225 protein-coding genes, 2 tRNA genes, 2 pseudogenes and 3 riboswitches (2 of these 232 running past the window's edge) are annotated in these 220,096 nt (G+C 66.7%); of the genes and pseudogenes, 127 read left to right on the top strand and 102 right to left on the bottom strand.

The features are described 5' to 3' along the window. Positions 1–411: the 5' portion of a GNAT family N-acetyltransferase gene (locus QNO06_RS16390; RefSeq protein WP_227912157.1), read on the bottom strand. The gene continues 117 nt to the left of window position 1, outside the view; only the first 411 of its 528 coding nucleotides appear in the window; it begins with the start codon at positions 409–411; its stop codon lies off the left edge, out of view. Positions 412–538: 127 nt separating this feature from the next. Here QNO06_RS16390 and QNO06_RS16385 point away from each other — a divergent pair, with 127 nt between their 5' ends. The 5 genes from QNO06_RS16385 to QNO06_RS16365 all read left to right on the top strand — a co-directional run bounded on the left by QNO06_RS16385 (position 539) and on the right by QNO06_RS16365 (position 4,941). Then, the gene (locus QNO06_RS16385; protein WP_227912156.1) at positions 539–1,825 is read left to right on the top strand and encodes a sensor histidine kinase; all 1,287 of its coding nucleotides are present in this window, start codon (positions 539–541) and stop codon (positions 1,823–1,825) included. Continuing rightward, positions 1,818–2,513, top strand: a complete 696-nt coding sequence (locus QNO06_RS16380) for a response regulator (protein ID WP_227912155.1) — start codon at positions 1,818–1,820, stop codon at positions 2,511–2,513. Before QNO06_RS16385 ends, QNO06_RS16380 begins: the two co-directional genes overlap by 8 nt. Before the next feature lie 41 nt (positions 2,514–2,554). Further along, positions 2,555–3,367 (top strand): DUF1295 domain-containing protein, encoded by an 813-nt coding sequence (locus tag QNO06_RS16375; protein ID WP_227912154.1) that lies wholly within the window; start codon positions 2,555–2,557, stop codon positions 3,365–3,367. A 109-nt stretch (positions 3,368–3,476) separates the two neighbouring features. Then, complete coding sequence (locus tag QNO06_RS16370) at positions 3,477–4,211, top strand: glucose 1-dehydrogenase (RefSeq protein ID WP_227912153.1); 735 nt, start codon at positions 3,477–3,479, stop codon at positions 4,209–4,211. Positions 4,212–4,311: 100 nt separating this feature from the next. Then, a complete protein-coding gene (locus QNO06_RS16365; protein ID WP_227912152.1) occupies positions 4,312–4,941 on the top strand; it encodes a TetR/AcrR family transcriptional regulator in 630 nt (209 codons plus the stop codon). On the opposite strand, the gene QNO06_RS16360 is transcribed toward QNO06_RS16365, so the two are convergent. From QNO06_RS16360 to QNO06_RS16335, 6 genes are all read right to left on the bottom strand, one after another. After that, the gene (locus QNO06_RS16360) at positions 4,938–6,158 is read right to left on the bottom strand and encodes an alpha-hydroxy-acid oxidizing protein (protein WP_227912151.1); all 1,221 of its coding nucleotides are present in this window, start codon (positions 6,156–6,158) and stop codon (positions 4,938–4,940) included. The two genes, QNO06_RS16365 and QNO06_RS16360, sit on opposite strands and share 4 nt — an antisense overlap. Positions 6,159–6,222: 64 nt before the next feature. Continuing rightward, on the bottom strand, positions 6,223–6,870 hold the full coding sequence (locus tag QNO06_RS16355; RefSeq protein WP_227912150.1) for a GNAT family N-acetyltransferase: 648 nt from the start codon (positions 6,868–6,870) through the stop codon (positions 6,223–6,225). Between the two features lie 52 nt (positions 6,871–6,922). Next, positions 6,923–9,001 carry a xanthine dehydrogenase family protein molybdopterin-binding subunit gene (locus QNO06_RS16350; RefSeq protein ID WP_227912149.1) on the bottom strand — a complete coding sequence of 693 codons (2,079 nt, stop codon included), beginning with the start codon at positions 8,999–9,001 and terminating at the stop codon, positions 6,923–6,925. Further along, positions 8,998–10,077 carry an FAD binding domain-containing protein gene (locus QNO06_RS16345; RefSeq protein ID WP_227912148.1) on the bottom strand — a complete coding sequence of 360 codons (1,080 nt, stop codon included), beginning with the start codon at positions 10,075–10,077 and terminating at the stop codon, positions 8,998–9,000. The genes QNO06_RS16350 and QNO06_RS16345 overlap by 4 nt, the downstream gene beginning before the upstream one ends. Beyond that, positions 10,074–10,694: a 2Fe-2S iron-sulfur cluster-binding protein gene (locus QNO06_RS16340; RefSeq protein WP_227912147.1), complete on the bottom strand. Its 621-nt coding sequence runs from the start codon at positions 10,692–10,694 to the stop codon at positions 10,074–10,076. The genes QNO06_RS16345 and QNO06_RS16340 overlap by 4 nt, the downstream gene beginning before the upstream one ends. Positions 10,695–10,898: 204 nt before the next feature. Then, positions 10,899–10,975: transfer RNA gene (locus QNO06_RS16335), tRNA-Met, on the bottom strand. 93 nt (positions 10,976–11,068) lie between these two features. Here QNO06_RS16335 and QNO06_RS16330 point away from each other — a divergent pair. The 4 genes from QNO06_RS16330 (at position 11,069) to QNO06_RS16315 (ending at position 15,286) form a co-directional block, all read left to right on the top strand. Beyond that, positions 11,069–11,944, top strand: a complete 876-nt coding sequence (locus QNO06_RS16330) for an alanyl-tRNA editing protein (RefSeq protein WP_227912146.1) — start codon at positions 11,069–11,071, stop codon at positions 11,942–11,944. A gap of 114 nt (positions 11,945–12,058) precedes the next feature. Further along, the gene (locus QNO06_RS16325; protein WP_442860150.1) at positions 12,059–13,444 is read left to right on the top strand and encodes an ABC transporter substrate-binding protein; all 1,386 of its coding nucleotides are present in this window, start codon (positions 12,059–12,061) and stop codon (positions 13,442–13,444) included. Then, the gene (locus tag QNO06_RS16320; protein ID WP_442860149.1) at positions 13,444–14,388 is read left to right on the top strand and encodes a carbohydrate ABC transporter permease; all 945 of its coding nucleotides are present in this window, start codon (positions 13,444–13,446) and stop codon (positions 14,386–14,388) included. Before QNO06_RS16325 ends, QNO06_RS16320 begins: the two co-directional genes overlap by 1 nt. A 106-nt stretch (positions 14,389–14,494) precedes the next feature. Further along, positions 14,495–15,286, top strand: coding sequence for a carbohydrate ABC transporter permease (locus QNO06_RS16315; protein ID WP_227912414.1), 792 nt, complete (start codon positions 14,495–14,497; stop codon positions 15,284–15,286). A gap of 25 nt (positions 15,287–15,311) precedes the next feature. Here the strand turns inward: QNO06_RS16315 and QNO06_RS16310 are convergent, their stop codons facing one another. Next, positions 15,312–15,785, bottom strand: a complete 474-nt coding sequence (locus tag QNO06_RS16310) for a VOC family protein (RefSeq protein WP_227912145.1) — start codon at positions 15,783–15,785, stop codon at positions 15,312–15,314. Positions 15,786–16,023: 238 nt separating this feature from the next. Between QNO06_RS16310 and QNO06_RS16305 the strand changes: the two genes are divergently transcribed. Continuing rightward, on the top strand, positions 16,024–16,515 hold the full coding sequence (locus tag QNO06_RS16305) for a nucleoside deaminase (protein WP_227912144.1): 492 nt from the start codon (positions 16,024–16,026) through the stop codon (positions 16,513–16,515). A gap of 25 nt (positions 16,516–16,540) precedes the next feature. Here QNO06_RS16305 and QNO06_RS16300 read toward each other — a convergent pair whose 3' ends face one another. After that, a complete protein-coding gene (locus QNO06_RS16300; protein WP_227912143.1) occupies positions 16,541–17,059 on the bottom strand; it encodes a GNAT family N-acetyltransferase in 519 nt (172 codons plus the stop codon). 126 nt (positions 17,060–17,185) lie between these two features. Between QNO06_RS16300 and rlmN the strand changes: the two genes are divergently transcribed. Then, complete coding sequence (gene rlmN / locus QNO06_RS16295) at positions 17,186–18,430, top strand: dual-specificity RNA methyltransferase RlmN (RefSeq protein ID WP_227912142.1); 1,245 nt, start codon at positions 17,186–17,188, stop codon at positions 18,428–18,430. Positions 18,431–18,514: 84 nt separating this feature from the next. Here the strand turns inward: rlmN and QNO06_RS16290 are convergent, their stop codons facing one another. Beyond that, the gene (locus QNO06_RS16290; RefSeq protein ID WP_227912141.1) at positions 18,515–19,228 is read right to left on the bottom strand and encodes a PadR family transcriptional regulator; all 714 of its coding nucleotides are present in this window, start codon (positions 19,226–19,228) and stop codon (positions 18,515–18,517) included. 272 nt (positions 19,229–19,500) lie between these two features. After that, positions 19,501–20,916, bottom strand: a complete 1,416-nt coding sequence (gene purB, locus QNO06_RS16285) for an adenylosuccinate lyase (protein WP_227912140.1) — start codon at positions 20,914–20,916, stop codon at positions 19,501–19,503. Positions 20,917–21,147: 231 nt separating this feature from the next. Between purB and QNO06_RS16280 the strand changes: the two genes are divergently transcribed. After that, complete coding sequence (locus tag QNO06_RS16280) at positions 21,148–21,399, top strand: hypothetical protein (RefSeq protein ID WP_227912139.1); 252 nt, start codon at positions 21,148–21,150, stop codon at positions 21,397–21,399. A gap of 5 nt (positions 21,400–21,404) precedes the next feature. Further along, on the top strand, positions 21,405–22,751 hold the full coding sequence (locus QNO06_RS16275) for a WXG100 family type VII secretion target (protein ID WP_227912138.1): 1,347 nt from the start codon (positions 21,405–21,407) through the stop codon (positions 22,749–22,751). 810 nt (positions 22,752–23,561) lie between these two features. Here QNO06_RS16275 and QNO06_RS16270 read toward each other — a convergent pair. Then, positions 23,562–23,975 (bottom strand): phage holin family protein, encoded by a 414-nt coding sequence (locus QNO06_RS16270; RefSeq protein ID WP_227912137.1) that lies wholly within the window; start codon positions 23,973–23,975, stop codon positions 23,562–23,564. A 41-nt stretch (positions 23,976–24,016) separates the two neighbouring features. Between QNO06_RS16270 and QNO06_RS16265 the strand changes: the two genes are divergently transcribed. From QNO06_RS16265 to QNO06_RS16250, 4 genes are all read left to right on the top strand, one after another. Beyond that, positions 24,017–25,156, top strand: coding sequence for a histidinol-phosphate transaminase (locus tag QNO06_RS16265; RefSeq protein WP_227912136.1), 1,140 nt, complete (start codon positions 24,017–24,019; stop codon positions 25,154–25,156). A gap of 143 nt (positions 25,157–25,299) precedes the next feature. Beyond that, complete coding sequence (gene pdhA, locus QNO06_RS16260; RefSeq protein WP_227912135.1) at positions 25,300–26,535, top strand: pyruvate dehydrogenase (acetyl-transferring) E1 component subunit alpha; 1,236 nt, start codon at positions 25,300–25,302, stop codon at positions 26,533–26,535. Further along, positions 26,532–27,506 (top strand): alpha-ketoacid dehydrogenase subunit beta, encoded by a 975-nt coding sequence (locus tag QNO06_RS16255; RefSeq protein ID WP_227912134.1) that lies wholly within the window; start codon positions 26,532–26,534, stop codon positions 27,504–27,506. Before pdhA ends, QNO06_RS16255 begins: the two co-directional genes overlap by 4 nt. 72 nt (positions 27,507–27,578) lie before the next feature. After that, positions 27,579–28,958, top strand: a complete 1,380-nt coding sequence (locus QNO06_RS16250) for a dihydrolipoamide acetyltransferase family protein (RefSeq protein WP_227912133.1) — start codon at positions 27,579–27,581, stop codon at positions 28,956–28,958. A 19-nt stretch (positions 28,959–28,977) separates the two neighbouring features. Here the strand turns inward: QNO06_RS16250 and QNO06_RS16245 are convergent, their stop codons facing one another. Then, a complete protein-coding gene (locus QNO06_RS16245) occupies positions 28,978–30,273 on the bottom strand; it encodes an aminotransferase-like domain-containing protein (RefSeq protein ID WP_227912132.1) in 1,296 nt (431 codons plus the stop codon). An 80-nt stretch (positions 30,274–30,353) separates the two neighbouring features. Continuing rightward, a complete protein-coding gene (locus QNO06_RS16240) occupies positions 30,354–31,322 on the bottom strand; it encodes a helix-turn-helix transcriptional regulator (protein WP_227912131.1) in 969 nt (322 codons plus the stop codon). A gap of 472 nt (positions 31,323–31,794) precedes the next feature. Between QNO06_RS16240 and QNO06_RS16235 the strand changes: the two genes are divergently transcribed. Further along, entirely contained in the window at positions 31,795–32,754 is a 960-nt protein-coding gene (locus tag QNO06_RS16235; protein WP_227912130.1) for a lantibiotic dehydratase C-terminal domain-containing protein, read from the top strand. A 33-nt stretch (positions 32,755–32,787) separates the two neighbouring features. Further along, positions 32,788–32,976: a hypothetical protein gene (locus tag QNO06_RS16230; protein WP_227912127.1), complete on the top strand. Its 189-nt coding sequence runs from the start codon at positions 32,788–32,790 to the stop codon at positions 32,974–32,976. Positions 32,977–33,081: 105 nt separating this feature from the next. On the opposite strand, the gene QNO06_RS16225 is transcribed toward QNO06_RS16230, so the two are convergent. Beyond that, positions 33,082–33,642 carry an NAD(P)H-dependent oxidoreductase gene (locus QNO06_RS16225; RefSeq protein ID WP_227912413.1) on the bottom strand — a complete coding sequence of 187 codons (561 nt, stop codon included), beginning with the start codon at positions 33,640–33,642 and terminating at the stop codon, positions 33,082–33,084. 114 nt (positions 33,643–33,756) lie between these two features. Between QNO06_RS16225 and QNO06_RS16220 the strand changes: the two genes are divergently transcribed. Continuing rightward, complete coding sequence (locus tag QNO06_RS16220; protein ID WP_227912126.1) at positions 33,757–34,344, top strand: TetR/AcrR family transcriptional regulator; 588 nt, start codon at positions 33,757–33,759, stop codon at positions 34,342–34,344. Positions 34,345–34,362: 18 nt separating this feature from the next. Here QNO06_RS16220 and QNO06_RS16215 read toward each other — a convergent pair whose 3' ends face one another. Further along, a complete protein-coding gene (locus tag QNO06_RS16215; protein ID WP_227912124.1) occupies positions 34,363–34,914 on the bottom strand; it encodes a hypothetical protein in 552 nt (183 codons plus the stop codon). Positions 34,915–35,124: 210 nt separating this feature from the next. Between QNO06_RS16215 and QNO06_RS16210 the strand changes: the two genes are divergently transcribed. Then, positions 35,125–36,459, top strand: a complete 1,335-nt coding sequence (locus QNO06_RS16210; RefSeq protein ID WP_227912122.1) for an MFS transporter — start codon at positions 35,125–35,127, stop codon at positions 36,457–36,459. Positions 36,460–36,532: 73 nt separating this feature from the next. Here the strand turns inward: QNO06_RS16210 and ald are convergent, their stop codons facing one another. Together ald and QNO06_RS16200 are read right to left on the bottom strand one after the other, a co-directional pair. After that, entirely contained in the window at positions 36,533–37,651 is a 1,119-nt protein-coding gene (ald, locus tag QNO06_RS16205; protein ID WP_227912119.1) for an alanine dehydrogenase, read from the bottom strand. Between the two features lie 119 nt (positions 37,652–37,770). Beyond that, positions 37,771–38,223, bottom strand: a complete 453-nt coding sequence (locus QNO06_RS16200; RefSeq protein ID WP_227912116.1) for a helix-turn-helix domain-containing protein — start codon at positions 38,221–38,223, stop codon at positions 37,771–37,773. Positions 38,224–38,377: 154 nt separating this feature from the next. Here QNO06_RS16200 and QNO06_RS16195 point away from each other — a divergent pair, with 154 nt between their 5' ends. Together QNO06_RS16195 and QNO06_RS16190 are read left to right on the top strand one after the other, a co-directional pair. Further along, positions 38,378–39,532 carry an alcohol dehydrogenase catalytic domain-containing protein gene (locus tag QNO06_RS16195; RefSeq protein WP_227912115.1) on the top strand — a complete coding sequence of 385 codons (1,155 nt, stop codon included), beginning with the start codon at positions 38,378–38,380 and terminating at the stop codon, positions 39,530–39,532. Continuing rightward, on the top strand, positions 39,525–40,556 hold the full coding sequence (locus QNO06_RS16190) for an alpha/beta hydrolase (protein ID WP_227912113.1): 1,032 nt from the start codon (positions 39,525–39,527) through the stop codon (positions 40,554–40,556). Before QNO06_RS16195 ends, QNO06_RS16190 begins: the two co-directional genes overlap by 8 nt. Here QNO06_RS16190 and aceB read toward each other — a convergent pair. Together aceB and QNO06_RS16180 are read right to left on the bottom strand one after the other, a co-directional pair. Continuing rightward, positions 40,553–42,151 carry a malate synthase A gene (aceB, locus tag QNO06_RS16185; protein ID WP_227912110.1) on the bottom strand — a complete coding sequence of 533 codons (1,599 nt, stop codon included), beginning with the start codon at positions 42,149–42,151 and terminating at the stop codon, positions 40,553–40,555. The two genes, QNO06_RS16190 and aceB, sit on opposite strands and share 4 nt — an antisense overlap. A 134-nt stretch (positions 42,152–42,285) precedes the next feature. Further along, positions 42,286–42,918 carry an RNA polymerase sigma factor gene (locus QNO06_RS16180; RefSeq protein ID WP_227912109.1) on the bottom strand — a complete coding sequence of 211 codons (633 nt, stop codon included), beginning with the start codon at positions 42,916–42,918 and terminating at the stop codon, positions 42,286–42,288. Between the two features lie 203 nt (positions 42,919–43,121). Between QNO06_RS16180 and QNO06_RS16175 the strand changes: the two genes are divergently transcribed. From QNO06_RS16175 to QNO06_RS16155, 5 genes are read left to right on the top strand one after another with little or no spacing between them, the layout of a single operon-like run. Further along, entirely contained in the window at positions 43,122–43,709 is a 588-nt protein-coding gene (locus QNO06_RS16175; RefSeq protein WP_227912107.1) for an Asp23/Gls24 family envelope stress response protein, read from the top strand. 23 nt (positions 43,710–43,732) lie between these two features. Continuing rightward, on the top strand, positions 43,733–43,912 hold the full coding sequence (locus QNO06_RS16170) for a hypothetical protein (RefSeq protein ID WP_227912106.1): 180 nt from the start codon (positions 43,733–43,735) through the stop codon (positions 43,910–43,912). Further along, positions 43,909–44,313, top strand: coding sequence for an Asp23/Gls24 family envelope stress response protein (locus QNO06_RS16165; protein ID WP_227912104.1), 405 nt, complete (start codon positions 43,909–43,911; stop codon positions 44,311–44,313). Before QNO06_RS16170 ends, QNO06_RS16165 begins: the two co-directional genes overlap by 4 nt. Continuing rightward, entirely contained in the window at positions 44,310–44,924 is a 615-nt protein-coding gene (locus tag QNO06_RS16160; RefSeq protein ID WP_227912103.1) for a DUF6286 domain-containing protein, read from the top strand. Before QNO06_RS16165 ends, QNO06_RS16160 begins: the two co-directional genes overlap by 4 nt. A 13-nt stretch (positions 44,925–44,937) precedes the next feature. Beyond that, positions 44,938–45,555, top strand: coding sequence for an alkaline shock response membrane anchor protein AmaP (locus QNO06_RS16155; protein WP_227912100.1), 618 nt, complete (start codon positions 44,938–44,940; stop codon positions 45,553–45,555). Here the strand turns inward: QNO06_RS16155 and cycA are convergent. Then, on the bottom strand, positions 45,552–47,069 hold the full coding sequence (cycA, locus tag QNO06_RS16150) for a D-serine/D-alanine/glycine transporter (protein ID WP_227912099.1): 1,518 nt from the start codon (positions 47,067–47,069) through the stop codon (positions 45,552–45,554). The genes QNO06_RS16155 and cycA overlap by 4 nt on opposite strands. A 287-nt stretch (positions 47,070–47,356) precedes the next feature. Next, positions 47,357–47,464: riboswitch (glycine riboswitch) on the top strand. A gap of 147 nt (positions 47,465–47,611) precedes the next feature. Here cycA and gcvP point away from each other — a divergent pair. The 6 genes from gcvP to QNO06_RS16120 all read left to right on the top strand — a co-directional run bounded on the left by gcvP (position 47,612) and on the right by QNO06_RS16120 (position 55,186). After that, on the top strand, positions 47,612–50,461 hold the full coding sequence (gene gcvP, locus QNO06_RS16145; protein ID WP_227912096.1) for an aminomethyl-transferring glycine dehydrogenase: 2,850 nt from the start codon (positions 47,612–47,614) through the stop codon (positions 50,459–50,461). A gap of 11 nt (positions 50,462–50,472) precedes the next feature. Next, on the top strand, positions 50,473–51,597 hold the full coding sequence (gcvT, locus tag QNO06_RS16140) for a glycine cleavage system aminomethyltransferase GcvT (RefSeq protein WP_227912094.1): 1,125 nt from the start codon (positions 50,473–50,475) through the stop codon (positions 51,595–51,597). A 151-nt stretch (positions 51,598–51,748) separates the two neighbouring features. Beyond that, on the top strand, positions 51,749–52,126 hold the full coding sequence (gcvH, locus tag QNO06_RS16135) for a glycine cleavage system protein GcvH (protein ID WP_227912093.1): 378 nt from the start codon (positions 51,749–51,751) through the stop codon (positions 52,124–52,126). Further along, positions 52,123–53,430: a serine hydroxymethyltransferase gene (gene glyA, locus QNO06_RS16130; RefSeq protein ID WP_227912091.1), complete on the top strand. Its 1,308-nt coding sequence runs from the start codon at positions 52,123–52,125 to the stop codon at positions 53,428–53,430. Before gcvH ends, glyA begins: the two co-directional genes overlap by 4 nt. Positions 53,431–53,440: 10 nt before the next feature. Then, positions 53,441–54,856: an L-serine ammonia-lyase gene (locus QNO06_RS16125; protein WP_227912090.1), complete on the top strand. Its 1,416-nt coding sequence runs from the start codon at positions 53,441–53,443 to the stop codon at positions 54,854–54,856. An 87-nt stretch (positions 54,857–54,943) separates the two neighbouring features. Beyond that, positions 54,944–55,186: a hypothetical protein gene (locus tag QNO06_RS16120; RefSeq protein WP_227912088.1), complete on the top strand. Its 243-nt coding sequence runs from the start codon at positions 54,944–54,946 to the stop codon at positions 55,184–55,186. Between the two features lie 79 nt (positions 55,187–55,265). Here QNO06_RS16120 and QNO06_RS16115 read toward each other — a convergent pair whose 3' ends face one another. Then, on the bottom strand, positions 55,266–56,051 hold the full coding sequence (locus QNO06_RS16115) for an SDR family oxidoreductase (RefSeq protein ID WP_227912086.1): 786 nt from the start codon (positions 56,049–56,051) through the stop codon (positions 55,266–55,268). Between the two features lie 205 nt (positions 56,052–56,256). Between QNO06_RS16115 and ctaD the strand changes: the two genes are divergently transcribed. The 7 genes from ctaD to QNO06_RS16080 all read left to right on the top strand — a co-directional run bounded on the left by ctaD (position 56,257) and on the right by QNO06_RS16080 (position 66,806). Then, positions 56,257–58,011, top strand: coding sequence for an aa3-type cytochrome oxidase subunit I (gene ctaD, locus QNO06_RS16110; RefSeq protein ID WP_227912085.1), 1,755 nt, complete (start codon positions 56,257–56,259; stop codon positions 58,009–58,011). Positions 58,012–58,240: 229 nt separating this feature from the next. Next, a complete protein-coding gene (locus QNO06_RS16105) occupies positions 58,241–60,058 on the top strand; it encodes an L-lactate permease (RefSeq protein ID WP_227912083.1) in 1,818 nt (605 codons plus the stop codon). Positions 60,059–60,100: 42 nt separating this feature from the next. Beyond that, the gene (locus QNO06_RS16100) at positions 60,101–61,486 is read left to right on the top strand and encodes an FAD-binding oxidoreductase (RefSeq protein WP_331461470.1); all 1,386 of its coding nucleotides are present in this window, start codon (positions 60,101–60,103) and stop codon (positions 61,484–61,486) included. Positions 61,487–61,567: 81 nt separating this feature from the next. Further along, positions 61,568–62,449 carry a Rieske (2Fe-2S) protein gene (locus QNO06_RS16095; protein ID WP_227912082.1) on the top strand — a complete coding sequence of 294 codons (882 nt, stop codon included), beginning with the start codon at positions 61,568–61,570 and terminating at the stop codon, positions 62,447–62,449. Between the two features lie 96 nt (positions 62,450–62,545). Next, positions 62,546–63,523 (top strand): aldo/keto reductase, encoded by a 978-nt coding sequence (locus QNO06_RS16090; protein WP_227912080.1) that lies wholly within the window; start codon positions 62,546–62,548, stop codon positions 63,521–63,523. Positions 63,524–63,578: 55 nt separating this feature from the next. Further along, positions 63,579–64,247 carry a TetR/AcrR family transcriptional regulator gene (locus QNO06_RS16085; RefSeq protein ID WP_227912079.1) on the top strand — a complete coding sequence of 223 codons (669 nt, stop codon included), beginning with the start codon at positions 63,579–63,581 and terminating at the stop codon, positions 64,245–64,247. A gap of 33 nt (positions 64,248–64,280) precedes the next feature. Next, a complete protein-coding gene (locus QNO06_RS16080) occupies positions 64,281–66,806 on the top strand; it encodes an MMPL family transporter (RefSeq protein ID WP_227912078.1) in 2,526 nt (841 codons plus the stop codon). A gap of 90 nt (positions 66,807–66,896) precedes the next feature. Here the strand turns inward: QNO06_RS16080 and QNO06_RS16075 are convergent, their stop codons facing one another. After that, a complete protein-coding gene (locus QNO06_RS16075) occupies positions 66,897–68,180 on the bottom strand; it encodes a multidrug effflux MFS transporter (protein WP_227912076.1) in 1,284 nt (427 codons plus the stop codon). A 92-nt stretch (positions 68,181–68,272) separates the two neighbouring features. Between QNO06_RS16075 and QNO06_RS16070 the strand changes: the two genes are divergently transcribed. Next, the gene (locus QNO06_RS16070; RefSeq protein WP_227912074.1) at positions 68,273–68,728 is read left to right on the top strand and encodes a MarR family winged helix-turn-helix transcriptional regulator; all 456 of its coding nucleotides are present in this window, start codon (positions 68,273–68,275) and stop codon (positions 68,726–68,728) included. A 33-nt stretch (positions 68,729–68,761) separates the two neighbouring features. Further along, positions 68,762–69,133, top strand: a complete 372-nt coding sequence (locus tag QNO06_RS16065; RefSeq protein WP_227912072.1) for a VOC family protein — start codon at positions 68,762–68,764, stop codon at positions 69,131–69,133. An 81-nt stretch (positions 69,134–69,214) separates the two neighbouring features. Here the strand turns inward: QNO06_RS16065 and QNO06_RS16060 are convergent, their stop codons facing one another. Further along, positions 69,215–71,089: an ABC transporter ATP-binding protein gene (locus QNO06_RS16060; RefSeq protein ID WP_227912071.1), complete on the bottom strand. Its 1,875-nt coding sequence runs from the start codon at positions 71,087–71,089 to the stop codon at positions 69,215–69,217. A 90-nt stretch (positions 71,090–71,179) separates the two neighbouring features. On the opposite strand from QNO06_RS16060, the gene QNO06_RS16055 reads away from it, so the two are divergent. From QNO06_RS16055 to QNO06_RS16035, 5 genes are all read left to right on the top strand, one after another. Continuing rightward, the gene (locus QNO06_RS16055) at positions 71,180–71,668 is read left to right on the top strand and encodes a MarR family winged helix-turn-helix transcriptional regulator (protein WP_227912070.1); all 489 of its coding nucleotides are present in this window, start codon (positions 71,180–71,182) and stop codon (positions 71,666–71,668) included. A 416-nt stretch (positions 71,669–72,084) separates the two neighbouring features. Then, positions 72,085–72,633 (top strand): WxL domain-containing protein, encoded by a 549-nt coding sequence (locus QNO06_RS16050; RefSeq protein ID WP_227912068.1) that lies wholly within the window; start codon positions 72,085–72,087, stop codon positions 72,631–72,633. Positions 72,634–72,786: 153 nt separating this feature from the next. Continuing rightward, complete coding sequence (locus tag QNO06_RS16045; RefSeq protein WP_227912066.1) at positions 72,787–73,776, top strand: COG1361 family protein; 990 nt, start codon at positions 72,787–72,789, stop codon at positions 73,774–73,776. A gap of 103 nt (positions 73,777–73,879) precedes the next feature. Further along, positions 73,880–74,662, top strand: coding sequence for an alpha/beta fold hydrolase (locus tag QNO06_RS16040; protein WP_227912064.1), 783 nt, complete (start codon positions 73,880–73,882; stop codon positions 74,660–74,662). Further along, positions 74,655–76,283: a sensor histidine kinase gene (locus tag QNO06_RS16035; protein WP_227912063.1), complete on the top strand. Its 1,629-nt coding sequence runs from the start codon at positions 74,655–74,657 to the stop codon at positions 76,281–76,283. Before QNO06_RS16040 ends, QNO06_RS16035 begins: the two co-directional genes overlap by 8 nt. Positions 76,284–76,389: 106 nt before the next feature. Here the strand turns inward: QNO06_RS16035 and QNO06_RS16030 are convergent, their stop codons facing one another. Both QNO06_RS16030 and QNO06_RS16025 read right to left on the bottom strand, forming a co-directional pair. After that, positions 76,390–76,854, bottom strand: coding sequence for a MarR family winged helix-turn-helix transcriptional regulator (locus QNO06_RS16030; protein ID WP_227912062.1), 465 nt, complete (start codon positions 76,852–76,854; stop codon positions 76,390–76,392). Between the two features lies 1 nt (position 76,855). Beyond that, on the bottom strand, positions 76,856–78,601 hold the full coding sequence (locus QNO06_RS16025) for an MDR family MFS transporter (protein ID WP_227912060.1): 1,746 nt from the start codon (positions 78,599–78,601) through the stop codon (positions 76,856–76,858). A 577-nt stretch (positions 78,602–79,178) separates the two neighbouring features. On the opposite strand from QNO06_RS16025, the gene QNO06_RS16020 reads away from it, so the two are divergent. From QNO06_RS16020 to QNO06_RS16010, 3 genes are all read left to right on the top strand, one after another. Next, positions 79,179–79,994 (top strand): alpha/beta fold hydrolase, encoded by an 816-nt coding sequence (locus QNO06_RS16020; protein ID WP_227912059.1) that lies wholly within the window; start codon positions 79,179–79,181, stop codon positions 79,992–79,994. Further along, positions 79,987–81,537, top strand: a complete 1,551-nt coding sequence (locus QNO06_RS16015) for a PAS domain-containing sensor histidine kinase (RefSeq protein WP_227912058.1) — start codon at positions 79,987–79,989, stop codon at positions 81,535–81,537. The genes QNO06_RS16020 and QNO06_RS16015 overlap by 8 nt, the downstream gene beginning before the upstream one ends. 67 nt (positions 81,538–81,604) lie before the next feature. Further along, the gene (locus QNO06_RS16010; protein WP_227912057.1) at positions 81,605–82,987 is read left to right on the top strand and encodes a DUF2254 domain-containing protein; all 1,383 of its coding nucleotides are present in this window, start codon (positions 81,605–81,607) and stop codon (positions 82,985–82,987) included. A 45-nt stretch (positions 82,988–83,032) separates the two neighbouring features. Here the strand turns inward: QNO06_RS16010 and QNO06_RS16005 are convergent, their stop codons facing one another. Genes QNO06_RS16005 through QNO06_RS17055 form a run of 3 tightly spaced genes read right to left on the bottom strand, consistent with a single transcriptional unit; the run spans position 83,033 to position 84,803 of the window. Beyond that, positions 83,033–83,605: a hypothetical protein gene (locus tag QNO06_RS16005; protein ID WP_284162471.1), complete on the bottom strand. Its 573-nt coding sequence runs from the start codon at positions 83,603–83,605 to the stop codon at positions 83,033–83,035. Between the two features lie 58 nt (positions 83,606–83,663). After that, entirely contained in the window at positions 83,664–84,650 is a 987-nt protein-coding gene (locus tag QNO06_RS16000; protein ID WP_227912053.1) for a DUF6731 family protein, read from the bottom strand. A 54-nt stretch (positions 84,651–84,704) separates the two neighbouring features. Continuing rightward, entirely contained in the window at positions 84,705–84,803 is a 99-nt protein-coding gene (locus QNO06_RS17055) for a hypothetical protein (RefSeq protein WP_502849840.1), read from the bottom strand. Between the two features lie 205 nt (positions 84,804–85,008). Here QNO06_RS17055 and QNO06_RS15995 point away from each other — a divergent pair, with 205 nt between their 5' ends. Beyond that, on the top strand, positions 85,009–85,560 hold the full coding sequence (locus tag QNO06_RS15995; RefSeq protein ID WP_227912050.1) for a hypothetical protein: 552 nt from the start codon (positions 85,009–85,011) through the stop codon (positions 85,558–85,560). A gap of 232 nt (positions 85,561–85,792) precedes the next feature. Here the strand turns inward: QNO06_RS15995 and QNO06_RS15990 are convergent, their stop codons facing one another. Continuing rightward, positions 85,793–86,557, bottom strand: coding sequence for a sulfite exporter TauE/SafE family protein (locus tag QNO06_RS15990; RefSeq protein ID WP_227912048.1), 765 nt, complete (start codon positions 86,555–86,557; stop codon positions 85,793–85,795). 43 nt (positions 86,558–86,600) lie between these two features. Continuing rightward, positions 86,601–87,072 (bottom strand): annotated as a pseudogene (locus tag QNO06_RS15985) (rhodanese-like domain-containing protein). Between the two features lie 121 nt (positions 87,073–87,193). On the opposite strand from QNO06_RS15985, the gene QNO06_RS15980 reads away from it, so the two are divergent. Continuing rightward, positions 87,194–87,451, top strand: coding sequence for a metal-sensitive transcriptional regulator (locus QNO06_RS15980; RefSeq protein ID WP_227912411.1), 258 nt, complete (start codon positions 87,194–87,196; stop codon positions 87,449–87,451). A 70-nt stretch (positions 87,452–87,521) separates the two neighbouring features. On the opposite strand, the gene QNO06_RS15975 is transcribed toward QNO06_RS15980, so the two are convergent. Then, complete coding sequence (locus QNO06_RS15975) at positions 87,522–88,919, bottom strand: MBL fold metallo-hydrolase (RefSeq protein WP_227912047.1); 1,398 nt, start codon at positions 88,917–88,919, stop codon at positions 87,522–87,524. Positions 88,920–89,091: 172 nt separating this feature from the next. Here QNO06_RS15975 and QNO06_RS15970 point away from each other — a divergent pair, with 172 nt between their 5' ends. After that, the gene (locus tag QNO06_RS15970; RefSeq protein WP_227912044.1) at positions 89,092–89,280 is read left to right on the top strand and encodes a DUF8730 family Cys-rich protein; all 189 of its coding nucleotides are present in this window, start codon (positions 89,092–89,094) and stop codon (positions 89,278–89,280) included. A gap of 48 nt (positions 89,281–89,328) precedes the next feature. Next, a complete protein-coding gene (locus QNO06_RS15965; RefSeq protein WP_227912041.1) occupies positions 89,329–89,889 on the top strand; it encodes a GNAT family N-acetyltransferase in 561 nt (186 codons plus the stop codon). On the opposite strand, the gene thiD is transcribed toward QNO06_RS15965, so the two are convergent. The 5 genes from thiD to QNO06_RS15945 all read right to left on the bottom strand — a co-directional run bounded on the left by thiD (position 89,886) and on the right by QNO06_RS15945 (position 93,901). Further along, the gene (gene thiD, locus QNO06_RS17000; RefSeq protein WP_227912039.1) at positions 89,886–90,755 is read right to left on the bottom strand and encodes a bifunctional hydroxymethylpyrimidine kinase/phosphomethylpyrimidine kinase; all 870 of its coding nucleotides are present in this window, start codon (positions 90,753–90,755) and stop codon (positions 89,886–89,888) included. The two genes, QNO06_RS15965 and thiD, sit on opposite strands and share 4 nt — an antisense overlap. After that, positions 90,743–91,429, bottom strand: coding sequence for a thiamine phosphate synthase (gene thiE / locus QNO06_RS16995; RefSeq protein ID WP_227912037.1), 687 nt, complete (start codon positions 91,427–91,429; stop codon positions 90,743–90,745). Before thiE ends, thiD begins: the two co-directional genes overlap by 13 nt. Further along, positions 91,426–92,247 carry a hydroxyethylthiazole kinase gene (thiM, locus tag QNO06_RS15955; protein ID WP_442860148.1) on the bottom strand — a complete coding sequence of 274 codons (822 nt, stop codon included), beginning with the start codon at positions 92,245–92,247 and terminating at the stop codon, positions 91,426–91,428. The genes thiE and thiM overlap by 4 nt, the downstream gene beginning before the upstream one ends. Continuing rightward, a riboswitch (TPP riboswitch) is annotated at positions 92,239–92,328 on the bottom strand. It overlaps the preceding gene by 9 nt. Positions 92,329–92,372: 44 nt before the next feature. Beyond that, positions 92,373–93,494: a saccharopine dehydrogenase family protein gene (locus tag QNO06_RS15950; RefSeq protein WP_227912035.1), complete on the bottom strand. Its 1,122-nt coding sequence runs from the start codon at positions 93,492–93,494 to the stop codon at positions 92,373–92,375. Continuing rightward, positions 93,491–93,901, bottom strand: a complete 411-nt coding sequence (locus QNO06_RS15945; protein ID WP_227912034.1) for a VOC family protein — start codon at positions 93,899–93,901, stop codon at positions 93,491–93,493. Before QNO06_RS15945 ends, QNO06_RS15950 begins: the two co-directional genes overlap by 4 nt. 80 nt (positions 93,902–93,981) lie before the next feature. On the opposite strand from QNO06_RS15945, the gene QNO06_RS15940 reads away from it, so the two are divergent. Beyond that, entirely contained in the window at positions 93,982–95,112 is a 1,131-nt protein-coding gene (locus tag QNO06_RS15940) for a serine hydrolase domain-containing protein (RefSeq protein ID WP_227912029.1), read from the top strand. A gap of 20 nt (positions 95,113–95,132) precedes the next feature. Here QNO06_RS15940 and QNO06_RS15935 read toward each other — a convergent pair whose 3' ends face one another. Further along, positions 95,133–95,774, bottom strand: a complete 642-nt coding sequence (locus QNO06_RS15935) for a maleylpyruvate isomerase N-terminal domain-containing protein (RefSeq protein ID WP_227912028.1) — start codon at positions 95,772–95,774, stop codon at positions 95,133–95,135. A 190-nt stretch (positions 95,775–95,964) separates the two neighbouring features. On the opposite strand from QNO06_RS15935, the gene QNO06_RS15930 reads away from it, so the two are divergent. Then, positions 95,965–96,768, top strand: a complete 804-nt coding sequence (locus QNO06_RS15930; protein WP_227912026.1) for a MerR family transcriptional regulator — start codon at positions 95,965–95,967, stop codon at positions 96,766–96,768. A gap of 643 nt (positions 96,769–97,411) precedes the next feature. Here the strand turns inward: QNO06_RS15930 and QNO06_RS15925 are convergent. Continuing rightward, positions 97,412–97,840: a hypothetical protein gene (locus QNO06_RS15925; RefSeq protein WP_227912024.1), complete on the bottom strand. Its 429-nt coding sequence runs from the start codon at positions 97,838–97,840 to the stop codon at positions 97,412–97,414. Position 97,841: 1 nt separating this feature from the next. Between QNO06_RS15925 and QNO06_RS15920 the strand changes: the two genes are divergently transcribed. From QNO06_RS15920 to QNO06_RS15910, 3 genes are all read left to right on the top strand, one after another. Beyond that, complete coding sequence (locus tag QNO06_RS15920) at positions 97,842–98,033, top strand: hypothetical protein (protein ID WP_227912022.1); 192 nt, start codon at positions 97,842–97,844, stop codon at positions 98,031–98,033. Positions 98,034–98,188: 155 nt separating this feature from the next. Continuing rightward, complete coding sequence (locus QNO06_RS15915; protein ID WP_227912021.1) at positions 98,189–98,587, top strand: (R)-mandelonitrile lyase; 399 nt, start codon at positions 98,189–98,191, stop codon at positions 98,585–98,587. A 46-nt stretch (positions 98,588–98,633) separates the two neighbouring features. Then, a complete protein-coding gene (locus QNO06_RS15910; protein WP_227912020.1) occupies positions 98,634–99,479 on the top strand; it encodes an aldo/keto reductase in 846 nt (281 codons plus the stop codon). Here the strand turns inward: QNO06_RS15910 and QNO06_RS15905 are convergent, their stop codons facing one another. After that, positions 99,480–100,022: a hypothetical protein gene (locus QNO06_RS15905; protein WP_227912018.1), complete on the bottom strand. Its 543-nt coding sequence runs from the start codon at positions 100,020–100,022 to the stop codon at positions 99,480–99,482. Further along, positions 100,019–100,300 (bottom strand): hypothetical protein, encoded by a 282-nt coding sequence (locus QNO06_RS15900; protein WP_227912016.1) that lies wholly within the window; start codon positions 100,298–100,300, stop codon positions 100,019–100,021. Before QNO06_RS15900 ends, QNO06_RS15905 begins: the two co-directional genes overlap by 4 nt. A gap of 152 nt (positions 100,301–100,452) precedes the next feature. Between QNO06_RS15900 and QNO06_RS15895 the strand changes: the two genes are divergently transcribed. Both QNO06_RS15895 and QNO06_RS15890 read left to right on the top strand, forming a co-directional pair. After that, positions 100,453–100,824, top strand: a complete 372-nt coding sequence (locus QNO06_RS15895; RefSeq protein ID WP_227912014.1) for a hypothetical protein — start codon at positions 100,453–100,455, stop codon at positions 100,822–100,824. Positions 100,825–100,838: 14 nt separating this feature from the next. After that, a complete protein-coding gene (locus QNO06_RS15890; RefSeq protein WP_227912010.1) occupies positions 100,839–101,237 on the top strand; it encodes a hypothetical protein in 399 nt (132 codons plus the stop codon). Here the strand turns inward: QNO06_RS15890 and QNO06_RS15885 are convergent. Together QNO06_RS15885 and QNO06_RS15880 are read right to left on the bottom strand one after the other, a co-directional pair. Further along, a complete protein-coding gene (locus QNO06_RS15885) occupies positions 101,234–102,199 on the bottom strand; it encodes an alpha/beta hydrolase (RefSeq protein WP_227912007.1) in 966 nt (321 codons plus the stop codon). The two genes, QNO06_RS15890 and QNO06_RS15885, sit on opposite strands and share 4 nt — an antisense overlap. Positions 102,200–102,250: 51 nt before the next feature. After that, the gene (locus QNO06_RS15880; RefSeq protein WP_227912006.1) at positions 102,251–103,636 is read right to left on the bottom strand and encodes an FAD-binding oxidoreductase; all 1,386 of its coding nucleotides are present in this window, start codon (positions 103,634–103,636) and stop codon (positions 102,251–102,253) included. Between the two features lie 236 nt (positions 103,637–103,872). Between QNO06_RS15880 and QNO06_RS15875 the strand changes: the two genes are divergently transcribed. Beyond that, positions 103,873–106,266 (top strand): ATP-binding cassette domain-containing protein, encoded by a 2,394-nt coding sequence (locus QNO06_RS15875; protein WP_227912005.1) that lies wholly within the window; start codon positions 103,873–103,875, stop codon positions 106,264–106,266. Between the two features lie 103 nt (positions 106,267–106,369). On the opposite strand, the gene QNO06_RS15870 is transcribed toward QNO06_RS15875, so the two are convergent. Then, positions 106,370–106,888 (bottom strand): ArsR/SmtB family transcription factor, encoded by a 519-nt coding sequence (locus tag QNO06_RS15870; protein WP_227912004.1) that lies wholly within the window; start codon positions 106,886–106,888, stop codon positions 106,370–106,372. Positions 106,889–106,981: 93 nt separating this feature from the next. On the opposite strand from QNO06_RS15870, the gene QNO06_RS15865 reads away from it, so the two are divergent. Together QNO06_RS15865 and QNO06_RS15860 are read left to right on the top strand one after the other, a co-directional pair. Next, on the top strand, positions 106,982–108,208 hold the full coding sequence (locus QNO06_RS15865) for an MFS transporter (RefSeq protein WP_227912003.1): 1,227 nt from the start codon (positions 106,982–106,984) through the stop codon (positions 108,206–108,208). Between the two features lie 527 nt (positions 108,209–108,735). Continuing rightward, positions 108,736–110,634 (top strand): FAD-binding monooxygenase, encoded by a 1,899-nt coding sequence (locus tag QNO06_RS15860; protein ID WP_227912002.1) that lies wholly within the window; start codon positions 108,736–108,738, stop codon positions 110,632–110,634. An 80-nt stretch (positions 110,635–110,714) separates the two neighbouring features. Here the strand turns inward: QNO06_RS15860 and QNO06_RS15855 are convergent, their stop codons facing one another. Genes QNO06_RS15855 through QNO06_RS15840 form a run of 4 tightly spaced genes read right to left on the bottom strand, consistent with a single transcriptional unit; the run spans position 110,715 to position 113,818 of the window. After that, positions 110,715–111,146, bottom strand: a complete 432-nt coding sequence (locus QNO06_RS15855; protein WP_227912001.1) for a hypothetical protein — start codon at positions 111,144–111,146, stop codon at positions 110,715–110,717. A gap of 4 nt (positions 111,147–111,150) precedes the next feature. After that, on the bottom strand, positions 111,151–112,380 hold the full coding sequence (locus QNO06_RS15850; RefSeq protein WP_227912000.1) for an alpha/beta hydrolase: 1,230 nt from the start codon (positions 112,378–112,380) through the stop codon (positions 111,151–111,153). Then, complete coding sequence (locus QNO06_RS15845; RefSeq protein ID WP_227911999.1) at positions 112,350–113,351, bottom strand: hypothetical protein; 1,002 nt, start codon at positions 113,349–113,351, stop codon at positions 112,350–112,352. The genes QNO06_RS15850 and QNO06_RS15845 overlap by 31 nt, the downstream gene beginning before the upstream one ends. Beyond that, positions 113,348–113,818: a hypothetical protein gene (locus tag QNO06_RS15840; protein WP_227911998.1), complete on the bottom strand. Its 471-nt coding sequence runs from the start codon at positions 113,816–113,818 to the stop codon at positions 113,348–113,350. The genes QNO06_RS15845 and QNO06_RS15840 overlap by 4 nt, the downstream gene beginning before the upstream one ends. Before the next feature lie 251 nt (positions 113,819–114,069). Here QNO06_RS15840 and QNO06_RS15835 point away from each other — a divergent pair, with 251 nt between their 5' ends. Both QNO06_RS15835 and QNO06_RS15830 read left to right on the top strand, forming a co-directional pair. Then, positions 114,070–114,564: an ASCH domain-containing protein gene (locus QNO06_RS15835; RefSeq protein WP_227911997.1), complete on the top strand. Its 495-nt coding sequence runs from the start codon at positions 114,070–114,072 to the stop codon at positions 114,562–114,564. 9 nt (positions 114,565–114,573) lie between these two features. Beyond that, positions 114,574–115,116: a VanZ family protein gene (locus QNO06_RS15830; protein ID WP_227911996.1), complete on the top strand. Its 543-nt coding sequence runs from the start codon at positions 114,574–114,576 to the stop codon at positions 115,114–115,116. On the opposite strand, the gene QNO06_RS15825 is transcribed toward QNO06_RS15830, so the two are convergent. Both QNO06_RS15825 and QNO06_RS15820 read right to left on the bottom strand, forming a co-directional pair. Continuing rightward, positions 115,113–115,739, bottom strand: coding sequence for a hypothetical protein (locus QNO06_RS15825; RefSeq protein ID WP_227911995.1), 627 nt, complete (start codon positions 115,737–115,739; stop codon positions 115,113–115,115). The genes QNO06_RS15830 and QNO06_RS15825 overlap by 4 nt on opposite strands. A 191-nt stretch (positions 115,740–115,930) precedes the next feature. Then, the gene (locus QNO06_RS15820; protein WP_227911994.1) at positions 115,931–116,668 is read right to left on the bottom strand and encodes an SDR family oxidoreductase; all 738 of its coding nucleotides are present in this window, start codon (positions 116,666–116,668) and stop codon (positions 115,931–115,933) included. A 114-nt stretch (positions 116,669–116,782) separates the two neighbouring features. Between QNO06_RS15820 and QNO06_RS15815 the strand changes: the two genes are divergently transcribed. Then, entirely contained in the window at positions 116,783–117,739 is a 957-nt protein-coding gene (locus tag QNO06_RS15815; protein ID WP_227911993.1) for an AraC family transcriptional regulator, read from the top strand. A gap of 80 nt (positions 117,740–117,819) precedes the next feature. Continuing rightward, complete coding sequence (locus QNO06_RS15810; RefSeq protein WP_227911992.1) at positions 117,820–118,776, top strand: hypothetical protein; 957 nt, start codon at positions 117,820–117,822, stop codon at positions 118,774–118,776. Positions 118,777–118,798: 22 nt separating this feature from the next. Here the strand turns inward: QNO06_RS15810 and QNO06_RS15805 are convergent, their stop codons facing one another. Further along, complete coding sequence (locus QNO06_RS15805; RefSeq protein WP_227911991.1) at positions 118,799–120,196, bottom strand: LssY C-terminal domain-containing protein; 1,398 nt, start codon at positions 120,194–120,196, stop codon at positions 118,799–118,801. A gap of 74 nt (positions 120,197–120,270) precedes the next feature. Beyond that, positions 120,271–120,819 (bottom strand): GNAT family N-acetyltransferase, encoded by a 549-nt coding sequence (locus tag QNO06_RS15800; RefSeq protein ID WP_227911990.1) that lies wholly within the window; start codon positions 120,817–120,819, stop codon positions 120,271–120,273. Positions 120,820–121,006: 187 nt separating this feature from the next. Further along, positions 121,007–121,073: riboswitch (guanidine-III (ykkC-III) riboswitch) on the top strand. 10 nt (positions 121,074–121,083) lie between these two features. Between QNO06_RS15800 and QNO06_RS15795 the strand changes: the two genes are divergently transcribed. The 3 genes from QNO06_RS15795 to QNO06_RS15785 are packed head-to-tail and all read left to right on the top strand — an operon-like array spanning position 121,084 to position 123,744. After that, positions 121,084–121,398: a DMT family transporter gene (locus QNO06_RS15795; protein WP_227911989.1), complete on the top strand. Its 315-nt coding sequence runs from the start codon at positions 121,084–121,086 to the stop codon at positions 121,396–121,398. 48 nt (positions 121,399–121,446) lie between these two features. After that, entirely contained in the window at positions 121,447–122,133 is a 687-nt protein-coding gene (locus QNO06_RS15790; protein ID WP_227911988.1) for an ABC transporter ATP-binding protein, read from the top strand. Between the two features lie 3 nt (positions 122,134–122,136). Further along, positions 122,137–123,744 carry a DUF6297 family protein gene (locus QNO06_RS15785; RefSeq protein WP_227911987.1) on the top strand — a complete coding sequence of 536 codons (1,608 nt, stop codon included), beginning with the start codon at positions 122,137–122,139 and terminating at the stop codon, positions 123,742–123,744. 32 nt (positions 123,745–123,776) lie between these two features. On the opposite strand, the gene QNO06_RS15780 is transcribed toward QNO06_RS15785, so the two are convergent. Further along, positions 123,777–124,028: a hypothetical protein gene (locus tag QNO06_RS15780; RefSeq protein ID WP_227911986.1), complete on the bottom strand. Its 252-nt coding sequence runs from the start codon at positions 124,026–124,028 to the stop codon at positions 123,777–123,779. Between the two features lie 133 nt (positions 124,029–124,161). Here QNO06_RS15780 and QNO06_RS15775 point away from each other — a divergent pair, with 133 nt between their 5' ends. Further along, positions 124,162–124,713: a dihydrofolate reductase family protein gene (locus QNO06_RS15775; RefSeq protein WP_227911985.1), complete on the top strand. Its 552-nt coding sequence runs from the start codon at positions 124,162–124,164 to the stop codon at positions 124,711–124,713. Here the strand turns inward: QNO06_RS15775 and QNO06_RS15770 are convergent. The 8 genes from QNO06_RS15770 to QNO06_RS15735 form a co-directional block, all read right to left on the bottom strand. Then, positions 124,698–125,549 (bottom strand): HpcH/HpaI aldolase/citrate lyase family protein, encoded by an 852-nt coding sequence (locus QNO06_RS15770; RefSeq protein WP_284162470.1) that lies wholly within the window; start codon positions 125,547–125,549, stop codon positions 124,698–124,700. The genes QNO06_RS15775 and QNO06_RS15770 overlap by 16 nt on opposite strands. Before the next feature lie 11 nt (positions 125,550–125,560). Further along, entirely contained in the window at positions 125,561–126,751 is a 1,191-nt protein-coding gene (locus tag QNO06_RS15765) for a CaiB/BaiF CoA transferase family protein (RefSeq protein WP_227911983.1), read from the bottom strand. After that, the gene (locus tag QNO06_RS15760) at positions 126,748–128,709 is read right to left on the bottom strand and encodes an SUMF1/EgtB/PvdO family nonheme iron enzyme (protein ID WP_227911982.1); all 1,962 of its coding nucleotides are present in this window, start codon (positions 128,707–128,709) and stop codon (positions 126,748–126,750) included. Before QNO06_RS15760 ends, QNO06_RS15765 begins: the two co-directional genes overlap by 4 nt. Beyond that, complete coding sequence (locus QNO06_RS15755; protein ID WP_227911981.1) at positions 128,706–130,181, bottom strand: ADP-ribosylglycohydrolase family protein; 1,476 nt, start codon at positions 130,179–130,181, stop codon at positions 128,706–128,708. Before QNO06_RS15755 ends, QNO06_RS15760 begins: the two co-directional genes overlap by 4 nt. Further along, positions 130,178–131,341: an ADP-ribosylglycohydrolase family protein gene (locus tag QNO06_RS15750; RefSeq protein ID WP_227911980.1), complete on the bottom strand. Its 1,164-nt coding sequence runs from the start codon at positions 131,339–131,341 to the stop codon at positions 130,178–130,180. Before QNO06_RS15750 ends, QNO06_RS15755 begins: the two co-directional genes overlap by 4 nt. Positions 131,342–131,452: 111 nt before the next feature. Then, positions 131,453–132,748, bottom strand: coding sequence for an ABC transporter substrate-binding protein (locus tag QNO06_RS15745; RefSeq protein WP_227911979.1), 1,296 nt, complete (start codon positions 132,746–132,748; stop codon positions 131,453–131,455). A gap of 47 nt (positions 132,749–132,795) precedes the next feature. Next, positions 132,796–133,635: a carbohydrate ABC transporter permease gene (locus QNO06_RS15740; RefSeq protein WP_227911978.1), complete on the bottom strand. Its 840-nt coding sequence runs from the start codon at positions 133,633–133,635 to the stop codon at positions 132,796–132,798. Beyond that, positions 133,632–134,585 (bottom strand): carbohydrate ABC transporter permease, encoded by a 954-nt coding sequence (locus QNO06_RS15735; protein WP_227911977.1) that lies wholly within the window; start codon positions 134,583–134,585, stop codon positions 133,632–133,634. Before QNO06_RS15735 ends, QNO06_RS15740 begins: the two co-directional genes overlap by 4 nt. 237 nt (positions 134,586–134,822) lie before the next feature. Here QNO06_RS15735 and QNO06_RS15730 point away from each other — a divergent pair, with 237 nt between their 5' ends. Beyond that, positions 134,823–135,164 (top strand): YciI family protein, encoded by a 342-nt coding sequence (locus tag QNO06_RS15730; RefSeq protein WP_227911976.1) that lies wholly within the window; start codon positions 134,823–134,825, stop codon positions 135,162–135,164. Positions 135,165–135,205: 41 nt separating this feature from the next. Here QNO06_RS15730 and QNO06_RS15725 read toward each other — a convergent pair whose 3' ends face one another. Further along, entirely contained in the window at positions 135,206–135,505 is a 300-nt protein-coding gene (locus tag QNO06_RS15725; protein WP_227911975.1) for a hypothetical protein, read from the bottom strand. A 192-nt stretch (positions 135,506–135,697) separates the two neighbouring features. Here QNO06_RS15725 and QNO06_RS15720 point away from each other — a divergent pair, with 192 nt between their 5' ends. Further along, a complete protein-coding gene (locus tag QNO06_RS15720) occupies positions 135,698–136,846 on the top strand; it encodes a baeRF2 domain-containing protein (protein WP_227911974.1) in 1,149 nt (382 codons plus the stop codon). Between the two features lie 89 nt (positions 136,847–136,935). On the opposite strand, the gene QNO06_RS15715 is transcribed toward QNO06_RS15720, so the two are convergent. Both QNO06_RS15715 and QNO06_RS15710 read right to left on the bottom strand, forming a co-directional pair. After that, positions 136,936–137,742, bottom strand: coding sequence for an Ltp family lipoprotein (locus QNO06_RS15715; RefSeq protein WP_227911973.1), 807 nt, complete (start codon positions 137,740–137,742; stop codon positions 136,936–136,938). Between the two features lie 402 nt (positions 137,743–138,144). Continuing rightward, positions 138,145–139,023, bottom strand: a complete 879-nt coding sequence (locus QNO06_RS15710; protein ID WP_227911972.1) for an SIS domain-containing protein — start codon at positions 139,021–139,023, stop codon at positions 138,145–138,147. A gap of 133 nt (positions 139,024–139,156) precedes the next feature. Between QNO06_RS15710 and QNO06_RS15705 the strand changes: the two genes are divergently transcribed. The 7 genes from QNO06_RS15705 (at position 139,157) to QNO06_RS15675 (ending at position 147,460) form a co-directional block, all read left to right on the top strand. Further along, positions 139,157–139,954, top strand: coding sequence for a DeoR/GlpR family DNA-binding transcription regulator (locus tag QNO06_RS15705; protein WP_227911971.1), 798 nt, complete (start codon positions 139,157–139,159; stop codon positions 139,952–139,954). A 146-nt stretch (positions 139,955–140,100) separates the two neighbouring features. Beyond that, complete coding sequence (locus QNO06_RS15700; RefSeq protein ID WP_227911970.1) at positions 140,101–141,384, top strand: Gfo/Idh/MocA family protein; 1,284 nt, start codon at positions 140,101–140,103, stop codon at positions 141,382–141,384. Then, a complete protein-coding gene (locus QNO06_RS15695) occupies positions 141,381–142,727 on the top strand; it encodes an ABC transporter substrate-binding protein (protein WP_227911969.1) in 1,347 nt (448 codons plus the stop codon). The genes QNO06_RS15700 and QNO06_RS15695 overlap by 4 nt, the downstream gene beginning before the upstream one ends. 4 nt (positions 142,728–142,731) lie before the next feature. After that, positions 142,732–143,667, top strand: coding sequence for a carbohydrate ABC transporter permease (locus tag QNO06_RS15690; protein WP_227911968.1), 936 nt, complete (start codon positions 142,732–142,734; stop codon positions 143,665–143,667). Then, positions 143,660–144,607: a carbohydrate ABC transporter permease gene (locus tag QNO06_RS15685; RefSeq protein WP_227911967.1), complete on the top strand. Its 948-nt coding sequence runs from the start codon at positions 143,660–143,662 to the stop codon at positions 144,605–144,607. Before QNO06_RS15690 ends, QNO06_RS15685 begins: the two co-directional genes overlap by 8 nt. A gap of 76 nt (positions 144,608–144,683) precedes the next feature. Next, positions 144,684–146,228 carry a DUF4832 domain-containing protein gene (locus QNO06_RS15680; protein WP_227911966.1) on the top strand — a complete coding sequence of 515 codons (1,545 nt, stop codon included), beginning with the start codon at positions 144,684–144,686 and terminating at the stop codon, positions 146,226–146,228. Positions 146,229–146,449: 221 nt separating this feature from the next. Continuing rightward, positions 146,450–147,460: a lantibiotic dehydratase C-terminal domain-containing protein gene (locus tag QNO06_RS15675; RefSeq protein ID WP_227911965.1), complete on the top strand. Its 1,011-nt coding sequence runs from the start codon at positions 146,450–146,452 to the stop codon at positions 147,458–147,460. 137 nt (positions 147,461–147,597) lie between these two features. Here QNO06_RS15675 and QNO06_RS15670 read toward each other — a convergent pair. Beyond that, positions 147,598–148,086 (bottom strand): annotated as a pseudogene (locus QNO06_RS15670) (MBL fold metallo-hydrolase); the annotation flags it as partial. 197 nt (positions 148,087–148,283) lie between these two features. After that, positions 148,284–148,592 carry an ArsR/SmtB family transcription factor gene (locus QNO06_RS15665; RefSeq protein WP_227911963.1) on the bottom strand — a complete coding sequence of 103 codons (309 nt, stop codon included), beginning with the start codon at positions 148,590–148,592 and terminating at the stop codon, positions 148,284–148,286. Positions 148,593–148,663: 71 nt separating this feature from the next. Here QNO06_RS15665 and QNO06_RS15660 point away from each other — a divergent pair, with 71 nt between their 5' ends. After that, complete coding sequence (locus QNO06_RS15660) at positions 148,664–149,038, top strand: VOC family protein (protein WP_227911962.1); 375 nt, start codon at positions 148,664–148,666, stop codon at positions 149,036–149,038. Here the strand turns inward: QNO06_RS15660 and QNO06_RS15655 are convergent. Both QNO06_RS15655 and QNO06_RS15650 read right to left on the bottom strand, forming a co-directional pair. Beyond that, on the bottom strand, positions 149,006–150,604 hold the full coding sequence (locus QNO06_RS15655) for an alpha-amylase family glycosyl hydrolase (RefSeq protein WP_227911961.1): 1,599 nt from the start codon (positions 150,602–150,604) through the stop codon (positions 149,006–149,008). The genes QNO06_RS15660 and QNO06_RS15655 overlap by 33 nt on opposite strands. A 47-nt stretch (positions 150,605–150,651) precedes the next feature. Continuing rightward, entirely contained in the window at positions 150,652–151,233 is a 582-nt protein-coding gene (locus QNO06_RS15650) for a TetR/AcrR family transcriptional regulator (protein WP_227911960.1), read from the bottom strand. Between the two features lie 84 nt (positions 151,234–151,317). On the opposite strand from QNO06_RS15650, the gene QNO06_RS15645 reads away from it, so the two are divergent. Further along, positions 151,318–152,064 (top strand): SDR family NAD(P)-dependent oxidoreductase, encoded by a 747-nt coding sequence (locus QNO06_RS15645; RefSeq protein WP_227911959.1) that lies wholly within the window; start codon positions 151,318–151,320, stop codon positions 152,062–152,064. Positions 152,065–152,396: 332 nt separating this feature from the next. Here the strand turns inward: QNO06_RS15645 and QNO06_RS15640 are convergent, their stop codons facing one another. After that, positions 152,397–152,960, bottom strand: coding sequence for a TetR/AcrR family transcriptional regulator (locus QNO06_RS15640; protein WP_227911958.1), 564 nt, complete (start codon positions 152,958–152,960; stop codon positions 152,397–152,399). A gap of 87 nt (positions 152,961–153,047) precedes the next feature. Between QNO06_RS15640 and QNO06_RS15635 the strand changes: the two genes are divergently transcribed. Continuing rightward, positions 153,048–154,127, top strand: coding sequence for a saccharopine dehydrogenase family protein (locus tag QNO06_RS15635; protein WP_227911957.1), 1,080 nt, complete (start codon positions 153,048–153,050; stop codon positions 154,125–154,127). A 96-nt stretch (positions 154,128–154,223) separates the two neighbouring features. Here the strand turns inward: QNO06_RS15635 and QNO06_RS15630 are convergent, their stop codons facing one another. After that, positions 154,224–155,093, bottom strand: coding sequence for a helix-turn-helix transcriptional regulator (locus QNO06_RS15630; protein ID WP_227911956.1), 870 nt, complete (start codon positions 155,091–155,093; stop codon positions 154,224–154,226). A 101-nt stretch (positions 155,094–155,194) separates the two neighbouring features. Here QNO06_RS15630 and QNO06_RS15625 point away from each other — a divergent pair, with 101 nt between their 5' ends. Further along, on the top strand, positions 155,195–155,902 hold the full coding sequence (locus QNO06_RS15625) for an SDR family NAD(P)-dependent oxidoreductase (protein ID WP_227911955.1): 708 nt from the start codon (positions 155,195–155,197) through the stop codon (positions 155,900–155,902). 10 nt (positions 155,903–155,912) lie between these two features. Here QNO06_RS15625 and QNO06_RS15620 read toward each other — a convergent pair whose 3' ends face one another. Continuing rightward, on the bottom strand, positions 155,913–156,629 hold the full coding sequence (locus QNO06_RS15620; protein ID WP_227911954.1) for an NADPH-dependent F420 reductase: 717 nt from the start codon (positions 156,627–156,629) through the stop codon (positions 155,913–155,915). 159 nt (positions 156,630–156,788) lie between these two features. On the opposite strand from QNO06_RS15620, the gene QNO06_RS15615 reads away from it, so the two are divergent. Next, positions 156,789–157,358, top strand: coding sequence for a DapH/DapD/GlmU-related protein (locus QNO06_RS15615; protein ID WP_227912410.1), 570 nt, complete (start codon positions 156,789–156,791; stop codon positions 157,356–157,358). A gap of 13 nt (positions 157,359–157,371) precedes the next feature. On the opposite strand, the gene QNO06_RS15610 is transcribed toward QNO06_RS15615, so the two are convergent. Genes QNO06_RS15610 through QNO06_RS15600 form a run of 3 tightly spaced genes read right to left on the bottom strand, consistent with a single transcriptional unit; the run spans position 157,372 to position 159,010 of the window. Further along, positions 157,372–157,992, bottom strand: a complete 621-nt coding sequence (locus QNO06_RS15610) for an MOSC domain-containing protein (protein WP_227911953.1) — start codon at positions 157,990–157,992, stop codon at positions 157,372–157,374. 57 nt (positions 157,993–158,049) lie between these two features. Next, the gene (locus QNO06_RS15605) at positions 158,050–158,496 is read right to left on the bottom strand and encodes an SRPBCC family protein (RefSeq protein WP_227911952.1); all 447 of its coding nucleotides are present in this window, start codon (positions 158,494–158,496) and stop codon (positions 158,050–158,052) included. A 22-nt stretch (positions 158,497–158,518) separates the two neighbouring features. Beyond that, on the bottom strand, positions 158,519–159,010 hold the full coding sequence (locus QNO06_RS15600) for a MarR family winged helix-turn-helix transcriptional regulator (protein ID WP_227911951.1): 492 nt from the start codon (positions 159,008–159,010) through the stop codon (positions 158,519–158,521). Between the two features lie 173 nt (positions 159,011–159,183). On the opposite strand from QNO06_RS15600, the gene QNO06_RS15595 reads away from it, so the two are divergent. Next, complete coding sequence (locus tag QNO06_RS15595; protein WP_227911950.1) at positions 159,184–160,329, top strand: FAD-dependent oxidoreductase; 1,146 nt, start codon at positions 159,184–159,186, stop codon at positions 160,327–160,329. 38 nt (positions 160,330–160,367) lie between these two features. On the opposite strand, the gene QNO06_RS15590 is transcribed toward QNO06_RS15595, so the two are convergent. Further along, the gene (locus tag QNO06_RS15590) at positions 160,368–161,222 is read right to left on the bottom strand and encodes an aldo/keto reductase (RefSeq protein WP_227911949.1); all 855 of its coding nucleotides are present in this window, start codon (positions 161,220–161,222) and stop codon (positions 160,368–160,370) included. A gap of 247 nt (positions 161,223–161,469) precedes the next feature. Further along, positions 161,470–162,138 carry a GntR family transcriptional regulator gene (locus QNO06_RS15585; protein WP_227911948.1) on the bottom strand — a complete coding sequence of 223 codons (669 nt, stop codon included), beginning with the start codon at positions 162,136–162,138 and terminating at the stop codon, positions 161,470–161,472. Positions 162,139–162,223: 85 nt separating this feature from the next. Here QNO06_RS15585 and QNO06_RS15580 point away from each other — a divergent pair, with 85 nt between their 5' ends. From QNO06_RS15580 to QNO06_RS15565, 4 genes are all read left to right on the top strand, one after another. Next, on the top strand, positions 162,224–162,766 hold the full coding sequence (locus QNO06_RS15580; protein WP_227911947.1) for a YbhB/YbcL family Raf kinase inhibitor-like protein: 543 nt from the start codon (positions 162,224–162,226) through the stop codon (positions 162,764–162,766). Positions 162,767–162,771: 5 nt separating this feature from the next. Continuing rightward, entirely contained in the window at positions 162,772–163,626 is an 855-nt protein-coding gene (locus QNO06_RS15575; RefSeq protein ID WP_227911946.1) for an SDR family NAD(P)-dependent oxidoreductase, read from the top strand. 284 nt (positions 163,627–163,910) lie between these two features. Continuing rightward, positions 163,911–164,435 carry a helix-turn-helix domain-containing protein gene (locus QNO06_RS15570; protein WP_227911945.1) on the top strand — a complete coding sequence of 175 codons (525 nt, stop codon included), beginning with the start codon at positions 163,911–163,913 and terminating at the stop codon, positions 164,433–164,435. A 15-nt stretch (positions 164,436–164,450) separates the two neighbouring features. Continuing rightward, a complete protein-coding gene (locus QNO06_RS15565; protein ID WP_227911944.1) occupies positions 164,451–165,029 on the top strand; it encodes a PIN domain-containing protein in 579 nt (192 codons plus the stop codon). Positions 165,030–165,099: 70 nt separating this feature from the next. Here the strand turns inward: QNO06_RS15565 and QNO06_RS15560 are convergent, their stop codons facing one another. Continuing rightward, entirely contained in the window at positions 165,100–166,182 is a 1,083-nt protein-coding gene (locus QNO06_RS15560) for an alkene reductase (RefSeq protein WP_227911943.1), read from the bottom strand. A 406-nt stretch (positions 166,183–166,588) separates the two neighbouring features. Between QNO06_RS15560 and QNO06_RS15555 the strand changes: the two genes are divergently transcribed. Together QNO06_RS15555 and QNO06_RS15550 are read left to right on the top strand one after the other, a co-directional pair. Continuing rightward, positions 166,589–166,714, top strand: a complete 126-nt coding sequence (locus tag QNO06_RS15555) for a hypothetical protein (protein ID WP_269437363.1) — start codon at positions 166,589–166,591, stop codon at positions 166,712–166,714. 79 nt (positions 166,715–166,793) lie between these two features. Further along, complete coding sequence (locus tag QNO06_RS15550) at positions 166,794–167,465, top strand: hypothetical protein (protein ID WP_227911942.1); 672 nt, start codon at positions 166,794–166,796, stop codon at positions 167,463–167,465. A 90-nt stretch (positions 167,466–167,555) separates the two neighbouring features. Here the strand turns inward: QNO06_RS15550 and QNO06_RS15545 are convergent, their stop codons facing one another. After that, positions 167,556–168,443: a hypothetical protein gene (locus tag QNO06_RS15545; RefSeq protein WP_227911941.1), complete on the bottom strand. Its 888-nt coding sequence runs from the start codon at positions 168,441–168,443 to the stop codon at positions 167,556–167,558. 377 nt (positions 168,444–168,820) lie between these two features. Between QNO06_RS15545 and QNO06_RS15540 the strand changes: the two genes are divergently transcribed. The 9 genes from QNO06_RS15540 to QNO06_RS15500 all read left to right on the top strand — a co-directional run bounded on the left by QNO06_RS15540 (position 168,821) and on the right by QNO06_RS15500 (position 177,960). Continuing rightward, on the top strand, positions 168,821–170,293 hold the full coding sequence (locus QNO06_RS15540) for a fumarylacetoacetate hydrolase family protein (RefSeq protein WP_227911940.1): 1,473 nt from the start codon (positions 168,821–168,823) through the stop codon (positions 170,291–170,293). Further along, positions 170,290–170,988: a GntR family transcriptional regulator gene (locus tag QNO06_RS15535; protein ID WP_227911939.1), complete on the top strand. Its 699-nt coding sequence runs from the start codon at positions 170,290–170,292 to the stop codon at positions 170,986–170,988. The genes QNO06_RS15540 and QNO06_RS15535 overlap by 4 nt, the downstream gene beginning before the upstream one ends. 26 nt (positions 170,989–171,014) lie before the next feature. Continuing rightward, on the top strand, positions 171,015–172,532 hold the full coding sequence (hpaE, locus tag QNO06_RS15530) for a 5-carboxymethyl-2-hydroxymuconate semialdehyde dehydrogenase (RefSeq protein ID WP_227911938.1): 1,518 nt from the start codon (positions 171,015–171,017) through the stop codon (positions 172,530–172,532). A gap of 46 nt (positions 172,533–172,578) precedes the next feature. After that, positions 172,579–173,664 carry a 3,4-dihydroxyphenylacetate 2,3-dioxygenase gene (hpaD, locus tag QNO06_RS15525; RefSeq protein WP_227911937.1) on the top strand — a complete coding sequence of 362 codons (1,086 nt, stop codon included), beginning with the start codon at positions 172,579–172,581 and terminating at the stop codon, positions 173,662–173,664. A gap of 76 nt (positions 173,665–173,740) precedes the next feature. Beyond that, positions 173,741–174,526, top strand: coding sequence for a 2-oxo-hept-4-ene-1,7-dioate hydratase (gene hpaH, locus QNO06_RS15520; protein WP_227911936.1), 786 nt, complete (start codon positions 173,741–173,743; stop codon positions 174,524–174,526). Next, entirely contained in the window at positions 174,511–175,314 is an 804-nt protein-coding gene (locus QNO06_RS15515) for an HpcH/HpaI aldolase family protein (protein ID WP_227911935.1), read from the top strand. Before hpaH ends, QNO06_RS15515 begins: the two co-directional genes overlap by 16 nt. Positions 175,315–175,854: 540 nt before the next feature. Next, positions 175,855–176,751 (top strand): alpha/beta hydrolase family protein, encoded by an 897-nt coding sequence (locus tag QNO06_RS15510; RefSeq protein ID WP_227911934.1) that lies wholly within the window; start codon positions 175,855–175,857, stop codon positions 176,749–176,751. Continuing rightward, on the top strand, positions 176,715–177,257 hold the full coding sequence (locus QNO06_RS15505; protein ID WP_227911933.1) for a MarR family winged helix-turn-helix transcriptional regulator: 543 nt from the start codon (positions 176,715–176,717) through the stop codon (positions 177,255–177,257). Before QNO06_RS15510 ends, QNO06_RS15505 begins: the two co-directional genes overlap by 37 nt. Before the next feature lie 136 nt (positions 177,258–177,393). Continuing rightward, positions 177,394–177,960 (top strand): GNAT family N-acetyltransferase, encoded by a 567-nt coding sequence (locus QNO06_RS15500; RefSeq protein WP_227911932.1) that lies wholly within the window; start codon positions 177,394–177,396, stop codon positions 177,958–177,960. Here the strand turns inward: QNO06_RS15500 and QNO06_RS15495 are convergent. Continuing rightward, the gene (locus tag QNO06_RS15495; protein ID WP_227911931.1) at positions 177,937–178,533 is read right to left on the bottom strand and encodes a TetR/AcrR family transcriptional regulator; all 597 of its coding nucleotides are present in this window, start codon (positions 178,531–178,533) and stop codon (positions 177,937–177,939) included. The genes QNO06_RS15500 and QNO06_RS15495 overlap by 24 nt on opposite strands. 94 nt (positions 178,534–178,627) lie before the next feature. On the opposite strand from QNO06_RS15495, the gene QNO06_RS15490 reads away from it, so the two are divergent. Continuing rightward, a complete protein-coding gene (locus QNO06_RS15490; RefSeq protein ID WP_227911930.1) occupies positions 178,628–179,407 on the top strand; it encodes an SDR family NAD(P)-dependent oxidoreductase in 780 nt (259 codons plus the stop codon). Here the strand turns inward: QNO06_RS15490 and QNO06_RS15485 are convergent. The 4 genes from QNO06_RS15485 to QNO06_RS15470 form a co-directional block, all read right to left on the bottom strand. Beyond that, a complete protein-coding gene (locus QNO06_RS15485; protein WP_227911929.1) occupies positions 179,404–180,666 on the bottom strand; it encodes a glycosyltransferase 87 family protein in 1,263 nt (420 codons plus the stop codon). The genes QNO06_RS15490 and QNO06_RS15485 overlap by 4 nt on opposite strands. A gap of 45 nt (positions 180,667–180,711) precedes the next feature. Further along, positions 180,712–181,188 (bottom strand): GNAT family N-acetyltransferase, encoded by a 477-nt coding sequence (locus QNO06_RS15480; RefSeq protein WP_227911928.1) that lies wholly within the window; start codon positions 181,186–181,188, stop codon positions 180,712–180,714. A gap of 20 nt (positions 181,189–181,208) precedes the next feature. Further along, the gene (locus QNO06_RS15475) at positions 181,209–182,741 is read right to left on the bottom strand and encodes a GNAT family N-acetyltransferase (protein ID WP_227911927.1); all 1,533 of its coding nucleotides are present in this window, start codon (positions 182,739–182,741) and stop codon (positions 181,209–181,211) included. Between the two features lie 89 nt (positions 182,742–182,830). Further along, positions 182,831–183,307 carry a MarR family winged helix-turn-helix transcriptional regulator gene (locus tag QNO06_RS15470; protein WP_227911926.1) on the bottom strand — a complete coding sequence of 159 codons (477 nt, stop codon included), beginning with the start codon at positions 183,305–183,307 and terminating at the stop codon, positions 182,831–182,833. 45 nt (positions 183,308–183,352) lie between these two features. Between QNO06_RS15470 and QNO06_RS15465 the strand changes: the two genes are divergently transcribed. Genes QNO06_RS15465 through QNO06_RS15455 form a run of 3 tightly spaced genes read left to right on the top strand, consistent with a single transcriptional unit; the run spans position 183,353 to position 185,660 of the window. Further along, positions 183,353–184,321: an EamA family transporter gene (locus tag QNO06_RS15465; RefSeq protein WP_227911925.1), complete on the top strand. Its 969-nt coding sequence runs from the start codon at positions 183,353–183,355 to the stop codon at positions 184,319–184,321. Between the two features lie 26 nt (positions 184,322–184,347). Beyond that, entirely contained in the window at positions 184,348–184,686 is a 339-nt protein-coding gene (locus QNO06_RS15460) for a PadR family transcriptional regulator (RefSeq protein ID WP_227911924.1), read from the top strand. Then, on the top strand, positions 184,683–185,660 hold the full coding sequence (locus QNO06_RS15455; RefSeq protein ID WP_227911923.1) for a hypothetical protein: 978 nt from the start codon (positions 184,683–184,685) through the stop codon (positions 185,658–185,660). Before QNO06_RS15460 ends, QNO06_RS15455 begins: the two co-directional genes overlap by 4 nt. Positions 185,661–185,891: 231 nt before the next feature. On the opposite strand, the gene QNO06_RS15450 is transcribed toward QNO06_RS15455, so the two are convergent. From QNO06_RS15450 to QNO06_RS15440, 3 genes are all read right to left on the bottom strand, one after another. Next, positions 185,892–186,743 (bottom strand): FAD binding domain-containing protein, encoded by an 852-nt coding sequence (locus QNO06_RS15450; RefSeq protein WP_227911922.1) that lies wholly within the window; start codon positions 186,741–186,743, stop codon positions 185,892–185,894. A 7-nt stretch (positions 186,744–186,750) separates the two neighbouring features. Continuing rightward, a complete protein-coding gene (locus tag QNO06_RS15445; RefSeq protein WP_227912409.1) occupies positions 186,751–187,920 on the bottom strand; it encodes an XdhC family protein in 1,170 nt (389 codons plus the stop codon). A 76-nt stretch (positions 187,921–187,996) separates the two neighbouring features. Further along, positions 187,997–188,575: a DUF3995 domain-containing protein gene (locus QNO06_RS15440; RefSeq protein ID WP_227911921.1), complete on the bottom strand. Its 579-nt coding sequence runs from the start codon at positions 188,573–188,575 to the stop codon at positions 187,997–187,999. Between the two features lie 141 nt (positions 188,576–188,716). On the opposite strand from QNO06_RS15440, the gene QNO06_RS15435 reads away from it, so the two are divergent. The 6 genes from QNO06_RS15435 (at position 188,717) to QNO06_RS15410 (ending at position 192,801) form a co-directional block, all read left to right on the top strand. Then, positions 188,717–189,256, top strand: a complete 540-nt coding sequence (locus tag QNO06_RS15435; RefSeq protein WP_227911920.1) for a hypothetical protein — start codon at positions 188,717–188,719, stop codon at positions 189,254–189,256. 137 nt (positions 189,257–189,393) lie between these two features. Continuing rightward, positions 189,394–189,939, top strand: coding sequence for a 2-oxo-4-hydroxy-4-carboxy-5-ureidoimidazoline decarboxylase (gene uraD / locus QNO06_RS15430; protein WP_227911919.1), 546 nt, complete (start codon positions 189,394–189,396; stop codon positions 189,937–189,939). Further along, positions 189,936–190,082 (top strand): hypothetical protein, encoded by a 147-nt coding sequence (locus tag QNO06_RS15425; RefSeq protein ID WP_227911918.1) that lies wholly within the window; start codon positions 189,936–189,938, stop codon positions 190,080–190,082. The genes uraD and QNO06_RS15425 overlap by 4 nt, the downstream gene beginning before the upstream one ends. Continuing rightward, positions 190,079–190,957, top strand: a complete 879-nt coding sequence (locus QNO06_RS15420) for a bifunctional allantoicase/(S)-ureidoglycine aminohydrolase (RefSeq protein ID WP_227911917.1) — start codon at positions 190,079–190,081, stop codon at positions 190,955–190,957. Before QNO06_RS15425 ends, QNO06_RS15420 begins: the two co-directional genes overlap by 4 nt. Then, positions 190,954–191,814, top strand: coding sequence for a hydroxypyruvate isomerase family protein (locus QNO06_RS15415; protein WP_227911916.1), 861 nt, complete (start codon positions 190,954–190,956; stop codon positions 191,812–191,814). Before QNO06_RS15420 ends, QNO06_RS15415 begins: the two co-directional genes overlap by 4 nt. A gap of 141 nt (positions 191,815–191,955) precedes the next feature. Further along, entirely contained in the window at positions 191,956–192,801 is an 846-nt protein-coding gene (locus tag QNO06_RS15410) for an HpcH/HpaI aldolase/citrate lyase family protein (RefSeq protein ID WP_227911915.1), read from the top strand. 44 nt (positions 192,802–192,845) lie between these two features. On the opposite strand, the gene QNO06_RS15405 is transcribed toward QNO06_RS15410, so the two are convergent. The 3 genes from QNO06_RS15405 to QNO06_RS15395 all read right to left on the bottom strand — a co-directional run bounded on the left by QNO06_RS15405 (position 192,846) and on the right by QNO06_RS15395 (position 194,551). Beyond that, positions 192,846–193,433 (bottom strand): dienelactone hydrolase family protein, encoded by a 588-nt coding sequence (locus QNO06_RS15405; protein ID WP_227911914.1) that lies wholly within the window; start codon positions 193,431–193,433, stop codon positions 192,846–192,848. 8 nt (positions 193,434–193,441) lie between these two features. Beyond that, the gene (gene rraA / locus QNO06_RS15400; RefSeq protein ID WP_227911913.1) at positions 193,442–193,915 is read right to left on the bottom strand and encodes a ribonuclease E activity regulator RraA; all 474 of its coding nucleotides are present in this window, start codon (positions 193,913–193,915) and stop codon (positions 193,442–193,444) included. 69 nt (positions 193,916–193,984) lie between these two features. After that, complete coding sequence (locus tag QNO06_RS15395; RefSeq protein WP_227911912.1) at positions 193,985–194,551, bottom strand: TetR/AcrR family transcriptional regulator; 567 nt, start codon at positions 194,549–194,551, stop codon at positions 193,985–193,987. A gap of 122 nt (positions 194,552–194,673) precedes the next feature. Between QNO06_RS15395 and QNO06_RS15390 the strand changes: the two genes are divergently transcribed. Then, the gene (locus QNO06_RS15390) at positions 194,674–196,197 is read left to right on the top strand and encodes an MFS transporter (protein ID WP_227911911.1); all 1,524 of its coding nucleotides are present in this window, start codon (positions 194,674–194,676) and stop codon (positions 196,195–196,197) included. Positions 196,198–196,234: 37 nt separating this feature from the next. Here the strand turns inward: QNO06_RS15390 and QNO06_RS15385 are convergent, their stop codons facing one another. Further along, entirely contained in the window at positions 196,235–196,675 is a 441-nt protein-coding gene (locus QNO06_RS15385) for a universal stress protein (protein ID WP_227911910.1), read from the bottom strand. Between the two features lie 102 nt (positions 196,676–196,777). On the opposite strand from QNO06_RS15385, the gene QNO06_RS15380 reads away from it, so the two are divergent. Continuing rightward, positions 196,778–198,010 (top strand): multidrug effflux MFS transporter, encoded by a 1,233-nt coding sequence (locus tag QNO06_RS15380; protein WP_227911909.1) that lies wholly within the window; start codon positions 196,778–196,780, stop codon positions 198,008–198,010. 99 nt (positions 198,011–198,109) lie between these two features. Continuing rightward, entirely contained in the window at positions 198,110–199,018 is a 909-nt protein-coding gene (locus QNO06_RS15375; protein ID WP_284014896.1) for an SDR family oxidoreductase, read from the top strand. Between the two features lie 73 nt (positions 199,019–199,091). Here QNO06_RS15375 and QNO06_RS15370 read toward each other — a convergent pair whose 3' ends face one another. Continuing rightward, positions 199,092–200,228 (bottom strand): TIGR04086 family membrane protein, encoded by a 1,137-nt coding sequence (locus QNO06_RS15370; RefSeq protein WP_227911908.1) that lies wholly within the window; start codon positions 200,226–200,228, stop codon positions 199,092–199,094. Positions 200,229–200,893: 665 nt separating this feature from the next. Between QNO06_RS15370 and QNO06_RS15365 the strand changes: the two genes are divergently transcribed. Together QNO06_RS15365 and QNO06_RS15360 are read left to right on the top strand one after the other, a co-directional pair. Continuing rightward, a complete protein-coding gene (locus tag QNO06_RS15365) occupies positions 200,894–201,394 on the top strand; it encodes a DUF456 domain-containing protein (protein WP_227911907.1) in 501 nt (166 codons plus the stop codon). Between the two features lie 97 nt (positions 201,395–201,491). Next, complete coding sequence (locus QNO06_RS15360; RefSeq protein ID WP_227911906.1) at positions 201,492–202,244, top strand: class I SAM-dependent methyltransferase; 753 nt, start codon at positions 201,492–201,494, stop codon at positions 202,242–202,244. A 22-nt stretch (positions 202,245–202,266) separates the two neighbouring features. On the opposite strand, the gene QNO06_RS15355 is transcribed toward QNO06_RS15360, so the two are convergent. Further along, on the bottom strand, positions 202,267–203,796 hold the full coding sequence (locus QNO06_RS15355) for a S10 family peptidase (protein WP_227911905.1): 1,530 nt from the start codon (positions 203,794–203,796) through the stop codon (positions 202,267–202,269). Between the two features lie 194 nt (positions 203,797–203,990). On the opposite strand from QNO06_RS15355, the gene QNO06_RS15350 reads away from it, so the two are divergent. Next, positions 203,991–204,872: a manganese catalase gene (locus tag QNO06_RS15350; protein WP_227911904.1), complete on the top strand. Its 882-nt coding sequence runs from the start codon at positions 203,991–203,993 to the stop codon at positions 204,870–204,872. A gap of 173 nt (positions 204,873–205,045) precedes the next feature. Further along, positions 205,046–206,305 (top strand): cytochrome P450, encoded by a 1,260-nt coding sequence (locus QNO06_RS15345; RefSeq protein ID WP_227911903.1) that lies wholly within the window; start codon positions 205,046–205,048, stop codon positions 206,303–206,305. On the opposite strand, the gene QNO06_RS15340 is transcribed toward QNO06_RS15345, so the two are convergent. The 3 genes from QNO06_RS15340 to QNO06_RS15330 all read right to left on the bottom strand — a co-directional run bounded on the left by QNO06_RS15340 (position 206,302) and on the right by QNO06_RS15330 (position 209,086). After that, entirely contained in the window at positions 206,302–206,664 is a 363-nt protein-coding gene (locus QNO06_RS15340; RefSeq protein ID WP_227911902.1) for a hypothetical protein, read from the bottom strand. The genes QNO06_RS15345 and QNO06_RS15340 overlap by 4 nt on opposite strands. 97 nt (positions 206,665–206,761) lie before the next feature. Further along, on the bottom strand, positions 206,762–208,336 hold the full coding sequence (locus QNO06_RS15335; protein WP_442860147.1) for a DHA2 family efflux MFS transporter permease subunit: 1,575 nt from the start codon (positions 208,334–208,336) through the stop codon (positions 206,762–206,764). A gap of 72 nt (positions 208,337–208,408) precedes the next feature. Beyond that, positions 208,409–209,086 carry a M23 family metallopeptidase gene (locus tag QNO06_RS15330; RefSeq protein WP_227911900.1) on the bottom strand — a complete coding sequence of 226 codons (678 nt, stop codon included), beginning with the start codon at positions 209,084–209,086 and terminating at the stop codon, positions 208,409–208,411. A 151-nt stretch (positions 209,087–209,237) separates the two neighbouring features. On the opposite strand from QNO06_RS15330, the gene QNO06_RS15325 reads away from it, so the two are divergent. Further along, positions 209,238–210,605, top strand: coding sequence for an MFS transporter (locus tag QNO06_RS15325; RefSeq protein WP_227911899.1), 1,368 nt, complete (start codon positions 209,238–209,240; stop codon positions 210,603–210,605). On the opposite strand, the gene QNO06_RS15320 is transcribed toward QNO06_RS15325, so the two are convergent. The 5 genes from QNO06_RS15320 to QNO06_RS15300 all read right to left on the bottom strand — a co-directional run bounded on the left by QNO06_RS15320 (position 210,602) and on the right by QNO06_RS15300 (position 216,158). Beyond that, complete coding sequence (locus QNO06_RS15320; protein WP_227911898.1) at positions 210,602–211,030, bottom strand: META domain-containing protein; 429 nt, start codon at positions 211,028–211,030, stop codon at positions 210,602–210,604. The two genes, QNO06_RS15325 and QNO06_RS15320, sit on opposite strands and share 4 nt — an antisense overlap. Further along, entirely contained in the window at positions 211,021–212,016 is a 996-nt protein-coding gene (gene corA, locus QNO06_RS15315; protein WP_227912407.1) for a magnesium/cobalt transporter CorA, read from the bottom strand. The genes QNO06_RS15320 and corA overlap by 10 nt, the downstream gene beginning before the upstream one ends. A gap of 97 nt (positions 212,017–212,113) precedes the next feature. After that, positions 212,114–213,697 carry an SLC13 family permease gene (locus QNO06_RS15310; protein WP_227911897.1) on the bottom strand — a complete coding sequence of 528 codons (1,584 nt, stop codon included), beginning with the start codon at positions 213,695–213,697 and terminating at the stop codon, positions 212,114–212,116. 157 nt (positions 213,698–213,854) lie between these two features. Next, positions 213,855–215,792 (bottom strand): heavy metal translocating P-type ATPase, encoded by a 1,938-nt coding sequence (locus QNO06_RS15305; protein ID WP_227911896.1) that lies wholly within the window; start codon positions 215,790–215,792, stop codon positions 213,855–213,857. A gap of 141 nt (positions 215,793–215,933) precedes the next feature. Beyond that, entirely contained in the window at positions 215,934–216,158 is a 225-nt protein-coding gene (locus QNO06_RS15300) for a hypothetical protein (RefSeq protein ID WP_227911895.1), read from the bottom strand. A 146-nt stretch (positions 216,159–216,304) separates the two neighbouring features. On the opposite strand from QNO06_RS15300, the gene QNO06_RS15295 reads away from it, so the two are divergent. Next, positions 216,305–216,820: a mycothiol transferase gene (locus QNO06_RS15295; RefSeq protein WP_227911894.1), complete on the top strand. Its 516-nt coding sequence runs from the start codon at positions 216,305–216,307 to the stop codon at positions 216,818–216,820. Positions 216,821–216,840: 20 nt separating this feature from the next. Here QNO06_RS15295 and QNO06_RS15290 read toward each other — a convergent pair whose 3' ends face one another. Beyond that, complete coding sequence (locus QNO06_RS15290; RefSeq protein WP_227911893.1) at positions 216,841–217,245, bottom strand: four-helix bundle copper-binding protein; 405 nt, start codon at positions 217,243–217,245, stop codon at positions 216,841–216,843. A 222-nt stretch (positions 217,246–217,467) separates the two neighbouring features. Here QNO06_RS15290 and QNO06_RS15285 point away from each other — a divergent pair. Continuing rightward, a tRNA-Ala gene (locus QNO06_RS15285) sits at positions 217,468–217,540 on the top strand. A 569-nt stretch (positions 217,541–218,109) separates the two neighbouring features. Further along, positions 218,110–218,838: an SDR family NAD(P)-dependent oxidoreductase gene (locus tag QNO06_RS15280; protein WP_227911892.1), complete on the top strand. Its 729-nt coding sequence runs from the start codon at positions 218,110–218,112 to the stop codon at positions 218,836–218,838. Positions 218,839–218,852: 14 nt separating this feature from the next. On the opposite strand, the gene QNO06_RS15275 is transcribed toward QNO06_RS15280, so the two are convergent. Continuing rightward, positions 218,853–218,978: a hypothetical protein gene (locus tag QNO06_RS15275; RefSeq protein ID WP_269437361.1), complete on the bottom strand. Its 126-nt coding sequence runs from the start codon at positions 218,976–218,978 to the stop codon at positions 218,853–218,855. Positions 218,979–219,252: 274 nt separating this feature from the next. Here QNO06_RS15275 and QNO06_RS15270 point away from each other — a divergent pair, with 274 nt between their 5' ends. From QNO06_RS15270 to QNO06_RS15260, 3 genes are all read left to right on the top strand, one after another. Next, positions 219,253–219,393 (top strand): hypothetical protein, encoded by a 141-nt coding sequence (locus QNO06_RS15270; RefSeq protein WP_227911891.1) that lies wholly within the window; start codon positions 219,253–219,255, stop codon positions 219,391–219,393. A gap of 197 nt (positions 219,394–219,590) precedes the next feature. Next, a complete protein-coding gene (locus QNO06_RS15265; RefSeq protein WP_227911890.1) occupies positions 219,591–219,767 on the top strand; it encodes a hypothetical protein in 177 nt (58 codons plus the stop codon). Positions 219,768–219,799: 32 nt separating this feature from the next. Continuing rightward, positions 219,800–220,096, top strand: partial view of a GNAT family N-acetyltransferase gene (locus QNO06_RS15260; RefSeq protein ID WP_227911889.1) — the 5' portion only. The gene runs 255 nt beyond the window's last position; 297 of the gene's 552 nt are visible here — the first part of the coding sequence; it begins with the start codon at positions 219,800–219,802; its stop codon lies beyond the right edge, outside the window.

The raw sequence follows: 220,096 nt of genomic DNA, 5'->3' as shown, positions 1-220,096 counted from the left end.
GGGTGAGATGCCCAGCCCGCGGGCCACCGGCAGGGAATCATGCAGGGCGCGTGTTGCGTGGCCCTGCCGCCGGGCCGAGGGACGGATGCTGTAGCCGATGTGTCCGCCGCGCTCGAAGAGGAAGTCATTCAAGATGTGCCGGATGGCGAGGGAACCGAGGAACTCCTCTCCTTCCACCAGCCAGAGGTAGGTGCAGGCGACGAATTCCGGCGGACGGGGTGTTTCCGGCAGCCGGTCTGCCACCAGCCCGTCGACGAAGGCCGCAAAATCCCCGGAAATTTCCGTGCGGACGCGCTCGAGCCGGTTCTCGCCGTACACACCGGAACCGTCCATGTTCTCGCCGCCGAATTCTTCGGCGGCGGCCAGCCAGCTGTTCCGGAAACGGGCATCGGGAGTAATCAGGGTTGCCATTGGGGGATTCTATGACGGTGTAATTCGATAAAGCGAAACCATCCAAATGGACAGGATTCCCAGCCGCCGGGATGAAAGACTGCCGTTTCAACCGAAAGTCGTTTGGGGGCGGGATAGCTTCGGTGCCATGACTCAATTGCTGAATTACACGCGTATCTGGGGTGCCCCAGCGGCTGCCGCAGTATTTTTGGTGCTCTGGATCATCGGGGAGGCAGGCCGGATGGGTGGCGATTTCGCCACCTGGGGCGGGGCATTCCCGCTGCTGGCCTTTACCTTGGCCATCGGGCTTGCGTCACGGGTGGCGTACGCCGCGCTCCTCATCCCCGTTCTGGTCCTCGCCGCGCAGTTCCTCAGGGCTGTGCCGCCATTGGAGCCCAATAGCTGGCCCATTTACCTCGGTTCGGGGATTGTGCTCTTTTTCGTGGCGCTGTCGGGTGGCAAATGGCCGCGGGTGGCAGGAATTGCGGCAGCGCCTTTCCTTGCCGGTGCCATGTCATATCTGATGCTGAACAGAAGTTACTCGGGCGGTGTCGGTTGGCTGCCGGTTTACGGGGCCTCTTGGTACACGATGCGGGATTTCTGGATACTTTATTCCTCGTTCCTGCTGGTGATTTTCGCTGCGGCCTGGCTTGCCGGCCATGCCCTGCGCAGCTGGGAAGAGCGCCGGACCCTGTCCGCCGAACGGACTGCCGCCGTGGCCAGCCTGAAGGCCACGGAAGTGGACCTGATCGTGGAACAGGAGCGGACCCGCATCTCCCGCGACCTGCATGACGTCCTGGCGCACTCCCTGGCCGTCATCGCGGCGCAGGCCGACGGTTCGCGCTACCTGGGGAAGAACCAGCCCCAGCCGGTGCTGGACGCTTTGGAGAACATTGCCTCGTCCGCGCGCCGCGCCCTGACCGATGCCCAGCGGGTGATTGAAGGGGTGGGCGACGGCGGTTCCGCGTTGCCCCAGCCCCGGCTGGCGGATATTGACGAACTTCTCGTGCAGCAGGGCAACAGCCTGCAGGTGGAACGCACCGAGTCCGGGTCGCCGGTGGACCTGCCCGAGGGGCAGCAGCTGGCGGTGTTCCGGATTGTGCAGGAATCCCTCACCAACGCCCTGCGCCACGGCGGATCCGGAACACGCGTTACGGTGCACCTGGACTGGAGCGGCCCGGGGCTTTCCCTGCAGATCGCCTCCTATCCCGGCCGCGCGGCGTCGTCGGCCGGGAGCGACTCAAGCGCGACGACGGCCGGCACCGGTCGCGGTATTGCCGGCATGCGCGAACGTGCCCACCTGGCCGGCGGCTGGCTCACGGCCGGCCCGGACGGGGAAAGCTTCCGGGTGAGTGCGTTCCTGCCCTACGGATTGGCGCTGAGCGCACCGGGCGCTGAGATTTATGCCGCGGAACTGGTAGGCGCAGATGAGTGAACCGGGCGGAGGTGCTGCGGAGGAACCGATCCGCGTGGCCCTGGTGGATGACCAGCCGCTGTTCCGTGCGGGAATCCAGATGCTGGTGCGCTCGCAGCCCGACCTCGCCTACTGCGGCGGCGCCGGTGACGGGATGGAAGCAGTGGAACTGGCTGAAACAGCCCGTCCGGACGTGATGCTGATGGATCTGCGGATGCCGGTGGTGGACGGGATTACTGCCACCCGGCGGATCATGGCTGACGCCGACGCAGCCGGCCGGGACCGGCCCAAGGTGATTGCACTGACCACCTTCAACCGGGACCAGGCAGTGGTGGAAGTGATCCGCGCCGGCGCCAGCGGTTACCTGCTCAAAAGCGCGGAACCGGAGTTCCTGCTCTCGGCCATCCGCACGGTGTATGCCGGCTATTCAGTAGTGGCGCCGGGTTCCGCGCATGACCTGTTTGCGCACCTGACCCGCAGCGCTGACCCGCCGGAACCGGACCTGGCAGCCATCGCCGAGCTGTCGGCGCGGGAGAAGGACGTGTTTGTGCTGGTGGCCAAAGGCCTCAGCAACGCGGACATAGCCGCCAGTGTGTTCCTCTCCGAGGCCACGGTCAAAACGCACATTCGCCGCATTCTGGACCGGCTGGGCCTGGCCACCCGGATCCAGCTGGTGGCGTTCGCCTACGAGCACCGGCTCATGGGCTGAAGGGCTCCCGCCAAGGGCAGCGCCCTGCGTATCCTCCTCCTATGGACCCGGTACGCGTCTGTCTCTGGATTTTCGCCGCCAGCACCGCCGGCACGTGGCTGCTGTCCCTGGCCACGCGGGAATACTCGTGGACAGACCGTGTTTGGTCGCTGACCCCGGTGGCCTATGTGTGGGTGTTTGCCGCGGCATCCGGTGCAGCCGCCCGTGTGGTGCTGATGGCGGCGCTGGTGACCCTGTGGGGCGCCCGGCTGACCTTCAACTACGCCCGCAAGGGCGGGTATGCCCCGGGCGGAGAGGACTACCGCTGGGGCATCCTTCGCCGCCGGCTGCGGCCCTGGCAGTTCCAGCTGTTCAACCTGGGGTTCATCAGCATCTACCAGAACCTCATCATCTGGCTGATGACCCTTCCGATCCTTACCGTCTACCGGCACCCCGGGCCGCTCACCGGGTGGGACGGGGTGCTGGCGGTGCTGTTCCTGGCCGCCCTCGCGGGGGAGACCATCGCGGACCAGCAGCAGTGGAATTTCCAGCAATGGAAAAAAGCCCGGCGCGCCGCTGGACAGGAATCGGGCCCCGGCTTTCTGCAGACCGGCCTGTTCCGCTTCTCCCGGCACCCCAACTTTTTCTTTGAACAGGCCCAGTGGTGGTTCTTCTACGGATTTGCCGTTGCCGCCGCGGGCTCCTGGCTGCACTGGACCCTGGCCGGGCCGCTTCTGTTGAGCATGCTGTTCGCCGGTTCCACCGCCTTGACCGAGAGTATCTCCCGGGCCCGCTACCCCGCCTACGCCGGGTACCAGCAGCGGACCTCGCCGCTCGTGCCGCTGCCGCCGCGCCGCCCCCGGCCGGCGGTCTGAGACGTTCTGCCCGGCTGTACTGTCAGTCACATTCGTCTCATTCGGGGATGCAAATTTCTTCTACAGGTGTTGAATAAGGCAGGATTGAAACACTTAGAAGGAGAAAGAAATGGGACGCGTAAGCGGCAAAGTAGCCCTCATCAGCGGAGGGGCCCGCGGCATGGGTGCCTCACACGCACGCCTGCTGGTGGCTGAGGGTGCCAAGGTCGTTATCGGCGACATCCTCGACGAGGATGGCCGGAAGACGGCCGAAGAGCTTGGCGACGCCGCCCGCTACGTCCACCTGGATGTCACCAATGCTGCCGACTGGGACGCCGCGGTAAACACCGCCGTCACCGAATTCGGCGGACTGGACGTGCTGGTCAACAATGCCGGGATCGCCAACTTCGGGCACATCGAGGATTACAGCTTCGAGCAGTGGAACACCATTGTGAACATCAACCTCAACGGCGTGTTCCTTGGCATCAAGTCCGCCATCCCGGCACTGAAGGAATCCGCGGGCGGATCCATCATCAACATCTCCTCCACAGCGGGCCTGCAGGGCTTCGTGGAGCTGCCGGGTTACACCGCCACCAAGTACGCGGTGCGCGGCCTGAGCAAGTCTGCTGCCCTGGATCTTGGCAAGTACGGCATCCGCGTGAACTCGGTGCACCCGGGCGTCATCAAGACGCCCATGACGGAAGGCATGGAGAACCCCATGAACCACGTTGCCCTGCACCGCATGGGTGAGGCGCAGGAGGTCTCCCAGATGGTCCTGTTCCTGGCCAGCGACGATTCCAGTTTCTCCTCCGGGGCGGAATTCGTGGTTGACGGCGGCGAGACCGCAGGACTGGCCAACTACTAGGCCTGCTCCACACCAAAAGCTTGCGGCGTCCCCCAGCGCCGCGGCACCGAAGGGCCCCGCCTAGGCAGGGCCCTTCGGTGTATCTGCGAAGATTAATTTCATGCCAGCACCGGAAGACCCCAAGCCGCTACGGCGGCACTCCCCGGAAGAACCCCGGACTGCCCGCACCCGCGAAGCGCTTGAAGCAGGCCTCTGGGAGCTGCTCCGGGAGCATGAACTGGCAGACATCAGCGTGTCGGCGCTCTGCCGCCAGGCAGGGGTGCACCGCACCACGTTCTACGGCCATTACCGGAACATTTTCGACTTTGCCGCCTCCGTATACGCCGGCGTGGTGGACCGGCTGGGCACCGTGGACCTGGACCAGCGCGGGACCGGGCGGACTGTCGCGGAGATCGGGGACCTTTACGTAGAGTCCATCCGGCAGATCCTGCGGCACACCAAGGATGAGCAGCGCGTCTACCGGGCCCTGTTCCATACGGAGACGTTCCTGGGCGTCCTCGTCGAGGACCTGCGGTTGCGGATTCTCCTGGCACTGCACGTCTGGCAGGCGCACGAGGTGTTGCCGGACATCAATCTGGAGGCCACGGCGGGATTTTTGGGCGGCGCCTACGCCTCCTGGTTTGAGCAGTGGGTCATCAGCGACGACGACGACGCCGAAGCATGGCTGGCCTCCCTGCGGAACCTGCTGCCTGCCTGGTGGCCGCGGGACGGTTTCCCGCAGGCGGGTTAGCCCCGCCCGCGGTAACTGCCATCGGCACCGTCCCGGCGGCCAGCAGCTGCACCGGCCCCCTGGAGCCGGTGCAGGGCTCCCCTCAGCGAGGCCAGGTCCGGGTAGCCGTTGACGGCCATGGTGAGGTCCGCCTCGGCCAGCAGGCTGCGCATCACATGCGTTACCCCGGCCTGTCCGCCCACGGCCAGCCCGTACACGTACGGCCGGCCGATCCCCACGGCGGTGGCCCCCAGGGACAGTGCACGCAGGGCGTCCACCCCGGAACGCACCCCTGAATCGAACAGCACCGGGGCGCCGTCGGCCGCTTCCACCACACCGGGCAGGCAGTCGATGGCGGGGATGCCGCCGTTGGCCTGGCGGCCGCCGTGGTTGGAGCAGTAGATGCCGTCCATCCCGCCGTCCAGGGCGCGCCGGGTGTCCTCCGGGGAGCAGATGCCCTTGAGCAGGATCGGCAGCTTGGTCAGGGAGCGGAACCACGCCAGGTCCTCCCAGGTCATGGTGGGATTTCCGAACAGGGATGCCCACAGCATCACGGCGGCGGCGGGATCGGCGGAGCCCTGCTCGGCCAGCAGCTTCCGGAAGCGGTCGTCCGTGAGGTAGTTGGCCAGGCACTGGCCGGAGAGCATCGGCAGGTAGGCGGCGCTGAGGTCGCGCGGACGCCAGCCGTTGACCCAGGTGTCCAGGGTGATCACGATGCCCGTGTAACCGGCTGCTTCGGCGCGGTGCACCAGGCTCTCGGCCAGTTCCCGGTCTGCGGGCGGGTAGAGCTGGAAGAATCCGGGTGTTTCACCGGCCGCTGCGCGGACCTGTTCCAGCGGTGCGGAGGCGAGGGTGGAAGCCACCATCGGTATGCCCAGCTCGGACGACGACGCCGCGGTGGCCAGGTCGCCGTCGTCGGCCACTGCGCCCAGCACGCCCACGGGCGCGAAGAACAAGGGTGAGGGCAGATGATGCCCGAACAGGTCGATGCCCAGGTCCCGCTGTGCCGCGCCCACGAGCATCCGGGGCATGATGCCCAACCGCTCGAAGGCTGCAACATTGGCCCGCTGGGTGTGTTCATCGCCGGCGCCGCCGGCCACGTAGCCCAGGACCCGCGGATCCATGACGGTCTGCGCCAGTTCCTCCGTGGCGGCAAAGCCCATCGGCAGCCCGGGAAGTGTTCCCCGTGCTCCGTTCATGTAAATGCCCAGCTGATAGTCGCCGAAGTTAGCGCTCACGATTGTTGTCCCCGTTTCATCTCATTCGCGGCGCCGTCGCCGGAATGCTCCTGTGGCGGAAATGCTACTCCCGGGCGCTCTTGGCAGCGGCGCGACCCGCTGGGCCGGCGAACCGGTCCAGCCTTTGTTCGAGCCCCGCCCGGACCTGCGGCCATTCCTCCGCAAGGAGCGAATACACGGCCGTATCCCGCCAGCTGCCGTCGGCGCGGCGCCGGTCCCGGCGGCGGATGCCTTCGAACGCCGCGCCGATCCCGCTGATGGCGGCCCGGGACCGCTCGTTGCGGGCGTCCGCCTGAATGGTGATGCGGCCTAATCCGGCCGCGAAGGCATGTCCCAGCAGCAGGAGCTTGGTCTCTGGGTTCACGGCGGTGCCCCAGACGGAAGGCGAATAGGCAGTCCATCCCAGTTGGGCCGATTCCGTGTGCAGCTCCAGGTCGGCCAGGCTGCTGGTGCCCACCACCGTGCCGGCGTCCGTCCCGGCCAGAAGGCGGACCGCAAAGGGCAGTTCATTCCACCGGTAATACCTCCGCGCCCACTCAGTGAACCCGTCTAAATCCTCGCGGAGCCCCGCCGGGCCGCCGCCGTAGCCGCCGGCAAACACCTCGGGCACCGCAATGGCCCGGTACAGCCGGGGCAGCAGATCAGCGGTCAACGGTTCAAGCCGGACAAACCGGCCCGCAAGGACGGCGGGAAGGGGACGCACGGCAGTCATGGGCGCCAGTTTGGCACACCGCAAGCCGGCTGCGGCGCCACGCACCGCTTCGTTACGCCAGGAACTTGTCAGGTGTCAGGGGCAGGTCCCGCACCCGGACGCCGGAGGCGTTGTAGGCGGCGTTGGCGACGGCCGCCGCGCTGCCCACAATCCCGATTTCCCCGATGCCGCGGGCGCCCAGCGGGCCGGCATGCTCGTCGTCGTCCTCAATCCACAGGGCCTCCATGTCCAGCACGTCCGCGTTGGTGGGGATGTGGTATTCGGCCAGGTCGTGGTTGACGAAGATGCCGAACCGCGGGTCCATGACGCCCGCCTCGTGCAGCGCCATGCCCAGGCCCATGGTCATGGCGCCGAGGAACTGGGACCGGGCCGTGCGGGGGTTGATGATCCGTCCGGCGGAGAAAACCCCGAGCATCCGGGGCACCCGGATTTCCCCCGTATCGGCATTGATGCGCACCTCGGCGAAATGCGCGCCGAAGGAGTAGAGGGCGAACTCCTGTGCTTCGGCGTCTTCGGGCGGCTGCGCTTCGGTGGCGGCGCCGGGGGAGGGGTGCTCGCCGTGGTCCGCCCGGAATGCGCGGGCGGCGGCGATGATTGTGCCGCCCCAGCTGGCCGTGCCGGAGGACCCGCCGGCCACGCTGGCGACCGGGAAACGGGTGTCGCCGATTCCAAGGCGGATCCGGTTCACCGGCACCCGCAGCGCATCGGCGGCTATTTGCGTCAGCGCCGTCCAGGATCCGGTGCCGATGTCCGCGGCGCCTATCTGCACGGAGTAGATCCCGTCCTGCTCATAGCCGATCCGGGCGGTGTTGGACGGTTGGCGCATAAAGGGATAAACGGCGCTGGCGGTGCCCATGCCCACCAGCCAGCCGTCCTCCTGCACGGACCGGGGCCGGGTGACCCGCCGGTCCCATCCGAACCGTTCCGCGCCCAGCTCAAAGCACTCCAGCAGATGCCGGCTGGACCAGGGTTTGCCGGTTTCCGGGTCGGTCTCCGGTTCATTGCGCCGGCGCAGTTCAATCGGGTCCAGTCCCGCTGCGGCCGCGAGTTCGTCCATGGCCACTTCGGGACCGAACATTCCGGGGCACTCGCCGGGAGCCCGCATCCAGGACGGCACCGGGATATCCAGCGGCGCCAGGCGGGTGGTGGTGCGCCGGTTGGGGGCGGCGTACATCATCCGGAACGGGGCAGGGGTCTGCTCGGCGAATTCCTTGATCCGGGAGGTGTGTTCCACGATGTCCAGGGACATGGAGGTGAGGCGGCCGTCGTCGGCGGCGCCAAGCCGGATGTGCTGGATGCTGGGGGTGCGGTGGCTGGTCAGTGAATACATCTGCTGGCGGCTGACCGGGAATTTCACCGGCCGCCCGTCCGTGCACTGCGCGGCAAGGGCAGCCATCACCACGTGTACGTGCGGCATCCCCTTGGACCCGAAGCCGCCGCCCACGTGCGGGGCGATCACCCGCACCTGCCCTTCGTCAAGGCCCAGGACCTGCGCCAGGGTGCCCTTCACCGTATGCACCCCTTGGGTGGAGTCCCAGAGGGTCAGGGTAGCGCCGTCCCACTGCGCCACGGTGACGTGCGGTTCCAGCGGATTGTTGTGTTCGGGCGGGGTGGAATAGGTTTGGTCGATCTTCAGGGCTGCCGTGTCGAAGGCGGACTCCGCGTTGCCCTGGCTGCTGTCCGTGGGCGTGCCGGCGTTGAGTTCCTCCGGCGCGTAGAGGGCCGGGTCATCAGCGCGCAGCTGGGCGGAAAACGGCTCCGCTGCGTACGTCACCTTCACGGAGTCGGCCGCCTGCCGCGCGGTTTCCGGGGTTTCCGCCAGGACAGCGGCCACGATCTGCCCGCGGTAGCCCACGCGGGTGTCCTGCAGGACGGCCAGTTCGCGGTCAGAGGTGTCCGCCAGACGAGGCGCTGTTTCGGCGGTGAGCACGGTCAGGACCCCGTCCAGCGCCTCTGCTTCGGCGGTGTCCACACGCTCCACCCGGCCGCGTGCAATGGTGGAGAGGACGGGATACAGGTGGACGGGGTTCTCTACCGGCTGCTCATACGCGTACGGGGCGGTGCCGGTGACCTTGAGTTCGCCGTCGAGCCGTTCAAACGGAGTGCCAATGGCGGAGGCGGGCATGGTCATGGGGTTTGCTCCTCCCAGCCGGCATCTTCCGGGCCGTCCGGACCTTCCGGATGGCCGGTTCCCGCAGCGCCCGCGTCCGGTGCGGGCAGCCCGGCCAGGTCCCGCAGGACGGCGGCCATGGTGTTGCGGACCATCGGTACCTTGAAGCCGTTCCCTCTCAGCGGCCGCGCCTGGGCCAGTTCGGCGTCCGCCGCGGCACGGAAGGCGGCGATCGTGGCCGGCGCCCCGCGCAGCACTGCCTCGGCCTGCAGCGCACGCCAGGGTTTGTGCGCCACCCCGCCCAGGGCAATGCGGACGTCGCGGATAACCGGTGGATTCACGCCGTCGTCCTCCAGTTCCAGTGCCGCGGCCACGGAGACCAGGGCAAAGGCGTACGACGCGCGGTCCCGCACCTTGCGGTAGGCGGAGCGGGCGGGTGCCGGGGGCAGCTCGACGGCGGTGATCAGCTCTCCGTGCTCGAGCACGGTATCCCGTTGCGGCTCGTTGCCGGGCAGCCGGTGGAACTCGCTGAGCGGAAGAATCCTTTCACCGGCCGGACCCAGGACCACCACCGAAGCGTCAAGGGCAGCGAGGGCCACAGCCATGTCGGAAGGATGGGTGGCTATGCACTCCTCGGACGCGCCGAGGATGGCGTGGTAGCGGGTGTAGCCGTCGACGGCGGAGCATCCGGTGCCGGGTTCGCGCTTGTTGCACGGTGTGGTGGGGTTTTGGAAGTACACGCAGCGGGTGCGCTGGAGCAGGTTTCCGCCGGTGGTGGCAAGGTTGCGCAGCTGCCCGGATGCGCCGGCAAGCAGTGCCTGGGCCAGGGCCGGATAGCGGCTGCGGACAAATGTGTTGGCCGCGAGGTCCGCGTTGCGGACATTCGTGCCGATCCGCACCCGTCCGTCCTCCTGCACGTCCACGGTGTCCAGCGGCAGCCGGCTGATGTCCACCAGCAGTGTCGGATCGGCAATGCCCAGCTTCATCCGGTCCACCAGGTTGGTGCCGCCGGCGAGGAAGGCGGCATCCGGGTTGGCGCTGACCAGGGCGACGGCGGCGGCGGCGTCCTCCGCGCGGCGGTAGTCGAAGGGAATCATGACCGCTCCTCCCTGTGGGAGGGCATGGATTCCGCAGTGGGAGAATCCTCCACGGCGGGTTCCGCCGGATCGGGGACGCCGCCTCGCCGGGCGGCGGCTGCCTCCGCGGCCTGCTTTACTGCGGCCACGATGTTTACGTAGGCGCCGCAGCGGCAGAGGTTCCCGCTCATGCGCTCGCGGATCTCCGCGTCACTGAGCTCAATCCCGCCCTCGGCCTGCAGGTCTTCGGTGGCGGAGGAGGGGTGCCCGGCCGCGGCCTCTTCGATGATGCCTGCAGCTGAGCAGATCTGTCCGGGGGTGCAGTAGCCGCACTGGAACGCGTCCTGCTCCAGGAAGGCCCGCTGGACGGGGTGCAGACCGCCGTCGGGCGTACCGCCGGCCAGGCCCTCCGCAGTGACGATGTCAGCGCCCTCGTGGGCCACCGCCAAGGTGAGACAGGAGTTGGCGCGGCGTCCGTCCAGCAGGACAGTGCAGGCCCCGCACTGGCCGTGGTCACAGCCTTTCTTGGGGCTGGTGACGCCCAGCAGGTTCCGCAACGCGTCCAGGACCGTGGTGCGTGTATCCACCGTCAAGGTGCGTGGTGTGCCGTCCACCAACAGGGTTATCCGGGCTTCCATAAGAGTGTGCCGCCTCTCCCGTTGACGGATCGTTTCTGCAACTTACCGGAAGGGGTGTGACGGAAACAACCAAAAGGCGCTGCCAACGGTGGGTGGACCGAGACCCCAGTGCCGGGGATCCGCTATCCCAGGGGGGGCAGTCCACCTGCGGCTGGCCAAACACAAAAGATCCCGATCCGGGAATCCGGATCGGGATCTTTTTATTGGTTGCGGGGGCAAGATTTGAACTTGCGACCTCTGGGTTATGAGCCCAGCGAGCTACCGAACTGCTCCACCCCGCGGTGTGGTTACGACTTTACCGCACATTCTCCCTGCCGCGTAATCCTGTGGTCCTGTTCACATTTGCGGCCGGTCCGCTTCGGTAGGGTGGGCCGATGACTATGCCTACCGCTGATACCGCCGTCACCTACCCTGCAGGCGCCCTCACCGGCGCCGGAACGGTTCTGCACACCGAGACCCTCCCGGACGGGCGGCTGGCGGTCCTGGTGGATGCCACACCCGTACATCCGGTGGATGCGGGATGGCCGGACCAGGGACCGGACCGGGCAACGCTGACGACGCCGGAGGGTACCGAGGTACCGGTGGCCGACTGCATTGTGGGCGCCACCGACGGCAGCACACTGTTCCTGGGGCGGGATATTCCGGTCCGGAAAGGCACGGAGGGGTGGGCTTTTACGGTGGTGCATATCCTGCCCGCCGGGACCGTCCTCGCCGAAGGCGCCGAGGTTCGGTTCCGGGTCGATGAAGGCTACCGGGCGGGGATCTCCGCCGGACACACCGCCTGCCACCTGGCGTCCCTGGCCCTGAACCGGCAGCTGGCCCACGGGTGGAAGAAGGACGTCCAGCCCGACGCCGCGGGCAACCCGAACTTCGACGCGCTGGCTGTTGAAACCACTGCCATCAGGGAATTCGGCTCGCGGGACGTGTACCGGCTGGGGAAGTCGCTGCGCCGCAAAGGTTTCCAGTCTGAGGCTCTGCTGGCGGATCTGGCTGCCGTTGAGGCCGGCGTGAATGCGGCCCTTGCGGCGTGGACGGCGTCCGGAGCGAAGGTGCGCATTGACCGGGAATCGGAGCTGCTCACCGGAATGCGGCGCTGGGTATGCGAACTTCCCGACGGAACGGTCAGCATGCCCTGCGGCGGGACCCATCTGTCTTCCCTGGCGGACATATCGGGTATTTCCGTCCGGCTGACTTCCGAAACGCTCGACGGCGCCGTCGAAGTGGTGATGAATACTTACGTTTCCGCGTAGCTGATTATTCTTTTCCCCTTTCCGGGTCCGGAGTCTTGCCCGGACGGGAGCTCTGGACGTAGTGTCACGGCCTACGCAGCGGTACCGATATCTCAAATGAGCAAAGGTGACCATATGGGATTCCCACCCAGCAGGCGGACCCGCCGCAGGGAACACTTCCGGCTCCGGCAGCTTATGGCCTGCGCCGCCGTGACGGGCCTGGTGCTCACCGGCTGCGGCGGCGACGCGGACGCCGGGGGCAACAAGGAAATTGTCGTGGCTATTGTGTCGAACCCGCAGATGCAGGACGCCATCTCGCTCCAGAATGAATTCAAGGCCCAGTATCCGGATATCGATGTCAGTTTTGTATCCCTTCCGGAAAACGAGGCCCGGGCAAAGATCACCGCCTCCGTGGCGACTCAGGGCGGGGAATTCGACGTCGTGATGATCTCCAATTACGAAACGCCCATGTGGGCGGAAAACGGGTGGATCACCAACCTGCAGGATTACGCGGATTCCACCGAGGGGTATGACCCCGAGGACTTTGTGCCGAACATTCGCGAGGCGCTCAGCTACGAGGGGGACCTTTATTCGGTTCCGTTCTACGGTGAGTCCTCCTTTGTGGCCTACCGCCAGGACCTGTTTGAAGAAGCCGGACTGACCATGCCGGAGCAGCCCACCTGGGACGACATCCGCGGATTCGCCGAAACTTTGGATGACCCGGACACCGACATGAGCGGCGTGTGCCTGCGCGGCCTGGCCGGCTGGGGCGAGGTGATGGCCCCGCTGGACACCATGATCAACACCTACGGCGGGCGCTGGTTCGACGAGGACTGGAACGCCACCCTGGACTCCCCTGAGGTCGAGGCGGCGGTGACGGATTATGTGGACCTGGTGCAGAACTACGGGCAGGCCGGACCGGCCACCAGCGGCTACGGGGACTGCCTGACCCTGTACAGCCAGGGCAACACCGCCATGTGGTACGACGCCACCGCCATGGTTTCCGCTATCGAGGACCCTTCGTCGTCACTGGTGGTGGGCAAAACCGGCTACGCGCCAGCACCTGTCCAGGAAACGGACTCCGCCGGCTGGCTGTACAGCTGGTCGCTTGCCATTCCTTCGACCAGTGAGCAGAAGGACGCTGCCTGGGATTTTGTGTCCTGGATGACCAATAAGGACTACATCAAGCTGGTCGGCAACGAGATCGGCTGGGAGCGGGTGCCGCCGGGCAGCCGGCTTTCCACCTACGAGATCCCCGAATACGCCGAGATTGCCGAGGCCTATGCGGAGCCCACCCTCAACGCCATGGCGGGAGCGTCGCAGGAAAACAGCATGAACCAGGGGGTGCCCTACACGGGTTTGCAGTTTGTGGGCATCCCCGAATTCCAGGACCTTGGCACACGGGTGGCCCAGCAGATTTCGGCTGCGATTGCCGGCCAGCAAACGGTGCAGGAAGCACTGGAGCAGTCCCAGAGCTACGCAGAGACGGTGGCCGAAGGCTACCAGGACGGAGGCGGCTGATGTCCACCTTGGTAGCCCGCCAGCAGGTCCGGGCGCGGAAGGCCGCCGAGGAGCGGCAGGGCGGCGGAATGTCATCGGCGGAAGGATGGCGGCGGCGGCTGCCGCTGCTTCCGGCGCTGATCTTCACCCTGATCGTCACCCAGATCCCGTTCCTGTTTACCCTTTGGTATTCGCTCCAGAACTGGAACCTGCTGCGTCCGCAGGGCAATAAGTTTGTCGGGTTGTCCAACTACGTGGACATCTTCTCCGATTCCACGTTCCGCGGCGCGGCCCTGAACAGTGTCATCTTCACGGTCGGCTGCGTGCTTTTCGCAATGCTGCTGGGGATTGTCTTTGCGCTGCTGCTGGACCGCTCCTTTCCCGGCCGCGGGATTGTGCGCACCCTGCTGATCACCCCGTTCCTGATCATGCCGGTGGCCAGCTCGCTGCTGTGGTCCATTTCCATCCTCAACCCCAGCTACGGCCTCCTGAACTGGCTGATCGGGCTGGTGGGAATCCCGCCGGTGGACTGGACGTCGCAGCACCCCATCGTCTCCATCCTCATGGCGCTGGTGTGGCAATGGACCCCGTTTATGATGCTGCTGGTCCTCTCCGGCCTGCAGGCACAGTCAAAGGACGTGCTCGAAGCAGCGCAGGTGGACGGTGCCGGCTGGTGGCGGACCTTCGTGTCGGTCACCCTTCCCCAGCTGCGCCGGTATATCGAACTGGGCGTCCTGCTCGGGGCCATTTACGTGGTGAACACCTTCGACCAGATCTACCTGATGACCGCAGGCGGGCCGGGTACGGCAAGTGCCAACCTGCCGTTCTACATTTACCAGCGCGCGTTCCTGGGCTTCGACGTCGGCCAGGCCGCCGCAATGGGCGTGGTGGTGGTCATTGCAACCATGGTTGTTGCCACCCTCGCGCTGCGCCTGATCTTCCGAAGCTTCGACGTAAAGGACTAACGACGTGGCTACCCAGACTGCTGCCCCCACTCCCGCCGGCAAGGAAACGCCGGCCCCCTCCGGGCGAACCGTCCGCAAGCCGGTCCGCCGGTTCAATTCCGGCCCAATCCTCACCACCGTCACCTGGGTGCTGGCACTGATCTTCTTCTCCCCGGTGCTGTGGATGGTGCTGACCTCCTTCAAGCAGGAGTCCGCTGCGGCGTCGTCGCCTCCGGTCTTCTTTTTCGCGCCCACCCTGGACCAGTACCGGGCGGTGCTGTCGGGCGGGGCCGGCAGCTACTTTGCCAACTCGGCCATCGCTACCGGGGTCTCCACCATCCTGGTGATCGCGCTGGCGGTCCCGGCCTCCTACGCGGTGAGCATCCGGCCGGTGAAAAAGACATCCGATGTGCTGTTCTTCTTCATCTCCACCCGCATGCTGCCGGTGGTAGCCGTGATTATGCCCATCTACGTCATTGCCGGGCAGCTGAAGGTGCTGGACAACGTGTGGACCCTGGTGGTCCTGTACACCTCCATGAACCTGCCCATTGCGGTATGGATGATGCGCTCGTTCTTCCTGGAAGTCCCCGGCGAGGTGCTGGAGGCGGCACAGATGGATGGTGCCGGCTTGATGAAAACGCTGTGGCGGGTGCTGATGCCCATGGTCGCGCCGGGGTTGGCCGCCACCGCCCTCATCTGCGTCATTTTCGCGTGGAACGAGTTCTTTTTCGCCCTGATCCTGACCGCCGGAAAGTCCGCCACAGTCCCGGTGTTCCTGGTGTCCCAGATGACCAGTGAGGGACTGTTCCTGGCACAGCTCTCGGCCGCTTCCGTCCTGGCGTCGCTGCCGGTGGTCCTGGCCGGGTGGGTGGCGCAGAAACAGCTGGTGCGAGGACTGTCGATGGGCGCCGTCAAGTAGGGGACATCGGGTTGGGGAACCGTGCTTACAGGGCCTGGTTCTGCTCCTGCACCGTGGCGTTCGAGGAGACCTCGAAGGTTCGTTCGGCCTCCCCGGTGTTGGCCGGGTCCATCCACAGGAACTCCCAGACGTGGCCGTCCGGGTCCGTGGCGGAGCCGCTGTACATGCCCGGCATCCGTTCCTCCGCCGGGGCGTAAACAGCGCCGCCGCCCGTCTGGCAGGCGGACAGGAACCCGTCCACTTCATCGCGGCTGTCGCAGCTGAGGCAGTTCAGCACTTCCTTGCCGGAGGAAGCGAGGTGCGGTGTGTCGCCCTGCGGCAGGAACCCCTGGTAGAAATCCTGCTGCAGCAGCATCAACACAATGCTGTCCGAAATGACCATGGCGGTGCCCTGGTCATTGCTGAATTGCGGGTCCTTGGTGAAGCCGAGGCCCAGGTAGAAGTTCTCCGCGGTTTTCAGGTCCGCGACGGGGAGGTTGGGGAAAATCATGCGTTCCATGGCTGGTCCTTTCGGGCGGGGTACTTTTCACGTTCCCACCGGCCGAAGGCCGTGACAACGGGTAGCCGAAAGCCCCGTCCGGGGGAACGGAAAACGGATGTCCGTTCGTGACGCCGCCAATATTCGCTGCCGCCCGGAAAACTGCTAATCTCGCAGCTGCGAAGGCGGGCCGGCATCTCCGGTTATCTACCTGGCATACCTGCATCGACACTGCATCAGGACCCACGGGAGAAGCCACATGAGCACGGATGACTTGACCACCGACGACGTCTACCTGTCCCAGGCCATTAGCTTGGCCACCGCGAACGTAGCCGACGACGGCGGGCCGTTCGGTGCCGTCGTCGTCACCGCCGAGGGGGCAGCCTTTGAGGGCGTAAACCGGGTGACGGCCAACAATGATCCGACCGCGCATGCCGAAGTCACCGCCATCCGCAATGCCTGTGCCACCCTGGGCACGTTCGACCTCACCGGGGCCGTGCTGTACACCAGCTGCGAGCCGTGCCCCATGTGCCTGGCCTCGGCGCTGTGGGCGCGGGTGGACCGGGTGGTCTTCGCCGCCGACCGGCACGACGCCGCCACCGCGGGCTTCGACGACGCCGCGTTCTACGAATACTTCGAAACGCCGCTGGAGCGCCGCTCCATGCAGGTGAACCAGTTGGCCGTGGACGGCGTTCCGGCCACGGCGCCCTTCGATGCCTGGACCGCTGCCGCCGGACGGGTCGACTACTAAGGCGCCGGCGGGACTTCACCGCAGGTCAGAACGGCACCGCCGCGCCAATGGTCTTGGAGTAGCAGGTGGAACCGTCCGAGCCCAGGTAGGCGCCAAAGTTCGGCACGACTTTGTAGCCTCCGTTTTCGTAGAAGCGGCGGCCGTCCGGTTGGGCGGATCCGGCTTCGGCCGTCAGGACGGCGTAGCCCATCTGCTTGGCGCGTGCTTCCAGGGCCGCGAGGACCGCCGTCGCCACTCCTGAACCGCGGGCATAGGGCAGGACGTACACCCGCTTGATTTCCGCGGTCACGGAATCCACGCGCCGCAGCCCGCCGCAGCCCAGCGGTTGCCCGGTGCTCCGCTCGTAGGCCACCAGGAACACAGCCGAGTCTGCGGCTCCGGGCGGATGCGGATCGTGGGCGGTGCTGCCGTAGCGGGCATCCAGTTCGGCCTGCTGGGCTTCGCGCAGGTCCGCGCCCACCGGGTTGGTCCAGGGCACTTCGCGGATCCGCAGGTGCGGGGTCGAGTAGGGACGGAATCCGGAAAAGGGTCGCAAATCCGACATGCTGCCTCCAGCGGCCAAGGGGTATGCCCCCACGCTAGGAGCAGCGGGTTTCCACCGTGTTTCCGTGATGTGGCTGACGGGCAAAAGGAATGTTCCGGGCGTGCGAACCGTGCGAGAATAGTGGCGATGTCAAGCCTCGAAATTCCCCCCGCAAAAAAGCAGCGCCCCGCCCGCGCGCTTCCCACCGCCACCGGACCCCAGGTCCGCCCTGCCACGGAGGGTTGGGAACAGGCCAAGGAACCGGACGGCCGCCCGCTGCTGCAGTTCAAGTCGCCGCGCGTATCCCAGCCGCCGGCGCATCTGGCCGACATGACGCTGGCCGAGCGTCAGGAGAAGGTGAAGTCCCTGGGCCTGCCCGGCTTCCGCGCCAAGCAGCTCTCGGTGCACTACTTCCAGCACTACACCACCGACCCCGAGGTCATGAGCGACCTGCCCAAGGAACGCCGGGCCGAGATCGCCGCGGAGATGTTCCCTCCGCTGCTCACCGAGGTCAAACGCCTGACCACGGACAACGGGGACACCATCAAGTTCCTTTGGCGGCTCTTCGACGGTTCCCTGGTGGAGTCGGTGTTGATGCGCTACCCCGGCCGGATCACCCTGTGCGTGTCCAGCCAGTGCGGCTGCGGCATGAACTGCCCGTTCTGCGCCACCGGCCAGGCCGGCCTGACCCGGAACATGTCCACCGCGGAAATTCTGGACCAGATTGTCCAGGCCAACCGGGTGATCAAGGAAGGCGGCCTGGGCGGCAAGCGGCGCGACGGCGGCCACGACGCCGAGCGCGTCACCAACATCGTGTTCATGGGCATGGGTGAGCCGCTGGCCAACTACAAGCGCGTGATGAACGCCGTGCACCGCATGGCCGCCGAGGTCCCCGAGGGCCTGGGCATGAGCGCCCGCAACATCACGGTATCCACCGTGGGCCTGGTCCCGGCCATCAAGAAGCTCGCCGAGGAGAACATCCCGGTGACCTTTGCGCTGAGCCTGCACGCCCCGGACGATGAGCTGCGCGATGAGCTGATCCCGGTCAACAGCCGCTGGAAGGTGGACGAGGCGCTGGATGCCGCGTACAACTACTACCGCGTCACCGGCCGCCGGGTGTCCATTGAATATGCCCTGATCAAGGACATGAACGACCACGCCTGGCGTGCGGACCTGCTGGCCAAGAAGCTCAACGCCCGCGGCCGCGGCTGGGTGCACGTGAACCCCATTCCGCTGAACCCGACGCCCGGCTCCATCTGGACCTCCCCTGAGCCGGAGGTCATCCAGGAGTTCATTAACCACCTGCTCGACGCCGGAATCCCCACCACCATCCGGGATACCCGCGGCAAGGAGATCGACGGCGCCTGCGGCCAGCTCGCTGCCGCGGACTAGCAGCCAGCTCCGTGGAGAAAGCGACGGCGGGCCGGGCACAGTGCCCGGCCCGCCGTCGTCGTTTATGCCCGCCTCTTCCGGGGCTCAGTCCCGGGGTTCGCCGGGGGTGCCGGGAGCATCGCCGGTTTCGTCAGTATCTGTTTCGGGCGTTTCCCCGGCAAGGATCAGGTACAAGGCCCGCCGGGTCTCGCCCAGCAGGGCGGCTGCAGCGGCTACCTGTCCGGGATCCCCGGCCATGCCCACCTGGCGGGTGGCGGCGGCCAGCTCATGCAGCAGGCCGCGCAGGTCCGGGCCGCTGTGGGCGCCGGTGAAATCCCCGAACGGATCCCCGGTTTCGGCCTGTGCGGCGCCCCGCCCTTCCTCGGTGAGGCTGGCGAGTTTGCGGCCGCCGCGGACCTCTATGGTGACCAGGCCTTCGTCCTCCAGCTGTGAAAGCGTGGGGTAAATGGCGCCCGGGCTGGGCTGCCAGCGGCCATTGGTGCGTTCGCTGATCGCCTGGATGAGCTGGTAACCGTGCATGGGTTCCTCGGCGAGCAGCAGCAGGACGGCCGCGCGGACATCTCCGCGGCCTGCGCGGCGGCCGCCGGGACCGTGATGGCCCCTGCCGCGGCCCCGCCACGGCATACCGCCGGGCATGGCTCCTGCTCCGCGGGGGCCGCCCGGGCCAAAGCCGCCGAGCCCGCCGGGACCGCCGGGCCCGAATCCGCCAAAACCTGCTGGCCCTCCGGGGGTGCGGTGGCAGCGGTTCGGCTCCTGGGCCGCCTCCTGCGGGGTGTCAAAGGGATGGAATTTATGCATGGCCTTCTCCTTCCGAAGACGTTCGCATTGGTCGTTGCACGATCATCAACCTGAGTCTCAAAGAAGCGCTTCAATAACATCACGATATATCGTGAGCGGTCGCGGATTCAAGGGTTGTTGGTGTGACCGGGGTGCCGGATCCCGCTGGGGAGGTCCGCCCCGGGGAAACGAAAAGGCACGATTTACCGGTTTTCGGCTGGAAAACGGCAAATCGTGCCTTCTCGTGTGTCAGACAGTGCCGTGGGGTGCGGCGGCCTGGCCGCGTGCCCGGGCTACAACAGGTGGTTCACCAGCTCTTCCGCGATGCCCGTGTACTTACCCGGGGTGAGCGCCTGCAGGCGGGCTTCCGCCTCGGCCGGAAGGCCAAGGCCGGCAATGAACTCCTTCATCCGGGCGGCATCCACCCGGTGTCCCCGGGTGAGGTCCTTCAGGCGTTCGTACGGGTTTTCCATGCCCGGTGTGCCGGCCACCGCCTCAGCGCGCATCACCATCTGGATCGCCTCGCCGAGCACCTCCCAGTTGGTGTCCAGGTCGGCGGCGAGGACGTCCGCTGCCACATCCAGGCGCTCCAGGCCCTTGGCCACGTTGGAGATGGCCAGGAGGGAGTGGCCGAACGCCACGCCGATGTTGCGCTGCGAAGAGGAGTCAGTCAGGTCGCGCTGCCAGCGGGAGGTCACCAAGGTGGAACCCAGGGTGTCCAGCAGTCCGTTGGAGATTTCCAGGTTGGCTTCGGCGTTTTCGAAGCGGATCGGGTTCACCTTGTGCGGCATGGTGGAAGAGCCGGTGGCGCCTTCCACGGGTACCTGCGCGAAGTAGCCGATGGAGATGTAGCTCCACACATCGGTGCAGAAGTTGTGCAGGATCCGGTTGAAACGGGCCATGTCGGCGTAGAGCTCGGCCTGCCAGTCATGGGATTCAATCTGGGTGGTCAGCGGGTTCCAGGTCAGGCCCAGGCCCTCCACGAAACTGCGTGCCACCTGCTGCCAGTCGGCCTGCGGCACTGCCGCGTAGTGGGCTGCGTAGGTGCCGGTGGCACCGTTGATCTTGCCCAGGAATTCAGTGTTTCGGATGCGGCGCAGCTGGCGGGAGAGGCGGTGTACCGTAACCGCCAGTTCTTTACCCAGGGTGGTGGGGGTGGCCGGCTGTCCATGCGTGCGCGAGAGCATGGGGATGCTGCGGGTGTCCTCGGCCATGGCAGCGATTTGGTCCACCAGGTGCTGGGCGGCGGGGAGCCAGACGTTCTCTACGGCGCCCTTGATGCCAAGGGCATAGGAGAGGTTGTTGACGTCTTCGGAGGTGCAGCCGAAGTGCACCAGTGCCTTGAGGTCCTCAATGCCGGCAGCGGCCAGGCGGTCCGCAATGTAGTACTCCACGGCTTTAACGTCGTGAACCGTGCGCTTCTCGATTTCGCCGAGCTCCGTGACGGAATTGCCGTCGAATCCGGTGACGATTTCGCGCAGCTGGTGCTGCTGCTGGGCGCTCAGCGGCTCGGTGCCGGGAAGGACGGCGTTGCTGGTGAGGTGGATCAGCCATTCCACCTCCACGTGGGTCCGGTCGCGGTTCAGGGCGGCTTCGGACAGGTAATCCACCAGCGGTGCTGCGGTGCTGCGGTACCGGCCGTCCAGGGGGCCCAGAGCGATGGCGGGAGTCACGGAGGCAAGGGATACACGGGATTCAGATTCGGCCATGCGGCAATTCTTTCATGCCGGTGCGTTGGAGCCGGTGTGTGACTTTCCGGAGGGCGACGTCGGATGACATCTCCTCCACAGAACCTCCGGTAGGAGGCGGCGGGTAGGGGGAGTCCCCACCGCTGCGCCCGGTCATCGTCGGCGGCGGGCCGTGGTGCCTAGCTTGAGTGGGGCGGGCACAAGCGCGGTCACGACAAACACGGTATGTGAAAGAGCACAGCGGAGGAACCCATGAATCAAATGGCTGCGGCCGCATATGCACAGGAAACCGCGCATCAGTTGGTGTCCTGCGCCGGGGAAACGGACCAACGTGAGGACGAAGTGGCCGCGGCGGCGGGCGTCCGCTGGGTATCGCCTGCTGCAGATGCGTTCCGGCACGCCTTGGCGGCATCTGTTCAGGAGCTGCCGTGGGTGGCGGACCAGCTGCGGGCGGCCGCCGCAGATCTGCAACAGGACCCGGCCGCGATGATCGCGGGAGGTTGATCGGGATGGGTGCCATCGGGGCTGCGGACAGCTTCCGCGATCAGCCGGCGTTCCAAGTGAGGGGTGGTTCGGTCGGACTTCTGGTGCAGTTGGAGGATCTTGCACGGGTGGCGGATCGGCTGGGAACCACTACGTCCATGCTGCGGAACCTTGAGAAACGGGTCAATGGCCTGTGGCTGGAGGCCGGAGCGTGGGGAGGCGGATCCGTGACCGCGGACCGTGTCCGGGCACGGATGCTTGATGCGTCTTTCGCCCTGCGGAGATCGGCGGCCGCGCTCGAGGAGCTCACCGAGGGTGTGCGGGAGAGCGCCCGCAGCTACGCCGCCACCGAGGGTCGGGTGCAGCTGCGGATGCCCTGGGCCGGCGAGGTGTCCCCCTGGCCGGCAGCGCCAGCCAGCGGAGGAACCCTGGTGCCGACCCGCGGCCAAATGGAGGCCGCATTGGGTTCCGTGGCTGATGAAGTGGCTCTGCTGGCGGCCCTGGCGCTGCTGAAGACTGCAGGGGTGACGGAGCTGCGGCCCGTGACGGTAACCGCGCTTCCCGGGAAGCCGGAGAACATCCGGCTGGACGGAACGGCGGCCGGCCTGCTCGCCCGGTCGCAGGTGCTCAAGGACGAAAACGATCCGGGAGTGGTCGAAGTCCTCCGTATCGAGGAGGGCGGCAAAAACACCTTTATCGTCGTCCTGCCGGGCACGCAGGGCTGGTTTTCCGACGGGGGATCCGTGCCGTTTGACCTCGCCGGAATGGGGGAGGCCCGGGGCCGCGAAAGCCAGTATGTTGCCGCTGCCGTGGCGGAAGCACTCCGGCAGGCTAACGCGGAAGCCGGCGATTCCGTGGTGCTGTCCGGATACAGCCAGGGCGGAGACCATGCCGTCAATGTCGCAGCGTTCCTCGCCACCGGAAGCCAGTATCAGGTGGACTTTGTGCTGACGGCCGGCAGCCCCACCGGCACGGCCAACCTCCCGCCAGGTGTGCCGGCCCTGCACTTGGAGCACGAGCGGGACTGGGTCCCGGGGATCGACAGCGTGCCCAATCCGGATACCCCGGACCGGGTCACCCTGACCCTGACGGATCCGGTTGCCACCCCGGAAGGGGAGCCGGCTGGCCTGGGCCCGGCGCACCGGCTGGAGAACTACCTCGACGGTGCGGCGCTCGCGGATGCCAGCGACGATGGTTCGGTGCGGACTGCGTTGGGGTCGCTGTCCCTGGCGGTGGGGGCGGGGCAGGCCACCAGGCACTTGTACCGTTTTGAGCGGGAACCGCTCCCTGCACGTCCCCCTGCTCGGGTAGCCGCACCCGCGGACGTTTCAACGCCTACCCCGCCGTTCAGCCGGCTCCCGTCCAACAGATGACCGCCGGAGCGCTGCGGACGGTAGTGCCGGCCGCTAGCTGTACTCAGACAGCACGTTAGTTACACGGCAAATAGGTGAAGACCTCTTGGATTTGGTGGTTACTACACACCCGAAACTAAGAGGTCTTCACTCAAAGCTCTCCACAACTTGCGGGTCGTGGAGCATCTTCGCCGTCAAACTGCGAGGTTCATAATTGCCGCCGCCGTACGATGAGCCGCTCCGAAAAACTAACGGAGGTCGACCCAACGGTTCCGGCCAGCACTGGAGGAGGTAGCGTTCACTGGGCTCCTCTACTATTTGGTCTCGGTTGATGTCCCGACCGGAGGAGTAGATACGGAATCTGTACCGATGATGGTCCTGACTCTCCAGTGAACCGATCATTATCGACCTGACTTCGTCATCACCCAGAGTGAGCGTGCCTTCACCGAGCTTGACTGATGTCTCCTCGACATCTTCCCAATGATCATGTGTAAGCAACGTGGGTGCCTCGCTCAATACTTCCAGATTGATTAGCACTGGCCCTCCCCAAATGCCCGTGACCACCTGCAGTCCCAAGTCTTGGAGAGGATCAGGCTCGGCTTGGCCTCGAGATGCCATGAAGGCCTCTACAAGCCGAGCCTGATCGACAGGAGGAGGCGATACCAGTAAGGAGAATCTGTGGTTACTCGCAGGTACGATCCAGCTTCCAGATCTGATCACGCCATTGCCTCCAGCAGTGTTAGAGCGAAGTCACAACATAGAAAACCAGGCCGGCAAACACCCATCACCCGTGTAACTAACGTGGTGCCTGAGTACAACTAGCGCTGCCCGTTAGCGCCGGCTGCGCCTCCGCGCGCCGGTCACGGTGTCCAGCACCATGGAAACAACACTGATGATGACCGCCCCGAAAATGGCCGTCCAGAAGAAGGAATCCACCTCGAAACGGATGGGAGTGTAACTGCTCAGCCATGCCGTGAGTTCGAGCATGGCGGCGTTGATGATGATCCGGAAAAGCCCGAGCGTCAGGATGGCCAGGGGCAGGGTCAGGCCCTGCGCAATCGGGCGGACCAGGGCGTTGACCAAACCGAAGATCAAGCCGACAAAAAGGTAGGCCAGGACCGTGTCCAGGGTCGGGTTTCCTGTCATGCCGCCCGTTTCCGAGGTCAGTGTCAGGCCGGGAAGAAGCCAGCTGGCTACCCAAAGGGCAATGGCGTTCAGGACAATCCGCAGAAACAGTGTGACCATGCACCCATGCTGGCAGATGCAGGACCATTACTGTTAACGCCATGACCACTACCGAGAATGACACCGACGCAGCTGTACTTCCCGCCATCGGCATCTCCCCGCGGCCCATCGTGGGCCAACTGCCGCAGTACAAGGCGGGCAAGCCGCCGGTGGTCGTCAATGGGCTGGAGAGCTACAAGCTTTCCTCCAACGAAAACCCCTACGCTCCGCTGCCCGCCGTCCTGGACGCGATCAATGACCATGCCACGGTCAACCGCTACCCGGACCCGCTTTCCACGGAGCTGCGCAACGAGCTGTCTGCCTTCCTGGACATTCCCGCCGAAGACATCGTCACCGGCGGAGGCAGCTTGGGGGCACTGAACCAACTCCTGGCCACCTTCGCCGGACGGAACCCGGACGGAACGGCCGACGAGGTCATCTATGCCTGGCGTTCCTTCGAGGCGTACCCCATCAGCGTGGGCCTGGCCGGAGCCGCAAGCGTGCAGGTTCCGCTGCAGGCAGACGGGACCCACGACCTCGACGCAATGGCCGCGGCCATTACCGAAAACACCAAGGTCATTCTGCTCTGCACCCCGAACAACCCCACCGGGCCGGTCCTGACCACCGCACAGGTGGAGGACTTCCTCGACCATGTTCCGTCCGACATCATCGTGGTGATTGACGAAGCGTATGAAGACTTCGTGCGTGACCCGGCCGCCGTCAACGGCATCGAAATGTACCGCAACCGGCCCAATGTGGTTGTGCTTCGCACCTTCTCCAAGGGTGCCGGGCTCGCAGGGCTACGGGTGGGCTACTCGGTATCCCACCCGCACATCACGGAGCACCTGCGCGTGGCCGCCGTCCCGTTTGCGGTCTCCACCATCGCTGAACAGGCAGCCATTGCGTCCCTCCGCCACCACGACCAACTTGTGGAGAGGATACAAGGACTGGTCGCGGAACGGACCCGCGTCGTGGAGGGCCTGCAGGGCCTTGGATGGAAGATTCCGGCGGCCCAGGGAAACTTCGTGTGGTTGGAATTGGGCGAGAACACCCCCGAGTTTGCAGCAATGGCAGAGCAGCAGGCCCTGGCGGTGCGGGCCTTCGGAACCGAGGGTGTGCGCGTGACCATCGGCGAGGAAGAGGCAAACACCCGGTTCCTGGAGCTATGTGCAACCTATACAAAAGGGCCGCGGGTTTCCTAGCGGGTCCTAAGTAGGGTCAAAAGCCGCGCCGTCGTTAGGCTGTGGGAAGTAACTTCCACACATATGCAAAACAGGGAATGTATTCCCGGCGAGGCATATTTCTAGCGCGGGCGCGGCTTTTGCCGTCCAGGCGAGGAGCAGGCATGGACGTAGGACACCTGCCGGCAAGCGAGTTCAACGCTGCCGGACTTGAGCAATCCCTGATGGGTGCTCCCGAGGACAACCCTGTCCCGGACATGGTCCAACTGCTCACCATTGACGGCGAGCTCCGGCAGGATGAGACCTACAGCAGCTACGTGCAGGACCTGAGCCCCGAAGAGCTGCGCGGATTCTACCGGGACATGTTCCTGGTGCGCCGCTTTGACGAAGAGGCCACGGCCCTCCAGCGCCAGGGCGAACTGGTGATGTGGGTGCCGCTCACGGGCCAGGAAGGCGCGCAGATCGGTTCGGGCCGCGCCCTGCTGCCCCAGGACTATGTGTTCCCCACCTACCGGGAACACGGCGTCGCCTATACCCGCGGGCTGGAGCTGGCGCATCTGCTGCGCCGTTTCCGCGGCATCTCCCACGGCGGCTGGGATCCGCGGGAAGCGAACTTCCACCTCTATACGCTCGTGCTGGCCGCACAGGTGCCGCACGCCGTCGGCTATGCGATGGGCATGGCGCGTGACCGGCTCGTGGACCCGAAGCTCCCCGAGGCCGCCACCGTGGCCTACTTCGGCGACGGCGCGAGCTCCGAAGGCGACGTGCACGAGGGCATGGTGTTCGCCGCCTCGTACAACGCGCCGGTGGTGTTCTTCTGTCAGAACAACCACTGGGCCATTTCCGTTCCCACCGAGGTCCAGTCCAGGATCCCGCTGGCCAACCGCGCGCAGGGCTACGGTTTCCCGGGAGTACGGGTGGACGGCAACGACGTCCTGGCCGTCCACGCGGTGACCCGCTGGGCGCTGGAACACGCCCGGTCGGGCGGCGGTCCGGTCCTTATTGAGGCCTTCACCTACCGCATGAGTGCCCATACGACGGCGGACGACCCCACTAAATACCGCGTAAGCGCGGACGAGGAAGCCTGGCTGGACCGGGATCCGCTGCTGCGGATGGAAAAGTTCCTGCGCAGCCAGGGGCTGGCCGACGATGCCTTCTTCGCCGAATTGCGGACGGAAGGCACCAACATGGCCGTCCGGCTGCGCGAGAACGTGCAGCAGATGGAGGCCCCCGGCTTCGAAGACGCCTTCGCCGATGTATACGCCGAAGCACACCCGCTGGTACGCGAGGAACTGGACGCCCACCGCCGGTACGAAGCCGGCTTCACCGACACCAGCGCCGATGCGGACACGGACACCGCCGTCGACACCACCTCCGCTTCCCGGGAGCACACTGCATGAGCACCATGACCATGGCCAAGGCCATCAACGCCGGACTGCGCGCCGCGCTGGAAAGCCACCCGAACTCGCTGCTGATGGGAGAGGACATCGGCGCCCTCGGCGGGGTCTACCGGATCACGGAAGGGCTGCTGGCCGACTTCGGCCGGGACCGGGTGATGGACACGCCGCTGGCTGAATCGGGGATCATCGGTACCGCCATCGGCCTGGCGCTGCGCGGTTACCTGCCTGTCTGCGAAATCCAGTTCGACGGTTTCGTTTTCCCCGGCTTCAACCAGATCACCACCCAGCTGGCCAAAATGCACTCCCGCAGCGAGGGTGCGCTCAGCGCACCGGTTGTCATCCGGATTCCCTACGGCGGCGGCATCGGCTCCATCGAGCACCACTCCGAATCGCCGGAAGCGCTCTTCGCGCACACGGCCGGGCTGCGCATCATTACGCCGTCGAACCCCCAGGACGCCTATTGGATGATCCAGCAGGCCGTGGCCTGCAAGGACCCGGTGATCGTCTTCGAACCCAAGCGCCGGTACTGGCTCAAGGGCGAGGTGGATACCTCGGCGCCGACGTCGGACCCCTTCTCCGCGCACATCGTGCGGGAAGGCACCGATGCCACCATCGTCGCCTACGGCCCGCTGGTCCCGGTGGCCCTGGCTGCCGCAGCCGCGGCGGAGGAGGACGGCCGTTCCGTGGAGGTTGTGGACCTGCGGTCCATCTCGCCGATCGACTTCGACACGGTTACCGAATCGGTGAAGAAGACCGGCCGGCTGATCGTCACGCACGAGGCACCCACCTTCGGCGGCATCGGCGGAGAAATTGCCGCCCGGGTGACCGAGCGGGCGTTCCTCTCTCTGGAAGCTCCCGTGCTCCGCGTGGGCGGGTTCCACATGCCCTACCCTGTGGCCAAGGTCGAAGAACACTACCTGCCGGACATTGACCGCCTGCTGGAGGCGCTGGACCGCTCGTTCTCCTACTGACGGACCTCTCGTCGGAACCCGGCCCGCCCCTTTAGCTGCGCCCATCAGCAGCCCATACAAGATCGAGAAGCCATGACTGAAAAGACATTCAACCTGCCGGACGTTGGCGAAGGCCTGACCGAGGCCGACATTGTGCAGTGGAAGGTGCAGCCGGGCGACACGGTTGCCGTCAACGACGTCATCGTGGAAATCGAAACCGCCAAGTCGCTGGTTGAGCTTCCCTCACCGTACGCCGGAACGGTCTCCGCCCTGATGGTGGCCGAAGGCGAAACGGTTGACGTGGGGACGCCCATCATCAGCGTCACCGTGGGCGCCCCCGGTGCAGCATCTGCACCGGCGCCGGCCGGCCCGGCAGCGTCTGCCCCGGCAGCTGAAACGGGGGAGGCGCCCGCCGCCTCGCTCACCGGCACCGGCCCCAAGCCCGACGCCGTCCGCCGCCGGGAGCGCCGCCGTCCGGCCTCACCCGCGGCCCCGGCTGCTGCTGCTGCTGCAGAAACGGTGGCAAAGGCCCCCGTTGAGGCCGCAGTTGAGACGGCTGCCACCGCCGTCCAGGACCGGGTCAACCGGCTGGTCCAGCGGGTCCTTGCCAAGCCGCCGGTGCGCAAGGCGGCAAAGGACCTGGGCATCGACCTTGCCGAGGTGCCCGCCACCGGAGCAAGCGGTGAAGTTACCAAGCAGGACCTGATGGGCTTCCAGGCCCGGCGTGACCAGGCGCCGGAATCCGCCGGGACGTTCGGCGCAACCGGCACCGGAGAAGCCGATGCGCGGATCGAACGCATTCCGGTCAAGGGCGTGCGCCGTGCCACCGCGCGCGCCATGGTGGAAAGTGCCTTCAGCGCACCGCACGCGAGCATCTTCGTGGACGTGGATGCCTCCCGGACCATGGAATTCGTGAAGCGGCTGAAGGCCTCCCGGGACTTTGAGGGGATCCGGGTTTCACCGCTGCTGGTCCTGGCTAAGGCTGTCATCTGGGCCGCTGCCCGCAACCCGCTCGTCAATGCCGCGTGGGCCGGGGACGAGATCCTCGTGAAGCACTACATGAACCTCGGTATTGCCGCTGCCACTCCGCGCGGCCTGATGGTGCCGAACATCAAGGACGCCCAGGACCTATCGCTGAAGGAGCTCGCCGTCGCGCTTAACAACCTGACGGCCACGGCGCGGGAAGGACGGACGCCCCCGGCGGACATGCAGGGCGGCACCTTGACCGTCACCAACCTCGGCTCGCTGGGCCTGGACACCGGCACGCCCATCATTAACCCGGGCGAGGTGGCGATTGTGGCCTTCGGGACCATCAAGCAGAAGCCGTGGGTGGTGGACGGAGCGGTGGTCCCGCGCTGGGTCACCACGCTGGGCGGTTCCTTCGACCATCGGGTGGTCGACGGCGACCTTTCGGCCCGCTTCATCGCCGACGTCGCCTCGATCCTCGAGGAGCCGGCACTGCTGCTGGACTGACGCTGAACCGCGCCTGCCGCTAGCGGACCGTGGCGGACCCGACGGCGCTGACGAGGATGGGGGCCAGCCGGCGGATCCCTTCGCCGATGTCTTCCGACGACACCGCGCTGAAGGCCAGCCGAAGCTTGTTGGACGGACCCTCGCCGGGCGTGAATGCAGCTCCGGGGATAAAGACCGTGCCGGCGTCGATCGCTTCATAGAGCAGCGGATAGGTGTCCACGCCCTCCGGCAGCGTCACCCAGATGAAGAATCCGCCGTCCGGCCGCGTCCAGGTAACCCCCTCGGGCATGTGCTCGTCCAGGGCGGCGAGCATGGCGGCGCAGCGGTCGGCGTAAAGGGCCCGCGAATCCTTCACATGGCCCATCCAGTCGTAGTCGCGCAGGTAGGCCGAGACCAGCATCTGGGTCAGCGGTGAGGGGCAGAGCACCACGGCTTCGCAGGCAAGGTAGAACCGCCGGTAGAGGTGGCGGGGAACCAGGGCCCAGCCAAGCCGGACCCCGGGGGCGAAAATCTTCGAGAACGAGCCCAGGTACAGCACGTCCTGGGGGTTCCCGGCCCGCATGGGTGCCAGGGGTTCGCCGTCGAACCGCAGCAGGCCGTACGGGTTGTCCTCCAAAACAAGGATGTTGTTCCGCCGGCAGATGTCCACCACCAGCTGCCGCCGTTCGGCGCTGAGCGTGACTCCGCTGGGATTGTTGAAACTGGGGATCGTGTAGAGCAGCTTGATGGTTTTGCCCTCGGCGCGCAGCTGGCCAATCCGCTGCTCCAGCGCCTCAGGGAGCAGGCCGTCGTCGTCCATCGGGACCGTTTGGACGTCCACCTCGTAGGCCTCGAACGCGTTCAGGGCGCCGACGTAGGTGGGGTCCTCGCAGAGGATGACGTCGCCGGGATCGCAGAACACCTTCGCGGCGACGTCCTGGGCGGATTGGGAGCCTGTGGTGATCACAATGTCCGCCGGGTCGGCGTCGAGGATGCCCTCGGCTGCCATCACCCTGCAGGCCTGCCTCCGCAGGTCCTCCATGCCCTGCCCGCCGCCGTACTGCAGTGCCTCCAGTCCGTGCCGGGCAATGATGTTCCGGGCGGTCTCGCCCAGGTCTTCCAGGGGCAGGGAGCGCAGGTAAGGGCTGCCGCCGGCGAGGGAAATCAGCCCGGGGCGGATGGAAATGTCGAAAACGTCCCGCACCGCGGACTGCTTGATGTGGAAGGCGCGGTTGGAGAAGAGCATCTCATGGCGGTGCGCACCGGCGGCCCGCTCCAGGGCGGCCATGGTGTCTACGGGCAGTTCTACGGCATCGGAGAATTCCTCGCGGGTCATGGCAACCATGCTAACCCCGGGTGTTGACCCCTATGCAACGGCTGTTTCGTACACCGTTGGCTGGATCTAGGTTCCCGTCCCTAGATCCATCCGGCCTTGTGGGCCTTGATTCCGGCCTGGAACCGGCTCTCGGCACCGAGTTCCTCCAGCATCCAGGCAATGTGCCGGCGGCACGTCCGGACGCTGATACCCACCCGGCGGGCGATGGCTTCATCGGAATATCCGGCGGCCAGGGCGGTCAGGACCGAGCGCTGGGTGCTGGTCAGCTCGTCCCGGGCCGGATTCTCCGTGAGAAACGGCTCGGCAAGGCCCCAGGCGAACTCGAACAGCAGGCCAAAGATGCGGATGAGGTTGGGATCGCGGATGACCAGGCCGGCAACGTCTCCGGGATGCAGTTGGCGGGCAACCACCGCGACCTTCTCATCAAAAATCAGTGTCCGCAGCGGCATGTAGGGAAGTGTGCGGAACTGGCCGCCAGCCGCAGTGATGGTTTCCACCGCCTTGCGGGTGGGAACGTGGTCCCGGGTGCTGGAGTGGTAGAGCGTCTGCCGCTGGACGCCGCTGCGCAGCAGGTCCAGGTCCTTCTGCACACTCTCTTCGTGGATGTCTGCATTTGCCCCCTGGCCCGGACGGGCAATCAGGACGCGGTCCGTGGCGCTGCGCCCGTATTCGATCAGGACGCGCTGGACCTTGTCCTGGTCCTCCACCACCTCCACCGAGGAATCCGCCGCGAGCCGCTTGCGTGCCTCCACATAGGCGGGGGTCAGGGCGGCCATTTCCCGGCGCCGGGAATTGATCCGGCCGCGCAGCTCCAGCAGTGCCCGCTCGTCCGGATCCACCAGTTCGGCCAGTGCCACGTCAGGGGAGACGGCGGTGTAGCTGGGGCAGTCCGCAGCCTGCGCCAGCAGCAGGCACCGGGAGGTCAGCTCGGCAATGGCCGCGTCAATGGAGCGGCTGGTGTATCCCAGTGCCTCCGATGCATCTTCAGCCGTCCACCCGGGACGGCTGACGGCAAATCGGTAGACGTCCAGCGAAACCTGAGACAGCACGGCGAATCCTTTCAAAGCAGCAAGCTGAAGCCCCCACGGCTACCCTACCCAGCACAGCATGTTTCCGGTCCGCTCGTTACGAAAGTGCTTTATGTCGCCAACACACTGTGGAAAGTCGGACATGTCCGGTTAATGCCAACGACGGCGGCGCTGCCGGTACAGGAAGCAGAGGTGGGGCATACCCGTTCAGGCGTCCGATTTTGGCACGGGTATGCCGGGTTCCGGTGCCGGAAGCGGCCATGTCCGGAACAGGGCAGCGGAGCCTATTTACAGACGCGTCAGCGGCGGGGGAAGCTTTCGGAGTCAAATCAAGGTGCCGGCTGAGCAACAGCCAAGAGATTCAAGGGGGACAGCAATCATGAAGAGCTGGGATTGGTTCTAACCATCGGCCCCCGAGGGGCCGAACACAGGAAATAACAACAATGCAGGCCCGCCCCAGCGGCGGTAACCAACCCCGAGGGGAAAGATCCACATGAGCCAGCTAGCTGCAGTTCGACCAGCCTCACGGACGCAAACCGGCACTCATTGGTGGTCACTTTCCATCCATACCGGGGGCTTCGATGTAGCGGACGGCATCATTGGAGAATTGGTTACCCCGCTGGCGGCGCAGGCGCAGGTCCTGGGAGCCCAGCGCTGGTATTTCACCCGGTGCTCGGATCCGGCCTTTGCGCACGTAAAGATGCGGGTGCTGGCAACCACCGAGACCTTGGACCGGCTGCAGTCGCTTTTGCCGGCCCTGCAGGAACAATCCAGCGGAGTGATCGGCCATCTGGAGACCAGCCAGCAGCTCACTGAACCCGCCACCGACCGGCTGAGCCCGGGCGGCGGAGAGCCTCAGGACCCGCGGATCGAAGCGGACCTCGCAAAGTACGGCGGGGTGGAGGGGCTGTCCCTCGCCGAAGAAGTATTTGAACTTTCCTCGGATCTGGCCAGCTGGGCAACCGCGCGTTTCCCCAAGGTCCAAAACCGGTGGGCGCTCGGGTCGCTGCTGCTCTTCGACGCGGCCCGGAGCATGATGAAGGGACCGCGCGCCTCGGCCTGGCCGGACCGGCGCCGTTTGTCCTGGGACTACTACTGGGACAGCCACCTGCGCAGCTGCACCGCCGGGTTTGGCCCCCGGGCGGCAGGCGTGCGGCAGGCAATGACGGTTCAGGTAGGCGCCAAGGTAATGCCGACGCACCGGCTAATGGCAGCCACTGCAGCAGAATCGGCCGTTGAAAACTGGCGCCGCCGGTGGTTCCGCGGCATCGACACTTACCTCTACCGGGCGGACAAGGCCCGGCTGAGCCGTAGCGCCCAGCACTTGACGGTATATCAAGCCCATATGCTCCTCAACCGCCTTGGTCTCAGCCTGCGGGAAGAAGCCGCCATGGGGCTGTACGCACGCACCTGGAGCCCGGAACGGGAATCAGTACTGCTGGATAAGCGCTGAAACGTGCGCACAATTGGGAAGGGGGCCCAGCCTGTGGCCGAACAAGAAGAGGTAGTGGTGGCAGACGCCCAAGACCTGGGTCTGGTCCTGGGCTGCTCGGAAGATCTGCTGGCCGATATGAAGGACAGCGGACTGCTGGAACCCTTCGGTGAAGCGTGGAATGTTGGGCCGGCCCGCGAATATCTGCGGGATGCTGCGTGGGCGGATCAGGCCTGGTATTGAGGCGCCGGGGTCCGCTGGACCTGTGCGGCAGAAACACAAAAGGGACGGACCATGTGGGTCCGTCCCTTTTGTGTTTGTCCTGCGAAATGGTGCCGGTTTTGACGCCTAGGCTACGGAAATGGAAGCCTCGGCGAGGACGCGGACGGCTTCATTGAGCTGGGCCACCGTCTCGGGGTCGTCCTTGGGGTGGATTTCCGCATAGCGGGTGACCGAGCCGCCAATCGCCAGGCGCACTTCCTCCACGACGCGTGCGCCGGCAATGCCCACGGACTTCCGGGCATCATCCTGGGCCCATACGCCGCCGTACTGGCCGAAGGCCGCACCGATGACGGCGGTCGGCATTCCGGACACGGCGCTGGCGCCGAAGGGGCGGGACAGCCAGTCGATGGCGTTTTTCAGTACTGCGGGCATGGTGCCGTTGTATTCCGGGCTGATCAGCAACAGGCCGTCGGAGGCAGCAGCCGCTTCACGCAGGGCCAGCGCGGGTTCGGGAACCAGGCCCTCGGCGTCGATGTCTTCGTTGTAGAAGGGGATCTCGCCCAGCCGGTCAAATACCTTCACGTCAACGCCCTCAGGGGCACCGCTTGCGGCCACTTCGGCGAGCTGGCGGTTGATGGATCCGGCGCGGAGGCTTCCGACGAGGGTCAGGATGGTGGTGCTCAAAATAGGGAACTCCTGTCTAGGCCGTGCCGATTTCCCCCGGGCACGGACGCGGTTCTGTCTTCGATCGCTTAAACGGACCGCGGTCCGGATATATTCCCTCCGGGTTACACTTGCGCGATGGAGGCAAGCCAGCCCGTACCGTCCGGCATCCGCGGGGATGCGGAGCGCAACCGGCTCCGCCTGCTGGAGGAGGCCCGGGAACTCGTGGCGGCAGGCGGCGCCGATGCGCTGACCATGGAAGCCCTGGCCCGGCGGGCCGGATTGGGCAAAGGGACGGTCTTCCGCCGGTTCGGCAGCCGGTCAGGACTGATGCAGGCGCTCCTGGAGCACGTGGAGGCCGGTTTCCGCGCAGACTGGATGTCCGGTCCGCCGCCGCTGGGGCCCGGCGCGCCGGCACTCGCCCGGTTACAGGCCTTCGGCTCGGCACGCCTGTCGCTCCTCATGGTGAACAGCGAATTGGCCCGGGCAGCCGACGTCGACCCCCGCACCCGCTACCGGAACCCGTCCCGTGCCCTCGCCGTGGCGCATCTGGCCGGGTTGCTGCGGGAAGCGGGTCGGGTGCGGGACCCCGAACTTGCCGCCTACCAGCTGGCGGCGTTCCTGGACGCCGGGCTGCTGCTTCATCTGCGCGGGGAGGCGGGAATGGACCAGACGCGGCTTGAGCAGGGCTGGACGGATCTGGTGGCTGCCCTTGTCCGGGCCTAGCCCGGGACTGGCCGGGGACTAGTTGTCCGGATGCTCCAAACCGAGGGAGGCGATCAGGGACCGCAGCGCCCGGCGCAATTCCTGGCTGTCCTCTGCGTCCAGGGTTACCTCCGCCTCGGCCAGCTGTGCGCACTTGATGGCCTCGCGGCCGGCTTCGGTGACGGCCCAGGACAAGACGGCCGGGTCGGTCCCGCCAGCCGTCTCCGGGTCCTCCTGCACACAGCCCCGCTGTTCCGCATATCCGGACGAAACAAGGGAAGACAACTCCCGCCGGACGGCCGGCAGCGGCTGCCTGGTACCTGCAGCGAGCGCGGTGTCCTTTACGGCGTCACCCGTTGCAGCTGCTGCCAGGAGGGTGAGCAGGGTGAAAGAGTTCCGGTTCAGGCCAAAGCGTTCCAAGGCGCCGTCGGACGCCACATGGGTGACATGGGCAGCAGCGGACAGAAGCCGGGGGAAATAGCCCGGGGTGGCCGGAGCGGTGTGGGATGCGGAAACGGAATCAGGGCCGGGACTGGAATCGGACTGCTCGGAGTTCCCGGACTGGTCGGGGTTGACGTGTCGAAACGGCACTTGTTCCTTGGGGTCTAAAAGAGGGTGCGGCTGTGCAGAAACAGGCCTCGGCCACGTCTTGACCAGAGGACAGCTTACGGTGGACTATCCGGCGCTGACAAGCGGGATTATGGCGGCGGACGGCTTGGCGGAGCCGGAACCGCCCGTCACCGTACAGTCACCCGGGGACCCGAATACCGGTGTGATGAGCACCTCAGATAGCTTTGTACGATGCACATCAAGGACCGGATCGAAGAAGCCCCGATGAGTCGGCGGCAGGTGGCCATCATTGCCATCTGTACAGCCTTGTACATGATCGACGGTTTCGACGTCCTGGTGATGGCCTTCAGTGCAAGCCATGTGGAAGAAGAATGGGGGCTGAACGGCGCGCAGCTGGGCTACCTGCTCAGCGCAGCACTGGTGGGGATGGCGGTGGGCTCCATCTTCGTCTCCACGGTTGCCGACATCTTCGGCCGGCAGCGCACCATGCTGGTCGGTGTGTGCATTGTCGGACTGGGGATGTTGGCGTCCTTCTTTGCCCCGAACTATGCGGTGCTGCTGGTTCTTCGCCTGCTCACCGGCTTGGCCATTGGCACACTGCAGGCGACCATCGGCGTTTTTGCCTCGGAGTTCTCCAACGCAAAGCGGCGCTCCACCGCCCTGTCCATTGTCACCATCGGCCAGCCCATTGGCGGGGTGCTGGGCGGGCTGGCCAGCGGCGTGCTGATCAGCCAGTATGGTTGGCGGTCCGCGTTCCTGCTCGGAGCGGTTGCAACCTTCCTGATGATTCCCCTGGTGATGAAGGTGTTCCCGGAATCGGTGGATTTCCTGCTGGCCAGGCGCCCGGCGGACGCACTGGCGCAGCTCAACCGCAGCCTGCGCTCAATAGGGCAGCCGCCAGTGGATGCCCTTCCGGACGCCGTACCGGTGCGGCGGAAGACCTCTCGGTTTGCCGACGTCCTCACCGGTTACAACACACGGCGCACCATCCTGCTGTCCCTGGCCTATTTCATCCTGATGGCCAGTTTCTACTTCGCGAACTCCTGGACACCCAAGCTGATCACGGCCAGCGGGTTCACTGCCCGGGACGGGATCAACGCCGGTGTCCTCTTCAGCGTCGGCGCCATTGCCGGCGGCATAACGCTGGGCCTGTTCGGTGCGCGTTTCCCGATGCGCAAGGTCCTGGCGGTGTTCTTTGTGGCCGGAGCGGCAACCTTTGTGGTCTTCGCGAATTCAACCACCGGATCAGTGGGCTGGGCCCTCTTCGCCGCCGCGCTGGTGGGCTTCGGCTCCAACGCGCCGATTGCCGGGATGCTTGCCATTAGCCCCACCTACTACACCAGCGAGGTCCGGGGCACGGCGCTGGGCCTGGTGATCGGCATGGGCCGGCTTGGGGCCATCATTTCGCCCATCCTTGCCGGCGCCCTGATCGACGGCGGCTGGAGCGCCGGGGACCTCTACTTCCTGTTTGTGCTCCCCATGGCCCTGGGCGCCGTCGTTATTTCCAGGCTGGGCAAGCCGGTGCTGCACGGTCCGGTCGAGAAGCACCCGGCCCCCGTCCGCTAGCGGGGCACAGCCCGCCAATATGGCCGGTACCCGGGTCCGCGCGAACGGCTGCGGACCCGGGTACCGAGCCGGGTTAGGACGCGACCAGTTCCGGCCAGTCGGCGGCAAGTTCCAGGCCGTGCGCTGCCGAGACGGAGGAATGCGTCACCTTGCCGCCGGCGATGTTCAGGCCGTGCGCGAGGTCCGGATATTTCTGGAAGGCAGCGGCAACACCGAGGTTGGCCAGCGCCACCGCATACGGCAGGGTCACATTGGTCAGCGCGTAAGTGGAGGTGTTGGGCACCGCGCCCGGCATGTTGGCAACGCAGTAGAACAGCGAGCCGTGCACCCGGAACGTGGGATCCTCATGGGTGGTGGGGTGGCTGTCTTCGAAGCAGCCGCCCTGGTCCACGGCGATGTCCACGAGGACGCTGCCCGGTTTCATCCGCGCCACCATGGCGTTGGTGACGAGCTTGGGCGCCTTGGCCCCGGGAACCAGGACCGAGCCGATCACCAGATCCGCGTCCACCACCGCGCGTTCAATCTCGAATGCGTTGGAGGCTACGGTCTTGATCCGGCCGGCGTACAGCGCATCCAGCTCCCGGAGCCGGTCAATGTTGATGTCCAGCACCGTGACATCGGCATGGCCTCCGACGGCGGCTGCAGCGGCGTTGGTGCCGGCCACGCCGGCACCGAGCACCACCACTTTGGCGGGCCGCACGCCCGGCACCCCGCCGAGCAACAGGCCCGGACCGCCGGCCGGAGCCATCATGGACTGGGCGCCCACCTGTACCGAAAGCCGGCCGGCAACTTCGGACATGGGGGCAAGCAAGGGCAGGGTGCGTCCGCGCTGCACGGTTTCATAGGCAATGGCGGTTACACCGCTTTCCAAGAGTGCCGCGGTCAGCTTTGGCTCGGCGGCCAGGTGGAGGTAGGTGAAGAGGATCAGGCCCGGCCGGAAATGCCGGTACTCGGAGGCGATGGGTTCCTTGACCTTCAGGACCATGGCGGACTGGGACCAGACGTCGTCGGCTGAGTCCAGGATCTGCGCCCCGGCCGCGGTGTATTCCGCATCAGTGATATTGGAACCGGTGCCGGCACCGCTCTGTACCAGCACCTCATGGCCGTGGGTGCGCAGTTCATGCACGCCGGAGGCAGTAATTGCTACGCGGAATTCATTGTTCTTGATTTCCTTGGGGATACCGATGATCACAGTATTGCTCCGTCAGTAGGGTCAGCCGGCGAGGTGTCCGCCGACACAGCCCCAGCATAGATGCCCATCCGGCGTGCCGGCAGACCGCTGCAGGACCGGTTTCCCGGCGCTTGTCCGGGTCAGCCGGCGTTGCCCTGCGGGCGGGCTTCCTTAGCGGCCTTCGCGGCCTGCTGGGACTCCAGCCAGGACTGCACGTCCTCCATCCGGATCCGGCGGTGCGAACCGCGGTACTCCACCGGGATGATGCCGGCGTCGGTCAGGTTCCGCAGATAGGTGTGCGATATGCCGGCAGCAGCGGCGGCCTGCGAGGTAGTCAGCAGAGGCATGGGTCCGGCCGGCAGGGGTGCGTCCTGGCCGGCGTCCGCCGGAGCGGGGGCCGCGGTGGACAGGGTAACGGGGGACCCGTCCGCAAGGCGCGAGAGCAGGTCCAGTACGGCGTCGCGGGCGGTGTCCGGCAGGCGCAGTGCCGTGCCGTCCACGAAGACCGTTACGTCGCCGGCGGCGAGGGCCCGCTTCAGGGCACGGATGTCTTTGTCCGGCAGCGCCGGTACGGTTCGGGAACTCTGGCTCATGGCCCTAATCTTGCCAAACGAATCTGCCCCCGGCAGCCACCCAAGCCGTGTGGGATCCGCCTGGACATGATCAAATGGCGGGAGGAACGGGCGCCGCAGCACCGGCCGGGCGGAAACACGGCGGCCGCAGGGCAGGGATTTCAAGGGAGAGTTCATGGCTATCAACGGCAGCAGGTCCATCCGCGGCGCAGTCCTGGAAACCATTGGCGCCCCGCGCCCCTACGCCCGGTCCCGGCCGGTGGCCGTCCGTGACCTGATGCTCGACGCTCCGGGCCCGGGAGAGATCCTCGTGCGCATAGAAGCTGCCAGCCTGTGCCACTCGGACCTGTCCGTGGTGAACGGCAGCCGGGTCCGGCCGCTGCCCATGCTGTTAGGTCATGAGGCCGCCGGCAGGGTGGAGGAGCTGGGGGAGGGGGTGGAAGACCTGGCCGTGGGCCAACGCGTGGTGATGGCTTTCCTGCCGCGCTGCGGCGAATGTGCCGGTTGCCGCACAGACGGCAAAATGCCGTGCCTTGCGGGTTCGGCGGCCAACAACGCCGGCACCCTGCTCGACGGCGGCATGCGCCTGCACGGCGAAGACGGGGAGGAGGTGCGCCACCACTTGGGGGTCTCCGGCTTCGCCAGCCACGCGGTGGTCAACCGTAAATCCGTGGTTCCCGTGGAGGATGACATCCCCCCGCAGGTGGCAGCCCTGCTGGGCTGCGCCGTGCTTACCGGCGGTGGCGCGGTGCTGAACCCTGCCCGCCCGGGCAAGGACGACGACGTCGCGGTGGTGGGACTCGGCGGCGTCGGCATGGCAGCCCTGCTGACCGCACTTTCCCTGGGGGTCCGCAGTGTGATCGGCATCGACTCCCTGCCGGAGAAACTGGCCCGGGCAAGGGAACTGGGGGCGGACGCCGTCTACACTCCGCAGGAGGCGCTCGACGCCGGGATCCGCCCTGCCCTGGTCATCGAGGCCGCCGGGCACCCCCGTGCGTTTGAAACTGCCGTTCGGATCACCGCAGCCGGCGGCACCACCGTGACGGTGGGGCTGCCTGCTCCGGATCAAACTGCCGAAATTCTGCCGTTGACCCTCACTGCGGAGGCACGCACCATCATCGGCAGCTACCTCGGTTCCGCGGTTCCGGCCCGGGACATCCCCGTTTACGCCCAGCTGTGGCGGGAGGGGAAGCTGCCGGTGGAGGAACTGGTTTCCTCGACCATCACCCTGGATGACATCAATGCCGCCATGGACACCTTGGCGGACGGAAAAGCCATCCGCCAGGTGATCCTGTTCGAGGACCCGGCAGCCCCGGTATCCCGTGGCTAGGCCGCCGCTGCGCGGCTGGGAGCCGGACATCCTCGGAGAGGGCTTCGAGCAGCTCACCCTGGACCTTCCCGGCGGCAACGTTGCGACCCTGGTCCGCTACACGCCGGCCCCGGGAAACGAGGTACTCCCCGCCGGTGTCCGGCAGGTTCCGGAACTGATGCTTTCCGGCGTGGATGCCGGCAGCGAAGGCTTGGATGTCCTGTACGTGCACGGCTGGTCCGATTACTTTTTCCAGACCGAGCTCGCGCGCTATTGGGCTGCGCAGGGGGCCCGGTTCTTCGCCCTGGACCTGCACAACTACGGCCGCAGCCTGCGCCCCGGGCAGGAACCGGGGTATGTGCAAAGCCTCAGCGATTACGACGCGGACCTGGAAGCGGCGCTGGACGCCATGGGCCAGGGTGCAGCGGACGCCCGGCCCCTGCTCCTGCTGGGCCATTCCACCGGTGGCCTCACCTTGTCCACGTGGGCCTACCGTCACCCGGGACGGGCCGCGGCACTGATCCTGAACAGTCCCTGGCTGGAGTTCCAGGCAACGGAACTGGCCCGCCGCATGATCTCCCCGCTGGTCAGCATGCAGGCACAGCGCCGGCCGCGGATGCCGCTGCCTCCGGTGGATCCGGGCATCTACAGCCGGACGGTGTCCGCGGCTTTTAGCGGCGAATGGAACTACAACACACAATGGCGGCCGGTCCGTGGCTTTCCGGTGACCGTGGCGTTCCTCAATGCGGTGTTTTCCGCTCAGGCCACCGTAGCCACCGGGCTGCGGCTGAACGTGCCCGTGCTGGTGCTCCTCTCGGACAAGAGCTACCTGCACCCGCGCTGGTCTGAAGATGCCGAACGATCCGACGTTGCCCTGGATGTGAATGTGGTGGCCCACCGGGCGCTATCGCTGGGCCCCTCGGTCAGCGTGGTGCGGATAGCCAACGCCATGCATGACGTGTTCCTCTCTGCCCCGGTGGTCCGGGCGCAGGCCTACAATGCCATCACTCGGTGGTCCGGCGGGTACCTGCGGGCCCGCGCCTAGTCAATCAACTCGTAGGCGGGAAGGGTAAGGAAATCGGGGTAATCCGCTGACAGGCTGATCGAGCCGATCAGTTTGCTGGCCGGCTCGAAATACCCGGTGTACATCTCCTCTGACACCTCGCCGCGGAGCCGCTCGGTCTCCTCCGCCAAGAGCCGGCTGACCAGGTCCTCGGTCACGGTCTCTCCGGTGTCCTCCAGGACTACGTGGTTCCGGACCTGCTGCCAGACCTGGGAACGGGAAATCTCGGCGGTGGCGGCGTCCTCCATCAAATTGCGGATGGCCACGGCGCCGTTGCCAGAAAGCCAGATGGCCACATAGTTGACGGCCACGTACAGGTTGGAGCGCAGCCCGGCCTCGGTGATCGACCCGCCGGCGGTGCTGACATCGAGCAGGTCCGAGGCGGTAACGGACACGTCTTCGCGCAGCCGGTCCACTTGGTTCGGCTTGTCGCCCAGCACGCCGTCGAAGACCTCCGTGCAGGTGGCCACCAGATCCGGGTGGGCCACCCAGGAACCGTCAAAACCGTCACCGGCCTCCCGGGTCTTGTCCGCCTTCACCTTTTCCAGCGCAGCTGCCGTGGTTTCGGGTTCCCGCCGGTTGGGGATGAAGGCAGCCATGCCGCCCATGGCGAAGGCACCCCGGCGGTGGCAGGTCTTCACCAGCAGCTCGGTGTATGCCCGCATAAACGGTGCCGTCATGGTCACGTCCGCGCGGTCCGGCAGGAGGAAGGACTTCCCGGCGTCGCGGAAGACCTTGATCATGCTGAACAGGTAGTCCCACCGCCCGGCGTTCAGGCCCGAGGCGTGCTCCCGCAGTTCGTAGAGGATTTCCTCCATTTCAAAGGCCGCCGGAATGGTCTCGATCAGCACGGTGGCGCGGACCGACCCCTGCGGCGCGCCCACGTACTCCTCGGCAAAGCCGAAGACATCGTTCCAGAGGCGGGCTTCGAGGTGGCTCTCCATCTTGGGCAGGTAATAGTACGGTCCCTGGCCGTTTTCCAGCAGCTGTTTCGCGTTGGCGAAGAAGTGCAGGCCGAAGTCCACCAGCGCACCCACGGCAGGTTCGCCGTCGATCTGCAGGTGTTTTTCCGGCAGGTGCCAGCCGCGCGGGCGCATCACGACGACGGCGAGCGGAACGTCCGTGCGCAGTGAGTATTCCTTGCCGTCCGGTGAAGTGTAGGAAAGGTCGCCGCGGGCTGCACGGTAAAGGTTCACTTGGGAATCCACCAGGTTGTGCCACGTGGGCGTGCAGGCGTCCTCAAGGTCGGCAAGCCATACCTTGGCCCCCGAATTCAGGGCGTTGATAGCCATCTTGGCGGGGGACGCCGGACCCGTCATTTCCACCCGGCGGTCCTGCAGCGCGGCCGGCGCCTCGGCGACCTTCCAGTCACCGCTGCGGATATCAGCGGTTTCGGAAAGGAAATCCAGCGTTCCGCTGGCCGAGACCTCCCGGCGGCGGACAGCGCGGGCGGCCAGGCGCTCGTCGCGGGTGCTGCGGAAGCGGCGGTGGAGTTCTTCAATGAATTTCAGTGCTTCGGGAGTCAGGATGTGCTCCGCTCCCTCCGCGGGGGAGGAGTCGGTTACTTCAACGGCCATGATGGTTCTCCTGTGAACGGTGCCCCGGCGGAGGGGGAGTGGCGGAAACCAGCGGGAAAACAGGCGGGTGATCCCGGTTACTTCTTCCGTATCGTGGATATTATTGTCTGGTAAATGGAAGTTCAAGGGTGCCGTCACCGCCACTGGGTCATCGCGGCCGTGAGGTGTTCCCGTGCCCGGGCCAGCCGCCCGCGCACCGCCGGCGGGCTGATCCGCAGGGCGGCACCGATCTCCGCATAACTCTGGCCGTGGACCTCGCGCAGCAGCCAGCAGGCCCGCTGGTCCGCCGGCAGCAGGGACAGTGCGCGCCGCAGGGTTTCAAGTTCTGCGGAAACCTCGGCACTGTGGTGCGGATCGGCTCCGCGCCGGGTTGCCCCCGCATCCAGTGCCGCTGCCAGGTGCTCGGTTCCGGGCAGGTCCTGCGGATGCGCAGTGCGGTGGCGGAGTACGTCCAGGCAGCGGTTGGTGGCGGTGCGGTAAACCCAGCCGCCGAACGCCTCGCCCCGGTCCAGTGTGGGCAGCATCCGCCAGCCGGCCGTGAGGGTGTCCTGGACTACGTCCTCGGCGTCGCCGCGGTCCCGCAGCATCCGGTAGGCGAGCCGGAACAGCCGCCCCTGATAGAGGGCCACCAGATATTCGAAGGCTGGGAGGTCGCCGCTCCGGGCCTGCGCCACCAACGCAGCCTCGTCCGGGAGGGAAAGTGCGGTCCCGGCACGGCCGCGGGGAGAATGGTTATGTGCCGCCTGCGGCAGCTCGGATCCTGCCATGGTGTCCCTGTTCCGTCCGGCAGCGACCGGACCATGCCCCGATTTTCCCAGAGGGCGGACCCGGGCGGAACAACACCGTCCCGGGCGGCGGGAAAGATAGCCAAACTTTGGCTTTCGCCGTGACGAATCCGGCCCGCGCACGTCATTAATTCTGTAAGGGACGTGCGCGGTGAGTCCGCGTTGATACGCAGGAGATGATTTCCATGGCAGATCCGTCAAAGACCCCCACGCCGTCAGCGCCGAGTCCGCGGGGCGCGCAGAGCATCGAAAGCGCACAAGGGATGCAGGGAGCACCGGGGCAGGGAGCACAGGGGCAGGGCACACTGAGCACCCCGGAAGCGCCGGCGCCCCCAGACGCCCAGCGCAGGTCGGGGCCGCTGCAGACACCCCGGGGCGACACCACCATTGAGGAAACCGTGGTGCAGAAGCTCGCCGGCATGGCCACCCGAGAGGTGCCCGGGGTGTATGCCATGGGCAATGCGGCGCGCCGGGCCTTCAGTTCCATGACGGAACGGATACCGGGTTCGCAGACAAATGTCAGCAACGGCGTCTCGGTGGAAAAGGGTGAGCGGCAGGCGGCGGTGGACGTCAGCATTGTGGTGGAGTACGGCTACTCCGTAGTGGAGGTCAGCCAGGGCATTCGGCGCAACGTCATCCGGTCCGTGGAAAACGCCACCGGGCTGGAGGTCCTCGAAGTGAACGTCAACGTCACCGACGTGCACCTGCCCGGGGACAACCAGGACGAGGACGACGACAGCCAGGATGCCAAGCCGTCCAAGAGCCTTGAGTAAACAACAACCAAAAGGAGGACTCCATGTCTGCAACGCGGTGGTGTCTGGTAGTCGGGCTGGTGCTGGGAATCGTGCTGGCCTTCGGTGGTTGGGTGCCGTTCCTCATCACGCTCCTGTTCGGCTTGATTGGACTGATGGTGGGGCTGGTGGCGGACGGGAAGGTGGACGTCCAGGGAATGCTCGGTAGAGCGTCGAGCCGATGAGTATGCCCTCGGCGCAGGTGCCGCTGCGGCCGGCCCGGGACATCAATGACCGCGGGGAAACCGTCCTGGCCCGGCGGGTGCTCGAAAAAACCGCCAGCCAGGTGGCCCGGGACGAAACCTTCGCCGGCGGCAGCAGCGGAGGCTTCCTGGGCATAGGCGTACGGGCGGACCTTTCCGCCCGGCCGGATGCCAGCGTCCAGCTGGCCGGCAATATCGCCAGCCTTAAAGTGACGGTGGGACTGCCTTATCCGGTGCCGCTGCGCCAAGCCACGGAACAGTTGCGGCGGCGGATCACCGAACGGGTCACGGCCCTGACCGGGGTGCAGGTGCGGCAGGTGGACATCACGGTGGCCTGGCTCCGTCCGCCGCAATCCGAACCCCGCCGGAGGAAGCTGCAATGAGTGCCAGAATCCATCCGCCGGTGTCCATGCGCCGCCGGCCCAGCCGGTCCGTACCGGCAACGATCACCGCTGTCCTGCTGCTGGCCCTCGGAGTGGCCCTGGTGTGGGCCGCGGTGCTCCGGCTCGTCAACGGAAGCTGGCCGGTGTTCGTCACTGAACCCCTGCGCTGGCTCCGGGAGACCAGCTGGGACAGCACCCAGGGATGGACCGCCGCCGTCATCCTGGGCGTGCTTGGCCTGATCCTGCTGCTGTGCGGCATCATTCCGGGCGAGTACCGCTCCCTGCCGCTGCGGGCCAAGCCGGTGAACATGCCGGGGATGCCGGGAGCGGCGGACACCGGCGGAGTACCGTCGGTCCGGGGCGGCGAAACCGTGGTGATGAGCCGCCGGGCAGTTGCCCGGCTTGCGGCCTCCACATGCGACCACATTGACGGGGTGGCATCAGCTTCCGCCACCGCCTCCGCGCGCCGGGTCCACCTGGACGTCACGACGGCGCTGCACGGCACCTCCGACCTGGAGCACTGGGTGGTGGACGGGGTGCGCTCCCGCCTGGCGGCCACCGGCCTGGACCCCGTGCCGGAGGTTACCGCCAGCATCCGGACCAGGGAGTAGGAAGGGCAGTCCTATGAGAGCACATGCCGGACCAGCGAACCGGACCTGGCTGATTGTCCTGGGGATCATCCTCCTCGCCGCCGGGGTCCTGGCTGCACTGATCGCAGGAGGAGCGCTCAAAGGCACGGCCGCTGCGGACCCGTCGGAACCACTGCTGGCGGACGGGGAAGGTTTCCTCAGCGGGGAGTACGCGCCGTGGGGTGTCCTGCTCGCCGGAGTGGTGCTGGGGCTGCTGGGCCTGTGGTGGCTGCTCGCCCAGATTCCGCGGAACCGGGCGGCGGGAACGTTCCGCCTGCAGGAAGACCCCACGCACGGCATCACGGTGTGCGACCCGCAGATCCTGGCGGCCGCAGCCAACCGTGAAACCGCGGAGCTCCCCGGCGTGGTGGGCTCAACCGTCCGGCTGCGCGGCACAGCCGACGAACCGGACCTGGCCATGAAGGTCACGGTGAACTCGGATGCCGATGTGCAGGGCGTAATCGGCCGGATCCAGCACGAAGTAGTCCCGCACCTGGTTTCCGCGCTGGAAGTGCCGCTGAATACCTTCGGGCTGGAAATTGACGCAAGCGCCAAGGCGGGCGCCCCGGGAGGCGGCGCAGCGGTCAGCTCCCGGGGGACAGTGGTTTATTAGCCGCGGACCGGTGTTCCGGCGTCGGCCAGTCCGGCGTCGGCCAGTCCGGCGCGCTCGCGGGCGACGGCGTCGCGGTGCGCTGCCACCCGTGCCTGGTGCACGGGAGTGCGGCGCAGGAACGCGTACACAATGCCCAGGAGGACAAACCAGATGGGGGTCACCAGCAGGGCCTGCAGCGTGTCCGGCTGGGTGGTAAGGGCCCACAGGAGGAACGCGAAGAACGCGAACACCACGTAAACCATGACGACGCCGCCGGGCATCGGAAACTTCGACGCCGCGTGCAGCTGCGGGCGGCGCTTCCGGTAGACCAGGTAACTGGCCAGGATGATGGACCAGACGAACATAAAGCACAGCGCCGAAATGGTGGTCACCAGGGTGAAGGCCGCGCTCACCGACTCGCCTGCGTACAGCAGGACAACGCCGGCCAGCAGGAAGGTGCAGGAGAAGAACAGTGCGTTCTGGGGGACCTTGCGCCGGGACAGCCGGCCGAACGGCCGGGGGGCGTCGCCGTCGTGCGCCAAACCGAAAACCATGCGCGAAGTGGAATATATCCCCGAGTTCGCCGACGAAGCCGCGGAAGTGAGCACCACAAAGTTCACCACGGCCGCAGCAGTGCCGAGCCCGGCGAGTGTGAACATGCCCACGAACGGGCTCTCGTCGGCGCTGAACTCGTCCCACGGCACCACTGCCATGAGGATGGCCAGGGCGCCTACGTAGAAGAGCAGGATGCGGATCGGAATGGAGTTCACGGCGCGCGGCAGGTTCTTTTCGGGATCCTTGGTTTCGGCGGCGGCGGTGCCCACCAGCTCGATGCCGACAAAAGCGAACACGGCAATCTGGAAGCCGGCAACAAAGCCCATGGGTCCGGTGGGGAAGAACCCGCCGTGCTCCCAGAGGTTCCCGAAGCCGGCCGTCACGCCGTCGCCGTGGGTGAAGCCGGTAAGGATCATCACCAGGCCCACCACAATCAGGGTCAGGATGGCCACAATCTTGACCAGCGCGAACCAGAATTCGGTTTCACCGAAGGCCTTCACCGAGGGCAGGTTCAAGGCCAGCAGCAGCAGGATGCAGGCCAGCGCCGGAATCCACAGTGGGGCGCTGCCCCACCAGAAGGTCACGTAATGGGCAATCGCCACTACGTCGGCAATGCCGGTGACCACCCAGCAGAACCAGTAGGTCCAGCCGGTGAAGAAGCCGGCCCAGGGGCCGAGGAGGTCCGCGGAGAAATCGCTGAAGGACTTGTAGTTGAGGTTCGAGAGCAGCAGTTCACCCATGGCCCGCATCACGAAGAACAGCATGAAGCCGATGATCGCGTAGACGAAGATCACGGACGGGCCGGCCACGGAAATGGTTTTGCCCGAGCCCATGAACAGGCCGGTGCCAATGGCTCCGCCGATGGCCAGCAGCTGGATGTGGCGGCTGGACAGGGAGCGGGCAAGATGCGGCTCGGGGGAGTTGTTTTGCGGCGCGGAAACAGCGCTGTCGCTCGGGGGGCGGGTAATGCGCTCAGACATCAAAATCCTTCTAATAGGCACCCGCCGGCAGCTAACCGCCGTAATCGCCTATGCCGCTCCCCGGGGGGACAGCACCCTGCTGTTGGCGCTGCCGCCGACATTTCAGTTTGAAAGCCGCTTGCTGGCCCCGTCAAATCAAGGGATTGTGACGTTGCAGGTCACAGGGCACATTCGAGGCCGGCTGCTCCCCCGCGCCCGGGTGTGTCGAGGGGTTGAGGCGGTGCAGGCGGCAGGTTAGAGTTTGCTGTGTCACATGCGTGTGACACCTACAAATGAACATGCCTTTATCAGCCGTGGCGGGAGAGTCCTGCCGGATGCACATGAGCATCGCGCCGGGCGCCGTAGGAGCAAACCCTCCCCGGGAATCTCTCAGGCCCCTGTACCGCCAGGGCGAGGCAACTCTGGAAAGCAGTTCCGGCACGGCCGGAACTCACCGACGGTGCAAGCGGAAGTACACCCGCGGAATCTCTCAGGTCCAATACAGAGCGGGGAGGAGCCTTCGTTAGTTGGCGTACCCCCGTCTGCCTTTCCTGGAGCCCCTCATGCCTGTAGATCCGTCCTCCCCTACCCTTGCCGCCGCGTTTGCGGACCGGCATATTGGTGCCCGTGCCGACGCCGTGGAAACCATGCTCAAGGCCGTGGGGTATGACACCCTGGACGGGCTGGCAGACATGGCCGTTCCCGCCGCCATCCGCCAGGGCTTCCCGCTGGTGCTGGATCCGGCAAAATCCGAAGAGGAAACCCTCGCCGCCCTGCGGAAGATCGCCGGGAAGAACAAGACCGCCGTCCAGATGATCGGCCAGGGCTACTACGGCACCCACACTCCGCCGGTGATCCTGCGCAACGTCGTGGAGGACCCCGCCTGGTACACCGCCTACACCCCGTACCAGCCCGAAATCTCCCAGGGCCGCCTTGAAGCGCTGCTGAACTTCCAGACCATGGTCCAGGACCTCACCGGCCTGCCCATCGCCAACGCCTCCCTGCTGGATGAAGCCACCGCCGTGGCCGAAGCCGTGCTGCTGATGCGCCGCTCCAACAAGGCCCACAGCAACGGCGCCATTGTGCTGGACTCCGAAGCCTTCCCGCAGACCATCGCCGTGGTGAAGGGCCGCGCCAAGGCGCTCGGCTTCGACGTCATCGTTAGCGATCTGGCCAACGGACTCCCCGAGGGTGAGCTGGCCGGCGTCGTCCTGCAGCAGCCCGGCGCCTCCGGTGTGGTCCGCAACCAGGCGGCCCTGATTGCCGAAGCCAAGGAACGCGGTGCCCTGGTGACCGTGGCCGCGGATCTGCTGGCCCTGACCCTGATCACCCCTCCCGGTGAGCAGGGCGCGGACATTGCCGTGGGTTCCGTGCAGCGCTTCGGTGTCCCGCTCTTCTTCGGCGGCCCGCACGCCGCCTACATGGCCGTGCGCAAGGGACTGGAACGGTCGCTGCCCGGGCGTCTGGTCGGCGTTTCCAAGGATTCCGCCGGCACCCCCGCCTACCGGCTGGCCCTGCAGACCCGCGAACAGCACATCCGCCGGGAGAAGGCCACGTCCAACATCTGCACCGCGCAGGCGCTGCTGGCCATCGTGGCGTCCATGTACGCCGTCTACCACGGACCCGAAGGCCTGACGGCGATTGCCCGCCGCGCGCACGAGTCCGCTCGGTCCCTGGCCACCGCCCTGCGGGCCGCCGGCGTCGAGCTGCTGCATGAGTCCTTCTTCGACACCGTGACAGCCCGCGTTCCCGGCCGTGCCGCGCAGATCATTGCCGCCGCCGAAGCGAAGGGCATCAACCTGCGTTCAATCGACGCTGACACCGTGGGCATCTCCGCGGATGAGACCACGACGCCGGCCGTCATCGCCGAGGTGGCCGCCGCGTTCGGTGCCTCCCCGGTGGATTCGGCGGACGGCTTCGGGCTGCCCGCGGACCTGCTGCGCACCTCGGAGTTCATGACGCACCCGGTGTTCGCCTCCTACCGCTCCGAAACCCAGATGCTGCGCTACCTGCGCCGCCTTTCGGACCGTGACCTGGCCCTGGACCGGACCATGATCCCGCTGGGCTCCTGCACCATGAAGCTCAACGCCACGGCCGAAATGCAGGCCATGACCTGGCCCGAGTTCGCCTCCATCCATCCCTTCGCCCCGGATTCCCAGACCGAGGGCTGGCGGGAACTGATCGCGGACCTGGAACAGAAGCTGGCCGTCATCACCGGCTACGACACGGTGTCCATCCAGCCCAACGCCGGCTCGCAGGGCGAACTGGCCGGGCTGCTGGCCATCCGCGGCTACCACCACTCCCGCAATGATGAGCAGCGCACCGTCTGCCTCATCCCGGCCTCGGCCCACGGCACCAACGCTGCCTCCGCCGTCCTGGCCGGGATGAAGGTGGTGGTGGTTGCCACCGCCGACGACGGCGCCATCGACCACGCGGACCTGCGCGCCAAGATCGACGCGCACCGGGAGAACCTCGCCGCGATCATGATCACCTACCCCTCCACGCACGGCGTGTTCGACGACGACGTCCGCGACGTTTGCGAGGCCGTGCACGAGGCCGGCGGCCAGGTCTACATTGACGGCGCCAACCTCAACGCCCTGGTCGGGCTGGCCCAGCCGGGCGAATTCGGCGGCGACGTTTCCCACCTGAACCTGCACAAGACGTTCTGCATCCCGCACGGCGGCGGCGGTCCCGGCGTCGGACCCGTGGCAGCCAAGGCCCACCTGGCACCGTTTATGCCCGGCGACGCCGCCACTTGGACCGACGGCGAGGACATCCCCGTCTCGGCGTCGCGCTTCGGCTCCGCCGGCGTGCTGCCCATCTCCTGGGCCTACGTGAACCTCATGGGCGGTGAGGGCCTGACCAGCGCCACAAAGCACGCCCTGCTTGCGGCGAACTATGTGGCCGCCCGCCTGAACGAATACTTCCCGGTGCTCTACACCGGCAAGGGCGGACTGGTGGCGCACGAGTGCATCCTGGACCTGCGCGAACTGACTGCGAAGACCGGCGTCACTGCCGAAGACGTGGCCAAGCGGCTGGTGGACTACGGCTTCCACGCCCCCACCCTGTCCTTCCCGGTGGCCGGCACCCTGATGGTGGAGCCCACCGAGTCCGAGGACCTGGGCGAAATGGACCGGTTCATCGACGCGATGATCGCCATCCGCGCCGAAATCGACCAGGTGGCGGCCGGGGACTTCACCCTCGAGCAGAGCCCGCTGCGCAACGCGCCGCACACCGCCACCGTGGTGGCCGGCAATGAGTGGGACCGCGCCTACCCGCGGGAGCAGGCGGCCTTCCCGCTGCGCAGCCTGCGGACGGACAAGTACTTCCCGCCGGTGGGCCGCATTGACGGTGCCGCCGGGGACCGGAACCTGATCTGCTCCTGCCCGCCCATCGAAGAGTTCGAGAACTAGGGGATACTCCAGTGACTGAGAAATACACCGCGCTCTACGAGGCGCACAAACAGCTGGGCGCCTCCTTCACCGACTTCGGGGGCTGGCAGATGCCCCTCAAGTACAGTTCCGAACTGGCCGAGCATAAGGCCGTGCGCAGCGCCGCCGGCCTGTTCGACCTCTCCCACATGGGCGAGGTGGAGGTCACCGGTCCCGACGCCGGAGCGTTCCTGGACTACGCCCTGGTGGGCAAGCTTTCCGCCGTGAAGCCGGGACGGGCGAAGTACTCGCTGATCACCAACAACGACGGCGGAATCATTGACGACCTGATCAGCTACCGGCTGGCTGAGGACGCCTATCTGGTGGTCCCCAATGCCGGCAACGCGGACACCGTGGCCGCCGAGCTGGCGGCCCGCACCGAAGGCTTCAACGTCACCGTGAAGAACGTGTCCGCCGAGACCTCGCTGGTAGCGGTGCAGGGACCGGCCGCCGAGGCCATCCTGCTGGCCCTGGTTCCGGCCGGGCAGCGCGACGCCGTCACAGGTATGAAGTACTACGCTGCCGATACGGTCACTGTTGCCGCGGGGGAGCGCAGCCTGGACCTGCTGGTGGCCCGCACCGGGTACACCGGCGAGGACGGGTTTGAGATCTACGTCCCCAACGACGACGCCGCGGCCCTCTGGGAAGCGCTGCTTGCCGCCGGCTCGGACTCGGGCTTGGTTCCGGCAGGTCTGGCCTGCCGCGATTCCCTCCGCCTGGAGGCCGGTATGCCGCTGTACGGCAACGAGCTCACCCTCGACACCGATCCCTACGCGGCTGGCCTCGGCCCCGTGGTCGCCCTTTCCAAGGACGGTGACTTCGTGGGCCGTGCAGCCCTCGAAGCCCGCAAGGAAGCCGGTCCGGCCCGCACCCTGGTGGGTCTGAAGGGTTCCGGCCGCCGGTCGGCCCGCAGCTCCTATCCGGTCCTGAAGGACGGCAACGTTATCGGTGAAGTCACGTCCGGCGCCCCCAGCCCCACACTCGGCTACCCTGTCGCCCTGGCCTACGTCGACGCCGCCCATTCAGCCCCCGGCACACTCCTAGACGTCGACCTCCGCGGCAAGCCTGAATCCTTCACGGTGGTGGAGCTTCCGTTCTATAAGCGCGAGAAGCGGTAAGGCGAGACACGTTGGTGGTACGGCATTCGTGTAGCCCCGCATCGCCGAGCGAGGAACGAGCGAGGTGTCTAAGGGGCGGCGAATGCCGCCCCGCGGGCACTCGGAACCTAGACTTTGAACCAGACACGATCAACCTTTCGAGAGGCCCAAGATGAGCAAAGTAAACGCAGGACTCCGCTACTCCGCCGAACACGAGTGGGTCGACTCCTCCAGCCCCATCCGCGTCGGCATCTCCGCCGTCGCCGCTGATGCCCTCGGCGACGTGGTCTACGTTGACCTGCCCGCCGTCGGCGATACGGTCACAGCCGGCGAAACCTGCGGCGAGGTTGAGTCCACCAAGTCCGTCTCGGACCTCTACGCCCCGGTTTCGGGCGAGATCGTGGAGATCAACCAGGAAGCCATCGACAACCCGGCCCTGCTCAATGAGGACCCGTACGGCGCCGGCTGGCTGTTCACCGTCAACGCCACGGCCGAGGGTGAACTGCTCAGTGCCGAGGAGTACGCAGAGAAGAACGGCGGCGAACTATGAGCGATTTCCTCAACTCGTCCCTAGGGGACGTTGATCCCGAGGTAGCCGAGCAGATCGACAACGAGCGGCGCCGGCAGCAGCAGGGGCTGGAAATGATTGCCTCCGAGAACCACACCGCGGTGGCCGTCATGGAGGCGCAGGGCTCGGTGCTGACCAACAAGTACGCCGAGGGTTACCCGGGACGCCGCTACTACGGCGGCTGCGAATACGTGGACGTCATTGAGCAGCTGGCCATTGACCGCGCCAAGGAGCTCTTCGGAGCCAACTTCGCCAACGTGCAGCCGCATTCCGGCGCGCAGGCCAACGCCTCGGTGATGCACGCCCTGATCCGGCCCGGCGACACCATCCTGGGCCTGTCCCTGGCGCACGGCGGGCACCTGACCCACGGCATGAAGATCAACTTTTCCGGCCGGCTCTACAACGTGGTGCCGTACAACGTCTCGGAGACGGACCACCGCGTGGACATGGCCGAGGTGGAAGCACTGGCCAAGGAGCATCAGCCCAAGCTGATCGTGGCCGGCTGGTCCGCCTACGCGCGCCAGTTGGACTTCGCCGAGTTCCGCCGCATCGCGGACGAGGTGGGCGCCTACCTGATGGTGGACATGGCGCACTTCGCCGGCCTGGTGGCCGCGGGCCTGCACCCGAGCCCGGTGCCGCACGCGCACGTTGTCACTACCACCACGCACAAGACCCTCGCCGGTCCGCGCGGCGGCATCATCCTCTCCAACGACGCCGACATCGCCAAGAAGATCAACTCTGCTGTCTTCCCCGGCCAGCAGGGCGGCCCGCTGGAACACGTCATCGCCGGCAAGGCCACGGCCTTCAAGATCGCCGCCACCCCTGAGTTCCGCGAACGGCAGGAGCGCACGCTGGCCGGCGCTCGGATACTCGCCGAACGCCTGCTGGCCGACGACGTCGCCGCCGCGGGGATTTCTGTCGTCTCGGGCGGAACCGACGTGCACCTGGTGCTCGTAGACCTGCGCAACGCCGAGCTCAACGGGCAGGAGGCCGAAGACCGGCTGGCCCAGATCGACATCACCGTGAACCGCAATGCCGTGCCTTTCGACCCGCGCCCGCCCATGGTCACCTCCGGCCTGCGGATCGGCACCCCGGCACTGGCCACCCGCGGTTTCGGCGAGGACGCGTTCCGCGAGGTAGCCGACATCATCGCCTCTGCACTGGTCGCCGGACCGGAGCAGGACCTGGCACCGCTGCGCGAACGGGTTACGGCCCTGGCGCAGTCCCACCCGCTGTACCCCGGCCTGGCGGACCTTTCCGCAGCACCGGCTGCAGCACACCGTTAGGAAATACCCCTTGGCTGTTGGCGTTTTTGACCTGTTCACCGTGGGCATTGGCCCCTCGAGCTCACACACCGTGGGTCCGATGCGTGCCGCTGCCGTGTTCGCGGAGGAACTGGTTGCCGCCGGCATCCTGTCCGCCGTGGCCGGCCTCCGCGTAGACCTGTACGGGTCCCTCGCGGCGACCGGCCGCGGCCACGGCACCATGACCGCCGTCCTGCTGGGGCTGGAAGGATTCGCTCCGGAACTGATCCTGCCCGAACAGGTGGAGGACCGGCTGGCGGACATCCAGACCACCCGGAAGCTTCAGCTGTGCGCCCAGGTTCCCGGCGCCGTCGCCCGCCCGCTGGAATACGGCGAGGCGGACATTGTGCTGCACCCGTTGACCGTGCTGCCCCGGCACACCAACGGCATGAAGTTCGCGGCGCTGGACGCCGACGGCGCGGTGCTCCGGGACGCGACCTTCTTCTCCGTAGGCGGCGGCTTTATTGTCCGCGACGGCGAGGAGCGGGCCGACGCCATGGAACTGGAGGCCAGCAAATCCGAGCTGCCCTATCCGTTCCGCACCGCGGCCGAACTGCTGCGGCACTGCACCGGCACCGGGTTGAGCATCAGCGAGGTGATGCTGGCCAACGAGCGCGCGGCCCGGTCCGAGGCGGACATCCGCGCCGGCCTGCTGCACATCCGCGACGTGATGGAGGAATGCAAGAATTCCGCCATCCGGCGCGAGGGGCTGCTGCCCGGCGGGCTGAAGGTCCGCCGCAGGGCCCCGGCCTGGCACACCCGGCTGCGGGCCGAGGATCCGAACCGGGATCCGAAGTTCTGGCAGGAATGGGTGAACCTGGTGGCGCTGGCCGTTAACGAGGAAAACGCTTCCGGCGGGCGGGTGGTCACCGCGCCCACCAACGGTGCCGCCGGGATCATTCCGGCCGTGATGTTCTACGCCACCCACTACGGCCCCGGCATGGAAAACGCCACGCAGGAGCAGAAAGACGACGTTGTGGTCCGGTTCCTGCTGGCAGCCGGTGCCGTGGGCGTGCTCTACAAGGAGCAGGCCTCCATTTCCGGCGCCGAGGTGGGCTGCCAGGGTGAGGTGGGGTCGGCGTCGTCCATGGCCGCAGCCGGACTGGCGGAAATCCTGGGCGGCACCCCGGAGCAGGTGGAAAACGCCGCCGAGATTGCGATGGAACACAACCTGGGCCTCACCTGCGATCCCATCGGCGGGCTCGTGCAGGTGCCCTGCATCGAACGCAACGCGATTGGTGCCGCCAAGGCCGTCAACGCGGCGAAAATGGCCCTGTGGGGCGACGGCGACCACCGCGTTTCCCTGGACGAGGTCATCGTGACCATGCGTGAAACCGGCCGCGACATGAGCTCGAAATACAAGGAAACCGCGCTCGGCGGCTTGGCCGTGAATGTGGTGGAATGCTGATTCCGTCCCCGTAACGGGTTGAGGCTCCGCCGTCCGGGTGCTAAACCGTAAGTACACTTACTGTTGGTTCACCGGAAGGAACGCATCATGGCGGAACGCGGCAACAGCACTCACGGGCGCCGGCTCGATGACGAAATGAAGTCTGAGACCTCCGGGTTGACCCGAAACACCCATCCGGACCATGTGGCGGAGTGGCGCCAGCCCGAGCCAATGCCCGACGACACGGATTCCGAGGACGTGCTGGCTGCCCTGGACCCGAACGGCACCGCACCCGCCGGTGGGGCAGCAGTGGCCTTTACCAGCGAAGCAACGGAGGCCGAGGATGCCTAAGACCGGCAAGAACGGCTCGCCGACCCGGAAGGCCCGGCAGGGCTAGGGGCCGAACCAGCCGGGGCCGGCGGCCGGGGACTTAGCCGCGGCCGCCGAACGGCATCCCGGCGGCGGTCAGCACCAGCGAGCGGACGTTCGCCGACGCCGGGGCAGAGGCCATGAACAGCACGGCCGCTGCGGCTTCCTCCGCCGGGAAGCACGGCTCCTGCGCCCGGGTACCGTTGGCCTGCAGCGCGCCCTGGCCGCCGCCGATTCCGCTGAGCAGTTCCGTAGCGGCATTGCCGATGTCAATCTGCCCGCAGGTGATGCCGAAGGGGCGTCCGTCCAGGTCAATGGACTTGGTCAGCCCGGTCACCGCGTGCTTGGTGGCCGTATAGGCGGCCGACAGCGGGCGGGGCGTGTGCGCCGAAATGGACCCGTTGTTGATGATCCGGCCGCCCTGCGGGGACTGTGCCTTCATGTGCCGCACCGCAACGGCGGTGCACAGCATGGTGCCGGTGACATTGACCGCCAGCGTCCGGTTCCAGTCCTCAAGGCTGAGTTCGTCAATGCTCCCGGTGGGGCCGAAGGTCCCCGCGTTGTTGAACAGCACGTCCACCCTTCCGAACGCCCCGACGGCCGCGGCGAAAAGCCGTTCGACGTCGTCGGGCACCGTAACGTCGGTGGGTACCACGAGGGCCCGGGGAGATCCGTCCGCGGTTTCGCGCAGCTCCGTTTCGCGGCGGCCCGCCAGCACCACCTGGAAGCCGTCGGCCAGGAAGGCCCTCGCGGCGGCACGGCCAATGCCGGAGCCGGCACCGGTGACCACCGCAGTGCGGGGCGGGGCGGCGTCGTACGGCTGCGTGGGCAGGGGATTCGTGTCCATCCTCCGATTCTGCCTTGCCGTCCCCGCCGGCCGCACCGTTTCCCCGAACCGGTCGGTTCGCTTCGACTGCCGCGGAGGTTGGCGGCGGACGCAGCCGATTCCCGGCGGGGTCTGGTGGGCGGTGCGCTGCCGCCCTACGATACCAAGGACAGTCTCGGTGGTTCCTGGCAGCGCACTACCCCCAACAGCGGATCGGGATCATTCCATGTCGACCATGAAGTACACCGCGGAACCGGATGGAACGTTCGTTGCCCCCCGGGTCGTGCCGGTATCCAAGGGCCGAATTGTCGTCAGCTGGATCACCTCAACGGACCACAAGACCATCGGCTACATGTACCTGATAGCGTCCTTTGTCTTCTTCTCGCTGGCCGGTGTGATGGCCCTGATCATCCGGGCGGAACTTTTCGAACCCGGGATGCAGATCCTGCAAACGCGGGAACAGTACAACCAGCTGTTCACCATGCACGGCACCGCCATGCTGCTGATGTTCGCCACCCCGCTCTTCGCCGGGTTCGCCAACGTGATCATGCCCCTGCAGATCGGGGCGCCGGACGTCGCGTTCCCGCGGCTGAATGCCTTGGCGTTCTGGTTCTTCCTGTTCGGGTCCTCCGTGGCGATGGCGGGGTTCCTCCTGCCCCAAGGTCCCGCCTCCTACGGCTGGACTGCCTATACGCCGTTGTCCAGCACTGAATTCAGCCCCGGTGTGGGCGGAGACCTCTGGGTCTTCGGACTGGCGCTGTCCGGTTTCGGCACCATTCTGGGCTCGGTCAATTTCGTCACCACCATCACCTGCCTGCGTGCCCCGGGGATGACGATGTGGCGGATGCCCATTTTCACCTGGAACACCCTGGTCACCTCGATCCTGGTGCTGATGGCCTTCCCGCCCCTGGCGGCGGCCCTGTTCGCCCTCGGTGCGGACCGCCGGTTCGGCGCGGACATCTTCAACCCGGAGCGCGGCGGGTCCATCCTCTGGCAGCACCTGTTCTGGTTCTTCGGCCATCCCGAGGTGTACATCATTGCCCTGCCGTTCTTCGGGATCATTTCCGAAATACTGCCGGTCTTCAGCCGGAAGGCCATCTTCGGGTATAAGGGACTGGTATTTGCCACCATCGCCATCGGCGCCCTGTCCATGACCGTCTGGGCGCACCACATGTATGTGACCGGGTCGGTGCTGCTGCCGTTCTTCGCCTTTATGACCATGCTGATTGCGGTGCCGACGGGGGTGAAGTTCTTCAACTGGATCGGCACGATGTGGCGGGGATCCGTAACGTTTGAGACGCCCATGCTGTGGAGCATCGGCTTCCTGATCACCTTCCTGTTCGGCGGGCTGACCGGCGTCATCCTGTCCTCCCCGCCCCTGGACTTCCACGTGTCGGACACCTACTTCGTGGTGGCGCATTTCCACTACGTGGTCTTTGGAACTGTGGTGTTCGCAATGTTTGCGGGCTTCTATTTCTGGTGGCCAAAATGGACCGGAAAGATGCTTAACGAGCGGCTCGGGAAGCTGCATTTCTGGCTGCTTTTCCTCGGCTTCCACACCACGTTCCTGATCCAGCATTGGTTGGGCGTGCTCGGAATGCCGCGCCGTTATGCAGACTATTTGGTGGAGGACAATTTCACCGGAATGAACCAGCTCTCCACTATCGGGGCGGGCATTCTGGCGCTGTCCATGATTCCGTTCTTCTGGAATGTGTACATCACCTGGCGGCACGGCAAGAAGGTGGAAGTGGATGATCCGTGGGGCTTCGGCGGATCGCTGGAGTGGGCCACATCCTGCCCGCCGCCGCGCCACAACTTCACCTCCCTGCCCCGCATCCGCTCCGAGCGGCCGGCTCTGGACCTGCATCATCCGGAATTGATGGCCCGCGCGAACAGCGCCGCGAATTCCCCGGCGGAGAAACTCTTCGGTGCCGCCGACATGGGGAGCGAAGAGCCGCAGAATCCCGATCCGCGGCAATAGGTCGGCGGCTCCACGCAGCACCGCACCGCCCGCCGCCGCGGCTCCCGCTCCTCACGGACGGGAACCGCGGCGGCTGCTGTGTCTAAGATGCGCCTGAACCGTTGACCCTGCGCACAGCCCGGGCCTAGTGTCGGACCCATCCTCACCGCGTACATGCGCCCGGGGCAGCCCCCGGGAACACCAAACGGCGGAGGGCAAACGGTGTGGAAACAAAAACAAGGGAGTTTTTGTGAAGACGCAGGTAGCCGCATTCCAACAGCCGCTCGAACCCATCGCCGGATCCCTGGCCCTGTCCGCAATCCTTGCAGCGCTGCCCCTGCTCCTGTTATTCGTGATGCTGGGCGTGTTCCGGATGAAGGCCTACCAGGCGGCCCTGATCAGCCTGGTGCTCTCCATCCTCCTAGCCATCCTCGGCTGGCGGATGCCCGTGGGGCAGGTCCTCTCCGCCACCGGGCTTGGCGCGTTCTACGCCGTCTTCCCCATCCTCTGGATCCTGATCAACGCCCTGTGGATCTACAAACTCACCGTAGCCACGCCCTGGTTCGAGGTGCTGGGCCGCACCATCCGGTCGATCTCCGATGACCTGCGCATCCTCTCCATCCTGATCGCTTTCTGCTTCGGCGCCCTGCTGGAATCCTTGGCCGGATTCGGTGCTCCGGTGGCCATTGCTTCGGCCATGCTGATGGCTGCCGGCATGAAGCCGCTCAAATCCGCCGTCGTGGCGCTGCTGGCCAATACGGCGCCGGTGGCCTTCGGTGCCATGGCGGCACCTATCATCGCCCTGAACGGCGTCACCGGCATCCCGCTGCAGGAACTGTCCTCCATGACCGGCCGGCAAACACCCTTTATAGCGCTGGTGGTTCCGCTGATCCTGGTTTTCCTGGTGGACGGCAAACGCGGGGTGCGGCAGACCTGGCCGGTGGCCCTGGTGGCCGGGGCGGCCTTCGGGCTGTCCCAGTTCGTGGCGTCCAACTTCTTCATTGTGGAACTCACCGATGTGGTGGCCGCCGTGGTCACCGTGGTGGCCGTGCTGCTGATGCTGCGGGTCTGGCAACCGGTGGAAATCATCGGAATGACCGGGGAAACCCGGGAAGCGGAGGAGGCCGGGGAGCGCGTAGCCGAAACCGCCGGCGCGGATACTCTCACCGGACCCGGCCGCAGCGACCCTCTGGCCGCGGGAGCGACGGGGGCCCCGGGCACCGGGGGAGCCACCGCCGTCGGCGACGGCGGCCGCGTCCCCAAAGAAGACGGCGGGGCGCGCGGCAGCGGTGATACCGGTGCATCCGCGGGGACCGGCCGGCCTTCCGGGCATGACGTGTGGATGGCGGTTGCCCCCTACCTGGTCATTATTGCCGTGTTCTCCCTGGCCCAGGTCCCCGGCATCAAAACCTGGCTGACCAGCATCGGCAGCACCACGTTCTCCTGGCCGGGCCTGGACGTCACCGGTTCCAACGGCAAACCCGTGGCCGCCCAGACCCTGCGCTTCGACCACATCCGCGCCACCGGAACCCTGCTGCTTTTCTCCGGCATCATCACCATGATCCTGTACCGGATTACGCCACGGCGCGGGGTCCGGGTGTACGGCGAGACCCTGGTGCAGTTGCGCTGGACCATCCTGACCGTCTGCGCCGTCCTGGCCCTGTCCTTTGTAATGAACCTGTCCGGGCAGACCACCACCTTGGGGGTCGCACTGGCCTCCGCCGGCGGCTTCTTCGCCATCCTGTCCCCGCTGCTCGGGTGGATCGGCGTGGCACTGACGGGCTCCGACACCTCCTCCAACTCCCTCTTCGGTGCCCTGCAGGTGGCGGCGGCGAATGAAACCGGACTCTCACCCACGCTGATGGCCGCCGCCAACTCCTCCGCCGGCGTGATGGGCAAGATGCTCTCGCTGCAGAACCTGGCCATTGCCGCCGCCGCCGTGGGCCTGAACGGCGCCGAATCCACGCTGCTGCGCAAGCTCATTGGCTGGAGCCTTGGCCTGCTCGCGTTCCTCACCCTGCTGATCTGGCTGCAGTCCACCTCGATCCTGGGCTGGATGGTGCCCTGAGCGCCCCGACCGCAAACGCCCCGAAGCAAAAGGAGTCATCCCGTGAGTACGCACTCCCTCGATCCGGATCCCGGCAACGCCCTGGGCGGACCGGGTTTCCTCAGCACATTTCCTTCCGTGTCCGTCCTGGAAGAGGACCGCAAGCGGGTCAGCACCGACCGCTCCGGGTATGTCCCCGAGTCGCTGCCGGACGGCGTGGTGTTCGCCCGGACCGCCGACGACGTCGTCACCACCCTTCAGCTGGCCACCCGGCACCGGATTCCCGTGGTGCCCCGCGGTGCCGGCACCGGTTTGGCAGCCGCATCCTCCGCCCGGGCCGGTGAACTGGTGCTGGATGTCTCCGGCATGAACCGGATCCTGCGGATTGACCCGGAAGAGCAGTTGGCCGTGGTGGAACCGGGAGTCCTGAACGCAGACCTCAACGCCGCGGCCGCCGAATACGGGCTGTTCTACGCCCCGGATCCGGCCAGCACGGCCATCTGCAGCATCGGCGGGAACATTGCCACCAACGCCGGCGGCATGCGCTGCGCCAAGTACGGCGTCACCCGCGAATCGGTGCTGGCCCTGCGCGTTATCCTGGCCGACGGACGGGAGCTGCGGACCGGCCGTGAAACCATAAAAGGGGTCAGCGGCTATGACCTGAATGCCCTGATGATCGGCTCGGAGGGAACGCTCGGGGTGGTGGTGGAAGCAACCCTGCGGTTGCGCCCGATGCCGGTGCACACTGCCACCGTGGCCGCGTTCTTCCCCGACGTCACGGCCGCCGCGCGGGCTGCATCCGCCGTCGTCGCCGCCCGCATCCAGCCCTCGGTGATGGAACTGATGGACGGGCCCACGCTGGAGGCGGTGGACATGGCCATGGGCACCGACTACCGCGCCAAGGGCGGAGCGTTCCTGCTGGTGCAGACCGACGGGTACGGCGCGTTCCTGGAGCAGGACGTGGTGATGGGCGTTGTGTCGCCGCTGGGCAGCTGCGAGAAGGCGGTGGATGACGAGCACGCCGCGGCCCTGATAACCGCGCGGCGCGAAGCGATTCCGTCGCTGGAGAAGCTGGGACGGGTGTCCATCGGGGACATTGGGGTGCCCCGCGGCAAGCTGGCCGAGGTGGTGGGCGGGCTGGAAGAGATCTCCGCGCGCACGGGGGTGCGGATCTTCACTATCGCGCACGCCTCGGACGGCAACCTGCACCCGATGATCGTGACGGACCCCGAAGAATCGGTCACCGCCGGACCGGCCAAGGCGGCGCTGGGGGAGATGTTCTACCTGGCGCACCGGCTGGGCGGTACCTTGACCGGGGAACACGGCGTCGGGCTGTTGAAACGGGACTGGCTGGAAGACGAGCTGGGCGGAACCTCGCTGGAGGTCATGAACACCCTCCGCGCCGCACTGGATCCGCTGGGCATCCTCAACCCGGGCAAGGCCATCTGAGAGTTCCCGCCGTTTTCGGTGGCGCCCGCGGCCCCGGCTGCCTAGTCTGTGGGCACCGTTCCCGCCCCGCTAAGAGAAGCCATGCGCCGCCTGCCACTGGTCACCGTTGCCGACAAACTGGAAAACGCCGGCTGGCTGGATCCCGCCGCCTCCTGGGTGGCCCGCTCCGTGCGGACCGTGCTGCCCACAGGGGTGAAGGACGTGCTGCACGGCGTCCCGCTGGGCCACCCGCTGCACCCGCTGATGATCGTAGTGCCGTTGGGCGCCTGGGTGTCCGCCGCTGTGCTGGATGTGCTGCCCGGCAACGAGCGGGCCGCCCGGACACTGATAGGAGTGGGCGTGTTGTCCGCCGCTCCCACTGCGCTCGCCGGAGCCGCGGACTTCGCCGAGTTGGATACTGAGCAGCAGCGCACCGGGGTGGTGCACCAGCTCTCCAACATCCTGGCCCTCGGACTCTATTCAGGTTCCTGGCTGGCGCGGTTCCGCGGTAGCCAGGGACTGGGCCGGGCCCTGGGTTTTGCCGGCCTGGCGAGCACGATGATCGGTGGGTTCCTCGGTGGGCACCTGTCCTACCGGCAGGGTGCCGGGGTGAACCGCAACGATGACCTGCCCGAAGAGGTATCGCCCGGATGGCATTCCCTGGGCCCGGTGGACTCCTTTGCCTCCGGCACACCGCAGCGGGCAAGGCTGGGGGAGGTGGACCTGATGGTGCTGAAGCGGACCGACGGCGCCGCCGACGGTTCCATTTCCGTGTTGGCCGACACCTGCAGCCACCTCGGCGGACCGCTGCATGAGGGGGAACTGCGCCAGGAGAAGGGCCAGCTGTGCATCATCTGCCCCTGGCACGGCAGCACCTTCGCCGTGCAGAGCGGCGAAGTGGTGCACGGGCCGGCCACGGCGCCGCAGCCCTGCTTTGCCACCCGCGTCCGTGACGGGCTGCTGGAAGTGAATCTGAACGGATAAGCGCCTGCCCCTCCCGCGCGGGCCGCGACACTCCTAGCCTAGGGTTACGGCCCCGCCCGGGTCCGTAAGGCAGGCACCGCAGGGAGGAACCCGCTAATGCGTACCACCACACTGGGAACCAACGGACCCGAGGTCGGCGTGATCGGCCTGGGCTGCATGGGCATGAGCTACGCCTATGACATGGAAGCCAAACGGGAGGAGGAAACCTCCATTTCGGTGATCCGCGGCGCCATTGAACTCGGCGCCACCTTGATCGATACGGCGGATGTGTACGGTCCCTACACGAACGAGGAACTGGTGGGCCGGGCCCTGAAGGACGGCTACCGGGAGCGGGCCGTGCTTTCCACCAAGGTTGGCCTGGAGGTCAGCAACGCGGCCCCGGCGGCGGGGACCATGCCCGGGTTGGTGAAGAACGGCAGCCCCGACCATATCCGCCAGTCCATCGACGCCAGCCTCCGCCGGCTGGGTACGGACCACGTGGACCTGTACATCCTGCACCGGGTGGATCCGGAGGTGCCGCTGGAAGATTCCTGGGGTGCCATGGCGCAGACGGTCCGGGACGGCAAAGCCCGCGCCATCGGCATTTCGGAGGCCAGCGTGGAGGAGATTAAGCGGGCGCAGTCGGTGCATCCGGTCACCGCGGTGCAGTCCGAACTGTCGCTGTGGACCCGGGACAGGCTGGCCGACGTCGTGCCCTACTGCGTGGAGAACGGGCTCGCGTTCCTGCCGTTTTCCCCGCTGGGCCGCGGGTTCCTCACCGGGCGGTTCACCTCCTTTGACCAGCTCCCGCCGGATGACATGCGCCGCCGTCTTCCGCGCTTCCAGCAGGAGAACCTGATGGCGAACCTGGCCATTGTGCAGCGGGTGCGCGACGTCGCTGAACGGGTGGGCGCGACGCCGGCCCAGGTGGCGCTGGCGTGGGTGGTGGCCCAGGGACAGCGGGTCATCCCCATCCCGGGGACCAAAACACCCAAATACCTGCGCGACAACGTCGCGGCCGGGGATTTGGTGCTCAGCGACGAGGACCTGGCGATGCTGGACAACGCCCCGCAGCCGGAGGGCAGCCGGTACTAGCGGGACGGCCGGAACCGTTTGCACCGAGTGCAAACGTGCACGTAGTGTAGTAAGCGTGCTGAACAGTGTTCCGTCGGAAGACCGCCGCAAGGCGCTAAAAGACCGCCACCGGCAGGCCATTGTGGCAGCCGCGGCGGCGCTGATGCATGAGCGGCAGAGCACCGATTTCACCGTGGACGAGCTGGCCCAGGCCGCCGATGTTTCGCGCCGCACAGTGTTCAACCACTTCTCCTCAGTCCGCGACATTGTGTCGGAAGTGTGCAGTGACGTCCTCAGTTCCGCAGTGGAGAGCCTGATCGCCGTCCCGGCCTCCGACGTCGGACGCCCGGCCATGTTCGACGAAATTGCCGAGGCGTTCCGAGCAGCGGACCTGGTGGCGCCCATGGCGTATCTGACCCGGCTGCTGGGAGACGGGCCCATTCCTGCTCCGGCCCAGACGCAGGCACATCCGATTGCCCTGCGGGCGTTCACCGAACTGAGCGAACGGCTCTCCGCGGCTATGCTCGGCCGGTATCCGGAAGCCAACAAGCTGGGCGTGGACCTGCTGGTCGGTGCCCTCACCAGCGGTCTGGGCGTGCTGTACCACCACTGGCACTGCGCCACCGGAGCCGTGGATACCCCCGAATCCCGCCGCGTCTGGGCAGAACTGCTGGACGCGCTGCTTGAAAAGGTGCGCTCCGGCTATGTCCGGGACCCGGCCTCCCCCAAATCACTCCACCCGTAGTTCCCAACCCACCATAAAAGGACAGACCCTCAAATGGCTGAATTCCTCTACCGCCTCGGAGCCGCGGCCGCCCGCCGCGCGAAAACCGTGCTTGCGGCATGGATCGGAGTGCTTGTGGTTGCCGGAGGAGCTTTTATGCTCTTCGGCGGCACGCTTGCCACCGGCTTCTCCATCCCGGACACCCCCACCACGCAGGTCACCAACCACCTGCAGGAGAAACTCCCGCAGGCTTCCGGCGGCTCCGGCTCCGTGGTGGTCAGCACCGAGGACGGCTCGGCCTTCACGGATGCCCAGAAGCAGGACATCTCGGCACTGATCACCGAGGCTGCGGACATTGACGGCGTGGAAACCGTCGTGGACCCGTTCAGCACCGAAGCGGACCGCGCCGCCCAGGCCCAGCAGCTGCAGTCCGGCCAGGCGCAGGTCGACGCCGGCCGCACCCAGATCGAGCAGGGGCGGGCCCAGCTCGAGGACGGCCAGGCCCAGCTCGACGCCGCCCGGCAGCAGGCCGAAGCAGCCGGTGCCCCCGCCGAAATGCTGGCGCAGCTGGACGCTCAGCAGGCCACGCTGGACGCCAGCCGCGCCGAGCTTGATGCCAAGAGCGCAGAACTGGAAGCCGGTGCCGCCCAGGCCGAACAGGGTGCTGCCCTGTTGGACGCGGCCGCCGAAATCCGCACTGTGTCCGAGGACGGCAGCGCGGCAGTGGTCAACGTTGTCTTCAGCGAGACCCAGATGGAGGTCGAGCAGGAAACCAAGGACGCTATCGTAGCGGCCTTCGAAGATGAGCCCGTCGACGGCGTGCAGGTGGACTTCTCATCCGAGGTTTCCGCCGGTGTGCCCAGCATCCTGGGTGTGGGCGAGGTGGTTGGCCTGGTGGTCGCCGCGGTTGTGCTGGTGGTTATGCTGGGCACCTTCATCGGTGCCGGCCTGCCGCTGGTGACCGCGCTGATCGGCGTGGGCGTTGGCGCCGCCGGTGCGCTGGCTTTCTCCGGCGTCGTCGAAATGGCGTCCGTGACCCCCATCCTGGGCGTTATGCTCGGCCTGGCCGTGGGCATCGACTATGCCCTGTTCATCGTCAACCGGCACCGCCGCCAGTTGAAGGCCGGTTATGCGCTGGAGGAATCCATCGCCTTGGCCAACGGCACCTCCGGCAACGCCGTGGTGTTCGCCGGAACCACCGTGTTCATCGCCCTGCTGGCCCTGAACATCACCGGCATCCCCTTCCTGGGCCTGATGGGCACCGTGGGCGCGGCCTGCGTGGCCATTGCCGTGCTGGTGGCCACCACGCTTACTCCGGCACTGCTCAAGCTGGCCGGCCGGAAGATCCTCAGCCGCAAGGAGCGGGCCGCGGCGGAGAAGGACCACGGTGCCTCCGCTTCGGCCGGCAAGCCGGAAAGCATCCCGGTGAAGCAGATGTCCACGCTGCGTGCGGTACTCACCGTGGTGCTGTCCATCGCGGGGCTGCTGGTCATCGCCATTCCGTCGCTGGACCTGCGCACCAACCTGCCCGACGGTTCCTCCGAGGCCCACGACTCCAGCCAGTACCGGGCCTACGAAACGGTCTCGCAGAAGTTCGGCGAGGGCCAGAACGGTTCACTGCTGGTGGTTGCGGACCTTCCCGGCAACCCCACCGAGGAAGAATCCGCGGCGGCGCAGGCTGAGATTGCGCAGAAGCTCTTCGACCAGGATGACGTAGTGGCCGTGGCCCCCGTCGGCTCTTCCGAGGACCGCACCGTCACTGCCTTCCAGGTGATTCCCGCCGAAGGCCCCACCAGCGAATCCACCGAGGAACTGGTGCACACCCTGCGGGACCTGTCCCCGCTGGAGACCGAAAACGGGGACGTGGAGCTGGGTGTGGCCGGCACTGCCAGCGGCAACATCGACATCTCCGAGAAGCTGTCCCAGGCCCTGCCGATCTACCTGGGCGTAGTGGTGGGCCTGTCCCTGCTGATCCTGATCCTGGTCTTCCGGTCCATCTTTGTTCCGGTCATCGCGACGCTGGGCTTCATCCTGTCCTACTTCGCCGCGATCGGCGGCGTGGTGGCCATCTACCAGTGGGGCTGGCTCGCCGGCGTCTTCGGCGTGGAAACCCCGGGCCCGGTACTGAACTTCCTGCCGACCATCCTGGTGGGCATCCTGTTCGGCCTGGCCATGGACTACATGCTGTTCCTGGGCACCGGCATGCGCGAGGCCTTCGTCCACGGCTCGCCGGCCCGGGTGGCCGTGATGCAGGGCTTCCGCAACGGACGCTCGGTGGTGACGGCTGCGGCCATCATCATGGTGTCCGTGTTCGGCGGCTTCATCTTCTCGCACAGCACCATGATCCGGCCCATCGGCTTCGCCCTGGCCTTCGGTGTCCTGGTGGATGCCTTCGTGGTGCGGATGCTGCTGATTCCGGCCCTGATGCACTTGGCCGGAGACAAGGCCTGGTGGCTGCCGAAGTGGCTGGACAAGATCCTGCCGGACGTCGACGTCGAGGGCGCGTCCCTGGAACGCCGCCATCCGCACGCGGAGGACCAGCCGGCGTCGGACAACGTCGAGGCGCACGCGCGCAGCTAGCCTTCTACGGATAGCCAAAACGGCAGGTGCCGCTTCCCCAAAAAAGGGGGAGCGGCACCTGCCGTTTGTGTTGGAGTGCTGCCCGCTGGGCTAGACCGCGGTGTGCGTGTCCGTCCCGGCAGCACTGGCTGGTGCCGTGTCCGCCGCCGTGTCCGGAACTGCGTTCGAAGCCTTGCGGGTCAGCAGCAGGTAGGACGCCGCGGCCAGGACCAGGAAGCCGAGCATGGCTGCACCCATCGGCACGCCGGTATCCTCACCCCAGAGGCCCACCAGCGGGGAGACAAGGGCGGCGAGCAGGAACTGCAGGGAGCCAAGGAAGGCCGAACCGGTGCCGGCGTGGTGCCCTGCCTCCTCCAACGCCAGCACGGTGGCGTTGCCGAAGATCATGCCCATGGAGCCCTGGAACACGGCGAACAGCACCAGGGTGGGAACCATGGGAGTGCCGTTGGCAACGGTGATGAGCATTCCGGCGGCAGCCAGGAGCCCCACAGCCAGGCCGATGCTGATCATGGTGCGGTAGGGCGCCTTGCCGGCCAGCGCGGCGGCCACGGCGCTAACGATGGTGATGGCGACGGCGTTCATGGCGAAGATCAGCGAGAACCGGGTTTCGGACAGGCCGAGGATGTTCTGCACCACGAACGGTGATGCGGCAATGTAGGCGAAGAGCCCGGCGAAGGAGAAGCAGAAGGTCAGCAGGTAGCCGGTGTAGTTGCGGTTGCGCAGCACGATGCCGGCCACCTTGAAGGTGGTCTTGAGGCCGCCGCGGTTCCGGTCGGCGTCGTTCAGCGTTTCCCGAACGCCGAACAGTGCCCCCAGGAACATCAGCAGCACGAGGATGGACAGGACCCAGAACACGGTCCGCCAGCTGCCGGCGGACAGGATGGCGCCGCCCGCCAGCGGGCCCACCACAGGTGCGATGACGCTGATCATGGTCAGCACGCCCAGCAGTTTCGCGGCGGCCGGGCCGCGGGAAGTGTCGGAGACAATGGCACGGGCCAGCACAATACCGGCCGCACCGCCCAGGCCCTGCAGGAAGCGGGCCGCTGTGAGGATTTCCACGTTCGGTGCCAGGGCACAGACCACTGTGGCCAGCAGGGCAACGAAGGAACCGATCAGCAGGGGCTTGCGGCGGCCGACACCGTCCGAGAGCGGGCCGATGAGCAGCTGGCCCAGGGCCAGGCCCACCAGGAAGGCCGTCATGGTGAGCTGGATGCCGGTGGCCGTGGTGTCCAGATCCTGTGCCATGTGAGGGAAGGCCGGCAGGTACATGTCGATGGACAGCGGCGCCACTGCGGTTAGCAGGGCGAGGATTCCCGTCAGCAGTGCGCCGTTGGGGCGCTTGGCGGGTGGAGCGGGGAGCGGAGAGCTCGTCATGGAGGGGTCTTTCTTTCTAAACCGTCAGAATGCCGAACGAGCATAACATATGCCAACATATATATGTAAGTATATGCGCTAGGATGGTCAGCATGAGTATCGACGGCGAGCCCGAGGCGCAGCGCTCCGTGGCCGACCTGCTCCGGGACCTTTCATGGAACATCCACCGCAGGGCGCCGGAGATCACCGGAATTGATCCGCTGCCGGCCACCGAACTGGCCCTGCTGAAGCATGTGCTGGACGCACCGGGTCTCACGGTCACGGAAGTGGCGCGGCTCATGGGGCTGAAGCAAAGCAACGCCAGCGCCGCAGTGCGGACCCTGACCGAGCGGGGCCTGCTCACCCGGACCAGCAGCCCGACCGACCGGCGTGTCAGCCACTTGGTGCCCACCGAGGAGGCCCGCGCACAGAATGAAGCCATCGCCGCGGCCTGGTCCGGGCCCGTCCGTGCAGCCATCGAGCAGCTGGACGGCAAACAGAAGGCAGCGCTGGAGGCTGCCTCGGAATCGCTGGGCGCGTTGAACCGGTTGCTTCAGGCCAAGGGGTAGCCGGGTACGCAACCGGCATCTAGGCTTCACGCCATGGCTATTGCTCGCTATCCCACCACTGTCCTTGACTGCCCCGACGCAGTTGCCCTTGCCACCTTCTACGGCGCCCTCCTCGACTGGAAGGTGAACCTGCACGAGGATGAGCCCTACGACAACTGGACCGAAATTTCCGACGTCACCGGGCAGCGCTACTGCTTCCAGCAGGTGGAGAATTACACTCCGCCGGTCTGGCCGGAGCAGAACATCCCGCAGCAGATGCACATTGACGTGGATGTGGATGACCTGGATGAGGCCGAGGCAGCGGTGCTTCTGCTCGGGGCCTCCAAGCATACGCACCAGCCCGGCACCAGCTTCCGGGTGTTCCTGGATCCGGCCGGGCATCCGTTCTGCCTCTGCCAGGCCTAGCTCTTCAACTTCTGCTGCCGGTTTAGACTTTTGCTGCCGGTTTGAACCGGCAGCAACAGCGCAAACCGGTCGCAAATCCGGTTAGCGCGCGGCGCTGTGTGCGGCCAGCCGGGCAAACGCGCCGTCTGCGGCCCGCAGCTCAGCCGGGGTGCCGCGCTCCACGATCCGCCCGGCGTCGAGCACCACCACCTGGTCCGCGTTTTCCACGGTGGAGAGCCGGTGGGCGATGGTCAGCGTGGTCCGCCCGGCGGAGAGGTGTTCCAGCGCCGCCTGCACCTGCGCCTCGGTGGTGTTGTCCAGGGCGGAGGTGGCCTCGTCCAGCACCAGCACCGGCGGATTGCGCAGGATGGTGCGGGCAATGGCCAGCCGCTGCTGCTCGCCGCCGGAGAAGCGGTGCCCGCGGGCGCCCACCATGGTGTCCAGGCCCTCGGGCAGGGCACCGACCGTGTCCGCCATCCGGGCGGCGGCCAGTGCGGACCAGAGCTGCTCGTCGCCGGCGTCCGGATCCGCCAGCAGCAGGTTCTCGCGCACGGAGGCGTGGATCAGGTAGCTCTCCTGGGAGACGACGCCGACAATCCGGGCCAGGTCTTCGGGGGCTATTTCGCGCACGTCCACGCCGTCAATGAGAACCGTGCCTGAGCTGGTGTCATTCAGCCTCGGCAGCAGCGAGGCCAGCGTGCTTTTGCCGGAGCCGGTGGCGCCGACGACGGCGGTGGCTGTTCCGGCCGGAAGGATCATGTTGATGTTCCGCAGGACGTCCGCGCCGTCGTCGTACGCGAAGCGCACGTCCTCGAACCGGACCTCGCCGCGCACTGCGGCCGGATCCAGCCGGACCGGGTTGGCTGCGGGGCGGATCTGCGGCACCAGGTCCAGGTACTCAAAGATCCGGCTGAAGAACGCCAGGGCGGTCACCCACTGCACGCCGATGTTCAGCAGGCCCATCACCGGGCGGAAGATGGCGCCCTGCAGGCCGGTGAACGCCACCAGGGTGCCGATGGTCATCCCGCCGCTGGTGGCGGGGAAGCCGGCGGCCAGGTAGATGACTGCGGGGATGGCGGCGAAGACAATCTGCATGGTGGCCATCCGCCAGCGCCCGGCCAGCTGGCTGCGCAGCTCCAGGCCTACGAGCTTGTCCGAGCGGTCGCGGAAGCGGGCTGCGTCTCGCGGGATGGTGCCCAGGGTCTTGGCCAGCCGCACGCCGGAGACCGAGAGGCCTTCCTCCACCTGCGTGTGCAGGGCGGCGAGTTCGCGCTGGCGTTCGTCGGTGACTTCGCGGCGGATTTTCGCCACCCGGCGCGAGAGCCAGATGGCCGGTGGCAGCACCACCAGGGAGATCAGGCTCAGCCCGGGGGAGAGAGCCACCATGGCGACGGCGGTGGCGACCGCCGTCGTGAGGTTGGAGGCCACACCCGTGGCGGTGGTGGTGACCACGGACTGCATGCCGGAGATGTCGTGTGTGAGCCGGGACTGCACTTCACCGCCGCGGGTGCGGGTGAAAAAGCCCAGCGACTGGGCCTGCAGGTGGGTGAACAGATCCACGCGCAGGGTGTGCATCACCCGTTGGCCCATGCTGGTGGCCATCCAGGTCTGCACCACGCCGATGGCTGCGGTCACGGCGGCCACGGCCACCATCGAGGCGGTGAGGAGGGCGAGCAAGCGGATGTTTTGCTGCGGCAGCGCATTGTCAATCACGCCGCGGACCAGGAACGGCTGGGCCAGGTTCACCATGGAGGAGGCGCTGATGAGCAGCACCACGACGGCGATGGTCCCCTTGTGCGGGGCGAAGAGCGCGGCGATGCGGCGCAGGGAGACGGGGTGCTGGTTCAGTTGCTTCCGGTCCGCCGGGTTGAGTTTTGCGGGGCCGCGGCCGCCGCCTGGTCCGCCGCCGGGCCTGCCTTCTCCTGCTGGGCTGCGGGGTCCGCCGGAGCGGTCGGTATCGAGTCCGGGTATAGCCATGGGTCCTCCTATGCTGCCGGGATCGTACGCGGCAGCTATTGCAGAGGTTACCTCACTATGTGGTTACCGCAAAATGGGTAGACTGGTGCCATGACTGATGCTCGCGCCGATCCGGCCGCCCTGGGAGAACTGATGCACGGTGCATTCCGCGGGCTGCGCAAACGGTGGATGCTCCAGCTCGCCCCGTTTGAGCTGACGCCGCACCAGTTCCGGGCGCTGAATGTTGTGGGCCGGGCCGGGGAAAGTGCGGGGGGCCCCGGCGGCGGCGGGCCGGACGGCGGCGGGCCGGGGCTGCGGTTGAAGGAGCTGGCCGAGCGGCTGCATATTGCGCCGCGTTCAGCCACCGAGGTGGTGGACCAGCTTGCCGCCAAGGGGCTGGTGGAACGCAGCGCCCACCCCGCGGACCGGCGGGCCACGCTGCTCACGCTGACCGTGGAGGGGGAGAAGCTGCGGGAGAAGGTGTTGGCGGACCGCAAACGCGAGGCCGACGAGTTCTTCTCCGTGCTGGAACCGCAGGATAGGGCCGAGCTGGCGAGGATCTTGGGGGAACTGACCGGCGGCGTACCGACGCAGCGGTAGCGGGCGGCCGGACTGGGGGGGGGGTGGCACCCGCACAGGAGGCATCCCGGAGTGAAATTTGTCATATCTTGCGGGGAACCCGAGCTGCCACTGAGGATGGCATGGAAAGATCAGTAGGCTGTGGGACGTAGAGACCCCTACAGACTTGCGGTGCGGTTAATCACAACCACCCCGCGCGAAGAGGGCTTCGCCTGAGAAACGAAGCCCTCTTCGTAAAGCCTGCATCCCGGTCAGACCGGGATATTCGAGCATTGGCCCGGCGAGCACGTGCCCACTTCATGCAAATGCATGAATTTTTTTATCTACCGATGCTCTGTTACATTTCCAGCGGAGAGTCAAATGCGTTTCTCAGGCGCATCTCCGGCACCGGCAATCTCACCGGTGGTTTATGAATCAACACAAAGGTCTCTACCTCCATGCGTAAAGCAACCCGTATTTCACTTACCCTCGGCGTTTCAGCTGCCCTGCTGAGCACTTCTGCCATTCCCGCTTCGGCAGCTGAGGATGGTTCCTCGGCCACCATCGAGGTTCAGGGCGGAATCCTCGGAATTAACGTTGTCCAGGCCCTTGAATCCACGGAACTGAAGCCCGGCACGCCCGCAACCTTCGCTGTTCCCGGCGTCGCGGTGGCCGATGACCGCGCCGTCCTCGGCAGCTGGAGCGTTTCGGTGTCCTTGAGCGACTTCACAACTGAGGTTGCCGGGGCGAAGCCGATCCCGGCCGCCGGCGCCACCTATTCAGCCGCAGAAGAAAGCCTTACGCACACGGGTACTATCGAATCGCTTGTCTCGGCTCCCGTCACCCTGGCTGGCGACAGCGAATCAACCAGGGCGGAAGACGCCGTACTGGCGTCGGGCGTCCGCGGCAACAATACGGCTGAATGGAATGCCACCCTTAGTGTCCCGGTTCCCGATGACGCCTTGGCTGGAACATACAAGGCAACTCTGACCCACTCGGTCCTTTAGCGCGGCTGTCGTCCCGGGAGGCCCGGCTTTCCGGGACGACACCACTTTTGCGATTGGCCGGCTAACCCGCGGCCGCCGTTTTCCGGCGCTATTCCCAGCGCTGTATTCGCTTTTTCATGCCGTATTTTTCTGCTGCCTGCCAGGGGTCTTTTTTTGCGTACCTTATATAGCGGTTTACTTGCCGCGCTTTTCCTGTTCGCCCCCGCCACGGCGTCATATGCCGCAGATACTCCCCCGGCCGGGGGAATCGGCATCCGGCTGGTCGACATTCCCGAGGCCAGGCAGGCGGATCCGAGGGCCCGGTCCTACATAGTGGATAACCTTCCGCCCGGAACAACTGTTAAGCGCCGGGTCGAGGTGCAGAACAACTCCACCGAACGGCAGTCCATTGCGCTTTATGTCTCGGCCGCCGAGGTAAGGGACGGCTCCTTCACCGGGTTGGCGCGGGAGGACCGGAACGAACTCACCGGATGGATCGAGACGGATACGCCGGTGGTGGACCTTGCGGCAGGTGAGAGTGCCCAGGCTGTGGTGGAGATTGCGGTGCCGGGCGACGCACCCGAGGGTGAGCAGTTTGCCGTCCTGTGGGCGGAGGTCCGGTCCGCGCCTGCACCCGATACCCAGGTGGTCACGGCCAGCAGGGTTGGTATCCGCGTCTACCTCTCCGTAGGTGCCGGCAACGGGCCGCCCGCTGCCTTCACCGCGGGCTCCCTGCAGCCAGGACAAAACGTGGACGGCGTCCGCCGGATCACCGCCGAGGTGAACAACACCGGCGGACGAACAATCGACGTGCAGGGGAACCTGACACTTAGCGCCGGGCCGGGCGGTCTCTCGGCCGGCCCCGTTTCCCTGGACAGTATGGTCACCATCCCCCCGGGAGAATCTGCGCCGGTGACGGTCACCCTGGATCCGGAGTTGCCCTCCGGCTCCTGGCACGCCCAACTGGACCTGAAGAGCGGGCTGGCCACGGCCCAGGCCGAGGCGGATCTGACGTTCAACGGCACCGAGGCGGTTCCACCGGCCGAACCGGGGAACGGTCCGGCCCTTGCTGCCGCGGTGGCGGCTGCCGTTCTCCTGGTTGCCGGCATGTTCATTTGGCTCTACCGACGCAGGCGTTCCGGAGGGACCCCCCGGCGCCCGTAAGCCCCGGTTGGATCCCGGGCTCTACTGCAGGACAAGGGAATACGTCAGGTTTTCGGAAGGCAGGCTGAAAGTGAACACGGAAAAGGTTCTTTACCGTAACAACGTGCAGGTTTTGGGACCCGCGGAGGGCCCCGCGCTTGTGCTGGTGCAGGGATTCGGGTGCGACCAGGTGATCTGGGACCGGATGCTGCCGGAGTTTACGGACAAGTACAAAGTGGTCCTGTTCGACCACGTGGGCACCGGCGGCGCCGATCCCACCGCCTACGACGCAGTGAAGTATGCAGCATTGGCCGGCTACCTGAGCGATCTGGAGGAGGTTTTGGCCGCCCTAGATCTCCAGGACGCTACCATCGTGGGCCACAGTATTGCCGGCACCATGGCACTGGCCGCTGCGGTGGACAATCCGCGGATCGGACGGCTGGTCCTGCTTTGCACCTCGCCCGGTTACCTGAACGACGGCGAATATGCGGGCGGGCTGGACCCGCAGGACATAGACATGGTCCTGGATGCGACGGAGGCCAACTATCCCTTGTGGGCCACAGCTGCGGCCGCTGCTGTGGCCGGGACACCTGCCGGATCCGCGGCGCGCTCGGAGCTGGCCGAACGGTTATGCCGCCTGAATCCGGAATACGTCCGAGACTTCCTGCGGATGTCCTTCACCACGGACATCCGGCATCTTCTGCCCTTGATCCACACGCCCGCGTTAATCCTGCAGACGCCCCTGGACCCGTTGACCCCGGGCACGGCAACGCAGCACCTGCGCGATCATCTTCCAGGCGGCACCTTTGCATTGCTGGAAGGCCGCGGAAGCATGCCGCACGTCAGCTCTCCCGGGGCAACTGCACGGGCCATCCTGGAGTACCTGGGCGAGGTCCACGGTGGCTAGGACACTGCGGAAAACCGCCACAACGCGTAAATCCGCGCGCCTGCGGAAAAATGCCGGGCCCCGGGGAGCGGAAACAACTCCCGACTATGCGGCACATTTCCATGAGGCACCCTCCGGCTACCTCATCCTGTCACCGGATGGAGCAATCCTCGACGTCAACGAAACATTTGCCGGCTGGACCGGGCACCGGCGGGAAAAACTTCTCGGCGGCAACGTCGCGGAGCTAATGCCCAGAGCAGTTCAGGTGGTGTTCGCCTCCTACGTGGTACCGCAATTGGCAGTGGCCGGAAGCGTCAACGAACTGGTAGCGGATCTGCTCTGCAAGGACGGAGAATACCTCTCCGTCCTCCTTTCCGCCGTACGGTCCACCCGGCCGGACGGCGGAACAATAGACCGCGTCACCGTGGTCAAGGCCTCTGCCCGCCGAATCAGGGAACGCGAGCTTGTGGATGCCCTGGAAAAGGCGGAGGCCGCAGAAGCAGCCCGCGCAGAGGTTGAGGCGGAACTGCGGGAAAAACAGCGGGCGTTGGAGGCAAAGAACCGGCTCCTGCAGGAGGGCCTGGCTGAGAAAACCACGGAAAACGCTCTGCTGGAAACGGTGCTGAATGCTGCTGATACGGGTCTGCTGGCAGTTGATGCCCAAGGGAACGCAGTGCTGTCAAACGACTATCTGTCTTCCATCTGGCCGTCGGCTGCGGGGGTGCCCCTTGGTCACAAGCCGGACCAGGTCTTGGCTGCGGACCGCGTGACGCCCCTGCCGAAGGCGGAAAGCCCCGTCCTCCGGGCTTCTTCGGGTAAAGTCTTTACGGATCAGCAGCTGTGGCTGGGTACCGGGGACAACCAAATCGCAGTGAGTGTTTCGGCCAGCCCCATCAAAGCCAACGGTGCGTTCTCCGGATCGGTTTTAGCGGTCCACGAGGTCACCCGGTTGGCCCGTGCCGTCGCCGCGCAGGAGGAATTCGCCGCCAACCTTTCGCACGAGCTGAGGACGCCGCTGACCTCGATTATGGGATACCTAGATCTGGTGCTGGAGGACAGCAGGCTGGCACCCCACCTGCGCGGCGCGCTGGATGTTGCGGTGCGCAATTCTGAACGCCTCTTCGCGACGGTTTCCGGCATGGTGGCCGTGCCTTCGGAAACCAGCAAACCGCAGCGCCGCCCGGTGAACCTTGCGGATGCTGTCCGCGCGGGTATCACCTCAGCCCGTTCAAAGAACCGCCAAGTCGATTTCCTCACGGATGTCCCGGTCTCCACTGTGGTGGATGTTGATCCGCAGAAGCTTTCCCAGGTGGTCGGCAACCTGCTGGTCAGTGCGGTGCAGGCTTCGCCGGCGGGTGGAACCGTGTATGTGCATCTGTGGCAGCAAGGGCAGACTGTCTGCCTTCGGATTGCCGATACCGGCATGGGATCCGGCGAGGCCGAAAAGGAAAAGGCTGCACCGAAGTTCGCGCGTTCCCGCCGTGCCCTTGCTTCGGTTACTCCGGGGGCAGGATTGGCGGCAGCCAAGAGCATCATCGAAGAGCATGGAGGTGACCTGACCTTCGTCAATAATCCCGGGGAGGGGACCGTTTACCGGGTCAACCTTCCGGTCAGCGCGGAGATTGCCGCCCTCAACCGGTAAACCGGTCCGCCGCGTAGGCCCGCGCCCGGGCGGCGCCGCCTTCGGGAACAGCAGTGGCCGGCAACCCGAAGGTTGCCGGCCACTGCTGCACTGTATTCCCTAAACCTCAGGGACGCTCATTGAGCTTGGTCAGCAGGTCCGCGAGCTGCTGCACCTCGGCCGGATTCCACGTTTCCAAACGGCCCCGCAGGCGGGATCGCTTAGCCGAATGCGAGGACTCGAACCGGGCCCGTCCCTCGGGGGTCAGGTCCAGGAGCTGGGCCCGCCCGTCAGAAGGATCCGCGCGCCGGCACACCAGGCCCAGGGCCTCCAGCTGTGAGACGGTCCTGCTCAACAGCGCCTTGTCCACCTGCAGGGCTTCCGCCACCGCCCCCTGCTGGCATTCCGTGCCCTGGTACAGGGTCATCATGACCGTGAACCCGAGCGGCTGCAGCGAGGGGTGGACAGCCAGGGCTGCGTCCTTGAAGGTCCGCCGCGTTGCGGTCAGCATGTGCGCAAACTGCCGCTCGACTGCCGCGATCGAGGACTCCATGGTCGCCTCAGCGGCTTCCTCGGCCGCCGGCGTCGTCACGCTAGTTCTCGCGCTTTCCGCCAGGAACATCCGGATTCTGGCCGGCAGCGGCCTGCGCATCCGCGGTGATCCGATCTGTAGTGTCTCCCGCGGTGTGCTCAGCGGTTTCTAGGGCTGCTTCGCCGTCGACGGCGGTGGTGGCACCCTTCGATTCCGCCTGCATCTTCTCGTGCCGGGTCATGCTGCCCAGTTCCAGGTTTGGCAGGAACAGCACGGCCAGCAGCGTGAGGAGGCCCAGCGGAGCGGCGATCATGAAGATGTGCGCAACGGAGGAACCGTAGACGGATTCCACGATTACCCGCACCGGCTCCGGCAGGGCGCTCACAGCTGGGATGGCCCCGGAAGTCAGGGAAGCGGCAACTTCCTTGCCCTGTTCGCCCAGCGACATGATGGCGCCCATCAATTCGCCCTGCTTTTCCGCCATCCGGTCGGTGACCTGGGTGGCAAGCACGGCGCCCAGCGCCGAAACGCCGATGGTGCCGCCGATGGTGCGGAAGAAGTTGATGCCGGAGCTGGCCACACCCAGGTCACGGGTGGGGACATCGTTCTGCACCACCAGCACCAGGTTCTGCATGACCATGCCCACGCCGGCACCCAGCAGGAACATGTAGAGGGAAACCAGCCAGAAGTTGGTGTCGTATTCGATGGTGCCCATCAGCACCAGGGCTACCGTGAGGATGACCGCACCGGAGACCACGTAGGCCTTCCACCTGCCGGTCTTGGTGATCATCTTGCCTACGAGGGTAGAGACAATCAGCAGGCCGCCCATCATCGGAATGGTCATGATGCCGGACATGGTTGCCGAAGCACCGCGGGCCAGCTGCATGTACTGGGACAGGAACACAGAGGTGCCGAACATTGCCACGCCGACGGCGAGGGAGCCGATCACCGAGAAGGTGAAGGTGCGGTTACGGAACAGGGTCAAGGGGATGACCGGCTCGGAGGACTTCAGCTCCACGAACACAAAGGCGGCCAGGCCCACCAGGGAACCGCCCACCATCCATGCGGTGGCAGCACTGATCCAGTCGAAGTCGGTGCCCACCAGGGAGACCCAGATCAGCAGTACCGAGACCGAAGCGGCCAGCAGGATGATGCCGGCGTAGTCAATGGTGACCTTGCGCTTCTTCAGGGCGGGCAGGTGCAGGGTCTTCTGAATCATAAAGAGCGCGACGGCGGCCAGCGGCACCGCGACGTAGAAGTTCCAGCGCCAGTTGACGGAGTCGGTGATGACGCCGCCGATCAGCGGGCCGCCCACGGTGGACAAAGCCATCACCGCGCCGAACAGGCCCATGTAGCGGCCGCGCTCACGCGGGGAAATGATGTCCGCCATGATGATCTGGGTCAGCGCGCCCAGACCGCCGGCGCCGATGCCCTGGATCACGCGCATGGCGATCAGCCAGTCCGTGTTCTGCGCAAAGCCTGCCGCGGCACTGGCGACAATGAAGATGATCAGTGCCAGCTGGACCAGGACCTTGCGGTTAAGCAGGTCGGCCAGTTTGCCCCAGACCGGAGTGGACACAGCGGTGGCCAGCAGGGTGGCGGTGACCACCCAGGTGAAGGCGGCCTGGTCGCCTTCGAGGTCGGAAATGATCACCGGAAGCGAGGTGCTCACCACGGTGCTTGCCAGCATCGAGACGAACATGCCCAGCAGCAGGCCGGTCAGGGCCTGGAGGACTTCGCGGTGTTTGCGTTTTGCCGCGGCTTCAGCCTCGGCGCGGGCATCCTGCAGGGCAGGGGAGACGGACATGCACACTCCAAAAGTGGTTGACGGATGTCAAAGGTTGATTTAAGTCAACGATACGCCGCCGCCCGGTGTGCGCTGTACATATCCGGCGCCAGTGTGAGGGAACTAATACCCATTCGTAGGCAAGTTTCCAGGGATCGGTGGCGAGGGCCGCAGCACTGGCCCCGGCGGTGCCGCTTCCTACCAAACCGCTGATTTGGCTGTCCTTGCGTTAAACCTGCGCCTTTCTTGAGAGTTCCGTGCAAGTATCGGTGCCCCGTGGGAGGTAGAGACCCCGCGGAGTGGCGGTGCCGTTCTGTGCCCCGCGCGCGGTGGGCTCCGTCTGAGAAACGGAGCCCTCCGCGCAAAACCCTGTCCCGGCCAAAACTGCCGATTTCGTTGCCGTGCGGCAGTCTGCAAGAATTTCAGCGGGGATAAGCGTACTTACCAAGTGCGTCTCCACTGCCGGCCTCTCATCGGCAGCAGGCACAGTCTCAACGTAAGGTCTCTACTTCAATGCGTACCGCTGTCCGCAGGCTCTCCGCCGCCGCGAGCCCCTGCGCTTCGCTGCCCTTTTCCCGCCAAACCTTTCGGCGGCAGCATGAACGCTGATGCAGTCATCCGGAGAAACAACGTCCGGGTGCTTGGACGCCCCGACGGCCCGGTGCTCGTGCTGGTACAAGGCTTCGGCTGCGACCAGGTGGTCTGGGACCCGATCCTGCCGGAATTCACCGATACCCACCGGGTGGTGCTGCTGGACCACGTCGGCACCGGCGGCGCGGATCCGGAGGCCTACGACCCGCTCCGGTACGCATCCCTGGAGGCGTACCTGGCAGACCTGATGGAGGTCCTGGAGGTCCTGGACCTGCAGGACGCGACCATTGTGGGCCACAGCATCGCGGGCATGATGGGATTGTCCGCAGCCACCCGGACCCCGCGGATCGGACGGTTGGTCCTGCTGGGCGGTACGGCCCGCTATCTGAACGACGACGGTTATGTGGGCGGTTTCGAGCCCGCAGAAGCTGAGGAGCTGCTGCGCTCCGTGGACGCGAACTACCCGCTGTGGGTGGCGGCCGTCGCGCCGGGAGTGGTGGGCAAGGAACCCGGCTCCGGCCTCAGTTCATACTTTGCCGACCGGCTGTGCCGGTTGCACCCGGACTATGTCCGCGACTTCCTGCAGATGTCCCTGGCCGCGGACGTACGGCACCTGCTGCCCCGGGTGCGGGTTCCGGCCTTGGTCCTGCAAACCCGGGATGATCCGCTCAGCCCTGCGTCGGCCTCCAACTATCTGTTCGAACATCTTCCCGCCGGCACCCGCACAATGCTGGCGGTCCGGGGAAACCTGCCCCATCTCAGCGCACCCCGCCTGACGGCGCAGGCCGTCCACGACTTCCTTAAGACGGAACGACATGCCTAACGACTACGAGGCCCATTTCCACGAAGCGGCTTCCGGATATCTCGTCCTCGAAACGGACGGCACGATCCTGGACGTCAACCGCAAGCTGCTGTCCTGGACCGGGCATACGCGTGAACACCTCCTGGGCGGCAGCATCCTTGACCTGCTGCCGGTGGGGGACCGGGTGCTGTTTGCCTCCCACGCCGTGCCGCAGCTGGCGGTGTCCGGCTGCTTCAACGAGATGGCCGTGGAGCTCGTGGCTGAGGACGGCAGCCGGATTCCGGTGCTGCTCTCCGGTGTCCGTGCCCCCGGAGCCGGCAATGACGGCGACGCCGGCCCGGACCGGATTTCCGTATTCAATGCCTCCGAGCGCACACGCTACGAGCGGGATCTGGTGGAGGCCCTGCGGAAGGCCGAAGCGGCCGACAATGCCCGCGCCGCGGCAGAGGCAGAAGTGCGAAAGAACCAGAAGGCCCTGGAGGAAAAAGACGCCATCCTGCAGGAAAACCTGGCCGCGAGCCGGAAGAGCCAGGCGCTGCTGGAAACGATCCTGAACGCCGCCGACGTCGGCCTGCTCGTCCTGGACGCACACGGCGAAAAAGTGCTGGCCAACACGCACCTCATGTCCACCTGGGGCCAGATCATGGGGGACACGGAGGTCTTCGATCGAGGCAGGATCCTCTTCGGTCCGGACCGGGTGACCCCCGTCCCAGCCCTCGAACGGCCCGTACGCCGTGCCGTCGCGGGCGAGTCCTTCTCCGACGAAGTCGTCTGGTTTGGTCCCGGCAGCGGCAACCAGTTGGCCCTGAACATTTCCGCCCGCCCCATCCGGACGGACGAAGAGCTCACCGGCACCGTGATCGCCTTCACCGACGTCACCCGATTGGTGCACGCCGTCACCGCGCAGGACGAATTCGTCGCCAGCGTCTCGCATGAACTGCGCACCCCGCTGACCTCCATCCTGGGCTACCTGGATCTCGCCCTGGACGAAGAGGGGCTGCCGGAGCACGTCACTGCAGCGTTGAACGTTGCCCTGCGCAATGCGGAGCGGCTGCTGGGCTTGGTCTCGGACCTGCTGTCCGTGGCGTCCGGCACTACCAAGACGGAGCGGCGGCCGGTGAACCTCGCCGAAGTGGTGCGGGCCGGCATTGTCTCGGTTGCGCCCAAAGCCCGGTCCAACCGGGTCGAGCTGCGGCCCGACCTGCCCGAGTCACTCACCGCCGAGGTAGACCCGCAGCGGTTGGCGCAGGTGGTGGACAACCTGCTGTCCAACGCGGTGAAATACTCGCCCGGCGGCGGCACCGTCAGAGTGCGGTTGTGGCAGGACTCAGGAGATGTGCTGCTGGAAGTGGCAGACACCGGGGTCGGGATGAGCCAGGCCGAGCAGGAACAGGTCTTCACGAAGTTCTTCCGCAGCCGCGGGGCGGTGGCCTCGGCGGTTCCCGGCGTCGGGCTGGGCCTGGTGATCACGAAGAACATTGTGGAAGCGCACGGCGGTACCCTGACCTTCACCAGCGCGCCCGGACGGGGGACGACGTTTACGGTTTCCCTGCCCCAACCCTGAGTGGAAGCGGCGCCGGCTTCCGGGCAGACTGAAGGTACGCGAAAGTCCCACCTTTAGAGAGGCTCCGATGGCTCAGCCAGCCCACGGTTCCACCACCGCCGCACCCGGTCCGCGTGTTCCCGAGCCGCGGTTCCGGATCACCCGGGACGGACTGCGCGCGTCCATGTGGTTCTGGCCGAGCTGTGCTTCCCTGGCGGCGCTGCTGGTCACCCTGCTGCTGATGCCGGTCCGGCCGGGCGACGACGTGGCCTGGGCCCGCTGGATCTGGCCCACCGGCGTCGACGCCGCGTCCAGCCTGCTGCAGACCGTGGCCACCAGCGTGATGACCGCCGTGACCGTGACCTTTTCCCTGACCGTGGTGGCGCTGCAGCTGGCTTCGCAGCAGTTCTCGCCCCGGCTGCTGCGCGAATTTGCCCGCGACGTACGCACCCAGGCGGTCCTGGGCGTGCTGCTGGGAACGTTCCTGGTCAGCATCACCGGTTTGCACGGGATGGACGCGGACCGGCCGGTGCCCGTGCTGGTGGTGGGCCTGGTCTACGTGCTGGGCATCGCCTCCGGGATTGTGCTGCTGCTCTTTATCGGGCACATTGCCCGGTCCCTGCGGGTGGACACCATGATGCGCAGCGCGCACCAGAGCTGTCTGGCCGTGCTCCGCGACACGTATCCGCTCTCCGAAACGGGCGAGGTGCAGGAATTCCCGGTGCCCGACGGCGGCACCCTGGTTCCCGTGGGCCGCAGCGGGATTGTGCAGACGGTGGACTGGAAGCCGCTGATGGCCGCCCTGGAAAAGCACGGGCTGAAAATGCGGATTATGGTCCAGCCCGGCGACCACGTGACGCTCGGCTCCCCGGTGGCCCGGGTGTGGGTCGACGACGGCGGCACCGTGCCGCTTGCAGCGGTCCGGAACGCCTTGGCCGAGTCCCTGGAAATCGGGTACGAACGCACTCCCGAGCAGGATGCGGCGCTGGGGCTGAGGCAGCTGACCGACATTGCGGTGAAGGCCATCTCGCCGAGCATCAATGACCCCATCACTGCAGCCCATGCCACCGGGTACTGCGCGGACCTGCTGGTGGACCTGCAGCGCCGCCGGCTGGGACCCGAAGCGCACCAAGACGCCCACGGGGTGCAGCGCCTGGTCACCGACGGCCGGGACTACCGCTATTTCCTGGACCTGGTCTGCGGCCCGGTGCGCCGCTTCGCCCATTCCGAACCTATTGTGCTCACCGCCGTGCTGCGGCTGCTGCGCGACTGTGCGGCCACCGCCGTGAACGAATCGCAGCGGGCGGAGCTCCGCCGGCAGAACTCCCTGGTACTTGAGACCGCGCGCAACCAGATGGTGGCTGCCGACGACGAGGAGATCCGTGACATGGGCCGCCGGGTGGAGGAGGCGCTCGCGGGGAACCTGACGGCCGCTTTCACCGACCGGGCCGGCGAGACCCGGTCGGTCTAAAGGGCCGCCGGCGCTCCTGCCGGTTTGCGCATTCTGATCAATCCGTTATCCAGCCCTGCGTTGGGCCCATTTCGGAGTCACTTCCGCCGCGTCAGATAACTTCTCATCCAGCTCTGAGTCATCAAGGGAGGACGATTCGATGATTGGATGAAACAACACTACGAGCCGAAGGAATTTGAGGACCGTATAAAGCAACGCGACCTCGAAGACCCATCGAATGATCAGTACTGCTCCAACAGCAACTCCGGGCTTCTCGACATCGATGGCCATGGCAGCGAGGGAGGCAGCAGCAGCGGTGATGGCGGCCAAATAGATACTTCTCCAATTGTCCGCAAGCGGTTTCCCCCCTGCCTTTTTCAGCATCTTCATCCGGTCTCCCTTGCCCGCAGCTGCTTGTCCTATAACAACACCGCTGAAGGCACCCAGCAGGGAGACGACGATTGCCGCCGACGAGTACAGCCCTCGTCTTTCTGCAGTGGACGCGTAGCCCAGGAAGTCGAATCCGCTCGTCGTTAGGACGAGAGCCACGTGTCCGACGAGAATTAGACACGCGGCGAATGCGTCGATCCATATATGGTCGACCCAGGCATCGGCGATCCAACGGACCATGTTCTTCATCGCGGACCCCTCCTGCTCGGCTGGCATCAGTGTAGGGGGCAGCGACGACACATTTGAGTTATCCACCCACTATCCTGCGTAGTTCGTCGTCGTGGTCCGCGGCTGCACTTAGAATGGCGTCAACGGCCGAACCGTTCCGAATAGGGCTGCCGTCCTCGGACAACGTAGCAATCTTCCTTTTTGCAGTAATCTTTTGGTTCACAAAGTTCACTTCTTCGGTCGTTGCCTCTTCGTCTGCATCCAGGTAAATCAGCTTCGCCTTGGCCGACTGTACGTCTGCTCCAGCGGCCGCGTCCAGCAGGGTTCCCGCTTCCTCTCTCAACATATGGCGCCCCTCCGATTGCGCCTTTGCCCGGGAGGCTTGCAGGATAACCGTCACTGTCATAGGACCATACTGCTGCCGAATTGTCCGGAGTACCCCAGATAGTTTGGAGCCGTGTGACTCAAGCGCGTCAGCTTTGCTGGTATGGATTCGTGTTTCAATACGAGAGGTCTCCGAAGACAAGCTCAGTTTTCGGCTCGTATCCTCGGAAACGATCGGTAGCACTTCGATTTTCTTTGTCAGCAGATCAATACCGTTTATCCACTCCGCCACAGCTGTTGGACTTGGTGCGGATGGTGAGCCTTGGATCAGTCCTATTATGTTCCCAAAGTTTAGAAAAGAGACGATTGAAGTTTCGAGAAGAGCGGAGTCATTCAGGTCGAGATCCTCCACCGAATCGGCGCTAGGTCGATAGACGCTAATCCACGCGCTCTCGTCACGCACCCGCATCATCTTTAGGTGCAACTCACCGTTATGAGAGATCGTCTCGCCGATGAGAGTGCGGTTCCTGCCCTCGAAAACTCGGTCGCCTAGCTTCGTACCGTCGAGAGCGGCGAGTGTACGAGACCAGTCCACGTGATTCATTCGCACGGTATTGCCTTTCGGGTCAACCTCGACAATCTCGTAAAACCCTATCGTCCGTTCGCGTTGCTTTACGTGCTTTAGATCGCCCGCCACTCTAATGACCCCCAACCGCGCCTCAGCGCAAATATCACTCACCACAATGAAGTTTGTGAGACAAGTAAACCATTCACATCGCTGTTTCAGGACCTACATCTAGATGGTCAGGAGGCCGGGCACCGAATCTAAGGATGACCAAGACGAGGCGATGGCGAGTTGGGTGCACGGGACTTTGCACTGATGTTCACAGAGCAAGCTGGGAACTAGTAGCGTTGCTCTGCTGTCAGCGTGCTAGGTCTCAGATATTCGTAAGAGTTCATTGATTTGCGGACGTGGGAATATTCCACCTGAAAAATGTTTCTGACCTTTCGATACGTTCCGGTATGGACCGGGGGCGTAGGCGGGTGTAGGTTTGCGCGAAGTTAGAAGCAAGACCTGACCACACTCTGGGGGAGCTCCGATGACTAGCCATGATCTAGAATACTTAGCTTCGCTGGTTCAAGGGATGGAGTCTCAGTATCCCGGCAGTAAAGCTTGGGACGATAGTCCATTTAAATGGGTTTTAGCACAGCCATCAGCGACAAAAGGGTCCATCTCACGGCGATTAGTAACCGGTTGGGCAAACCTCTATGGGATGTTCCCTCAGCAGCTGACTATAAAAAACCAGATCTATTTGGACTTCGGCGGCACTCTTGTTCAGGTCAAGTTCTCGACCCTCTGGGATACCGGATATTACCGGTTTCAACAAATCCGGCAGGGAGACTATGACTACTGCTTATGCCTCGGCTTGTCACCGTTTGATATGCACGCTTGGTTAATACCGAAGTCTGACCTCGATATATTTGTTATCGGGACCAAAGGTCAGCATACCGGAACCGGGTCCGGAGAGACTTGGTGGCTTGAAGCATCTCCTCGGAACATGGAACCTTGGCTAGAGGAGTTCGGTGGGCAGCTGGACAGTGTTGCACAAAGATTTCAAGAAATTGGTGGTCAGCGGAGCCTGGGTCATTAGGCCGGAGGGGCCCGCGGGGGCCTTCGGCCGCCTTCATCGGCGGGCAGGACAGATCCGGCCCGTATAAAAGGGGCCGGCAGGGGAAAATACCCCTGCCGGCGCTCTGCTCTAACTAGGTGCTGCTTGCACAAGATCCCACCGAGTGTGGCGTGGGTGCCGGATGGGGAAACACCAACCGCCGCAGCACCAGAGTGTGGGAAAACCCGGGGGCTAGAAGGCGGTCCGCGCGCGCCTAGCGCAGGCCCAGCAGCTCCTGGGCCAGGACGAACATCCCCATGACCAGCACAAAGAGCCCGAAGCCGCGCCGAAGTGCGGCTTCCGGAATCTTTCCGGCCAGCCGGGCGCCGACGAGGGAGCCGAGGACGGCCAATACGGTAACTGCGCCTACCAGCGGCCAGTTAAGGTTCACGGTGGTGAGGTAGCCGCCCAGTCCGGCCAGCGACTGCAAGGAAATCACCACCAGCGACGTTGCGACGGCGGCTGGCATGGTCAGCCCGCCCAGCAGCGCCAGCGCGGGCACAATCAGGAAACCGCCGCCTGCACCCACCAGTCCTGCCACCAATCCGATGACCAGCCCCATCAGCAGTACCTTCGGCGCCGGCTGCTCGCCCGTCCGACTGTCGGCCGGGGCACCCCTGCGGCCGCGGATCATGGCCACGGAGGCAGCCAGCATCATGGCGGCGAACGCCACCATCAGGACGGTCTCCGGCAGGCGGCCTCCCACCTGGCCGCCGCCGAAGGCGCCGACCATGCCGGCCGCGCCGAACAGCAGCCCGGTGCGCCACATCACCCTGCCCTTGCGGGCATGCCCGAGGACACTCACCGCGGAAGTCGCGCCGACAACGAACAGCGAGGAGGCAATTGCCTCGCGGGGATTCAGCCCGGCGACGTAGGTGAGTATCGGCACGGTGAGGATGGACCCGCCACCGCCGAGCAGGCCGAGCGAAAGCCCGATCAGCACGGAGAGCAGCAGGGTTGCCGCGAAGGCGACTGTCATGGAACGGTCCTTAAAGAGGGAGGAACAAGAGCGGAAACGCCGCTTAGCGGACGGCGGGCAGCTGGGCGATGGCCGAGGAAGCCGTGGGATCGGCGGCGCTCTTGTTCCAGGGCATCTTGGACAGGGCCTGGCCCAGCCATGCGGACCTGGCGTTCCAGCGACCAGCGCCGGGCGCCCCGGACGACGACGCCGCCGGCCGCTGCGAAACCGGGCACGCCGTCCTTCAGGACCCTGGCGGTGTCGATGCCTGCAGCGTCCAGGTGCTTACGGGCCTGTTCGGCGCGGACGCCGGACTGGCAGACCAGTACAACCCGGCTGCCCAGGCGTTCGGCCAGCTCCGTGGTGTGTTCGGACAGCAGAGGAAGCGGGACGTTGTAGGCCCCGCGGATGTGCAGGGATTCAAATTCTGCGGCGGACCGGACATCCAGGATGACCAGGTCCTCATGCGCGCTGATCCATTCGCGGAGGGTGGCGGCGTCAAGTTCAGCAACGGCGGGGGTGGGCGCGGAGGCCATGGCGGTCTCTTTTCGGGTGGTTGGAGGAGGTTCCGGAAGCTTTCCAGGAGGGGCCGGGCCCAGTCCTGCTAAAACCCCGGGGGGTATAGTTGGGGAAGAATTCCACGTGAAGGAGAAGGTTATGCAGCTCGACACCACCGAACTCGCCCCCGTCGTCAACAGGCTCAAGCGGGCACAGGGCCAGCTGGCTGCAGTGACCCGGATGCTGGAGGAGGGCCGGGACTGCAAGGACATCGTCACGCAGCTCGCCGCCGTCTCGAAGGCCCTGGACAAGGCAGGGTTCGCGATCATCGCGTCCGGCCTGGAACAGTGCCTGACCAATGAGGACGGATCCATGGACAAGAAGGACCTGGAAAAGCTCTTCCTGTCCCTGGCCTAATCCGGTGTGAAGGGGATGCTCCGCGATGCGGGGCACCCCCCTTTTTGCGTGTGTTGCCTGCAGGCGGCGGTTAGGCCTCCTGGGCGTCCTTCCACTGCTTCCAGCCGGCGTAGCTGCCCTCGAGCTCGACGACGTCGAACCCTGCGCGGCGCAGCGTGCTGGCGGCCACCGAGTTGCGTACACCGCTCTGGCAGTACGTCACGATGCTGGCCCCGGCCGGCAGCTGGTCCTGGTTCCACAGGACCCGCCCGGCGCTGAGCTGGCTGGAGCCGGGGATGTGGCCGTCAATGTGTTCGGTTTTGTTGCGTACATCCAGTACCAGTGCGGCGTCGAAGCCGGCCAGGTCTTCCGGAAGGATGCGCTGCGGGTTGTAGGAGGGCAGGCCTTCGAGGCTGGTGGTGTAGCCGGCTACCTTGTCGATGCCCACACGGACCAGGTGGTCCCACATTTCGCGGGCGGCTGCGGCGTCAGCGGCGAGGAGGACCAGCGGGCGGCTGTCCGTTTCCGGGTCCACGGCCCAGGCGCCGAAGCTGGCGGTCTTGTTGCCTGCAGGGATGTTGACGGAACCGGCCACGGTTCCCGCATGCACGGCGGTGTGGGGGCGGGTGTCCACAAAGGTGATCCCGTCCTCCTCGAGGCCGCGCGCGACGTCGTCGGCCGTGAGTTCTTCCAGCTCGGGACGTTCGCCCATGACGGCAGGGCCCTGCCGGTTTTCACGCTTCATCCGGCCGAAGTAGGCGTGGGCATCCGGCTGGCCGTTGAGCAGGTCATCCACGAAGCCCTGCTCATCATTGGCTGCCAGGTACGGCCCCCACCAGGAGTAGAGCCGCTCGTAGCCCACGGTCGTGGAGGGCAGGGCGCCCAGGGCCTTGCCGCAGGCGCTGCCGGAGCCGTGCCCCGGGTAAACGGCGATGTGGTCCGGGAGGGTGAGGAACTTCTGCTGCAGGCTGCGGAAGATCTGCCGAGCGCCCTCGAAGCGGGTGTCCACTCCGGCGGCGGCTTCATCCAGCAGGTCCGGCCGGCCGAGGTCGCCGGAGAACACGAAGTCGCCGGAAAGCAGGTAACCGGGGTCCTTGCTGAAGGCGCCGTCGGTGACCAGGAAGGAAAGGTGCTCCGGTGTGTGGCCGGGGGTGTGGACGGCCTTGAGGGTGATGTTGCCCAGGGCCACGGTGTCGCCGTCGTGCAGGCGGTGGGCCTCGAAGCGGTACTGCCAGTGGGTGCCGCCTTCGCCGGAAACATACATCTCGGCGCCGGTGGCGGCGGCCAGTTCGCGGGTGCCGGAGAGGTAATCGGCGTGAATGTGGGTTTCCGTCACTGCAACAATGCGCATGCCGTTGGCGGCGGCTAGTTCCAGATAGGGGCTGATGTCCCGGCGGGCGTCCACCACCACTGCCTCGCCCTTGCGCTGGCACCCGATGAAGTAGCTGGCCTGGGCCAGATCCTCGTCGTAGATGCGTTCGAGCAGCATGTTGTCTCCTTTGTGTTGCGGTTAGACACCCCCGGGGGTATCCGATCTGCTTCAACCGTAATACCCCTGGGGGTATGGTGCCAAACCCGGGCGCCTCAGTTTTGCATACCCCTAGGGGTATCTGTCAGGATGATGGAACAAGTGCTTTAGCAAGTCGAAGAAGGAGTTCAAAATGTGCCGAGCAGTCAGCTGCCGCAAGTGCGGCAAGACCACCTGGGCCGGATGCGGCAACCACGTGGACCAGGTCATGAACAATGTCCCCAAGGCGGACCGCTGCACGTGCAGCACCAATGCCGCGACGGCCGTGGGCGCCCAGGCGGGCGGATCGAGCTGGCTCGGAAAGCTGTTCGGCCGCAAGTAAACGCACCAATACCGGGAATGCCGGCGCCGGGCGTGGCAAGCTATGCCCATGGAATCCAGCACCGGCATCCCGCCCTGGCCCTCGACCGACCCGCAGTACGGCAATGTGCGCCTGCGGGCTTTCCGCGATGAGGACGCCCCAATGGTGATGGAGATGGCCCGGGACGAGTACTTTCCCACCGTCGGCAGCCTGCCCGCCAACGCGGACCACGAGCAGGCGCTGGAGTGGCTGGAGCGGCAGCGGCAGCTCCACGACAAAGGATCGGGTTTCTCCTTCGCCATCACCGACGCGGAGACGGACACGGTAGTGGGACAGGTCGGCCTGTGGGGCTGGGAACTGCCGCACGGCCGCACGCAGGCGGGCTACGGAATCATCCCCGCTGCCCGCCGCCGCGGCTACGCCGGAAACGCCCTGCGCGCGGTGGCGGAGTTCGCCTGGTCCATTCCCGAAGTGCAGCGCATGGAGCTGTACATCGAGCCGTGGAACGCCGCTTCCATCCGCACCGCCGAATCCGCCGGTTTTGAGCGTGAAGGCCTGCTGCGCAGCTACATGGTGATCGCCGGGCAGCGCCGGGACCTGCTGGTTTTCTCCTCGCTCAGACAGCCTTAGGCTACGGAGTGGCTGCCGTCGCCCGGCATGTCCGCCAGGCCGTGGGCCCACACCCCGTGGAAGTGATTGACGGGTCCATGGCCGGTCCCGACGTCCAGCTCATCAGCGGTTTCCAAGGCCTCCTGCAGCCAGGCCTTGGCCGCCTGCAGCGCCACTTCCCAATTCCCGGACCGCGCATACAGTGTGGCGAGTGCGGAGGACAGCGAGCAGCCGGTGCCGTGCGTGTTCACGGTGTCCACTCGGGCCGAGCTCACCTCGGCGGTGCGTACCGCGCCGTCGCCGCCGATGCTGACCAGCGCATCCGGGGCCGCCGGGCCGGCAAGGTGACCGCCCTTCACCAGCACCGCCACCCCGTGGGCCCGCGCCAGGCGGACGCCCTGGCCCAGCGCCTCGTCCCAGCTGCCGGCGCAGGCGTCCCCCACCAGTACCGCGAGTTCGGGAAGGTTGGGGGTCACCAGATGCACCCCGCCCAGCAGCCGCCGCATGGCATCCTCGGCATCGGCGTTCAGCAGCCGGTCACCGCTTGTGGCAATCATGACCGGATCCAGCACCACGGCGGGCGGACGGACGGCAGTCAACCATTCAGAGACGGCCTCAATAGTTTCCACAGTGCCCAGCATGCCGATCTTCACGGCGTCAATAACGACGTCGTCGCTGACGGCGGTGAGCTGCTCGCGGAGGAACGCCACCGGAGGCGTGTGCACCGAGCGCACGCCAACGGTGTTCTGCGCCACGAGGGCGGTGATTACGGCCATACCGTAGCCACCGGTGGCCGCAATGGATTTCAGGTCGGCCTGAATGCCGGCTCCGCCCGTGGGATCGGTGCCGGCAATGCTCAGCACCCGGGGGACTTTCACCGGTTCCATGCCGCCACCAGTTCCTCTGCCGCCCTGCGGGGATCAACAGCAGCGCAGACAGCTGAAACCACGGCAATTCCGGAAGCGCCGGCGGCGCGCAGCGCAACGACGTCGGCGGGCTGGATCCCACCGATCGCAACGCACGGCAGCGGCGAGGAGGCAGCGAAGGATTGGAAACCGCTTATTCCCAACGGTTCGGGGTGGTCCGGTTTGGTGCTGGTGGGCCGGATGACGCCGGCACCCAGGTAGTCCACGGTCCCGGCGGGGAGCGCGCCAACGGCAGCCAGATGCCGCTCCGTGTTGGCGGTCAGCCCGACAACGGCGTCCGGTCCCACCAGCCGCCGCACCGCGCCGGCGGGCAGGTCGCTTTGGCCAACGTGCACCCCGTGCACTTCGGCGCCCGCGGTCCGGGCAGCCAGGTAAATGTCCACCCGGTCATCAACCAGTACCAGGGCGCGGTCCCCGATGGCTGAAGCCACGGCCAACACCAGCTGGTAAAAGTCGGCAGCGGAAGCCTGCTTTTCCCGGACCTGCACCGTCCGGATGCCGCCGGCCACGGCGGCCCGCACGGTTTCGGTCACGCCCCGGGCCCCGCACAAGAGGGTGTCGGTAACGAGGTAGATGCCGGTGTTCCGCGCACCTTCGCGGAGGCGGCCGGAGTCCGGGAAAGATGCAGTGTTCACGCGGCGGCCAGCCGTTCGGCTACGAGCTCCGCATCCAGGTGCCAGAGGGCGTCGAGGAAGATCGGAGCGAAGCTGCCCGGGCCGGACGCGGAGGCTGCGGCATGCTCGGCCGCCACGGTATAGGCCGCAGTGGCGGCGGCCGCCGCCACCAGCCCGCCGCCGTCGGGCCCGGCGTCGCCGGCAACCGCAAGGAACGCCGCGGTAACCGCGCCAAGGGCGCAACCGCCGCCGGTGACCTTAGTGAGCAGGGAGGTCCCGTTGCTCAGCCGCAAGGTGTCCGTGCCGTCAGTGATGACATCGGTGGCGCCGGAGACGGCCACGATGCAGCCGTACTTGGCTGCAAGCAGGGACGCGGCAGGCAGGGCGTCCTCGGGGTTATCGGTGGCGTCAACACCGCGACCGCCCGAGCCGAGCCCGGCGAGGGCCATTATCTCCGAGGCATTGGCGCGGACGGCGGTGGGGCGCAGGGCCAGCAGTTCCGAGGCCAGGGCGGTGCGGACCGGAAGGCTGCCCACGGCCACCGGGTCAAGCACCCAAGGCGTTCCGGCGGCATTGGCTGCTTCGGCGGCTTCGAGCATGGCTGTGCGCTGGTCGGCATGCGGAGTGCCAAGATTGATCAGCACGGCGGAAGCAACCCGGGCAAACGGGCCCGCCTCGCCGGGGATATCCGTCATGGCCGGGGCGGCGCCGAGTGCCAGCAGCACGTTGGCAGTGAAGTTGGTGACCACGGCGTTGGTCAGGCATTGCACGAGCGGCGGTTCGGCGCGCAGGCGCGACAGATGGTTGGAAACGGTTAACGGTGTCAGGCGAATAGTCATCCGCGACATCCCTTCGCTAGTTCTAACTAGATCAGGTTCAACGGGTTTCATCTCAGCCTTACGGCACCCCGTGTCACTGGAACCGACTCTACGAGCACGGCTGGGGAAAGGCAAAGGGGCGGTGCCTATGCCCGGCGGCCCTCCACCGGCACCAGACCCAGGCCGGCGCAGCCGCTGGCCAGATCCTCGAGGCCGAAGGCGCTGAGGGGACTGGCCACACCCGGGTCCAGGTCCTGCCGGTCGCGCAGCTGCTCCGCTCCCCAAGCGATCAGCTCACCGGTCAACGTGTAGACATTGGGCCCGGTGAGCTGCACGGCCGAGAGCAGGCTTCCGTCCCTCCCAGTCACGGCGGCCACCACCTGTGTACGGGTTTTTGCGCGCCGGGCGCTGTCCGGTCCGCCGGGTTTCCCGATCAGGGGAGCGGACAGGTTCTCCAGCAGGCGGCGGCCCCGGGCCGACTTTCCGATCGCATGGCTGGCTGCGGATGCCAGGCTGATTGCCCGGCTGAGGGAAGGGAACCAGCCGTTGTACACCGACACGCTATCCAGCTGGGGGAAGGCATCGGGTAGGAACAGGACTTCCGTTCCGGGAACCAGGAAGCCCGCTTTGTGTCCCCGGCGGGAACCGCTCACCGGGAAAACATGGACATCTGCTGCCACCCGTTCTTCCACCAGATGCCCGTCCCTCAACCGCACTGCGGGCAGGAACAAGCCGTCGCGCATGGTGGTCCGGGTACCCTGGCTGAGCCCTGGACTCAGCGCGCCCGCGGTGAAGTATCCGACGTCGAGCCTCCGTCCGGCTTCTCCGGCCTGCTGCGCCGCCAGGGCGCCGGCCAGGATGCCCGGTACGTAGTCATATCCGAACGCAGGCAACAGCACGGCGCCGGTTTCCTCTGCCTGCCGTCCGAACCGCTCCTGCAGGGTGCGGACAAACCCCACCTCGCCGGTGGTGTCGATGTAGCGCGCACCGGCCTGCACGGCAGCTTCCGCCACCCCCAGGCCGAACCGTTCAAAGGGCCCCACGGTGGTGATCAGCACGTCGCCGGGATTCAGCAGCCGCCGGATACTGCCGGTATCGCCGGCATCTGCGGCAGTGAACTCCAACCCGCCGTGGTCCCGCGCCAGGGAAGACAGTGCGGCGGTATTGCGTCCGGCGAGGACGGGACGCACGCCGCGCCGGATCAGCGCGTCCAACACCAGGGTGCCGGTATATCCGCTGGCACCGAGAAGGACGAGGCGGCCGCTCACTTCTGGTCCTGTGCCTTCGGTTCGTAGCCGATCAGCCAGTGCAGTCCGTATCGGTCAATGACCTGACCGTCCGAAGCGCCCCACGGCTTGGGGCCAAGCGGGTCCACGATCCGGCCGTCGGCCGCAAGCCGGCTAAACCAGCTATGCAGGAGTTCCGGTTCGCCGGTCCCGAGCAGGGAGAGCATGACCCCCTCCATCCGGACGTTCTGTTCCGGCCCGTCGGTATCTGCTCCGGCCAGGGCGACAGGGCCATCCAGGACTCCGTGCGCAACCGCGTCCGGCGCGCCGCCGCTGCCGAAGTCCCGGTTCGTATGCAGCGATAGCTCACCGCCGAACACTCCGGCATAAAAGGTGAGGGCTTTGCGCGCAGTGCCCGGAAACAGGACGTAAACCATGGGTGCCGTCATGCGGCACAGCATACGCTGCCGATACCGCTGCGGGGACCGTGGCCGTTGACTCCCCGGCATGGCCAGCGGACAGTGGACCCATGCCAGGCATCGGTGCACCGCTGTGGGACAAACTGTCCGAGACCGTTGAATCCGGCTGGTGCCCGGGGCTGGTGGCGGGTATCCGGCTTAACGGGCAGACAGAGATCTTCGCGACCGGTTCGCTGGGTGTTGGGCGGTCCGCGCCAATGGGCGAGGACACCCCGTTCCGCATTTCCTCATTGAGCAAGCTGCTGGGCGGCGCCCTGGCCCTGAGCCTGCTCGCAGACGGCACCCTGGAACTGGATGAGGACGTGTCCCGCATGTTCCCCGTGCTGGGGCACCTGCGCGTGCTCGCCACACCCGATGCGCCACTGTCCGTCTCGGTCCCCGCCCGCGGGCCGATCACCCTGCGTCACCTGCTGACCTTCACCGCAGGATTCGGCATCGACTTCGCGCCCACACCCTACGCCGCCGCCACCCGCGACCTGCTGTGGGGTCCGAACCCGCCGGACCTGACTCACGAGGAGTATCTGGCCCGCCTCGCTGCTCTGCCGCTGGCGCATCAGCCGGGGGACCTGTGGATGTATCACTCATGCGCGGACCTCCTCTCGGTGGTGATGGCCAAGGCCGCCGACAGCTCAGTTGGTCAGTTGCTGCAGGAGCGGGTCAATGGACCCTTCGGGCTCACCGGCACCGGGTTTCCTACCGGAAAGGACACGTTCCCTACCGTGTACGAGGCAGTGGACGGTCAATTGAAGGAAGCGGTCTCCTACCGGGACGCCATGGCAGCGCCCCCGATATTCGAATCACTGGCCGGTGGCCTGGTGTCCACCGTGCCCGACTATTTGCGGTTCCTGGCACAGCTGGCCGACGACGCCGTGCTGCCCGCGTCCCTGCGGCAGCAGATGACCGATGACCAGCTCACCTCCCCGCAGCGGACCGGCATGATCGAGATGTCCGGGCCGGATGAATCCTGGGGGTTCATGACCGCGGTGCAGACCGGGCCGGGCGCCCCGTGGTCCGAACCCGGGATGTGGGGTTGGGCCGGCGGTTCCGGCACCAGCGCCGCGGTGTATCCCAACGGCGACGCGGGTGTGGTTTTCACCCAGCGGTTTATGAGCGGACCGCAGGACAGCTTCGACTACTTCTGGGAACCGTTCGGTGCGCTGCGGGCGAGCGTCTGCCGGTAAGGACTATCACCAGGGCGCCGTCACCACGGATCGAGAGCCGGGGCGGCAGCCAAGGGCCCGCGGCCCGCAAGCCAGGCCATGAACATCCGCCGGTCCGAGGCCGAGGCAAGCCGCTCCGGAACCGTGGCCAGCAGCACCGGCAGGTCCCATTCCACGTATTCTTCGGGCCAGTCAGCCGGTCCGTATCCCAGTCCGAGGTCGGCATGGTGCATCTCCACTTCGCGCAGCCGGTGCGCCGGACAGGCCGCCACCCCGTAGTGCTCGCTGCCCAGGAAGTGTCCGTTGGGGAAACCTGCCTCGGCATATCGGGCCAGGACGGTCTCGAGCATTGTTTGGCTGTTCGCGAGATCGCTGATGATTTCCTGTGCGGACCTGCCCGCCCCGGCCTCGATGTCACCTTCCCGCTGCGCTGTGCCGCCCGGGTACTTGGGGACATCCCGGCCGTCGAGGGCGCCGTCGATCCGTCTGCCAAGGCCGTCGGCGTTGCGTGCCAAATGGGTGAGGACGTGTCCAACGGTCCAGCCCGGCAACAGGCTGGGCCCGCGGACCTCGGCGTCGGTCAGGCCCGCCACGGTGCCCAGCAACCGTGCCTGCGCCTCGGCGCACAGCTGGGTTGCACGTTCGGGATTCGCGTCAAGGGTGAGATTCCCGTCAATAGTCATGGGGCCACCAGTTTTCCTCCCTCACCGCCCGCGTTGGCAGTGACGGACGCCAGCCTAGCGCGGGCGGCCGGGCGCGTGTCCCGTTGCACCACCTCGGGATCCGGGCGGAGTAGGGATAACCCCCCCCCGTGTGAAGCTTGCGGGACGCGATACTTGACCCTGACACAGTGGCAGGCAGGAGAACTGAAGCATGTTATCCATCGGAGCGTTCGCACAGATCGGGCAGGTGACCCACCGCATGCTGCGGCACTGGGACACCGCCGGGCTGCTCGTTCCCGCCCACGTGGATGAGTTCAGCGGTTACCGTTCCTACGATCCCGCACAGCTGGAGCGGCTGCACCGGATTGTCGCCCTCCGTCAGCTCGGTTTCGGCCTGGAGGACATTGCCTCCATCCTCGAAGCCGGTGTGGACGCAGGCCGGATTGCGGACATGCTCCGCGTCCGGCGCGCCGAGGTGGAACGCGAGCAACGGACGGCAACCGCACGGCTCATCGACGTCGAGCGCAGGCTCCACCTCATTGAAAAGGAAAATGCCATGTCCCAGATCGAAATCATCTCCAAGTCCCTGCCCGCCGTCCGGCTGGCCGCCCGCACCGCCGTTGTTGCCGAACAGCCGGAGGTAGCCGGCGTTGTTGGGCCGCTTTTTGATGCAGTGGGGGCGGCGCTGTCCGCGGCGGGTGCTTCCCTGGATACACCGATCGCCCAGTACGAGATGGGCGAGGAGGGTATGCGCATCCTGGCCGGCTATGTCGTCGGCCCGGCCACTCCCGAGGGCGTGGAAGTGGTGGACCTGCCCTCGGTGCCCGCGGCCATCTGCGGTGTGCACTTGGGCGCCATGGACCGGATTGGGGAAAGCTGGCAGGCCGTCCATGCCGAGATCGTTGCCCGAGGGTTTGCACCCTCCGGACCGTGCCGTGAGGTGTACGTCCGTGCGGTATCCGATGACCAGGCGGACTGGGTGACGGAGCTGCAGCAGCCGGTGGAACGGGTCTAATCTCCCGCGGGCCAGCGTGCCGGCCCGTGGACCTCCCCGAGGGGGAAGCCACTGATAAACACCCCGGGTTTCCGGCAAAAACAGTGCTGTGCGTTGACAGAAATCGTGCATTCCAAATACGCGTAAAAAAGTTAGAACTGCTCGAAGCAGTATGGGCAAATACTCTATTGCGCTACTTGGCTCCCGCGTAGTCTCAATCCCGCTACCAGCAATTCACCCGGAATCTTTCACCACTGCCGGGCCAGCGGATTAGCGAACGGGCCAGGCCTCTTGCCATCGGCGCTGCGTCCATTCCCCCGCCAGGCCTGCATCCGGCCATGCCTGCCGCCAGGCGGGTATGGCTCACTCAGCGCACCCTCGTCGGCAGGAGCACCACCGCCATGAAACGACTCCCCCACATCCGTGTACTAAGTTTCCTAGCTGTTTTTGTCCTCGCATTTCTTGGAATCGCCGGGCCTGCACAGGCCGTGACTCTTCCGGCACAAACGTCCCCCGCCCTGGGGGCCGGCAAGGTCAGCATTTGCCACCACCCCCAGGGCCAGCCGGAGGGTGTTTACAACTACCAAAACGTGAGTACGTCCTCGGTGTTTGGCGGCAATGGCCATGACAGCCACCAGGGGGACATCGTGCCGCCCTTTGAGGGCTACAACGGAAGCGCTACGTGGCGTGAGGACCCGGCCCGGGCCGCGCAATTCCTGGCCAACGGCTGCTCTGACACGCCACCTACCACCTCACCCGCTCCCACCCCCTGCCCCACAACGGATACGCCGACGCCGAGTCCGACCACGGGCACGCCGACGCCGAGTCCGACCACGGGCACGCCGACGCCGAGTCCGACCACGGGCACGCCGACGCCGGGTCCGACCACCGGCACGCCGACGCCGGGTCCGACCACGGGCACGCCGACGCCGGGTCCGACCACGGGCACGCCGACGCCGGGTCCGACCACGGGCACAGCCACCCAGGGTGGCGGGGGTGCAGCATCTGGCGGCGGAGGCGCAGCCAACTGCACCTGTCCGGACGCCGCAGCGGCAATTTCAGCTGCTGAAGCTGCAGGGCTTCCGGTTGCCACGGTGGGACCTGATGGTGCGCTGGTTGACCCGGTAAGCGGCAACACGGTGCGACCCTGCCGCAGTGCGCTGGCCTATACCGGCACCGACGCCAGCGGCTCCCCCTCCCAGATGGCGGTCCTGGGTCTGGGCGCTCTGGCGGCCGGCGTTGTGGTCATTGCGCTCACCCTCATGCCACGCGGACGGCACGGCTAAGCGCCGGAGCATCTCCAGGGGAACGCGGCAGCCGGGGCCACAGCGCGCCTGCCCCCTCCCGCATCAGCCCGCACGCTTGTAGTGTCGGAGGGGTCCAAGGAGTCCCGTGCCGGTTCAAACGGCACGCCGGCTGCCGCATCCCCAAGGGAGATCCCATGGAAGTGGAACCGCGCCACCCGAGCGTCAAAGGTCCGGCCAACATGTTCACCGGCGACGTCTGGTTTGAGGTCATTGCAGCACCGAAGCCGGCCCCCTCGCGGATGCGGGTGAACGCCGTGCATTTTGCCCCCGGTGCCCGCACTGCCTGGCACGCCCACGCCGTCGGGCAGACCCTGCACGTCACCGAGGGGTACGGGCTGGTCCAGTCCCTGGGCGGACTCATTGTCCAGGTGCGGCCCGGCGACACCATCTACACGCCGCCGGGGGAGTGGCACTGGCACGGTGCCGCCCGGAACAGCCTGATGACTCATCTGGCCATGTGGGAGGCGCCGCCGGTGGGCCAGGAATCCGAATGGGGAGAGCTGGTCACCGACGCGGAATACGGCGCCCTGTAACCACGGTCAGTATCCGCTGCAGCCCCGCCACGAAAGGAAAACCCCGATGGATACCTTCACCCTGAATAACGGCGTGGAAATGCCGGTCCTTGGTTTCGGCGTTTACCAGGTCCCGCCGGAGGACACCGAGCAGGTGGTGGCCAACGCGCTGGAAGCGGGTTACCGCTCCCTGGACACGGCGGCCGCCTACCAGAATGAGGACGCCGTGGGGCGGGCCGTCCGCAGCAGCGGCATCCCGCGGGACCAGCTGTTTATTACCACCAAGCTCTGGATCCAGGACAACGGAGAGACGGGCACCGGCCCGGCGTTCCAGAATTCGCTGCAGAACCTGGGCATGGACTACGTGGACCTGTACCTGATCCACCAGCCCTTCGGCGACGTGTACGGGGAGTGGCGGGTGATGGAACAGATCTACAACGACGGCGGCGCCCGGGCCATCGGGGTCTCCAACTTCACCTCGGACCGGCTGCTGGACCTGATCATCCACAACGAGATCACCCCGGCCGTGAACCAGATCGAAACGAACCCGTTCTATCAGCGGGCGGTCGAAAACGAGATGATGACCGAGCACGGTGTCCGGCAGGAGTCCTGGGCCCCGTTCGCGGAGGGAAAGAACAACCTGTTCTCGCATCCGACACTTAGTGCCGTTGCGGAAGCCCACGGCAAGTCCATTGCCCAGGTGGTGCTGCGCTGGCTGATCCAGCGCGGCATCGTGGTGATTCCCAAGACCGTGAACCCGGACCGGATGGCCGCGAACCTGGACTCGTTCGGTTTCGAGCTCAGTCCGCAGGAAATGGCAGCCATCGCCGATCTGGATACCGGGAAGTCCATGTTCTTCGACCACACGGACCCCGAGGCCGTGGCCCGGCTCAGCGGCGTGAAGATGGAGTGATTACTCGCCCACCGGCGGTATATGCAGGTCCCGCACCAGATACAGCCAGGGAAAGGCCCGGCAGCCCAGCTGCCAGCCGTCCGTTTCGTAGTAGTGGACCGGACGGGTCCAGAGGACACGGCGGTGCTCCCACTGGGTGTCGGTCTGCAGCATCCGGTGCCGCAGCAGCTCGGCCCCCACGGTCCGCCAGCCCAGCCGCCCCGCGAGCTCCAGTTCGCGCAATTCGTCGAAGGCGGTGACGGGACCAAGCCAGCGCTCGCGGGCATCGGGCTCCGCGGCGTCCGGGTGTCCGCCGAACCGCTGCTGGACCGCCTGCCGCGTCATGCCAAGCTCCCGGCCCAGGGCAGCCCAGCTGACGCCTGCACCGCGGGCCGCCATGACGGCCCGCCGCTGCAACTCCTGGCTGGCCCGCTCCGCTGCGGCGGCCCGTGCCACCAGGGCTAGATGCTCCTCCTCACTGAGGGCACCGGCTTCGCCGCGGTCCCCGAGGATCAGGCTGCCGATCTGTTCCTGCAGATCGGTGACCGGTTTGCTGCCGCTCACGGCTGCCCGCCGCCCTTGGGACCCGGCAGCGGCCCGGCGGAACCGCCGGTGTCCCGGCTGGGCAGCCAGTATTCGGTGCCGCTGGCGTCCGTGCTTCCCTTCCACACGAAGGCCACGGCGACGTAAATCCCGGCCGCAAGCAACGTAATCCCGGCGCCCAGGCAGAAGCCCTCCCACAAGCTGGCCATGTCCAGCAGCAGCCAGGCAGCCAGGAGCGCGGCGCCCACAAGGATGAGGGCGACGGCGTAAACAATGTTGAAGGTTCGGGATGCTCTCATGTGTCAATTAGAACTTGACATCAGGCAGGCGTCAACGGTTTCTTGACATCGTTTCTTGGCATCGACTGATCCTGGACGAGTCGGGGACAGGCGCCGCCTGCCGGGTTAGGGTAGGGGCGTCGAGGCGATACGCCGGGACGGAAAGGGTCAGCATGGAACGATCGGTGTTATCGCTGTGGTCCTCGGGGTCGGTGCTGTCCGTCGGTTCCAAGAACTCCGTGCTGTCCATTGGCAGTGTGGGATCCGTCTGCTCTATTGGGTCGATCGGTTCCTTCGGGTCCCTGCTGGCGATCGGCTCCGCCCTGTCCGCCGCCGCGGTGATGTCCTGGCTGTCCGTCGGGTCCGTGATGTCCTCCCGGTCCAAGGCGGGAATCATGGCCGCCGGGGCTGGAACCGCTCCGCGTATCCAGCCTGGCCCCCGTACTCCGGCGCAGTCGCGCTCTCAGGCGCAGTCTCGCTCTCAGGGACAGTCCCGCCGTCGTACGCGCTCGCGCCGCCGCCGTTCCGCCGCCCCGAACCGCTGATCGGAAGGAACCACGTGCCGCAGCAGGACATGTCCCGGCAGGACACCCCGGCCCACCCATATGCTCCGCAGCAGGGAGCCCCCGCAAGCGCGCCGGACGAACAAACGCCCGGGACCGAACCGGTCCGGCTGGGCTGGTCCGGCGGGATTGCGCTGACACTGGGATTGGCCGGTTTCTTGCTCACCATGCCGATTGCGTACGGCTTGTTCCGGCTGTCCCTGGAGGTGGACGGCTGGACTTTCGGCACCGTGTGGATGGGGCCGGGATGGCTGGCCGGGCTGCTGATCAGCGGTGTGGTCCTGCTGCTCTCCTGGCGCGGCGGCAATCCCAAGGCCGGTGCCTGGTTGTTCCTGGGCATGTTCCTGCTCTGGGTCCTGATGTGGCCGCTGATGGCACTGGCCGGCACGCCCTAGCCCGCCTGCTGTGCAGGAGCCAGTGCCCGGCGCAGCTCACTGCATAGTTCTGCCAGCGCCTGCGATGCGCTGCGGAACAGGCGCGGAAACGCGAGGTAGCCGTGCGGCATGCCCACGTAGGTGCTGACGCGCACCGGTACACCTGCAGCCCGCAGTGCCGCCCCATAGCGCAGTCCGTCGTCGCGCAGCGGGTCGTGCTCGGCCACCTGGATCAATGCCGGCGGCAGGCCGGTGTGGTCGGGAGCGAGCAGGGGAGAGGCATAGGGGTGCTTCCGGTCCTCCTTGTCCGGCACGTAGAGATTGCCGTAGCGGTGCATGTCGGACTTCGTGAGGATGGGGGCTTGCGCGTTCTCCTCAATGGAGGCACTGCCCATGGTCAGGTCCGTGGCGGGATACACCAGGCCCTGGAAGATGATTCCGGGCCCGGACCGGTCCCGGGACATCAGCGTCAGGACCGCAGCCAGGTTGCCGCCGGCACTGTCGCCCACCACGGCGAGGCGGCCGGCGTCGGCGTTCCATTCCGCGGCCCGCCCCGCGACATCACACAGCGCGGCGTAACAGTCCTCCGCCGCGGCCGGCCACGGGTGTGTCGGGGCCAGCCGGTAGGCCAGGGAGACGACGACGGCGCGCGCGTCCCGGGCAATGGTGCTGGCGATGCCGTCATAGACATCCAACGTCCCGGTGGTCCAGCCGCCCCCGTGAATCAGGACTACCAGCGGCAGTGCTTCCGCGGAGTCCGCCGGCCGGTAGACGCGGACGGGGATGCGGCCCTCGTCGCCGGCGGCAGCGTCTTCCCGGACGTCGACTCCGGGTGCAAGGCCGCCCAGCAACCAGTCGGTCACGGGGTTGTGCCGGATGCTCCGCTGCTGGTTCGCCAGGATCTGCTTCTCGCTCAGGCGTGAAACCGAGACCGCCCCCAGCACCTTGCCCACCAACCGGACCCGTAAATCAAGCTTCGCCATGCCCGCGCCTTTCGTTGCACCCGTCCTGCCGTGACAGGGCTGAATATAGCCCTACTGCATGGAGGTGCCGGGTTCCGGCAACGGCACCGCGTGGCCGAAGCGGAAGAGGTTCTGCGGATCATAGACGGCCTTGGCCTCCTGCAGCCGCTCGAAGGCTGCCGGCTCCCAGGCGCGCCGCCGGTCCCGGGGATCCCCGGCCGGACCGTGCATGTTCACCATGGTGCCGGTGGAGTACGCGGCCGTGGCCGCACTGAGCCGTTCCAGGGCGGAAGCAGTCGCGTCAGCGATGGGCGGTGCGTTGAGCCCCACTGTAAACAGGTGGAACGCGGATCCGCGGCCGGGTACCACATCCTCAATGTCCGGCTCAGTGTCCATTGCCCCTCCCATCTGCCGGATCTCGGTCATCATCAGCGGGGTGTCCGAGCCCGGGCCCACCTGTTCCAGCAGCTCCGCAGCGGGCAGCGAGGACAGCAGGGCGCCGCGCTCCATAGTGGGCATCGGGCCGTCCGGATCCATGTGGATGCTGCCAATGCCTGAGTAGTCCATGGGGCCGATGGTGTCCATAAACGGCACGGACACCCGGCGCATAGGTTCAATCAGCAGGTCTCCCTCTTCGCGGCTGCCGAAGAGCGCGAACCGCACGTGCACCGGCGCCGTGCCGCGCAGTTCCTCGGGCAGGAACGGGACATCCGGCAGATGCAGGAAGGCCAACGATGCGGAGGCGTCCGAGGGCAGCTGCGCCGTCCAATCCAGGAAGGCCTGCAGCACCCCCGGTCCGGCGGCTTCCGGATACATCAGGCCGCCGCCGTAGAACTCCTGGAACGGTGTCAGCTCGTGCGTCATGGCGGTGATGATGCCGAAATTCCCCTTGCCGCCGCGCAGCAGCGTGAACAGCTCGGCGTCGTCGCCCTCCGAGTCCACGTGCCGCATCCGGCCGTCCGGGGTCACCACTTCGATGCTGCGCACATGGTCGCTGCCGAAGCCCAGGGCGCGGCCCATCACCGGCAGCCCCCCGCCGGCGGAATATCCCACAATGCCCACGGTGCCGGAGGAGCCATGGGCTCCGGTCAGGCCCAGCGGCACGGTCTGCTGCAGCAGGGTGCGCCACCGGACGCCGGCCCCTACCGTGGCGGTGCCGTCGTCGGGGTTGATCACCACGTCCTGCAGCCGGGAGGTATTAATCAGCAGGCCCTCGTCCATGGGCGAGGAAACAGAATGTCCGGTGGCCTGGACCGCCAGCGGAATGCCACGCTCGCCGGCCCAGCGGACCGCGGCCTGCACGTCGGCGGCGCCGGCCGCGCCCAGCACCGCCTCGGGGCGGTGCATCAGGGTGGGGTTCACTGTCATGGTGTCAGTGTCATAACCCGGATCCCCGGGGAAACTGACGGGTCCCCGGACGGCGGCGCGGAGGTCTTCGAGGTCGGTGTCGGTAAGCATGGTCTTTTCTCTCGGTGGGGCGCACGGCTGCGCGGTTCGGCAGACCACCCCGGCCTGGTTAAACGCTAGGGAAGCGGAAGGCTGCCTGTACATCCCCGGCTCGGAAGTTCGCGCCGGGAACCCGCCCGCCCGCCCCGGCCCGCCGCCGTCGTTCCGGCTAAGCGTTGCCGCGCCCTCCGGGACCGGGCAGAATCGGAACGACGGCGGGGCGGGTCCCGGCGGCGGAGGGAGCACCAATGAGCACGGACACCGGCGCGCGCACGGAAACCGAAGCGGGGCATGCGGCGGACCGCCATGACGTCATCCGGGTGCAGGGTGCGCGCGTGAACAACCTGCAGGACATCAGCATTGAGATCCCCAAACGGCGCCTGACCGTGTTTACCGGCGTGTCCGGGTCCGGGAAAAGCTCACTGGTGTTCGGCACCATTGCCGCGGAATCCCAGCGGCTGATCAACGAAACCTACAGTGCCTTTGTGCAGGGTTTCATGCCGTCCCTGGCCCGGCCGGATGTGGACCTGCTGGAGGGGCTGACCACGGCGATCATCGTGGATCAGGAACGGATGGGCTCCAACCCGCGCTCCACCGTGGGCACCGCCACCGACGCGAACGCCATGCTGCGGATCCTGTTCAGCCGGCTGGGGCAGCCACACATCGGCCCGCCCAACGCCTACTCCTTCAACGTGCCCTCCGTGCGCGCCTCCGGTGCCATCACGGTGGAGCGCGGCGACGGGAAAACCCGGGCAGAGAAAGCCACCTTCAACCGGCTGGGCGGCATGTGCCCGCGCTGCGAGGGCACCGGTGCGGTCACCGACTTCGACCTCACCGCCCTGTACGACGACGCGAAGTCCCTGTCCGAGGGGGCCATCACCATCCCGGGCTACAGCATGGAGGGCTGGTTCGGGCGGATCTTCGCCGGCTCCGGCTTCTTTCGGATGGACAAACCCATTGCGAAGTTTTCCAAGCGCGAGCTGCATGATCTGCTGTGGAAGGAACCCACCAAAATCAAGGTGGAGGGCATCAACCTCACCTATGAGGGCCTGATCCCCAAGATTCAGAAGTCCATGCTGTCCAAGGACCCGGAATCCATGCAGCCGCACATCCGCGCCTTCGTTGACCGGGCCATCACCTTCAGCACCTGCCCGGACTGCGGCGGCACCCGGCTGGCCCCGGAAGCGCGGTCCTCGAAAATCGGTGGGAAAAACATTGCCGATGTCTGTGCCATGCAGATCAGCGATCTGGCCGGCTGGGTCCGCGGCCTGAAGGAACCCTCGGTGGCGCCGCTGCTGGCCGGACTGCAGCACCTGCTGGACGCGTTCGCGGAGATCGGGCTGGGCTACCTGTCCCTGGACCGGCCCTCGGGCACCCTGTCCGGCGGCGAATCGCAGCGGACCAAGATGATCCGCCACCTGGGCTCCTCCCTCACCGACGTCACCTACGTGTTCGACGAACCCACCATTGGCCTGCATCCGCATGACATTGCCCGGATGAACCAGCTGCTGCTGCAGCTGCGGGACAAGGGCAACACCGTGCTGGTCGTGGAGCACAAGCCCGAGACCATTGCGATTGCCGACCACGTGGTGGACCTGGGTCCGGGCGCCGGAACCGGCGGGGGCACAGTCACCTTCGAGGGGAGCCTGGCCGGGCTGCGGGACAGCGGCACCCTGACCGGCCGGCACCTGGGGGACCGGGCGCGGCTGAAGGAGGCGGTGCGGCCGGCGTCGTCGTTCTTCCAGGTCCGCGGCGCGGACACCAACAACCTGCGCAACATCGACGTCGACATTCCGCTGGGCGTGCTGGTGGTCCTCACCGGGGTGGCCGGCTCGGGCAAGAGTTCGCTGATTTCCGGGTCCGTGTCCGGGCGGGAGGATGTGGTGACCGTGGACCAGGGCGCCATCCGCGGCTCCCGGCGCAGCAATCCGGCCACCTACACGGGCCTGCTGGAACCCATCCGCAAAGCGTTCGCCAAGGCCAACGGAGTCAAGCCGGCCCTGTTCAGTTCCAATTCCGAGGGTGCGTGCCCAACCTGCAACGGCGCCGGGGTGGTCTATACCGAGCTGGGCGTGATGGCCACGGTGGAATCGGTGTGCGAAACCTGCGAGGGCCGCCGGTTCCAGGCTTCCGTGCTGGAGTACCGGCTGGGTGGCAAGGACATTGCCGAGGTGCTGGCGCTCTCGGTCACCGACGCGCAGGAATTCTTCGGCGACGGCGAGGCCCGCACCCCGGCCGCGCATAAGATCCTGACGCAGCTGGCCGACGTCGGTCTGGGCTACCTGCACCTTGGCCAGCCGCTGACCACCCTGTCCGGCGGCGAGCGGCAGCGGCTGAAACTGGCCACGCACATGGGCGGCAAGGGCGGCATCTACGTGCTGGATGAGCCGACCACGGGCCTGCACCTGGCCGACGTCGAGCAGCTGTTGGCGCTGCTGGACCGGCTGGTGGAGTCCGGGAAGTCGGTGATTGTCATTGAGCACCACCAGGCGGTGATGGCGCACGCGGACTGGATCATTGACCTGGGTCCGGGAGCCGGGCGCGACGGCGGCACGATCGTGTTCGAGGGAACGCCGGCGGACCTGGTGGCCCAGCCGTCCACGCTGACCGGAGAGCATCTGGCAGCATACGTGGCCGGCTAGCTTTTCCCTCCGTTTTGGGATTCTGCTGCCGGTTTGGGAAATCCCTCCGCTGCGGAACGGCAGGAATTTCCCAAACCGTACGGTTTTTCCCAAACCGCGGGGTTTACCCCGACGTATGCCGGAAACCGGCCCAGAAGAAGCCGTACTTGTCGCTGCCGGCCCCGGGCAGGTCGTCCTTGAACTCGCGCACCACCGCCGCCAGCTGGGCCCGGAAGGCTTCGAGCCGGTCCGGGGTCAGGTGCAGGGTGTAGGACGCTTCGCCGAAACGGTCCGCTTCCGGTGCCGCCGCATAGGAATCCAGTCCGGAGCGCAGGATGGCGTTGCGGACGCTCATCGACTCTGCGCTGGTGCCCGGGAAGGACAGGGTAGCCGTTTTGCCGGTGGCCAGATACGGCACTTCCCGCGCTCCACGCCTGCCGGCGCGCTCGGCCTGGACCACGATGAACCCCTGGTCCACAAGGCGGTTGATGTGGTGCAGGGTCGCCCCCGGCGTGGTGCCCAGCTCGGCGGCAATTTCCTTGTTGGTTTTGGCTTCCCCGCGCAGTGCCTGCAGAATCCGGATGCGCACCGGGTGCGCCAGTGCTTTTGCTTCCGCTGCCGTGGCGTCCCTGTCCCGCTCCATGGGAAAAGCATAGACGGCACCGCCGAACTGATCTATTGTTCTGGATCACAAGTGATCTGGACTTCTGGATCAGTTCAAAATGGGGGGATACGCATGAGCTCTGCCAGCACGGACCTGCGCGCTGCGCATCAACCCACCCGGCTGCCGGGGGCGTACCGCTGGTGGCTGTTCGGGTTCATCTGGACGGTGGCGGGCAACGCCGTGCTGACCTTCGGCTTGGCCTGGGTGGCGGCCGGGACCAGCGGCACCGCAGCCGGACTGGTGCTCAGCGCTGGACTGTTGCCTCGCCTGCTGCTGTCGCTGTGGGGAGGGTCGGTGGCAGACCGGTTCGGGGCCTGGGCGGTGATGGTTACGGCAGACGGTCTGATGGTGGTGGTCTGTGCCGTGCTCACCGTGGTGGTGCTGTCGGTGGGAACGCCCTTGTGGGTCCTGATGACGGCTGCCGGGCTGATGGGTGTTGCGGATGCGTTTTACCGCCCGGCCTCCGGCGCCTTCCCCCGCTACCTGGTCCCGCCCGGCCAGATGCGGCAGGCCGCCGCAGCCCGGCAGATTGTGCTCCAGCTGATCGGCATCGCGGGACCGGTGCTGGGAGGAGTGGTGGTGATGGTGCTGTCCCTGCAGGGCGGCACCGCGGCAGCCACTGCCGGGTTCGCCGTCATGTTCCTGATTCTGCTGTCCCTGCGCACCCGGCGGCTTCCCGTGGCCCGTGCCTCCAGTGGCAGGAACCTCTCGGTGGCGGTCCGGGACGGGCTGGCCTATGCCCTCCGGACACCGGCGGTCCGGGTGATCCTGGTGCTGCTGGCCTTCATTGCCGGCTTCGTCATTCCGCTGACCGGGCTGCTGCTGCCGCTGCTGGCCCAGGACCAGGGCTGGCCCGGCGCCGCAACCGGCAGCATGGCTGGAGCCTACGGCGCGGGCGTGCTGCTGAGTTCGGTCCTCTTCCTGCTCCGCCCGCACTCCCGCCTCACCCGGATGCCTGCACTGGCCGGCACCGCGGTCACGGGACTGGCCATGCTCGCCGTCGCGGTGGTTCCGACGCCGGGGTGGGCCGGGGCGGCCTGCGTGGCGGCAGGCTGCGGAACCGGGTACTTCGTGGCGAAGGCGGCGCCGGTGCTCCTGACCGAGGTGCCGGACGAATACCTTTCCCGGATCCAGTCCATCAGCCTGTTTGTGCAGACGCTGCCGGTGCTGTTCGCGAACAACCTGCTGGGCCGGCTCAGCGATACAAGCGGTGCCTGCGCTGCCGTGCTGGTTTCCGGCGGCGCGCTGGTGGCCGTAACCCTGACATGCGGCACCTCCGCTGCAGCCCGCCGGTTGTAGTGCGGGCAGCTGATTTTCCCTGCCGGTTTGGGATTCTGCTGCCGGTTTGAAGCGGCAGCAGAAGCGGGAGACGGCAGCAGAAGCGGGAGATGGCAGCAGAAACGGGAAGCTGCAGCGTCACGCCGTGTGCGGACCGATCCCGGCGTTTGCCCCACCACCCGCAGGAAGGCCCGGGCGGAGGCTGCCCCGGATCGGTAGCCGAGCTCGCCGGCCAGGGCGGAGATCGACGTCGAGCCTTCCAACAACCGGGACTGCGCCAGACCCATCCGCCACCTGGGGTTTGGGATTTTGCTGCCATTTTGGGAAATCCCTCCGCTGCAAACCGGTCGATTCTTCCCAAACCGGTCGAATCTTCCCAAACCGGTCGATTTCCGTCCCAACGGAACGGGCCGGGAAATTGTGACCTGTGTCATGCCTCCCGTACAGTGGCTACACCCCTCCGGCTATCGAACGGCGTGCCCGAATATCGAACACGCTTGAAGAAAGCCGTGCGGCGGCACCTACGGCACAACGAAGTGAGGACATCCGTGCAGTTCCACCACCACGGCTACGTATCCGGCGACCCGCGCATCGAACCCGCCGCCGGCGTCGGCGTCGACCGGCCCGCAGACTTGCCCGGGGAAGTGGACGTGCTGATTGTCGGCACCGGCCCCGCCGGCATGCTCGCCGCGGCGCAGCTGTCCCAGTTCCCCAACGTCACCACCCGGATTGTGGAGCGCCGTGACGGGCGGCTGGTGATCGGCCAGGCCGACGGCATCCAGGCCCGCAGCGTGGAAACCTTCCAGGCCTTCGGATTCGCTCAGGAAATCACCGCCGAGGCGTACCGGATCACGGAAATGTGCTTCTGGCGCCCGGACCCCGAGGACCCCTCGCGCATTGTCCGCGCCGGCCGCGCCCTTGATGATCCGGCCGGGATCAGCGAATTTCCGCACCTGATTGTGAACCAAGCCCGCGTGCTGGACTACTTCGCCCGGTTCATGGCCAACTCGCCGGCCCGCATGGCCCCGGACTACGGCCTGGAATTTGTGGGCCTGGAGGTCGACGACGCCGCCGAGTATCCGGTCACCGTCACCCTCCGGCATACCGCCGGCCCGCTCGAGGGCACCGAGCGGACGGTGAAAGCCAAGTACGTGGTGGGTGCCGACGGCGCGCGCAGCAAGGTCCGCGACTCCATCGGTTGCACCCTGGACGGTGACCAGGCCAACCACGCCTGGGGCGTCATGGACGTGCTGGCCACCACGGATTTCCCGGACATCCGCACCAAGTGCGCCATCCAGTCCTCCAACGGCGGGTCCATCCTGCTCATTCCGCGCGAGGGCGGGCACCTGTTCCGCATGTACGTGGACCTGGGCGTGGTCCCCGACGACGACAACGGGGCGGTCCGGAAAACCACCATCGACGAGATCATCGCCAAGGCCAACGGCATCCTCGCCCCCTACACGCTCGATGTCCGCAACGTGGCCTGGCACAGTGTGTACGAGGTGGGCCACCGGCTCACGGACCGGTTCGACGACGTGCGGCCCGAGGACCTCGGCGCCCGTAGCCCGCGGGTGTTCATTACCGGCGACGCCTGCCACACGCACAGCGCCAAGGCCGGGCAGGGCATGAACGTGTCCATGCAGGACGGCTTCAACATCGGCTGGAAGCTCGGCCACGTGCTGGACGGCCGCAGCCCCGAGGCGCTGCTCTCCACCTACTCGGCCGAACGCCAGGTGGTGGCAAAGAACCTCATCGATTTCGACAAGGAATGGTCCAGCCTCATGGCCAAGAAGCCCGAGGAGTTCGAGAACCCCTCGGACCTGGAGGACTTCTACGTGCGCACCGCCGAATTCCCGGCCGGGTTCATGACCGAGTACACGCGCTCCCTGCTGGTCGCCGAGGGTACGCACCAGGATTTGGCCGCCGGCTTTACCCTCGGCAAGCGCTTCAAGTCAGCGCCGGTGCTGCGGGTCAGCGACACCAACCCGGTGCAGTTGGGCCACCAGGCCCGGGCCGACGGCCGTTGGCGGATCTACGTGTTCGCGGACGCCGCGCCGGCCGGCACGGACTCGGCCCTCACCGCGTTGGCCGACTGGCTGGACACCGCCCCGGAGTCGCCGCTGGCCGCTACCCCGGCAGGCCTGGACCGCGACGCGTGGTTCGACGTCAAGGTTATTTACCAGCAGGACCACACCGGCATTGACATCAACGCCGTGCCGGCCGTGTTCAAGCCGCAGGTCGGACCGTTCCAGCTCAATGACCTGGCGAAGGTCTACGGCACGGACCCGGCGGCGGACATTTTCGAGGCCCGCGGCATCTCCCGCAGCGGCGCCGTAGTGGTGGTCCGGCCGGACCAGTACGTGGCCAACGTGCTGCCGCTGACGGCCACCGCGGAACTGGCGCAGTTCTTCACCCCGCTGCTGCCGGCCCGCCAAGTGCAGCACTAGGGAAGTGCTGCACTAGGCAAGTTCCACCGCAGACGACGACGGCGGCACCTCGGGCGGTACCGCCGTCGTCGTCGAAGTGGTCAGTATTTTGTGGAGTCGTCCAGGAGGGCAGCTATTGCGTCCAGGGTTTCATTGTCGACTTCGGCCAGTGTCCGTGTGGCGAATTCCTTGACCTTGGCGCGGCGCATGGCGGCCAGAAGTTCCAGTTCATGCTGGATGCGCTCAGGTACCTTGCCGTCCGATTCGAGCAGGTAATCAGGATTAACGTCGAAGAATTCGGCCAGGGCCGCCAGGACTTCCGAAGGCTGCCGCACGGTCGCGTCCCCGGCTTTGATGTGGTGCCAGCGGGTGCGGGACAGTTTGACGCCTTTGTCCGCCAGGGCGGACTGGATGTCCTGGAATTCGTAGGGCCTGCCCTCGGCGGTGACCACCACGTCCAACAGCAGATCGATTTTCCGGGCAAGGATCTGGGCGTCTTTTAGGTTGCGCTGCGCGGCGCTCTCACCGGTCACGGTTTTATTTCGCCTCCGAAAAGTCTTCGATGGAGTGTTCTCCTGCCAGCCCGAGGGAATGGCACCAGGCAGTGACGGCCTCATCCCATAACGCCGGGGCGGAATTCCATTCCAGCGTGTGATGGGCACCGGCAAACTCAATGAGCTGCACAGAGGCCAAGTGCCTGGACGTGAATATCCGGGAAAGCTCTACGGGCACTGATTGATCATCTGAGCCATGAAGAATCATAGTCGGGGTCGCTGGATAGCTTTGCATGGTGACGCCCGGCATCTGGTGCCACCGGATTACCGGTTCGCCCCGGGGGCGAAGAATATTGACGGTAGACGGCAGCCAGCGGGCGGCGAATTCCGGGCAGCCGGCCTTCCGCAAATGTGCGGTGATGATGGCGGGCCAGTCCAGGGCGGGGGAGACGAGGAGGGCACCGGCCGTGCTCCCGTCCGGGGATTCCTGCAGAACGCGCGCGACAATGGAGGCGCCCAGCGACCAGCCAACGAAGATGATCCTGCGGGCTCCGCAGGCCAGCGCGTAGCGGCGTGCTGTTTCGATTTCGGTCCACTCGCTGACACCTAGGTGACTGCGCCGCTGCCGCCCGGGAAGGTCCAGTGAGGTCCGGTAGGAGGGAAGCAGCGAGGTGTAGCCGAGCCGGGAAAACGCCCGGACTCCACGCAGGCACTGGCTCCGCGAGCTCCCCAGTCCGTGGACGTGAATGACCCATACATCACCGGGACCTTCGGCGGGGAGAACCCAGGCGGGCAAGCCGCCGATCTGCACGTCCTCGTACCGGAAACCGAAATCGGCCGGGGTTTCCCCGAGGTGGCCGCTGAGCTGTCCCTTGCCGTCGTGGAGAACACGGGCGGGATCGCCTCGTTCCACGGTCCGCCGCAGTCCCCGGAGCGGCTGCCCAGGGAAAACCCGGGGTGGGGTGGCACAGGTTGCGGCGGGCGGTTCGAGGACGGGAGGCCCGAGGACGATGAGTTCGCCCCCGGACGCGGCGCGCATGCTCAGGCGCCCCGGGTGGGCCGCGAACCCGGCGGGATCAAAATCCAGGTACATGCGTGAATCCTGTTGGCCGTGGCCGCGGACCGGAACCAGCCGCCTGCTCTGCGCGGCATCGGTTGCCTGGGCGCGGATGAGAGGCCCGGCCAGCAGCGGGAGCGCGGCGACGGCTGCGGCGGAGGCCAGAAGCGCCGCCTTGAACCGGTTCACCGGACGGCCCGGCCCTGCTGCAAGCACAGCGCTTCCGCTCGGGCCAGGACGGACTGATGCTCCACGGACAGTGCGGGCTGGCCGCTGACATTTATCCAGTCATGGATCTCGATCACCAGGCGGTGAATCGTGTCGGTGGCGTCCCGCGCGGTTTTCTCGGGACCAGCGGCAACACTCCCCGCCGTGGTGCCGAGCAGGCTGACCGCCGGAGCCATGGCTACGGTGGACAGCCACAGGGCTTTTACCTGCGGTTCCAGTTCCTGAATCTGCCGGCGGACGCTGAATTCGCTCAGGACCCTGCCCAGTGGCGGAACGGCCAGGCCGGACGCCAGCAGCAGCACCGTCAGGGCATAGGAGATGTCATAGACCGTGCCGACAGCCCGCATCAGGCTTTCGGCACCCGCTACGTGGGCTACATCCATCACGATCACCGATGAGCACAGCCCCATCCCGGCGCAGCAGCCCCAGCCGATGATCCTAAACCCGGCCCGGAAGCGCCGTCGCCGCATGTGCGGCACATTCCGGATGCAGGTGAGCAACGTTCCCGCCAGCACGGCAAAGAGGTACAGGTACTGGATACCCGAATAGATCGCCGCGGCCGTCTGATCCCCGTAATCCAGCATAAAAGTGGTTGATACAGCCGGATCGTCAATGAAAGCGAAGCTCACCACCATAACGAGGATGGTGGCGCCGGCAGCGGCGGGAATCCAGCGCTGCCCCGGAGCCGCGCCGGTGTCTCCGGCCGCTGCTCCGCGGGCGATTGCGCGGGACAGATAGTAAATGCCGGCAATCAGGAAAATATTCGAGACCAGGTCCAGGGCATTGGGCCAGGGCAATTGGTGCGCCGCCCACAGATAAACGCCATTGATGTTGGTGGTAAGCGACGCAGCTATGACGACGGCGGCTTTCAGCATGGTGTTGTCGGGTCGGGAACGCGCACGCAGCAGCAGGGTCAGGACAAGCAGCCACATAAAGACGGAAACAAGAATAGTGATCATTCGAAATAGGCCTCGTAGCTGTAGATTTCCTGGCTGGATTCCCTGATGGCGGCGGCTAGGAGGTCTGCCAGGTATTCGGCTGTGGCTTCCAGATCGGACCGGAAATCCCCGCGGGCCAGGGCCTTTGCCACCACTTCACCGGAAAGCTCCTGGAAAGCCTTGATGCCCTGCCAGGTGGCGCCTTCAGCTTCATCGTGCCTGAGGATCATGTGGGCCAGTTCGTGGAGGATCATTTGCTGGCGGTGCAGCACGCCCCTGGTGGCGGAGTGATAGACCACGTCCACATGCTCCCGGGGAATCCACAGTCCGCAGATCTTGGTGCCCGTGAGTTTGTCGCTTTCAATGATCACCATCCGGCGGTTACGCAGCACCTGAACACGTTCAATCAGGGAATCAAGGGTGACACGGGCAGGCAGCCGGAGGCGCTGAAACGCTTCCTGTGCCGTTTCGTGCAGGGTCTTGGACAAATCTGGATCCTCAATTTCCGGGCTGAGCAATTAGTCTATTTCGGAACATGTTCCGATCATGTACGGTGAGGGTGTCGGCCCGCAGCAAATCGTCGCGAAAGTTGGGGGACTTGCGAGTTTTCGCAGCCACGGTCATTTGCGGGCCGACATCCTTCTCCGGCATGTGCTGAAAATAGCGCACTTTGATGCGGAAAGGGTTCAAGGATGGCTTTGTCCAGGCCGGGAGTAACGGCAGTGGCAGACTTGCCGGTATGAATGAGCCTTTTTCGCCGGAGCTGGACTTCGACGCCGCCGCGAACCTCTGGGATGCCTATGCAGCAGCGTTCCCTGCCCAAGCGGCTGCCGCCGGAACCTACAACGTCGAGGCGTTCGGTGACTCTTCGGCCCTGGCCGACGAACTGCTGGCCCTGGTGCTGGACGGCACCAAACGCGCCACTTCCTCGCACGTTGCCGAATACGTGGACGAGGGCGAGCCCCTGCCGCGCATCGGGCTTCACTGGATTGTGTGCGACGGCGACGGCGTGCCGCGGGTGATCCTGCGGACCACGGAGCTTAGGCTCGGCACATTCGACGATGCTGATGAAGCTCTCGCCCGCGATGAGGGGGAGGACGATCTCAGCCTGGACTCCTGGCGGCGGGAACATCAACGGTTCTGGGAGCGCACCGCAGCCGCGCGGGGCGGCAGCTGGTGCGAGTCCGACGAGTTGGTGTTCGAGCGCTTCGAGGTGGTTTGGCCCGCCCAATAGGAGTCTGGAATGCGTCCCCATTATGAGATCACCGCGTACCCGGTGGTCATCCCGCTGGCCGTGGTGGTTTTCACCGTTCTGCTGTGGCGGCTGCACCGCAGGGGGGACCTGACCGTTCCGCGGGTTCTGGTGAGCGCCGTCATGTGCGTCTACGGTGCCGGTGTTATCGGGAACACGCTCTTCCCGATTCAGTTTGCGGCCGGCTCCAGCCCGCGTTGGGGGAGCCTGAACCTGGTCCCGCTGCAGAACGCAGAGTGGGATGACATTTTGCAAAACATCCTGGTGTTCATCCCTCTGGGCATGCTCCTGCCGCTCATCTCCCGCATCCGTTCGGCACCACGGGTGTTGCTCGTGGGGTTCCTGGTCAGCCTCACCATGGAACTGCTGCAGTACGCCAACGCCGTTTTGTGGAACGGCGGTCATGTTGCGGACGTGAATGACCTGCTGGCCAATACCGGAGGAGCTCCCCTCGGGTACGGCATCTACCGGGGAATGCTGCTCCTGCCCGCCTTTCGCCGAAGGCTTCCGGCCGGAGCGGGCCGCCCCGGTTAGGATCCCGGATGCGCCGCCCGTTGAAAGGCCGAGCAGCTGCCCTTGTAGTACTCCCGGAGTTTTGCGGGATTCCCGGCCCTGGCAGGCTCAACTACGGCTGCGTCAAAGACCTCCGGGTTAACCATGTATTCCCGGGATGCCGGCAGGCTCGTGTACTTGGCCAGGTAACCCATGCTTTGTTCCTGTGCTGCCGCGTCACCGGCGTCTGAGGCTGAGATATAGGCGTCCATCCAGGCGCAGAGCCAGTAGGCGGCCACATCGTTGTCCTGGTTGCCGTCCGCGATGCTGATGTCGCCCAGCTTCGCCCGGACCTCGGGGTCGCTGAAGTCGGTGGTTTCAACCTGCCATTCCACACCGGCAGGCAGCGGCTCCGGGAATTCGGCGATGGCTTCGGCAACGGCCTGGTCGTAGCATTCCGGCCTAATGCTCTGCATGCCGGACGGTTCCGTACGCAGAATTTCCCCGCCCGGGCAGGGACGCAGGGTCCTTTTTGCCTGCGACGGGCTTGCACTGGCCTCGGCGCGGGCGCGGGCCTCGTTCATCTCGGCATCGGTGGCACCGCACCCGGCGAGCAGACCGGCCAGCAGCAGCGCCGCGAAAATACCTGAACTCCGAGTTTCCAAGCCGATCCATCCCCCGATAGCGGAGCCCACGGCGGGAACGCGTCCGGCACGTCCGGCACAAGCGTGCCGCAGGCTATCCAGATCCTAACCGCCCGGCGTCGGCATGGCTAGTACCGGTTTTGAGCGGACACGGCGGCAAGGCCGCCTGGTCCGGACTACCCTGCCACCCTGCCGCCCTGCCCGGTACGCAGTTACCAGGGCAGCGGGCCGTCTTCGTCGCTGAACGTGCCGGTGGGACCGTTGGCGGGAATGGTGGCCATCCGCACCGCAGCCCGAGCGCCCTGTTCCGGGGTGCGGGTACCGCGGAAACCATTCAAGTCCGTGGCCACAAAGCCGGGGCACACCGCATTGACCAGGATCCCTTCCGGCGCAAGGCCCTTCGCGTACTGCAGTGTCAGCGAGGTCAGTGCCGTCTTGGAGGGGGCGTAGCCGGCCGCGATCGGGTCGGTATTGGCCGGATCGGAGACCGCCGTGAGCGATCCCGCCACGCTGGAGACGTTGACGATCCGCGGGGTCCGGGACAGGCGCAGCAGTGGCAGGAACGCCGAGGTTACGTTGATGACGCCGAAGAAGTTGGTGTCGAAAACGGAACGGATCTCATTGACGTCCACCGAGCCGGGCTGCTGGGCGGCAAAGCTGACCCCCGGCGTCGCGACGATGCCGGCGTTGTTGACCAGGGCATCCAGACGGCCGAAACGGGTTTTGACCGCGTCGGCGGCGGCTTCCACCGAGTCGCGGTCAGTGACATCCAGGACCACGGCAAAGGCGTCGCCGCCCTCGGCCCGCAGCTCTGCCGCTGCCCGTTCGCCGGCGACGGCGCTCCGTGCGGCCACCACCACGGTGTGGCCAAGCGCGGACAGCTGCCCGGCGATCTGCCGGCCAATGCCCTTGTTGGCGCCGGTGACGAGGGTAATCATGCTGTCATTCATGGGAACTCCTAAAGAAAACTTTTCCTCCGAACTGGAGGACGCCTTCCAGTCTGCCCGCGAAAATCTGTACGCGGAATAACTTAAAGTCCGCATTTATTGCTCTAGAGTACAAACATGGCGAATGACCGGTTGTCGGAAGTGCTGGACTTCATTGAGGTGCGCGGGATCATCTCGGGCAGTACGGCGGTGCACGGGCGCTGGGAGTCGGAAAGCCTGCTGGAGGAGGACCTGAAGTTCTTCGCCGTGGTGCAGGGGTCCATGCGGGTGTCCACCAACGGCGCAGAAACCCCGCTGCTTTTGGAAGCCGGCGAGGTGGCCGTGCTCAACGGCCGCACCTGGCTCCGGTTGGAGGGCTGCAACGGGGGCGGCGCCGGGGAAGGCCCCGGGGACAGCGTGCCGGTCCGGCTGGATCCGCCGGCCAGCGGCACCTTTGTCCGCGTGGGGGAGGGGGAACCCGGCGAGGAGGACATCATCATCGGCGGCCGGATTGCCGTCAATGATGCCGGGCGGGAACTGCTGCTGCAGGCCCTGCCGCCCGTGGCGCACATCCGCTCCGGCTCCGCAGCCGCCCCGCACATGCACGGGCTGATGGAGCGGCTCTTCGCGGAGGTGTCCAACGCGCGGATGGGATCGGAGTTCGCGGTCCGGCAGTACGGGCAGCTGCTGCTGGTGGACGTGCTCCGGGCCTTTCTGGAAGAGGCGGAGCTGCCCAGCGGCTGGCTGAAACTGCTGACCGATGACCGCCTGCGGCCCGCCGTCGCACTGATCCACTCCCGGCCGGACAAACCCTGGTCCCTGGAAGAGCTGGCGCGTGCGGCAGCGATGTCCCGCACCGCCTTCGCTGAACGGTTCCGTGAGGTGGCCGGCACTCCGCCGCGCACCTACCTGAACAACTGGCGGATGCTGGTGGCGCAGCGGGAGCTGCGCTCCGGGGACGTCCGGATCCGGTCGCTCGCCCTGGACCTGGGCTTTTCCTCGGAAAGCTCCTTCAGCACGGCCTTCAAACGCAGCATCGGGGAGTCCCCGCTTCGCTACCGCACCCGGATGCGCGGGCTCGCGGCGTCGAACTAGGCGCCTGGCGCCGTTAGGCTGTCCGCAGCACTTCCGGGCGCGGTCCGGTGCGGTGCCCAACAGCTTCCGGGGGGAATTCCATGAGTCACAGCGCAGCGCAGCCGGGCCGGCCCAGTCACGACGACGGCGATGCCCGCCCAGGCACGTATGCCGGCCGGCAGCACCCGGTCGCCACGCTGGTGCTGATCGCACTGGGAATCGGCGTGTTTGCCGGACTGGTGGGATTGGCGCCCTGGGTCGCTACCGGCATGGTGCTGCCGGTGCAGAATCTGTGGGCCTTCCAGACCATGCCCGAGGATATGCCCGTGGCATTGCTGCCGTTGAGCCAGTACATGGCCATCCGGATCGTAGGCCTGATGGTTACCGGCGGACTGGTGGCTGCCTTAGGCCTGCGCTGGTGGGCTCCGGCCCGCCATTGGACAGCGGTCGGCTGGGCGGCCGCGGGACTGCTGCTGGTGCAGGTCGCCGCCGCGGTGCAGTCCTTTTCGGTCCTGGGCGACGGGCTGCTTATGGGCAGCCTGGGCGACCTTTACTTCTACGGGCTGCTGGCCGGGGTGGTCGCGGCAATAGCGGCTGCGGTGGTGGTGCTCCTGGCCGTTCGGTCGCGGAGCAAGGCCGTGGCGGCGCTGGGGATCGGCTTGGCGGCGGTGCCGGCGGGGGAGTGGCTGTTTGCCTGGGGCGAGGTGTTCTGGGAGTCCTTCGCCCTGCCTCCGGTGGTCTCGATGCTGGGCCACTGGTTCCCGGCGGTGCTGGCGGGGCTGGCCCTGGCCTGGTGTCCGCCTGACCGGATGGGCCGCGCGGCAGTATGGGTGGTGGATCTGGCACTGCTGTGGACGGTCCCGGTCCTGTTCGACGCCGTCGCCGGGGCACTGGGCACACGCGTTTTCCGGGGTGACCTGGCGCTGATGCAGGAATACGCCGCAGGCTCCTTTACGGCAGCGCTGGATTCGCCCGGAGCCGTGGGGACGGTGGTGCTGGCCGCAGCGCTGGGTGTGGCCGGGGTGCTTGTGCGCATGGTTACCCGCCGCACTGCCTAACCGGTCCGCCCAGCCAATCCGCCTACCCAGTCTGCTGCACACGCCGGTGCAGGTGGCGGCGGCCGTGCATACGGGCGTAGATCCTGGCCCGGCTGCTGGACAGGGCCAGGATCAGCAGGATGTCGAAGGAATACCCGAACAGGTTCGAGCCCAGCGGCACCCCGGGCTGGCTGAACACCGTAACCACCTGCAGGATGATGGCCGCGGAGCTCAGGGACATGGCCGAGACCCGGGCAATGTTGCTGCCGCGCAGGATCAGCACGGCCAGCACCGCTTCCACGCCGGCGAACACAGTCAGCGAGACGCTGGCCGGAGCGTAGGCGCTGCCCATATCCGCGAGCCCCTGGCTGTCTTCGCCCAGCAGTTGGGTCACCCAGGGCCCATTGGCAAACCGGGCCAGGAACGGCGAGGCCACCGTGAAAGCCGCGACTCCGCGCAGGAACACCAGGACGGCACCGAAGACCACCGGAGCAGGCCGGTGAAGTGGCAGCCGGGAGAGGGCGCCGGAACCGGTCCGGTTGATCGCCGCCAGCTCCTCCTGTTCTCCGGCCTCCTCCGGTATGCGGGCCAGGTCTACCACCGGCAGATCACCGTCGGTGGCGATCGAATCACCGCCGCCGTTGCGCGAGTGGTAGCCCGAGGAGAAGTTCTTGATGACCTGCACCGAGATCTCCGGGGAGTTCTCTTCCATGGTGGAGACGAGGTAGTCCCGTTCGGCGTCGATGTTTTCGCCGACCCGGTGGGTGACTTGCAGCGTGAACAGGGACAGGCCGACGGCGCGGTCGAAGGACGCTGCCGCCAGCCAGTCGGAGGCAATGCCTCCTGGCAGCATCCAGCCCTCCGGGCAGCGCCAGAACCGCACGTGGTGGCGTTGCCGCGGGTTGCCGTCCACTTCCTGCTCGTAGGCGAAATCCTGTTCCCGGCCGAACAGCAGCAGCGGACTCACCGGCGCATACGGGTAGCTGCGGTGCAGCAGGGTCGAGGAGACAATCCGCCAACTGCTGGACAGCGTCACCGGGTCCGCCAGATGCCAGCCGGCCCGGCCCAGCGCTCCGCGGAGCTGTTCCTCGGTGCCCAGGAACGCAAGGTTGACGGCGTCCCCGAACAAACCGGCATTGGTGCGGGTCCGTCCCATGAAGTAGTCCGGGATGAAGATCTTTGTCAGGATCCGGTCCACCCGCGGCAGCACCAGGTAGGCCAGCGCCGCCCAGAACACGATAAGGAACCCGATGTGCCCCAGCCCCAGCTCCAGCGATCTTTGGAACAGCAGGACGGCGAACCAAATCGCGGCGAGGCCGCTGAAGGCGAAAAAGGCTGAGTCCAGTGCGGTAGCCGCAGGCCCCGGCCCCGGCCCCGGGTCAGTGTCCGGGCCTGGGGCGGCGGCATTTCTGCCTGCGCCTGCAGCGTCCGGTTCTGTCATGAATCCACGCTGACCGCCGCCCCGGCTCACGTCAATGCGCGGTGCTTCCTGCAGGGGCCGGACGTGTCAGAGCTTCAGTCCGCGGTGCCTGCACCCGTGGAGATGACATACTTCCGCATCCTCGCGCCGCTGCCACCGCGGCCGCTGCCGCGGCCAGTCGCGCCGCTGCCGGGACCGACGGCGGGACCGGCCGGGATGCCGCCGGCCCATTCGATGGTGCGGGCGGAGGCGGTGTTCTCCTTCCCGCAGATCAGCAGCACTTCGGGCAGGCCCAGCTCCCGCGCCTCGTCGAGCATGGCCCGCAGCGCGGCCACCGCATGGCCCTGCCGCCGGGCGGAGGGGCGGATGCCGTAGCCGATGTTCCCGGCCCGGCGCACCGCGTCGGCGTCGCCGTGACGCAGGGCGATCCCGCCCAGCACCTGCCCGCCGGAGACGATCCACCGGTAGGTGCAGCCGGTGTCCGCCGCCAGCCGCCGGAGCCAGGCCGAGAACCCGGCGGAGGTTTCGACGTCGTCCTCCGGCCGCAGCCCGAACCCGTCCTCGTGGACGCCCGGGCCCCACTCCGCGCGGGCCTGACGCCAGGCGCCCTCCAGTGCGGCAGTGGGGGCGATCAGCTGCGGCATGCGGCCACTCTAGTTGCTGCGGGTGTCGCCCGGTCGAAACGAGAAGGCACAAATTACCGTTTTTCGCCCCGGAAACCGGTAATTTGTGCCTTTTCGATCCCCGTGACGGTAATTTTTGCCTTTTCGTCCGCACCGGCAGCACGCCTCGCCCCGAGTTGCCCCCGGCACCCGTGCGTGCGACCGTGGAAGGGAGGCCGCGACACGGTCTCCCGGACGAGGGGTGCCGTACCCGGTGTGCGACAAGACGGCCCGTGGGAGATTGCCATGTCATGGATTGTTCTAGTTCTGTCCGGTGTCCTGGAGGCAGTGTGGGCCACCGCCCTGGACAAGTCGCAGGGGTTCAGCCGCTTCTGGCCGTCCGCCATCTTCGTCACCGCGCTTGTCGCGAGCATGGCCGGGCTCGCGTACGCCATGCGCGAACTGCCGCTGGGCACGTCGTACGCCGTGTGGGTGGGGATCGGCGCCACTCTGACCGTCATTTACGGCATGGCCACCGGCGCCGAATCCGTGTCCCTGCTGAAGATCCTGTTCCTGGCCATGATTGTGGGCGGCGTGATCGGGTTGAAGTCGCTGCACTAGACATGTCCTTGGCCTGAACGGCCCGCCCGCCCCGCTACATTGGTGGGCATGACTGCTGCCGGGCTCGTGCTCGAGATTTCCCAACTGCTGGTGGGCTACGCCGGCGCTCCCGTCTGCGGGGCGATCACCGCCTCCGCGTCGCCCGGGGAGATCCTCGGCGTCGTCGGTTTCAACGGGGCCGGCAAGTCCACTGCCGCCCGCACGATTGCCGGCAAACAGTTGATGCTCGACGGCGAGGTGCGGGTGCACGGCCTGCCCGCCAATGAGGACGCCATCCCCTTCCGCCGCCAGGTCGCCGCCCTCTTTGACGAGGACGCCTTCTTCCCGTCGCTGTCGCTCCGCGAACACCTGCAGCTGGTGGCCCGCGGCCATTCCGTGCCGGACCCGGACGCCGCCGTCGACGCGGAACTGGACTTCTTCGGGCTGCAGGACCGCGCCGACGCCGTGCCGGATTCCGTCTCCTCCGGCCAGCGCCGCCGGCTGCTGCTCGCCTCGGCCCTGATCCGCCCGTCCTCGCTGCTGATCCTCGATGAACCCGAACAGCGCCTGGACCCGGTGATGCGCGAACGCGTGGGAGTCCGCATCCGGGATTACGCCGACGACGGCGGCACGGTCCTGCTGGTGACCCACGATCCGGCGCTGCTCCTGGCGACGGCGGAGCGCTGCCTGCTCATAGATGACGAGGTGCGCGAGATCGAACCCGCCCGCGCCGCCGCCGAGATCGCCGGTAAATAGCGCATGGCCCGCACCACCGCGCCCGCTTCGCCGCAGTTCAATCCGGCCCGCTACACCCGTACCGTGTCGCGGAGCCACCGCCGCGGCAGCACCCGCCTCCGGGACGTGCTGCTGGAGGCTTACACCACGCTCCTGGGGGTGGGCACCATCCTGGCGCTGGCCGGGGGACTGGTCCTCGCGCTGCGGAACGAGGTGGCGCGTGCCCTGGGGTCCGGTGCCGGCGGCCGCCGCACCATCGTTGCCGCTGAATGGACCGGCCTGCCCGACGGCGCGGCCGTCACCGTCCTGCTGTTCGCTGCCCTGGCGGCGGTGCTCACCGGGGCCCGGAAGCTGGGGCCGGTGGCGGTGACTTCCGCCGAGGGGTACTGGTGGCTGGGCCTGCCCGTGGACCGCCGGCCGTTCCTCACCGGGAGGCTGCTGCGCCGTGGCGGCATGGTGTGGGCGGCCGGTGCGGTGCTGTATCTGCCGGTCGGGGTGATTACCGACCTGCAGGCGGCATTCGCCGGCCAGCTCGCCGGGGCAGCCGTCTTCGGCTTGGCCGCGGTATGCGCGTTGCTGCTGGCGGCCGTGGGGCAGTCGGCCGGGAACGGCCAGGTAGGCGGGCAGCAGGTAGACGGACAGCCGGGCGGAAATCGCCCGACGGCAGGAAACGGCATCCCGGCCGGACCGTTCGGTACGGCCGGTGCATTGGTGCTGCTGGCATTGCTGGGTTTCCTTCCCCGGCTGGCTGCCGCCGGCGAGTGGTGGCCCGCCCCCGCGGCGCTGGCCGCCGTCGTCGGACTGGGGCTGTGGGTCCAGACGCGGTTGGAGCGGATCCCGGGACGTGAACTGATCCGCGGCGGGGGAGTGTCCGGCCACGCCGGGGCGGCGCTGTATCTGATGGACACCAATGAGCTGGGGCGGGCGTTCGCCGCCGCCCCCGGCGCCCGGACCTCCCGCCGCGCCCGACGCTGGTATGCCAAGGGTGCCCGTACACCGTTCGGCGCACTGCTGCGCGCCGATGCCACCGCGTTCCTGCGCACCCCAGGACTATGGGGCCGTCCGGTGCTGCTGCTCCTGCTGTGCGTTGCTGTCCTGCTGGCAGCCGGACAGCAACCGGCCCTGATGCAGCTGGCCGTCATCCTGCTCACCATCGGCGCGGCCGTCCCGGCCATGGGTGCTCTGGCCCGGCAAACCGCCATCACCCCCGGCCTGGACGCCCTGCTGCCGCTGTCCCCGGCACTGGTGCGGTTGAGCCGGATGACGCTGCCCGCCGCTGCCATGGCCCTGTGGTCCGCCGGGTTCTGTACCGTCCTGGTGTTGCTGGGGGCGGGCAGCCCGGCGCTGATCGGGCTCGGCGCACTCGCCGGAACCGGGCTCGGCGCCGCCGCGGTGCGGGGTGCCTACCGGCCGCTGCCGGACTGGACGGTTCCGCCGTCGGACACCGTGTTCGGCCCGGTCCCGACGGCGCAAACCGGGTCCCTCGCCCGCGGCCTGGACACCATTTTGCTGGCAGCGGTGCCGTTGCTGCTGGGCCTGTTCCTGGGCTACGTTCCGGGTGCCCTGCTGCTGGGCCAGGCTGTGTTTTCCGCCGGCTGCGTCCTGCTGGTGATGTTCTCGAACCCTCGTTAGGACCCCGAACAGGACCCAGCACGTAAATCGGCTTACGGTGCGCCCGGGAACTCGTCATTGCCGGCGTCCTCGATCCAGTCGATGCCGGCGTCCGAGAAGTAGAAGCCGTCGTCGTCGCTGGTGCCTACCCACCAGTCCTCCCCAACCACAGTGCCGCCCGCACCGATAATCTCCTCCTGGATTTCCAGCGGCACCGCTTCACCGTTGTGGTTCACCAGCCACCGCTGGGCCGCGGCCGGCAGCTGCGGCCACCAATGCTCCATATCAGGGTTCGAATCAGCCATGCCAGCACTGTGCCACCGCCACAGTTGACCGGTCCAGACCCGGCGGGCTGCGGCCGGTAAACAGGCCGGGAATTCGCCGGCCGGGACCTGCGGCACCCTTGTATCCGCCGAGCCGGGCGGGTTTGCTGGGCCGATGGGATCCCTGATGTATTCGATCAACTGCTCTCTGGACGGTTACAGCGCCGACGCCAATGGTGACTTCTCCTGGATGGCGCCCTCCGAGGAAATGGTTCTCTCCCACACCGAGGACATGGAAGACGCAGCCGCCGTCCTGTACGGACGGCGGATGTACGAAAGCATGGCCGTGTGGGAAACGGACCCGGCCGCCGTTGCGGGCGCGCCCGGGGCCGAACGGTTCACGGCGGTCTGGCAGGCGACGCCGAAAACCGTGTTCTCCTCCACCCTCACCGAGCCTTGGACGGAACGGACTGAACTGGAACCGGCGCTGACCCGGGAGGCGGTGGAGCGGGCGAAGGTGGCCGGGAATGTCACCATCGGCGGGCCGACGCTGGCCAAGAGCGCCCTGCAGATGGGACTGGTCGACGCCGTCTCGCTGGTGGTTTATCCGGTGATCGTGGGCGGCGGTACCCGGGTGCTGCCGGGCGGATCCCGCATCAACCTGCGCCTGCTGGGGGAGCGGCGCTTCGCGAACGGGGCGGTGCGGCTCGACTACGCGGTGGAATGACCTCCCAGGGCTAGCACCCGCTCGGCAGCGCGCAGCATGGCGACGTCAAGAAAGGTCCCGTCCGCCAGCACAAAAGCGCCGCTTCCGTCACGGGCTGCTGCCTGCACACGCTCCACAATGCCCTGCGCCCGGGCCAGCTCAGCCGCATCCGGGGTGAAGACCCGGCGGATCACCTCAATCTGGCGCGGATGCACCGCGGTCCGCCCGGCGAAACCGAGCGCCCGGCCCGCACGGCAGCTGGCGGCCAGCCCGTCCACGTCCCGGACATGGGCGTAAACCGCCATCAACGGAGCGGGCAGGCCCGCCGCGGCAGCAGCGTTGATGATGCGGCTGCGCGGCCAGGCCAGGCCCGCCTCGCCGGCCGGCCCGGCCGGAATCCCCAGCTCGGCCCGCAGATCCGCTTCACCGGCGGCGATCGAGGCAACACCGGAACCGGCAATCTCAAACGCACGCTCAATGGACAGCGCCGATTCGAGCAGGGCATGCGCCTGCCGCCCCGGCAGCACCGCGCGGAAGGCGGCAACGTCCGCGCCCGACTGCGTTTTCGGCAGCCGCACCCCGAACTCCGGGGGCAGCGCTGCAACGGCGGCGAGGTCGGCGTCGTGGGCCCGGGACCCGCGCGCGTTCACCCGGACCTGGACCGCCGGAGCATCCCCGCCGTCCGCTTCCCGGCACTCTTCCCAGCACGCCGCGAAGTCGGTCAGCGCCGCGCGGGCAGCGTCCTTGCGGGAGGCGGCGACGGCGTCTTCCAGGTCCACGATGACCGCATCCGCCCCGGCCTGCAGCGCTTTGGCGAACCGCTCCGGCCGGTCCGCCGGCGCATATAAGGCCACCATGACCGGCCGGCTCATCCGATGCTCCCGTCCGCCCGCAGCGCGGCGAGTTCCGCGGCCGTGTACCCCAGCCCGGTCAGCACGTTGTCCGTGTCCGCGCCGTGCGCCCGCCCGGTGAACGCAATGGTTGCCGCATCCCGCGACATCCGGAACAGCGGCCCCTGCATGGCCAGGTCGCCGAGCTCGGGGTCCTTGATCCGGTGGATGGTGCCCAGTGCGTTGAACTGCGGATCGGCAACAATGTCTGCGGCATCGTAGACCGGCGCCACGGCGGCTTCGGCGGCGTCGAACGCGGCGATGACCTCCGCACGGGAGTGCCGGGCAATCCAGGCGCCGACGACGTCGTCCAGCAGGTCCGCGTGCCCGGCCCGTCCCGCGCCGCTGGCGAACCACGGCTCGTCGGCGAGTTCGGGCCGGCCGACCAGGGCGACGACCCGCTCCGCAATGGACTGCGCACTCGTGGACACCGCCACCCAGGACCCGTCCTTGGTGCGGTACGTGTTGCGCGGTGCGTTGTTGACGGACCGGTTTCCGATGCGCGGCTGCACGGTGCCCAGCTGGTCCCAGCGGGTGATCTGCGGGCCGAGCATCGCCAGGATCGGTTCGATGATCGCGACGTCGAGCTCCTGGCCCCGGCCGTCCGGGTCCCGGTCCCGGGCGTGCAGGGCCACCATGACCGCGTACGCGGTGGCCAGGGACGCGACGCCGTCCGCCAGGCCGAAGGGCGGCAGCGTGGGCGGCCCGTCCGGCTCCCCGGTGGAGGACGCGAACCCGCTCATCGCCTCGGCGAGCGTACCGAATCCGGGGCGGTTCCGGTACGGCCCGATCTGCCCGAATCCGGTGACCCGCGCCAGGACCAGCCCGGGGTTCTGTGCGGACAGCGCGGCATAGTCCAGCCCCCAGCGTTCCAGCGTCCCGGGGCGGAAGTTTTCAATCACGCCGGCGGTGCGGGCCAGGCGCAGGAACGCGCCGCGTCCACCCGCCGTGTGCAGGTCGATGGCCACTGTGTGTTTGTTCCGGCCCAGCGTTTTCCACCAGAGGTTCTGCCCGTCCTTGGCTGGTCCGTGGCCGCGTGCCGGGTCCGGGCGGCGGGGATGCTCCACCTTCACGACGTCGGCGCCCATGTCGCCCAGATGCATGGCGGCCATCGGGCCGGCAAACAGGGTGGAAACGTCCACGACCCGCAGGCCCTCCAGCGGACTCATTGGGGGCCTCCACCGTCGTCGGACTGGTCCCGGCAGATCCGGAACCCGATGGATGCGGAGGCGTCCAGCCCCAGTCCGGGCAGGAGCAGCTTGGCCGTGAACTCCGGCGGCTGCACCCCGCCGTCGAAATACCAGTTCGAGCCCCTGCTGCGGTGGGCGCTGCCGCCCTTGAGCATCACGAAGCGGGTGCGGCCGTCGGAGTGCTCGGACTCGGTCCAGTTCCACACTTCCGGGGTCCTGCGCCGGAAACCCGGATCGGCGGCCGCGAGCTGCCACTCATCCTCACTGGGCAGCCGGCCTCCGGCCCAGGCCGCGTACTCCCGGGCCCGGGCCAGCGTCACCTTGGTGGCGGGACGCTCCGGATCACGGGCTTCGGCGTGCTCGCCGACGGCGTCGAGGAAGCGGGCGTATTCCGCTTCGCTCACCTCCTCGGCGGCAACATGCACCGGCCGTGGGAGCGTCACGAACCGGTCCAGCGTGCGCTGGTCATGGAGCCGCGGGGACAGCGGCTTCCACTCGTCTACGTAGGGCGCTCCGCCGTACATCCCGGTTTCCCGCATCCGGTAACGCACGGTCAGCGTGTACTCACCGGCCGGCACAGTGACGGCCGAAACGGCGGCGGCCGAAAAGGCAGCCGGTGCCGCCGGTCCCGGCCAGGGCGGGGCGCTGAGCCGCCGGGCGCGGCGGTGCCGGAAGGAGGAATTCCGGACGGCAGGCTCACCGGCGAGGGCGGTTTGAACGGCAGCGATCTCCCCGGGAACCACGGCGCCGGCGCTGACCTGGACCGCTGCGGCTATGCTGTTGGCCGGCACGGTGATCACCTCGGAAGTGTCGCCCGGGTGCAGCGGATCCCACCCCGTTCCGGCCAGCTGATGCTTGGCATCGGTGTCCGAGGTGTTGGCCAGGAGCAGCAGTTTGATGCCGTCGAGGTCGAAGCTGGAGCCCACCACCGGCCCCTCGGTCACGGTGAGCGGTGTCCATTCGCCGTCCACGAGCCAGCGGTGGAAACCGCGCTGGACGGGAACCATGCGGCGCAGCGTGGCCGAATCCCGGTCATTCCAGCCCACCCAGGCGCCGAACACCACTTCCCACACCAGGACGCCGACGCCGTTGAGCCAGGCGGCGCGGAGCTCTTCGGCGTGGTCCCGGTGCCAGCGGCGGATGTGGTGCTGCATGTGCCGGCGTTCAAACCACCGTGCCCGCAGCACGCCGGGAACCTCGGAATCCGCGAACCACTGCGCCCAGGACAGAGTGTGGTCGGCAATGCGGTCGGTGGAGAGTTTCGATTCGCCCTCCAGGCCGATCCCGGGACGGGCCGCATCCAGGGCCGCGACGAGCGAGCGGTCGGCCTTTTTCAGGGTGTCGAGGAAAACGCTGTCCGCCCCGAGCCGGCGGACGGTGGCGGTGAGCTCGGCCGCGTCGTCGCCGCTGCGGCGCGTGCCGATGTCCCAGGGCATGTAGCTCAGGAACACGGCAACACCGGCGCGGCGCAGCGCGGCCGAAACATCCGCGAGGCCGGGCACGTTGTAGTAATCCCACTGGTTCCGGTCATCGATGCCGATCACCGGATACGCATGCCACAGCACAATGCCGTCCAGCCCGCCGAAACGCTCGCGGGCATCGGCGAGGAACCGTTCGGGCGTGAACCGCTGTGCCTCGAAGTCAAAGAACAACTCGTCCCACAACCAGACCTGCGCCACGGTGAAGCACCGGCTGGCCCAGGCGGCGGCGCCGTCGTTGTACCGGGTGGGTTCGCCGTGCCGCTTCCGTGCCCCGTCCCGCCAGGCCGTGAGCTGCAGGCGCCACTGCACCAGATCACCGGCGTCCGCCGGCGCGGCGAAAATCTTGGCGTCGTCCAGCGAGATCGCCACATCCCCGGTGCTCAGGTCCCCCTTGAGCGGCACCCGGGTGGGCAGGTCGACGTCGCGCGGATGCAGGGGATCGAACCCGCCACTCATGCGTTAGTCCTTTCGATGAGACCCGTTGCGTCCGGTACCCCGGTCCGGGACAGCCGGAGTGTGCGTTCGGCCAGGTTCCGGATGGACCGTTCCGCGCCGCCGGGAAGCGATGTTGCGATGCGGTCCTGCAGCGGATCCGTCCACTCCGCACCAATTGCGCCGGCGCCCAGCAGCCCGCCGGCCACGGAGCCAACGGTTGCGCCGTCCGAGTCGGTGTCCCACCCGCCCGCGACGGCGAAGGCAATGGCCGCGCTGAAGTCTCCGCCGTGTGCCTGCAGGGCGCAGGCAATGAGTGCCGCGTTGTTGAGGCAGTGGACCCAGTGCATCCCGGCGAACCCGGCGTGCAATACGTCCAGGGCGGCAGCGTCCGTGATGGTTCCGCGGGCGAGTGCACGCCCGGTGTTCCGCCCCAGGCGCACTGCGGCGGCCAGCCGCGACGACGGCGGCACCACCGTGTCGGCGGCGTCCAGCACGGCGTCGGCGCTGGTTTCGGTGAGGGACGCGGAGCACAGCGCGGCGGCCCACATTTCTCCGTAGATGCCGTTGCGGGTGTGGCTGAGCCGGGCATCGGCCCAGGCTGAAGCAGCAGCGGCGCGGACGTCTCCGGGATGGACCCAGCCGTGCACGTCGGCGCGGATAAGTGCACCGATCCATTCGCGGAACGGATTGTGGTGGGTTGCCGTCTCCGGCGCCGGCCGGGCGTCGAGGATGTTCCGGTACGCGGCGCGCTCGGCGGTGAACACCCGTCCGGCGGGCAGCGCCGCCAGCCATGCCTGCGCGAACTGGTCAGTGGCCAGGGCGCGGCCCGAGGTTTCCATCAGCTCCAGGGCGAGGATGGGAAAGTTCAGGTCATCATCCTCGGGCATCCCCTGGATGTTCTCCAGCAGCGAGGTGGGGGCGGACCGCCGGTTCCACGGCCAGCGCTGCACGATGTCTGCGGGCAGCCCGGCCGCGGTGAAATACGTGCGGATAGGCCAGTTCCCGGTGGCCCGGGCAATCTCTTCAATGCCCTCTCGGGGGATCTTCTCCACGGGTTTGCCCAGCAAACATCCGGCCGCCCGGCCGAGCCAGGCCCCGTGCACCCGCTCGAACGCCGGGGATGTTTTCGCCGCCGGTCCCTTCACAGCCAGCCCCTTCGCCGCCGGTCCCTTCACCGCCGCGGCCCCCCGCGCGGCCGGCGGCAGCAGGGCGGCCGGCGGCAGCAGGGCGGAAATCTCCAGCCAGTCATCCGGCTCGGCGTCGCTGCGCACCTGCAGGACCGCCAGCTCATCGAGCACCCGCCGGGCCATGGCGCGCACCTCCGGGCCCGGATCCGCAACCGCGGCCCCGGACGGCTCCAGCCTGGTGGGTCCGCCGGCGGCGGCCCACCGCCGCTCGATCGGAACGAGGTCCTCCTCGGGAACGCCCTGCTCGCGGAGGGCGGCGAACTCGGCCGGAACCAGGTCCTCCGGCTGCGCCCAGGTCAGCCTCACCGTGCCTCCTCCCGGCTGAGCAGCGACTGAAGCGCCGCGGTTCGCCGGGCGGTGCGGTCCAGATCGGCCCGCGCCACCTCCCGCACCGTCTCCGTCATGGCGGTGACCACAGCGTCCAGGTCGAGGCGGCTGGCCGCCGTCACGTCCGCCACCCAGTCAGCCGGGACGGCGTCGATCCCGTGCAGGCCGCCGCAGACGGCGCCGGCCATCGTCGCGATCGAGTCGGCGTCGCGCCCGTAGTTCACGGCGTCGAGCACCGCGGCCCGCAGGTCCCCGCCGCGGGCAAGCGCGAACCCCAGGGCGGCGGGCAGTTCTTCGATCGATTTGGTGCGCGAGGGCAGCCGCGCGTCCATGGCCGGGGCCCGGTACTGCTCGCCCACCGTGTCATAGGGTGCGACGGCGGCGCGCACCATCCGTGCGACGTCGCACGGATCCCCGCCGTCGGCAGTGAAGGCATCCACGGCGTCGAACACGGCCCGGATCGCCGCAGCGGTGCCGTCGTGCGCGACCCCCAGCACCGCTGCGCGCACGTCCTCCATCGCCGCGCCGGGTGCCGCGGCGGCTGCCACCGCCGCTGCAAACACACCGGCCGCCTCCCGCCCGTAGGAGGACTGGTGCGCACCCGCAATGTCGATGGCTTCGGCGTAAGCGCCGCGCGGATCACCGATGTGCACCAGCCCCACCGGTGCCATGTACATGGCGGCACCGCAGTTCACGATGTTGCCCACCCCCGCCTCCCGCGGGTCGGCATGGCCGTAATGCAGCTTCGCCACGAGCCATTTCTCGGCCAGGAAAACGCGCTGCAGGATCAGCGCATGGTCTTCCAGTTCCGGAACCCAGCGGCGCTCGCCGATCATCAGCGGTACCAGGTCGGCGGCAACGTCGTAGGCATCGAGGTGGCGGCGCCGCTTGGCGTACACCTCCACGAGTGCGTGCGTCATAAGCGTGTCATCCGTGACGTGGCCGTCGCCCTTGTGGAAAGGGGCAATGGGCCGCGCGGTCCTCCAATCGGCCAGGAACGGACCCACAATGCCCTCGACCCGGCCGCCGTGGCGCTCCTGAATCTGCTCCGGCGTCCAGCCCTCCGTGGCGCCTCCCAGTGCGTCCCCCACGGCTGCGCCTGCAAGCACCCCTGCCACCCGATCCTGCAACACGTACATTCCCACTCCTTGAGTACCTCTTAAAGTGACGGCGGTTTAAAGGGCCGGGGGCCGAAAGCGGCGGGCCGGGGGCAAACCGGCCGGCTGCCCTGTCCCTCCCCGCGTCCGGGATCAGCCGGCGACGTCGTTCCACCCGTCGGAGAGCCGGGCGGCCAGTTCGTCGCTGGTGATCTTGTCGGCCAGGTACTGCTGGTAGGCCGGCGTGGCAATGGTGTCCTTCCACTCGGTGTACTTCTCCACCTTCAGGAAAGGCGGTCCTTCCAGGCCTTCGCCGGAGGCCAGCACCTGGGTCCACGCCGGGTCATCCGCCGCGAGCGTCTCGACGCCGTCGCGGGCCGCGCCGGAGGAGGGGATGAGCGCGTCGGCGTAGGCGATCGAGGCCAGGTTGTCGCCGTTCATCAGGAAGTTGAGGAAGTCGGCCGACTCCTCCACATACTCGGAATCCACGTTCACCGAATAGGTTTGCGGGTTCGCGGCCTGCACGGCGCCGGCGGAACCCTCCAGCGGCGGCAGCGCCACCCAGTTCAAGCCCTCCGGGGCGTCGTTGGCGATGTTCGTCGCCTGGAACGAGCCCTGCACCGTCATCGCCACCTTGCCGCCGTAGAACGAGGCGAGCACGTCCGAACCCGACTGGGTCAGCGAGGTGGGTTCAATGGACTTATCCGTGTAGGCCATTTCGTGGATGCGTTCAGGCACCGCCAGTTCGGAATCCTCCACCTGGATCGAGGCATCGGTGCCTTCTCCGTCGAAGAACCCGCCGTCGAAGCCGAGCGAGAGGCTCATCATCGCCGCTGTGGGCGAGGCGAGGCCCCACCCCAGTCCGTAGGTGCTGTCCGTTGTGGTGGCCTTGGCAATCTCCTGCAGCTCTTCCCACGTCATGGTTTCGCCGCTGGGAATTTCGACGCCGGCAGCCTCCAACAGGTCTGCGTTGGCGAAGACCATGTAGGACTGGAGGGTGGAAGGGTAGGCGATGATCTGCCCGTCCTGCGTGACGGAATCCCAGATGCCTTCGGAAATGTCCGACTTCAGGTCCGGGTCAATATAGTCGCTCAGATCCGCGAGGTAGCCGTCGGCGGCGAAGGACACAATGGAGCTGGCCTCGTAGTGGATGATGTCCGGGGCGGTGCCGCCGGAGAACTGGGTGATGAGCTTGTCGAAGGTCCCGTCCCAGCCGGCCTGGACAATCTCGACCTGGACATCTTCGTTCTCGGCATTCCACTCATCCACGATGGACTTCACCGCGGCCTGAGTGGCGGGCTGGTCGGAGAGCGACTGGAACTGGAGGGTGACGGCATCGCCTTCGGCGCCGTCGGACCCGCTTGATGTGCTGCCCTGCTGGCAGCCGCTCAGGGCAAGCACGGCTACGCCCGCGAAAGCGACGGCGCCGATGCCTCGGATTCTCTTCATGATGCTTGCCTTCCTTCTGGTGGATGATGCGGGTTTGCGGCGGGCCATCAGCCCTTGACCGCGCCGGCCAGCATTCCGCCGGTCAGTTTCTTCTGCAGGATGGTGAAGATGATGAGCGAGGGGATGGTCGCGAGGATTGCTCCGGCGGCCAGCGGCCCCAGCTGGGTCTGCCCTTCGGCGCCCAGGAAGGAGCGCAGGGCGATGGGCAGGGTGTAGAGCTCCGGGCTTTGCAGCAGGACCAGGGCGAGGAAGAACTCATTCCACGCCGAGACGAACGTGAACATCGCCGTCGCCACGAGTCCCGGTGCGAGCAGGGGGAGGACGATCCTCCGCAGGATGGTGAAGCGGGACGCGCCGTCCATTTCACCGGCCTCCTCGAGATCCGCCGGTATGGCGGCGACGTAGCCCTGCAGCATCCACAGTGTGAACGGCAGGGTGAAGGTGACGTAGACGAGGATCAGGCCGAACAGGGTGTCATTGAGGTTGATGGAACGCAGCACCAGGAACAGCGGGATGATGATGAGGATGGACGGGAAGACCTGGCTGGTCAGGATCCACACCGTGCCCGCCGCGCGCAGCCGGCCCTTGAGGCGGGCGAGGGCGTAGGCCATCGGCATGGAGAGCAGCACGGTGATCACCATGGTGGCAAGGGATACCAGCAGCGAGTTCCCGGCCGCCGGCAGCAGGTTCTGCCGTGCCAGGGCGGAGGCGTAGTTGCTGAAATCCCATTCGGCCGGCAGCAGGTTAATGGCCAGCGAGTTCAGTTCGCCCGATGACTTGAACGACGCCGAGAGCAGCCACAGCAGCGGGAAGCCGAGGAAAACGAGGAAGCCCGCCAGCGCGGCGTACATCAGCGCCGTTCCGTACCAGGGGCGCCGGGTGATCATGGCCGTGCTCCCTTCGCCTGGCGGAACTGGTTGATGAGGTAGAGCGAGAGAATCAGCAGGATCGCGATCACGAGCACGTCTCCCATCGCCGAGGCATAGCCGATTTCACGGTTCCGGAACGCCTCCAGATAGGTGAACAGCGGCGGGATCATGGTGCGGCCGCCGGGGCCGCCTTCGGTGAGGACGTAGATCAGGCCGAAGGAGTTGAACTGCCAGATGAAGTCCAGGGCGGTGACGGCCAGGACAATGGGGCGCAGGGCCGGGAGGGTGACGTGCCAGAACCGGCGGAACACCCCGGCGCCGTCTACGGCCGCCGCTTCCTGCTGTTCGGTGGAAATGGACTGCATGCCGGCCAGCAGCAGCACAGTTGTCTGCGGGATGCCCGCCCACACGCCCACCACAATGACAGCGGGCAGTGCGGTGGAGAAGTCTCCCAGCCAGTTGGCCCCGGGAATACCCACCGCTTGGAGGGCGCCGTTCAGGGGACCGGAGTTGGGGTTGTAGATCATCCGCCACACAATGGCGGTGACCACCGGCGGCATGGCCCAGGGGATCAGGGCCAGCACCCTGGTCAGGCCCTTCAGCCGCAGGTCGCTGTTGAGCAGCAGTGCCAGGCCCATGGCGGAGACCAGGGTGAGCAGCGCGACGGCGCCGGCCCAGACTATGCCGATGCCGAACGATCCCCAGAAACGGTGGTCGACGAACAATTCAATGAAGTTCCCGAACCCGATGAAGTTGATCTCTGCGTTGCGCTTCAGGGTGGTGTCGGTGAAGCCGAGGGCCACGCCGCTAACGAGCGGGATGACGGAGAAGATGATGATTGGAAGCAGGGCGGGAATCACCAGGGCCACCGCTTCGCGCCGCTGGGCGCGGGCACGGTGGCCAACCCGCTTCCCGGCCCGTGGCGGCGGCGGTGTTTCGCGGGTGGTCCTGGTGGCGGTGGTGCTCATTCGGCTGCCCCATTGGAAGGGCGCGCCTGCGCGGCAGCCTGTGTGATGGTGACCCGGACCAACGCTCTCCTTTGAGTGTTGTAAACGTTTACAGCCAGTGTCCGCGACTGTGCCACCGGCTCACGGGGGTGTCAATAGTTTCGTTCCTCCCGGCGGGCAGGGCACGGAACGCTCGCGCCCTGCGTCCTCCTGGGAAACAATGGGCCGCATTTCCGCCTTACTGAAGGAGCCGGTTCGATGCCCAAGTACCTGATTTCATTTCCCAGCAGCGCCATGGTTGTTCCCACGGGGGACCTGTCGGCGGTGTCGGATGCCGCCCATGCGGTGGTCCGGGAGGCCAAAGACGCCGGAGTGTGGGTGTTCGGCGGCGGTATTGATGAAAGTGTTCCCCCGGTGATGGTCGACGGCGCCGGGACCGTCATCGAGGGCACCTATCCGCAGACGCGGCAGATCGAAGGCGGCTACGCCGTGCTGGAGGTGCCCTCGCGCGAGGCAGCGCTGGACTGGGCGGCGAAGATTGCGCAGGGATGCCGGTGCGCGCAGGAGGTACGCCTGTTCATGGATGATCCCGAAAGCTGACCGTGCCGCTGAAGCCGCGTGCGTCGTCGTCGGCAGCGGCGTTAGTTTGGCCCGCCGGCATCAAGCTCACTGAGCATGTTTTCCAGGCGCAGGCGTTTGCGGTTCAACCGCGCCAACGACGGCAGGCCCAGCGCCAGCATCCGCATCTGGGCGCCCACACCGGGCAGCCCCTGTTCGCGGAGGGTTGCGCTGACTTCGACGCGGTCCTCCACGGAGGACTCTTTCACCAGTGCGCGGGCCCTGGTGAATTTCTCGGAGTTCAAAGGGTGGTCTTGGATGCGGCGGTTCATCGAGTCCAGCTGGCGCTGGAGGGAGGCCCGTTGGGCGTTTTCGTTCGCCATGGCCCCAACCAACCACATCCGGGGCCGCGCTTCCCTAGCCTGCCGAACAGGTTTGGTCCGGGCGAAAGGACGGGGTGGGGCGGAAGCGTGCCTTCGGCCCCCGCAGCCCTTTAGCTGCCGGTTGAACCGGTGTTAGCTAGAGGCACGGGTTGATTCGATGTGCGGCCGCCTCTGTGCGGGAAGGAGATCGACATGACGGAGCACCTCCACAAATTTGCGGATCTCTATCGGAAACAGGGGCCGTGGTGTGTTGCCTATGTCGATGCCGGGGCCGGGGGAGCGCAGGGCGCCGAAGCCGCCGCAGCCCGGTCCGGTGACGTCCGGGCGGGGCTGGGGGAGCAGGGGGCGACGCCGGAGGATCAGGAGGCCATGGAAGGTGCGGTGGATCCCGCCCGCGGGCTGCCCGCGCCAATCTCGCGTTTTGTCCTTGTCCGGGACGGCGTGGTGGAACTGAACGAGCTGCTGCCCGGCCCGCTGGTGGCCCCCATGCAGGTTGCTGTGGGACCCGTTCCGGACCTGCTGCCGCTGTTCAAGCACCGTCCCGAGGAGTTCCCGTACATCGTTGTGGAAGCAACGCGGGAGGACGCTGAGATCCGGTTGGAATACGCGGGCCGTCCCGGACCCGGGACAGTGGCGGGTGTCGAGGGGTCCAGCGACGACATCAGCAAGCTTCCCGCCGGTGAGGGCTGGGCGCAGGACAAGCAGCAGCGCAGGACCGAGCAAACCTGGCGCCGGAACGCTGATGAAGTTGCCGGATCAATCGACCGGATTGTGGACAGCAGCGGCGCCCGGTTGATTGTGCTGGCCGGCGACGTCCGCGCCCGGGGGTTGGTGCGGGACCAGCTGGCCGAGGGCCACAAACCGCTGGTCAGCATGATTGATTCCGAGCTTCGCCCTGAGGACCCGCACCAGCAGCAGTTCGAGGATGAGGTCCAGGAACGCCTTGCCCTGCAGTGGGCGGCCGAACAGGAACAGATCATGGACCGGCTTGCCCTGCAGGAAGGGCAGGCCAATCCCGAGTCGGCCACCGGCATGGGAGCTGTGGTGCAGGCACTCCAGCAGGCCCAGGTGGACACGCTGATCCTGAATGACAGTGCGCTGGCCGACCGCCACCTGCTGGCGCTGGGCGCCGAGCCGTGGCTGGCCACCGCCGAGGAACAGGCGCTGGGCGCGGAAGTCTTGGGGCAGGTTCCTGCCTCATCGGCGCTGCTGCGCGCGGCGGCCCTGACGGACGCGAATCTCCTTCTGGTGCCCGACGGCGTCCTGCCCGGCGGCTCCGACCTCGCCGCACTGCTGCGCTGGCCTGTTGGCCCCGAAGCTCCGGGAGCCAACGCGACCTAGGCGCCGGCCTCCGGGCAAGAAGATAGCCGGAAGCAAGGAGCGCTTCCGGCTATCTCAACAGCGCCGGATGTTTCCGGCGGGTCAGGCTGCTACAGGTTCTGCATGGCGTAGTCGGCCTCTTCGGGCGTGAATTTTTCGCCGTACTCGCTCACCAGCTGCTCACGGACTGCGTCGGGCGACATTGCCATCTCGTCCTGGTACATCCGTGCCTTCTCCAGTGCGTTGGCGTTGTAGTCCGCCTTCACATTGTCGATGGCGTACTGGGCTGCCTCCGGGGAGAACTTTTCGCCGTACTCGGAGGTCAGCTGGGTGTAAAGCGCCGCCTTGCTCATGAACATTATGTTGGAGTACATCTCCGCCTTCGTCAGTGCCGATTTGAACTCGGACGGGACAGACTCCGCCTTAGCGGGTGCGGGTGCGGGTGCGGGGGCTGCGGCCGGGGCGGGGGCGTCCGGAGCGGCGGTCTTCGCCTCGGGTGCGACGGGCGCCTGGGCCGGAACGACACTCTCGTTGCTCTGCTTGGACGCTGCCTGCGAGTCTTCGACGGCCGATCCGATGGCCAGCAGGCCAGTGGAGACCATGACGATCGAAACAATCGCGCCGACAACCCAGAGGGCAACGGTGACAATCCAGGCGGTCTTCTTGTTCTGCTTGTAGCCCTCGAGCGGGCGGCCCTGCTTGTCCTTCTGGTTCCCGGTCAGGGTGATGATCAGGTCTACCAGCGTCCAGATGCCGAAACCGCCGGCCGTAAGGAACTTCAAGACGCCGGTGCCGATCTTGCCTAGGTAAAAGCGGTCGATGCCCAAGTTGCCAAGCAGCAGTGCAAGCACCCATGTTACGACAAAGGATTTCTGGGGGGTCGTAACGGGCATATATTCGGTTGTGGTGGTGCTCATTAAGGGTATTGCCTTTCCGGTGCTGCGGTAATTCATGCTTTGGTAGTTGAATCTGCAGGGACTTGCACCATTGCGGTTCACCGTCAGGTGAAACCAGCGCAGGTGTGCCCTTGCAGATAAGCCGTGCAATCCGATCAAATAGACGTAAGGAGCCGGAGAAATGGCTCCGCCTTTTGGGTACGCCGAATCGGTGGGGGATCGTCGGGCGCAGTAAGCCAAATTAATGAATGTGGCAAGCCAAATTGGCACGGGCGAATGGTCGCGCAGTTATCCTAGCCCACAATTTCCCGTCCGGATGTTTTTCCCGCCCGGGTTTCCTTTCACGGAGATGCCGGGTTCCGCAATATCCCGGATTGTTCGCAGAATTTCCTTTACAGGTTGGGCAGCACGCCGCCCGGAGCGTCAGGAAAGGACAACGGACCGGGTGAGGGAACGCGGGCGGTCCGGATCCAGGCCCCGCGACACGGCCAGGCCGACGGCGAAGCGCTGGGCCACCACGAGGGCCGCCTGCGGATCCAGGTCATGGTGTACGAACCGCGCGCCCGTCGCGGCGACGTCGTCGGCCAGCCCGGCGGGCGGCTCGCCCAGGCTCCACACCAGCCGGCCGGGTTCTGCGATCGCAATGGGACCGTGCCGGTAGTCCATGGCCGGATAGGACTCGGACCAGTACTGGGCGGCCTCCCGCGTCTTCAGGGCCGCCTCGAACGCGAGGCCGACGGCGAATCCGCGGCCGATGAACGTGCACTGGTTGGCTGCGAGCAGCTTGTCCACGGGGATGTCCAGCGCCAACTGAGCATCTGCGATGAGCGGTTCAACGTCCTCGCCGAGGTGGACGCGCAGCAGTGTCAGCACCGACGTCGCGAACCGGGTCTGCACCACGGACTGCTCATCCGCAAACGGCATGGCGATGACATCATCCGCTGCTTCAGCTCCGGGGGATTCGGCCACGGCCGTGATGAGTGTGGTGGGGACCGGGCCGAGCGTCTTGAGGAGGTCAACGATCTCGGTGGTGGTGCCGGAGCGGGAGATGGCAATAATCCGGTCATAGTCCCGGCCCGCCGGGTATTCACTGCCCGCCCAGGCGTCGGTCACCCCGTGGCCGGCACGCTCCCGCAGCACCGCGTAGGACATGGCCATGAACCAGCTGGTGCCGCATCCAACCACCGCTACCCGCTCGCCGCGGCGGGGCAGCCGGCCGGCAATCTCGGGGACCAGCTGGGCGGCAAGCCGCCAGGTTTCGGGCTGGGAGGCTATTTCTGCTTCTACGAAGGAGGAAGGCATGGGCTTCTTTCGGTCTGCTCTGCACCAATAAAAGACTGGTTTTGATCGATATGTGGATAGTTGAGCAGAATCAATCACGATTAGCAAGGCTGGCTGTGAGAATATGAACGGATAACGAAAGGTTGGCCCGAGCATGACCCAGCAGCAGCGCCTGAATGTTGTCCTTGACCTAGTGAGCGAACGGGGAAGTGTGTCGATCGCCGAGGTGAGCGATGTGCTGGGGGTATCCACAGCCACCGTGCGGCGCGACCTCAACACCCTGGCCGAACAGCGCCTGGTCACCCGCACCCACGGCGGCGCTTCCGCCCTCGGTTCCGGTTACGAACTACCGCTGCAGTACAAGATCGCCCGCCAGGCCGACGCGAAGGTGGCCATTGCCCGGGCCGTGGCAGACCTCATCCAGCCTGGGCAGTCGGTGGGCCTCAACGGCGGCACCACCACCAGCGAAGTAGCCCGGATGCTGGGCCGCAGCGAGCGGCTGCACCCCGATGGCGACTCGCCCGGAGTCACCATCGTGACCAATGCGCTGAACGTCGCCTACGAAATGTCGGTGCGCGAGCACATCAAAATCGTGGTGACCGGCGGGGTGCCGCGCCGCCAGTCCTATGAACTGATCGGCCCCCTGGTTGCCAACTCGCTGAAGGACTTCAGCATGGACTTAGCCGTCCTGGGGGTGGATGGGCTCAGCGCAGCCTTCGGCGCCACCACCCTGCATGAAGGGGAAGCGGAAGCCAGCCGGGAAATCGCGGCGGTTGCCCGCCGGGTGGTGATCGCCGCCGACTCCACCAAGCTGGGCCGCAGCACCTTCGCCCGCATCTGCCCGCTGGCCGGCATCGACACCCTGGTCACGGACCAGCCCGTTGCACCGGACTTCGCCGCCGAACTGGCCAACGCCGGGGTAGAGGTCATCGTCGCCGACGCCGGCAAGTAGCCGGCCGCCCAAAGGCGCACCCGCCGGCGCCCGCCGCGGGGCGTGCGGGGCGTGCACAGTGCACGGTTGCGCCCGCGTTCCTGCCGGAAGATGATCAATTTGAGATAGTTCGTGACAAATCCGTGCATCTAATGCAGGATGACGTCATGCACATCGACCGGGACACCCAGCGCACCAGCGAAACTGCGCCCGCCGAAACCTCACCGCGGGTAGCCGTCATTGGGTTCGGCGCCCGCGCCGCCATTGCCGAACACGTGGCTTCCGCCCGTCCCGGGGCCCGCGTCGTCGCCGTCGTGGAACCGGACGACGCCGGCCGCGGCCGTGCCCGGCGCGCCTATCCCGAGGCCGCACTCCACTTCGACGTTGACTCCCTGATTGCCGGCGGCGGCATCGACGCCGCGCTCGTGACCACGCCGGACCACACGCACGAAGAGATCGCCCTGAAGCTGCTGGCCGCCGGGATCGCCGCCTATCTGGAGAAACCCCTGGCGATCACGCTCGAGGGCGCGGACCGGGTCCTGACCGCGGCCGCCGAAACCGGCACCCTGCTCTATGTAGGCCACAACTTCCGGCACTCCGGCGTGGTCCGGGCCATGCGCGGGGTCATCAGCCGCGGCGAAATCGGCGAGGTCAAGGCCGTATGGGTGCGCCACTTTGTCGGCAACGGCGGGGACTACTACTACAAGGACTGGCACGCCGACCGGTCCAAGACGGGCACCCTGCTGCTGCAGAAGGCCAGCCACGACCTTGACGTGATCCACTACCTTGCCTCGGGCTACACCCGGCGGGTGGTGGGCATGGGGGAGCTGATGGTCTACGGCGGCATCACCGACCGCCGCAGCCGCCACGGCGAAACCATGCCCGACTGGTTCTCCTACGAGAACTGGCCGCCGGAGAAGCAGACGGGGCTGAACCCGGTAGTGGACGTGGAGGACGTGTCCATGATGCTGATGACGCTGGATAACGGCGTGATGGCCAGTTACCAGCAGTGCCATTTCACGCCCGACTACTGGCGCAACTACACGGTGATCGGCACCGAGGGCAGGCTGGAGAACCACGGCGACACCGCCGGCGGCGTGATCATGGTCTGGAACCGGCGCCACGAATGGCAGGGCGCCGGGGACGTCGAATATCCCATCGACGGCGCCGCCAGCGGGCACGAAGACGCGGACCTGCTCACGATGACCGAATTCTTCGACACCCTGCTGGACGGCACCCCCACACTGGTCAGCCCGGTTGCAGCCCGCGAAGCGGTTGCCGCCGGTTATCTGGCAGCCGAATCCCTGCGCAGCGGCTCACGGCCGCTGGACGTTCCCGCTCTGCCGGAGCACATCGTCGGGCACTTCTCCCGGCCATCATCCCCGGCGGATCCCCCGCCCCCCGCCTTTACCCACTCCTCGCAATCCACCCTTGGAAGGACTTTCCGATGAGAAACATGTTCCCTTCTGCCGTCCGGCGTACCTTTGCCGGGCACGTCCCCGGCCGTCCGCCCGCCCGGCGCGCCTCCGCCGGCGTCGCGCTCGGCGTCGGACTTGCCCTGGCCGCCAGCGGATGCGGCTCCAACGCGGCCTCTGATGAACCCGCGGAGTATGCGGCCCCGGACAAGGACCTGAGCGCGTCCATCACCTACGGGGTGTGGGACAAGAACCAGGTGGACGCGATCGAGGAAAACATCGACGCGTTCAACGAGGAGTACCCCAACATCGAGGTGACCGTGAACGTCACCCCCTACGCGGAGTACTGGACCAAGCTTCAGACCCAAGCCTCCAGCGACACCCTCCCGGACCTTTTCTGGATCAACGGCCCGAACATCGGCCTGTACGCCTCCAACGGCAAGCTGGAGCCGATCACCGGCGCAGTGGAAGCCGGCGACATTGATCCGGCCAACTATCCGGAGGCGCTGGTGGACCTCTACACCATCGACGACGTGCAGTACGGGGTGCCCAAGGACATGGACACCATCGGCATCTGGGCCAACAAGGCACTCTTCGAGAAGGCCGGCGTCGAACTGCCCAGCGGCGACTGGACCTGGGACGAGTTCCAGAAAACGGCAACGGACATTTCAACGGCGCTGGCGGCCGACGGCGAGTACGGCGGCGCCGGGGGAATGGACGGGCAGACCACGTACTACAACACCATCCTCCAAGCCGGCGGTACCGTGATTGAGGACGGAAAATCGGGGTACGCCTCACCGGAAACGCAGGCCGGGCTCCAGTTCTGGACCGACCTGATCGCCAGCGGCGGCTCCCCGAACATCCAGCAGCTCACCGACACCACCGCAGACCAGTGGTTCACCTCCGGCAAGCTCGCCATGTACTGGGGCGGCAGCTGGTTCCGCTCCGCGCTGACCGACACGGAACTGGAAGAAAACGTTGTGGTCCTGCCGCTGCCGCAGGGCGAGAAGCAGGCCACCGTGATCCACGGCCTGGCCAACGTAGTATCCGCGGGGTCCAAGGAGAAGCAGGCCGCCCAGGCGCTGCAGGCCTTCCTGGCCAGCAAGGACGCGCAGCAGCAGCAAGGTGATGCGGGTGCGGTCATTCCCGCTTTCGAAGGGACACAGAGCGCATTTACGGGCTCCATGCCCAACGCCAACCTGCAGATCTTCCTGGATGCCCTCGATTACGCGCAGCCGCTGCCGGTGAGCAAGAACTCGGCGGCGTGGAACGCACTGGAGACCGATCTGCTGCCGCAGGCCTTCTCCGGTGAGCAACCCGTGGAGAAGATCTCGGCGGATCTCGCCACCCAGATGGACGCGGCCCTGGCCGAGGAATAATCCCATGACAACAGTTGAACGCGGCTCCGGTCCGCCCCCGCTGTCCCCGGCGGTCCGCCGTCGGCGCTTCGGCGGGGACGGACCGTGGCCGTGGCTCTTCATTGCACCCCTGGTGCTCGGAATCAGTGTCTTCTACCTCTGGCCGATTGTGCAGACCGTGGGCACCTCGTTCACCGAAACGGGACCGTTCGGCGGATCCGCTTTCTCCGGCGTCGAGAATTACGTCGAGCTGTTCACGGACCCCCAGCTGTACCGCTCCCTGGGCAACACGCTGCTCTACACCGGCATCGTGATGCTGGGTATTCCCATTGCGGTGTACCTGGCCAGCCTGCTCAACCTGCCGGGCCTGCGTTTCGCAGCGGTGTACCGGGTGCTGTTTTTCCTGCCCTACGTTGCCATGCCCACCGCGGTGGCGATGGTGTGGCGGATGATCTTCAACGGCGACTTCGGGCTGGTGAACTACGGCCTGGGGTTCCTGGGCATCGACGGGCCCTACTGGATCAGCACCCCGTTTTTCGCGATGGTGGCGGTAGCGGTGGTGGGCCTGTGGTCCTCGCTAGGGTTCAGCCTGATTGTGCTCGCGGCCGGGCTGAAGAACATTCCGCCGGAACTGTATGAAGCGGCCGAGCTCGACGGCGCGAGCCGCTGGGGACAGTTCCGGAACATCACCGTTCCGCTGCTCTCACCGAGTGTTTTCTTCGTCACCATCGTGACGGTCATATCCAGTTTCCAGCTCTTTGACCTGCTCTACGCCATCTTGGGCAGCAGCAACCCGGTCCTGCCCAAAAGCATGTCCCTTGTGTACTTCTTCTACCGGGAAGGCTTCGTCAACAACGACAAGGGCTTCGCCGCGGCCATCGCCATGGTGATCCTGCTGATCATCGGCGTCGTCACCCTGCTGCAGTTCCGATTCCAGAAGAAGTGGGTGCAAAGTGACTGACCGACTACTGCCGGCGCGCACGCCCTCCGCTGTTGTGCCCGCGGCCTCCGGCGCGGATGTTCGTACCGGCGACGGGCAGCGGCCGGCCCGGATTGTGAAGGCACAGGCACGGCGGCGCGCACGACGGCGGGGCGGGTCCCACGTTGTGGCGCACCTCGTTCTCGGGCTGGGCGCGCTGGTGATGGCCTTCCCGTTCCTGTGGCAGATTGTGATGTCACTTTCCACCAACGCGGAGGTTCAAAGCGTCACGCCGGTGTTCTGGCCGGCGGAACTGCAGTGGTCCAACTACGCCGAGGTCTTCGAGCGGTTGCCGTTCCTGGACCAGCTGCAGAACTCCGTGCTGATCACCGTGATCCGCACCATGGCACAGATCCTCTTCTGCACCCTGGCCGGCTACGCCTTTGCCCGGATGCGGTTCCGCGGCCGGTCGGTCCTCCTTGCCCTGGTGCTGTCCATCCTGATGGTGCCCTCGCAGGTGTACCTGCTGTCCCAGTACCAGATTGTGCAGGGCCTGGGGCTGCTGGACAGTGTGGGCGGCCTGGTCCTGCCGGGGCTGTTCAGCGCCTTCGGGACCTACCTGATGCGCACCGCGTTCCTGTCCATGCCGGCGGAACTGGAGGAGGCCGCCCGCCTGGACGGCGCCAACCCGTTCCAGATCTTCTGGCGGGTGATGCTGCCGCTGGCCCGGCCCACCATCAGTGTCCTGGCCATCACCACGGTGCTTTGGTCCTGGAACGAACTGCTATGGCCGCTGGTGGTCACCACGTTCAGCGACCGGATGCCCCTGTCCGCCGGGCTCGCGACCCTGATCGGTGACCGGACCACCGACTATCCGGTGGTGATGGCGGCAAGCCTGCTCGCCATGGCGCCGGTGCTGCTGATGTTCATTTTGCTGCAGCGGCGCGTGATTGACGGCCTGGCCTCGAGCGGCCTCAAGTAACCCTTCCTCCAGCAACTCCCTCAAGTTTCCCTCCCAAGTAACCCCCCCTGGAATAACCCTAGGTACCTGGAGAATCATGAAACGATCCTTAGCAGTCCTTTTAGTTGCCGGTCTTGTCACCGCAGCGGACCCGACGGCGGCCGCGGTCGCCGTCGGAATCCCGGGGGAGGGGCCGCCCGGCGTTTCCGTCTCCGTTCCCGGCGACGCGGCCAGCACCGTTGCCTATGAACCCAGCGACTCGGTGATTGCGAATCCGCAGCGCGGTTTCTACCACCACACCGCGACGCACTTCAATACGGCCAAACCGGAGCAGAACACCCCGCTGACAGAAGCCGACCTGGCGGGCCTGCGGTCCAAGGGCATCACCCAGATCCTGCGGGTTGTATACCTGGAGGACTTCGCAGCCAATCCGGTGCTTGACGAGCGGGTCCTGTCACAGCTTCAGGCGGACTATGACACCGCACGTGCTGCCGGGATCTCGGTGATTACCCGGTTTGCTTATGTGGGGGATGACGGCGGCGCCACCCCGCCCTACGGTGATGCACCCCTGGACATCGTCCTGGCGCACATCAAGCAGCTGGGGCCGGTGCTGCGCGCCAATGCAGACGTGATTCCTGTGGTGCAGAACGGCTTCATCGGACGGTGGGGCGAGGGGTACTACACGGACCACTTCGTGGCCGATCCGGCGAACCCGGGCGTGGTGACCGAGCAGGACTGGGCTAACCGCTCCGCCGTTACCCAGGCGCTGCTCGACGAGCTGCCTGCGGACCGCGGGGTCCAGGTGCGCACCATGGCCACGAAACAGCATCTGCTGAACGTTCCGCCGGCCGCGTCGAGCGCGGTAACGGCCGAGCAGGCCTTCACTGATACACCCATCGCCCGGATAGGGCACCACAACGACTGCTTCCTCTCGGATTACGACGACGGAGGAACCTACCTGTCGGACCCGCGGACCCTGGATTACGAGTATCTCGCCGCGGACAGCGTTTACGTTCCGGTCGGCGGGGAGACGTGCAAGGTGGTCCCCTCCCGCTCCGAGTGGGAGACAGCCGCCGTGGAACTCGCCAGGTACCACTACAGCTACCTCAACACCGACTACAACCGGCTCGTACTGGACTCCTGGGGCGAGCCGGCGCTGGCCGAAACCGCCAAGCGGCTTGGGTACCGCTTCGTGATGGAGTCTTCCACCGTTACACCGGCGGAAGATTCGGTTGAGGTTTCCGTCGATATACGCAATGACGGCTGGGCGGCTCCCTATCTCCCGCGGACAGCCATGCTGCAGCTGACCGGCAGCGACGGTACGTCCGTGTCGGTGCCGTTTACGTCCAATGCCGATGCCCGCCACTGGCTTGCCGGCACCACCACCACACTCTCGACTACCCTCAGCCTGTCTGATCCGGCGATCGCAGCCCTTGCCGAAGGCAGCTATTCCCTTTCGCTTGCGCTGCCGTCGTCGGACGCCCGAACAGCCGGTGATCCCCGGTTCGCCGTGCAGGCTGCGAACCTCGGCACCTGGAATGAAACCGACGGCACAAATGCGCTGAACCAGGCCGTCGTCGTCGGGCCCCGCGCCGCGGCACCCTCCGCCGCGCCCGCTTTCGCCGGGGCCGCTGTGCCCTGATCGGCGGTGCCGTTCTGCCGGGGCGCCCGGTGCAACGTACCTGACGGGGCTCCCTGCCCGCCGTCGGATAGAAGGCAGGCCTTCCGCTTTGTGCGGAGGGCCTGCCTTTCCCGTTGCGGCGGTATCCCATCACTACGCGGGACAAACCTTGCCGCCCTGAAACACACTCTGGTGATGGGTGTAACCGCACCACCATTGGCACGAACAATCTTGGGGTTTAAATGAGCCAAACCGCGCAAGCACAGTTTTTTCCCGGAGTGCCGGGAACCCGGCCCATCCAGCAGCAATCCGGCAGCACCGCCGTGTGGTCCATCCTGGAAATAGCGGCGGACCCGCAGCAGGGGACCCGGCAGCAGAGTGCAGAGCCGGAGTATGCGGGGGATGGAATTATCCGCCATATCGTCATTCCGCTTAGTGCCAAGGCCCAGAGCTGGGGCGGGTACAGGTTCGGTTTTTCGCGGAGCAAGGAACCGGACCATCCGGCGGTGCAGCTGCATCTGCTTGCCACTCACGAAACCGTCGAACGGGTCTGGAAGTTTGCGCACGCGCTCGCGGAGGGCAGCACAGCCAAACTCGGAGCAGTGAAGCTCACCCGATCGTCGGATGTCGTGTATCCGCCCCGGCCCGGGGAACGGGTACCCGAGCTCATGGAGGCAACGTTTTCGCGGTTCGGCGGTGCGCAGGGCCTGAAACTGGCATCCGATGTTGCCGAAGTGTCCATGGACCTGGCCCTGTGGGCGGTTAACCGCTTTCCCCGGCCCAGCATGCGCTCCATGCTGGCGGCCCTGCTCCTCTTTGACACCGCCCATGCCATGATGCGCGGCCCCCGGTCCGCTGTATGGCCGGACCGCAGAACCACCAGCTGGGACTTTTACTGGAACACGCATTTGCAGGCGTGCACCGCGTCCTTCAGCGGACGGACGGAACAGGGCCGCAAGGTCATGTTGGCGCAGATGGCACCGAGGATTACGCCGGCACACCGGGTGATGGGAGCCCTGGCCTCCGAGCCGTCAGTGGATCTCTGGCGCAAACGCTGGGCGCAGACCATTGATCTGTACTTGTACCGGGTGGACAAGCAGCGGATTAGCCGCAGTGCGCAACGGCTGGCCCTGGCATCTAGCGGAGTCCTCCAAAACCGGCTCGGCATCCCCCTGCGCGAAGAGGCGGCGCTCGGTATCTACGCCCGTGCGTGGAGCAAGGAGAAGGAAGCCCAGCTTCACGGCCAGGGCTAACCAGGACAACCGCCCGGCCCCGGCGGGCCGGGCGTGCGGTTTCAGAGCCGGCCGGCTGGCGGATGCGGACCGGGACCGCCAATCAGGCGGGCCAGTGCGTCGGCCGGATCCTCGAGTTCGGCGCCGTGCGCAAACAGGATGCGGGCGGGGCCCAGGTCCGCGATGCGTTCCAGTGATTCCTCGGCGCGGGCGGCATCTGCGGTGAATACCTCAGGCCCGCGGACGACGTCGCCCTGATCCGAGGCCGCTGCGTCACCGATGAACAGTGTTCCCGTGGGTTCGTGGAAGAGGCTCACATGGCCCTCGGTATGGCCCGGGGTGGCCAGGACATTGAAGTCCTGGATGGCGGTCCCTTCGCTGATGGGAGTGATTGCGTGCGGTGCCCGGATATCCGGCGCGTCTGCACCGCCCGCGTAAATGGCGGCCAGCGGAGCCCGTGCCGCAACCGCGGAGAGTGAGCCGATATGATCCGGGTGCAGATGGGTCAGGACAATGTCCCGGACGTCGTCGAAGGTCCCGCCCAGAGCCCGGACCGCCGCTGCGATGCCCGCTTCGGTGTCGGCAATTCCGGTATCAATGATGACAATGCCCGCTGGCTGGGCCACGGCGTAGCAGCGCACGTTCATGGCCAGCGGTTCGGGACCTGCAATCCCGGCGGGAACCACGGTCTCGCGCACCGTTTCTTCGACATCCAGGCGGGCGTTTCCGCCGTTGGCAGGTTCGCTCATGGCCACTCTCCTTAGCTGGAATTCGGCCCTTCCAGCGTATTCCGGAGGGACGGCCACGGATACCGCCTAACGCTTTTTCATTCAGTGCGCAGCGGTCAGGATGCAGCGCTCAGGACCCTAAGCATTTCAACGAACCCGGGGAAGCGTCCTTCCAGTTCGGCGGCACGCAACGACATCAGGCAGCGCGTCCCTTCGGGATCGTTTTGAACAATGCCCGCCTCGCGGAGGATCTTCACATGGTGGCTCAGCGTCGACTGGCTCACTCCGAAATCGAACTCACTGCCCTGGTGCACCTGTCCGTCCAGAAGCTCCTTCACGACGGCTAGCCGCACGGGACTTGCTAGAGCATGCATTACCTGGTGAACCGGGATGTCCTTCAGGGACGGGTGAACGACGACGCGCATACAGGGATGCTAGCATTCATCGATTATCGACGAACAACGATATAACTCTTCCGTTGACCTGGAGGTCACCCTTGAGCACTTCCGAACTTAGCCTCTCCGGCATCACGATCAACGCTGCAAACCCCCAGGCCCTTGCCTCCTTCTGGGCAGCGGCCGTCGGCGGGGAACCGGCCGGCAATGACTCCGACATGTTCCTTTCATCCGATGCCGGGAACGGACTGCGGTTCCACTTCCACCGCAGCACCACCACAACGGCCGACGAGCAGAAGATGCATCTGGACTTCCGAGTCGAATGGGGGAAACGGGAGGCCGAGGCCGAACGCCTCATCGGCCTCGGGGCAACACTGCGTTGGGAAGTGCTGGATGAACATCCAGGCATGCGCCTTTCCGTGCTTGCGGACCCGGAGAATAACCTATTCTGCGTCGTAGAAGTCCAGTCCGCTTAGGGGCGGGCGCCGGCGGATCCAGACGGCGGTGTCGGGTGGGAGGAATCCTTCCGGGGTCAGGGGTGATGATGACAGCAGGACGTTTCCGTCCGGCAGCGGGCAGGGTCCATCGCCCATCGCCACGGCCAGCAGGATCTGATCGCCGCGTTCGCAGAGCAGCAACCCATCCTCCCGGACATGCCAGCTGCAGGCGTCGTCGGGCGCGAAAATCCCCTCGGCGAGCAGCTCGGTGCGCAGTCGAAGTGCCCCGGTAACCAGATGCAGGGCCGAATGGGGATCGCCGCGGTGCGCTTCCACGGACCGTGATCCCCAGAACGCCGGCTGCGGCAGCCAAGGCTCAGCTGCACCCGGAGGGGAAAAGCCGTAGGCATTTTCGGGAGCTGTCGTCCAGGGCAGCGGAACGCGGGCCCCGTCACGGGACACCCCGCCGCGCGCCCACATGGGATCCACCCGGGCGTGAACCGGCACGTCGACGTCGGGAAGGCTGAGTTCCTGGCCTTGGTAGATGTAGGCGCCCCCGGGCAGTCCGAGGATGGCAACCAAGCCGGCGCGCGCCCGAAGAAATCCGCGGTCACCGCCGCCGAAACGTGTCACGGAGCGGCTGATGTCGTGGTTCTCCAGCGCCCAGGTGGGCGGCGCCCCGTGTTCTTTGCGGGCGGCTTCGAGTTCGGTGCCGACGGCGGCCCACGCGGCGGCGTCCCAGCCCAGCTTGACGAAGGCAAACGCGAAGGCCTGGTGCATTTCGTCAGGGCGGGTGTACCGGGCGGCGCGGTCCGGTGCCAGGTTCACCTCGCCGACAAGCACCCGCCCCGGGGAGTAGGAGTCGGCAACGCGGCGCCAGCGCCGGTAGACCTCGTGCACTTCCTCCTGATCGGAGACTTTCGGGTTGGAACGCAGGCCGTCGACGACGGGGTCCGCGGTTGGCGCGTCCGGCAAACCGTCGGCTTTGAACAGCGCGTGGGCGACGTCGATCCGCAGGCCGTCCACCCCCTTGCCGAACCAGAAGCGAAGCACGCCCTCGAAGTAGTTGCCCACCGCCGGGTTGCGCCAGTTCCAGTCCGGCTGTTCCGGGGAAAAGAGGTGCAGGTACCACTCCCGGTCCGTCTCGGAGCTCGGATTCACCCGGCTCCAGGCGGTGCCGCCGAAAACGCTTTGCCAGTTGTTCGGCGGGGCGCCGTCGTCGCTCCCGGCCGAAAAGTGGAACATCGCCCGTTCCGGTGAGCCGGGCCCGGCGGCGACGGCGGCTTGGAACAGCGGATGCTCCGATGAGCAGTGGTTGGGCACCACATCGAGGAAGATCCGCAGCCCCAGCGCGTGGGCCGATTCGAGCAGCTGGTCGAATTGGTCCATGGTGCCGAAGAGCGGATCGACGGCGCAGTAGTCGCTGACGTCGTACCCCTGGTCCACCTGCGGGGAGGGCTGGAACGGGGTCATCCAGATGCCGTCCACGCCCAGCGAGGCAATGTACGGCAGGCGGTCCAGCAGACCCGCAAAGTCGCCCACCCCGTCGCCCACCCCGTCGCCGCCGCCGTCGGCGAAGGACCGCGGGTACACCTGGTAGATCACGGCATCCTGCCACTAGCCGTCCCGCTGGGCGTGCAGCGCGGACCCGCTCATTTGGTGCCTCGGGTATGCGGGTTTTCAAACCCGCGGGCCTGCAGCATGCGCTCGACGGCGGTGACGACGGCCTGCCGGCGGGCGGCAACTTCATCACCTCTTTCGTTGAGGTCGGTAAGCCCTTTCGGCGAGAGCTGCCAGGCCTGCGCGATGGCGTAAATGAAAACCAGAAGGTCAACGGGTGAAAGTGGGCGGGCGGTCGCGGCAGCGACGGCGAGGGTTTTGTCGCGGTAGATGTCGCTCGGCTCGGCGGTGGCCTCCGGCCGCTCGAGCTGGGCCCACATGCTCAGGCGGAGGACTTCCGGGAAGCGCTGATGGTGGTCGAATACGTCTCCGGCCCAGCCGGCCAGGTCCTCGGGGCGCGGGGGGACGTTCGCGGCCATGCGCCGCAGCGCTTCCGCGAGGGTGGCGTCAAACAGGCCGCTTTTGCTGCCGTAGTACGCGTAGATCATCCGGACGTTGCTCTGTGCCTGGGAAGCGATCCGCTCCACACGCCCGCCGGCGAAACCGTGGGCGGCAAACTCCACGGTTGCTGCAGCGAGTATCCGCTCCCGCGTGGCTTCAGCGTCACGTGCCATCTGTTTCCCCTTCGATAGGTATTGACCGGCCGGTGCCCGCACACTAGCTTATCGGTAAGTATCCATTTACTTACAGGAGATGACATGACCCGCATAGCCCTCGTGACCGGAGCCAACCGCGGACTCGGACGGGCCACCGCACTCGCCCTGGCCCGGAACAAGATCAAAGTGGTCGCCGCAGCGCGGGGCGATGCGCGCGACGTCGTGGACGAAATCGTCGACGCCGGCGGTGAAGCCATCGCGGTCCGGATGGATGTTGCGGACCCCGCCTCCATCGAGGCGGCCCGCGTCGCGGTGCTTACCGGCATCGGACAGGAATGGGACGCAGCCACCATCGATGTGCTGGTCAATAACGCCGGGGTGGGACTGTTCGCACCACTGGGGGCTATTACGGCGGAGGAATTCGACACCACCTTTGCCGTCAACGTCCGGGGGCCACTATTCGTCACGCAGGTCTTCCTGCCGCACCTGGCGGACGGGGCAAGCATTGTGAACGTGTCGAGTTCGCTCAGCAGGCATGTCAGCCCGGCGACCTCCGTTTATGCGGCGTCGAAGAAGGCGCTCGAAGCGCTTACCCGGAGCCTCGCTGCCGAACTGGGACCGCGCGGCATCCGGGTCAACACGATCGCACCGGGGCCGACCGCGACGGACTTCAACGGCGGAGCCATGCGCGACAGTGAGGCCATGCGCCAGGCGCTGTCCGGGCAGACCGCCCTGGGGCGGGTGGGCGAGCCGGAGGACATTGCCGATTCGATCGCTGCCCTGGTGTCGCCTGAGTTCCGCTGGGCAACGGGAGAGCGCATCGAGGTATCCGGCGGTGTGCTGATGTGAGGAATGGGTGCAGTACGGCAAAAGCGTGGCAGCTGCTTAGAGATATTCCCCCGGCGTTGTAATCCAGGCCGACACCGCGGAAGCGAGGACGATCGCCAGCACAACGGTGCAGAACAAGGCGAACGGCAGCCATTGCCGCCAGGGGGAGCCTGGGTGATGCCGCCCCTTGGCATGCTTCGGCGGGGATTCAGTCCTCAACGAGTGGGTACGCCGGCCGAGTCGACGGGAAAACTCTCAATGACTTTGCCGGTCGCGGTATGACCCTAGCAAAGCGGTGCACGATTGGTGGGGGTAATGAAGGCTTGCCCGGCGGTCCGTCTTGTGGAGCCGGTTTATTCCGTCAGAAAGCGGGCAATCACTGCTGCCGAAGCGTGAAGCTGGTCTGCGAATGAGCCAGATGGTCCGTTTCTGAGGGTACGCACGTACGCGGCGTGGAAGATCCCGGCGGAGAAGACTCCGATGCTGTGGGCATCTGCCGGAGGGGTGCCGCGAAGGGCGAGGCCTGCCGCCAGAGCGGCGGCCATGTCGGCCAGTTTTGTCCGCTCGCGTTCCTGAAGCTCGAGGCTGTTGTCGATGAGGTCCTGGCGGAGCGCCTGGGCTGCCGGGTCGGCAAGGAGGTAATCGCCGACCTGTGCGAGGGCTCCCATGACGGCGTCCCGTGCCGTCACTTCCGGGGCGTACTCCTCGACCAGCCGGGTAATCCGAGGGATATTCGTGCGTGAGGCGGCAAAGAGCACCTCGCGTTTGTCCGAGAAGTGACGGAAAAAGGACCTGCGGGCCAGGCCGGCCTTCTCGGCGATGTCGGTGACCGTGACTGAGTCGTAGCCGTGCTGCCGGAACAGCTCGACGGCGGCCGTGACAAGCCGCTCTTGCGGGTCGGGGTTCCAGCGAGGCATAGGTCCAGTCTATCCATGACGACACTGGGTGCCGTAGGGTGGCCTGACGGCACCCAGTGTCGTCATTGATGGGCGATGGAGGACGACATGGATGACAAGCCAATAGACGAGATCTGGATTTTGGGGGCGACAGGCAAGGTGGGCAGGGCCCTCGCCGGGCGGCTCACTGCAGCACGCATCCCCGGAGTGGTTCTGGTGGGTAGGTCGGCGGAGCGGCTCGCATCGATCGCCGAGACACTCGACGGCCCTATCCGGACGCGGCGGCTTGCGGGCTTCGCCGAGATGCTGGCCGCAGTGCAACGGGAGCGCCCGCTCGTGGTGGTCAACCTCCTCGGTTCCTATGCCGGGACCGCGGTCCCGCTGGCGAAGGCGTGCATGCCGAACGGCAACTACGTCGACCTGTCGATCGACAACGACACCCTCTCGGGCCTCATTGGTCTTCATGACGAGGCCCGCGCCGCGAACAGCTCGGTTATCGGCGGTGCCGGTTTCGGGGTGCTCGCCACAGAGGCCCTGGTCGTGCGGCTCTGCGCAGGCATGCCCTATCCTTCGCGGGTGCAGATCGATGCGCTGAGCTCCTCCGCGTCCGAAGACGGGGTCATGGGGGAGGCGCTCGCCGTAACAGCTGTCGACGTGATGGCCCTGGGCGGACGGGCCTACCGCGAGGGGCGCCTCACCCCGGTGCCGCTCGGCTCGAACCTCCGAAATCATGCGCTTCCGGACGGGACCACCGTGAAGTCCGCTGCGGTCCCCTCAGGCGAGCTCTTTGCCGCCCGTCAGGCCAGTAATGCGCCAACCATAGACTTCACTTCCGCGCTGGCACCGACGTCGCCGTTGATCCGCCCCGCCCTCCCGCTATTGTCCCGGCTGCTTCAGATTCCGTCGATGAGGCGCATGATGATCACCTCAATGGCGACAAGCAAGACTCGAAGGGCGCCGCGCCCCCGCCCGCACTCGTGGGGCCACGCCGTCATTGACTGGGCCGACGGCACCCGCCGCGAGAGCTGGCTGCGCGCCGACGACGCCATGGACTACACCGCCGACGTACTCACCGCTGTCGTCCGGGCCCTTCATGCCGGAACGGCACCCCGCGGCGCCTACACGCCTGCCGCCGCCCTCGGCCTCGGCCTGGCCACGGACGCGGGAGCAACCTTCCTTGACGGCTGAGGACCACCGCATCGTGCGGGCACTGGCACTCCGGCAGTTACCCCATGCCGGCGGACAGCGTGATCTGCTGGGGCCCGCCCGGCGTCGGGAAGCCCGTCAGCTATCTGCGCCCTGCTCCCGTGGGCCGGCCATCTGCTGCGTGCCCAGCACCACGGCCAGGGCCAGGCGGTCGGCATCGGTGCTGCCGGGTTCGGCCGTGTAGACCATCACGTGCAGTCCGTCGCCGGCAACGGTGAGGGTGTCGCAGTCCAAGGCGAGGTCGCCGACGTCGGGATGCCGGATGGTTTTGTGCCGCGGCTGATCCCCGCCCAGGCCGATATTTCCGGCGTCCCATAGCCGGGCAAAGCGCTCGCTGTCTCGGGCTATGGTCCGTGCCAGCTGCCCGGGGCGCGGGTCGGCGGGGTAGCGGGCGGCGGCCATCCGCAGGTCCGACGTCAGCCGGGCCTCCAGATCGGCGAGTTCAGCCGACGTCGAGACGGCCCGGGAGCCGGGGCCGACGAAAAACCGCCACAGGGTGTTGCGCTCAATGCCCCGCCAGGAGGAGGTGTCGCCCATCAATGCGTTGTACGGCTGATTGGCGGTGAGCAGGGTCCAGGTGGCATCGAATACGGCAACGGGGTTGTTGCCGAGCCGGTCCAGCAGCCGCTGAATGCTCGGCGGGATCCGGGTGGGGATCAGTTCCGCTCCCGGAACAGCCTGTCCGGCCAGCCGGAAGATCAGTTCGCGTTCCGTATCCGTCAGCCGCAGTGCCCGGGCGAGGGCTTCGACCACCTGCGCCGAGGGTGAGGTTGCACGGCCCTGTTCCAGGCGGACCAGATAGTCCACGCTGATCCCGGCCAGCACCGCCAGTTCCTCCCGGCGCAACCCGGCCACGCGGCGTCGTGCGCCAACCGGCACGCCAACTGTTTCGGCGGTGAGGCGGTTCCGCCAGCGGAACACCGCCCGGCCCAGATCCAACGTTTCCATCAGGACAGTCTGCCGTGCCCGGACAGGCTTGTCATGGGACTGGCGTTCCTAGGAAAACCAGGAGCCTGCCTATCGGGTCGGACAGGGATCAGGATGGCGGTATGACAACCACACTGATTACCGGTGCCAACAAGGGCCTCGGCAAGGAAACCGCCCGCCGGCTGCTCGCCGCCGGGCACACCGTCTACATCGCCGCACGGGACGAGGAGCGCGGGCGGAAGGCCGCCGCGGAACTCGGCGCCCGCTTCGTGCAGCTCGACGTCACCGACCAGGCTTCGGTGGACGCCGCCGCCAAGCAGGTGGAGTTCGACGGCGGGCTGGACGTGCTCATTAACAATGCGGGCGTGGAGGGCAGGCAGCCGGACAACTCCATCCTGGGAGCCGCCGAAACCACTGCCGACACCATGCTGGAGATTTTCGATACCAACGTTTTCGGCCTGGTGCGGGTCAGTCACGCCTTCCTGCCGCTGCTGCAGCGTTCCAGCACCCCGGCCATCGTGAATGTCTCCAGCGGACTGGGTTCCCTCGCCATGCTCAGCGATCCGGACAGCTATACCCACTTCTATCCCGGCATCGCCTATCCGGCGTCCAAAGCAGTGGTCAACGCCGTCACCATCCAGTTCGCCAAAGCCTTTCCCGGCATCCGCGTCAACGCGGTGGACCCGGGCTATACGGATACGGACCTGAACGGCCATACCGGCACCCAGACGGTGGCAGAGGGTGCCGGCATCATCGTGGCCATGGCCCAGGCAGGACCGCAGGGACCGTCCGGCACCTTCACCTCGAAGGACGGCCCGGTGGCTTGGTGACGAAAGCAGCTTAGAAGACGCGTTCGGCCACGTTCACGCGGGCGGCCGACGCCAGCGCGGACCGGACCTTCTCCGCGGGGGTCGTGCCGGGAACCGAGCTCATCAGCTGGTCATCGGGTGTGCTGGGATCCGCGAGGTAGAGGCGGGTATAGCCCGCGGAGTCCGGCTCAAACCGCCAGCTTTCGGCAAGGGTGCCGGCGTCCACGGCGTCGTAGCCCAGCCCGTCGATGAGCGCCGCCGCCTCTGCCTTGGCCGCACCGTCGTCGGAGGCGATGGGCAGGGCGGAGCGGTCCGCGGCACCGCTGGGGCGGGCAAGAAGCGGAATGTGATGCGCCAGGATGTTATTGAACGCCTTGACGTACTGCGCTCCGGGAAGCCAGCTCTGCACCAGTTCACTGGTGGTGACGGTGCGGTCATCGAGTGCGGCGATGCGCCCGTCCCGGGACGGGTAGTAATTGCTGGTGTCCAGGACGATTTTCCCGTCCAGCAAGCCGGCCGGAAGCTCGGAAACCGCTTTGAGCGGAATGGACAGTACGACGGCGTCGCCGAGTTTCGCGGCATCCTCCACCGTTCCGGCCGTGGCCAGCGGCCCGAGCTCGGTGACCAGGTCTGAGAGCGTTTCAGGTCCGCGCGAATTGGCGATCACCACGTTCATTCCCGCGGCAACCGCGAGCCGGGCGACGGCCGATCCGATGTTTCCGCTTCCGATGATTCCCAGTGTCGGCATTACATATTCCTTCGATAGTGTTCAGCTGGACGGACCGCGGTGTCCTGCGGCCTCTCTATGGAAAGAAACCGCTCCTGCCGTAGAGGAATTCCCCGGGCGGCGGGGCCCTCGGAACTGAAGACCGGACAGGCACCTGAACGGACAAGGACTCCCATGGAACTGGAACTCGATGACCTGCTGGCGGCGCTGAACGCCGGCGAAACGATTACCGCCGGTTCGCCCCTGCATGGGGCCATGCACCACACCAGTCAGGTGGCCCTGCAGATCACCGGCGAACTCAACAGCGGGTATCACGAACCGGCCCGGGTGCGGGAATTGCTGACCCGGCTCACCGGGAAACCGGTGGATGAGTCCGTGTCCCTGTTCCCGCCGTTCTCCTCCGATTTCGGCCGCAACATCGCCCTGGGCAAACGGGTCTTCATCAATGCCGGCTGCCGGTTCCAGGACCAGGGCGGGATCAGCATTGGCGATGATTGCCTGATCGGCCACAACGTGGTCCTGGCGACGCTGAACCACGATCTGGCGCCGGACCGGCGGGCGGATATGCATCCGGCACCGGTCACGCTGGGCCGGAACGTCTGGCTCGGGTCCAACGTCACGGTGCTCCCGGGGGTGAGCGTCGGCGACGATTCCGTGGTGGCCGCCGGCGCCGTCGTCACCAAGGATGTTCCGGCGCGGTCCCTGGCGGTGGGATCACCCGCACGCGTAATCCGGACGCTCGGGGACTAAGCCCGGATCAGAATCAGACGCATTTGAGCCGGCGTTGCGGCCCGGCAGGCACCTCGGCGCGGATCCCGTCGTCGATGCTCACCAGCCCGCCGGTCAGTACGATGCCCATGATTCCCGTCTTGCGCACCACTTTTCCTTCGCTGTCGCGGGGCAGCACCGCTTTAAGCAGCCCGGTCTGGAATCGGTCAATCTGCCGGCAGGGATTCCGCAGGCCGGTAACCTGAACGACGGCGTCGGGCCCTATGCGCAGGAGTGTTCCCGCGGGCAGGTTCAGGAGATCGATGCCGCGGGTGGTGATGTTTTCCCCGAGGTCGCCGGGACGCACCTCGAAGCCGTCCTGCGCCAGTTCATCGAACAGTTCCGCATGGATCAGGTGCACCTGCCGCAGGTTGGGCTCCGTGGGGTGGAACCGCTTTCGAAACACATGCTGCACAGTGGTGCCGGAGTGCGCGTCTCCATCAACGCCCAGCCCTTCCACCAGCAGAACCGATTCCACCCGGTCCTTGCTGAAGTTGTGCTTGCTGCTTCGGCTGACGGAGAGCACCCTCGAATCCGTTGTTGAGGCGCTGCCCGCAGCTTCACTCTCTTGGCTGACAGGTTTGTTCGCGGCCGCTGGAGTGCTGCTGGACGTCATGTGATGGATCATTCCATGATTCGGCACGGTGCCTCCATATTCTGCAGAGGGTATGGACTAGAAATCCGCGGCCAGATGCCGATTGCGTCCCTCAATGAGCTTCTTCAGGTAGCGCGCCAGCACCAGTTTCTCCACTGCCCGCCCGACGACGCCGAACGGTGCCTCGAACTCGATCCGGTCAACCATGGTGGTGCCGGCGGCATCCTCGCTGAAATCGTGGACGTGCCGGAACCGCCGGAACGGGCCTCGGATCTGCTCATCGACGAAGCGGTCCGGCGGCTCCATCTCCGTGACCCGGCTCGTCATCCGCAACGGAACTCCGAAGTGCCAGGCCCGCCAGGTGACTTCCTCGCCCTTGGAGATGAGGCCGGACGTTACGCCCCCGACCGCCTCTTCGCGGGACCGCGCCATCGAATCCTTGTGGACGTCAATACTCCGGGCCCGGTCGAACAGCTCCTGGATCGGCAGAGCTGTCCGAGTGGTGCACTCAAAGTAAACGGTCATGGTTCGAGTATGCAGCCCTGGGCTAACTCGCTTCCATCTCACCCGCAGTAGCGCGGACGTAGCTCTCGAGCACGGATCGCAATTCGTCGGCAGCACGGTTCACGACGTCGATCTCGTCAGGCGCGAACACCGCTAGGGCAGCGTCGAGCTCCTGGGCTAAGGGTTGGAAAAAGGCGTCGGCGGCGTCGTTGATCGACTTTGTGGAGCGCAGCGTCACGACGCGCCGGTCGGTGTGCTCCCGTGTCCGGCTGATGAAGCCCGCCTCCTCCAGGCGTGCCAGCAGGATCGACGTCGCGCCCGGGGACAGCCCGATGCGCGCCGCAAGACCGGCGGGGGTGAGCGGCCGGTCCTGGTCTTCGTGTTCAATGATCTGCACAACCGCCGCGGCGTCGGTGGAATGCATGTGGTTACTGCGTGCGAACAGGCGGACGAGTTCGTTCTGCGCCGCCGTGAAGGCCAGGAGGCTGGCGATGATCTGTTTCCGCTGGGTCGGGGGTCCGGCAACATCTGCCATCGCTGCACACTCACTTCCTGGATCGTTGGTGCCCATAGTTTATTCGCAAAATAATTTTGCGTCATGGCAAAACTCTCTTTGCAAACAAATAGTTTTGTTGCATAATCATTTTGCAACAGCACAACTTGAGGGGCCCGCAGACGGTCTCCTCGTTCCAACGAAGGAGATCGATCATGAAGCCCATTGTCATCATTGGAGCCGGCCTCGCAGGATTGACGCTCGCACGCGTCCTGCACCTCAACGGCATCCCCGCGGCCGTGTACGAGGGGGAACCCTCGATAAACGCACGTACGCAGGGTGGCCAGCTCGACATTCACGACTTCAACGGCCAAGCCGCCCTCGAGCAGTGCCAGCTCATGGATGAATTCCGTTCAATCATCAACATGGGGGCAGAGGCCATGCGGTTCCTCGACTCTGACGGGGAGCTCGTGGGCGAGATCCCCGACGATGGGGAACTGACCAACCCCGAGGTACTGCGCGGCGAGTTGCGCCGCATCCTGGTGGAGTCGCTGCCGGACGGTGCCATCCAGTGGGGTCACAAGGTCGCCTCGATCCATGGCAGCGGTACCAGCCACACCGTCGTCTTCGCCAACGGTTCATCGGTCGACGCGGATATCCTCGTCGGCGCGGACGGCGCCTGGTCACGGGTCCGGTCCTACCTCAACGGCGCAGCCCCGGAATATCTCGGCACCCTCTGGGCAGAGACGTTCCTACACGACGTCGAAGCCCGCCACCCGGACAGCGCGCAACTCGTCGGCCGGGGCGCGATGCTTGCGATGCAGCCCGGCCGGGGGATCTTCGGGCACCGCGAAGCGAACGACATCATCCACAGTTATGCCGTGCTCAAGAAGCCGCTGTCCTGGGCGGAAACGCTCGACACCACAGACCGTGCCCAGGCACTGCAGGTTATTGCCGACCAGCTCGGCGAAGGATGGTCGCCCGAACTCCGGCAGCTGCTGACTGCCGGCGATGCGGACCCCGTCATCCGTCCGATCTGGGGCCTCCCGCTCGGCCACACCTGGGACCGGATACCTGGAGTGATGCTCGTCGGCGACGCCGCGCACCTGACACCGCCGGACGGCGACGGCGCGAACTGGGCCCTCTACGACGGCGCGGAACTGGGCAGGCTGATTGCAGCCTCACCGGATGACGTCGATGCCGCGTTCGATACGTTCGCCGAGGAGATGCTGCCGCGCAGCGCCGCGTCATCCGAGGAGGGCTACCAGTCCTTCGAGAGCACCTTCGGCTACAACGCGCCCGCCACCCTGCGGAACATGATGGAGGGCGTCAAAACCTACGGCCGCGAGTACCACGACTGACCGGAGCAGCTGGCGGCGGCCATTTCAGAGCTGTCATACTATTTGCCGCTGAAAACCGGGAACCGGCTGGACCTGCCGTAGTCGCTGATGCGCAGGCGCCACAGGGCGCTGATGTCCTCGTCGGAAATGGTGAAGTCCACCTGGGCGTTCTCCCGCATATGGTCCGGATTGGCCGTCTTCGGCAGCGGGACCGTGCCCAGCTGCAGGGCGTAGCGGATGCACAGCTGCGGAACGGTCACCGAGTAGCGCGCTGCCATGTCGGCGACGTCGGTGTTCTCCAGGATCTCTCCGTGCGCAATGGGGGAGTAGGCCTCAATGAGGACGCCCTGCCCGGTGCAGTAGGAGAGGAGGTCATCCGGGGTATTGCCCACATGGAACAGCACCTGGTTCACCTGCGGGGCCACCGTGCAGACCTCGATGATGTTCTCCAGGTCCGACTGTTCGAAGTTGGAGACGCCGATGGAGCGGAGCTTGCCCGCCTGCTGGGCTTCCTCCAGCGCCCGCCAGGCCTGCCGGTTGCCTTCGGCGTAGGTGCCGCCGCGCCAGTCGTTCCAGGGCTGGGGGCTGTGGATCAGCATCAGGTCCAGATACTCCAGGCCCATGGTGGCAAGGGACCCGTCAATGGCGGCCACGGCGCCGTCGTAGTCCTTGATCTCGGCGGCCAGCTTGCTGGAGACAAACAGCTCACCGCGGGGAACCCCGCCCGTGCGCACGCCCTCGCCCACCCCGTGCTCGTTGCCGTAGGCCTGCGCGGTGTCAATGTTCCGGTAGCCGATCTCGACGGCGTCCCGGACCGCTTGCGCCGCGGCGTCGTCGTCAATAAACCAGGTGCCCAGACCCAGCTTCGGAATGGGCCGGCCGTTGGCCAAGGTGTACGTGTCATCCAGGACCATGGTTCCTGCTCCTCACCGATCAGCGGAACACGCTCTTGCCTGCCATGGTCCCGTAGTCTGCGGGGAAGGGAACGCGCATTGAGGCGGGACGCGGCTCATCTGAGCGTATTCCGGCACGGGCCGGATGGACCCGGCCGGCGGCAAGTTTTTCCGGCTGCTGGCGGGCGTCGCGGCGGAGTGCTTGCCTGGGAAGGGGCGGGCCGGGCATAAGGAGCGCACCATGACGGCACAGGATCCCCCTCCCGCGTCAGCGTGGCGTCGAGAGCGCGGTAGCGGTGCCGGTCAGGTGCCGGGTGAGCAAGTCGGCTGCCTTCTCGGCCTCCCGCGCCAGTGCTGCCTCTTCGAGCGCGCGGTGCTCGCCGGCTCCGTCGCGGTGCGGTGCAATTGCGGCCGACCAGCGCCGGGCGAGCTCAGTGGCGGTCCACATGCGATCGAAGGTTTCCATCAACACCTCGTTGCCGCAGGCGTCCAGCAGTGTGCGGTGGAAATCATGGTGCGCAGCCGCCCAGGCATCCGAGAAATAAGCGTCACCCTCGTGCTCATACGGAGGCGTGCCGGAGAGCCGATGATGGGCCGCCCGTACCCGGGCCTCCCACTCCAGATCTCCCCGCTCGGTAGACATGCGCAGCATCGCGGGCTCGAAAATTGCTCTGGCCTGCGCCAGTTGCTGCCACCGGTCATCGCCGACGGTGGGGACCGCGAAACCGCGGTTCGGCAGCCGCTCGGCCAAACCCTCGCCGACAAGCCGCAATAGCGACTCCCGGGCGACGGCGAGGCTCACGCCGTGCTGGTCGGCCAACTCCTGGGGGCGGAGTGGCTGCCCGGGCCGAACGGCTCCGTGCAGCACCGCTGCCCGTAAGAGCGAGTAGACGCGTTCGGAGGGCGCTTGGCGCTTGGCGTCGGCGGTGGGTGTCATCTCCCCATCATAGAGCTCCTTGCACATAATCGATTATTAACGTAATAATCGATAGCCAAACACGCCAATCGCGGACAGGAACACCATGACTGAAAACAACCCATTCTCCCGACTGCCGGAAGTTCCGACCTTTCCACTCACCAGCGAGAACGTCAGCGACGGGCAGCCGCTGGCTCTCGCGCAGTGGTCGGGCATGTCCGGAGTGCCGGGGGGCCTCGATGCATCTCCGCAGCTTTCCTGGTCGGGCGCACCTGCAGAAACCAAGAGCTACGCGGTCACTGTCTATGACCCGGACGCGCCCACTGGGTCCGGGTTCTGGCACTGGGCAGTGGCCAATATTCCTGCCAGTTCAACAAGCATCCCGGAAGGCGCCGGCGACGACGACGGATCGCGCCTGCCCGAAGTCGCCGTGCAGCTTCCCAATGATGCGCGTGCAGCTCGGTTCATCGGCGCCGCGCCGCCCGCCGGCCATGGACGACACCGCTACTTCATCACGGTAACGGCCCTCGACATCGACGCAATCGAGGTCCTAGCCGATGCCACCCCGGCAACCCTGGGCTTTCTGATGGCCGAACACACGGTCGGCCGCGCCTGGCTTGTGGGAACCGCCGAGACGCCGGCGGTCTGATCGCGATGGCGATAAACGGAGTACACCTGCCTCGGAATGATCGGGGAGGTACGCCCACAATCGTTATCACTGGCGCCACAGACGGACTCGGCAAGGCGCTGGCGTTCGAACTGTCCGGCCACAGCGGGATTCGATTGGTCCTTCACGGTCGAAGCCCGGAGCGGCTGGAAAAGCTGGAAAAGGAGCTGACCGGCGGCGCGGCGGACATCACCACGGTGCAGGCCGATTTCGCGGAGCTGGCACAGGTGGCCCGGCTCGCTGACAGGATCCGCGGCCTGACCGATGACATATCCGTTCTAGTAAACAATGCCGGCGTGAGCTCCGGCCACGCCCGCCAGCTCAGTGCGGACGGCCACGAACTGTGTTTCGCGGTCAACCACCTTGCACCCTTCCTGCTGACAAAGCGCCTGATGCCCCTATTGCGGGCGGGTGCGCTGCGGGCGGGTGCGCCGGCCCGTGTGGTCAACGTGGCTTCTCTCAGTCAGGCCTCTCTCGACTTCGACGACCTGGCGATGGCTCACGGATACACGCGACAGCGCGCCTACTCAGTGTCGAAACTGGCCCTGGTTATGGCGGGAATGGAGCTGGCAGAACGTTACGACCCCGGAGTCCTCACCGTTAACAGCGTCCATCCCGGCACCTACATGCCGACAAAGATGCTCGATTCGCCGGAACTCAGCATCGACAGTTTGGATACCGGTGTGCGGTCCATACTGCGGCTGGCCTTTGCCCCTGAGCTCGCGCACATTACAGGACGGTTTTTTGACCGGTGGACCGAAACGCACGCCCACCCCGATGCGTACCGGTCAGAGCTCCGCACGGAGCTATGGGAAATCAGCAACGAACTTACGGCTGACTGACACGACGACGGCGGGCCCTCCATACTCTGGAGGGCCCGCCGTGTCCCGCATGCCGGGAGTAGACTCCGCGGACTCAGTAAGCCAGCGGCGGCAACTCAACGCCGCCACAGCGGCAGCCCACCCCAAACCTCGTCACCTCGGCTGGTGGAACCGCGAAGATGGTGCTGCCTGAAAAAGGGTGGAACAAGGTGGGGCAGTGTGGACTGGACGCGCGAGGGTCCTGGCGCTAGGATTCAAAAAACGGTAAAACGAAAAAAACGAAAACACAGAGAAGTGAGATAGGGATGAGTCCGAACGCCGCAGCCAAGGAGACCTTCTTCGCTCCCGAAGCTCCCGAAACGGGGAAACTCTACAACTTCATTGAGGCGCATGCGCAGAAGAACGGGGCAAAGCCCAAGCCGCAGTTCTTCCTGTCTGGCGCCGGCGAGGGCGATCAGGTTGAACTCCCCTATGAAATCTACGAAGTCTTGGTTAAGGCCGTGGATGCCATGCGCAAGGGCCAAGCGGTAACCCTCACTCCTCGATCAATGACGCTGACCACCCAGCAAGCCGCCGAACTTTTGGGCGTGACCCGTCCCACTCTCGTCCGTCTCCTGGATACCGGAAAAATCCCGTACGAAAAGCCAGGTACGCACCGACGCGTCAAGCTTGAAGACGTCCTGGACTTCAAGGAAGTCCGCAAGGCAGAGCAGTACGCGGCCCTCGATTCCCTGGGCGAGATTGAAGATGAGAATCCGGCTAGCGTCGTCGAAGACATGAAAGAAGCAAAGAAGGAAGCGGCACGCCGCCGCCAGCGCGCTCCTAAGTAGTGCCAGAATACGGGCATGTTTACCGCCCTCCTGGACAGCTGCGTGCTGTGGCCGAGCACGCTGCGCGACTTCTTATTGTCGCTGGCTTTCGAGGGCTCCTACCGGTTCATTTTCAGTGAAGCGATTCTCGCTGAGGTGGAGGTCAACGAAGAACGGAAGCGCATAAAGCGAGGCGACAGCCAGCCGGCCGCGGAAGCCAAAGCCCGCCATCTTGCCGAGCAAATGCGTAACCACTTCGCTGATTCGATCGTGACGGGTTGGGAAGGCTGGGAGGGGACCTATGGACTGCCGGACCCTGACGATGAGCACGTGTTAGCCGCGGCGGTAGTCGGAGGGGCCGGATGTATCGTTACTGATAATTTCCGAGATTTCCCGTCCGATAAGGTTCCTGATGGAATTCAGATCACTGGCGTTCAAGATTTCGCTTACGAAACCGTCTCGGTCCACCTTGAGCTTGGACTGGCTGCGGTCCGTGCAATGTCTGAGCGCTCGGGACGAAAAGGAACCAAGCAGACGCCAGCGGACATTCTTGACGAACTGGCAAAGACATACTCCTTGGACGCAACGACCAACCTACTTAGAGGGCTGCTTTAGAAACATCCCCGTTAAGGGACGGCAGGCCTCCCGCATCATGCGGAAGGCCTGCCGTCGTCGTTCGTTCGAGCTAGGAAGCGGCCGGAGCCAGCAACGGGTAGTCCGTGTAGCCGGCGGCGCCGTCGGTGTAGACGGTGGCCTGGTCGATCTCGTTCAGCGGGTGGTCCTCCTGCCAGCGGCGGGCAAGGTCCGGGTTGGCGATGACCGGACGGCCGACGACGGCGGCGTCGGCCAGGTTCTCCTCCAGCAGCATGATGGCGTCCTCGCGGCTGGTGACCGTGCCGAAGCCGGTGTTCATCAGCACCGGGCCGCCGAAGCGGTGGCGCAGGTCCTGGATCATTGCGTCGGCCGGATCCGCGTGCAGGATGGACAGGTAGGCCGGCTTCAGATCGGCGATGCCGTCCACCAGGGCGGTGTAGGTGGCGGTCACGTCGGCGCGGTCGGTTTCCAGCACACCCTGGATGTTGTGTTCCGGGGAGATGCGGATGCCGGTGTGCTCAGCGCCGACGGCCTCGGCCACGGCACGGAAGGCCTCGATGACCAGGCGGGCCCGGTTCTCGGGGGAGCCGCCGTAGTTGTCGGTGCGGGTGTTGGAGACGGGCGAGAGGAATTCCTGCAGCAGGTACCCGTTGGCACCGTGCAGCTCGACGCCGTCGAACCCTGCCTTCATTGCGTTCTGTGCTGCGGACACGAAGTCCTGCACGATGCCGGGGAGTTCGGCTTCGGTGAGGGCGTGCGGCACCGGGAAGGGCTGCTTGCCGTCGTAGGTGTGTGCCATGCCTTCGACGGCGATGGCGCTGGGGGCGACGACGGGGCGTCCGCCGTTGATGTTTTCGTGCGCGACGCGTCCGGAGTGCATCAGCTGGGCGACGATCCGGCCGCCGGCGGCGTGGACGGCGTCGGTGACGCGCTTCCAGCCGGCGACGTGTTCCTCGGTGACCAGGCCGGGCATCAGGGCGTTGCCCTGGCCGGTGAAGGAGGGGTAGATGCCGTCAGTGATGATCAGGCCCATGGAGGCGCGCTGGCGGTAGTGCTCGACCATGATGTCGGTGGGCACGCCGTTGCGGTCGGCGCGTACGCGGGACATCGGTGCCATGACGAGGCGGTTGGGCAGTTCCATGGTGCCGACGGTGAGGGGGGTGAAGAGTTTCAAGTGGGGGTTCCTTCGGTTGCTCGGCTCAGAAGGAGGTGTCCTGAGCTGGGGTTCATGCAGCGTCAACGTGTGGAAAGGCCGCATCTATTCCGTGACCCGGGGCGGGTCACATCAGCCTGGCCCGCGCATCGTGAGCTATCGCAGGGCACCAACGTGACGAGATGAGAGGAAGGGTGTGGCCATGCGGGACGCCTCGGGGTATAGGACAGCCGGCAACTGGTCATTGTCTGCTGCTGGGCGGCAGAGTCTGAGCAGCGGAACACGCCAATTCTGTCTCTCCAAAATGTCCGCGCGGGGTGCAATACTTGACCCACAGTCACACATCGGCACTGGATAGGGGCACAAGATGACTGCTGTAGCCGTCGAGTTCAAGACATCGGAACAGCTAAAGGCAGAGCGGGAGGAGTTGCTCAGGTCAATTGGCATCACCATGGAGGAACTGACCGCCCAGGTCGAATCCAGTTGCCTTGGCGTCAAGGAATTCGGTGTCTATGAGGCCGTGTCAGACATTGACTACTTGCTCGGTGTCTAGTCCTGCCCAAAGGCTCCGCGAACAACGTCTTGAGACGCAGCGGCAAGCCGAGGAATTTGCTTCACGCATAAATCACACTTTGAAAGAGTTCCTCGGCACCGCGGAAGACACCCTCAAGGTCGACGCGGCCGACAGGAAGATCGTCGCTAGAACGATCGATCCGGGAGGTCTGGTCCTAAACGTCGATGGGCAGCCCCGCTTTCGATTGAGCGTCACTTACCACTGCGAGCTGAGCGAATCGCGAAAGTACTTAGCAGTTGATCGCAGCACATTCAATGTCTTTGTCGTTGACCAGGGCATGCCTCTGATCCGGTACGACTACTTGCGGCGTCCTCGTAAAACTCCGGGAGCTCATATCAACTTCCGTATGGATACTGAAGCAGCGGCTACGGCGCTCAAGGTAGCCGGAAATAATAGGAAGACGAAGCAGAGACGGAAACGAGGCCACGGCGATGGACACGGAACACCGTCACAACTTCACTTGCCTGTCGGTGGTCCTAGATTTCGTCCTTGTCTTGAGGATGTTCTTGAATTCTTAGCTACCGAATTGGCCGTTGACTCTGCGTCTACGTGGCAGGACGCACTTACAGAAGGTCGTACGCTTTGGAGGGAAACACAGCTAAAAGCTGCGACTCAAGACAACCCAGAGGCGGCAGCAGAAGCGTTGCGTGAACTCGGCTACCTCGTAGAGTGGGACAGCGCCAGCGGGGAGGTTCCGCAGTTGCGATTGCATCGACTCGGTCAGTTCTGACGATTTCATAGTTCGCACTGCAACTCACAGTGTTGCTGGTTGTGCGGCGATCCCTATGTTCTGAGGGGAACACGCCGGGAAACGATAAGCCTATATCCCGAGACCAAGACCAAGCGACTTCTTTTCCTCTAGGCGACGTCTAAGCTCGGCGCATCCGGGGGGAGGTACAAGTCCAGACGAAACCGCCTTGGCGAGTTCTTCAGCAGCTTCTACCCTTTTTTCTCTGGCACGGCCAACTATAGCTATTACGGCCACGAGGCCGATACCTAGAACTCCTACGGTAGACAAATAGAGATGTTCTGCACTTAAGCGAATAGATATCGCTACCGCAACGAAAAGGATAGGAAATGCAATGGCTCCACGGAATGAAGCTTCCGAGGACGCCTTTTCGTACCGATCTGCGGACACAGCGTTTGCGCTATGTAGATTCAAAGCCACGAGATCCATGGATCCCTTCATTTCATCGAGGAAATGTCGCAAGAACCGGTCGCGAATTACCTCAGACGTGCCGTTGGCCCAAACCTCCGGTGGGTGATCTTCGCCCCACTCGCGAAGCAGTTTCCTCTTGTCCTCTGTTGTAACCTCTCCACTTAGCCCAGTCGCGTTACTGAGATACTCATACGTTTTATCGAACTCAAAAGTTAGTTCATCAAGTTCTGCTCTTACTTTCTGCTCCAGTCGCGCTTGAGAATCGACACTCAGTGACGAAAAATTAGAATACGTGCGATCGAGAAGCATGAATAATAAGCGATCGAATGAGAATATGATACCGACCAAATATGCCAAAAAGGTCGCCCCGGCAATAGCTGCAGGCATGCCGACAAAGGAGATTCCCTGTTGAATATCGGCCCAGAGGGAACCATCGCCGCCGGGACTGGAGAAATGTCCCGCAAATAGTATCCAGATACCGATGAGGACGAGGGCGCCAGATGCTAGGGACGCCTTGACGTCTCGAAAGCCTTCAAGTGCGTTGATCATCACGACCCTAAGAGGTGTTGTAGTTCCACAATGTATTAGTAGACATCATAATTTAGGTCCTCATATGCGGCAAACGAAGTTCTGGATGGATTTTGGGGGAGAAATAATCATCCGCGACCTGCTCATCGCCTGGCGTCATCACCCCGATGAATGCTGGCTCTGGTGCTTTACGCCGAATATTTAGCTGGATCCACTCAAGTCATGCCTGTGATGCCTTGCCTAGACGGAAGTCCTGGAATAAATGAAGTAGTACGTGGGGGGTATTCGGCAGCACTCCGTTTCTATAGACCACTCTAGCGACAACACTTCCCCTTGACGTGACCCACACCACATGTAAGCCTGATCATATACGATTTCGTACTTGATCTAGGAGAGACATGGGCAACGACGCCACCACGGACACGCTTCAGCAGGCCGGCAAGGTCATCGCCGTCCACATCAACTACCCCTCACGGGCAGCAGAACGCGGACGCACCCCGGAACAGCCCTCCTACTTCCTCAAGCCCAGCTCGTCCCTAGCCCTGACCGGCGGCAGCGTGGAACGCCCGGCCGGCTGCGAACTGCTCGGCTTCGAAGGCGAAATCGCCCTTATCATCGGGAAAACCGCCCGCCGTGTGAGCATCGAGGACGCCTGGAACTATGTCGGGGGAGTGACCGCCAGCAATGACCTTGGCGTCTACGACCTGCGCTGGGCAGACAAAGGCTCCAACCTCCGCTCCAAGGGCGGCGACGGCTTCACCCCCGTCGGCCCCGCCATCCTCAACGCGACCGACGTCGACCCGGCCAACCTGCGCATCCGCACCTGGGTCAACGGCGACCTCGCGCAGGAGGACACCACCGCGGACCTGATCTTCCCCTTCGCTCAGCTGGTGGCCGACCTGTCCCAGCTGCTCACCCTGGAACCGGGCGACCTGATCCTCACCGGCACCCCCGCCGGTGCCTCCGTGGCCGTCCCCGGCGACCGGCTCGAAGTCGAAGTCGACGTCCCCGGCACCGATCAGACCACCGGCCGGCTCGCCACCACCGTCACCGACGGCACGACGCCGCTGGCACCCTTCGGCGCGCAGCCCAAGATCGACGACAAGCAGCGCGAAGAAGCCTGGGGCTCCGCGGAAAAGGCCGGCCTCGCCCCCCACGCGCAACAGGCAAAAACACTCACTCCGGAGCTTCGGGCCAAACTCGAATCCGTTGCCACCGCCACCCTGTCCTCCCAGATGCGCGCCCGCGGCCTGAACAACGTCTCCATCGATGGCCTCACCGGCACCCGCACCGGCCGTAAGGTGGTGGGCACCGCCCGCACCCTGCGCTTCGTGCCTAACCGCGAGGACCTCTTTCGCTCCCACGGCGGCGGCTACAACGCACAGAAACGCGCCATCGACTCCGTGGGCGAGGGCGAAATCCTGGTCATGGAAGCCCGCGGCGAAAAGGGCACCGGCACCCTGGGTGACATCCTCGCCTTGCGCGCCAAGCACAACGGCGCCGCCGCCATCATCACCGACGGCGGCGTGCGCGACTACTCCACCGTCGCCGGCATCGACCTGCCCGTCTACTGCGCCAACCCGCACCCCGCCGTCCTCGGCCGGAAGCACGTCCCCTGGGACACCGACATCACCATCGCCTGCGGCGGCGCCACCGTGCAGCCCGGCGACATCATTGCGGCCGACGACGACGGCATCCTGGTCATCCCGCCGGCCATCGCCGAGGAGCTGGTGGAGGCGTGCATGAAGCAGGAACACCAGGAAGAGTTCATCGCCGAAATGGTGAAGGCCGGGCACGGCGTGGACGGGCTGTACCCGATGAACTCCGCCTGGAAGGAAAAGTACGAGGCCTGGGCAGCGGAACAAGTATGACTAAAGAACCCATGAGCGCCGCCAACAGCAGCACCGCCACCGGCTCCAAGTCGGAGCAGGCCTATTCCCAGCTGAAGGACCGCATCCTCGGCGGCGAACTAACCCCCGGCTACCGCCTGGTGCTCAGCACCATCGCCACCGAGATGGGCTTCAGCGTGGTCCCCGTCCGCGAAGCCATCCGGCGCCTGGAAGCCGAAGGGCTGGTCCACTTTGAACGCAACGTGGGTGCCACCGTGGCCGGCATCGACCCGGACCTGTACCTGCACACCATGCAGACCCTCAGCATCATCGAGGGGGCTGCCACCGCCCTGGCCGCCCCGAGCATCACAGCCGATGAACTACAAAAAGCCCGGACGCTGAACGATCAGATGCGCGAGGTGCTGGCGAACTTCGACCCGGTCCGCTTCACGCAGCTCAACACCGAGTTCCACGCCCTGCTCTACGCGCCCTGCCCGAACCCGCACATCCTGGACCTGGTCCACCGCGGCTGGAACAGACTGGATCGGATGCGGTCCTCCGTCTTCCGGTACGTGCCGGACCGGGCGCAGGATTCCGTCGCCGAACACGAGAACCTGCTGGACCTGATCGAAGCAAAAGCCTCCGCGGCCGACGTCGAGCACGCCGCCCGCGCGCACCGCACCAACACGCTCAACGCCTTCCTGGCGCAGGCCCACCAGCCGCCGTCGCCGATCTAAAGCCAAACGACGAAAGAGGACCATCCATGAGCACGCACTTTGTCCCGGAGAACCTGCCCACCCATATCCAGCACTTCATCAACGGCAAGTTCGTTGACTCGATCAACGGCGCCACCTTCGACGTTTTGGATCCGGTTACCAACAAGACCTACGCCACCGCCGCCGCCGGGCAGAAGGAAGACATCGACGCCGCCGTCGCCGCCGCCCGCGAAGCCTTCGTGAACGGCCCGTGGCCCAAGATGAAGCCGCGCGAACGCGCCCGGATCCTCAATAAGATCGCCGACGCCGTCGAAGCCCAGGAGTCCCGCCTGGCAGAAATGGAAACCTTCGACACCGGCCTGCCCATCACCCAGGCCAAGGGCCAGGCGCTGCGCGCCGCAGAGAACTTCCGCTTCTTCGCGGACCTCATCGTCGCCCAGTTCGACGACGCCATGAAGGTCCCCGGCGCCCAGATCAACTACGTGAACCGCAAGCCCATCGGCGTGGCCGGGCTGATCACCCCGTGGAACACCCCGTTTATGCTCGAGTCCTGGAAGCTCGCCCCGGCCCTGGCCACCGGCAACACCGTGGTGCTCAAGCCGGCCGAATTCACCCCGCTCTCCGCCTCCCTCTGGGCGGACATCTTCACCGACGCCGGCGTCCCCGCCGGTGTATTCAACCTGGTCAACGGCCTGGGCGAGGAAGCCGGTGACGCACTGGTGAAGCACCCGGACGTTCCGCTGATCTCCTTCACCGGCGAAACCACCACCGGCAAGACGATCTTCCGCAACGCCGCGGAAAACCTGAAGGGCATGTCCATGGAGCTGGGCGGCAAGAGCCCCTGCGTCATCTTCGCCGACGCGGATCTGGACACCGCCCTCGATTCGGCCCTGTTCGGCGTCTTCTCGCTCAACGGAGAACGCTGCACCGCCGGCTCCCGCATCCTGGTGGAACGCCCGGTCTACGACGAGTTCTGTGAACGCTTCGCCGCCCGCGCCAAGACCATCGTCGTCGGCGACCCGCACGATCCCAAGACCCAGGTGGGCGCCCTGGTGCACCCCGAACACTTCAAGAAGGTGGCATCCTACGTGGAGATCGGCAAGACCGAAGGCCGCCTGCTGGCCGGCGGCGGACGCCCCGAAGGCCTGGAAGAGGGCAACTACATTGCCCCCACCGTCTTCGCCGACGTCGCCCCGGACGCGCGGATCTTCCAGGAGGAAATCTTCGGCCCCGTCGTCGCCATCACCCCCTTCGACACCGAAGCCGAAGCGCTGGAACTGGCCAACAACACCAAGTACGGGCTGGCCGCCTACATTTGGACCTCCGACCTCACCCGCGCGCACAACTTCGCGCAGAACACCGAGGCCGGCATGGTCTGGCTCAACAGCCACAACGTCCGCGACCTGCGCACTCCGTTCGGCGGCGTGAAGGCCTCCGGCCTGGGCCACGAGGGCGGCTACCGCTCCATCGACTTCTACACCGACCAGCAGGCCGTGCACATCACCCTGGGCAAAGTCCACACCCCCAAGTTCGGGACCGACGACGCCGCCAAGGTCGACGGCTAAAGAGTCCCCGACACTTCGCCCGCCTTTTGCAAAGGAGCAAAACCCCATGAGCTTTGAAGTTGCCAACCCCATTCCCACGCCCAGCATCGCCCCGCCGGACATTGTCCGCTGCGCCTACACCGAACTGGTGGTCACGGATCTGGAACGGTCCCGGAAGTTCTACGTGGACGTCCTCGGCCTGCATGTCACCGAAGAGGACGAGGACGCCATCTACCTGCGCTCCCTGGAGGAGTTCATCCACCACAACCTGGTGCTGCGCAAGGGCCCGGTGGCCGCCGTCGCCGCCCTGGCCTACCGCGTCCGCACCCCCGAAGACGTGGACGTAGCCGAGGCGTATTACAAGGAACTGGGCTGCCGCACGGAGCGCCGGGCCGACGGCTTCGTGAAGGGCATCGGCGACTCGGTGCGCGTGGAGGACCCGCTGGGTTTCCCCTACGAGTTCTTCTTTGAGACCGAGCACGTGGAGCGCCTCACCCAGCGCTATGACCTCTACTCCGCCGGCGAACTGGTGCGCCTGGACCACTTCAACCAGGTCACCCCGGACGTGCCCCGCGGCCGCGCCTACCTGGAGGATCTGGGCTTCCGGGTATCCGAGGACATCAAGGATTCCGACGGCGTCACCTACGCCGCCTGGATGCACCGCAAGCAGACCGTCCATGACACTGCCCTGACGGGCGGCGACGGCCCGCGCATGCACCACCTGGCCTTCGCCACGCACGAAAAGCACAACATCATCCAGATCTGCGACAAGATGGGCGCCCTGCGCATCTCCGACCGGATCGAACGCGGCCCCGGCCGGCACGGCGTGTCCAACGCCTTCTACCTCTACATCCTGGATCCGGACGACCACCGCATCGAGATCTACACGCAGGACTACTACACCGGCGACCCGGACAACCCCACCGTCACCTGGGACGTCCACGACAACCAGCGCCGCGACTGGTGGGGCAACCCCGTGGTCCCGTCCTGGTACACCGAGGCCTCCCTCGTCCTGGATTTGGACGGCAACCCGCAGCCGCTGACCTCCCGCACGGAGACCTCCGAAATGGAAGTCACCATCGGCGCCGACGGCTTCTCCTACACCCGCGAACCGGGCGAGGAAAAGGGCTTCAAGGTAGGCTCCCAGCTCTAACCCGGGACGACGACGGCGGGCGCGCGCCGTCGTCGTCCTACCCCGTCTTCAGCGTTACTGAACAGAAAGCAGCACGGTGCTAGATCAATCAACTCTCCAGGCGGTGGCCGACGAACTGGTGGAAGCTAAGCGGACCCGGACCCCGGTGCCGCTGCTGACCGCCCGCTACCCCGACATGACCATCGAGGATTCCTACGCGGTGCAGAACCTGTGGGCGGACCGGTTACTGGCCGAGGGCCGGCAGCTGGCCGGGCACAAGATCGGCCTCACGTCCAAGGCGATGCAGGCCGCCACCGGCATCACCGAACCGGACTACGGCATCATCCTCGATGACATGGTGCTGGAAAACGGCGCCACCCTGGACTGGGATGCCTACACCCATCCGCGGGTGGAGGTGGAACTCGCGTTTGTGCTGGGCAAGCCGCTGGCCGGTCCGCACTGCACGCTGTTCGACGTCCTGGACGCCACGGACTACGTGGTGCCGGCGCTGGAGATCCTGGATTCGCGGATCGAGATGGAGGGCCGCACCATCGTGGACACCATCTCCGACAACGCGGCGATGGGCGCCATGGTGGTGGGCGGCAACCCGGTGCGGGCCGCCGACGTCGACCTGCGCTGGGTTTCGGCGCTGCTTTACCGCAACCAGGGCATCGAGGAAACCGGCGTGGCCGCCGGCGTGCTGAACCACCCGGCCGCCGGAGTGTATTGGCTGGCGAACAAGCTGGCCGTGCACGGCACCTCGCTGCAGGCCGGGGAAATCATCCTCGCCGGCTCCTTCACCCGGCCCATGTGGGTCTACAAGGGCGACACCGTGTTCGCCGACTACGGACCGATGGGAACCATCACATGCCGCTTCGACTGAGCCCCGAGGAAACCTTTGCCGCCCGGCTTGCCGGCGGCCGCCAGACCGGCATGTGGGTGTGTTCCGGCAGCCCGCTGGTCGCCGAAATCTGCGCCGGCTCCGGGCTGGACTGGCTGCTGATCGACGCCGAGCACAGCCCCAACGGGCTCGAATCCCTGCTCGCCCAGCTGCAGGCCGTACATGGCTACCCGGTGAGCGCGGTGGTCCGCCCGCCGTCCGGCGACGCGGTGCTGCTCAAGCAGTACCTGGACCTGGGTGCGCAGAACCTGCTGATTCCCATGGTGGATTCCGCCGGGCAGGCCGCCGAACTGGTCCGTGCCGTGCGGTATCCGCCGCAGGGCATCCGCGGGGTGGGCAGCGCCCTGGCCCGGGCCTCACGCTGGAACCGGATTGACGGGTACCTGGAACACGCCGCGGAGTCCGTGACCCTGCTGGTGCAGATCGAGTCCGCGGCCGCCGTCGAAAACGTTGCCGAGATTGCCGCCGTGGACGGGGTGGACGGCCTGTTCCTCGGGCCCGCTGATCTGGCTGCTTCCATGGGGCACCTGGGCCAGCAGGAGCATCCCGACGTGATCGCCGCCGTCGAGCACTGCATCCGTACGGTGAAGGCCGCCGGGAAACCGGTGGGCGTGAACGCGTTCGCCGAGGCCACTGCCCGGCGGTACATTGCCGCCGGTGTGGACTTCATTCTGGTGGGCGCCGACGTCGCCCTCCTGGCCCGGGGCAGTGAGGGGCTGGCTGCGAAGTACCTCCCTGCCGCTGAGGACGGGGCCCGCGCGAGTTACTGAGCGGGCCGGAGGGTTCGCGGGAATCGAGAAGGCACAAATTACCGTTTTTCGGCTGAAAATCGGTAATTTGTGCCTTTTCGTTTGGCTGCCAGCCTCGGGGTGACTCGGTTTTCCCACGCTCTGGTGCGGGTGGGGCCGATGTTTCCCCATGGGCCGCACCAGTAACACTCCGTGGGAATCTGTGCGGCCGGGGCGGAGTTCCGGCCTGGAAAATCGCCCGGTTCGGGATATTGCTGCCGGTTCGGGAATCTGCTGCCCGTTTAAACCGGCAGCAGAAACCCAAACCGGCAGGGAATGCACAGGTCAGGGATTCGATTCCCCTAGGCTCTTCGGGCTGCGCTCTTTGGGGGGGGGGCGGGCCAAACCCCGGGTTCCGGCCTGCAAAATCGACCGGTTCGGAATATTGCAGGGAATGCACAAACCGGCAGCAAAGCGCCCGGCCCTACCCCTCCTCCCAGCCTGCCAGCCACCCCACCCCAGGCCGAGAAGCCCGGCCCGGAAGGGTATCCGAAACCGGGCATCCCATGTATATTGTTTCGCATGCGAAATAATAACGTGACCTCGATCACTTCCGAACGGATCTCCATCCCGGTTGCCGCCGGTGGAACCATTGCCGGCACCCTGCGCCTGCCCGACGGCGAACCGCGCGCCGCCGTCGTCATCCACCCCGCGACGGCCGTGGCCGAACGGCTGTACACCGGCTTCAGCGAATACCTGGCGGAGAACGGTCTTGCCGTCCTCACTTATGACTACCGGGGGACCGGTGCCTCGGGCAGTCCGAAGGCTAACCGGCGGCTGAGGATGCGCGACTGGATGGACCAGGACGTCCCGGCGGCGGCGGCATGGATGCGCGAGCGGTTCCCGGACCTGCCGCACGTTGCGGTGGGGCACAGCCTCGGCGCTCACGCCATGGCGCTGAACAACGGGCTGGAGGACCTGCACGGATTTGTGGGAGTGGCGTCGCACGCCGGTGTCACCAAGGCCATCGAGGACCGCAAGGAACGGTTCCGGGTGGGCCTGATCCTGAGCTTCCTGGGGCCGCTGACCGGCAAGCTGCTGGGTGCTGTTCCAGGCAAGAAACTCGGTCTGGGCGAGGACATGCCCGGCGGCGCAATGCTGGAGTGGAGCGGCTGGAGCAAAAAACCCAACTACTTCTTTGACGACCCGAGCATGGACGCCGCCCAGCGCACCGCGCAGGTGAAAACCGACGCGCTGGTTATCGGCTTCACCGACGACCCCTGGGCCACACCCCGGCAGATCAACGTCATCTTCAGCCACCTGGTAAACGCCTCGGTGGAGCGGCGCACGTATGCACCGGCCGACGTCGGCGTGCCGGCCGTCGGACACATGGGCTTCTTCCGCCGCGGCATGCGTGAGAAGCTGTGGCCGGAGGTACTCACGTGGTTGACGGACAAAGCAGGGCTGAGCCCGCAGTAGGCCCGGATCAGGGGTCGCGGGCGGCCGGCACTAACGGCGTTCCCGGCAGGAACGACGACGCCGGGACCGGCCCGGGCGCGGTGCGCACCGCCCGCCCGCCGCGCCTGTTTTTCCTGACACTGACCGCCGAACGCCGGCTGCGGCGCTGGATTGCCGGCCGGGGCGGGGAGCGCGGCATCAGCGCCTCCGCGGGCGGGGTGCTGCTGCATCTGGCCTCGCGTCCCGGGGCCAGCACCGGCGAGGTGGCCGCTGCGGTCCAGGCGTCCCCGGCCGGGCTGAGCGGGCTGCTCGCCCGGATGGAGACCTCCGGGCTCATCACCCGCACCCCGGATCCGGCGGATGCCCGTACCATCCGCCTGGACCTGACTCCCGGCGGGCGGGAGGCGCTCGGCGTCGTGCGGGAATCCCTCCACGAGCTGAACGCGCGCATCAATGAGGGCTTCAGCGCCGAGGAACTGGCCACCGTGGCACGATGGCTGCGGCACGTGTCGGAGGCGCTGGACTAACCGGACCGGACGTCCTGCCCGCACCGGACCGGCCGTTCCGGCCCGCACCGGACCGGCCGTCCTGCCTGCACCGGACCGGCCGTCCTGCCTGCACCGGACCGGCCGTTCCGGGAGTGGCATTGTCTAGGATGGGCGCATGCCCCAGAACCCCGCCGATTGGACCCCCGTCACCACGGACCGCCTGCTGCTGCGCCGGTTGGCCCCCGAGGACCGTGACGCCGCGCTGCGCATCCACATGGATCCGCGAACCAACCGGCACAACCCGAATGAGCCCAGCCGGGAACGGTCCGGGCAGCTGTTCCGGGACTTCCTGGCGCACTGGGAGCGGGAGGGTTTTGGCTACTGGTCGGTGGCCGAACGTGCGGCGCCGGACACCGTCATCGGCTTCACCGGGCTGCAGCGGGCCGTGGTGGACGGGCAGGACATCCTGAACCTGTACTACCGCTACGATCCCTCCGCCTGGGGCAAGGGGTATGCCGCCGAAGGGGCGCGCGAGGCCGTGCGGCGCGGCCGGGAGCTGCTGCCGGACCTTCCGGTCATGGCCCGCACCACGGACGCCAACGTTGGGTCGCAGCGCACCGCACTGGCCGCCGGTTTGGAACGCATGCGCGGACTGGACCGGTTCTACGCCGGAGTGCCCGAGGTCTACTTCGCCCTCGGCTGGGAGGCGGGCAGTAGGTCAGTGGGCCGAGTTGCCGGCTAATCCTGCGGCCCAGGCACGTGCGGCGGAGGAGGCAATCCCGTCGATGCGCTCCGGGCCCGTGACATGGCGGAGATTGCCGCCAATCGCCAGATCGGTCACCCCGTGGGCAATCGACCACAACTCCGCTGCACGCTGAACAACGTCCTCCGCCGGGACAAAGGAGGCAACCGCTGCCTCGAGCAGCACCTGCACGCGTCCGGCCTGCTCCAGCAGCTCCGGGTAGGCATCCTTGTTGATGCCCGAACCGAACATTACGGCGAACCGCGTGGGATCCTCGCGCGCAAACACCAAATAGGCCACCGCGATCTGCTCGGCCCGCTCACCGAGGCTGGACCCCAGCCGCAGGCCGGCGAAATAGGTTTCCAGTTCAGTGAAGGATTGCTGTGCGACGGCGGCCAGCATGGCGTCCCGGTCGGCAAAATGCCGGTAGGGGGCACCCGATGACACTCCGGCCCGGCGGGCAGCCTCGGCGACGGTGAACCCCCGGGGGCCTCGTTCCCGGACCAGCTCAATGGTCGCTTCCAGCAGCGCGCTGCGCAGATTTCCGTGGTGGTAACTCGATCGTTCGGCCACAAAACACCCCTTCCATGTATGAGGTTCTCACATTTGCGGTTAGGGTGCATGTAATAAGCACTTACATGGCCGCTTTGTAACCGTTGGAGGAATCATGCAGTTCGAGAACACCACCGCCCTGATCACCGGAGCCAGTTCCGGGATAGGTGCCGAGTTTGCCCGGCAGCTGGCCCGCCGCGGAGCCGATGTTGTGCTGGTGGGCCGCCGTGAAGACGCCCTCACGGCGGTGGCCGCTGAAATCACCGCCGACACCGGTCGAAAGGCCCACGCGGTGCCTTTCGACCTGGACGTGGACCGGGCCGGCGTCCTCCTGAAGGAACGCCTCGACGCCCTGGGCCTCACTGTCGACACCGTGGTCAATTGCGCCGGCGTCGGCCTGACCAAGGCTTTTGTGGAGTCCAGTGAACAGGAAATCCACATGCAGCTGCAGGTGAATGCCGAGGTGCCGCTCGGGATCACCCGGGCGTTCCTGCCGGACCTGCTTGCTGCAGGACGCGGGGCGCTGGTCAATGTCGGAAGCATGACCGGTTACATGCCCGTCCCCGGCATGGGGGTGTATGCCGCCGCCAAGGCATTCCTGATCCGGTTTACGGAGGCACTTGCACATGAGGTCCGCGGCTCCGGTGTGATGGTGATGGTGCTGTCTCCGGGGCCGACCCGCAGCGGGTTCTACGCACGCAGCGGCACCAGCACCGACGGCGCCCGGTTCCAGACCCCCGAACAGGTGGTCCGCACAGCCCTGAAGGCCCTCGATCGCCGCAGGCCTCCGGTCAGCGTCATTGCGGGCCGTTCCAACCGCGTGGTGCGGCGCCTGGTCGATTTCCTGCCGGTCCGCACAGTTCTGCGGCTGGCCGAATCCCGGCCGGCGGCCTAGGCCGGGACAGCGCTCCGGGCCGACGAGCCCTCTGGCACAGCCGGCACGGCCAATAGGTAAACCAGCGCCGCGACCGGCAGCACCACGCCCAGGCTGGTGAACAGCTCCAGCGCCGGCGGGCCGGTGCCGCTGACCACGCCGGTCAGCGTGAAGGTGATGGTGATGGAGGAGAGCATAAACACCGGCACCAGCACCGCCGCCAGTCCAATGCCGACCGCCCGGCCCGCTCCGCGCCGCCGTCGTGCGTGCACCCACAGCACCGGCAGCAGCAGTGCGATCCAGACCCAGTGGTGGAACCAGGAAATGGGCGAAATCGCGAGCATCACCACGGCGTTCGCGGTGACCGCCGCGACCGCGTCCCCGGCCCGGTCCATCCGGCGGATCACCAGGAAGCCCAGGACGACGACGGCGGCGCAGGCCAGCAGCCACAGCGGGCGCTGCAGGGACTCGGGGACGCCCAGATGCGGGAGCAGGGAGTTCAGCGACACGTTGTACATTTCGGACGAATCGCCCACCCGGCTGGGATCGGAGAGCGACTCGAACCAGAACTTCCGGGCCTGCTCCGGGGCGGCCAGCCAGCCGACGGCCACCGTGGCGGCGAAGGTGGCGCCCATGGTGAGAATGGCCCGCCAGTCCTTCCGGGCCAGGAAAATCAGGCCGAACGCCAGCGGGGTGAGCTTGATGCCCGCCGCCAGCCCGATCAGCACGCCGCGCGGCAGCTTTGACGACGCCGGGCGGAGCAGGTCCGCCAGGACCAGCAGCATCAGCAGAGGGTTCAGCTGGCCGAAGCCCATGCCTTCCCGCCACGGCCCGAGGACCCCGATCAGCAGGGTCGCCAGGACAGTGAGGCCCGGCAACCCGCCGAGTGCGGTGACGGCCCGCTCCGGCAGTGCGGTGTTGTCCATCAGGTAGCGGGCCGCGAGGAACGCCACCGCCACCAGGCACGCACACGCCGTGGCGGTCAGCAGCACCAGGCCCAGGGTTTCGGGCAGGAACGCGAACGGCACCAGCAACACGGCCGCGAACGGCGGATAGGTGAACGGCAGGCCGCGGGTGTCGGTCTGCACCAGGCTCGGGTCATACAGCCGGTGCCCGCCCTGGCCCAGCAGGGCGCGGGCGCCTTCGCGGTAGACGGTGAAATCCAGTCCATGGATTTGCGCGCCGAGGACCACCAGGGCCAGCGCCACGGGCAGCCCGAGCCACAGCCAGAGGGCCTGCGCGCGGGTGCGGGGGCGGAGCTCCGCCGTCGTTAAAGCCATGCCTGCCAGTTTAGGCGGGAACGTCGCTAGCCGGCGGCGGGACCATCAGGGTGCCGCGGGTTGCGGCTGCAGGTCCAGGCGCATAAAGGTGCTGTGGGGGTCCTCGGTGTAGCTGCCAAACGGCGGGCACCCGGTGAAGCCGTGCCGGGCGTAGAGCCGGCGGGCCGGGGCGAAGAAGTCCTCCGTGCCGGTTTCCAACAGCAGATGAAGGTAGCCGCGTGCGGTCGCTTCCCCGATGATGCCCCGCAGGAGCGTCCCCGCGACGCCGCGGCCCCGGGCAGCCGTGGCCGTGCGCATGCTCTTGATTTCACCCTGCTGCGAATCGAGTTCCCTCAGGGCCCCGCAGCCCAGCAGGACCCCGTCTTCCCGCACCGTCCAGAACGTGACCGCGGGATCGAGCAGGGCCGCTGGGTCCAGGGCATGCACGCTTTCCGCAGGCGACGTGGCGTACATATCCGCCAGGTGCTCCTGCATCAGCGCCAGGACATCGGGAGCCGCGGGGTCGCCGCGGCTCAAGTCCATGCCCTGCAGTCCAGGCACAATCACCGCGTGCGCGGGTTCGGCTTCGCGGCCAGGGCCCGCTGCGCGGCGAGGATCGCCGACAGGGTTCCGGCCTTGGCATGGTTCTTGTCCTGCTCGGCGGCCGCGCCGGGGGAGCCTGCTGCCGCAGCGGAACCGGACTCGGCGGCGGTCTCCGCCGGGGCCTGCAAGGCCAGGCGCATGAAAATGCTGCCTGGATGCGCCTGGTACTTCCCGAATGGCGGGCAGACCACAAAACCGTGGCGCTGGTACAGGCGCCGGGAGGAGGCGAAGAAGTCCTGGGTGCCGGTTTCCAGCAGCAGGGACGCATAGCCGCGGGTCCGCGCATCCGAGATGATCTGCTGCAGGATCACCTGGCCCACGCCCAACCCGCGCGCGTGCGGGGAGGTACGCATGGAGGTGATTTCAGCGCAGAATTCGGTAATGCCGTTTCCGGGAGCCGGGCGGAACTCCTTCATGGCGCCGCAGCCGAGCAGTGTGCCGTTCTCGCGCACGGTCCAGAAGGTCACCGACGGGTCCTTCAGGTACGGCGGGGTGAGGCCGACGGCGCCGGCTCCCAAGCCGGGGTACAGCAGGTCGCGGTTCTGCGCCAGCAGGGAGATGACGTCGGGCTTGGCCGGATCGTCGCGGAGCAGGCTTACCTGGCGCGGCTTCTGGTCTCCGGACTGGGTGGGCCGGAGGGTGCGCAGGGTGTCGTGGAGCGAGGGCTGCGGGGCAGCCGGGGCGGCCCGCTGACCCGGGGCGGCAAAGGGAAGGGGTGCCGGGGTCTTGATCGGCGGCGTTGGGATGAATTGGGACATTGTTGCTACTTCTTCTTCCAACGAGGGGACGGAGAGGGGAGGGGTTTCCGGCGGAACGGCCGGTGCCGGTGCTGGTGCAGGTGACGATGCCGGGTCAGGCGAAAGTGCCGGGTCAGGCGAAAGTGCCGGGTCGGGGGCAAGGGCTGGCGCCGGTGCAGGTGCCGGTTCGCCCAAGGGAACCGGTACAGCCGCAAGCTGCGGTGCAGGCACGGTTGATGCCTCGGGGGCGGCGTGGACAGCCTCGCCGGGCTCGCGCCGTCGTCGTGCCCAGTTCCGCACCGGCACCACCAGCAGGGCCGCCGCTGCAGCGGCACTGACGCCGTACAGGACCAGGTCCCACCGCGAACCCCCGCGCACGGCAAACGTGTTCCGCAGGGCGGCGGCCGCGCTGAAGGAGGCGATATAAAGCGCCGGTGCGCCCAGCGCCAGCAGCCCCAGGTGCCAGTTCGCCGTGCCCCGCGCCGAGGGAAGCTTGCCGCGCAGGCCGGCCACGAGCACTGCTAGTGCAGCCAGGCAGCCGAACCCCGCCCACGCCATGACCAGCGGAGCGGAGAGGCTGGTGCCGGCGTCGGCGAGCGTGCGGGAAATGTCGTCCAGGGACGCTCCGGGAACCGCGGCCCGGGGGTTCCAGACGAGGATGTGGAACAGTCCGACGGCGGCGTAGGCGCATACAGCGGAGCAGCCGGCGATACCCCACCAGACTGCTGCAGCTGTTGGGCCCCCGCCACGTCTCATGCGCTGAGTCTAACCGCTGCTCCCGGCCGTTCCGCGGCGCCCCTCCAACGTGTCAGGGCGGTGTCACAAACGGCGAAATGCGGCAGCGGTCAGGTGTCCAGCTTGGCCAGCAGGCCCGCCAGCGTCTTCCGTTCGTCCTCATCCAAGGGTGCGAGCAGCCGGTGTTCGGTGGCCACATGGTCCGGTAGGGCGGCGTCGACGGCGGCCCGGCCGGCATCGGTGAGCGCCACCTGCTTGCCGCGCCCGTCGGCGGCGTTGGGGGAGCGGCGCACAAACCCCTGCGCCTCCAGCCGGTTCAGCCGCTGCGCGATGGCGGCGGAGGTAACCATGGAACTGGCGGTGAGCTCGCGGGGGCTGAGCGTGTACGGGGGGCCCGAGCGGCGCAGCGTGGCCAGCACATCAAAGGACGGCGCATCCAGGCCGTGCGCAGCGAAGGTTTCCGCCAGCTCGCCGTCGAACCGGCGGGCCGTGCGTGACAGCCGGCCCACCACGGCCATCGGCGAGACGTCGAGGTCCGGGCGCTCGGCCGCCCACTGCTGCAACACGCTGCCCACATGATCAGTCATGCCCCGACCCTAGCAATTTGCTAAGCACTTAGCTACATTTGCTAAGTGCTTAGCAAAACGTGGACTTTGACGGCGACGACGGCCCTGGCGCCGATCGTCTGGGGTACCACCTACATTGTGGCCTCGGAGCTGCTGCCGCCGGACCGGCCGCTGCTGGCCGCCCTGCTGCGCCCGTTGCCGGCGGGGCTGCTGCTGCTCCTGCTGGTCCGGCGCCTGCCCCGCGGCGGATGGTGGTGGCGTTCGGCAGTGCTGGGGATGCTCAATATCGGGCTGTTCTTCGCCCTGCTGTTCGTTGCCGCGTACCGGCTGCCCGGGGGAGTGGCCGCCACGGTGGGTGCGGTGCAGCCGCTGCTGGTGGCGCTGTTTGCCTCGCGCTGGATCGGCGAGCGGCTCACCGAGCGGAAAGTGGCGGCCGGCGCCGCCGGGCTGGCCGGCGTCGGGCTGCTGGTGCTGCAGGCGGAAGCCCGGCTGGATGCGCTCGGCGTGGCAGCCGCGCTGGGCGGCGCGGTGGCCATGGCCGCCGGGGTGGTCCTGACCAAGAAATGGGGCACCCCGGACACGCTGCTGGCCGCCACCTCGTGGCAGCTGGTGGCCGGCGGGTTGTTCCTGCTGCCGGTGGCACTGCTGGTGGAGGGGCCGCCGCCCGCCCTGACCGGCACCAACTTGGCCGGGTATGCCTATCTGGGTCTGGTCGGCACCGCGCTGGCCTACTCGCTATGGTTCCGCGGCCTGCACCGGCTGCCCGCTTCCGGGACGGCGCTGCTTGGGCTCCTCAGTCCGGTAGTGGCGGCCGCGGCCGGCTGGCTGCTCGTGGGGCAGTCACTCAGCCCCGGCCAGTGTGTGGGTGCCGCGGTGGTCCTGGCCACCCTGGTGCTGGCGGGACCCGCGGGTGTGCGGCGGGGCGCCCCGGGTCCCTCCGGTTTGGGAAATCCCTGCCACTGCGCAGCGGAGGGATTTCCCAAACCGGCAGGAAATACACAATCCGACACGCCAAGGTCGCACTTCCCCGCATAGTCATGTGCAATACATATATTGCTCACATGACTAACCGGGAAATGCGCGAACCCACGTTCCTGATCCTCACAGCCCTGGCCCGCAGCAGGCAGCACGGCTACTCGCTGCTCACCGAAACCAAGAAACTCTCCGGCGGGCGGGTGGCACTGAAGCCGGGCAGCCTCTACACCAGCCTGGACCGGTTGCAGGAGGAAGGCTTGGTGCAGGACGCCGGCGAGGAAGTGGTGGCCGGACGCCTGCGCCGCTACTACGCGCTGACGGATGCCGGGGCCGAAGCCCTGCACGTCGAGGCCGCAAGGATGGACGCCGCGGCGAGCGCCGCCCGGCAAAGCCTGAGCCTGCGGGCCAAGGGGGCAACGGCATGAGCGACGCCCTGGAACGCCGGTACCGCCAGATGCTGCGGGCCTACCCGTCCCGCTGGCGCAGCAGGCACGGCGAGGAACTCGTCGGGGTGATGCTCGACGTCGCTGCCGCCGAGGGAAGGCAAAAGGCCACGCGGTCCGAACTGGCGCACGTTGTGCTGCACGGAGCGGCGGCCCGGGTGAACCAGTATCTGCCCCGACGACACCGGGACCGGCTGGCCGCCGTCGGCTGCATCGGCGGCACCTCGCTGGCGCTGGTGATGCTGGTCCTTGGCGAACTCGGACGCTGGTTCCGGTGGAACAGTTACAACTTGGTGGATCATCCGTTCGGGGCCTTCACTACCCCCGCGGTGATCGTGTTTATCCTCACCCTCACGGCCTTCGGCGCTGTGGCTGCACACCGTCGGACCACCGCGAAGATCCTGCATGGTGCCGCCCTCGCGGCCGCGGTCGGCGTGGGGATTACCCTCGCGGTGACCGAGCCAAGCATTAAAGTCCATCCGCTCGTGTTCTGCTTCTTCGCTGCCGCAAACCTGTTGGCACTGCTGGGCAACCCCGTCCGGACCGCACGGCTGCATGTGTTCATCGGTGCACCGGCGCTGGGCGTCCTCATCACTGCAACCAGCTACCTTCAGGGCGGCGGCGCGCAGCGGACCTTCTGGGGTGGGCCGTACCTGATCAATGACCAGCGGCTGGCGTTCTGGTTCCTGGAACTGCTGGTAATCGCGGCGCTGCTGGTCGCCGTCGGACAACGAATCCGGCCGTGGGCATGCCTGCTTCTCGTCCCGCTGACGTCCCTGCCGCTGTCCGGACTGTTCCTGAGCCTCGGGGGTAACAGTTCCATCGGGCTGATAGGCGTCCAACCGGCATTTTTCTACGGGCTGTGTTCCGTAGCCGGCCTGGTCAGTGCCTGGGCGGCTTGGAAGAGCCCGGTCATCAGCTTTTCCAGGAACAGCACCGGCACCACCACAGCCTGAACCGACCGGTTTGGGAAATCCCTGCCGGTGCGCTGCGGAGGGATGTCCCCAAGCGGCAGGGAACGCGCAAACCGTAGGCATTTCGCGCTCCAAATCCCCGCCGTTTGTGCATTTTCCCGCGGTGCGCAGCGCGGGAAAACGCACAAACTGCGGGGAAATGCCCATCACCTTCGCGCTTGCGGCCCCAGCGAGTCCTCCGTCCGGGCAGGCCCGCGCTGCCGCAGGCTCCGGCTATGGAACCGGTGCCGGAACCGGTGCCGGCTCCGGTGCCGCGAGCTGGGCGCGGATTTCCTCGCCCAGCCGGTCCGTCATGTAGTGCCGCCACTGCGGCAGGCCGTGCACGTCGTCGTGCCAGAGACTGGCATCAATCGTCTCGTTCAGTTCCGCACGCAGCCCGGGCGCGTCCGGCAGAGTTGCAAAGCGCAGCTGGACCGGGCGCTTGGTGGCGGCGGTGACGGTGAGGACAAACCCGCGGTCCTCATCCAGCCGACCAATGAGCAGCACCCCCGAGCGGCCCAGCCGGGTCAGGGACAGCTGCCGGAACGCGGTCCGGGCGCGCAGCGCGGCGGCGGGCACGCTGATGCTGCGCAGCAGTTCGCCCGGTGCCAGCGCGGTGCGGCAGTCTCCCACCACCAGCTCGGCCACGGGAACCCGGCGGGACGTGCCGTCGGGGGAGTGGATCAGGGCAACGCCGTCCAGGGCCGCGGTCAGTGCGGTCATGGGCCCGGCGGGCAGCCCGGTGCAGATGTTCCCGCCTACGGTGGAGACATTCCAGACCTTAAAAGAGGCCACAAAGGAATCACAGCACGGCCGCACCAGCTTCAGGGCCTGCCATTGGCGGTCCGCGGGGACGGCATCGGGAAATGCGTATAGTTCGGCGATGGTGCAGGTCGCAGCGATCTCCAGACCGGCGTCGGACACCGTCAGTGGTTCCCAGCCTGCGCCGGTGATGTCCAGCAGGCGCTGCAGGTCTCCGCTTCCGTTGGAATACAGCACCGTGCCCCCGGCGAGCCAGGCATCGCCCGGACGCCACTGCTGCGGGTCCGCGGTGCGGACCAGCTCGGAAACGGTGGATATGTCCATGATGTCCCTATGAGGTTAATGAGGTGTGCGGGTGGATGGGGCCGCTCACGGCCCGCAGGGGCCGCCCGCTGGCAGCGGTCCCGGATCGGGCGGCCACGATCTCGGCGAAAACGGACACAGCCGTTTCCTCGGGCGTAGCGGCGCCGATGTCCAATCCTAGAGGTGAGTGCAGGGCCTGCAGTTCCGCCGCGCCCAACCCCGCAGCATGCAGGGCCGTCAGGCGCTGGTCGTGGCTGCGGCGCGAGCCCATGGCCCCCACATAGCCCAGATCCAGGCGCAGCGCTTCGGCCAGCGCCGGCACGTCGAACTTCGCGTCGTGGCTGAGCACGCACACCACGGTGCGGGCATCCAACCTCCCCGCCGCCGCCTCCCCGCGCAGGTACTGGTCCGGCCACTGCACCTGGACCGAGTGGGCGGCGGGAAAACGCTCCGGGGTGGTGAACACCGGGCGGGCGTCGCAGACGGTGACGTGGTAGCCCAGTAGCCGGCCCTGCCGGGCGAGGGCGGCCGAAAAATCATTGGCGCCGATCAGCACCAGCCGGGGCGGGGCCAGCCGGGACTCCAGGAACAGTGCGGGAGCGCTGCCTTCGCATGTCCCGCTGCCCGGACCGTCCAGTTCGACGACGCCGGTGCGGCCCGCAGCGAGCAGGGGCGACAGCCGGGCGGCGGCACGTTGCAGGGCACCCTTAGGGAGGGCAGCTCCAGGCCGGACATTGAGCAGCGCGGCCAACTCCGGGCCGTGCGCGGCGAGCAGTGCGGCCGGGGCGGCGGCAGCGGCGGGGTCGGCAACCAGCAGCGGAAGCAGGCACGCGGTGTCGCCGTCTCCGGCGGGGAGCGCACGGATCAGGGCGCACGGGGCGCCGGTCAACGCGGGGAACGTCCCCGCAGCCACGGGCTCCACCAGAACGTCCAGCGTTCCGCCGCAGCTGAGCCCGACGGCGAAGGCATCGTCGTCGCTGTAGCCAAAGACCTCCAGCCGCGCGCGTTCGTCCGCAAACACGTCCTCGGCCACTGCTATAACGGAGGCTTCCACGCAGCCGCCCGATAGCGACCCGGTGACCTGCCCGCTGCCGCTGATGAGCATGGAGGTGCCCACCGGCCTCGGCACCGATCCGGAAGCACGCACAATGGTGGCTGCGACGCATGGTTCCCCTGCGGACGCCAGCACCTCGAGCATCTCCAACACTGCGGCCTACCCTCCAAATTGCAGGGAAGCGTACCACGCTGTTCAGGCGGGCGGGATACCCCGGGGGTCAGCCCGAACCGGGTGCGGCGCCGGCATCGCTCCCGGCATCGCTCCCGGGTGCGGGCCCGGTCCGCGGCCCGGTCCGCGGCCCGGTCCGCGGGCCGGTCCGCCGCCCGGTCCGGGTGAGCAGCAGATAGCCGAGCAGCGCAGCACCCCACAGCAGGAACAGCGGATCCCACAGCCAGGCATGGCCGATCATTGCCGCCCTGTCATAGCCGGTTTCCGGGCGCCCCAGCCCGCTCAACACCGCATGGCTGACGGCCATGTTGGCGCCGCCGTAGAGCACCAGCAGCACCGCACCGGCCCAGCAGGCTGCCCGCCAGTAACCCGCTACGGACAGCTGGCCGTAGGCGAGGGCCACCGGAAGAAGTGCAGCGGCAATTTTGATCAGTGCCACCACTGCCAGGATCAGCCCGGTCCGCCGCGGCTCCAAGACGGACTGCTCAACCGCCCACCTGCCCACCGTGTCCAGCAGCCACTGCCCGCCCACCGCCCAGTACAGACTGAACGCAGCGTGCACCAGACCGGCTGCGCACGCCGTCCAGATGCACCAGAGGCTCAGATCCCGGCGGGTGTCGGCGTCCATCGCCTTCCATTGTGAGAAGCAGGCCAGGGCACCGGAACCCGCGCCGGGCAAACGCCGGACGGTGTTGACAGAAAACTACCGGCCGGTAACGTGGGGGGCTCCCGAAGGTGCCGGACAGAGCCCGGCACACAGAGGAGCGACATGAAGAACGCGACGAAAAGAACGGCCGTCCTATTGTCCACCGCCGGCCTGATGGCCGGCTCCGCGGTCCTGGCACTGCCGGCAGCGGCCGCGATGACCGAGTGCGAACCCGGTGATATTCGAACAGTCTTCGAGCCCGGTTCGGTCATTCCCGGCATGGGAGCGCCGCGGGAATCGGCAACCCTCACCAACTCCTCCGCAGAAGCCACGCCGGTTCCGGCGTCCCGGATGGCTGCTGCCGCGTCTTCCGTCAAGGTCCCCGAGTCCGTCTCCCTGACGGACGTCCTCTCTACCCTGAAGTCGGACCATGGCATTGATGCCTTCGAGGAGCAGACTTGGAGTGCCGGCCAGAAAATTGGCGCCATCACACTGTCCCCGGGCCAGTCGATGGATGTCACTTACGGGTTCAACGAAGTTGCCTTTACCGGCGCGCAGCAGAGCTGCCAGCTGGACGGCCGGTTCGGTTCTGAGACGAGCTTCAGCGGGACGGCGCCTACCGGAGAGTACGTCCGGTACGCGGACCCCTATACAAATCCTTGACACCTTCGGCGCCGCTCGCCCAGACTGTCCGGAATATCAATTGCGTCTGCCGGAAAGATCGATTCAAGTCGGCGCAGCCGATGGTCAAGGGCGTTCAGCGCCGGCTGCCGACGCAGCCCTAGGGAAAGCTGACACCCGTGTCCTCAGAACCAGCGCCGGACGCCCCGGATCACAGGGCGTCCGGACCGGACTTCCTCACCGCATTCAACACCGCACGCTTCGCTGAGGCGGAAGCCATGCTGCGCCCCTGCCTGGACATTCCCCGCTGGTGCAACGAGATTGCCGCAGCCCGGCCCTTCGCCACCGCCGGGGAGCTGCTGAGCTTTGCTGAACTGGCGGCCCCGGACTTCACCGAAGCCGAAGTTGACGGCGCCCTGGCGCACCATCCGCGGATCGGCGAGCGCCCGGCCGGCACCGGGGTTGAAGGCGCCTTTTCCCGCAGCGAGCAGGCCTCCGTCAGCGGCTTGTCCGGCGTCAGGGACCGGCTGGGTGCAGGCAACCGCGCCTATGAGGACCGGTTCGGCCGGGTGTTCCTGATCCGCGCCGCCGGCCGCAGCGCCGAGGAGATCCTGGCCTCGCTCCAGGACCGCCTGCAGCACACGGTAGAAGAAGAACTGCCCGTCATCGCTGCCCAGCTGCGCGATATCGCCATCCTGCGCCTGGACGGACTGCTCCACCCATGACCCGCCACCGCGTCACCGAGGCCGAAGTGCAGGACGGCACCGGGCTGCGCGGCGTCGAACTGGCGGCGCCGGCGTATCCAAAGGCCTCGTCGCCGCCCTCTCCGCCCGCCAGATTCGCTGCTTCCGAAAAGGTCCAGTCATGAGCACCCCGCCCCCGAACACCCCGCCCCCGAACACCCCGCCCCCGAATACCTCCGCACCGCGCTACTACGCCCCCGGTGGCGGCCTGCCCGCCCAAACCGAACTGCCCACCGGCCGGGCCGTGGTCACTGAGGCCTACACGGTGATTCCCCGCGGGGTGCTGCGCGACATTGTCACCAGCGTCCTGCCCGAATGGACGGACACCCGCACCTGGATCCTGAATCGCCCGGTGGCCGGCGGCACCACCACGTTCGCGCAGTACCTGGTGGAGGTGGGCCCGGGCGGCGGCTCGCGTGCTCCGGAACCGGAAATGGAAGTGGAGTCCTTCGTCTTTGTCCTGGATGGCACGCTCACCGTGCGGCTGCTGGGCACCGACCACCCCCTGTCCCCGGGCGGGTTCGCCTACCTGCCGCCCGAAGCACTCTGGGGCGCCTTCAACGATACGGACGAAACGGCCACGTTCGCCTGGATCCGCAAGGCCTGGCAGCCGCTGGCCGGGCGCACCCCGCAGCCGGTGTTCGGCAACGAGGCGGAGATTGAACCGGTGGGCATGTCGGGCGCGGACAACAAGTGGCGCACCACCTCGCTGATCCCCGTGGACGACGTCGCCTATGACATGCACGTGAACGTGGTGACCTTCGAACCCGGGGCAGTGAGCCCGTTCGCCGATACCCACGTGATGGAGCACGGGCGGTACGTGCTGGAGGGCAAGGCCGTGTACCGGCTGAACCAGGACTGGGTGGAGGTGGAAGCCGGCGACTACCTGTCCCTGCGCGCCTTCTGCCCGCAGGCCTGTTACGCCGGCGGGCCCGGCAACTTCCGCTACCTCCTCTATCAGGACGTGAACCGCCAGGTCCTGCTGGGCGGCCGGCGATGAGCGGGCCGGTTTCGGTCCCGGTGGGAGATGCCCGGGCCGGCGGTGCCCGGACCGGCTATTCGGTCAACTGCTCCATCCTCTTCACCGATCTGCCGCTGCTGCAACGTCCCGCCGCGGCGCGGGCGGCGGGGTTCGACACCGTGGAATTCTGGTGGCCGTTCGCCGAACCCGTCCCGCCGGAAGCGGACGTGCGCGCCTTTGAGGCAGCCATCCGCGACGCCGGCGTGCAGCTGGGCGCCCTGAACTTCGACGCCGGAACCATGGACGCCGGGGAACGCGGGCTGCTCTCGCTGCCGCACCGCGGGGCGGACTTCCGCGCCAACGTGCAGGTGGTGGCCGGGATCGGCGAACGGCTGGGCTGCTTGCTGTTCAACGCCCTGTGCGGCAACCGCAGCCCGGAGTATTCCCCGGCCGAGCAGGACGCCGAAGCGCTGCGGAACCTGCGCGAAGCTGCCGCCGCCGTCGCACCGTTCGGCGGCACCGTGCTGCTGGAACCGCTCAGCGGCGCCCCGGACTATCCGCTGAAAACCGCCGCGGACGTCTTCGCGGTGCTCGCGGACCTGCACGGCGCCGGAACGGACAACGCGGCGCTGCTCGCGGACCTGTACCACCTGGCCGTGAACGGCGACGACGTCGCGGCGCTGCTGGCTGGCGGAGCCGCCGCCCGGTTCGGGCACGTGCAGATAGCCGATGCGCCCGGCCGGGGTGCACCGGGTACCGGGCAGCTGCCGCTGACGCAGTGGATCTCCGACCTCCGGGCCGGCGGGTACCGCGGGGAAGTGTCCCTGGAGTACCGGGCACCGCTGGACGGCGCGTTTGCCTGGCTGGAGGATCCCGGCGCCGGTGTGGGGAGCTGAGGTGGAAAGGGGTCCCAACAGAGGGCCCGGCGCACCCAATGAGGAGGGACCCTACTGATACCGGCGTCACACAGGTGAGGGTGCCCACAATGACGGCCGTCGCATTTTAGGAACCGTGCGCCCTGAAAGTAGGGTCTACTTATGGCCCCATTTCGAAACAGCCGCGCGGCTGCGCTCCCCGCAAAACTCTCCCGTTCCTGGCTGCTGGCCTCCGCAGCCAACGAAGCGAACTTTGCACCGGCGCTCGCTTCTGAGGCTGATTCCGTGGTCTTCGACATGGAAGACGCCGTCCCCGCGCCCGGCAAGGCCGAAGCCCGTGAACGCGTTGTCGAGGCACTGTCCACCGGCATGACCGCCTGGGTGCGGGTCAACGGCATCGAAACCGATTACTGGGCTGATGACCTGGCCGCCCTGTCCAAGGCTCCGGGCCTGCGTGGCGTGATGCTGGCCATGACCGAAAAGCCCGAGCAGGTCACCCACACCGCCATGCGGCTGCAGGCCGGCACCCCGGTGCTCGCCCTGGTGGAATCCGCCCTCGGCATTGAAAACGCCACCGCCATCGCCAGCGCACCCGGCACCTTCCGGCTCGCCTTCGGCGTCGGCGATTTCCGCCGCGACACCGGCGCCTCGGACGAGCCGATGGCCCTGGCCTATGCCCGCTCCAAGCTCGTGGTCGCCTCCCGCGTGGGCCAGCTGCCCGGCCCCATTGACGGCCCCACCGTCGGTGCCCTGGGCGAGAAGCTGCTGGACGCCTGCAAGGTCACCCAGAGCATGGGTATGACCGGCAAGCTCTGCCTGATGCCCGAGGCCGCGGACTTCATCAACCAGGGACTGTCGCCGAGCGAATCCGAAATCACCTGGGCGCACGAGCTGCTCGAAGCGCACGCAGCCGGCGCCGTGGTGGGTGACGGCTCCTACCTGCCGCGCCTGGCCCGTGCACAGAAGATCTCCTCGCTGGCCGATTCCTACGGACTGTGGAACGCCTAAGCGGTTTTTAGCCGGCTGATCAGCGGCGGTGTCTCACCGGCGGGTCAGCCAGCCGCGTCCGCCCGGTCCAGCAGCCGCAGCACCATCCGGGTCAGGGCGAACGCGGCGTCCATGTCGTAGTCCGGCTGGCTGATGTCCGCGAACAGATGCGCCGCGCCCGCATACAGGATCAGGTCCGCGTCCGGGCTGGACGCGGCCAGGTTCTCCGCGGCGTCCAGATCGCCCTCCTCCACGAAGTACGGGTCGGCGTCCATGCCGTGGATTTGCACCGGCACCGCTGCGGGCCAGCTGTCGGCGAAGGTGCCCAGCGGGGCGCACGCGCTGATCAGCACCGCACCGCGGGCGCCGGGCCGGGTCTGCGCCAGCCGCTGCGCCGGCATCACGCCGAGTGAAAAACCGATGTAGACCATCTCCGGCGGAAACCGCTCGGCAATCCGCACGCCCAACTCTTCGACGGTGTCCATACCGAGTTCGGCGGCGTACTCGATCCCCTCGTCCAGGTTCCCGAAGATCCGCCCGTCATAGAGGTCCGGAACGGTCACGGTGTGCCCGGCCTCGCGCAGCACCTCAGCGAAGGCGTCCATCCCCGCGGTCAGGCCCAGGGCGTGGTGGAAGAGCAGGACGTTTGCCATCGGTTCTCCTAGGGCTCGACGAGGATGCCGTCCTCGTCCGCGTACAGCACCGCGCCGGGACGGAAGGTGACGCCGCCGAACTCTACGGGCACATCCACCTCGCCGACAGAGTTTTTGGCGCTCTTGCGCGGATTCGAGCCCAGCGCCTTCACACCCAGCGGCAGCTTGGCGACGGCGGTGCGGTCACGGATGGGTCCGTGAATCACGACGCCGGCCCAGCCGTTCTCCACGGCGGCCCCGGCAATCAGATCCCCCATCAGCGCCGTGTTCAGGGAGCCGCCGCCGTCGACCACCAGTACCGCGCCGTCTCCGGGGGAGTTCAGCAGGGATTTCACCAGGCCGTTGTCCTCCAGGCAGCGCACGGTCCGGATGGGGCCGGTGAAGGCAGTGTGTCCGCCCAGGTCCTGGAACTGCAGGGACACGGAGGCCAGCTCGTCGCCGCGCTCGTCATAAAGGTCAGCTGTGCTCAATCGGGTTTCCATGGCACCTACTGTGGCAGAGGCCGTGCCCCGTGTCGGCGCTGCCACGCCGTCGCCGGTAAGTTGCCCGGGCTAGGCCGTGGCGGGCTGGGCGTGGGACTTCAGGACATCCACAATCTGGAGCAGGTCACCCACCGAGCTCGAGCGGTTGTCCCGTGTGGACTGGGGCCAGCCGCCGGGCAGCCCTTCGTTGTAATACAGTCCGTCGGCCAGCAGCGTGATGGCCCGGGCGATGGCCGGATCGCCCACTTCCTGCTGCACCATGTCGAACCAGCTGCTGTGGATCTGCTGCAGCAAGTCGGAGGCCGTGGGATCCGAAGCCTGCGCCAACCGGACCACGCCGATCAGCGCCCGGTCCAGCGGGCTGCCCACGTATACCGAGCTGCGGACCAGGTACCGGGCGGGACCTTCGGGATCCTCCCGCATGGCCTGCAGATCGACGTCGGCCAGCTCGCGCAGCCGCTCGATCAGCGCCCCGGCCATCGCTTCCTTGTTCTTGAAGTGGTACAGCAGGCCACCCTTGGAGACCTCGGCGCGTGCCACCACGGCGTCCAGGGTGGCACCGCGGGGGCCTTCGTTGATCAGCAGTTCCTCGTAGGCATCGAGGATACGGTCCCGGGCGGGACGAGAGTTGGGCATGCTTTTACGCTACGCCATGAGCGGACTCAAATGCGGGCATTTGGAACCATACAGTCTAGACGGTACAGTAGCTAGTCGAGGTTTTCCCTCACGAAATCCAAACACTTCAGAAGGAGGATGCCGTGCTGGCGGTTCAGGAAAGGCCCGCAGAAACGCGCGCTGGTAAGCGCGAATGGTGGGGACTTGCTGTCCTGATGCTGCCGGTTCTGTTGATCTCCATCGACAACAACGTGCTCAGCTTCGCCATCCCGTCGCTGTCCCAGGCGCTGGCCCCCAGCGGCGTGCAGCTGCTGTGGATAGTGGACATTTACGCCCTGGTCCTCGCCGGACTGCTGGTTCCCATGGGCAGCCTCGGGGACCGGATCGGACGCCGGCGGCTGCTAATGATCGGCAGCGTGGGATTCGGCGTGCTCTCCCTGGTGGCGGCGTTCTCCGTTTCGGCCACCATGCTGATCCTGGCCCGCGCCCTGATGGGTGTCTTCGGTGCCATGCTGATGCCCGCCACGCTGTCGCTGATCCGCAACATCTTCACCGTGCCTTCCCAGCGCCGCGTGGCGGTGGCCATCTGGGCAGCCGGTTTCTCCGGCGGCGCAGCCCTGGGTCCGATTGTGGGCGGCGTGCTGCTGGAGCACTTCTGGTGGGGCTCGGTCTTCCTGCTCTCCATCCCCGTGCTGCTGCCGCTGCTGATCTTCGGCCCCATCCTGCTGCCCGAATCCAAGGACCCGAGCCCGGGCGCGGTCGATATCCTCGGCGTCGTCCTGGTTATGGGTTCGATGCTTTCGATCACCTACGGCATCAAGACCTTCGCGCACGACGGCGTGGTGCCCGGCCTGCCGATCATCCTCGCCGGCCTGGTGCTCGGCACCTTGTTTGTGCGCCGCCAACTGCACCGCGAGAAGCCGATGCTGGATGTGCGGCTGTTCCGCAACCCCATCTTCACCGGCTCCATCAGTGCCAACCTGCTCAGCCTCTTCGCCATGGTGGGCTTCATCTTCTTCCTCTCCCAGCACCTGCAGCTGGTGGTGGGGCAGTCGCCCATCGAAGCCGGGCTGACCATGCTGCCCGGACTGGTGCTGACCATCATCACCGGCCTGGCCGTTGTGCCGCTGGTGAAGCACTTGAAGCCCGCCTACGTGGTGGCCGGCGGCCTGCTCTTCAACGCGGCCGGCTACGCCCTGGTGTTCTTCGCCGGGGAATCGGTCACCGTGATGGAACTGGTGGTGGCGTTCCTGTTCCTCGGCGTTGGCGTGGGTGCGGCGGAAACCATTTCCAATGACCTGATCCTTGCCAGCGTGCCGCCGTCCCGGGCCGGATCCGCCTCGGCGATCTCCGAGACCGCCTACGAGATCGGCTCCGTGCTGGGCACCGCGGTGCTGGGCAGCATTCTCACCTCCGCCTACCGCACCCACGTCACCGTGCCGGACGGGCTGAGCCCCGAGCAGGCGGCTTCCGCCGGGGAAACCCTGGGCGGGGCCTTCGACGCGGCGCAGTCCCTGCCGGCGGAGAGCGCCTCGGCCCTGCTGCACTCGGCCCAGGCCGCGTTCGACTCGGGTGTCAGCCTGACCTCGCTGATCGGCGTGCTGGTGATGGTGGCGGCCGCTGCCGGCGCCGTCGTGCTGCTGCGCAAGGCACCCGCCGGGCACTAAAAGCCGGGCCTCCCGGTGCCCTGCCGCGCGGTGCCCGCTAGTCCCGGTGCGGCCGGGCGATCAGGACCGGGCAATAGGCGTGGGACGCGACCGCGGCGCTTACGGAGCCAAGCAGCAGTCCGGCAAAACCGCCCCGGCCGCGGTTGCCCACCACCAGCATTTCCGCTCCCCGGCTGGCTTCCATCAGCACCCTGGCGGGCTGGCCGGCCACCGCTTCCTGGGTGAGGTCCTCCGGAGCTCCGCGGCCCTCGAACGCGGCGTCCACCGCCTCGGCCAGTGCCCGCTCCGCTTCCACCCGCGGTGAGAACTCCGAGGTGGGAAACGGCATGGCCAGCATTGCCGGGTACTCCCAGACGGTGACCGCCTGGATCCGGCAGCCGAGCAGCTCGGCGAGCCGGGCCGCCATGCGCAGCGCGGCAATGGACTCCTCCGAGCCGTCCATGCCCACCACAATCCGTTTCCGGTGTGCCTCAGCCATGGGGGTTCCTTCCAATGTTTGCGTCCAGATACCCAGCAGTGTGCGCTTTATGAAGCGGTAATGGCCAGAGCACGGCGGCCCGGCCCAAATAGGATGTGGCATATGCCTGCCCTACCCGGATCCGCCCGGACAACCACCGCCATGACCACCGGGCTCCTATTGGTCCTCGCCCTGCTCTCGGCCACCGGCCCGTTTGCCACCGACCTGTACCTGCCCTCCTTCCCGCAGATGGCGGACCAGCTGGGCGCTTCGGCCACAGGGGTGCAGTTCACCCTCACCGCGTTCCTGATCGGCATGGCCGCCGGGCAGCTGGTCTTTGGGCCGTTCTCGGACCGGTACGGCAGGTCCCGTCCGCTGCTTCTCGGCTCGGTGCTGTTTGTGCTCGCCTCAGTGGTCTGCGCCGTGGCCCCGAACCTGCCGGTGCTCATTGCCGGCCGGCTCTTCCAGGGCCTGTTTGCCTCCGCCGGCGTCGTGATTGCCCGTGCCATCGTGGCGGACCTGACCTCCGGGCCTGCCGCGGCCCGCACCTTCAGCCTGCTCATGACCATCGGCGGCGTTGCACCGGTGCTCGCCCCCACCGTTGGCGGCATCCTGGCCGGCAGCGTCGGCTGGCGCGGAGTGCTCTGGGTGCTGGCAGGCCTGGCCGCTGCCATGCTGGCCGGGGTGGCCGGCGTCGTGCGGGAAACCCGGCCGGCGGAAAAGCGCAGCAGCGGGCCGATCCTGGGCGGTCTGGCCTCGGTGCTGCGCCGCCGACGGTTTGTAGGTTACGCGGTGCTGTTCGCCTCCACCTTCGGCGTGCTGATGGGCTACATTTCCGCGTCCCCGTTCATTTACCAGTCCCTGATGGGCCTTTCTCCGGCCGGATACGGGGTGGCCTTCGGCATCAATGCCCTTGGCCTGGTGCTGGCCGGATTCATTTCCGCCCGGCTCGCCCGCACGGTGCCGCCGCGCCGTACTGTCAGCATCGCCGTTCCGGTCCTGCTGGGTGCCTCCGCCGTGCTGCTGCTCCTGGTGCTGCTCGATGTTCCGCCGCTGCTGCTGGCCGTGCCGATCTTCCTGGCCGCCTCTTCGGTGGGCTTCATCATGGGCAACACCACCAGCCTGGCCCTGGCCGAGGCGGGGTTTGCCGCTGGCAGCGGCTCGGCCGTGCTGGGCAGCGGACAGTTCCTGTTCGGTGCGATGGTCTCCCCGCTGACCGGGATTGCAGGCGAAGACACCGCCCTGCCGCTGGCCCTGGTCATGTGCGGCTCCGGGCTGGTGGCCCTGTTGGCGCTGCTGGCCACCCGCGCGCCGTCGTCGGCTCCCGACTTGAGCCGGAACGGGAACCGGGCATAGGGTGATAAGCATACTTACGTTCGCGTGAGTGACCGCCTTTTACGGCGGCCCGTATCCGGACCGCCCGAATGGACTGACCTACCGAAAGTGGGAACTTCTGTGACAAACGGCAACAAGACGGACCAGTACACCTTCCAGAACCCCGTGGACCGCTACCCGAGCATCGCTCCGCCCGTGCAGGACCAGTCGGAGCCCGGCCTGGACAAGGACATGACTCCGCATGTGGACCACGGCGAGGACACCTACCGCGGCACCGGGCGGCTCGAGGGCCGCAAGGCACTCATTACCGGCGGCGATTCCGGCATCGGCGCGGCCGTGGCCATCGCCTTCGCCCGTGAGGGTGCCGACGTCGCCATCTCCTACCTCCCCGAAGAGGAGCCCGACGCCGCGCACATCGCCGAGGTGGTGGAGGCAACCGGCCGCAAGCTCGTGAAGCTGCCCGGTGACCTGAAGGACCCCGCGTACTGCAGCCAGCTGGTGGAAGATGCGGTGTCTGCCCTGGGCGGGCTGGACATCCTGGTCAACAACGCCGGCAAGCAGATTGCCGTGGAGAACCTCGAGGATCTCTCCGACGAGCAGCTGGACCACACCTTCAAGACGAACATCTACTCGTTCTTCCGGGTGACCAAGGCAGCACTGAAGCACCTACCGGCCGGTTCCAGCATCATCAACACCACCTCGATCCAGGCCTACCAGCCCTCCGCTGACCTGCTGGATTACGCCAGCACCAAGGCCGCGATCAACAACTTCACCAAGGGCCTGGGCCAGCAGTTGGCACCCAAGGGCATCCGCGTGAACGCCGTGGCTCCGGGTCCGTTCTGGACCCCGCTGCAGCCTTCGGACGGACAGCAGAAGGACGCCCTGCCGACCTTCGGCCAGGACGTTCCGCTGGGCCGCGCGGGCCAGCCGACCGAACTGGCTCCGGCCTACGTCTTCCTGGCCTCCCCGGAATCCAGCTACGTGATCGGCGAGACGCTGAACGTCAACGGCGGCACCCCCGCGCCGTAAGCGTTGGTTTCCGCTTAACCACAGGAAGGGCCCCGCAGCTGCGGGGCCCTTCCTGTGTGTTGTGCGCTGGGTTTTAGCGGCTAACCGTCTCTTCGGTGCGGAAGTCGGCGCGGTCAATGCGGCGGTGGAACCGCATGCCGGCCAGGCCGCCCAGGATGGCGCCGATCAGGGTGACCACCAGGCTCGCGGCCACGGCAAGCCAGGTGCCGGCGCTCACGTTCTCCAGGTTCTCCGGCAGCGGGGCCACGGAGTTCAGCTGGCTAATGCTGCGGATGTCGCTGCCGTAGATCAGGCCGAGGATGACGACGACGGCGGCGGCGATCAGTGCCCACAGCCAGACGGCGAGTCCCTGCTTGAGCCCGTTGAAGCGTGCCATCCGGCCGGCCACATAGCCGCCGGCGTAGTAGGAGAGCAGCAGCACCACAAGCATGATGATGGCGCCGATGATGCCCGCGGACTGGTTGGCGGCGGCTGATTCCAGTGCCGCACCCAGATTCGTTTCAGCGGAGAGGCCGATGGCGGCGCCGATAGCCGCGGCCAGTGCCGAAAGCAGCACCACCATGCCGGTGGCGGTCAGCCAGCCGAAGAAGGCCGAGCCGAACTTCATGCCGCCGAAGCGCTCCTTTTCCCGGGCCAGCAGTGCTTCCCGGTTGGGGAGGGCAGCTTCGCGGACCACGCCGTCACGGTCGGCGTCGTCGTGGCGGGTGCCGTGGGCGTCGCGTACATCCCGGTCTGCGCGGTCGGTGTGCCGGTTGTGGTCCGTCTCCTCCGGGAGGTCCCGGCTGGCCGTTACCGGGGCAACCCGCGTGCGGGTGTCTTCGGCGTGGCGGGAGTCCGTCGCGGGGACCGCGCGCGTGGCGGTTTCCTCGGTGGCGGGGACCGCGCGCGTACGGGTGTTCTCGTCGGCGGTGTGGCCAGCGGTCGGGTGCTCATTCGAAGCGGCCGGTGCAACCCGCGTTTCCTCATATCCGTCCGCGGGCTGGGCCGTGTGGCTGCCCGTACGGCGGCCGGTACCCTCAACCGGATCGGCTGCAGGTACGGAGTCCGTGCGGATCACCCTGGTGCCGGTATCTTCGGTGCGGTGTTCCGGGGCAGTGCGGGCGGCGTCATCGGCAGTGGGCCGGTCTGAGCGGTCCCGCATCGGACCGCCGTCACCGGCGCCGCGGCCGGCCGCGGAAGCGTTAGAGGTGTTCCCTGGTTCGGTGCTCATTACTGCATCTCCTGTTTTCCGTCCGGTGATTCGGGCTGAAGATGCCACCATATAAGCATCCTTACTAATTTCTCCACCCGACGTGGCGGGCAGTTTGCGGAATTTCCGGGCACCGGGCCGCCGAATCGCTCCGTTTTGGGGAAATTCGACCGGTTTGGGAATTCCCTGCCACTGCGCAGCGGAGGGATTTCCCAAACTGGCAGCAGAATCCCAAACCGGCGGCGGATTCCCAAACCGGCGGCGGATTCCCAAACCGGCGGCGGATTCCCAAACCGGCGGCAGAATCCCAGGCTGGCGGCAACACGTCCCGGGCACATGACCTACCCCGGTGAACCCGCCCGCATCCCGTCGCGGCACCCGGTGAACCTGTCCGCAAGCCCGCCAAGCCCATTCAGTGGGCAGCAGATGCGGCCTGGCCGGTCCCGAAGGAGCATCTGCTGCACTATGAACGTCGCGGCGGCGCGTTCCACAGAGTCAGGGCGCACCGGGCGGCCGAATCACTCCGTTTTCGCTCCGTTTTGGGGAAATTCGACCGGTTTGGGAATTCCCTGCCACTTCAAACCGGCAGCAGAAGCCCAAACTGGCAGCAGAATCCCAAACCGGACGCCAAACCACCCCGATGCCGAAATGCGCAGGTGGCCCGAAACCGGTGGAAGACTGGTGCCATGGATCCCGACCTTCTGATAACCCTCGTCGCAGCCCTGGTGATCGCCGTGGGGCTGACCGGCATTGTGGTGCCCGTGCTTCCCGGCAGCATCCTGATCATCATTGCCCTGCTGGGCTGGGCCTACGGCGTGCAGAGCCCGGCTGGCTGGTGGACCTTCGGGATCGGCGCGGTGCTGCTGGTCGCCGGCATGCTCGCCAGCACGTTCCTCACCGGGAGGCAGCTGAAGGAACGGAAAATCCCCACCCGCTCCATCGTCGCCGGTGTGGTGCTGGGCGTCGTGGGTATGTTCACCATCCCGGCCGTCGGGCTGTTCGTGGGATTCGCCGTCGGCCTGCTGCTGAGCGAGTGGCTGCGCCAGCGGGACCTGCGCACCGCCTGGTCCTCCAGCCTGGCTACGCTGAAGGCCATGGGGATCGGCATCCTGGCCGAACTCGCGCTGGCGCTAACCGCCGGCGGTATCTGGGGTGCGGGCGTCTGGGTGCACTTCGCCACCCGCTAGGTCGACGACGGCGGCCAGCCAGTACCGGTGCCGGCAGCACCCTTCCCAGGCGGCAGCGCCCTTCCCGCGCCGCAGCATGGACCAGTAGGCTCTGGACATGAATGAGCCCGGGATCAACCGCCGTCTCCGGGCAGTGGAGGACCTCCTCACCTTGATGGACGGCCTGTTTGTCCAGGACGCAGTGCGGTGGACCGAAACGGCCGGGGGAGCATGGTGGAACTCTTTTTACTCCGACCGGAGCCGTCCGGTCCCGTTCTTCGCGGACAAACCGGATGAAAACCTTGCCGCACTGGTCCGGAACACCCTGCATGCACCAATCCGAGTCTTGGATCTGGGCTCTGGACCGGGACGCAACGCCCTGTTCCTCGCGGAGCAGGGCTGCACTGTCGACGCCGTGGACCTCTCGTCCACCGCGGTCGAGTGGGGGAAGGAACGGGCCCGGGACCGGAATCTCGACGTCGCTTTCACCTGTGGCGACGCGTTTACGCTCCCGCCGGAGGCAATCCCCGGACCTTACGGACTGGTCTACGATTCCGGCTGCCTCCACCATCTTCCGCCGCACCGGCGGATCAGCTACCTGCAGCTGCTTGAGCGCACGCTAGCCCCGGGCGGCTACTTCGGCCTGGCCTGTTTCGCCAGCGGGCAGATGGGATCCGAGCTCCCCGATGACCAGCTGTACCGGGACGGACAGTTCGAGGCGGGCATGGCCTTCAGCCCGGCAGATCTCCGCTGGATTTTCGAGGACTTCGAAGAGATCGCGATTCGGCCCATGATTCCCCAGGGCAAAGACTCGCCCTTGTTTGGAGAACCGTTCCTACTCACCGCACTTTTCCGCAAGCCCGAGGCCTAGAGGCCCGCTGCCCCCGCCCCGACTACTCCGCCGCGGTCACGAATTCCGCCAGGTTCCGCAGCTGATCCACCCGGCACTCGGGCTTCACGTACATCATGTGCCCGGCCTCGTAGTAGTGGTGGCTGAACCGGGCCCGGGCGGCGTCGTCCATCCGCAGGTGCGCCCACACGTATTCCGCGGCGAAATGCGGGGTCGCGCCGTCGTAATAGCCGTAGTCCACATGCACCCGAAGCGCCGGAATGTGCACCAGCAACCGTTCCAGGGTGCCGGTGACATCCACCGGGACGCCCTCGAAACTCTTGTAGCTCCAAGGCCGGACCCGGCCGGTAAGGATTTCGTAGGGCAGGTCATTCTCGTAACCCAGTTCGGCGCGCAGATAGTGGTTGACCGCTGCCGAGTAGGGACCGTTGATTGCCGTCATGCTCGGATCGTCCCAGTTGATCCAGTCCTGCTGGTGCGCCGGCGCCGCGGTGAACCGCCCGTCGATTCGGCCCACCGCCAGGTTCTCTTCCCGCAGTAGCTCGGCCGAGAACATGGAGTAGTCCCAGCGCAGGTTGGTGCGGCGGATGAACCCCTCGCTCAGGGTGGTGATTTCCGCGAGCCGGCGGACGACGTCGTCGTACTCCTGCGCGCCCAGCCGGGACCCCTTGTGCAGGGCCAGCACGTAGTCCCCGGACGCGTACTCTTCGGCTTCCCGCACGACGTCGGCCAGCTCCCGGCCGGGATGGCGGCCGTGGTAGTGCGCAACGGCGGCGTACGTGGGCAGATGCAGCGGATAAGGCGTGTCCCGGCCCGGCGCGAAATCCAGGGTCGCCATGTTCAGCACGGTGGAGACCAGGCCCAGGCCGTTGACCGCCAAACCGTAAGCATCAAACAGCTTCCCCGCCACAGCGACGGCGCGCAGGGTGCCGTAGGACTCGCCCACAAGGTACTTGGGGCTCAGCCAGCGGTTGTTGCGGGTGGTCCATAGCCGGATCACCTCCGCCACCAGGTCCCGGTCCTCTTCGAAGCCGTGGAACTCGCCTGCGTCGTTGCCGTCCACTACGCGGGAGAAGCCGGTGTTCACCGGGTCGATCATCACGAGGTCCGCGTGCTCGAGCAGGGTGTCCGGGTTGTCGACCAGGCCGAACGGCGGCGGAGCCAGCGCACCGGCGTCGCCGGAAACCACCATCCGCGGACCGAGCAGGCCCATGTGCAGCCAGACCGAGGCGGACCCGGGCCCGCCGTTGAAAGCGAACACCACCGGACGGCGGTTGGGGCCGGTCTCGGGAGCATCCGCAGTGTAGGCGACCATGAAAATTTCCGCCTTGGGCCGAAAGCCGTCCGACTTGCCGTCCTTGACCTCTTCCTTGCGGAACACCAGCCGGCCGGCGGTGGTGGTGTATTCCCGGCCTGAGGGCAGCGTGTGGCGGCGGACGGCGAAGTCGTCGCTCACGTCGACCTTGGCGCCGGCCGCGGCGGTGCCGGATGCGGAGGAGGCGGAGGAGGCGCCGTCGCCGGAGATGCCGGAAGCCGGCGGGGCAGGGGTTTCGGGATGTTCCGGGGAGACCATGGCAAGCACACTACCTGCCCGGAACCGGTTTACCCGGTCTCTACGGACGGTTTCACTTTTCGGGGCGGGCAGCGTCCGCTTTGCTCTTCCATGCCTCCGGCCATCGGTCTACGTTGGGACCACCGTGACCGGCCGCGGCTCCCGACATGCGGGTTCTGTCTCGCGCGGCGGTCCCCAAGGTGCGGAGGAATTGCATGTTTTTCCATAAACAGGAACTCCAGTTCAAGTCCACCCCGGACAAGCCAGACGCCGTTTATGCCCGGAAGCTACAGGAGGTCCTGGGCGGCCAGTACGGTGAAATCACTGTGGCCATGCAGTACGGCTTCCAGTCGTGGAACTCCCATATACCGGGCAAATACCGGGATCTGCTCTACGGCATCGCCGCAGAGGAAATGGGCCACGTCGAAATGCTTGCCATCATGATTGCCCAGCTGCTGGAAAAGGCTCCGCTGGGAATTACCAATGACGCCGTCCAATCCGATCCGACGGTAGCGGCAGTGATGGGCGGCATGGACGTGCAGCACGCGATTGTTGCCGGTGCGGGTGCCCGCCCGGTGGACAGCAACGGCAACCCGTGGACGGGCGGTTTCGTCACGGCCAGCGGCAACATGCTGGCCGACTTCACCTCCAACGCCAACATCGAGATGCAGGGCCGCCTTGCCGTGGCCCGGCTCTATCACATGACCGATGACCACGGAATCCGGGACCTGCTGTCCTTCCTCCTGGCGCGGGACACCATGCATCAGAACCAGTGGACCACCGCGGCCCTGGAACTTCAGGCGGAGAACATGGAACAGCTTCCGGTCCCCAGCAATTTCCCGCTGAGCAAGGAATACCGGGAGGTGTCCTACCAGTACCTGAACTTCTCCGACGGCCAGCATGCGTCCGAGGGCTCCTGGGCGAAGGGCCCCACCCCCGACGGGCACGGTGAGTTCAGCTACCACGACGGACCCACGACATCGGCCCCCATGCCGCCGCCCACCCACCCCGATGTACGGTTCTACGGCACCACGGAGGTGCCCAACACCGTGGAGAAGGCAGCGGGCAGCGCGCAGGACAAGCTCAAGAAGGAGTAGCGGCCCCGGGGGCGGCATGACCGGCAGAACCGGGCGCGGCAGCACGGCGCCCGGTCCTGCCGTGCCCGGGCACCGCCGGGGAAGCCGGGCAAGCCGCGCACCGGCTGATTCCCGCCGCGGCGGGCCCCTCGGTAGGCTGGGAAACAAAGCACCCTGACTATCGAGGACGTCCTTTGATTCCGAAACTGCCCGCACCGGACAGCTCCCTGGCCTTCCTGCGCGAGGGCTACACGTTCATTTCATCCCGCTGCGACCGCCTGGGCACCGACCTGTTCCGGACCCGGATTGCCGGCCGCCCCGTGTACTGCATGCGCGGTGCCGAAGCGGCGCAGATCTTTTACGACGGCGACCGGTTCAGCCGCAAGGGCGCCCTGCCGCCCACTGTGGTGCACCTGCTCCAGGACAAGGGCAGCGTCCAGACGCTCGACGGCGCCGCGCATCATCACCGCAAGGCTATGTTCACGGCCATGATGGCACCGGAGTCCATTGCCCGGATCGGCTCCATCTTTGAGGACGTGTGGTGCCGCCGCACCGCCGGCTGGTCCGGGAAACCCGTGGTGCTGCACGAGGAATCCCGCTGGATGCTTACCGCCGCCGCGTGCGAATGGGCCGGCATCCCGCAGCCCGACGCCGTGGTGGACCGGCGGGCCGCCGAGTTCGGCCTGATGGTGGACCAGGCCGGGTCCTTCGGCCCGGCCAACTGGTGGGCGCAGCTGCGCCGCCGCAGTACCGAGAGATGGGCGCAGGGAATCGTCAGCGCCATCCGCTCCGGTTCGCTGGAGGTGTCGCCGACGTCGGCCGCCGGCCTGGTAGCCGGGCACCGGGACCCGGAGGGGCAGCTGCTGCCGGTGGACATTGCTGCGGTGGAACTGCTCAACGTGCTGCGCCCGATTGTGGCCGTGGCCCGCTTCATCACCTTCGCCGGCACGGCGCTGGTGGAACACCCGCAGTGGCGGCAGCAGTTCGCCGGCGGCAGCGACGAGGACCGAGCCGACCTGGAGCCGTTTGCGCAGGAGGTCCGGCGCTTTTATCCGTTCTTCCCGGCCATCGCCGGCACTGTGCTGAAGGACTTTTCCTGGAACGGCCACGACTTCCGGCCAGGTTCCTGGGTGATGCTGGATATCTACGGCACCAACCACGATTCCCGGCTGTGGCCGGATCCGGAGGCTTTCCGCCCCGAACGGTTCCGCACCTGGGATGACAACCCCTACCGGCTGGTGCCGCAGGGTGCCGGGCAGGTGTCCACGGCCCACCGCTGCCCGGGGGAGGGGCTGACCCTGGAACTGGTGAAAACCGCCGTGCGGCTGTTGGCCGAAGGCGGGTACGGGGTTCCGGCGCAGGACCTGAGCATCTCGCTGTCCCAGCTGCCCTCAATCCCGCGGTCCGGGCTGCTGCTCACCGCGGCCGGGCCCGCCGGCAGGGGTACGGTCTAGCCGGCCGCCGGCCCGGGCCCGGGTACGGGGTCGGCGCCGGTGCCCGCGCCGGTGCCGGTCCCGGTTGCAGAATGGCTGCTGTTCTTCCCGAAGTAATGCGCCAGGAAGAAACCCATCGCCACGGCTCCGGCGGTCACGGCCGCGCGGTTCCGCTGGTCCAGTCCGCCCCGGCCCAGCAGCGCGGCGCCGCCCACGGCGTTGACGGCACTCCAGGCGGCGTTGGTTACCGGACCGGAGAGGCCTACGCCGGGCGGCGAGGCAAACGGTGATGGAAACTGCCGGCCCTGCACGGCGCTGACGCCGTGCGGTACAGCGTTGGCCAAGAGCACCCCGGCGAAGAACTTGGAAACCATAGTCATGGGGCGAGCGTACCCCGGAGGTTCTGCCGCCGGTTTACGTTTCTGCTGCGGGTTTGAACCGGCAGCAGAAACCGAAACCGGCAGCAGAAGCGGAACGCTAGGCGACAGTGTTCTCTGCGGGACTCTCTGCGGGACTCTTCGCGCTGCGGGCCCCGGCAGAGGTGAGGTGCGGAGCCGGCTTGGCGTAGAACAGCGACGCCAGCAGCGCCACGACAATCACAGCGGCCGGCAGGTACAGCGACTGGCCCATGGCCTCGGAATAGCCGGCCTTCAGCGCCTCCGGGAACGCGCCCGCGGCAGGTGCGGTGCCGCCGTCGGCCGCCCCGCCGCCCAGGTGCGCGGTCAGGCGGGACTGCATGATCGCAGCAATGGCGCTGCTGCCGATCACCGCACCGAACTGGCGCGTGGTGTTGTAGACGCCGGACCCGGCACCGGCGACGTTGGCCGCCAGGTTGCGGGTGGCGGTCAGCGATACGGAGGGCCAGATGCAGGCGTTCGCCAGGCCCATCAGCAGCATCGGCAGGACCAGCTGCCAGTAGGGGACATCCGGGCTGAGCAGGGCGCCGAGCCAGATCAGCGACGCCGCCATGGCCGCGAAGCCGAACACGGCGATGAACTTGGGATTGCCGCGCTGCACGGTCTTGCCCGCGAGCGGGGCCAGCACACCGGACAGCACCGCCATGGGGGCGAGCAGCAGGGCTGCCTGCGTGGGGCTGAGGCCGCGCACGTTCTGCGCAAAGAGGATCAGCGGCAGGGAGAACGCCGTCACGGCGAAGCCCATACCGGTGATGGAGATGTTGGCCAGGGAGAAGTTGCGGTCCCGGAAGAGCTTCAGGGGCAGCAGCGGCTCGGCCCGGTTCAGGCGCTGCCAGAGGACAAACAGGGCCAGCAGCACAATGCCGGCAATGATCAGCGACCAGACCGAAATGGGACCGGCAATGGTGCCCCAGTTGTAGCTTTCGCCTTCCTGGATGCCGAAGACCAGGGCGAACATGCCCGCGGCGCTGAGCAGGACACCCAGGTAGTCGAAGCGGTGCACTGAGGTGGAGAGCTTCGGTACCAGCCGGTAGGCGAGGATGAAGCCCACAATGCCCACGGGGACGTTGATGAAGAAGATCCATTCCCAGCCCAGGCCGTCCACCAGGACGCCGCCGAGGATCGGCCCGACCAGGGTCGCGACGCCGGCCGTGGCGCCCCACAGGCCCAGGGCGGTGCCGCGCTTTTCCGGCGGGAAGATCCGGGTGATCACGGACATGGTCTGCGGCGTCATCAGTGCGGCGCCGAAGCCCTGGAAGACACGGGCCAGGATGAGCCCGTCAACGCTGCCCGCAAAACCGCACCAGAGGCTGGAGAGGGTGAAGACCACCAGGCCGATCAGGTAGACGCGGCGCGGGCCGAAGCGGTCACCGAGCCGGCCGGTGATCAGCAGCGGCACGGCGTAGGCCAGCAGGTAGGCACTGATCACCCAGATGACCTTGTCCAGGCCGGCGCCCAGGTCCTCCATGATGGCCGGGGTGGCAATGTTAACGATCGTGGAGTCCACCAGGATCATGAAGAATCCGATGACCAGGGACCACAGGGCAGGCCAGGGCCTGACGGTGTCCGGGGAGAGGTTTTTCAAGGTGCGTCGCTGCCGTTCGGAATAGTGGTGTCGGAAAAGGCCGAAGTCCATTCTGGCCCTGCGTGCCCTAGAGGCAAACCCGTGACGGTGCCCGCATATTCCGGCCTCCGGTAATCCGTGCAATCACCAGGCGTTGAAGACCGTGCCGTTGCGCGGCAGCCACGGCCCGGGACCGCCGTCGGGATGCCGGAACGCCAGCGGCAGGCCGCGGCAGGCGGACCAGTCCGTTGAGTCCGTGACCTGGAGGTGGACATGCGGTTCGGTGCTGTTGCCGGAGTTCCCGCATCCACCGATCCGTGCACCTTCGGCGACCAAGGCGCCCGGCACGGCGGCAATCGATCCCCGGCGCAGATGGGCCAGCAGCACATACGGGCCGTCGGGGGCGAGGGCGATGACCACGTGGTTGCCGGCAATGGCATTCGGTCCCTGCCGCACCCGGCCCGCCTGCGTCAGGGCGTAGGCGAGCAGCGCGGGCTGCGAGCGGCGCGCTTCGTGGTCGGGCTCGCCGTCGTGCACGGAGACCACGGTGCCCGACGACGGCGCCAGCACCGGTGTGCCGAACCCGCGGAAATCTTCCGGCGCCTCGGTGGCGAACAATGCCCGCCAGCCCGGCGGACCGGACCGGCCATGCCCGTCCACGGCCACGAAATCTATGGCATAGGTAGTTCCGAACAGGTCCGTGCCGTGGCTGGGGACGCGGTTCGCCGGGCTGTTCTGCGTGAGCCAGCGGCCGGTGAACGGCAGGCCCAGGACAGTGGGTGCCGGTTCCGCCGGCGGCGGTGGCGGCAGGGCGGTGGACATGAGGACCTTCCGTGACTCGCCCGGGTCCTGCAGGGCTCTGCCGGTTGCATCCGGGCTGGGCTTAGGATGCGTGCAACCGGATTCCTGCAGCAAGGGTCTCAAATCGGGGTCCGTCGCACCACACTGTCCGTCTCGAACAATGGAGTTTCAGATGAGCGTCAACGCCGCCTCCGCCGCGCCTTCCGCCGGCCGGATGAGCCGGGAGGAACGCAAAGTCCTCGCCGGAACGCTGGTTGGCACCACCATCGAGTGGTACGACTTCTTTATTTACGCCCAGGCCGCGGGTCTGGTGCTGGCAACGCTGTACTTCGGTCCCATCAATGACGGCCCGCTGGGCCAGGTGGTCTCCTTCGCCACCATCGGCATCAGCTTCCTGTTCCGTCCGCTGGGAGCCATTGTCGCAGGGCACCTGGGGGACCGGATCGGCCGGAAAAAGATGCTCGTGTTCACTTTGATCATGATGGGCGCCTCCACCGCCCTGATCGGGGTGGTGCCCACCTACGCGCAGATCGGTATCGCCGGCCCGATCCTGCTGATCCTGCTGCGCATCCTGCAGGGCTTCTCCGCCGGCGGGGAATGGGGCGGAGCTGCCCTGCTGTCCGTGGAGCACGCCCCGGTGGCCAAGCGCGGGCTCTTCGGTGCGTATCCGCAGATTGGCGTACCCATCGGCATGATCCTGGCAACCTTCGTGATGTACGTGCTGAGCACCAGCCTCACCGAGGACCAGTTCGAAAGCTGGGGCTGGCGTATTCCGTTCCTGCTTTCCGTGGTGCTGATTGCCGTGGGCTACGTCATCCGCCGTTCCGTGTCCGAAAGCCCAATCTTCAAGGAAATCCAGGAGCGGAAGAAGGAGTCCTCCGCCCCGCTGCGGCAGCTGTTCCGGCACAACAGCCGGGAGGTCATCCTCAGCGCCCTGATCTTCGTGGCGAACAACGCGGCCGGCTACCTGGTCATCGCGTTCTTCGCCTCCTATGCCAGCGGCAAGCCCAATCCCGACGGCGGCGGCGGGCTTGGCATGGACCGCCCCTCGGTGCTGTTGGCCACCACCCTGGGCTCTTTCGGCTGGCTGATCTTCACCCTGTACGGAGGCATCCTCTCGGACCGGATTGGACGGATACGCACCTTCCAGCTTGGCTACGTCTGGGTGTTCCTGTGGTCGGTGCCGATGTTCCTGCTGATCGACACCACCAACATTGTCCTGTTTGCGGTGGCGATCTTTGTGCTGACCATCGGCCTGGGCTTGTCCTACGGGCCGCAGTCCGCGCTGTATGCGGAGATGTTCCCGGCCCGGGTGCGCTACTCGGGGGTGTCCATCGGATACGCCCTCGGCGCCATCCTGGGCGGTGCCTTCGCGCCCACCATTGCCCAGGCACTGCTGAACGGGACGGGCTGGTCCCCGGCCATCGGCCTCTACATCATGGTGCTGTGCGTCATTTCCTTCGCGGCAGTTTCGATGGTGAAGGAAACCCGGGGCACGGACCTGCATGTGGAGACCGCGGCCAAGCGGCGTCCGCGCTAGGACCCGGGCTTCGGGCGCTCCAGGACGCCTATTTCGGTGCCCGCCTGGTCATAAATCCGCAGGGTGTCGCCGTCCACGTCGGCGGCGGCACCGCCGGAAAGCCAGGTGTCGATGCCGTGGCAGAGCATCATGGTGGAGGCCATGTCCTGCATGGTGACCCGGTTGCCTTTGACGCTCCAGTGGCCCATCAGCCGGTTGCAGCCGTCGGTTCCGCTGACCCGCCCGTTGGGATCGAAGTCCAGCGACGGTGCTTCGGTGTTGGCCGTGTCGCCCCAGGCCCCGGTGACGTCGGCATCCGGGGTGGCACCGCCGTCGTCCGGGGAAGTACTGCCTGCGACGTCCCCGCACGCCGCGAGCGGCAGCAGCGCGGGCAGCAGCAGGACGGACAAGAGGGCCGGAACCGGCAGGCGGCGCGTCACAGCCACTTGTTCCGTTTGAAGGTCAGGTACAGGACGATGCCGGTGACCAGCATCCCCAGCAGTGCCAGCGGGTAGCCGAACTGCCAGGACAGCTCGGGCATGTTGTCGAAGTTCATCCCGTACACGGTGCCCACCAGGGTGGGAGCGAACAGGATGGCGGCCCAGGAGGAAATCCGCTTGACCTGTTCGTTCTGCTCAATGCTGGTTTCGGCCAGCCGGTTCGAGGCCAGCGTGGAGGACAGGGTCAGCGCGTTTTCCAGGATGGCGCGGTACGCGTTGGCCCGGTCGATCAGGCGCAGCACATGGTCCAGGACGTCGCCGAGGTTGTCCCGCAGTTCGGGCGGAACCCCGTACTGGTCTGCGGCATGCCGCAGTTCCCCCACCACGGTCTGCAGCGGGGAGATGGCGCGCTGGAACTGGATGACCTCACGGGACAGTTCGTAGATGCGGCGGGATACTTCGGCGTCGCCGCTGAACAGCTGGTCTTCGATCTCGTCAATGTCGTTTTCCAGCCCTGCAGCGACCGGCGCGTATTCGTCCACCACCTGGTCCAGCACTGCGTACAGCACGGCCTGCGGCCCCAGGGCCAGCAGATCCGGTTCCTGCTCCACCCGTTTGCGTACCCGGGCCAGGTCCGGGGACTCGGCGTGCCGCACGGTGACCACGAAGTTCGGGCCCACAAACAGGTGCAGCTCACCGAATTCCACCCGTTCGACGTCGTCCAGGTAGCGGGCGGGGCGCAGCACCACAAACAGCTGGTCGTTGTACTGCTCCAGCTTCGAACGCTGGTGTCCGGCGAGGGCGTCTTCGACAATGAGCAGGTTCAGGCCGAATTCCTCGGCGACGGCCAGCAGCTCCACCTCGTCCGGGCGGTACAGGCCGATCCAGGCCATGCCGTCGGAGGTTCGGGTCAGCTCGAAGGTCTCATCCAGGTTGTCCGGGTCGTGGACACGCTTGCCGTCCACGTACACCGCGTTGTCGATCAGCGTCATGGACATACCCCTAGCGTCGAATCCTTGATTACCGTCAGCGGAGCGGCACTGCCGGCCGGACCACTGACCATTATCCCCGTTCCCGGCTCCGCCGGGATCAGAACCGCCAGATGAGCGGCACATACAGCACCGCGGCGGCGAGGAAGACGAAGGAGAGCGGCAGCCCGAGGCGCCAGTAGTCGCCGAAACGGTAGCCGCCCGGCTGCATCACCATGAGGTTGGCAGGGGTTGCGATGGGAGTGAGGAAGGCTGCTGCCCCGACCACGCTGAGCCCCATCATGAACGGGAGCACGCTGACCTCGAGCGTTTGGGCGAAAGTCACTGCTACGGGTCCCATCACGAGCACGGTGGCCACGTTGGAGATGAACTGGCTGAGGATGAGCGCGAGAACGCAGATCACCAGGAGGGCGAGGTGCGGGGACATGCTGCCGGTCGAGTTCAGCACCAGCGAAGCGATCGCATCCGCGGCACCCGAGGACACAAACGCGGAGGACAGCGGGATGAGCGCCCCGATCAGGACCACCGTGTTCCACGAAATAGCCCGAAACCCCTGGGGTACGGTCACCACTCCAAGGAGCACCAGGGCAGCCGCGGCGAGGAGCCCCACGATCACCGGCGGGATGAGCCCGGTGGCCAGCAGCGCGATCGTGGCGGACAGCACCGCGAGGCAGCGGCGCCATCCGCGGCCCAGCGGCACTCCCCGCTGGAGGGTATGCGGAGGTTCGACGGCGATGACATCGGAGGACTGGACGTATCGGTTCAGGGCATCCCAGGGGCCGTGGACCAGCACCGAGTCTCCGGCCCGCAGCGTCAGCGTGCCGGGAGGCGCGGGGGCGTCGGGGCGCACCGCGGTGGTTCCGCCGCGGTGCAGGGCGACGATCACCAGGTCCTCGTCGCGCGTGGTCATGCCGGGACTGACGATGCGCCCGATCAGTGTTGAACGGGGCGCGATGAGAACCTCCACCACGCCCAGCCGTCCCGTGAACAGCCGCTCCGTGTCGAGGTCGGCTGTGTACATCTCCCGCCAGGACCGCACCCGCTCCCGCGGGTCGGTGCCCGCCTTTGCCAGCTGCTCGGGTGCACGCTTCGGCAGGAGCCTTCGCCCCAGCAGTACAACGAGGAGGGTTGTCACGGCGACGAGGGGAAGCCCCACCAGCGCGAACTCGAAGTACCCGAACTCGCGTCCTCCGGAGCTGGCGGAGAGCTCGGAGACGATGATGTTCACCGGCGTTCCCGTAAGGGTCAGCAGCGATCCCGCACTGGCGGCGAAGGCCAGCGGGATGAGCATGTGCGAGGGAATGACCCCGGCCCGCGCCGTTGCAACGACGACCACGGGCAGGAGCGCCGCGACGGCACCGTTAATGCTGATGACCGCGGAGAGGAGCGCGGCGGCAGCCATGATCGTGACGAGCAGGCCGGTGCGGCTCAGCGACGAGCGAAGTTCCAGCTGCTGCCCAACCCAGGCGGTGATCCCCGTGGCGTCCAGGGCCTCGCTGAGCACAAACAGCGAGGCGATGAACAGGGTGATCGGGTCGCTGAAACCCTGCAGGGATTCGTTGAGGGGAAGCACTCCGGTGGCCCACAGTGCCACCGGAACGAAGAGCGCGACGACCACGAGGGGCAGCCGGTTGGTCATGAAGCCCGCTACCGCCAGGGCCAGGACCACAAAGGTGGCGAGCATTGGCGGGATCATGCGGCCGGGCTTTCGGTTGTATCCACGTCTCACCCCTGTGTGTGGTCCCCGACGGTTCGTGCACGCGGTGTTCCCCCGCTTCAATAGCCTGCCCCCGGAACCTTTGCAATGCCATAGCGGCGCCTGCTGAGCCGGCTTAGGCGGATCAGCCGGCCCGGGGGACCGGCTTCGGCCGCGCTGCCGCGACGCTGTCCGCCGCGGAGGGCGTTTCGCGGGCGGTACCCGGAAGTTGCCGGCCGCCGTGCAGGGCGCGCAGGGCGTTGAGGATGGCGGCCAGGTCCACCAGCTCCTGGGTCAATGCCCCGGCTACCGCCGGAATGAACCCGAAGGCGGCGGTCAGCATCAGTGCCAGGCTGAGCGCGATCCCCAGCCAGATGCTGCCCAAAGCCACCCGCATGGTCCGGCGGCCAATCTGAACCGCGTCGGCCACCTTTGAAATGTCATCCGCCACCAGCACGACGTCGGCGGACTCGCTCGCGGCGGTGGATCCGCGCGCTCCCATGGCAATGCCGACGTCGGCCACCGCCAGTACCGGAGCGTCATTGACGCCGTCGCCCACCATGATCACCGGCCGCGGCGCGAGCGTCCGCACGGCGTCAACCTTGCCGGCGGGTAGCAGGCCCGCCCGCACATCGGTTATGCCGAGCCCCGCGGCTACGGCCTCCGCGGTCGCCGCACTGTCACCGGTGAGCATGACCGTGCGGCCGATGCCCAGTTCCGCCAGCCGGTGCAGGGTCGCGGCGGCGTTGTCCCGCACGGCATCGCTCATGATCAGGGTGCCGGCAAAGTGTCCGTCCACGCCGATGTAAACCACCATCTGGCCCGGCTGCAGGTCTGCCGGCCGGGTATCCGGGGCGGTTTCGGCCACGAAACGTTCCTTGCCCACCCGGACAGAATGCCCGTCCAGCACGGCCTCCACACCGTTCGTGGCCGTTTCCCGCGCGTCCGCGGCGGAGTGTGGTTCCAGTCCGCGGACGGCAGCGGCCTGCTGCACGGCGGCAGCCAGCACATGGGAGGAATACTGTTCGGCGGAAGCGGCCAGGGCCAGCACGTCCTCGGCGCTGAAGCCGGGCTGCGGGCGGACCTCCACCAGTTCGGGATGCCCGTGGGTGAGTGTTCCGGTCTTGTCGAACGCCGCGGTGCCGGCCTTGGCGAGCTGTTCCAGTACGGCTCCGCCCTTGACGATGATCCCGGTGCGGGCCGAACGGCTCATACCGCCCAGGAACGCGACCGGGGCTGCGATCAGCAGCGGGCACGGGGTTGCCAGGACCAGCACCTCCGCGAAACGCACGGGATCCCCGCTCAGTGCCCAGGCCAAGGAGGCGATCAGCAGCGACACCACGGTGAAGGGCACCGCAAACCGGTCGGCCAAGCGGACCACCGGCGCCTTCGACTCGGCGGCCTCGGCCACCAGGGCCACGATGCGCTGGTACTGGCTGTCCGTCGTCGTCGCCGTGGCCTGCAGCAGCACGGCGCGGGCACCGTTGACGGAACCGCTCATCACCGGATCCCCGGCGTGCCTGCCCACGGGAAGGGATTCGCCGGTGAGTGAGGATTCGTCGAAGTCCGCGGCAGAGGAGACCAGGATCCCGTCCACGGGAACCACCTCGGCGGGCCGGATCAGCAGCAGGTCGCCTGGCACCACGTCGGTGGCCGGGACATCCACGGCACCGCGCTGGGTGTTTCCGCCCGGAAACCGGTGCGCCTGTTGGGGGGCCCGGGTGAGCAGGGCATCCAGCTCCCGGCGGGCCCGGCCAGCGGCGTAGTCCTCCAGCGCCTCCCCGCCGGTAAGCATCAGCACGATGATCAGCGCGGCCAGGTACTCGCCGACGACGACGGTGCTCAGGATCGCGATTACGGCCAGGATGTCCAACCCGTAGCGTCCGGCGCGGATGTCCCGGATCATGCCCGCTCCGGTTTTTGCCGCTACTGCGCAGGCATAGACGCCGCCCGTCCAGTCCGCGGCGGTGCCCGCGCCGGCCGCCTGCAGTACGAGGAACGCCACCCCCACCAGCACGGTGGCGACCACCAGCGGATAACGCCGGATCAGGGTGCGGCTTCGGTTCATGCGAACAGTGACCATGCCTCTGTTGTAAGCCCGCCGGCACCGCGGTTTCCAGCAAGAGAAAGCTAACCTAACCCCCGCGGAGCGGCCGTTGCGTCCGGGGCGGGCCGTTGCCGCGGAAGCGTGCGGGCCGCCGGGGTTCCGGAGCGGTCCGGGGCGCTAGGCGCCGCGGCGCCGGCTGAGCAGCCCGGACATCAGCAACAGCAGGCCGATTGCCAGCGGCCAGAGCAGGTACATGCTCAGCAGGGCGCCGAATGCGGCGATGACCAGGCAGGTGAGCATGCTCGCGCAGACCAGGATCATGCCCAGCGTGATCCGGATCAGGCCGCGGTGCGGGGACGGAATGGGCGGAAGCCATGCGGGCCGCTCGTCAGTCCAGCTCATCCGGCAATTTTAGGACCGACGGAGTGCCGGCGCACCGGTTAGGCCGGCTTTTTCTGCTGTCGCACACGAACCCCGGCTCTTCCCGGCGGCGGGGTGGCGTGAAAGGATGGCCGCACCCTGCCGCCGACCTTCGGGAGCCTGCCACCATGGACCAAAGTGATCTGCTGATTGACGCCTTCGGCCGGCTGCCCGGCACCGTACGGCGCACGGTGAAGGACCTGGACGCGAAGGCCCTGAACCACCGCCCCTACCCGGAGGGAAACTCCATTTCCTGGCTGATTTGGCATCTGGCCCGGGTGGAGGACGCCCAAGTGGCCGATGCCGCCGGGCAGGAACAGGCCTGGACGGCGGACGGCTGGGCGAAACGCGTGGGGCTGCCGTTATCGGTGGAAGACACCGGCTACGGACACACTTCCGAGCAGGTGGCACAGGTGCAGGTATCCTCGGCCGAGGTTTTGCTGGGCTACTACGACGACGTGCATTCCCGCACTGCCGCGTTTGTTTCCGGACTGTCCGCGGCGGACCTGGACCAGGTGGTGGACCGGGCCTGGGATCCGCCGGTCACCCTGGGCGTGCGGCTGGTGAGCATCCTGGCGGACTGCCTGGAGCATGCCGGCCAAGCCGCGTATCTGCGCGGCCTGGTGCTCGCGGAAGGTTCCTAGGGCCCTGTCGGAGGACCAACTCAGCCCATCGAGGTCAGCAGTTCCTCGCAGGCGTTGACGCAACGGCGGCATGCCTCCGCGCAGATCCGGCAGTGTTCATGCATGGACGCGTGCTGCATGCATTCCTCGCCGCAGGCGGCGCAGGCGGCCATGCAGGCGCGCAGCAGGGTTGCCGTTGCGGGGCCGGACGCTGCGGTACGGGACAGTACCGCCGAGGTAACCGCGCAGATCTCCGCGCAGTCGAGGTCAATGCGGATACAGGCCACCAGGTCACCCAGCATGTCCTCGCCCAGACACGCGTCTGCGCAGGCGTTGCAGACCTGGGCGCACTCCGCGCAGGCCTGCAGACATTCGGCGAGTTTACGGGGGTCCGAAGTGCGGGGTCCGCCGGGATGGTTCTTGAGCATTTCGGTGATCAGGGCCATGGGATTCTCCTTCGTTCCGCAGTGCGTTGGCAGGTCCCGGCCGCCGGTGCGGATGGACCCATTGCCCCACGGTAACGACGCCGGCAGGACATCCCAAGAGTGCCGGTCGTTTGGCCGCTGCGCGACGGCGTGATTAGAATCGGTGTAGCCTAGCGGGGTCGGTTGATCGGCAGAGTTGATCAGGAAAAATGTTGGTCGTTCCGACGCCGTACGGTGCAGTTTGGGGCCTTAGCTCAGTTGGTAGAGCGTTTCGTTCGCAATGAAAAGGTCAGGGGTTCGATTCCCCTAGGCTCCACAGATTCGAAGGGGTCTGTTTCCCGGTTTACCGGGAAGCGGGCCCCTTTTCTGCGCCCCGGGGCCAGGGGTTGCGGGATCGGGATTACGGGTTCGGGGTGGGACGGAGGCAGTGGGGTCCGCCCCGGAAACGAAAAAGCACAATTTACCGATTCTGGGCCAAAAATCGGTAAATTTTGCCCTTTCGTTCGTATGCCAGCCCGCCCGCGAGCGGAACTTCCCACGCAGTGTTAACGGTGGGGCCGGTGTTTCCCCATAGGTCACAGCAGCCCCACTCGGTGGGATCCTCCGCGGGGGCCTCCTGACACCGGTTGCCGTGGTCCTTATAGTCGTGAGCGGGAAAGTCGTGAGCGGGAAAGTCGTGAGCGGGATTCACGCGGCAGGGGGGACGGGGATACCTCGCGCAGTGCCGGCGGCCCTGGCGGCCAGCGTTGGGCGGGCAACCGGGCAACCTGGTAATCCTGGCAACCGGGCAACCTGGCAACCCCGGCAACCTGGCAACCGGACAGCCCCAGCAGCCGGTGGTCAGTGTTTGCCGAAAACGGTCAGTATTCGCGGAAGGTGCGTTCCATGAGGATCCTCGTAACCGGTTCAGCCGACGGTCTCGGGCGCGCTGCCGCCGATGCGCTGCTCTCCCGGGGGCACGACGTCGTAGTGCATGCACGCAACCGGGACCGTGCAGCCAGCCTGGCGCCCCTTGTCAGCCGCGGGGCGGAGATTGTGGTGGGCGATTTTGCCGACCGCGACGCCGTCCGGGAGGTTGCTGCTGAATTGAACAGCGGGGCGCCGCTGGACTCGGTGATCCATAACGCCGGAGTATGGAGGGGCCCGGCCGTGCTGCCGGTGAACACGGTCGCGCCGTATCTCCTTACCGCGCTGCTGGAAGGCCCGCAGCGGCACGTGTACCTGAGCAGCGGTTCCCACTTCGCCGGACAGCCGTCCCTGGCCGGCGCGGACTGGTCCGGCGGCAGGCCCGGGTCCTACGCGGACAGCAAGCTGTTTGTGACCGCTTTCTCGGCTGCGCTCGCACGCCTGCGGCCGGAGGTGCTGAGCAACGCGGTGGACCCCGGCTGGGTGCCGACGCGGATGGGCGGCCCCGGTGCTCCGGATGATTTGGAGCTGGGCCATCAAACCCAGGAATGGCTGGCCGCCAGCGACCAACCTGAAGCCCTCACGAGTGGCGGCTACTGGTATCACCGGCAGCGGCAACAGCCCCACGCTGCAGTCCATGACGAAGCGTTCCAGGATGAGCTCCTGTCCGCCTTGGCTCGGGAAACCGGCACTTCGCTGCAGTCCTAGCCGGGTCAGTACAACTAGGGCTCTTCCAAAGCCTCCATGCAGGCACCCAGTGCCTGTGCCAGTGCCTTGGCCTGCCCGTCGCTGAGCCCGGAGACCATCCGCCGGTCCACGGTATCCACCACTGCTTCGGCACGTGCCAAGTGATCCGTGCCTTCGGGGTCAGTACAGCGGGCAGTGATCTGCCGGATTCCGGCCGTGCCGGCCGCTCGGTGCGCCTGTGATTCAGGAGCCCTTCGGGGGTCTCTTCGGCACCACCTTCACTTTCTGCGACCCGGAAGGCTATGCGATCACCGTGCACGACAAGGCTTAGGGCCGGACGGAGCACGAGATCCTGGCCGCTGGCGACCCGCCGGGTGGTGGACACAACAGGGCAACCGGTTTTCGCTCCCGGTGTCCGGTGCCTAGGCTGGAACCATGAAGGTTACTGGCATCATGCGCCCCATCGAAACCCGGGAACTGGAAGCGGAGGGCGAGAATTTTCTTGACGCCCGGGAAGCCCTGCAAAAGCAGGTCCCGGAAGGCTGGCAATTGATTATGGTTACCACCCACCCGTAAAAGGTTATTAGGCAGTACCGGACGTCCCTAATACTATCTTTTGAGTGATACTCAGGGTTCTGCTAACCCCCGGAATCCGCGGATTTCCGGGGGTTAGCCCGTGTTTGGTGAATAGTCAATAACTGACGTGGAAATCACCTCCCAAAACGTTCGTTTCATTCGGTGACACAGCCCCGCCGGCATGTCATGATTTGGCCATGCCGACCCGCGAAGAAATCGATGCAGCCCGTACGCCCTCCGGTGGTTTCACCAAGCAGCAGCTTGCCGAGTGGGGAATCTCCTGGCCTCCGCCGCGCGGTTGGCGCCGCAAGCTGGAGGAAGAGGTCGAGGCAGCGGCGGCAGCCGGGAACCAGGACCGCATCGGCGCGCTCTAGCCGTACGGAACCCCCCGGCTAGACTCGCGGTCATGACGTTCACCTTCCGCAGGATGACCGCCGGCGACGCCGACGTCCTTACCTCTTTCCTGGCCTCCAACACGTTTCCTTTTCACGCGTCCCCCGCGCCCACCGCGGCGCAGGCACGGGACCGGGTGCAGCAGGGGCACTTCTGGTCGACGGCGGCGCAGGGGTACTGGATCCAGGATGGCAATCAGGACCTGGGGCTGGTGGTCGTTGAGGATCCTGAGGATGAAAACCCGATGTTCGACCTCCGACTGGCTGAGGAACACCGCGGGCAGGGCCGGGGCGCGGGTATTTTGCGGGCG

It is taken from the genome of Arthrobacter sp. zg-Y20 (genome assembly GCF_030142075.1).
GTDB lineage: Bacteria > Actinomycetota > Actinomycetes > Actinomycetales > Micrococcaceae > Arthrobacter_B.
Note: the sequence above shows the minus strand (reverse complement) of the source record. Positions and strands in the feature narration are given on the sequence as shown.

What these genes read in the sequence shown, in the direction of transcription:
- QNO06_RS16385 (WP_227912156.1), top strand. Translation starts at nt 539, where the DNA reads ATGACTCAATTGCTGAATTACACGCGTATCTGGGGTGCCCCAGCGGCT.
- QNO06_RS16380 (WP_227912155.1), top strand. Translation starts at nt 1,818, where the DNA reads ATGAGTGAACCGGGCGGAGGTGCTGCGGAGGAACCGATCCGCGTGGCC.
- QNO06_RS16375 (WP_227912154.1), top strand. Translation starts at nt 2,555, where the DNA reads ATGGACCCGGTACGCGTCTGTCTCTGGATTTTCGCCGCCAGCACCGCC.
- QNO06_RS16370 (WP_227912153.1), top strand. Translation starts at nt 3,477, where the DNA reads ATGGGACGCGTAAGCGGCAAAGTAGCCCTCATCAGCGGAGGGGCCCGC.
- QNO06_RS16365 (WP_227912152.1), top strand. Translation starts at nt 4,312, where the DNA reads ATGCCAGCACCGGAAGACCCCAAGCCGCTACGGCGGCACTCCCCGGAA.
- QNO06_RS16355 (WP_227912150.1), bottom strand. Translation starts at nt 6,870, where the DNA reads ATGACTGCCGTGCGTCCCCTTCCCGCCGTCCTTGCGGGCCGGTTTGTC.
- QNO06_RS16350 (WP_227912149.1), bottom strand. Translation starts at nt 9,001, where the DNA reads ATGACCATGCCCGCCTCCGCCATTGGCACTCCGTTTGAACGGCTCGAC.
- QNO06_RS16345 (WP_227912148.1), bottom strand. Translation starts at nt 10,077, where the DNA reads ATGATTCCCTTCGACTACCGCCGCGCGGAGGACGCCGCCGCCGCCGTC.
- QNO06_RS16340 (WP_227912147.1), bottom strand. Translation starts at nt 10,694, where the DNA reads ATGGAAGCCCGGATAACCCTGTTGGTGGACGGCACACCACGCACCTTG.
- QNO06_RS16330 (WP_227912146.1), top strand. Translation starts at nt 11,069, where the DNA reads ATGACTATGCCTACCGCTGATACCGCCGTCACCTACCCTGCAGGCGCC.
- QNO06_RS16325 (WP_442860150.1), top strand. Translation starts at nt 12,059, where the DNA reads ATGGGATTCCCACCCAGCAGGCGGACCCGCCGCAGGGAACACTTCCGG.
- QNO06_RS16320 (WP_442860149.1), top strand. Translation starts at nt 13,444, where the DNA reads ATGTCCACCTTGGTAGCCCGCCAGCAGGTCCGGGCGCGGAAGGCCGCC.
- QNO06_RS16310 (WP_227912145.1), bottom strand. Translation starts at nt 15,785, where the DNA reads ATGGAACGCATGATTTTCCCCAACCTCCCCGTCGCGGACCTGAAAACC.
- QNO06_RS16305 (WP_227912144.1), top strand. Translation starts at nt 16,024, where the DNA reads ATGAGCACGGATGACTTGACCACCGACGACGTCTACCTGTCCCAGGCC.
- QNO06_RS16300 (WP_227912143.1), bottom strand. Translation starts at nt 17,059, where the DNA reads ATGTCGGATTTGCGACCCTTTTCCGGATTCCGTCCCTACTCGACCCCG.
- rlmN (WP_227912142.1), top strand. Translation starts at nt 17,186, where the DNA reads ATGTCAAGCCTCGAAATTCCCCCCGCAAAAAAGCAGCGCCCCGCCCGC.
- QNO06_RS16290 (WP_227912141.1), bottom strand. Translation starts at nt 19,228, where the DNA reads ATGCATAAATTCCATCCCTTTGACACCCCGCAGGAGGCGGCCCAGGAG.
- purB (WP_227912140.1), bottom strand. Translation starts at nt 20,916, where the DNA reads ATGGCCGAATCTGAATCCCGTGTATCCCTTGCCTCCGTGACTCCCGCC.
- QNO06_RS16280 (WP_227912139.1), top strand. Translation starts at nt 21,148, where the DNA reads ATGAATCAAATGGCTGCGGCCGCATATGCACAGGAAACCGCGCATCAG.
- QNO06_RS16275 (WP_227912138.1), top strand. Translation starts at nt 21,405, where the DNA reads ATGGGTGCCATCGGGGCTGCGGACAGCTTCCGCGATCAGCCGGCGTTC.
- QNO06_RS16270 (WP_227912137.1), bottom strand. Translation starts at nt 23,975, where the DNA reads ATGGTCACACTGTTTCTGCGGATTGTCCTGAACGCCATTGCCCTTTGG.
- QNO06_RS16265 (WP_227912136.1), top strand. Translation starts at nt 24,017, where the DNA reads ATGACCACTACCGAGAATGACACCGACGCAGCTGTACTTCCCGCCATC.
- pdhA (WP_227912135.1), top strand. Translation starts at nt 25,300, where the DNA reads ATGGACGTAGGACACCTGCCGGCAAGCGAGTTCAACGCTGCCGGACTT.
- QNO06_RS16255 (WP_227912134.1), top strand. Translation starts at nt 26,532, where the DNA reads ATGAGCACCATGACCATGGCCAAGGCCATCAACGCCGGACTGCGCGCC.
- QNO06_RS16250 (WP_227912133.1), top strand. Translation starts at nt 27,579, where the DNA reads ATGACTGAAAAGACATTCAACCTGCCGGACGTTGGCGAAGGCCTGACC.
- QNO06_RS16245 (WP_227912132.1), bottom strand. Translation starts at nt 30,273, where the DNA reads ATGACCCGCGAGGAATTCTCCGATGCCGTAGAACTGCCCGTAGACACC.
- QNO06_RS16235 (WP_227912130.1), top strand. Translation starts at nt 31,795, where the DNA reads ATGAGCCAGCTAGCTGCAGTTCGACCAGCCTCACGGACGCAAACCGGC.
- QNO06_RS16220 (WP_227912126.1), top strand. Translation starts at nt 33,757, where the DNA reads ATGGAGGCAAGCCAGCCCGTACCGTCCGGCATCCGCGGGGATGCGGAG.
- QNO06_RS16210 (WP_227912122.1), top strand. Translation starts at nt 35,125, where the DNA reads ATGCACATCAAGGACCGGATCGAAGAAGCCCCGATGAGTCGGCGGCAG.
- QNO06_RS16200 (WP_227912116.1), bottom strand. Translation starts at nt 38,223, where the DNA reads ATGAGCCAGAGTTCCCGAACCGTACCGGCGCTGCCGGACAAAGACATC.
- QNO06_RS16195 (WP_227912115.1), top strand. Translation starts at nt 38,378, where the DNA reads ATGGCTATCAACGGCAGCAGGTCCATCCGCGGCGCAGTCCTGGAAACC.
- aceB (WP_227912110.1), bottom strand. Translation starts at nt 42,151, where the DNA reads ATGGCCGTTGAAGTAACCGACTCCTCCCCCGCGGAGGGAGCGGAGCAC.
- QNO06_RS16180 (WP_227912109.1), bottom strand. Translation starts at nt 42,918, where the DNA reads ATGGCAGGATCCGAGCTGCCGCAGGCGGCACATAACCATTCTCCCCGC.
- QNO06_RS16175 (WP_227912107.1), top strand. Translation starts at nt 43,122, where the DNA reads ATGGCAGATCCGTCAAAGACCCCCACGCCGTCAGCGCCGAGTCCGCGG.
- QNO06_RS16170 (WP_227912106.1), top strand. Translation starts at nt 43,733, where the DNA reads ATGTCTGCAACGCGGTGGTGTCTGGTAGTCGGGCTGGTGCTGGGAATC.
- QNO06_RS16165 (WP_227912104.1), top strand. Translation starts at nt 43,909, where the DNA reads ATGAGTATGCCCTCGGCGCAGGTGCCGCTGCGGCCGGCCCGGGACATC.
- QNO06_RS16160 (WP_227912103.1), top strand. Translation starts at nt 44,310, where the DNA reads ATGAGTGCCAGAATCCATCCGCCGGTGTCCATGCGCCGCCGGCCCAGC.
- QNO06_RS16155 (WP_227912100.1), top strand. Translation starts at nt 44,938, where the DNA reads ATGAGAGCACATGCCGGACCAGCGAACCGGACCTGGCTGATTGTCCTG.
- cycA (WP_227912099.1), bottom strand. Translation starts at nt 47,069, where the DNA reads ATGTCTGAGCGCATTACCCGCCCCCCGAGCGACAGCGCTGTTTCCGCG.
- gcvP (WP_227912096.1), top strand. Translation starts at nt 47,612, where the DNA reads ATGCCTGTAGATCCGTCCTCCCCTACCCTTGCCGCCGCGTTTGCGGAC.
- gcvH (WP_227912093.1), top strand. Translation starts at nt 51,749, where the DNA reads ATGAGCAAAGTAAACGCAGGACTCCGCTACTCCGCCGAACACGAGTGG.
- glyA (WP_227912091.1), top strand. Translation starts at nt 52,123, where the DNA reads ATGAGCGATTTCCTCAACTCGTCCCTAGGGGACGTTGATCCCGAGGTA.
- QNO06_RS16120 (WP_227912088.1), top strand. Translation starts at nt 54,944, where the DNA reads ATGGCGGAACGCGGCAACAGCACTCACGGGCGCCGGCTCGATGACGAA.
- QNO06_RS16115 (WP_227912086.1), bottom strand. Translation starts at nt 56,051, where the DNA reads ATGGACACGAATCCCCTGCCCACGCAGCCGTACGACGCCGCCCCGCCC.
- ctaD (WP_227912085.1), top strand. Translation starts at nt 56,257, where the DNA reads ATGTCGACCATGAAGTACACCGCGGAACCGGATGGAACGTTCGTTGCC.
- QNO06_RS16095 (WP_227912082.1), top strand. Translation starts at nt 61,568, where the DNA reads ATGCGCCGCCTGCCACTGGTCACCGTTGCCGACAAACTGGAAAACGCC.
- QNO06_RS16090 (WP_227912080.1), top strand. Translation starts at nt 62,546, where the DNA reads ATGCGTACCACCACACTGGGAACCAACGGACCCGAGGTCGGCGTGATC.
- QNO06_RS16080 (WP_227912078.1), top strand. Translation starts at nt 64,281, where the DNA reads ATGGCTGAATTCCTCTACCGCCTCGGAGCCGCGGCCGCCCGCCGCGCG.
- QNO06_RS16075 (WP_227912076.1), bottom strand. Translation starts at nt 68,180, where the DNA reads ATGACGAGCTCTCCGCTCCCCGCTCCACCCGCCAAGCGCCCCAACGGC.
- QNO06_RS16070 (WP_227912074.1), top strand. Translation starts at nt 68,273, where the DNA reads ATGAGTATCGACGGCGAGCCCGAGGCGCAGCGCTCCGTGGCCGACCTG.
- QNO06_RS16065 (WP_227912072.1), top strand. Translation starts at nt 68,762, where the DNA reads ATGGCTATTGCTCGCTATCCCACCACTGTCCTTGACTGCCCCGACGCA.
- QNO06_RS16060 (WP_227912071.1), bottom strand. Translation starts at nt 71,089, where the DNA reads ATGGCTATACCCGGACTCGATACCGACCGCTCCGGCGGACCCCGCAGC.
- QNO06_RS16055 (WP_227912070.1), top strand. Translation starts at nt 71,180, where the DNA reads ATGACTGATGCTCGCGCCGATCCGGCCGCCCTGGGAGAACTGATGCAC.
- QNO06_RS16050 (WP_227912068.1), top strand. Translation starts at nt 72,085, where the DNA reads ATGCGTAAAGCAACCCGTATTTCACTTACCCTCGGCGTTTCAGCTGCC.
- QNO06_RS16025 (WP_227912060.1), bottom strand. Translation starts at nt 78,601, where the DNA reads ATGTCCGTCTCCCCTGCCCTGCAGGATGCCCGCGCCGAGGCTGAAGCC.
- QNO06_RS16020 (WP_227912059.1), top strand. Translation starts at nt 79,179, where the DNA reads ATGAACGCTGATGCAGTCATCCGGAGAAACAACGTCCGGGTGCTTGGA.
- QNO06_RS16015 (WP_227912058.1), top strand. Translation starts at nt 79,987, where the DNA reads ATGCCTAACGACTACGAGGCCCATTTCCACGAAGCGGCTTCCGGATAT.
- QNO06_RS16010 (WP_227912057.1), top strand. Translation starts at nt 81,605, where the DNA reads ATGGCTCAGCCAGCCCACGGTTCCACCACCGCCGCACCCGGTCCGCGT.
- QNO06_RS16005 (WP_284162471.1), bottom strand. Translation starts at nt 83,605, where the DNA reads ATGAAGAACATGGTCCGTTGGATCGCCGATGCCTGGGTCGACCATATA.
- QNO06_RS15995 (WP_227912050.1), top strand. Translation starts at nt 85,009, where the DNA reads ATGACTAGCCATGATCTAGAATACTTAGCTTCGCTGGTTCAAGGGATG.
- QNO06_RS15990 (WP_227912048.1), bottom strand. Translation starts at nt 86,557, where the DNA reads ATGACAGTCGCCTTCGCGGCAACCCTGCTGCTCTCCGTGCTGATCGGG.
- QNO06_RS15980 (WP_227912411.1), top strand. Translation starts at nt 87,194, where the DNA reads ATGCAGCTCGACACCACCGAACTCGCCCCCGTCGTCAACAGGCTCAAG.
- QNO06_RS15975 (WP_227912047.1), bottom strand. Translation starts at nt 88,919, where the DNA reads ATGCTGCTCGAACGCATCTACGACGAGGATCTGGCCCAGGCCAGCTAC.
- QNO06_RS15970 (WP_227912044.1), top strand. Translation starts at nt 89,092, where the DNA reads ATGTGCCGAGCAGTCAGCTGCCGCAAGTGCGGCAAGACCACCTGGGCC.
- QNO06_RS15965 (WP_227912041.1), top strand. Translation starts at nt 89,329, where the DNA reads ATGGAATCCAGCACCGGCATCCCGCCCTGGCCCTCGACCGACCCGCAG.
- thiD (WP_227912039.1), bottom strand. Translation starts at nt 90,755, where the DNA reads ATGGAACCGGTGAAAGTCCCCCGGGTGCTGAGCATTGCCGGCACCGAT.
- thiM (WP_442860148.1), bottom strand. Translation starts at nt 92,247, where the DNA reads ATGACTATTCGCCTGACACCGTTAACCGTTTCCAACCATCTGTCGCGC.
- QNO06_RS15945 (WP_227912034.1), bottom strand. Translation starts at nt 93,901, where the DNA reads ATGACGGCACCCATGGTTTACGTCCTGTTTCCGGGCACTGCGCGCAAA.
- QNO06_RS15940 (WP_227912029.1), top strand. Translation starts at nt 93,982, where the DNA reads ATGCCAGGCATCGGTGCACCGCTGTGGGACAAACTGTCCGAGACCGTT.
- QNO06_RS15935 (WP_227912028.1), bottom strand. Translation starts at nt 95,774, where the DNA reads ATGACTATTGACGGGAATCTCACCCTTGACGCGAATCCCGAACGTGCA.
- QNO06_RS15930 (WP_227912026.1), top strand. Translation starts at nt 95,965, where the DNA reads ATGTTATCCATCGGAGCGTTCGCACAGATCGGGCAGGTGACCCACCGC.
- QNO06_RS15915 (WP_227912021.1), top strand. Translation starts at nt 98,189, where the DNA reads ATGGAAGTGGAACCGCGCCACCCGAGCGTCAAAGGTCCGGCCAACATG.
- QNO06_RS15910 (WP_227912020.1), top strand. Translation starts at nt 98,634, where the DNA reads ATGGATACCTTCACCCTGAATAACGGCGTGGAAATGCCGGTCCTTGGT.
- QNO06_RS15900 (WP_227912016.1), bottom strand. Translation starts at nt 100,300, where the DNA reads ATGAGAGCATCCCGAACCTTCAACATTGTTTACGCCGTCGCCCTCATC.
- QNO06_RS15895 (WP_227912014.1), top strand. Translation starts at nt 100,453, where the DNA reads ATGGAACGATCGGTGTTATCGCTGTGGTCCTCGGGGTCGGTGCTGTCC.
- QNO06_RS15885 (WP_227912007.1), bottom strand. Translation starts at nt 102,199, where the DNA reads ATGGCGAAGCTTGATTTACGGGTCCGGTTGGTGGGCAAGGTGCTGGGG.
- QNO06_RS15880 (WP_227912006.1), bottom strand. Translation starts at nt 103,636, where the DNA reads ATGCTTACCGACACCGACCTCGAAGACCTCCGCGCCGCCGTCCGGGGA.
- QNO06_RS15875 (WP_227912005.1), top strand. Translation starts at nt 103,873, where the DNA reads ATGAGCACGGACACCGGCGCGCGCACGGAAACCGAAGCGGGGCATGCG.
- QNO06_RS15870 (WP_227912004.1), bottom strand. Translation starts at nt 106,888, where the DNA reads ATGGAGCGGGACAGGGACGCCACGGCAGCGGAAGCAAAAGCACTGGCG.
- QNO06_RS15865 (WP_227912003.1), top strand. Translation starts at nt 106,982, where the DNA reads ATGAGCTCTGCCAGCACGGACCTGCGCGCTGCGCATCAACCCACCCGG.
- QNO06_RS15845 (WP_227911999.1), bottom strand. Translation starts at nt 113,351, where the DNA reads ATGATCACTATTCTTGTTTCCGTCTTTATGTGGCTGCTTGTCCTGACC.
- QNO06_RS15835 (WP_227911997.1), top strand. Translation starts at nt 114,070, where the DNA reads ATGAATGAGCCTTTTTCGCCGGAGCTGGACTTCGACGCCGCCGCGAAC.
- QNO06_RS15830 (WP_227911996.1), top strand. Translation starts at nt 114,574, where the DNA reads ATGCGTCCCCATTATGAGATCACCGCGTACCCGGTGGTCATCCCGCTG.
- QNO06_RS15820 (WP_227911994.1), bottom strand. Translation starts at nt 116,668, where the DNA reads ATGAATGACAGCATGATTACCCTCGTCACCGGCGCCAACAAGGGCATT.
- QNO06_RS15815 (WP_227911993.1), top strand. Translation starts at nt 116,783, where the DNA reads ATGGCGAATGACCGGTTGTCGGAAGTGCTGGACTTCATTGAGGTGCGC.
- QNO06_RS15810 (WP_227911992.1), top strand. Translation starts at nt 117,820, where the DNA reads ATGAGTCACAGCGCAGCGCAGCCGGGCCGGCCCAGTCACGACGACGGC.
- QNO06_RS15805 (WP_227911991.1), bottom strand. Translation starts at nt 120,196, where the DNA reads ATGACAGAACCGGACGCTGCAGGCGCAGGCAGAAATGCCGCCGCCCCA.
- QNO06_RS15800 (WP_227911990.1), bottom strand. Translation starts at nt 120,819, where the DNA reads ATGCCGCAGCTGATCGCCCCCACTGCCGCACTGGAGGGCGCCTGGCGT.
- QNO06_RS15795 (WP_227911989.1), top strand. Translation starts at nt 121,084, where the DNA reads ATGTCATGGATTGTTCTAGTTCTGTCCGGTGTCCTGGAGGCAGTGTGG.
- QNO06_RS15790 (WP_227911988.1), top strand. Translation starts at nt 121,447, where the DNA reads ATGACTGCTGCCGGGCTCGTGCTCGAGATTTCCCAACTGCTGGTGGGC.
- QNO06_RS15785 (WP_227911987.1), top strand. Translation starts at nt 122,137, where the DNA reads ATGGCCCGCACCACCGCGCCCGCTTCGCCGCAGTTCAATCCGGCCCGC.
- QNO06_RS15780 (WP_227911986.1), bottom strand. Translation starts at nt 124,028, where the DNA reads ATGGCTGATTCGAACCCTGATATGGAGCATTGGTGGCCGCAGCTGCCG.
- QNO06_RS15775 (WP_227911985.1), top strand. Translation starts at nt 124,162, where the DNA reads ATGGGATCCCTGATGTATTCGATCAACTGCTCTCTGGACGGTTACAGC.
- QNO06_RS15770 (WP_284162470.1), bottom strand. Translation starts at nt 125,549, where the DNA reads ATGGTGGCCTTATATGCGCCGGCGGACCGGCCGGAGCGGTTCGCCAAA.
- QNO06_RS15765 (WP_227911983.1), bottom strand. Translation starts at nt 126,751, where the DNA reads ATGAGTCCGCTGGAGGGCCTGCGGGTCGTGGACGTTTCCACCCTGTTT.
- QNO06_RS15760 (WP_227911982.1), bottom strand. Translation starts at nt 128,709, where the DNA reads ATGAGTGGCGGGTTCGATCCCCTGCATCCGCGCGACGTCGACCTGCCC.
- QNO06_RS15750 (WP_227911980.1), bottom strand. Translation starts at nt 131,341, where the DNA reads ATGTACGTGTTGCAGGATCGGGTGGCAGGGGTGCTTGCAGGCGCAGCC.
- QNO06_RS15745 (WP_227911979.1), bottom strand. Translation starts at nt 132,748, where the DNA reads ATGAAGAGAATCCGAGGCATCGGCGCCGTCGCTTTCGCGGGCGTAGCC.
- QNO06_RS15740 (WP_227911978.1), bottom strand. Translation starts at nt 133,635, where the DNA reads ATGATCACCCGGCGCCCCTGGTACGGAACGGCGCTGATGTACGCCGCG.
- QNO06_RS15735 (WP_227911977.1), bottom strand. Translation starts at nt 134,585, where the DNA reads ATGAGCACCACCGCCACCAGGACCACCCGCGAAACACCGCCGCCGCCA.
- QNO06_RS15730 (WP_227911976.1), top strand. Translation starts at nt 134,823, where the DNA reads ATGCCCAAGTACCTGATTTCATTTCCCAGCAGCGCCATGGTTGTTCCC.
- QNO06_RS15725 (WP_227911975.1), bottom strand. Translation starts at nt 135,505, where the DNA reads ATGGCGAACGAAAACGCCCAACGGGCCTCCCTCCAGCGCCAGCTGGAC.
- QNO06_RS15720 (WP_227911974.1), top strand. Translation starts at nt 135,698, where the DNA reads ATGACGGAGCACCTCCACAAATTTGCGGATCTCTATCGGAAACAGGGG.
- QNO06_RS15715 (WP_227911973.1), bottom strand. Translation starts at nt 137,742, where the DNA reads ATGAGCACCACCACAACCGAATATATGCCCGTTACGACCCCCCAGAAA.
- QNO06_RS15710 (WP_227911972.1), bottom strand. Translation starts at nt 139,023, where the DNA reads ATGCCTTCCTCCTTCGTAGAAGCAGAAATAGCCTCCCAGCCCGAAACC.
- QNO06_RS15705 (WP_227911971.1), top strand. Translation starts at nt 139,157, where the DNA reads ATGACCCAGCAGCAGCGCCTGAATGTTGTCCTTGACCTAGTGAGCGAA.
- QNO06_RS15700 (WP_227911970.1), top strand. Translation starts at nt 140,101, where the DNA reads ATGCACATCGACCGGGACACCCAGCGCACCAGCGAAACTGCGCCCGCC.
- QNO06_RS15695 (WP_227911969.1), top strand. Translation starts at nt 141,381, where the DNA reads ATGAGAAACATGTTCCCTTCTGCCGTCCGGCGTACCTTTGCCGGGCAC.
- QNO06_RS15690 (WP_227911968.1), top strand. Translation starts at nt 142,732, where the DNA reads ATGACAACAGTTGAACGCGGCTCCGGTCCGCCCCCGCTGTCCCCGGCG.
- QNO06_RS15680 (WP_227911966.1), top strand. Translation starts at nt 144,684, where the DNA reads ATGAAACGATCCTTAGCAGTCCTTTTAGTTGCCGGTCTTGTCACCGCA.
- QNO06_RS15675 (WP_227911965.1), top strand. Translation starts at nt 146,450, where the DNA reads ATGAGCCAAACCGCGCAAGCACAGTTTTTTCCCGGAGTGCCGGGAACC.
- QNO06_RS15665 (WP_227911963.1), bottom strand. Translation starts at nt 148,592, where the DNA reads ATGCGCGTCGTCGTTCACCCGTCCCTGAAGGACATCCCGGTTCACCAG.
- QNO06_RS15650 (WP_227911960.1), bottom strand. Translation starts at nt 151,233, where the DNA reads ATGGCACGTGACGCTGAAGCCACGCGGGAGCGGATACTCGCTGCAGCA.
- QNO06_RS15645 (WP_227911959.1), top strand. Translation starts at nt 151,318, where the DNA reads ATGACCCGCATAGCCCTCGTGACCGGAGCCAACCGCGGACTCGGACGG.
- QNO06_RS15640 (WP_227911958.1), bottom strand. Translation starts at nt 152,960, where the DNA reads ATGCCTCGCTGGAACCCCGACCCGCAAGAGCGGCTTGTCACGGCCGCC.
- QNO06_RS15635 (WP_227911957.1), top strand. Translation starts at nt 153,048, where the DNA reads ATGGATGACAAGCCAATAGACGAGATCTGGATTTTGGGGGCGACAGGC.
- QNO06_RS15630 (WP_227911956.1), bottom strand. Translation starts at nt 155,093, where the DNA reads ATGGAAACGTTGGATCTGGGCCGGGCGGTGTTCCGCTGGCGGAACCGC.
- QNO06_RS15625 (WP_227911955.1), top strand. Translation starts at nt 155,195, where the DNA reads ATGACAACCACACTGATTACCGGTGCCAACAAGGGCCTCGGCAAGGAA.
- QNO06_RS15620 (WP_227911954.1), bottom strand. Translation starts at nt 156,629, where the DNA reads ATGCCGACACTGGGAATCATCGGAAGCGGAAACATCGGATCGGCCGTC.
- QNO06_RS15610 (WP_227911953.1), bottom strand. Translation starts at nt 157,992, where the DNA reads ATGACGTCCAGCAGCACTCCAGCGGCCGCGAACAAACCTGTCAGCCAA.
- QNO06_RS15605 (WP_227911952.1), bottom strand. Translation starts at nt 158,496, where the DNA reads ATGACCGTTTACTTTGAGTGCACCACTCGGACAGCTCTGCCGATCCAG.
- QNO06_RS15600 (WP_227911951.1), bottom strand. Translation starts at nt 159,010, where the DNA reads ATGGCAGATGTTGCCGGACCCCCGACCCAGCGGAAACAGATCATCGCC.
- QNO06_RS15595 (WP_227911950.1), top strand. Translation starts at nt 159,184, where the DNA reads ATGAAGCCCATTGTCATCATTGGAGCCGGCCTCGCAGGATTGACGCTC.
- QNO06_RS15590 (WP_227911949.1), bottom strand. Translation starts at nt 161,222, where the DNA reads ATGGTCCTGGATGACACGTACACCTTGGCCAACGGCCGGCCCATTCCG.
- QNO06_RS15585 (WP_227911948.1), bottom strand. Translation starts at nt 162,138, where the DNA reads ATGACACCCACCGCCGACGCCAAGCGCCAAGCGCCCTCCGAACGCGTC.
- QNO06_RS15580 (WP_227911947.1), top strand. Translation starts at nt 162,224, where the DNA reads ATGACTGAAAACAACCCATTCTCCCGACTGCCGGAAGTTCCGACCTTT.
- QNO06_RS15575 (WP_227911946.1), top strand. Translation starts at nt 162,772, where the DNA reads ATGGCGATAAACGGAGTACACCTGCCTCGGAATGATCGGGGAGGTACG.
- QNO06_RS15570 (WP_227911945.1), top strand. Translation starts at nt 163,911, where the DNA reads ATGAGTCCGAACGCCGCAGCCAAGGAGACCTTCTTCGCTCCCGAAGCT.
- QNO06_RS15565 (WP_227911944.1), top strand. Translation starts at nt 164,451, where the DNA reads ATGTTTACCGCCCTCCTGGACAGCTGCGTGCTGTGGCCGAGCACGCTG.
- QNO06_RS15545 (WP_227911941.1), bottom strand. Translation starts at nt 168,443, where the DNA reads ATGATCAACGCACTTGAAGGCTTTCGAGACGTCAAGGCGTCCCTAGCA.
- QNO06_RS15540 (WP_227911940.1), top strand. Translation starts at nt 168,821, where the DNA reads ATGGGCAACGACGCCACCACGGACACGCTTCAGCAGGCCGGCAAGGTC.
- QNO06_RS15535 (WP_227911939.1), top strand. Translation starts at nt 170,290, where the DNA reads ATGACTAAAGAACCCATGAGCGCCGCCAACAGCAGCACCGCCACCGGC.
- hpaE (WP_227911938.1), top strand. Translation starts at nt 171,015, where the DNA reads ATGAGCACGCACTTTGTCCCGGAGAACCTGCCCACCCATATCCAGCAC.
- hpaD (WP_227911937.1), top strand. Translation starts at nt 172,579, where the DNA reads ATGAGCTTTGAAGTTGCCAACCCCATTCCCACGCCCAGCATCGCCCCG.
- QNO06_RS15515 (WP_227911935.1), top strand. Translation starts at nt 174,511, where the DNA reads ATGCCGCTTCGACTGAGCCCCGAGGAAACCTTTGCCGCCCGGCTTGCC.
- QNO06_RS15510 (WP_227911934.1), top strand. Translation starts at nt 175,855, where the DNA reads ATGCGAAATAATAACGTGACCTCGATCACTTCCGAACGGATCTCCATC.
- QNO06_RS15500 (WP_227911932.1), top strand. Translation starts at nt 177,394, where the DNA reads ATGCCCCAGAACCCCGCCGATTGGACCCCCGTCACCACGGACCGCCTG.
- QNO06_RS15490 (WP_227911930.1), top strand. Translation starts at nt 178,628, where the DNA reads ATGCAGTTCGAGAACACCACCGCCCTGATCACCGGAGCCAGTTCCGGG.
- QNO06_RS15485 (WP_227911929.1), bottom strand. Translation starts at nt 180,666, where the DNA reads ATGGCTTTAACGACGGCGGAGCTCCGCCCCCGCACCCGCGCGCAGGCC.
- QNO06_RS15480 (WP_227911928.1), bottom strand. Translation starts at nt 181,188, where the DNA reads ATGGACTTGAGCCGCGGCGACCCCGCGGCTCCCGATGTCCTGGCGCTG.
- QNO06_RS15475 (WP_227911927.1), bottom strand. Translation starts at nt 182,741, where the DNA reads ATGAGACGTGGCGGGGGCCCAACAGCTGCAGCAGTCTGGTGGGGTATC.
- QNO06_RS15470 (WP_227911926.1), bottom strand. Translation starts at nt 183,307, where the DNA reads ATGACTGATCATGTGGGCAGCGTGTTGCAGCAGTGGGCGGCCGAGCGC.
- QNO06_RS15460 (WP_227911924.1), top strand. Translation starts at nt 184,348, where the DNA reads ATGACTAACCGGGAAATGCGCGAACCCACGTTCCTGATCCTCACAGCC.
- QNO06_RS15455 (WP_227911923.1), top strand. Translation starts at nt 184,683, where the DNA reads ATGAGCGACGCCCTGGAACGCCGGTACCGCCAGATGCTGCGGGCCTAC.
- QNO06_RS15450 (WP_227911922.1), bottom strand. Translation starts at nt 186,743, where the DNA reads ATGGACATATCCACCGTTTCCGAGCTGGTCCGCACCGCGGACCCGCAG.
- QNO06_RS15445 (WP_227912409.1), bottom strand. Translation starts at nt 187,920, where the DNA reads ATGCTCGAGGTGCTGGCGTCCGCAGGGGAACCATGCGTCGCAGCCACC.
- QNO06_RS15440 (WP_227911921.1), bottom strand. Translation starts at nt 188,575, where the DNA reads ATGGACGCCGACACCCGCCGGGATCTGAGCCTCTGGTGCATCTGGACG.
- QNO06_RS15435 (WP_227911920.1), top strand. Translation starts at nt 188,717, where the DNA reads ATGAAGAACGCGACGAAAAGAACGGCCGTCCTATTGTCCACCGCCGGC.
- QNO06_RS15425 (WP_227911918.1), top strand. Translation starts at nt 189,936, where the DNA reads ATGACCCGCCACCGCGTCACCGAGGCCGAAGTGCAGGACGGCACCGGG.
- QNO06_RS15420 (WP_227911917.1), top strand. Translation starts at nt 190,079, where the DNA reads ATGAGCACCCCGCCCCCGAACACCCCGCCCCCGAACACCCCGCCCCCG.
- QNO06_RS15415 (WP_227911916.1), top strand. Translation starts at nt 190,954, where the DNA reads ATGAGCGGGCCGGTTTCGGTCCCGGTGGGAGATGCCCGGGCCGGCGGT.
- QNO06_RS15410 (WP_227911915.1), top strand. Translation starts at nt 191,956, where the DNA reads ATGGCCCCATTTCGAAACAGCCGCGCGGCTGCGCTCCCCGCAAAACTC.
- QNO06_RS15405 (WP_227911914.1), bottom strand. Translation starts at nt 193,433, where the DNA reads ATGGCAAACGTCCTGCTCTTCCACCACGCCCTGGGCCTGACCGCGGGG.
- rraA (WP_227911913.1), bottom strand. Translation starts at nt 193,915, where the DNA reads ATGGAAACCCGATTGAGCACAGCTGACCTTTATGACGAGCGCGGCGAC.
- QNO06_RS15395 (WP_227911912.1), bottom strand. Translation starts at nt 194,551, where the DNA reads ATGCCCAACTCTCGTCCCGCCCGGGACCGTATCCTCGATGCCTACGAG.
- QNO06_RS15385 (WP_227911910.1), bottom strand. Translation starts at nt 196,675, where the DNA reads ATGGCTGAGGCACACCGGAAACGGATTGTGGTGGGCATGGACGGCTCG.
- QNO06_RS15380 (WP_227911909.1), top strand. Translation starts at nt 196,778, where the DNA reads ATGCCTGCCCTACCCGGATCCGCCCGGACAACCACCGCCATGACCACC.
- QNO06_RS15370 (WP_227911908.1), bottom strand. Translation starts at nt 200,228, where the DNA reads ATGAGCACCGAACCAGGGAACACCTCTAACGCTTCCGCGGCCGGCCGC.
- QNO06_RS15365 (WP_227911907.1), top strand. Translation starts at nt 200,894, where the DNA reads ATGGATCCCGACCTTCTGATAACCCTCGTCGCAGCCCTGGTGATCGCC.
- QNO06_RS15360 (WP_227911906.1), top strand. Translation starts at nt 201,492, where the DNA reads ATGAATGAGCCCGGGATCAACCGCCGTCTCCGGGCAGTGGAGGACCTC.
- QNO06_RS15355 (WP_227911905.1), bottom strand. Translation starts at nt 203,796, where the DNA reads ATGGTCTCCCCGGAACATCCCGAAACCCCTGCCCCGCCGGCTTCCGGC.
- QNO06_RS15350 (WP_227911904.1), top strand. Translation starts at nt 203,991, where the DNA reads ATGTTTTTCCATAAACAGGAACTCCAGTTCAAGTCCACCCCGGACAAG.
- QNO06_RS15340 (WP_227911902.1), bottom strand. Translation starts at nt 206,664, where the DNA reads ATGACTATGGTTTCCAAGTTCTTCGCCGGGGTGCTCTTGGCCAACGCT.
- QNO06_RS15335 (WP_442860147.1), bottom strand. Translation starts at nt 208,336, where the DNA reads ATGGACTTCGGCCTTTTCCGACACCACTATTCCGAACGGCAGCGACGC.
- QNO06_RS15330 (WP_227911900.1), bottom strand. Translation starts at nt 209,086, where the DNA reads ATGTCCACCGCCCTGCCGCCACCGCCGCCGGCGGAACCGGCACCCACT.
- QNO06_RS15325 (WP_227911899.1), top strand. Translation starts at nt 209,238, where the DNA reads ATGAGCGTCAACGCCGCCTCCGCCGCGCCTTCCGCCGGCCGGATGAGC.
- corA (WP_227912407.1), bottom strand. Translation starts at nt 212,016, where the DNA reads ATGACGCTGATCGACAACGCGGTGTACGTGGACGGCAAGCGTGTCCAC.
- QNO06_RS15310 (WP_227911897.1), bottom strand. Translation starts at nt 213,697, where the DNA reads ATGCTCGCCACCTTTGTGGTCCTGGCCCTGGCGGTAGCGGGCTTCATG.
- QNO06_RS15305 (WP_227911896.1), bottom strand. Translation starts at nt 215,792, where the DNA reads ATGGTCACTGTTCGCATGAACCGAAGCCGCACCCTGATCCGGCGTTAT.
- QNO06_RS15300 (WP_227911895.1), bottom strand. Translation starts at nt 216,158, where the DNA reads ATGAGCTGGACTGACGAGCGGCCCGCATGGCTTCCGCCCATTCCGTCC.
- QNO06_RS15295 (WP_227911894.1), top strand. Translation starts at nt 216,305, where the DNA reads ATGGACCAAAGTGATCTGCTGATTGACGCCTTCGGCCGGCTGCCCGGC.
- QNO06_RS15290 (WP_227911893.1), bottom strand. Translation starts at nt 217,245, where the DNA reads ATGGCCCTGATCACCGAAATGCTCAAGAACCATCCCGGCGGACCCCGC.
- QNO06_RS15280 (WP_227911892.1), top strand. Translation starts at nt 218,110, where the DNA reads ATGAGGATCCTCGTAACCGGTTCAGCCGACGGTCTCGGGCGCGCTGCC.
- QNO06_RS15270 (WP_227911891.1), top strand. Translation starts at nt 219,253, where the DNA reads ATGAAGGTTACTGGCATCATGCGCCCCATCGAAACCCGGGAACTGGAA.
- QNO06_RS15265 (WP_227911890.1), top strand. Translation starts at nt 219,591, where the DNA reads ATGCCGACCCGCGAAGAAATCGATGCAGCCCGTACGCCCTCCGGTGGT.